The sequence below is a fragment of the Ensifer sp. BR816 genome (genome assembly GCF_000378985.1).
In the GTDB taxonomy this organism is placed as follows: Bacteria; Pseudomonadota; Alphaproteobacteria; order Rhizobiales; family Rhizobiaceae; genus Sinorhizobium.
Genome location: NZ_KB905370.1, coordinates 111,714 through 336,389, shown reverse-complemented (window position 1 = coordinate 336,389; position 224,676 = coordinate 111,714). Strand labels below are relative to the sequence as shown.

Genomic DNA, 224,676 nt, shown 5'->3' with positions numbered 1-224,676 from the left:
CCCATAGCTTGATGCCCCGCGGCAGCGACGCGGCGAGCATAGCGATCGATTTTCCGAGCGTTCGCAAACGACCCGCGAAAGTCGCGTCGTGCTGGTGCTCCAGGAGTGTCGAGATCGCACCCTGTTCGAGACTGCGGGCCCGGATCCAGGATGCCGTCGTGTGATAGGCGGGAACTCTTTCAGCCACCCATGCCTCGGCCGCCCAGGCAAATGCGAAGCCCTTCTCCCTGCACCGGTTGAAGAAATCCCCGTCGCCGACGCCGACGAAATTCAGCGCCGGGTTCAGGAACGGCCGCGGCATGGCGTCGAGAACCGCCCGCGTTATGAGGACGTTGCCCGCCGAAAAAAGCCGCGGCACCGGGCCGGTCGCATCGTAGGAGGGCGAAAAGATCGGGTGCCGTTTCCATTTCTGCCCATCCGCATCCTCGAAGACAGGCAATTGCGGACCGCCGACCAAATCGGCCCCGTGGCTTTCCTTGACGGCGACAAGGCAATCGAGCCATTCCGGAGCGGCAACGGCATCATCGTAGATGACGGCGAGGACGCGCAGGTTCGGATAGAGTTCGAGGGCCGTCGCCCAGCCGGCGTTGCAGACATGGCTGTGTCCGCGCCGGTGGGCGACGATAACGGTCGCATCGGACCGGTGTTCGAGGAAGAAGCGCTTTGCCGCTTCGGCGCCTGCCAGGCCCTCCGGATCATTTTCGACCACCATCGTGGCTGAGGGAACGTCAGGACGTTGCGAGACGATGGTCTTCAGCGTTTTCACGAGATGGTCCGGGCGACGGAATGTCGGAATTACGACGACGAGTTCAATATCCGCCGCATTCTCCAGTTCGGTCTGGAAGTGGATCGAAATATCCTGACCGGTCGGCGTCATCGACAAAACCCGCGCATCTAAAGGCAAGCAATAAAACAAATCTTCCAAAAGGGAATGCTGAATCAGAATGGGAGTCTATCACGTTCTCGGCGCGAACGTGACCAGGTTCGGATAGTCCTTGCGGAAACATCGCCTGCCCTCGGCGGCAATCACTCGCGCCGCGCGTTCGCTGCCATGCGATCGAACTCTCAAGGTTCCGTCGGGCGAACGCCCGGTCTTTCAACGGTGCAAGGAAATGCAGCGATCGCCGGCCGAATCGCGGCGTGATTCGCGTGGGCACTTGCATTTATGCATTTGGGACAGCATAGGGCGCATGCAGGCAAATGCGCAACGTTGCGCCAGCTAGAGTGCGCGCGTCGAGGACAATTCGGGAGATACGCCGTGACGACTGTGATTGATGGCAAGGCCGTTGCCGCTTCGGTCATCGAAACCGTGAAATCCGCTACCAGGACGCTGGAGACGGAAGCGGGCGTGCGGGCCGGCCTCGCGGTGGTCATCGTCGGCGACGATCCGGCAAGCCATGCCTATGTGTCGGCGAAGAGCCGGATGGCCAAGGAATGCGGCTTCCTCTCCGTCCAGCACACTCTGCCCGAGGAGACCTCGCAGGAGGAACTTGCGGGCCTTGTCGCCGAGCTCAATGCCGATCCGTCCATCCACGGCATTCTCGTCCAGTTGCCTTTGCCGAAGCATCTTCAATCGGAGCCGATCATCCAGTCGATCCTCCCCGAGAAGGATGTCGACGGCCTGCATGTCGTCAATGCCGGCAAGGTCGCGACCGGCGATCTCGACGGCGGGCTCGTCTCCTGCACCCCGGCCGGCGCGATGGTCTTCGTGCGCCGCACCCATGGCGAAGACCTCTCCGGGCTCAACGCCGTGGTCATCGGCCGCTCCAATCTCTTCGGCAAGCCAATGGCGGCGCTGCTACTCGCGGCCAATGCGACGGTCACGACCGCGCATTCGCGCACCAGGGATCTACCGGCCGTGTGCCGCAACGCCGATATCCTGGTGGCGGCGGTCGGACGCCCGGAAATGGTCAAGGCGGATTGGGTGAAGCCCGGGGCGCTGGTTATCGATGTCGGCATCAACCGGGTCCCGGCGCCGGAGCGCGGCGAGGGCAAGACGAAATTGGTCGGCGACGTCGCCTTCGAGGAGAGCGCCAAGGTGGCCAGCGTCATCACGCCGGTGCCGGGTGGCGTCGGGCCGATGACGATCGCCATGCTGATGGCAAACACGATCATCGCCGCCCATCGCAAGGCCGGCCGCAAGCCGCCGAAGTTCTGAAGGCCTATCGCCCGGGCGCGGGACCGGTCGAGGCGCGCACGATCAGTTCGGCGCGCCACAGTTCCTGTTCCGGATAATCACCACGGCCGACAATCCCGCCGATCAGCCGGGTTGCGATGCGCGCACCGGCCGCCCGAAGCGAGGAGCGCGTCGTCGTCAGCGGCACGCTGAAATTTTCCGGCTTCAGCATCGGCAGCACGTCGTCATGGGCGATGATCGAGATGTCATGGCCGATCAGCAATCCCGCCTGGTTGATTGCACGCACCGCACCAAGCGCCAGCACCGTACTGGAGCAAAGCACCGCGGTGGGCGGGTCGGGCCGATGCAAAAAGCGTTGCATGCTTCGATAGCCGTATTCATCGGCCATCACCGAATGATGCACGAGCTCGTCGTCGAAGCCGAGGCCCCATTCATCGAGCGCCTGCACCACGCCCTTCTTTCTGCGCATGGAAAAGGCGAGATACTCCGGCCCGTTGATCAGCGCGATCCGGTGATGTCCGAGCTGGAGAAGAAGCTTGGTAGCATCGTAGAACGCCCGCCTGTTGTCGATGTCCAGGAACGGGTAGTCGCGTGGTCCGCCGATCGACCGACCGTGGACGACAAAGGGAATCGACAGCGCCTTCAGCATGGGAATGCGTGGATCGTTGGCGCGCATATAGGCGAGGAACACCGCGTCGACATTGCCGCTTGCCGCCAGCCGCCGGAACGTCGCCTCCTCGTCTTCCGGTGCGCTGGGGTTGAGCACGAAATGAAAATCGTGCTTCACCGCTTCCTCGGCGAGGCCGGCGAGAAATTCGCCGAAATGGATGTCGGAATCGATGCCCGGCGCGATCGGCATCACCAGCCCGATGGAATAGGCCTTCCCCGTTGCGAGCCGTTGGGCGGCGCGATTTGGGCGGTAGCCGGTCTCGCGCACCGCCTGCAGCACCCTCTGTCGGGTCTCCGCGTTGACTTCCGGATAGCCGTTGAGCGCGCGACTGACCGTCGTTTGCGACAGTCCGAGAATTTCCGCGAGCTGCTTAAGATTGACCGCCATGGTCGATTTCCTCTCAAAGCGCTTTGGATATTCACTTTATTTTTGCTCTTTCGGCAAGCGCTTGCTTTGCCCTGATACCACTCGTTCTATCAAGGACAAAGCGGGAAACCGCTTTTTTGCGTTGCAAAACATTGCCGCAAAGCAAAATATTGCAGCGCGATATGCGTCCAGAGGAAAGCCCCTTGACTCTTTCTCGGCGGCATTGGAGTGTTAGCGAACTCAAAGCGCTTTGAATATTGCGCCTTGACGATACACCCGTGGCGTGACGCCCGGGTTTCTTTTTGGGGAGGACCAGGACGTGAAGAGATCATTGCTGATTGGCGTCGCCGCGCTCGCTCTGCTTGCAGGGGCCGCCAGCGCTGCCGACCTGAAATTCAAGCCGGGTGAGGATTCGAAGTTCAATTGGGGAAGCTTCGAGGAATTCAAGAAGGGACACGACCTGAAAGGCCAGACGCTGACCATCTTCGGTCCTTGGCGCGGCGAGGACGAGGTTCTGTTCAAGAGCGTTTTTGCCTATTTCGTCGAGGCGACGGGGGTTGAGGTCAAGTATTCCTCTTCGGAGAACTATGAACAGCAGATCGTCATCGACACGCAGGCCGGCAGCCCGCCCGATGTCGCGGTCCTTCCGCAGCCGGGCCTGATTGCCGATCTCGCCGCAAAGGGCCTGCTGACGCCGCTCGGCGACGAAACCAAGCAATGGCTGCTAGACAATTATGCCGCCGGCCAGTCCTGGGTGGACCTTTCCACCTATAACGGCAAGGACGGCACGTCGGCGCTCTACGCCTTCCCCTTCAAGATCGACGTCAAGTCCCTCGTCTGGTACGTGCCTGAAAACTTCGAGGACGCCGGCTACGAAGTGCCGAAGACCATGGAGGAGCTGAAGGCGCTGACCGAGAAGATCGCGGCCGACGGCGAGAAGCCCTGGTGCATCGGTCTCGGCTCGGGCGGCGCCACCGGCTGGCCGGCAACGGACTGGGTCGAAGACCTGATGCTGCGCACGCAGTCGCCCGAGGTCTACGACAAGTGGGTCAAGAACGAGATTCCCTTCACGGATCCCGCGGTGACCGGCGCGATCGATGAGTTCGGCTGGTTCGCGCGAAACGACAAGTTCGTCGACGGCGGTGCGGCAGCGGTCGCCTCCACCGACTTCCGCGACAGCCCGAAGGGCCTCTTCGCCTCGCCGCCGAAGTGCTACCTGCACCATCAGGCCTCCTTCATCCCTTCGTTCTTCCCGGAAGGCACCGTGGTCGGCGAGGACGCCGACTTCTTCTACATGCCGCCCTATGAGAGCAAGAAGGAGCTTGGCAATCCGGTACTCGGCGCGGGTACGCTTGCGATGATCACCAAGGATACGCCGGCCGCGCGCGCCTTCATCGAGTTCCTGAAGACGCCGATCGCGCACGAGGTGTGGATGGCGCAGACGAGCTTCCTGACGCCCTATAAGGGCGTCAATGTCGACGTCTACGGCAACCCGCCGCTGAAGAAGCAGGGCGAGATCCTGCTCAACGCCACGACCTTCCGCTTCGACGGTTCGGACCTGATGCCCGGCAAGATCGGCGCCGGCGCGCTCTGGACCGGCATGGTCGACTATGTCGGCGGCAAGTCATCGGCCGACGTCGCGGCCGGTGTCCAGAAGGCCTGGGACGCCATCAAGTAAGTCCGGGGCGGCGGACGGCATGTCCCGTCCGCCGCCTTCCTATCGGATCGGCCCGCGTCAGCGGGCATCCCAACAAAAAGCGGAAAGCGCCGTCGAGCAATGCGCCTGGAACGTCCGGTTCCGCAGGCGTTTGAGGGGAGGGATGTGTCATGCAGTTGGTTTTCGCCATTCTGACGATGATAGCCGGTGTCCTGGCCTGCGCGGCCTATTTCTGGGCCACCAATTTTGTTCTTGATTGGATTTTTCCGTCGAAGGGGCTGTCGGGTGCTGCCGCCTCGCGCAACCTCAGGATCACCAATGCCATCCGGCCGTGGCTGTTCCTGGCGCCGGCTTTGTTCGCGCTGACGATCTATCTGATCTACCCGGTGATCCAATCCGTGTGGCTGAGCTTCCACGACAGGGGCGGCCAGAATTTCGTCGGGGCGCGCAACTACGACTGGATGATCAGCGACGGTGAATTCCGCCAGTCGATCTTCAACAATTTCCTCTGGCTCTTGGTCGTGCCGGCGCTCTCGACCTTCTTCGGTCTCATCATCGCCGCGCTGACCGATCGCATCTGGTGGGGCAATATCGCCAAGACGCTGATCTTCATGCCGATGGCGATCTCCTTCGTCGGCGCCGCGGTCATCTGGAAATTCATCTACGACTACCGGGCTGCCGGCTCCGAGCAGATCGGCCTGTTGAACGCCATCGTCGTCGCCTTCGGCGGCGAGCCCCAGGCCTGGATCACGCTGCCCTTCTGGAACAACTTCTTCCTGATGGTCATCCTCATCTGGATCCAGACCGGCTTCGCCATGGTCATCCTCTCCGCGGCGCTCCGCGGCATTCCGGAGGAGACGATCGAGGCGGCGGTCATCGACGGCGCCAATGGCTGGCAGATCTTCTTCAAGATCATGGTGCCGCAGATCTGGGGCACGATCGCGGTCGTCTGGACGACCATTACCATCCTCGTGCTGAAGGTCTTCGATATCGTGCTGGCGATGACCAACGGCCAATGGCAGAGCCAGGTGCTCGCCAACCTGATGTTCGACTGGATGTTCCGGGGCGGCGGGGACTTCGGGCGCGGCGCGTCGATCGCGGTGGTCATCATGATCCTCGTCATTCCCATCATGATCTGGAACATCCGCAACGCTACCAAGGAATCGGGAGGCCACTGAGATGAACCCATCGACGCGTTCTCCGCTCACCTGGGCCGTCCATCTTTCGGTCCTGCTCCTCGTCCTTCTCTGGACCATGCCGACGGCCGGCCTGCTGATCTCGTCGCTGCGTGACAAGGACCAGCTCGCTGTCTCCGGCTGGTGGACGGCGCTGGCGACCTCGTCGCGCAACGCCGTGGCGCGTGCGCCTTCGGCCGATAGCCAGGTCGAACGGGACGGCAAGTTCGTGATCTCCGGCAATCTGCTCGAAGGGCAGGGTGGCGGCCAGATTTCCGCCTTCGGCTTCTCCAGCCGCGAGCCGGCGAAGTTCAAACCCGGCGAGACGGCAGAGCTCAATGATGGCGAGAAGCTGACTGTACAGGCGGATGGCAGCTTCGAGATTGCCGCGGACACGAAGATGGAAGGATCGCGCGGCCAGCGCATCTTCTATACCGCCTCTACGCCGCCGCGCTTCACGATCGACAACTACATCGAGGTGCTGAGCGCGGCCGGCATCGGCACGTCGTTCCTCAACTCGCTGACGGTCGCGATACCGTCGACGGTGATCCCGATCCTGATTGCCGCCTTTGCGGCCTATGCGCTGGCCTGGATGCCTTTCCCGGGTCGCGCCATCCTGCTCGCCGTCGTCGTCGGTCTGCTCGTCGTGCCGCTGCAGATGTCGCTCATTCCGCTGCTGCAGCTCTATAACGGCGTCGGCGCTTTCTTCGGCGTGCCGGCCAAGACCTATATGGGCATCTGGCTCGCCCACACCGGCTTCGGACTGCCGCTGGCGATCTATCTTTTGCGCAACTACATGGCCGGCCTGCCGCGCGAGATCATGGAATCGGCGCGCGTCGACGGCGCCAGCGATTTCGACATCTTCGTCAAGATCATCCTGCCCTTGTCGTTCCCGGCGCTCGCCTCCTTCGCCATCTTCCAGTTCCTCTGGACCTGGAACGACCTGCTCGTCGCCATCGTCTTCCTCGGCGCCGGCGAGGATTCGCTGGTCCTGACCGGGCGCCTGGTCAATCTCCTCGGTTCCCGCGGCGGCAATTGGGAAATCCTCACCGCTTCCGCCTTCATCACCATCGTCGTTCCTCTGATCGTCTTCTTCGCCCTGCAACGCTACCTCGTTCGTGGTCTGTTGTCGGGTTCGGTCAAGGGTGGCTGACAATTCTAGACAGGGACTTCAAATTCGCATGAACAAGACCGAAAAGACCGGCGCAATCCTGACGGCCGACAGGGACTGGTGGCGCGGCGCGGTGATCTATCAGATCTACCCGCGTTCCTTCCAGGACACCAATGGCGATGGAATCGGCGATCTGAAAGGCATCACCGCCCGCCTGCCGCATGTCGCGGCGCTCGGCGCGGACGCCATCTGGATCTCGCCCTTCTTCACCTCGCCGATGCGCGATTTCGGCTACGACGTGTCGAACTACACGGATGTCGACCCGATCTTCGGCACGCTCAGGGATTTCGATGCACTGATCGCGGAGGCTCATCGCCTCGGCCTTCGCGTGATGATCGACCTCGTCCTGTCGCATACCTCGGACCAGCATCCCTGGTTCGTCGAGAGCCGCTCCAGCCGCAGCAACGCCAAGGCCGACTGGTATGTCTGGGCCGACTCCAAGCCGGACGGCACGCCGCCAAACAACTGGCTGTCGATCTTCGGCGGCTCCGCCTGGGCCTGGGATCCGACGCGGCTGCAATATTACCTGCACAACTTCCTGACGTCGCAGCCCGACCTCAACCTGCACAATCCGGAAGTGCAGGACGCGTTGCTTGCCGTTGAACGCTTCTGGCTGGAACGCGGCGTCGACGGCTTCCGCCTCGACACGATCAACTTCTATTTCCATGACAGAGAGCTGCGCGACAATCCGGCGCTGGCGCCGGAGCGTCGCAACGCTTCGACCGCGCCTGCCGTCAACCCCTACAACTATCAGGAACATATCTACGACAAGAACCGCCCGGAGAACCTGGACTTCCTGAAGCGCTTCCGCGCGGTCATGGACGAGTTCCCGGCGATCGCGGCCGTCGGCGAGGTCGGCGACAGCCAGCGTGGCCTCGAGATCGCCGGCGAATACACGTCGGGCGGCGACAAGGTGCAGATGTGCTACGCCTTCGAGTTCCTGGCACCGGATCCGCTGACGCCGGAGCGCGTCGCCGAGGTCATAAGCGATTTCAAGAAGGTCGCACCGGAAGGCTGGGCCTGCTGGGCCTTCGCAAACCACGATGTCGTGCGTCACGTCAGCCGCTGGGGTTCCGGCGTCGCCGATCACGCCGGCCACGCCAAGCTGCTTGCGAGCCTGCTGATGTCGCTGCGCGGCTCGGTCTGCATCTACCAGGGCGAGGAACTGGCGCTGCCGGAAGCGGAACTTGCCTATGAGGACCTTCAGGATCCCTACGGCATCCAGTTCTGGCCGGATTTCAAGGGTCGCGACGGCTGCCGGACGCCGATGGTGTGGGAGAGCCTGCCGGACGGCGGCTTCAGCAGCGCCAAACCCTGGCTGCCGATACCGGCGGATCACCTTCCGCAGGCTGTCGCCATCCAGGAGGGCGATCCGGCCTCGGTGCTAGAGCACTATCGTCGCTTCCTGCATTTCAGGAAGGCGCATCCGAGCCTTGCCAAGGGGGACATCGAATTCGTCGAGACGCGGTCGCCGCTCTTGGGCTTCATCAGGATCCACGGCAATGAGAGGCTCTTCTGCCTCTTCAACATGGGCGAGGAGCCTGCCTCCGCGGACCTGCCGGACGGTGCGGTCGAGCCGCTCGACGGCCACGGCTTCATCTCTGATATAAAGGACAGCAAGATCAATCTTCCGGCCTGGGGCGCGTTCTTCGCGCGTCTGGCGTAGAAAACCGAGGGGAGGGTGCAATGACGGGCCTGCTGCTAAAAGACATCCGCAAGTCCTATGGGGCGGTCGATGTCATTCACGGCATCAATCTCGACATCAAGCAAGGTGAGTTCGTCGTCTTCGTCGGGCCGTCCGGTTGCGGGAAGTCGACGCTGCTCCGGATGATCGCCGGGCTCGAGGAGATCACCGGTGGCGATATGTTCATCGACGGCGAGCGCGTCAACGATGTGCCGCCGTCGAAGCGCGGCATCGCCATGGTGTTCCAGTCCTATGCGCTCTACCCGCATATGACCGTCTACGACAACATGGCCTTCGGCATGCGGATCGCCAAGGAATCGAAGGAGGAGATCGACCGCCGCGTCCGCTCGGCGGCGGAAATCCTCCAGCTCACCAAGTTTCTCGACCGGCTTCCGAAGGCGCTCTCCGGCGGGCAGCGCCAGCGCGTGGCGATCGGGCGAGCGATTTGCCGCAACCCGAAGGTCTTCCTCTTCGACGAACCGCTGTCGAACCTCGATGCCGCACTCCGTGTCGCCACCCGCATCGAGATCGCCAAGCTCAGCGAGCGGATGGCGGACACGACGATGATCTATGTCACCCACGACCAGGTGGAGGCGATGACGCTCGCCGACCGCATCGTGGTTTTGTCCTTGGGTCACATCGAGCAGGTCGGCGCGCCGCTCGAGCTTTACGAGCGGCCGGCGAACCTCTTCGTCGCCCGCTTCATCGGCTCGCCGGCCATGAACGTCATCCCCTCGACGATCACGGCGACCGGCGCGCAGACGACGGTGAACCTTACAGGCGGAAAATCCGTGACGCTCGACATCCCGACGAACGCGTCTGAAAACGGCAAGAAGGCGAGTTTCGGGGTGCGGCCGGAAGACCTCGAAGTGACGGACGGCCAGGATTTCCTGTTCGAGGGAACAATTGCCATCGTCGAAGCGCTCGGCGAGGTGACGCTGCTTTACATAGAAGGGCTCGTCGAGAGCGAACCGATCATCGCGAAAATTCCCGGCATTCTGAAGGTCGGGCGCGGCGACAAGGTACGGTTTACCGCCGACAAGGCGAAGCTTCACCTCTTCGACGCCGACGGGCGCAGCTATCGGGCTTAGGCGCTTTTTTGTTCTTTCTTTCCAACCCGTCCGGCACTGTGAACTGACCCCCGAAGTTGGATGTCCAACTTTCGGGGGTCAGTTCACACTGTCAGACGGGTTTTTTGTGTGCCGGGCCTGGGCCCAAACTCTCTGTTAAATTTCACGGGATAGCGTGACTGCAATTGGAATGCGAAAGGTGAATTCTATGAGCGGCGCGGCGCCCGTAATGCCCCGGCACTTTCTCAACAAGGAAGAGTCGTTCATGTATGATCGGGAGGCGAACTTCCCGATGGAGGACACGCGGAACGACGCGCGGATCGAATTCACCGAGAAGGGAATGCAGAACCTGTCGTCGCGCCGCTGCGAGATCATCAAGCTCTCGAAAAGCAGCGCCGTGCTCGGCATCGTGACGAAGTTCCAGCTTCCGCAGAATTTCTATCTCGACATCCCGAGCGCTCGCATTCCGCTGATCGGCTGCCTGTTGAAGCGGGTCCACGGCAACAACCTCATCGAGGCCCGGTTCCTGCGGCTGTTGAGCGATCGCGACCTGAATCGGATCTTCGTCTACAGCACCCATCCGAACCATCGCAACCGCACGCTGGACATCTATCGCTGAACGCGGAAAGCTCGTTCGCGACGTGATCGAGCCCGGTCGGCCACGTGAGTGAGCGCAAGCGAGGGAGCCGCCAATGCAACGACCCTATCGCCTGTCCTGTCACTGCGGCGAAATCGTAGTCGAGGTTGACGCTGAACTTTCGCGGCTCGTCGAGTGCAACTGCTCGACCTGCCGGCGCTCGGGGTTCCTTCACTGGAAGGTGGATGCCGACGCCGTCAGGCTCGTCACGCAAAAGCGCCGGATGTCGACCTATATCTGGCGCGGCCTGACGGAGGGGCACCACTTTTGCGCCACATGCGGGACGGCAATCATGCGCAGCGGCTATCCGGGCGACCGCCTGTCGCTCAATGCTCGCTGCATCGAGGGCGTGGACGTCTTTGCGCTCGAGGTCGAGCGATATGACCGGAACGATATGCCTCCCGGACCGCTTCCCTAAACGAGTGCTGCGCTAGTCTAGTGGAACAACACGCTTGCGCCGGCGTCGGCGGTGCCGGCGATCTGCCGGAACGGCGCGAAGAGCTCGCGGCCCATGCCGAAATCGTTGTCAGAGAGGTCGATATGCGCCGGCACGCGCGTCTTCAGCGCGATGTCGTCGATCTTGACCTCGATCGTTCCCTTGACCGCGTCGATGCGGACGATATCGCCCTCCTGGACGCGGGCGATCGGCCCGGCGTCCTTGGCTTCCGGCGTGACATGGATGGCCGCCGGCACCTTGCCCGACGCGCCGGACATGCGGCCGTCGGTAAGGAGCGCCACCTTCTGGCCGCGGTCCTGCAGGATGCCGAGCACCGTCGTCAGCTTGTGGAGCTCGGGCATGCCGTTCGCCTTCGGGCCCTGGAACCGGACGACGGCGACGAAATCGCCTTCGAGCTTGCCCGCCTTGAAGGCCGCGTTGAGCTCGGCCTGATCGTTGAAGATCTTGGCAGGAGCTTCGATGACATGGCGATCCGGCTTGACGGCCGAGATCTTGATGACCGCCTTGCCGAGATTGCCGGTCAGCATTTTGAGGCCGCCGGTGTGCTGGAAGGGTTGGTCGATGGTTGAGAGCACCTTCGGATCCGCGCTTTGCTCAGGCGCCGGCACGCGCTTGACGGTGCCGTTTTCGCCGAGCTTGACGTCGATCGCATAGGCGTCGAGCCCCTGGCCGAAGACGGTCCGGACGTCGTCGTGCAGCAGGCCGTTCTTGAGAAGCTGGGCAATCAGGAAGCCCATGCCGCCGGCCGCGTGGAAGTGGTTCACATCCGCAAGCCCGTTCGGATAGACGCGGGCGAGCAGCGGCACGATGTCGGAGAGTTCCGAGATATCCTGCCAGGTCAGCGCGATACCGGCGGCGCGCGCCATGGCGACGAGGTGCATGGTGTGATTGGTGGAACCGCCGGTCGCATGCAGACCGACGACGCCGTTGACGATCGAGCGTTCGTCGATCATCTCGCCGGCGGGCGTGAATTCATTGCCAAGCGCGGTGATCGCCAGGGCCCGCTTGGCCGCCTCCTTGGTCAGCGCGTCGCGCAGCGGCGTGCCGGGATTGATGAAGGAGGCGCCCGGCAGGTGGAAGCCCATGATCTCCATCAGCATCTGGTTGGAGTTTGCCGTGCCGTAGAAGGTGCAGGTACCGGGGCCGTGATAGGACTTCGATTCCGCCTCGAGCAGTTCGTCGCGGCCGACCTTGCCTTCGGCGAAGAGCTGGCGGATCTTCGCCTTCTCGTCATTCGGCAGGCCGGAGGTCATCGGCCCGGCCGGGATGAAGACGGCGGGCAGATGGCCGAAGGTCAGCGCCGCGATCGTCAGGCCCGGCACGATCTTGTCGCAGACGCCGAGGTAGACGGCGGCATCGAACATGTTGTGCGAGAGGCCGACGCCGGCGGCCATGGCGATCAGATCGCGCGAGAAGAGCGACAGTTCCATGCCGGGCTGCCCCTGGGTGACACCGTCGCACATCGCCGGCACCCCGCCCGCAACCTGCGCCACGCCGCCCGCCTCGCTGGCCGCCTCGCGGATCAGTGCCGGATAGGTTTCGAACGGCTGATGCGCCGAGAGCATGTCGTTATAGGAGGTGATGATGCCGAGGTTCGGGACGCGGTCGCCGGCGAGCGCCACCTTCTCGGCGGGGGAACAGACGGCAAATCCATGCGCGAGGTTGCCGCAGCCGAGCACACTGCGGTGCGGCCCATTCGCCGCGGCGCCGCGGATGCGTTCCAGGTAAGGTTCGCGATAGGGTTTCGAACGCTCGACGATACGGGCGGTGATGGCGGCAATGCGGGAATCGGCGGACATGGCACATCCTGTTCCGGAGTCTTCGGACCCCTTGGTCTTTATCCTGTCATCGGCTTACAGCGGCAATGCTTCCAGGCGGCGCGTCGCTGTAACGCCTTGAATGCTGTATCTTGCCCGGACGCGTTAGGGCGCCCAGTAGATCTGCAGCGGCGATGCCGCCCGCCTCAGCACGGCGCGGATCGGCATTTCGGCTTCCTGGCCCGCTGCTTGCGCTCGGGCAAGGACCTCCTTCTTCCCCTCTCCCTCGATATGAAGGACGAGATATCCGGCATCCTCAAGGCTCGAGAACGTCAAGGTGAGGCGGGTTTCGCCGGCCCCCTCGGCCTCCATCGTGATCACGCCGCGCGGCGTTTTCGGATCGAGTGCTTCTGCGAGCCGAGTCCCGCCTGGAAAGAACGATGCGGTGTGGCCGTCCGTTCCCATGCCGAGCACGACAACGTCGAAGGGGGCAGGGATCGCGGCCGTTTTCCTGCTGGCGATTGCAGCCGCATCCTCGGCCGTCGCCGCGGTCTGATAGAGCGGCACGAAGCGCGCCACGGCCGCCTTGTTCTGAATGAGGTTGGCGGCGACGAGCGCGTGATTGGAGCGGTCGCTCTCCGGCGGCACGAAACGCTCGTCGACGAGGGTGATCGTCACCTTCGTCCAATCGAGGTCGCGCTCTGACAGGGCGCGGAAAAACGCCTTAGGCGTCGAGCCGCCCGAAAGCGCGATGCTCGCCGCGCCGCGCGCCGCAATCGCCGCGGCGAGCCTGGCGCCGATCATATCGGCAAGCCCTTCCGCCAGCGCGGCTCCATTCTCGTACGTATGCAGGATCTCGCTCATGGGGCCGGTCCTAGATCGTGTCGTTCCAGGTGCGGCCGTCGCGTTCGATGAGCGCGATCGCCTGGCTCGGTCCCCAGGTTCCGGCGGTGTAGCCCTGTACCTGTTGTCCCGTCGTTTCCCAGGCCTTGAGGATCGGATCGACCCAATGCCAGGCGGCCTCCACTTCGTCGCGGCGCACGAAGAGTGTCTGGTTGTTGCGGATGACGTCGAGCAGCAGCCGCTCATAAGCATCGGCATTGCGCACGCCGAAGGCCTCGGCAAAGCTCATGTCGAGGGGGACGTTCCTGAGGCGCATGCCGCCCGGTCCGGGGTCCTTGATCATCAGCGATTGCTTGACGCCCTCGTTCGGCTGCAGCCGGATCATCAACTGGTTGGCGGAGATGCGCCCGGCGCTGTTGTCGAAGATCGAGTGCGGGATCTGCTTGAAGGTAATGACGATTTCCGACATGCGGCCGGCCATGCGCTTGCCGGTGCGGATGTAGAACGGCACTCCGGCCCAGCGCCAGTTGCTGATCTCGGCCTTGATCGCGACGAAGGTTTCCGTGTTGGAAACGCCGCCTTCGAGCTCTTCGAGGTAGCCCTTGACCGGGCCGCCGGCCGATGCGCCGGCGCGATACTGGCCACGCACCGTGACCTGCTCGGCATTGGCGGCGGTGATCGGCTTCAGGGCTCTCAGCACCTTGAGCTTCTCGTCGCGCACGGCTTCCGCGTCCATCGAGGTCGGCGCTTCCATGGCGACGAAACAGACGAGCTGGAGAATGTGGTTCTGCACCATGTCGCGGAGTGCGCCCGCCTTGTCGTAGTAGCCGGCGCGATTTTCCAGGCCGACCGATTCGGCGACGGTGATCTGCACGTGGTCGATATGGGCCGAGTTCCACAGCGGCTCGTAAAGTGCGTTGGCGAAGCGCAGCGCCATCAGGTTCTGCACCGTCTCCTTGCCGAGATAGTGATCGATGCGGAAGATCTGCTCTTCGCGGAACACCTTGCCAATCGTGTCGTTCAATTCCGTCGCGGAAGCGAGATCGCGTCCGATCGGCTTTTCGACGACGATGCGGGTGTTCCTGGTGATGAGCTTGTGATCGCGGATCCGCTCGGAAATATCGCCGAAGATCGCCGGGCCGACGGCCAGATAGAAGGCGCGGGTGCGATCCTTGCCTTCATCCAGGATTTTCTTCAGGTCGTCCCAGCCCTGTTCCGATTTCGCGTCGACCGAGACGTAGGAGAGCCGCGCGGCGAACTTCTCGACCTCGGCTTCGTCGAACTCGCCGGACTTCAGGTGCTCCTTGAGCGCGTCGGTCGCGAATTTGCGATATTCGTCATGGGTGAGGGCAGCACGCGAGGCGCCGATGATTCGCGTCGGTTCGCTGAACTGGCCTTCCATCTGGCGATGGTAGAGGGCCGGCAACAGCTTGCGCTCCGCAAGATCGCCGGTGCCGCCGAACACGACATAGTCAAACGGTTCGACTGGAATGATCTGGCTGCTCATGGGATGTCTCGATCTCGTTCAGGTCAGGGGCAGATATAATCTAATCGATTTAAAAGCGCTAGGGTGCAACGCAACAAAATCGTATCTGCGCAACTTTTCCAACGCATGACGCTCTGCCATCGAGCTTCGGAATCATGCGGCTCTAAAGCCGATCGCGCAAGGCATACCAGCTCAGTGCAAGGAAGAGCAGGGCAGACCGGAAGCGCGTTCCGCCGGGGAAAGCCCGGATTTTCAGATCTCTGAGGAGTTCCAGTTCCGTCGCTCGGCCGAGTGCGAGATCGGCATAGAGTTTGCCGCAATAGTTGGCGAGCATGACGCCGTGGCCGGAATAACCGCCGATGCTCGTCACCCCCGGCATGACCTCGCGGCAGAAGGGCTGGCGCGGTATGGTGATGCCGACCGAGCCGCCCCAGGCATGGGTGATGTCGATATCGGCGAGGGTCGGGTAGATCTCGCTGATCTGGCGGCGAATGTGGCTGGAAATGTCGCGTGGGTTGTCGGAGGTATAGGCTTCGCGCCCGCCGAACAGCAGGCGGCCATCCTTCGATTTGCGGAAATAGCGAACGACGAAACGCGAATCGTCGACGGATTCGCCACCGGGAAGAATGTCGGGATGGTTCGTCAGCACGGTCGTCGCTCCGATGAAGGAGCGGATCGGCATGACGTGGCTGGCGGTCACCGGCTCGAGATTGCCGATATAGGCGTTGCAGGCGATCAGCGCCCGTTCGGCGGTGATCGTGCCCCGGTTCGTCTCGATAACGACCGCGCCGCCCTTTTTCTCGATCTTCAGCGCCTTGGTCTGTTCGTAGAGATTGGCCCCGGCAAGGGCCGCTTGCCTTGCGAGCCCGACCAGGAGCTTCATCGGATGGATATGGCCGGTGCCGGCGTCGCGGATGCCGAAGTGATAGCGGCTCGAGCCAAGCCGGCTTGCGGTCTCTTCGCGGTCCATGAAGGTGAGATGCGGATAGCCGAACCTTACCGCCATCGCCTCGACATGGCGGCGATAGTCGGTCTCGAAGCTCTTCTTGTGGCCGACGGAGAGTTGGCCGGGCACGAATTCGATATCGATCCCGTGCGCGCTGGCGAAATCGAGCACATAGCGCTTGGCGTTCTCCGCCATGTTGAAGAGCAGCTGCGCGCGCTCGTGTCCGAGCAGCTCTTCGGCCTCGTCGGCCCAGGCGCGCTGGCCGGTGCCGAATTGGCCGCCATTGCGCCCCGAGGCGCCATCACCGAACCGGCAGGCGTCGATCAGCGTGACGTCGGCCCCGCCCTTCGCAAGGTTAAAGGCGGCCTGCAGCCCCGTATAGCCTCCGCCGATGATAGCGACATCGGCCTGGCGCGTGCCCGGCATTGCCGGATAGCTGGGCCGGTCCGGAACGGTCGCCTCGTACCAGGAGATTCCAGGCGAGATCGGGCTTTGCCAGGTCATGCGCATGCCCCTCGAATCAGACGTTGAGGAGCAGGAATTCGCGTTCCCACGGACTGATGACCTGCATGAAGGTCTCGAACTCGCCGCGCTTCACGCCGGCATAGATGGCAATGAACTCCGCACTGAAGACCTCCGCAAGCGACGGCGCCGATTCGAGCAGCGAAATGGCTTCGAGCAGGCCGCGCGGCAGGTCGATTTCGCCCTCATTCGCCGTGTCTTCCGAGGGCGGCGTCGGCTGCAGGTCCTCCATGATGCCGAGATAGCCGCAGCCGAGCGAGGCGGCGAGCGCCAAATAGGGGTTCGCATCGGAGCTCGGCAGGCGGTTTTCGATGCGCCGCGCGACCGGGTCCGAAACAGGAATTCGGAAGGCTGTCGTCCGGTTGTCGTAGCCCCAGGCGGTGTTGACCGGCGCTGACATGTCCGGTGTCAGGCGCCGGTAGGAGTTCACGTAGGGCGCCATCATCGACAGCGTCTTCGGCACGTAATGCTGCATGCCGCCAATGAAGGAGAAGAACTCCCTGGAGGGCGAGCCGTCCGCGCTGGAGAAGATATTGCGACCGGTCTCGATATCGAGAACCGATTGATGGATGTGCATTGCCGAGCCCGGCTGACCCTGCATCGGCTTCGCCATGAAAGTGGCGTAGATGCCGTGCTTCAGCGCCGCCTCGCGGATGGTGCGCTTGAACAGGAACACTTGGTCGGCAAGTTCGATCGGGTCGCCATGTCGCAGATTGATCTCGAGCTGCGCCGGTCCCTCTTCATGGATCAGCGTGTCGATCTCGAGCCCCTGCTTTTCCGAGAAATGGTAGATGTCGTCGATCAGTTCGTCGAATTCGTTGATGCCGGCGATCGAATAGCCCTGGCCGCCGAGAATGGAGCGGCCGGAGCGGCCCTTCGGCGGACGCAGCGGGTAGTCCGGGTCGTCGTTCTGGGCGACGAGGTAGAATTCGATCTCGGGCGCGACGACCGGTTTCCAGCCCTTTTGGCGATAGAGGTCGAGCACGCGCTTCAAAACATTGCGCGGCGTATAGCTGATCTGCTCGCCCTGCGAGCCGACGATGTCGCAGATCACCTGCGCCGTCGGATCGCTTTCCCACGGGACGATGGAGATAGTCGAAAGGTCCGGTACCAGCTTGATGTCGCTGTCGCGCGAGTCGTAGCGAAACTGGCCGGTCTCTTCCGGATATTCGCCGGAGATGGTGTGGCGGTAGATCGCCGAAGGCAGCGCCAGCGATGTGTTGGACGTGAATTTGGAGGTCGGCATCATCTTGCCGCGCGGCACGCCGGCAAGGTCCGGGGTGATGCATTCGATATCTTCGATGCCGCGGATCTTCAGCCAGTCGACCGCTTCCTTCCAGGTCTTGACGCCCCGGGGGGAATGCAGGGCGAGGGGAACTCCCGTACTCTTGCTGACCTTTGTTGTCTGTTGGGCAACGCTTCTCTTGGAAGACATAAATCACCGGATTCTGCTTCGGATAGCGCGCATCATAGCCGCCCTTTGCCAATTGGCTACTGCATGCTTCGGTAAATCGGATGCGCTTCACGGCAAAACATGCAGGCTTCCAAATCGCCGCAACGACTTTTCGGTGTCTGCAAAACGCCCGGCGATGCGATGCTTCGCGATTGACTTTTCGCCTTCTGCCGGAAAGGAAGGCGAAAAACGCGAAGAGGGCTCTCCGTGATCGAAAAGCAGGACGTGGTGATCATCGGGGCGGGTGCCGCCGGCATGATGTGCGCGATCGAGGCGGGGAAGCGCGGCCGCCGTGTCGTCGTCGTCGATCATGCCAAGGCGCCGGGCGAGAAGATCCGCATATCGGGCGGCGGCCGCTGCAACTTCACCAATAGTCACACCGGCCCCAAGAATTTCCTTTCCGACAATCCGCATTTCTGCAAGTCGGCGCTTGCCCGCTACCGCCCACAGGATTTCGTGGCGCTCGTCGAGCGGCACGGCATCGCCTGGCATGAGAAGACGCTGGGGCAGCTTTTCTGCGATCACTCGGCCAAGGACATCATCCGCATGCTCCTTGCCGAGATGACGGAAGCAGGCGCGATGCTGCGGCTCGAGACGACGATATCGGCCGTGGAACGGACCGCCTCGGGTTTTCGCGTCAACACCAGCGCCGGGACGATCGACGTCGCCTCGCTGGTGATTGCGAGCGGCGGAAAATCGATCCCCAAGATGGGCGCGACGGGCTTTGCCTATAGGATTGCCGAGCAGTTCGGTGTGCCGATCGTCGAGACGCGGCCGGCCTTGGTCCCCTTCACCCTCGACCCACCCCAGCTCGAAAAGCTCGGCGCGCTTGCCGGCGTCGCGGCCGATGCCGAGGTGCGCTTCGGCAAGGTTGCCTTCCGCGAGGCGGTGCTCATCACCCATCGCGGCTTGAGTGGACCGGCGATCCTGCAGATCTCCTCCTACTGGCGCGAGGGCGCGGAGGTCGTCCTGCGCTTGATGCCGGACATCGACATCGCCTCAATCCTGAAGGGCATGCGCCGCACCAGCGGACGCCAGGCGGCGCAGACCGCCCTGGCCGACATCCTGCCGCGGAGGCTCGCGCAGTTCTTTGCCGAGGAGGCAAAGCTCGCCGGGCGCCTGCTTGCCGATCTTTCGGACAAGGCGATCGACGCGCTCGCGGCGTCCATCCAGGCCTGGACGTTGAAGCCGGCCGGCACGGAGGGCTACCGGACTGCCGAAGTAACGCTCGGCGGGGTCGATACACGCGCGCTCGATTCGCGGACCATGCAAGCGACGAACATCCCCGGCCTCTATTTCATCGGCGAATGCGTCGACGTCACCGGCTGGCTCGGCGGCTACAATTTTCAATGGGCCTGGGCCTCGGGCTTTGCGGCCGGTCAAGAGGTGTAACGTCTGCGCAAAATTGGTGATTTGCGTCTTCAGCCATTTTTAAGGGAAATAGTCGAATCTGCTTTCATACGGCTCCACAGCCGGCAGAGGACTGGCAGAACGGTCCCGAAACAGAGACCAGACTGTTTCCATTCATGGCCTTTCCTCAGCCGCAGGATGGTTGCACCATGAAGCGCATGGCAAGACCTGATGGGTCCTGCCGAGGAGTAAGGACAGGATGCCATGACCCAGAAACGTCGCCGTCCCCGTGCCATTGCCATCGCCCGCGCCGATGACAGACGCCCGCAAGGCGAACTGGTTGCTTTCGCCGCGACTCTTGCGCTTTTCGCGACCGCAGCTTTTGCAATTTTCTCCTCGTTCTGATTTCCCCTTCCTGCGCGGACGGAAACCGTTCGCTGGCGGTTTGCCGCGGACGCGAGCGCGAGCCCCGGAACTGGCTTAGACCACTCCAATAAGATCGCCCCCGGGCGCAAAGCCGCGCTTATAAGAATCTTAATCGTTCAAAACGAATATGCGCAAAGACGTGAGTCCGTCAGGTCCTCGCCGCCCGGAGCGGTGCGGTCCGCAATGATTGCCGACGGACTGGCGGCGCGCGCCGCATGACTTCCGAAAAACATCCGCCTGTTTGCGCATCGGGTGGCGCCAAGGGTTCCGTTCGGACGCTTGACGCCATTGGGGGAGGCCAAACGCGCGCTGGGAGCCAAGGTGTTTTCCATGCTCATTGACAGGATTCTTGCCCGTTTCAAGATCCAGACGAAGGTTCTGTTCTTCATCCTGCCGTTCGTCGTCAGCATCACCGCGGTCGGCATTACCGGCCTCTATGCCTCGGGCCTGCTGCAGGGTCGCATGGAGATCTCGAACAGCGTCTTGCAGACGCTGAGCGGCTTCAAGGATGTCTATGCCGGGATGAATCAGTTCCTGCACGAGACCACCGAGGAGAGCCGCAAGGCGGTCCAGGACACGATCGTTGCGCAGAAACAGGTCCTGGCCGACACGGCGGCGCAGGTCGCCGGCGCAAGCGGCGAAACGGAACTGACTGCCGCGATCGCCGCCACGAACGACATCGAGGCCCGCATCGACGAACTCTGGACCCTGCACGAGGGGGAGCAGAAGCTTCGCGCGGCAACGAAGGCCAATCTCGAGAAGTTGGCCGCCGAGCAAGTGAAGATCAATGAGGAAACGAACCGGCTGCAATATGAGGTGCGCAAGAACGAAAACGCGGCAAAGACAATGCTGCGCAACGCCGAGAAGCTCATGCGCGCCAGCCGGTTTTATACCGAGTTTGCCACCGAGGTCAGCAAAGCGATCACGGTCGAGGAAAAACTGAAGGTCGCGAAGGAGCTTTTCCCGCAGATCAGCCGCACGCAGCGCGACATCTTCACCCTGCTGCCCAAGGGCGAGAAGTCGCTCGCCGAAACGGTCAATTCGGCTGCTGGGGCGATCGGCGCGCTGATCAAGGCGCCGGCCGGTCCCGAAACGCTGGCCACCCTGTCGAAATTTGTCGATCGTTTCCGCAATGCCAGTTTCCGCCTGGAGGCCGCATCCGTCGGAAAGATGCGCGACGCGACGCAGATCTTCGCTGAACTCGATGGCAAGATCGCCGCGACCGAGTCGGTCCTGACCGCCACGCGCCGGCTTTCCGTCTCGATCACCGATATTCAGATCGCCACGGCCGCTTTCCTCGGCAACACCGACGAGGAGAACCGCCAGAAGCTTCTGGACAAGTTCCTGGCCGTTCAGTCCAACCTCACGACCTTGCGCGGTATCGCGAAGGACCTGAGCTTCTTCGATGCGATGGCCGAAACGGTCTTGCCGGTCATCAATGCGATGAAGAAGGACGGCGCTTCGCTGGTCGAGATCACCGACAAGCGGAGGGTGGAATTCAACGCGGCCGGTGCATCGATCAACGAGATCTGGAACGACCTCACCGGATTTGCCGAGCAGCAGAAGGTCGCCGCCGGCACGGAGCGGGAGGAAGCCAACCAGATCTCGGTCGCTGCCACGGTGGCCGGCGTGGTGATTGCGCTGCTCGCGGGGATTGCCCTCACGCTGACCTTGAAGCGGCCGATCGGACAGATCACCGCGGCCATGCGCCGGCTCGCCGACGGCATGCTCGATACGGCGATCGACGGCGATGCCCGGCGCGACGAGATCGGCGACATGGCGCGCGCGCTTGGCGTCTTCAAGGAGAATGCCCTTTCGAAGGTGCGTATCGAGGCCGAGAGTGCGGAAGAGCGCACCCGTGCCGAGGCCGAACGCAACCGCAACGATGCCGACAAGCGCGAGCTCGACCGGCAGATCGATCTCGCCGTCAGCGAACTTGCGGCCGGCCTCGGACGACTTGCCCAGGGGGATCTCTCGCAGCAGATCGATGTGCCGTTCCATGGCCGGCTGGAGCAGCTGCGACAGGACTTCAATGGCTCGCTCATCCGCCTGCAGGATACGCTGGCGCAGATCCGCGGCAATGCCCAGGCGATCCAGCAGAGCGGGGCCAACATGCACCATTCCGCCGATGCGCTGTCGCGGCGGACGGAGGCCCAGGCCGCCTCGCTCGAACAGACGGCAGCGGCCGTCGAGCAGATCACCGCGACGGTACGCTCTTCGGCAGAGCGCGCCCACGAGGCGAACCAGTCGGTTACCGAAACCAAGCGGAGCGCCGACAGTTCGGCGACCGTGGTCGCCAACGCCATCGCCGCCATGGGCCGCATCGAGGATGCTTCGCGCCAGATCGAGCAGATCATCGAAGTGATCGACGACATCGCCTTCCAGACCAACCTGCTCGCCTTGAACGCCGGCATCGAAGCGGCACGCGCCGGCGAGGCGGGCAAGGGCTTCGCGGTCGTCGCCCAGGAGGTTCGCGAACTGGCGCAGCGCTCGGCCGAGGCGGCACGGGAAATCAAGGGACTGATCAACAAGTCGACGGACGAGGTCAGCTCCGGCTCGCTGCTCGTCAAGGAGACCGGGGCCGTACTTGCCTCGATCAGCGCGCAGATCGTCACCGTCAGCCAGCATGTCGAGATGATCGCCACCGCAAGCCGCGACCAAGCGACGGCGCTGCACGAGGTCAACGGTTCCGTCAACCAGATGGACCAGATGACCCAGCAGAACGCCACCATGGTCGAGGAGGCGACGGCCACCAGCCGCGCGCTGGCGACCCAGGCCGATACGCTGATGATGCTGGTCGAGCAATTCCGGCTGGAACCGGAGAGCGGAGCCGGTCAGGCCTATCGCGCCGCATAGCCGGGACGGGCCGTCCTTCCGCTACAACGCACGATAAACCGAACGCCGCGCATCCCTGATGCGCGGCGTCTTCATTTGTTCGAGCGGGGTTTAAGGCGCCAAGCACGGAATGCCGTCGCAATCGTCGCGTCTTTGAGCCGGTCGCGATTTGCGGAAGAGCGCGGCGAGTAGGCCTTCCGTGAGGGTTTCCGATCGGCCTCTCGATCGACGCTCGAATTCTTCGTCCCAGCGCCGGTTTCTCGAGGCCATGTCGAACAGCAGGGCCATTGCCATCATGTCCATGGTGATGCTCCTCATCTCTTGGGCATCTCCTCTTTTATGCATCTGAAACTGTTTTACATACAGTCGATATTCTCATATGTTTTTCACCCATGAAAAACGTGGATTGGGACATATATCGCTGTTTCATGACCGTGGCGCGCGGCGGCGGGCTGACCGGGGCGGCGCAGGCGACGGGGCTCAGTCCCGCCACCATCGGACGGCGGATGCTGGAACTCGAGGAGCGCACCGGGCGGGCCCTCTTTGTTCGCAGCCAAACCGGCTATGCGCTGACGGCCGAGGGCCGTTTCCTGTTCGAGCAGTTGCAGGAGATGGAGGCGGCAGCCCGCAAGGTCGAAAGCTGGCGGAAGGAGGGCGAGGGCGCAACGATCGTCCGCATTGCCGCTGGCACCTGGGTCTCCTGGCTGATCGCCGAAAACTTCCCGGCGATCTGCACGGAACGCGACCCGTTCATGATTTGGCTGTCAATCGGCGAAGCGCGGGCAAGCCTCGCCTATCGGGAGAGCGACATCGGCATTCGCGCCTTCGAGCCCGAGGAAACCTATCTCGCCGCCCGGCCGGTCGGTGAGGTCGCCTACGCCGCCTATCGCCAAAAAAACGCGCCTGGCGGAACGGATCGTTGGGTCGCCGTCGCCGAAGACGAGGCCCTTTCCGCCTATCTGCGCTGGCCGCACGAAAATGCGTCCGGCCGGCTCATGGCAACCGTCAGCCGCCCCCGCTCCCTGCTCGATCTGGCGCGCGCCGGGGCGGGAACGGCGGTGCTGCCCTGTTTCGTCGGCGATCTCGATCCCCAACTGGAAAGGGCCGGCGACGAGATCGGACCACTTACGCATCGCCAATGGATCGTCATGAACAACGAGGACCGCCACCGGCGGGACATTCGCACTGTCGTCGATCGGATGACACGGCTGCTGCGCAGCCATGCGGATCTCTTTGCCGGCAAACGGCCGCGGCGAAATATTGCGTAAACGCCGATCGGCCGGCTTGCGCCGGCCGATACGTCCTGTTCGTTCAGTCGATCAATTGAGATCGGATCTTTCGAGAACCCGAACCTCAAGTGCTTGCATGCTGCGATACCGGATCTCCTGCCAGAGCGCAGCGCCGAGCATGAGCGCGGTCGCGGCCGCGGCGAGCGTCGCCATCAGGGCCGGCCCTGGGTGACGATGACCGGGATCAACAGGTCGCCCCAGTTGCCGTCGCCGCCGTGGTGGCGCGCCGAGCGCACCAGTTCGACCGAGACGCCGGCCTCGACGGCCTTCATGACCGACTGGTTGAGGCGGTGCAGGTCGTTGGCGACCATGCGGATCGCCGCCTGCTGGTCCGGGGTCATGGCCGATGACTGTTCCTCGGCCCGTTCCTTGACGCGTGTCTGTACTGTCATGGGAGTGCTCCTTTGAAGGTTAGAGCCGGCGCGGGGGGATACCATTATCCGGGCCCGCTTACGGTTCGAGATTCTGATATTTCCGGGGCGCGCAACGGGCAGGGATGTCGCGCGCCCTCATTCCGCCGCCGGGCGGAACTGATCGTGTTCGGTCGATTCCTTCATCGCCGTCGTGGACGACTGGCCGCCGGTGATCGCCAGCGACACGGCGTCGAAATAGCCGGTGCCGACTTCGCGCTGGTGCTTGGTCGCCGTGTAGCCGTTCACCTCGGCCGCGAACTCCGCTTCCTGCAGCTCCGAATAGGCGGCCATCTGCCGGTCCTTGTAGCCGCGCGCCAGCTCGAACATGCCGTAGTTCAGCTGATGGAAGCCGGCGAGCGTGATGAACTGGAACTTGTAGCCCATGGCGCCGAGCTCCCGCTGGAACTTGGCGATCGTCGCGTCGTCGAGGTTCTTCTTCCAGTTGAACGACGGCGAGCAATTATAGGCGAGCAGCTTGCCCGGATGCGCCTTGTGTACGCCCTCGGCGAATTTGCGTGCCTGTTCGAGGTCCGGCTTCGACGTCTCGCACCAGATGAGGTCGCAATGTGGCGCATAGGCGATGGCGCGCGCAATGCACGGCTCGATCCCGTTTTTCACCTGGTGGAAGCCTTCCACCGTGCGGCCGGCATCGTAGTCGACGAAGGGACGGTCGCGCTCGTCGATGTCCGAGGTCAGCAGCTTGGCCGCTTCCGCGTCGGTGCGGGCGATGACCAGCGTCGGCGTGCCCATGACGTCGGCGGCAAGCCGCGCAGCGTTCAGGTTGCGGATATGCGCCGCGGTCGGGATCAGCACTTTGCCGCCCAGATGGCCGCACTTCTTTTCCGAGGCGAGCTGGTCTTCGTAGTGGACGCCCGCCGCACCGGCCTCGATGAAAGCCTTCATGATCTCGAAGGCATTGAGCGGCCCGCCGAAGCCGGCTTCCGCGTCGGCGACGATCGGCGCGAACCAGGTGTCGACCGAAAGGCCCTTGCCTTCCGAGGTTTCGATCTGGTCGGCCCGCTGCAGGGTGCGATTGATCCGTTTCGCAAGTTCCGGCGCGGCATTCGCCGGGTAGAGCGACTGGTCCGGATACATGGCAGAGGCCGTATTGGCGTCAGCCGCGACCTGCCAGCCGGAGAGATAGATCGCCTTCAGGCCGGCGCGAACCATCTGCATCGCCTGGTTGCCGGAAAGCGCGCCGAGCGCGTTGACGAAGTCTTCCTCGTGAATGAGCTTCCAGAGGCGGTTTGCGCCCATCTCGGCAAGGGAATAACGGATCTCGACCGAGCCACGGAGACGCTGCACAGCCTCCGCGGAATAGGGCCGTTCGATGCCGTCGAAGCGGCCCTGCGGCGCGCTCGGAACCAGCTTGTAAAAATCAGTCATGCTTGTCTCCTCGTCAAAATCGTGAGCTCTACGACTTTTGTATTAGCTCGCTGAATACCGTGAACTGATATGACAGTTTTTACATTGCGCTGCGGAAACAGGCCACATCTTTTGCTGCTTCGCCACCGCAAAAGGGGTTACCTTGTCTTGCGTTTGACAAGGCGAAGCAGTAAAGCTGTAAAGATTGTCAAAGATGCCCTCGTGAAGATTCTGTAAAGGGAGTGACAAATGGCCGAGAACAAGATCTTCGCCGGGCCGCGTGTCAGGCGAATCCGCAACGGCCTTCAGCTGACGCAGACGGCGATGGCGGAGGCGCTTGGCATCTCGCCCTCCTACCTGAACCTGATCGAGCGCAACCAGCGGCCGTTGACGGTGCAACTGCTTCTCAAGCTGGCATCGGTCTACAAGGTCGATCTCGACGAATTGCAGGGCGAGGCGGGCGGCAGTCTCGCGGAGTTGCGCGAGGTCTTTGCCGACCCTTTGCTCGCCGGCGAACTGCCGGGAGATCAGGAACTGATCGAGGTCACCGAAGCGGCGCCCAATGTGTCGGGCGGCGTCGTCAAGCTCTATCGTGCCTATCGGGAACAGGCGTCGCGCCTCAAGGACCTGGCCGAACTCCTTGCCGGGCAGGGGCACATGGCGACGCTTGCCGACACGCGGCTGCCGCTCGACGAAGTCCGCGAGACCCTCGAGGGGCGGCCGAACCATTTCCCCCGGATCGAAGAGGTTATGGAGGCATTCCATACGACGCTGTCGCCGGGCGACGACCTGGCAGGTGCACTGAAGGCCTGGCTGAAAAGGGAACACGGCCTCGCCGTGCGGGCGCTGCCGGTGCATGTCATGCCGAACCTTCGCCGCCGTTTCGACCGACACTCGATGCGCCTCTTCATTTCCGAGCGGCTGTCGCCCTTTGATCAGACGCTCGAAATCGCCATGGAGGTCGCTTCGATCGCCTGTCACGAGGCGATCGTGGCAGAACTCGAGCAGATCCACTTTACGACCGCGGAGGCGCGTCGCATCGGCCGCTTCGAACTCGCGCGCTATGCCGCCCATGCGCTGATGATGCCCTACGCGGCCTTCCATGCCGCGGCCCAGCGGGCGAAGTGCGATATCGACCTTCTGAGGGCACGCTTCCAGGTGTCGTTCGAGCAGGCCGCCAATCGCCTGACATCGTTGCAGCGGCCCGGCGCCGCCGGCATTCCGTTCTTCCTGATGGAGATCGACAATGCCGGCCATCGCCTGCGCCGCGCCGGCGCACAGGGCTTTCCGCATGCCCGCTTCGGCGGTGCCTGCCCAAAGCTCAACATCCATGCGGCCTTCGCCGTTCCGGGGCAGATCCTCGTCGATCGCGTCGAAATGCCGGACGGCGGCGAATTCCTGACGGTCGCGCGCACGGTCGAAGGGCCGCAGGCTGGTTTCCAGGACCGGGTCAGGCGCACCGCGCTGCTGATCGGCTGTGACGCCGGCTTCGCGCAGGAGACTGTTTACGGGGCAGCACGCCTGCCGGCGATCGCCGTCGGCCCGGTCTGCCGCCTCTGTGAGCGCCAGGGCTGTCTGGCGCGCGCCGAGCCGCCGGTCACCCGACCGCTCGGTCTCGACGAGATGGCGACGGGTTTGAGTGTTTTCGATTTTCAATAGCTGTGCCGCGATTGCTTGCGCCTGCAACAGCAGGTCTTTTTGGTTCCGCGCGGACCGCTCGCGCCGGCACGTGGGCGGCGCTGGCGTGGCCTGCCGTCGGTGAAGTGCGGACGGGCGCGTAAGCCCCGGATTTTGCTTGTCCTTGCGAATGTGAAAACGACTGGGGAATGGCGGATTTGCCCGGTGCGAAAGCGCTTGAGGTTATTGAGAAACATGCCTAACTTCGGCATCGCAACGAACAACAGACAGGGCGCGACCGCGCGAAGAATGGGCGCTTGTCTCGAACCGATAAATGAGGGGAGTTGTATGTCCAAACTCATCGTCGCAACCTTGGCGGCCGCAATGCTCGCGGGAGCCGCCACGCTCGCTTCCGCCCAGGAGCGGGTCGTCAACGTCTATAACTGGTCGGATTATATCGACGACAGCATCCTTGAGGAGTTCACCAAGGAGACCGGCATCAAGGTCGTCTACGACGTTTTCGACTCCAACGAGATCCTGGAAACCAAGCTGCTGGCCGGCGGGTCCGGCTATGATGTCGTGGTTCCAACTGCATACTTCCTGCAGCGCCAGATTGCCGCGGGCGTGTTCCAGAAGCTGGACAAGTCGAAGCTGCCGAATCTCGCGAACATGTGGAACGTCATCATGGAGCGTACGGCCCAGTACGATCCGGGCAATGACTTCGCGGTCGACTACATGTGGGGCACGACCGGCATCGGCTACAATGTCGACAAGATGAAGGAAGTCCTCGGCACGGACGAGAAGCCGAACTGGGACGTCGTGTTCAATCCGGAGATCGCGGCGAAGTTCAAGGATTGCGGCATTCATCTCCTCGACTCGCCGACCGATATCATACCCTCGGCGCTTGCCTATCTCGGCCTCAATCCCGACAGCCACGACCAGGCCGATCTCGACAAGGCCGCCGACCTGCTCCTGAAGGTCCGGCCCTATATCCGCAAGTTCCACTCGTCGGAATATATCAATGCACTGGCAAATGGTGACATCTGCCTGGCGGTCGGCTTCTCCGGCGATATCTTCCAGGCGCGCGACCGTGCGGCCGAGGCGAAGGCAGGCGTGACGGTCGACTATTCGATCCCCGCGCAAGGGGCGCAGATGTGGTTCGACATGCTGGCGATTCCCGCCGATGCGCCGCATGTGGCCGAGGCGCACGAGTTCATCAACTACATGATGAAGCCGGAGGTCATCGCCAAGGCGTCGAACTATGTCTTCTACGCCAATGGCAACAAGGCCTCACAACAATTCCTCGACAAAGAAGTGCTCGAGGACACGGCCATCTATCCGCCGGACACGGTGATGCAGAAGCTCTTCACGGTCACCCCGTTCGAGCCGAAGGAGCAGCGGGTGCTGACCCGCCTCTGGACCAAGATCGTCACCGGCCAATAGAGCGAAGACAAAAATGCCCGGACCTGAAAATCCGGGCATTTCCTTAGGGCGGTTGGGAAAGACGGGAGCGGCGTCACATGGAGCGTGCGGACCCCTCCGTTCCTCGACAAGCGTGGCGTCGCGCCCATCCGGCTGTGGCATTCGGAGTTGAATGATGAAGTCTCTCGGTAGTATCCGGCGTTCCTTTGCACCTTGGGCGGACCCCGCCTCCAAACCATTCATTTCCGTCAAGAACGTGACGAAGAAGTTCGGCGACTTCACCGCCGTCGACGATCTTTCGCTGGACATCTACACACGCGAATTCTTCGCGCTGCTCGGCGCGTCCGGTTGCGGCAAGTCGACCCTGTTGCGCATGCTCGCCGGCTTCGAGCAGCCGACCTCGGGGGAAATCATCCTCGACGGCCAGAACCTCGCCGGCATCCCGCCCTACCGGCGGCCCGTCAACATGATGTTCCAGTCCTACGCGCTGTTCCCGCATATGACGGTCGAGAGCAATATCGCCTTCGGCCTGAAGCAGGACGGTATGCCGAAGGCCGATATCGCCGAGCGGGTGGGGCAGATGCTGAAGCTCGTCAAGCTCGAGAAATTTGCCCAGCGCAAGCCGCATCAGCTGTCCGGCGGACAGCGGCAGCGCGTGGCGCTTGCCCGTTCGCTGGCCAAGCGGCCCAAGGTGCTGTTGCTCGACGAACCGCTCGGCGCGCTCGACAAGAAGCTGCGCGAGGAAACCCAGTTCGAACTGATGGATCTGCAGCAGGAACTCGGTCTGACCTTTGTCATCGTCACCCATGACCAGGAAGAAGCGATGACCATGGCCGGCCGGATCGCCGTCATGAGCCACGGCAAGGTCGTCCAAGTGGCGACGCCGGCCGAGATCTACGAGGCGCCGAATTCGCGCTTCGTCGCCGACTTCATCGGCGACGTGAACCTGTTCGACGGCACGGTGACTGCGGCCGAAGGGGGCGCTGTCCGGATCGAAACGGCGGGCGGCATCCCGGTCCGCATGGCCTCGCCGGAGAAATTGGCGGACGGTGCAAGGGCCGCCGTCGCCATTCGCCCGGAGAAGATCAGGATCAGTCGTCAGCCACCAGCCCACGCGCCCGTCAATGCGGCCGAAGGCGAGATCTGGGACATCGGCTATCTCGGCGACATGACCGTCTTCCACGTCCGCCTGAAGGACGGCAAGGTCGTCAAGGCGTCTTCGCTCAACGCCGTGCGCGCCGTCGAGGATCCGCTCGGTTACGACCAGCAGGTGTGGGTCTCGTTCGGCGAAGATGCCGGCGTCGTCTTGAAGGATTGAAGCCATGGCGAAACTTGCCTCAGCCCTCGTCGGCCGCCTGGTGATCATCGTGCCCTATGCGTGGCTGCTGTTCTTCTTCCTCATTCCCTTCTTCATCGTGTTCCGGATTTCGCTGTCTGAGACCGCAATTGCGATGCCTCCCTATACGCCGGTCTTCGATCTGGCGGGTGGGCTCGCGGGCATCCTGGAGAAGATGCGCGAATTTTCGGCCGACAACTACGTCTGGCTGACGGAGGACGTTCTCTACTTCAACGCCTATGTGTCGAGCCTCATCATCGCGGCCATCTCGACGTTCCTGACGCTGCTCATCGGCTTTCCGATCGCCTATGGAATGGCCAAGGCACCGCGTTCGATCCGGCCGACATTACTGATGCTGGTGATCCTGCCCTTTTGGACGAGCTTCCTGATCAGGGTCTACGCCTGGATCGCCATCCTCAAGCCGGAGGGCCTGCTCAACCAGTTCCTGATCACCTTCGGCGTCATCGACCAGCCGCTGATCATCCTCAACACCAATACGGCGATCTATATCGGCATCGTCTATTCCTATCTTCCCTTCATGGTGCTGCCGATCTATTCGGCGCTCGAGAAGATGGATCATTCGCTGATCGAGGCGGCCCAGGACCTCGGCTGCACGCCGGTCAGCGCCTTCTGGCGGGTCACCTTCCCGCTGTCGCTGCCGGGCGTCGTCGCGGGCTGCCTGCTCGTCTTCATCCCGGCCGTCGGCGAGTTCGTCATTCCGGATCTCCTCGGGGGATCGGAGACATTGATGATCGGCAAGACGCTCTGGAACGAATTCAATGCCAACCGCGACTGGCCGGTATCGTCGGCGGTGGCCACGGTGCTGCTGTTGATCCTGGTCATTCCGATCGTCTATTTCCAGAATGTCCAGGCCAAGGCCGACGGCGAGGGGAAGTAGCAGATGGAAAAGTGGTCCCGCTTCAACATCGCCTCCGTCGTCCTCGGCTTCGGCTTTCTCTACCTGCCGATCGTGCTTCTGGTGATCTTCTCGTTCAACGAGTCGAAACTGGTGACGGTGTGGGCCGGTTTTTCGACTAAGTGGTACACCCAGCTTTGGCACAATCAGGGGCTCCTCGATGCCGCCTGGGTGACCATTCGCGTCGGGCTGCTGTCGGCAACCTGCGCGACCGTCCTCGGCACATTGGCCGCTCTCGCGCTGGTGCGCTATTCGCGCTTCCGCGGACGTGTGCTCTTTTCCGGCATGGTTTATGCGCCGCTGGTGATGCCGGAAGTGATCACCGGTCTCTCGCTGCTTCTGCTTTTCGTGGCGATCGGCCTCGATCGCGGTTTCTGGACGATCACGCTCGCCCACATCACTTTCACCATGTGTTTCGTTGCGGTCGTGGTTCAGTCGCGCCTGTTGAGCTTCGACCAGTCTATCGAGGAGGCGGCGCTGGACCTCGGCGCGACCCCGGTCAGGACCTTCTTCGCGATCACCCTGCCGGTGATCGCGCCGGCCGTCTTTTCGGGCTGGGTCCTGGCCTTCACCCTGTCGCTCGACGATCTCGTCATATCGAGCTTCACCACCGGGCCGGGCGCGACGACGCTGCCGATGAAGATCTACAGCCAGGTACGCCTCGGCGTGACGCCGGAGATCAATGCGATCTGCACGATCCTGATCGGTATCGTCGCGCTCGGCGTGATCGTCGCGTCGATCGTCACCAAGCGGCGGGAGGTCCAGCGCGAAAGGGATGAGCGCGCGGCCGTCGCGGCAAGTGGCTGACGATGCGGGCTATTTCGGAGCGACGAGAACGGAAAGCGGCGAAATAATCGCATTCGGCCAGGAGCCCCCGACGAAGAAGCGAACCGGTTGATTGCTGCCGGGCGTTCCGGTTTCGAGCGTCCCGGCAAGCGCCAGGCTGCCGTTGCGATAGGGGACCACGCCGGCGACCGACAAGTTGCCCGACGTTCCGACGAAATCGGCCAAGTCGAGCCGTGCCGTGCCGTCGGCAAAGCTTGCCTTTATGTTCGCAGCCTGGAAGTCGAAGCTGGCCTCGCTCGCTTGTGAAAGCGAGAAGAATTCGCCCTTGCGGACGAGATCGGCAAAGGCGTGTACGTCGAAGCCGGCGATGCTGCCGTTCCCCAGCGAAAAGTTGAGGTTGCCTGAAAAGTCGCCAAGGCCGGTTGCCCAGACGGCGCGGTCGGTTCCGATATCGATGCTGAGAATTCCTCTGCCGTCCGGAACTGGACCGTGGAGGCCGAAGCCGCCGAGCACTGCGGCGAAATCGGCATCCTTGAGACGTGCCTGTAGGCGGCCGCCATGCTCCAGCCCTTGTTCAGAGAGAACCACGCGGCCGCTCAAACTGCCATTGGCGTAATTGCTGTCGCCAATATCGATCGACGCACGCTTCCCGTCGATCATCACCCCAGCGGCGACGTCCGTCAGGTGCAAGGGACCAGCCAAAATCTCTTGAGAGGAAAGCCGAATGTCCGTGTGCCAGGCGCTGACGAAGGCTTCGACCAGGCGCCAAAGGCGGTCATCCCGGCCAAGCGGCGTGAGCGCTGCGACAGGAACGCCGTTGAGGTCGATGCGATCGAAGGCGAGCGTGCCCTCGATGCTGGGTGCCTTGCTGTCCTTCAGCGCGATATCCAGCACACCCGTTGCGCTGGCGCCGCCCATCGTGAACGCCAGTTCGTCCAGCTTGAGCGCCTTCTCGCCGGTTGCCACCTTGGTGTCGATGGTGAGCCCACCGGGCGGGAGCGCTGCTGCCGAGGTGCCCTGATACCACTGAACGAGCGCTGCGAGGGAGGGCACGGACATCTGCAGATGACCCGACGCGAAGGGAACGGAGGATAGATTGCCGACGCCCTCGAAGGAAAAGGTCAGCGGCGCCGATGTAATCGATGTCTTGAGCGAGGCGTTGCGCCTCGCGAAGAGAACGAGAGGATCCTCGCAGACGAACGCCCAGGCAACCTCCTCGCCGCTCAACCGCGCCGACAATTGCGCGCTCAATCGCTCCTGAAAGGAAGGCCATTTGACCGTTCCGGAGATGCCGGGAATGTCGACGTCGTTGCCCCCGGCCGCCCGGTCGAGGACGCGCAGCCGGCCATTGACGATAGCGATGTCTCCGAAAGGGCTTTGCTCAGTCGATGCGGCAGCCTCGGGCGGGGCAAGCCACTGCGGCCTTTGCCAATTGATCGTACCGTCGGCCCGGCGCTCGATGGTGACGACGGGGGCGACAAGGCTGATGTCTTCAAGCGTCGGTTCGCCGAGAAGGGCCGAAAGCGGGCTGAACGATGCGGTAATGCGGCCGATTTCGGCCAGGCGCCGGGGCTCGGGGCCGGTCGTTTCGATCGTCGCAGAGGGCAAGGTCAACAGCGGTTCCGGCCAGAATCGGAGCTCCGGTTCACCGTTGATTCTGCTCTTGCCGCCCGACCAACTGTCGAGTGTTCGCTCCATCGTGGCGCGCACGCCGGTTGTCGAAACAAGCAGGGGCAGCGCGGCGTTGTAGCCGACGGCGAGAAGTACCCCGACCACGGCGGACCAGACGAAACGGCGGCGGCGCAGGCGCAGCCTCAAGACGCGCGATATTTTCCGGAAAGGTCTGGTCATTTCAGTCGGTCGGCCACGCGTTCGGTGAAACCGTGTGGATAGGCCCTGAAGAGGGCAAATGCAACTGACATGGAAATGTCGTCTTCGCGAGCGCCGGACTGGCCTGCACGCTGTTTATTTTGCATTGCAGCATGGTATAGATCAGGGCCAGAGGAGTGGAGGAACGCATGCAAACAGATCGACCCTTGTGGGTTCCGGATGCCGAGACGCTTGCGCGGAGCCCGGTGACGCAGTTCATGGCCCAGTGCGAAGGGCGCGCCGGCGGCAAGTTTTCCGACTATGATGCCTTTCACGACTGGTCCGTGACAGAGCGCGGCGACTTCTGGACCGCCGTGTGGGAGGATTGCGGCGTCATCGGCGAGCGTGGCGACAAGGCGCTGGTCAACGGCGAGCAGATGCTGGAGGCCCGCTTCTTCCCGGACGCCAAGCTCAACTTTGCCGAAAACCTGCTGCGTGGGAGCGGCAGCGATGACGCCCTGATCTTCCGCGGCGAGGATCAGGTCCGTTATCGGCTCTCCTGGGACGAACTGCGCAGCCTGGTGTCACGCCTGCAACAGGCGCTGAAGGCGCAAGGCATCGGGGTCGGCGACCGTGTCGCCGCGATGATGCCGAACCTGCCGGAGACCATCGCGCTGATGCTCGCCACCGCCTCCGTCGGCGCCATCTGGTCGTCCTGTTCTCCTGATTTCGGCGAGCAGGGCGTTCTCGACCGCTTCGGACAGATCGGGCCCAAACTTTTCGTCGCATGCGACGGCTACTGGTACAACGGCAAGCGCCAGGATGTGGACGCGAAGGTGCGCGCCGTCGCGAAGGTGCTGGGCGTACCGACCCTCGTCGTTCCCTATGCGGGCGACAGCGCCGCGCTCGCGGCGGGAATCGAGGGCGGCGTGACGCTTCCCGACTTCATCGCCGCTTTCGAAGCCGGGCCGCTTGCCTTCGAGCGGCTTCCCTTCAGCCATCCGCTCTACATCCTGTTCTCCTCCGGCACGACCGGCGTGCCGAAATGCATTGTGCATTCGGCCGGCGGAACGCTTCTCCAACACCTCAAGGAACACCGGTATCACTGCGGGCTGAAGGAGGGCGAGCGGCTCTTCTACTTCACCACCTGCGGCTGGATGATGTGGAACTGGCTGGCCTCCGGCCTGGCAGTCGGCGCGACCCTGTGCCTCTATGACGGCTCGCCCTTCTATCCCGACGGCAACGTTCTCTTCGACTTTGCGGCCGAGGAGCGCTTTGCCGTCTTCGGAACTTCGGCAAAATACATCGATGCGGTGCGCAAAAGCGGGCTGACGCCGGCGACGAGGCACGATCTCTCGGCGCTGAGGCTCCTGACATCGACCGGCTCGCCGCTGTCGCCGGAGGGGTTCTCCTTTGTCTATGAGGGGATCAAGTCCGACGTCCAGCTCGCCTCGATCTCCGGCGGCACCGACATCGTCTCCTGCTTCGTGCTCGGCAACCCGCTGAAGCCGGTCTGGCGCGGCGAAATCCAGGGGCCGGGGCTCGGTCTTGCCATCGACGTCTGGAACGACGAGGGCAGGCCGGTGCGTGGCGAAAAGGGCGAACTCGTCTGCACCAAGGCCTTTCCGTCGATGCCGGTGATGTTCTGGAACGATCCCGAGGGCGCCAAGTATCGCGCTGCCTATTTCGAACGTTTCGACAATGTCTGGTGCCATGGCGACTTTGCCGAATGGACGCCGCATGGCGGCATCATCATCCACGGTCGTTCCGACGCGACGCTCAATCCGGGCGGCGTGCGCATCGGCACGGCGGAAATTTACAATCAGGTCGAACAGATGCCCGAGGTCGCCGAGGCGCTCTGCATCGGACAGGATTGGCAGGACGACGTCCGGGTGGTCCTCTTCGTGCGCCTGGCGCCTGGCGTTGCGCTGACGGAAGAGCTGACGCAGGCGATCAAGACGCGGATTCGCACCGGCGCCTCGCCGCGGCACGTGCCGGCCAAGATCGTTGCTGTCGCCGACATTCCGCGCACCAAATCCGGCAAGATCGTCGAGCTTGCGGTGCGCGACGTGGTGCATGGCCGTCCGGTCAAGAACAAGGAGGCACTGGCAAATCCCGAGGCGCTCGATCTCTTCGCCGGGCTGGAAGCGCTGAAGAACTGACGTGCTTGAGGTTGACGGCAGCGGTCGTTCGGGATCGAACCCATCGTTCTGCGTTAACCTGTTCGCGCCTGCCGAATTAACCAAGCAAGTCTTCTTGCGGCTCGTTCCCTAAGATTGTCGGGTCCGGCGGTAAGGTCTTGTTAAGGTTTGGCGGGGCATGGTCGAGCCAACTGGAGGCCGCGATCCATCAGGGGTCCGGTGCCGCAGCAGCGATGCTGTCACAGACATGACGTCACGAGTTCTCGAGCATTTGTTGGTTAGCATGACTTCAGAGGCGGCCTAGGAGCCGCCTCTTTTTTTGTCGCGATGTGGCGTGCCCTATGAGCGGCTTTCAAGCGACCGCGACACTAGAATGACCGGGATCATGCCGGCAACGACGATGATCATGGCGGCGACCGAGGCATCCTCGACCTTCGCGCGCGACGCATCCTCATAGACGAGCGTGGCGAGCGTGTTGAAATTGAACGGGCGCAGCATGATGGTTGCGGAGAGCTCCTTCATCGTCTCGATGAAGACGAGCAGCGCCGCCGTCAGCACCGCCGGGCGCATCATCGGCAGAAGCACCGAGCGCAAGGTCTGGGCGCTGGTTCGGCCAAGGGCGCGGGCGGCCATGTCGAGATGCGGCGAGAGCTTGTGGAAGCCGGCTTCCAGCGTTCCCTCGGCCATGGTCAGGAAGCGCACCGCGCAGGCATAGACGATCGCAAAGCCGGTGCCGCTCAGGACGAGGCCCGTGGAAATGCCGAAAATCTCGCGCATCTGCGCATCCAGGGCATTGTCGAGGGCGGCGAGCGGAAAAAGCACCCCGATCGCCAGGACCGTGCCTGGCACGCCGTAGCCGAAGGAGGCGAGCCGTCCGGCGACTTCCGTGATCGGCGAGCGGCCGGTGCGGGCGGCGTAGGCCAGCACAAAACCCAGGAACACGGTAGCAAGCGCCGTCAGGCCGGAAACCAGGACGCTGTGCAGCAATGCGTCCAGCAGGCGCGCCGCCAGGAACTGGTCGAGCCGCTTCAGCGCATAATTGCCGAGGATCAGGAAGGGGACGGCGAAGCCCGAGAGGACTGGCAGCAGGCAGACGAGCGTTGCCGTCCACTTTTTCCAGCCGGAAAGCTCGAGGCGCACCGCGTCGTGGACGGCGGCCGTCGTCTTCTGGCTGGAGAAGCGCTGGCTGCGCCGCGCGGCGCGCTCGACCATCATCAGGCCGATGATGAAGACCAGCATGATGCAGGCGATCTGCGCCGCACCGGCAAGGCTGCCGCGGTTGAGCCAGGTGTCGAAGATGGAGAAGGTCAGGGTCTGGACGCCGAGAAATTCGACCGCGCCGATATCGTTCATCGTCTCCATGGCGACGAGCGTCAGGCCGATCATGATGGCCGGTCTCGCCATCGGGATCTGGATCTTCAGGAAGACCTTGACCGGCCCGGCGCCGAGCGTGCGCGCCACGTCCGCGGCTGCCCGGCCCTGCATGAGAAACATCGAGCGGCAGGCAAGGTAGATATAGGGATAGAGGACCGAGCTCATTACCAGCACCGCGCCGCCGAGCGAGCGCACGTCCGGAAACCAGTAATCCCGGCTCGTCTGAAAACCGAAGAGTGCCCGGATCAGCCCCTGAACCGGCCCGGTGAAGGTCAGCAGTTCGCCGAAGGCATAGGCCGCCAGATAGGCCGGTATGGCAAGCGGCAGGACGAGCGCGGCGGAGAGTAACCGGCGCAGCGGAAAGTCGCAGGTCGCCACCAGCCACGCCGTCACGATGCCGACGATCGTCGTTGCGGCGCCCGTCATCCCCAAGAGCAACAGCGTTCTCAAAGTGGCGCGCGGGATGACGTTCTCGATGAGATGCGGCCAGTCCGCGTCGCCGCCGCTGACCGCCAGCCATGCGATGGCGACGATTGGCATCAGCACGATTGCCGAGGCGAGGCCGGACCAGCCTGCGAGCAGCCGATGTGTCAGGCCCGTTCCCGTCTGAGCGTATCGTCGCTTGAGGCTTTTGGCTGTGAATGGCAAACGATCCGTTCCGCGGCAAGATGCTGGCGGGAGCCAAACTGGTTCCCGCAGGTCAACATTTCCTTACAGCATCGGCCCTCAGTTCGCCAAGACGCGTTGAGAGGGGAAGGAAACTTCCACCAGCGTCCCCTCGTTCGGTGCGGAGGTGATGGCGAATTGGGCGCGGTTCGCCTCGGCCATCGCCTTCGTCAGCGGCAGGCCGAGGCCGGTGCCCTCGCCACGCTTGCGCCCCCCGGTCGTCACCTGCCGGAAAGGCTTCATCGCCTGATCGAGTTCGTTGCGCGTCATGCCGATCCCGGTGTCGCGGATCCGGAGAATGACGCTGCCGTTCGCCTCGTAGGAGGTCGACACGACGATCTGCCCGCCGGACGGCGTGAAGCGGATGGCGTTCGCGAGGATGTTGAGCGCGATCTGCTTGATCGACCGGCCGTCGGCCACGACCTCCGGCACCGAGCCGGAGAGCGAGGTGCGGATGATCACGCGTTGGCTGTTGGCCTGCGGCTGCACCAGCGAGACGGCTTCGGAGACCGCCTCGTTGATGTCCACGGCCCTGAAATCGAGTTCCATCTCGCCCGCCTCGATCTTCGAGATGTCGAGCAGGTCGTTGACGATGTCGAGCACGTGCCGTCCCGACCGGCCGATGTCGCCGGCATATTCGATGTAGCGGGGATGTCCGACCGGGCCGAAATGCTCGCTCGCCATCATGTCGGAAAAGCCGATGATGGCGTTGAGCGGCGTGCGGATCTCGTGGCTCACCCTTGCAAGGAACTCGGTCTTGTGGGCGTTTGCGGTCTCGGCGGCACGCTTGGCGTTGCGCAATTCCTCCTCGGTCCGCTTCCATTGGGTGATGTCGCGGATGACGGCGCAATAGCCGTTGGAGGAGGAGAGCCGCCCGATGGTCATGAACAGCGGAATGAAGCCGCCGCCAGCCTCCCTGCCGATCACTTCGCGGCCATCGTTGAGCACGCTCGCGACACCGTGGCCGGACAGGCCGTGGAGGTAGTCGATCACCGCCTTCTGGCTCTCATGGGCGAAGAGGGCGGCGAACGGCTTGCTGCGCATCTCCTCTTCGTCATAGTTGAAGAGCGCACTTGCCGAGCGGTTCATCGTCCGAATGTCGCCCTCCTGCCCGAGAACCACGACGCCGTCGGTGGCCGTTTCGAGGATCGAGCGGAGCTCGTCGATTTCCATCCTGAGTCGCGTCTCGGCCCCCGGCAAGGCCTTTGCCTCGGGTGTAGCCGTCTCGGCGGCACGGGCCGCGGCCGGGCTGAGCGCCAGCATCAGGGCGCTTCGCCCCTCCCACTGGATCGAATGGAGATGGGCGGTGACCGGAGCGAGCTGGCCACTGGCACGCACCAGGGTCATCGTCCCATCCGGCCGCGTCTCTCCGGATTCGTCGCCATAGGCGAAGAGGGCTTCCAGTCCTCCCTCCTGCGCGAAGGCATCGAGTTTCGGGTAGCCGGTCAGCCGCAGAAATTCGGGGTTTGCGTGCAGCAGCTCGTCGCCATGATGAATGAGCAGCGCGACGGGCAGCCGGTCGAGGATTTCGCTGCTCATGCCGACGCCGCCGCGCGAGGCGGGGGACGCTTCATCTCCGGCTGCGGCCGCCGTTTCCTCCCGCCGGGTGGCAGTGGCTTCGTCCGATCCACTGCTTTCCGTGTCGGGTGAAACGGCTGCCTCGGCCGGAGGCGCTTCTCCTGCCAAGCGCCCGTCGTCTTCGCCTGCCGTGTTGGACGGAGTCGCAGGCTCGCCGAAATGGGCGCCAAGCTGCCGCGCGATCTCGCGGAAGGCCGCCTGCTCGCCGCGCGTCAAAGCCCCGGAACCCGCCGGCCGTCGCTCGTCGAGATCGATGACCTTGTCGGAAGGCGGCCGCGCCGGAGTGTCGACAATGCGAAGCGCGGGCTGCTCGCCGGCAAAGGGGTCCTCCGCCGCCGGCGGTTCCGGCGCCGCGCCGTCCTCCCGCCCGCCTTGCGGCATGTCGACTGGGGGGGAGGCTTCCGTCCCGTCCTGATCTGCACTTGGTTCCCCGGGAGAGCCCTCTGCCGGGATATCGACTGCCGTATCCTCGTGCCGGGCCGTGTCGGGAGTGAGGAGCGCCAGGCCGCTCGCCTTCGCGTCCTCGATCGCATCGGCGATCCTGACAATGCCGAAGCCGCGGAAACCATCGAACTCGCGCGAACGGGAATAGGTCGGCAGGGCGGCGAGGTCGACCGGCACCTTGAGGCTCGTCCCTTCGACCGGCCAGAGGATGGTCTTGCCCGACCAGGTGTCGCGGCGATGCAGAAGCGCGTTGATCTTGTGGTCGGGGTCGAGATCGTATCGGTCCGCAAGCTCGACAAAGGTCAGGCCGACGACGTCCGCGGATTTCGGGCCAACGGCTGACGCGAATTCCTCGGAGATTTCGCTGAAGCGTCCCTCCGCGTCGATTTTCCAGACGAAGCGGACCGCCCGGTTGCCTGGCGTAAAGGTAAAGCTCGATGCCGCAGCGGTGCCGCTGGCGGTTTCCAATCCCGCCGTTTCCGGCGCGGGCGGTGGGGCCTCGCCTTCCGCCGGCTGCGACGGCTCTGCCGCCCCGTCGCCGGGCTCGAGCGTCAATTCGCCCTGTTCCTCGTCGATCGGCGCCGCATTGGCCGGCTCTTCTTCTACGGCCAATTCCGTCGTCGACAGGGTCTCGGAAGCATCATCCTGCACCGGGGCTTCGGCCGCCGGCTCGTCCGGTGCAGCCGCATCCTGCCCGACCTCGACCTGCGCCGACGCTGCGTCGAGTGCGTCTGGTTCGTCCTTCGCGGCCGTTTCCTCGGCCTCCTCCGTATCGAGCGAAGCTTCCACGGCAAAAAGAAGATGCAGTGCCGGGTGATCGGAGATCTTGCCGATGGCGGCGGGCAATTGCCCCTTCTCGGTTGCGACGGGGCGTTTGATCAGCCGGTCCTTGTCACGCGCCACTGCCGCGACGAGCGTCTGACGGATCTCGGACGACAAGCCCAGATGTTCGAATCCGGGCGATTGGGCGATGACGCCGCCGCCGTCGTCGAGAACGGCCATGTGTGTATCCGGCCCGTCCAGCCCGGCGATCATCGCGGCGGCGCGGTCTTCCGTCGACAGCGCCTTGCCATTGTGCGGGGCGGTGAAGAGAACGGCGTCCTCGCCCGCCCGGATGCGAACCATCTCGACCGTGGCATTCAGAGGCAGCCGCCGGAAGCCGGCCGCGATCCGGATCAACAGCTGGCGACGGTCGCCGACGGCGGCAAGCTGTGCCGCAGCAGCGCGCAACTGGCGCAGCGAGAGGTCGTTCGAGTCCAGGGTGCCATCGATGAAATCGTAGACCGAAGCGACGCCGAACAGCTTGGCGCCTTGATCGTTTGCCCACAGGACGCGCGCCAGATCCTTCGAAAAGAGCACCGATGCATCCCCGCGGGCAAAATGCTCCCGCACCCGTGCATGCACGGCAATGTCGATGAATGGATACTGTCTCACGGGCATGGGCAGGCCTATTGACGGGGCGCTTGCGTGTTAACACTCTATTAATACCTGCCGCATCTGCGAGGGTCCAGCGACGGCCCCGCTCTCCACCTGCCTTTCGCCCCGCAAGGTTAATAGCGGTGGTTTTTGTGCGATGCACAATTTTGTTGCAATGCACAACGAGATCGATTATAAGAGCGGCATCACTCACCGAGGCGCCTCTTAGAGGGCCACACCAAGGAGCGCATACCAATGGCTACCAAGAAGACCGAAGACGCATTTTCCCTTTCTTTTGACCCGACCAAGTTTGCCGACGGCTTCCGCGAATTCGCCGAAAAGGGCGCCGCGCAGTCGAAGGATGCCTATGCCAAGATGAAGACCGCTGCCGAAGAAGCAACGAAGACCGTCGAAGCGACTCTCGAAAGCGCCCAGTCGGGCTCCGTCGAGCTCGGCCTCAAGGCCATCGATGCACTGCGCACCAATGCCGAGAACTCGCTCTCGCACATGGAAGCGCTGCTCGGCGTCAAGTCGCTCTCCGAACTCGTCGAACTGCAGACCGCCTTCATCCGCAAGCAGGCCGAAGTCGCCGTCGAACAGGCGAAGTCGATGCAGGAAGCCACCCGCAAGGTCGCCGAGAACGTTGCCAAGCCGGGCAAGGAAGCCGCCGAAAAGGTCGTCTCTACCTTCAAGAAGGCCTGATCGGTCCTACCGCTGCCGATCGGAATCGATGACGGACCGGGTGGCTTGCCATCCGGTCTTTTTGCTGGATAATCTCAAGTTAAGGCTTGCAAATCGGCCTAAGTGTCCGTATGTGAGCCGCCAACGCGACGACCCAAGCGATTTGGGATCGCGCGCCGAGTGCGGTTGTAGCTCAGTTGGTTAGAGCGCAGGTTTGTGGCACCTGAGGTCGGTGGTTCGAGACCACCCAACCGTACCATTTTTCCCCACAAGTCCTCACACGAAGATCTGATGCTCCGCCGTCACCAGTTCCTGCAGGAACGAGACGACGGTACGCACGCGCACCAGTTCGCGCGCGCTCTCGTGATAGGTGGTCCAGTAGGCGCGCCTGATCGTCGTCTCGGGCAGGACGCGCGTGAGTTCCGGATATTGCCGGGCGATATAGTTGTGCAGGATGCCGATGCCGGCGCTGGAGCGGACCGCCTCGGTCTGGCCGGTGGCGCTGGAGATCTCGAACGACGCGTCCCAGCTTCGCATGATCTCTGCCGAGAAATTGAGCGAGGGCGTGAAGATCAGGTCCTCGACATAGCCGATGCGGCGATGGCTTTTCAGGTCGTCGATCGCCTGCGGTGTGCCGTAGCGGGCAAGATAATCCGCCGATGCGTAGAGCCCCAGTGTATAATCGGTGAGCTTGGACGAAACGAGACGCCCCTGTTCGGGTCGCTCGATGGTGATGGCGATGTCGGCCTCGCGCTGCGACAGCGAGAAGGAGCGCGGCACCGGCACGAGCTGCAGCTTCAGCTCCGGATGGCGCGCCGTCAGCCGCCCGAGCCGCGGCGCCAGGAAGGAGACGCCGAACCCGTCCGGAGCGCCGATGCGCACCGTGCCGGCGATCGCCGTGTCGATCCGGCCGATCTGCGACTGCGCCGCGAGCATTTCGGTTTCCATGCGCTCGGCGGCGGAAAGGAAGATCTCGCCCTCCGCTGTCAGCTCGCAGCCGTTCGGCCGGCGCACCAGCAGCCGCGTCTTCAGCGTCTCCTCGAGCGCCGTAACGCGCCGGCTGAGGGTCGCATGATTGATGCCGAGCCTTTTCGAGGCGGAGAGGATCTGGCCTGTACGCGCCACCGCGAGAAACACCCTGACGTCGTCCCAGTCCATATGGCTGCTCCAGTGAACTTTAATTTTCGCACAACGGTTTCTGAATTTCGGAAATTGATTTGTTGAAATCGTAGTGCGATCATGCGCCCAAGATCAAGACCAACTAGGATCAAGACAGGAGGAACACCGATGTATGAAGTAGGACATTTCATCGACGGCAAGCGCGTCGCCAGCACGAGCGGCCGCGTCAGCAACATCTTCAACCCGGCAACGGGTGAAGTTCAGGGCACCGTGGCGCTCGCGAGCGACGCCGAACTTGCCGCCGCCGTCGAGAGCGCCAAGGCCGCGCAGGTCAAGTGGGCCGCCACCAACCCGCAGCGCCGCGCCCGCGTCTTCATCAAGTTCGTCCAGCTCCTGAACGAAAACATGAACGAACTGGCCGAGCTCTTGTCCCGCGAGCATGGCAAGACCATCGACGACGCCAAGGGCGATGTCGTTCGCGGCCTCGAAGTCTGCGAATTCGTCATCGGCATTCCGCACCTGCAGAAGAGCGAGTTCACCGAGGGCGCCGGCCCCGGCATTGACATGTATTCGATCCGCCAGCCGGTCGGTGTCGGCGCCGGCATCACCCCGTTCAACTTCCCGGCGATGATTCCGATGTGGATGTTCGCCCCGGCGATCGCCTGCGGCAACGCCTTCATCCTGAAGCCCTCCGAGCGCGATCCGTCCGTGCCGATTCGTCTTGCCGAACTGATGATCGAGGCCGGCCTGCCGGCGGGCGTGCTCAACGTCGTCAACGGCGACAAGGGCGCGGTCGACGCGATCCTGACGCATCCGGACATCGCCGCCGTCTCCTTCGTCGGCTCGACTCCGATCGCCCGCTACGTCTACGGCACCGCCGCGATGAACGGCAAGCGTGCCCAGTGCTTCGGCGGCGCCAAGAACCACATGATCATCATGCCCGATGCTGACCTCGACCAGGCCGCCAACGCGCTGATCGGTGCCGGCTACGGTTCTGCCGGCGAGCGTTGCATGGCGATCTCGGTTGCCGTTCCGGTCGGCGAGGAAACCGCCAACCGGCTGATCGACAAGCTGACGCCGATGGTCGAGAGCCTGCGCATCGGCCCCTATACCGACGAAAAGGCCGATATGGGCCCGGTCGTCACCAAGGAGGCAGAGGCGCGCATCCGGAGCCTGATCGACAGCGGCATCGAGCAGGGTGCCAAGCTCGTCGTCGACGGCCGCGATTTCAAGCTGCAGGGCTATGAAAACGGCCATTTCATCGGCGGCTGCCTGTTCGACCATGTGACGCCGGACATGGACATCTACAAGACGGAAATCTTCGGACCGGTTCTCTCGGTCGTGCGCGCCAAGAATTACGAGGACGCGCTGTCGCTGCCGATGAAGCACGAATACGGCAACGGCGTCGCGATCTATACCCGCGACGGCGACGCGGCTCGCGATTTCGCCTCCCGCATCAACATCGGCATGGTCGGCGTCAACGTTCCGATCCCAGTTCCGCTCGCCTATCATTCCTTCGGCGGCTGGAAGTCCTCGTCCTTCGGCGATCTCAACCAGCACGGCCCGGACTCGATCAAGTTCTGGACCAGAACCAAGACCATCACCGAGCGGTGGCCCTCGGGCATCAAGGATGGCGCCGAGTTCTCGATCCCGACGATGCGGTAAGCCGAATACAAGATCCTCTCCACTGAGAGCCTCCTCCGGGAGGCTCTTTTTTGTTGCATTCTGCGCTGGGGTACAACTAACGTCGAACTTGACGCTTGCGGTCGATGGCTGATTCGCGCATGCGTTGAGTTCGCCGTCGCTGACTGCTACCGGGATGACGCGGTTTGGCGCATCGGCGTTGGGTTCTTTTGATTTGAGGGGACAGATCATGGTTTTGGCTGAACCATTGTCGGCACAGGGCGTCGGACAGGGCAGTTTCGGGCGTGCGGCCCAGGGGGATTTTCAACGCCTGTCATTTACCGGCAGCGGCAGCGAGTACTTCGGCATCTGGATCGTCAACATCCTGCTGACGATCGTCACGCTCGGTATCTATTCAGCCTGGGCGAAGGTCCGCCGCAACCGCTATTTCTACGGCAACACCGTGCTTCTCGGCCGCGGCTTCGAGTATCACGCCAGAGGTGGCCAGATTCTGGTCGGCCGGATCATCGTCTTCGCCTATCTGGTCCTCTACAACGTCCTGTTGAACATCGTGCCGCTCGTCGGCATTGCGCTTCTTCTGCTGTTTCTCTGCTTCGTTCCCTGGCTCGTCGCGCGTGGCTTGCGCTTCAGCGCACGGGTGACGAGCTACCGCAATGTCCGTTTCGATTTCGTCGGCCGCACCGGCGGCGCGTTTCTCGCCTTCATCGTGGGACCGGTCATCGCGGCGCTGACACTGGGCATTCTGGCACCGCTCGCCAGCCGCTGGACCTATCGCTATATCGGCAACAACCTCCGCTACGGGCAAAGGGCCTTTTCGACGGACCCATCCGTCGGTGAAATCTACAAGTCCTGGGCTATCTCGGCGGCGATCATCGTTCTCGGGCTGTTGATCGTCGGCTTCATCGCCTTCCTTAACATTGCGCTTTTTGCGACGGCGTTCGAGAGCCCCGATTTGCTACCTGCCGAGATGCAGGTGTCGCTGGTTGCGTTGGTCGTGCTCGGCTACATCCTGTTCTTTGCGATTTTCGGCGTCGCGGCGCTCGTCTACCGTGCCGGGGTGCGCAACGCCGCCTGGTCCGCCGCCACCTTCGACGGCAAACACCGGCTCTTGAGCGACCTCTCGCGCCTGCGCTACACTTGGATCGCCATCTCGAACGTCGTCGTGACTCTGGTGACGCTCGGCCTGATGCGGCCCTGGGCCGCCGTGCGGATGGCGCGCTACGTCAACGAGCATACCGGCGTCCATTTTGCCGGCAATGTCGGTGAAATCTTCTCGGCGATCGCCCAGGAAGGATCGGCGGTCGGTGCCGAGTTCATGGATATCGAAGGCTTCGACTTTGGCTTCTGACAGTTCGGTCTTTGCGCATGGCGAGTGGCATTCTGCGGGGTCGAGCCGATCGGTAGCCTCCGGCCTTGTCGAGGCCGGGGAGCGCCTGGTCGCCAGCGACGAAACCGGTACCGAACTCGCCGGAGGGAGTCTCGCGGCCATCGAGATCTCCGCGCGGGTCGGTCGCATCCCGCGCCGGGTGACGTTTCCCGACGGTTCGCTTTTCGAGACCAACGACAACGACGCAATCGATCGGTTCCTTTCGCGCAAGGGCCGAAGCGGCGCAGGGCTCGTCCACTGGATGGAGCGCTTCCACCCACGGCTGGTCGCCTTCGTCGCGGCGACCATCCTGCTTGGTGCGCTGACCTACCGATATGCGCTGCCGGCTCTCGTCGAAGTCGCCGTCGCCGTCACGCCGCCGATCGTGCCCCAGATCATGTCGGCGAGCACGCTCGAGACCATGGATCGGACGCTGCTCGGCGAAACGAAGCTGGACGAGGCGCAGCGCGGCAAGATCGTCGACGGGTTCCGGCGCATCGCGGCGCTTTCGGCCGCGGGTGAGGCGGCCTACACGCTCAACTTTCGTGAAGGGGGCCCGATCGGACCCAATGCCTTCGCGCTTCCCGATGGCACTCTGATCCTGACCGACGAGCTCGTGAAACTTGCGGGCGACGACAGCGAGATGATCGTCGGCGTCTTGGCGCACGAGATCGGCCATGTCGAGCACAAGCACAGCCTGCGGCAGATCTATCGCGCTGCCGGTGTCGCCGCACTCATCATGCTGATCGCCGGCGATATCGGCTCCGGCGCCGAGGACGTCCTGGTGGAGGGCGGCGGTCTGCTCGCGCTCTCCTATTCGCGCACTGCGGAAGCGGAGGCGGACCGGCATTCCGTCGAACTGATGATGAAGGCCGGCCTCGACCCGACGGCCTTCGCCCGCTTCTTCGAGCTGTTGGAGACGAAGCTGCACGACCGCTCGGATACGAGCATCTTCTCAACCCATCCGGGTACGCCCGAGCGCCGAAAGGCGATCCTCGACCTGATTGCCGAACTGCGGAAGGATTAGTCTAGCCTTTGCCGGAAACGGCTGTGGAGCCGGCGGCCCGGAAGCGCTCCTCGAACTCCCGGCGCAGTTCCCGCCTGACTTCGGCAGCGCGATAGCGGCGTTCCCGGATGCCGTGCTCCGGGCAATACGGCGGCACGCTCGTCGGCCGTCCTTCCGCATCGACGGCCACCATCGTGAAATAGCAGGAGTTGGTGTGCCGCCGTTCGCCGGTACGGATGTTCTCCGCTTCGACCCGGATGCCGACCTCCATCGACGTCCGCCCGGCATAGTTGATCGAAGCCCGAAAATGCACGAGCTCGCCGACATGGATCGGCTGGCGGAACACCACCTGGTCGACGGAGAGCGTCACGGCATATTGCTTCGAATAGCGCGAGGCGCAGGAGAAGGCGACCCGGTCGAGGAGGTTCAGAAGCGCGCCGCCATGGACCTTGCCGCTGAAATTCGCCATGTCGGGGGTCATCAGCACGACCATCTCGAGCTGGCTCTTGTCGTTCGTCTCTTCCATTTCCCCTCCGGCTCTGGCCGCTTCAGGCACATGTGACGTCAAGGGCTCAAGAATCCTATCGTTCTTTCGGCCCGTCAATGCGCCTTTTCCGCAGCCATCCTCGTTGGAAATGTTCGGTCGCGCGCGTCCCAAACGAAAACAGCGGGCCTTGTGCCCGCTGTTTCCTCTCAATTGGCAATAACCGTCTTACAGTGCCGTGCGTCCTTTAGGACGCACAAAGAACGCTGTAAGTCTTTGAATCTACGCATCGTGCTTTCCGAAAATCGGGGCCGATTTTCGGGCCGATGCGCTAGTCTTGCGGCCCGTCGTTGTAGCCGACCTTGTCGACGAGTTCCGACGCCTTCTTCCGGTTTGCCGCAATCTCGGCAAGCGGCAGGGAGTCCGGCTTGATCGTCCCGAAGGACTTGACGACCTCCGACGGCTCGGCGCCCGGAAGCACCGGATATTCGAAGACCTGCTCGGCATAGATCTTCTGCGCTTCGCCGGCCGAAAGGAATTCCATCAGCTTGACCGCATTATCCTTGTTGGGGGCGTTCTTCGCGAGCGCCATGCCGGAGATGTTGACATGCGTGCCGCGGTCCTTCGCGTTCGGGAAGAGCACCTTGATGGCCGAGGCCCATTCCTTCTGCTCGGGATCCTTGTCGTTGGTCAGCATGAGGCCGACATAGTAGCTGTTGCCGAGCGCAATATCGCATTCGCCGGCAAAGATCGCCTTTGCCTGGTCACGGTCGCCGCCATCGGGCTTTTTCGAGAGATTGTCCCTGAGCCCCGTCAGCCACTTCTCCGTCTCGGCCTCGCCGTGATGGGCGATCATCGAGGCGAACAGGCCGATATTGTAGGAATGCTGGCCGTCGCGGGTGCAGAACTTGCCCTTCCATTTCGGGTCGGCAAGTTCCTCATAGGTGATGTCGTTCTGCGGCACGCGTTCTTTCGACGCATAGACGACGCGGCCGCGGGTCGTCAGCCCGAACCAGTTGCCGTCCGGGTCGCGGAAGTGCGCCGGAATATCCTTGTTGATTGTCTCGTTGACGAGCGGCTGGGTCACGCCCGCGTCCTTCGCCTCGGTCAGGCGGCTGATGTCGACTGTCAGGATGACGTCGGCCGGAGAATTCGCGCCTTCCGCCTGGATGCGTTCGACCAGGCCCTTGTCGAGGAAGAGCACATTGGCGGTAATGCCGGTCTCCTTGGTGAAGGCGTCGAGCAGCGGCTTGATGAGGTCGGGCTGGCGGTAGGAATAAATGTTGACCTCGCCATCGGCCCGTGCGAGGGCCGTAAAGGCAAGGAACGCCGCCGCGATCGACAGGGTGCCGATCAGCGTTTTTGAGGCAAGCATGGTGTTCTCTCCGTGTGATGCTTATAAGTTAACCAAGCAGGTCATATTTCTACCGCACGAGAGCGACAGTCAACGGCGAAACGACGAAGTAAAGCCTTCGTGAATTTTTCCAGTTTTGGAATTGTTCCAAACTACGTTCCGTCCTATATGATGAGGACGAATTACTCGATTCCGGAGTGAATGATGCGTCTGACGAAGCAAACAAACTACGCAGTTCGCATGCTGATGTACTGTGCAGCGAATGGCGAGAAGCTCAGCCGCATTCCTGAGATCGCCAAGGCTTACGGTGTGTCCGAGCTGTTTCTGTTCAAGATCCTGCAGCCCTTGACCAGGGCCGGTCTGGTCGAAACCGTGCGTGGCCGCAATGGCGGCGTGCGGCTGCCGAAACCGGCGTCGGAGATCAGTCTCTTCGACGTGGTCAAGGTGACCGAGGACAGCTTCGCCATGGCGGAATGTTTCGAGGTGGGCGAGATCGACTGCCCCCTGGTCGACAGTTGCGGCCTCAATTCCGCCTTGCGCAAGGCTTTGAACGCTTTCTTCGACGTGCTCAAGGGCTATTCGATCGACGATCTCGTCAAGGCGCGGCCGCAGATCAATTTCCTTCTGGGGCTGGACACCAGCCCGCAACCGCACACGTCGGCCGCTTGAAAATTTCCAGTCCAGCAATATAGCGCGGAGCCTGTTCTCCGCGCTTTTTTGTGTCCTTTTTGCTTCCTTCCGTTGCAGCCGCCCCCGGGTGAAAGCCCGGCGGCGTGCGACTGGGCTTGCCTTCCGTCCGAATCGCTACCGGTCGCAGCCGCTACCTGTGGAAGAATTTTTCGCATAGACAAATTTCTGAAGCGAGTTATTGCATTGCGACGCCAAATGTCGTTCCATCCATCCTTGACCGGATGGAAAATTTCTCGCGGTCGAAAAAATACGAGAACAAAAAACAAATCTGGGAAGCAAGCTCATGAAAAAGCTCACGACTCTCTTCGCAGCGACGGCGCTTGCCACGCTGATGGCCGGTTCTGCCTGGTCGAAAACGTTCGTCTATTGCTCGGAAGGCTCGCCGGAGGGTTTTGACCCGGGCCTCTATACGGCCGGTACGACGTTCGACGCTGCCGCGCACACCGTCTACAACCGCCTGCTCGAATTCAAGAAGGGCACCACCGAAACCGAGCCAGGCCTCGCCGAAAGCTGGACAATCTCCGACGACGGTCTCGAATACACCTTCAAGCTCCGTCCTGGCGTCAAGTTCCAGACAACCGAATTCTTCACGCCGACCCGCGAGCTCAACGCCGACGACGTGATCTTCTCGCTGGAGCGCCAGTGGAAGTCCGACAATCCGTGGCATGGTTACGTGACCGGCACTTCCTGGGAATATTTCGCCGGCATGGGGCTGCCGGACCTGCTCGAGTCGATCGAGAAGGTCGACGACATGACGGTCAAGATCAAGCTGAAGCGCAAGGAAGCGCCGTTCCTCGCCAACGTGGCGATGCCCTTCGCCTCGATCATGTCCAAGGAATATGCCGACAAGCTGCAGGCCGAAGGCAAGATGAACCAGCTGAACCAGATGCCGCTCGGCACCGGTCCGTTCGCCTTCGTCGGCTATCAGCAGGATGCGGTCATCCGTTACAAGGCCCATCCGGATTACTGGGGCGGAAAGCAGAAGATCGACGATCTGGTCTTTTCGATCACCACCGATGCGGCGGTCCGGTTCCAGAAGCTTCAGGCAGGCGAGTGCCACCTGATGCCCTATCCGAACGCGGCGGATGTCGAGGCCATGAAGGCCGACCCGAACCTCAAGGTGATGGAACAGGCCGGCCTCAATGTCGCCTATCTCGCCTACAACACGACGCAGGCACCGTTCGACAAGGTCGAAGTCCGCAAGGCGCTGAACAAGGCGATCAACAAGCAGGCGATCGTCGACGCCGTCTTCCAGGGACAGGCGACGCCGGCGTCCAACCCGATCCCGCCGACGATGTGGTCTTACGATGACACGATCGCAGACGACACCTACGAGCCGGAAGTGGCGAAGAAGATGCTCGAGGACGCCGGTGTCAAGGACCTGTCGATGAAGGTCTGGGCCATGCCGGTCGCGCGGCCCTACATGCTGAACGCGCGTCGCGCGGCCGAGCTGATGCAGGCCGACTTCGCCAAGGTCGGCGTCAAGGTCGAGATCGTCTCCTACGAATGGGCTGAATACCTCGAGAAGTCGAAGGCGAAGGACCGTGACGGTGCGGTCATCCTCGGTTGGACCGGCGACAATGGCGACCCGGACAACTTCCTCGACACGCTGCTCGGTTGCGATGCCGTCGGCGGCAACAACCGCGCCCAGTGGTGCAACAAGGAGTTCGATGATCTGGTCACCAAGGCCAAGGAAGCGTCCGACGTTGCAGAGCGCACCAAGCTCTACGAGCAGGCACAGGCCGTGTTCAAGAAGGAAGCGCCCTGGGCAACGCTTGACCACTCGCTCTCCATCGTCCCGATGCGCAAGAATGTCGAAGGCTTCGTACAGAGCCCGCTCGGCGACTTTGCCTTCGACGGCGTTGATATTGTAGAGTAATCTTACCGACTGACCCGAAGGGGGCGTTTGCCATTGGGCGAGCGCCCCTCTTCCTTTTTGCCAGTGCTGCAGCGACCTTTGCGCGTCTGATTGGACACGCGGCGCTGCAGCGGCATGAGGTTTGACTATGTTTCGATTCCTGCTGGGGCGTTTGGCAGTGCTGATCCCGACCTTCGTCGGGGTCTCGATCATTGCCTTCTCCTTCATTCGCCTGCTGCCGGGCGATCCCGTGGCGCTGCTTTCCGGCGAACGGGTGATGTCGCCGGAGCGGCATGCCGAAATCTCCCATCAATTGGGATTCGATCGCCCGATCGTCGTGCAATATCTCGACTATCTCTGGGGCGTGCTTCGCGGCGATTTCGGGACGTCGATCGTCACCAAGAAGCCGGTGATCGACCAGTTCCTGGAGCTCTTCCCGGCAACCGTCGAGCTGTCGCTGTGCGCCATCATCTTCGCCGTCGTCCTCGGTATTCCGGCCGGGGTGATCGCCGCGATCAAGCGTGGCTCGATCCTCGACCAGATGATCATGGGCACCGCGCTGGTCGGCTTTTCGATGCCGATCTTCTGGTGGGGCCTGCTGCTGATCATCGTCGTCTCCGGCATGTTGCAGTGGACGCCGGTGTCCGGGCGTATCTCGCTGATGTTCTTCTTTCCCTCGGTCACCGGCTTCATGTTGATCGATTCCCTGCTCTCGGGGCAGGAAGGGGCCTTTCAGTCGGCCGTCAGCCATCTGATCCTGCCGACGGTCGTGCTCGGCACCATCCCGCTTGCCGTCATCGCGCGCCAGACCCGTTCGGCGATGCTCGAGGTGCTTTCGGAGGACTATGTCCGCACCGCGCGCGCCAAGGGCCTTCCCACCTTCCGCGTGGTCGGCATCCACGCCCTGCGCAACGCGATGATCCCGGTCGTCACCACGATCGGCCTGCAGATCGGCGTGATGCTGGCGGGCGCCATCCTGACGGAGACGATCTTCTCCTGGCCGGGCATCGGCAAGTGGATGGTCGATTCCGTCTTCCGGCGCGACTACGCCGTCATCCAGGGCGGGCTGCTGATCATCGCCGCCGTCATCATGCTGGTGAACCTCGCCGTCGATCTGCTCTATGGGCTGATCAATCCCCGCATCCGGCATTGAGGAGGGCGATATGACCGAAGTTACCGCAACAACCCCCATATCGACCGATCCGTCCCGCCGGGCGCGCCTCGCCGAATTCTGGTACTATTTCTCGGAGAACCGCGGCGCCGTCATTGGCCTCTTCTTTTTCCTGTTCCTGGTCGTACTCGCCATAGGCGCGCCGCTCGTGGCACCGCATGATCCGACCGTCCAGTTCCGCGAGGCGGTGTTGCTGCCGCCGTTCTGGCAGGAGGGCGGCCGCCTGGAGTTCCTGCTCGGGACCGACGCCGTCGGTCGCGACATGCTCTCCCGTCTCATCTACGGCACGCGTTTTTCGCTGTTCGTCGGCGTGATCGTCACCACGCTGTCGCTGATCGGCGGCATCCTGGTCGGCGTCATCGCCGGCTATTTCCGCGGATGGGTCGATACCGTCATCATGCGGATCATGGACATCATTCTGGCCTTCCCGTCGCTGCTCCTGGCGCTCGTCCTCGTGGCAGTGCTCGGACCGGGCCTGACCAATGCGATGATCGCGATCGCCCTCGTTTTCCAGCCCCACTTCGTTCGCCTGACCCGGGCAGCCGTGATGACGGAGAAGACCCGGGACTACGTGGTTGCGGCGAAGGTCGCCGGAGCGGGCCACCTGAGACTGATGTTCAGGACCATCCTGCCGAATTGCATGGCACCGCTCATCGTTCAGGCGACGCTATCCTTCTCGAGCGCCATTCTCGACGCCGCCGCGCTCGGCTTCCTCGGTATGGGCGCGCAGCCACCGACGCCGGAATGGGGAACGATGCTGGCGGAAGCCCGCGAGTTCATTCTGCGTGCCTGGTGGGTCGTCACGCTTCCCGGCCTCGCGATCCTCGTGACCGTGCTGGCAATCAACCTGATGGGCGATGGCCTGCGTGATGCGCTCGACCCCAAGCTGAAGAGGTCCTGACATGGCGCTTCTCGAAATCGAAAATCTCGTCGTCGAATTCCAGACGGCAACCGGGCCGTTCCGGGCCGTCGACGGCGTCTCGCTCAAGGTCCACGAGGGCGAGGTCCTGGCGATCGTCGGGGAGTCCGGTTCGGGCAAGTCCGTGTCGATGCTTGCGGCAATGGGCCTGCTGCCCTGGACCGCGAACGTAACGGCCGACAAGCTCGCGTTCAACGGACGCGATCTCTTGAAAATGCCCTCGGCCGAGCGCCGCAAGATCGTCGGCAAGGAGATCGCGATGATCTTCCAGGAGCCGATCGCGAGTCTCAATCCGTGCTTCACGGTCGGCTTCCAGATCGAGGAAGTGCTGCGGATCCACATGGGCCTCGATCGGGCGGCGCGGCGCAAGCGCGCCATCGAACTCTTCGAGGCGGTCGGCATTCCCGATCCGGGCGAGCGCCTCGGCCATTTTCCGCATCAGATGTCGGGCGGGCAATGCCAGCGCGTGATGATCGCGATTGCCCTTGCCTGCAATCCGAAGCTTCTGATCGCCGACGAGCCGACGACCGCGCTCGACGTGACGATCCAGAAGCAGATCCTCGACCTCCTGATGAAGCTGCAGCAGGAATACCGCATGGGCCTGATCATGATTACCCACAATATGGGTGTCGTCGCAGAAACCGCCGATCGGGTCGTCGTCCAGTACAAGGGCCGCAAGATCGAGGAGGCGGATGTCCTGTCGCTGTTCGAAGCGCCGAAGAGCAACTACACGCGCGCGCTTCTCGCCGCCCTTCCGGAAAACGCGACCGGGGACCGGTTGCCGACGATCTCCGAACTTTTCAATGAGCAGCAGGCGCTCGAGGGAGCCGCTCGATGACCCACGTTCTCGAAGCGCGCAACCTGGTGCGCGACTATCACATTCCCGGCAGCCTGTTCCGCAAGGCGCGCACCGTTCATGCGCTGAAGGGCGTCAGCTTTTCCGTCGACGAGGGCAAGACGCTGGCGATCGTCGGCGAAAGCGGCTGCGGCAAGTCGACGCTCGGGCGCATCATCACGCTGATCGACCCGGCCACGGCCGGAGAGCTGCTGATCGATGGCAAGAAGGTGGATATCGTCAGGGATGGCCTGACCACGGAAATGCGCCGCAAGGTACAGATCGTCTTTCAGAATCCCTACGGATCCCTCAATCCGCGCCAGAAGATCGGCGATATCCTTGCGGAGCCGCTCGTCATCAACACCAAAGTGCCCGCAGGCGAGCGCCGCGACCGGGCAATGACGATGCTGAAGAAGGTCGGCCTCGAGGAGAAGCACTACAACCGCTACCCGCACATGTTCTCCGGCGGCCAGCGGCAGCGCATCGCCATCGCCCGCGCCCTGATGCTCAATCCGAAGCTCCTGGTGCTGGACGAGCCTGTTTCGGCGCTTGACCTTTCGGTCCAGGCTCAGGTGCTGAACCTGCTCGCCGATCTGCAGGACGAGTTCAAGCTCACCTATGTCTTCATCAGCCACGACCTCTCGGTGGTGCGCTACATCGCCGACGACGTGATGGTGATGTATTACGGCGAGGCCGTCGAATACGGCAGCCGGGATGAGGTGTTTTCCAATCCGCAGCACAGCTACACCAAGACGCTGTTTGCGGCCACGCCGCGGGCCGACGTTGCGAGCATCAAGGCGCGGCTCGCCCGCAGGAACGCCGCCTGAAAACCGCCCTCTTGCGGTGCGGGCGGCGGCAGAGTTCGCACGGCCCGGCATGGTGCAGGGTTCTTGGAGTTCCCGCCCGTATCGTGTAGAGCACCTGCGTCGCAACTGAACCCACGCCTCGGCGGTGGACGGCCGTACCGGCCGGCAATCCCTCAACACCAGGATGACGATTATGGAAATCAAGCGCTTTGAAACCGGCCCGCGGATGAGCCAGGCCGTGGTCTACAACAATACGGTCTATCTGGCGGGCCAGGTGGGCAACGCTGGCGACGATGTCGTCACTCAGACCAAGCAGGCGCTTGCCGAAGTGGACCGCCTGCTGGCGCTCGCCGGTACGGACAAGACGCGCATCCTCTCCGCCACGGTCTGGCTCGCCGACATGGTGGATTTCGCCAAGATGAACTCGGTCTGGGACGCCTGGGCGCCGCAGGGCCACACACCCGCCCGCGCCACCGGTGAAGCCAAGCTCGCAACACCGGAATATCTGGTCGAGGTCATCGTGACCGCAGCCCTCTGAGGCGCTGCACCGAGCCATCTCATTGCTGCCTCTGAACGCCGCCGGCCGATGGGCTTGGCGGCGTTTTGCCGACAACGCCTCCGATCCGGCCGGCAGGAACGATTCGCATCTCGAAAGCGTTTATCGATCGTTCCGCACAGTGGAGGAATTGCCCATGCTCTATTGGCTGCCGCGGCTTTGCTTGCTGCTGATTGCCGGGGTGGTTCTGGGATTCGGCCTTTTCCCGCGGACCTCGGAAGATGTGGCCTCGACTTTGTTGATCATCCTTGTGGGGCTGGGGCTGCTGTCCGTGACGCTCCACATATTCCCGCCCGAGAAGCATTGACGTCGAGGCCGCCGAGACCGGCGGGCGCTTCTCCACTACTCGGCCCAGGCTTGCGGACCTGCGTTGCGGCCGCCGGTTCAAGGCACCCGGGCGTGCGGCGGGGTTTCGAGGGCAGAGTGGCTGGAAGCGGTTGGAAAAGGCGCGCCGATGGACCCAAAGAATGTGGCGGCAGTCCGTAGCCGCAAGCGCAACGCCGAAAGAGAAATCGCCTTGGCAAAGGCGACGAACATGGCGCCTCGAAAACGCGACGGGATGGATCTCCTCGTCGCCTGGAGCGTCGTCGGGTTGTTCGTCGTCGCTTGTTCGACCGTCGTCTATGCGATGGCGGCGATTCTCATGCCCATCGCCTTTGCCATCGTCGTCGGAATCGTTCTCGGCAGGGCAGCCGACGAACTGACGCGCTTCGGGCTTCCGCCCATGCTTGGTGGCCTTTTGCTGGCGCTGGTCTTCGTGCTCGGGCTCTCGTCTCTGGTCAATGCGCTTCTGGGGCCCATCACCGGGCTGGCGGGCGAGGCGCCGAGGCTCGCCGAAAGCGTGGTGGAACGTATCCTGCCTTTCATCGAGCGTTTCGAGTGGGGCAGGATCGCACTAGCGCGGAGCGTCGGCGCCGACGCCTTCGCGGACGTCATCGTCAAGAATGCCGGCCCGTTTCTGGGAGCCGCCGCGGCGAGCATTACGCCGGCATTGATTCAGACGCTGATCTTTCTGGCGGCGCTGGTCCTATTCCTGCTCGGCCGCGTCCAATTGCGCAGCACGATCATCCTCGCATTCCCCAGCCGCGAGGGCCGCCTCAGCGCGATCCGGATCATGAATGCCCTCGAAGATGGGCTGACGCGATATTTCTCGACGGCCAGCCTTATCTACCTGGCGCTGGGCGGTTTCACCATGATGATCGCGCTGGTCGGCGGCCTGCCGATGCCGCCTCTGTGGGGGCTCTTCGCTTTCGTCTCGAGCTTCATTCCCTATCTTGGCGTCACGTTCATGACGCTATCGCTGATTGTCGGAGGCATGATGGCCCATGATGCCCTGGTCATGGCGCTCGCTCCGGCGGCCGCCTTCTTCCTCATCCATCTTGCCATGGAAAACCTGGTCGTCCCGGCGATCCTGGGACAACGCTTCGAAGTCAATCCCTTCCTGATCTTCATCGCCATCCTGTTTTGGACGTGGATGTGGGGAGCAGTCGGGGCGATCCTCGCCATGCCGCTCTCGCTGATCGCCATGACCATTTTCGAGCAGCTGCGCGAGCCTCCGCCGGAACCGCAATTGCCCGGATGAAATGATCTAGTCTAGCGGCTGCCCGCGTGCGCCTGCTCGTCGAAGAACAGCGCCTGGCTGATCAGCGCCTTGACCATCTCCGGATTGAAAGGCTTCGTGACGAGGAAGGCCGGCTCCGGCTTTTTGCCGGTCAGCAACCGCTCCGGGAAGGCGGTGATGAAGATCACCGGGACAGCCTCCTGCATCAGGATGTCGTTGACCGCGTCGATGCCGGAGCTCCCGTCGGCGAGCTGGATATCTGCGAGAACCATCTTGGGCGAAGTCTGTCGATAGATATCGATTGCCTCGCGATGCGTGCGGGCAATGCCGGTAACCCGATGCCCCAGGCTCGTCACCATGTCCTCGATGTCCATGGCGATGAGCGGTTCGTCTTCGATGATCATGATGTCGGTGGCCACCTGGCGCGAAATCTCTTGCGAGGCACTGGCCAGAAGCTTGGCGAACGCGCCTTGATCGACCGACAGGATTTCAGCCGCTTCGCCGCTTGAGAACCCTTCGACGGAGATCAGCAGGAAGGCCTGGCGCGGCGCCGGCGCGATCAGCGAGAGATTGGTAGCGGCTTTCTGTTCCCAGGCAAACGGCGAGGTCAAATGGGCCCGATCGACGTTCAGCTTGTCAAAAAGGGAGCAGAAAAGCTTGTACAGGCTTATTCGATCGTTCGATGCCGAAGGGAAAAGGCCGATGTCGTCAATCAGTGCCTCCAGCATGGCGGCGACATAGGCATCGCCCGCCGCCTGCGAACCGGTGACGGCGCGGGCGTAACGCCTGAGATAAGGAAGATGTGGCGCGATCCTGGTGGAAAGTGACATTTAGGCCTTCCTAAACTATTGTGCGTAACGTCCCAATTATGGGCGGTGGCGTGATGCAGGATACGTCAATGTCGTGCGCACGTCTTCCGAATTCAAGGAAACAGTTTGCGGGCTGGACATACGAATGGAAAACAGCCGTGGGATTTCAGCCTTCGGTGCGTGGAATTGAGAAATGAATGATCGCTCCAACGGGCGCGCGCGAGGCATGCTGGACTCTGGCGCCGGGAATAATGATGCCAATACCGTAGTCGCTTCCAAGTTGCGGGCGCTCTATCAGGCTGTCGAAGCCGAACCTGTGCCGCAGCACTTCATTGACCTTCTCCGGCGCCTTGACGAGGCGGAGAGGGCTCAATCGGAGGAGTGACGGGCGGAGGAGTGACAGGGAAGTGGCGGACACGGCATATCCCCGCGGCCCCTCCTGCAGCAGGAAGGGCCGAAGGCTCGCAGAATCCATCACGCGACGTCGAATCCGCCTTCGCGGACCCGGTCGTCAGCAACGCGCCGTATAACGGCGACCGTAGCGGTCGCGATAGACACAATAGCCAGGTTCGTTCGCGCGGCCGATAAGGGCGCCGGCAACGCCGCCTACCGCCGCACCGACTGCGGCCCCCCTGACATCGTTCGAGATGGCGCCACCGATGATGCCACCGGAAACGGCGCCAACCGCCGCGCCCTTTTCCGTTTGCGTGCAAGCGGCGGCGAGGGGAAGAATGACGCTGGCGACGAGTAGGATCTTTTTCATGGTGCTTTCCTATCCGAGGTTGGTTTGCCGTAAATGCGTATGGGCAAGCGAACTTGTCCGGGCGAACTGGGCCGGAATGAAGATGGTGACGAAGAGATGTGGGAAGGCCGACACAGAACCGCCGTTGACGAGCGGCAATCGCGGCGCGGCTGGTCCCGCGGGGACCTTCTGATCAGGCGCAGCGAAGGCTTGCATTCCCATCTCCCTTCGACCAGCGCCGCCGCGGCGCACGTTATTGTTGTCAGAACGCCGATTAACGCCTTTTGTTCCGCGCGAGCCGGCGACGCCACGCCCGGTTGTTGCCGCGCGGCGTCGAGCGCTTGTCGGCACGACTTACCCTGAGGGAGACTGCCCCGCCTAGTCGCGACGTCGGCGCTCGGACTGGTCCAGACTGTCGAGAAGGAACTGGAGACGCTCGTTGCTCTTTTCCTGCGTGTGCATCTCGAGCTCACGCAGTGTTCTGCCGATGTGCAGATTGTGATTGCTCGCATCCGCCTCGTGCCGCGTGATCGCTGTCACCGTCTTGAGTATATGTCGCGAGGGAATCTTCATCTCTAACCCGAGGAACGCTGTTTCCCGGAGAACGCCAAGCCGTGGCGAAGGTTCCTGACGTGATTGCCCGGATCGCAATTTCGGATTGATTTTGCTTCGTTTGGTTCAGCGCATGGTTTCTGCCTGGTTAACGGCGCGTGGACCGCAACCGGAACAAAGGCGATCGGCAGAGCGTTTGGAATTCAATTGCAAGGCAAGGAGATAGCTCATGCTCTACTATGCCCTCATCTTTCTTGTGGTCGCCATCATAGCCGGTGTTCTCGGCTTCGGCGGCATAGCCGGTACCTCGGCGGGAATCGCTCAGATCCTGTTCTTCCTGTTCCTGATCTTCCTGGTGATCTCGCTCGTCATGGGGCTCTTCCGACGAACGTGACGACGGAATGACAACCGATTTGCGGAGCGGAATGCTCTCCGCTCCGCACCTCCTTACCGAGGCATTTTGTTTCATATGGGCGAGGCTTTGAGCCTCGCCCATTTTCGTGGCGGCACCGCTGTCGCTTGCCCCGTCTCGTTCGCTTGGCTATGCATTGGGGCGAGACAGGGGGCAAAGGTCTATGAAAACTGATGTAGTGGTATTGGGCGCCGGGATCGTCGGCATTTCGAGCGCCATTCACCTGGCGCGGCGCGGCAAGTCGGTCGTGCTTCTCGATCGCCGCGGCCCAGGCGAGGAGACTTCTTACGGCAATGCCGGCCTCATTCAGCGGGAGGGTGTCTTCCCCTACGGCTTCCCGCATGATTTCGGCGCGCTTTTCCGCTACGCGCTCAACAATACCATCGATGCCAGCTATCACTTTCGTGCGCTGCCGAGCCTGGTGCCGTTCCTGGCACGCTACTGGTGGCACTCGGGCTTCACCCAGCATCGGCGGATCGCTCATCTCTACGCACCGCTGATCGAGAGCTCGATCGCCGAGCACAGCGATCTGATCGATGCGTCCGGCGCCGGCGACCTCATCCGCAAGGACGGCTGGATGAAGGTCTTCCGCACCGAGAAGGAGCGCGACGCCGCCTACAAGGACGCCGAAAAGCTTTCCGCCGGATTCGGCGTCAACCACCAGAAGCTTTCGACCAGCGAGTTGAAGGCCATCGAGCCGTCGATCCAGGTGGAACTGGCCGGCGGCTTGCGCTGGAGCGATCCCTGGTCGATCCGCGACCCGCACAGCCTGAACAAGGCCTATCTCGGCTATTTCCAGTCGCTCGGCGGCCGGCTTGTCTCCGGCGACGCGGCAACGCTCGAGCATATCCTGGAGGGGCCCGGCTGGCGTGTGGCGACGCCGGATGGCCCGCTGGAAACCCGCGAGGTGGTGGTTGCCCTCGGCCCTTGGGCCGACACGGTGACGCGCAAGCTCGGCTATCATTTTCCGCTTGCGGTCAAGCGCGGCTATCACATGCACTACGGCGCCAAGGATGGCGCTCAGTTGAACAACTGGGTGCTCGACGCGGAGAAGGGCTATTTCCTGGCGCCGATGCTGCGCGGGATCCGCCTCACGACGGGGGCGGAATTCGCACTGCGCGATGCGCCGAAAACGCCCGTCCAATTGACGCGGGCGGAGCGCGTCGCCCGCGAGTTCTTCCCGCTTGCCGAACGGCGAGACGAGGAGCCGTGGCTGGGCGCGCGGCCCTGCACGCCGGACATGATGCCGATCATCGGCAAGGCGCCGAGGCACGAGGGCCTGTGGTTGGCCTTCGGGCACGCCCACCACGGCATGACGCTCGGCCCGGTCACCGGCCGGGCGCTCGCGGAAGCGATGACCGGCGAGAAGACCGTGATCGACCTTGCTCCCTACCGGCCGGACCGCTTCCTCGCCTGAAGCCTTGTTCGGCGACGGAGAGATTTTTTCGTCCCGACCGGAACCAATGCGGCCGTGAGGTGTTTTCCTCGCGGCTGAAGGCGAGGATTCGGCGCGCTCGTGCTTTGCCTCCAGGCGGCGAGGGAGGGTTTCCATGAACAAGCAGACGATCGAATTCGCCGGCGAGGCCGTGGGCGTGCTGATGCCCGACCACGGGCAATTGCGCTTTGTCGCCGTCAAGTACAGCGTCTGGACGCTCGATGGCCGGACATTTGCGACGGCCGAGGACGCCATGCGGGCGGTGGCCGCGCTTGGCGTCCTAAGGCGGAGAGGGCCGGTCGAAGCAGCAGCGGCGCCGATTGGGCGCCCACAGGCATTCACTGCCGCCGGATCCGCCTAGACGACGTTACGGACAAACGCCCGAACATCTCAATTCGGTACGGCATACTCTTGCTCATCAAGTTCGGTTGTTCGACGCGGAAGGCGCCTCCGGTGCATGGTCGGTCCGGCGATCCGCTGCCTCCGTCCCGTCGGGCGCCTTCCATTGCAGCGCCACCTCCAATCGACCCAGGATGAACAGGACGGCGAGGCTGGCGACTGCGGCGAAGGTGGCGATCAACCAGAAGCCGAAGCCGATCGACAGGCCGACGGCACCGGCAAGCCACATGCCGGCCCCCGTCGTCAGGCCTTTGATCTCCCCCTTGGAGAACACGATCATGCCGGCGGCAAGGAAGGCGACCCCCGCGGTCACCGCTTCGACGACACGGATCGGGTCGATGCGCACCTCCGGGCCCGACAGGCTGGTCATATGCACGCTTTCGATCGCGACCACCGCGAAGATCGCCGAAGCAAGACTCACGAGAATATGTGTCCTGAGGCCCGCCGGACGCTGTCGTTTTTCCCGCTCGATACCGATGAGCGCGCCGAGCAGGATCGCGCCGCCCAGCCGAGCAAAGATCACCGGATAGGGCGTGCGCGTTCCAACGAGGATGTCAGCAAGAATCTGGTCCATGAACCTGGTGACCTTGGTCGAAATGGGCTGAAAACACGAGGCGACACGGCGTTGGATCGGCAGAACTCAACGCCGTCAAAGGGGCGGGGAGGCGTGTCCCCGCCCGCAATCCTGCTCGGCCCTCACTGCGCCGGAGGAGTCTGCGGCTGCGGTGCCGTTCCTTCAGGTGGCGGCGGTGCCGGCTGTGGCTGCGCTTCCGGAGCGGCCGGTGCCGTCTCCTGTGTCGTCGAGGAGGTCGTTGCCGGGATATCCTCTGTGTCTCTGGTGAGTTCGGCCGGCAACCAGGCGATCAGCGCAAGCACGAGACCGGCAAGCACGATGACCACCAACGGCCAAGTGCTGCGGCCCGTGCGCGCTTCGGGCACTTCGGGCGGCGGTGCCGGCTGTCCGGTTACCGGATCCACCGGCGGCCGTTCCTTCAACTGGTCCTGCGGGTCCATGGTAGTTACATCCTTTCTGGCCGCGTCCCTTCGGGGCCAGCATCTGGCGGTCAGAATTCCCTAAATCAGCGATGACTTAAGGAGGGGCGCTCGACCATTTCAAGTATAGTGGCCGCCTCGCCATGGGAGATGGAAAGGCGCTGAAAGAAGAAACGCGCAGGATATTGCAAGGTTCCGTTGCGGCCCTTTCGAAACACACCTCGGCCGGCAGAAGGTGCTTTACAGCGAGGCGGTTCGACTGCAAAAACCAGATGGGCATGCGTAATGGAATTGCGGATGAGCGAGAGCGGGGGGATGGAGATGACCATGGGCTATGAAAGCGGGACTTTCGTGGGACGGGCGTGGCGCGCGGATGTCGAGGGGCCGAGCCTGGTAACCCTCCGGGAGGGGGTATTGATCGACATCACCTCGAAGGCGGTGCCGACAATGCGCGACCTCCTCGATCTTGCCGACCCCGTCGCCTATGTCCGTTCGGCCTCCGGAGAAGCGATCGCATCCCTCGAGGCAGTCCTGGCCAAGGCGGAGCCGCGCCGGGACGAGATCCACCTTCTCGCCCCTTGCGACCTGCAGGCGGTCAAGGCCTGCGGCGTCACTTTCGCCCGTTCGATGATCGAGCGCGTCATCGAGGAACGCGCCGCCGGCGATGCCGCCAGGGCCGAGGCGATCCGCACGCGGATGACGACGCTGATCGGCGACAGCCTGAGAAACCTGAAGGCCGGGTCGCCGGAAGCCGCTGGAGTCAAGGCAGCATTGATCGAGGAGGGCGTCTGGTCGCAATATCTCGAAGTCGGCATCGGCCCCGATGCCGAGGTCTTCACCAAGGCCCAGCCGCTCTCGTCGGTCGGCTGGGGCGCCGCGGTCGGCCTCCATCCGATTTCGCGCTGGAACAACCCTGAGCCGGAGATTGTGCTTGCGGTTTCCGCCGACGGGCGCGCCAAGGGCGCGACACTCGGCAACGACGTCAACCTGCGCGACGTCGAAGGGCGGTCGGCGCTGCTTCTCGGCAAAGCCAAGGACAATAACGCCTCCTGCGCGATTGGGCCCTTCATTCGCCTCTTCGACGAGACCTATTCGATCGACGACGTGCGCAAGGCGGACCTCGATCTGCTGATCGAGGGTCAGGACGGTTTTCGCCTGGAGGGGGCGAGCACGATGCGGGAGATCAGCCGCGACCCGCTCGACCTCGTCGCCCAGACGATCGGGCCGCACCACCAGTATCCGGACGGCCTGATGCTGTTCATGGGAACGCTCTTCGCGCCGGTCGAGGACCGCGGCGAGCCGGGCCAGGGCTTTACCCACAAGATCGGCGACGTGGTGACGATCTCGAGCCCCGCCCTCGGCAGCCTCGTCAACACAGTGCGGCTTTCCACCGATTGCCCGCCCTGGAGGTTTGGGGCGGCAGCGCTGATGCGCAATCTCGCCAGACGCGGGCTGTTATAGTCTGCGGACGGATTGCATCCCTGCGCCGTTCGTCGCAATCTCGGAGGGCTGAGTTGATCGTTCAGGGGGCCGGGGGGTCGAAATGAAACTTGCCATCGGGTTGGCCGCGGCCAGCTTGTTCGTTGCAATCGCGGCGGATCCGCTGCGAGCCGAACCATTGGGGAGCATCGAGGAGGTCAGCGATGCGCTCGGCAAATGCTGGACCCCTCCCGCCGGCTTTACGGATTCCTTCGTCACGCTCAAATTCGGCTTCCGCGGCAACGGCACGCTGATGGGCCCGCCGCAGCCGACGGCGATCCGCGTCACGGGAGACGCAGACCAGCGCAAGGCTTTCGTCGCCGCCGCGACGGAAGCCCTGCAGAACTGCATGCCGCTGGAATTTTCAAAGGAGCTTGCCGACGAGATTGCCGGCAATGTGTTTACGCTGCAGTTCAATTCGGGGGAGTGAGGGCGGATAGATGCTTGTCGTTAGCCCCGCTTGCGCGGCGGGCGGCGTCCCTACAGCGCCGCGTGTCTAATTGGACGCGCAAATGTTGCTGTAGCACTTTGTACTGCGTGCAAGGTCGCGCCTTAACTCTCGCCGGCGACTTCGATCTGGCCTGCTCGTCTCCCGGCCACAATCCCCTACAGCGCCACCTATCTTATCAGCCCCACAGCGGGCGCTGTAATTCTTTGAATTGCTGTGTGTTTTTCATTGAATTGGCTGCGATCCAAGGAAGCTGGCAGTACCCAGGGCTCAATGTGCGCGCGCTGGCCGGCGATCATCTCGGCGCAGGCGGCACGTTCACCGCCACCAGCAATTGTGCTCCAGTTACCGAAGGAACAACGACGCGTTGCTCCTCAGGCTAGCACTTTGACACGCCAGATCGGCGAAGCAAACCTAACTCTCGAGGAAACCATGAGCAAGAATGTGAAGTCCGCGGCGCCGCTTCAGGCGGCGCTGGCGCTTGACCCGTTGGCTGCCGGCTACACCATCCCCGGCGTCGGCAATCAAACGGTGAATGGTGACGCCGGCAACAACTCGATCAGCACCGGATCCGGCGAGGACACAATTACCGGTGGTCCCGGTGCCGATACGATCAGCGCTGGGACGGGGGATGACGAAATCCGCAATGAGAGCGCCGCGGATCTCACCGGCGACAGGATCGATGGCGGCCTCGGCTTCGATGAGCTCGGCATCGACTTCAGCGCCTCCGGCAAGGGCGTCTCTTTGGCTGCCTTCGACCCGATCGTCTCGAAATCGGTTCTCGGCGCCACCATTGTCAATGTCGAGAGCTTCGAGCTGGTCGGCAGCAACTTCGCCGACACCTTCACGGGAGGCCGCTGGGATGATTGGTTCGAAGGCGGCGCCGGCAATGACGTTCTGAACGGCGGCATTGGTGAGGACTGGCTCGAAGGCGACGCCGGCAACGACAGGATCCATGGCGGCAACGGGGGTGATTCCATACTGGGGGGCATCGGTGACGACTACCTCTCCGGCGGCTACGGGTCCGACTGGCTCTCCGCCGACGACGGCAACGACACCTTGCTCGGCGGCGCCGGCGGCGACTACCTCTACGGCAGCTACGGCGACGACAACATCAAGGGCGAAAGTGGCACCGATACCATTTCCGGCGGTTCCGGCCACGATATCATCGACGGCGGTTCGGAGAACGACTATCTCGCGGGCGACGGCGATGACGACACGGTCCTCGGCGGGGCGGGCAACGATACGATCCGGCACAACATGGAAAGTTGGGCAGGAGATGGCAAGGACGTGCTCGACGGCGGCGTCGGCTACGACGAGGTCGAACTGATCGGTCTCTCCGGAACCTTCACCGCGAAGGCCTCCTCGATCAAGCAGACGCTTTCCAACGGCACCACCCTCGTCAATTTTGAAGCCTACGACATTTACGGCTCGGACACGGCCGACCGGTTCACCGGTTGGACCGGCGCCGATACGTTTTCCGGAAAATCGGGCAACGACACGCTCGTTGGCCTTGGCGGCAACGATCATCTCGACGGCGGCCTCGGCAGCGACGTCCTCGACGGCGGCGACGGCAACGACCTCCTGATCGTCGGCAGCGGCGGCAAGGATACGATCAGGGCAGGCAGCGGCACCGATTCGGTCTGGATCGATCGTTCCGATATCAACAGTGCCATGACCTTCACCGTTTCCGGCACCACCGCCAAGCTTTCCGATGGAACCGTCGTCACCGATGGCGAGAGCTTCACCATCGACACAGGCGACGGCAGCGACGTCATTTCCGCCGGGACTGCGGCATATCTCAGCGTCAACGCCGGCGCCGGCAACAACAGGCTGACCGGCGGCAAAGGCGGCGACAGCTTCTACAGCACCAGCGGCAGCGACACGGTTTCGGGCGGAGACGGCGACGACCGTATCGCCGACTACGGCGGCGGCACCAACAGGCTCGACGGCGGCAACGGCAACGACACCATTTCCGCAGCGACGGACACGGGAACGGCACTGACCACCATGCTGGGTGGCGCGGGCGACGACTCCCTGAGCGTCAACTACGCGAGTGGCTCGACGGCAGGCCGGTACGCCGTCGACGGCGGATCGGGAACTGACACGGCCTGGATCAGCCGGAACGACAGCACGAAGAATCTGTCCTTTGTGCTTTCCGCCAACGCGACGGTGATCAACGGTGACATCACTCTGAAAAACGTCGAGGCGGTCAACTTCACCTCAGGCGCGGGGCACGACAGCCTGACGGCTGGCAACCTTGACGACGACCTCAACGGAATGGGCGGCAATGACACGCTCAAGGGTCTTGGCGGCAACGACGAGCTGACCGGCTGGACCGGCGCAGACAAGCTCTATGGTGGCGATGGCGACGACGTGCTTTGGGGCTGCGGCGGCATCAAGGACACCAGTGCCGACTGGCTCTACGGCGAAAAGGGCAACGACGTTCTCAACATCAATGCCGGCGACTACGCTTCCGGCGGCGATGGCTTCGACCGCCTTGTCGTCGAGTTCGGCGCAGAGACCTTCGACGTGTCCTTCGTCTTCGGAAACGGCCTCGTCAAGGTGAACGCCAACACGTCCTTTACCGGCATGGAGGCGCTCGAATATGTGGGCGGCTCGGGCAGGGACGCGGTGATCGGTAGCGGGCAAGTCGACTATCTCGACGGCGGACTCGGAAACGATACGCTCAGGGGCGGCGCCGGCAATGACTATCTGGTCGACGGAAAGGGTAACGACAAGCTCTATGGCGATGCGGGCAACGACACGTTCGACCGCTACAACGATGAGACCGGCACCGACTATTTCGACGGCGGCGCGGGTGTCGACACGCTCGAGTTTGACATCGTGTCCGACTGGTCGGTCATCGTTGATCTGGAGAACAATGCCAGGAACGGCGGGGTGGCGACCGGGCTGACGCTTGTGAGCATTGAAAACGTGGTTGGCCACAACAACGACGATACGATCCTCGGCAACAGCGCCGGCAACAGCCTCAGTGGCGGGATGGGTGACGACAGGCTTGACGGTCGCGCCGGCAACGACAAGCTCGAAGGGGGTGCCCACGGCGACCTGCTGACCGGCGGCACCGGCGCGGACCAGTTCATCTATGCCTCGGGTGATGCGATCGGCTCCGGTGACCAGATCACCGACTTCAAGCGCGGCGAGGACAAGCTCGTCATCGACAAGAGCGTGTTCCACTTCTCCAACCTGGTGCTCTATTCCGGTACGGACCAGAAGGCGACGGGGACGGCGGCCCAGTTCTTCTTCGAGACCGACAATGGCCGCCTCTGGTACGACGCCGACGGCACCGGCAACGAGGCCGATGCGGTGCTGGTGGCGACGTTGAACAAGGTCACGTCGCTCGCCGCCACCGACTTCCTTCTGGTGGCCTAGCGCATCGGCGGAAAGCACGATGCGTAGGTTCAAAGTGTTACAGCGTCCTTTGCATGTCTGAAAAGACGTGCGGCGCTGTAGACGAACCCGTGGATCGCTGCGGAGGGTCGCCGGTATTCCTGGCGGCCCTTCACCAGTTGTCTTCATGAGTCGCCGGCAGCTCTTTTCGAGAAGGTCGGCGCATCAAGTCCGGTGCGGGGAACTTCGCCGGCCGGCGACAAGCCTCAGCCAGGGCGCCGCATGGAAGGCGCTCATCAGCGCGTACATCGGCGCCATGCCGGTTATGGCCGACGCATCGCCGGCCGATGCGCAGAGCATGTCCGGCGGGCCGCCGAGCACGCCGGCAAGCACCGCCATGACGGCGAAGGTCGGCGCCGCCGCGAAGGACAGCCAGTCGGCTGCGCCGAGGGCGACCGCCTCGCCGCCGCCGGATCCGCGACAAGCGGGCGGCCTCCTTTTCGAGCTGTCTGAGCGGCGCAGCATCGCAGCCTCAGCCCCGGCCATATTCGTCGTTTCGGCGCCACCAGACGCCGGTCTCGTTGCGCCCCAGCGGCGCCCGGTCGAGCCATTGATACATGCCCCAGAGGCCGTCGAGGCCGCGCGCATAGCTGGAATAGGTGTGGTAGACGACGTCTTTGTCGAGCACGAAGGCGCTGAGGCCGGGCCGGTCGCGCGTATAGGTGGCAACGTCGGTGCCGGTCGTGGCCGCGATCTGCGCCACCGGCCCCTCGCTGCCGCGCAGCTGCCACTCCTGTACGGTCTTGCCGGCGAGCGGTTCGGGCGCGGGCGGCTCGCGGCGATAGTTGTATTCTATCCGGCCCTCGCGCTGTTCTTCTGCCGTGAACCAGACGCTGAAATCGCGGTTGAAGTCGCCGTCGTTCGAAGACGCCCAGGGAAAGCTCCAGCCCATCCGTTGCTTGTAGGCCGCAAGCTTGGCGAGCGGCGCACGCGAGATGGCCGAGAAGGCGACATCGTGGTTTTGCAGGTGGACGACGAAGCCGTTGAAGCCATCCGCGATCGCCGAGCAGGACGGGCACCCGGCCGTGTAATCGGGGCCGAACATGAAGTGGTAGACGAGAAGCTGTGAGCGCCCTTGGAAAAGGTCCTTGAGCGAGGCATTGCCCGCTTCGGTCTCGAACCGGTAGTCCTTGTCGATCCTGACCCACGGCAGCGCCTGGCGCTGCCGCGCCAGCTCATCGCTCCGTCGCGTCAGTTCCTTCTCCGCCTGAAGCAGTTCGAGCCGCGCTGCCAGCCATTCGCCGCGTGTCCCGGTTGCGTGTTCCGTCATCGCCTGTCTCCTTCTTTCGGCTTGGTGAGTCAGCGGATAGACTACCGCCGCAGGTCGAAGCGGTGGGAGTTACAAGTGTGACGGGATTTCGATGGATTCGATGATCACCGCTGCGGCGCTGGCGCTGGCGACCGGCGATCCGCTCGGCGCCCTGAAGCGGGTGGCGCTGCGCGACGACGCGCCGGCGCTGGCACTCAGAGGCATCGCCATGGCGCAGCTCGGCGATCTCGGCCGGGCAAAGACCCTGCTCAAGGGTGCGGCGCGCGCCTTCGGTCCGAAAGAGGCGATGGCCCGGGCACGATGCGTAGTCGCCGAGGCCGAGATCGCCCTCGTCTCGCGCGAACTCTCCTTTCCCGCCAAGGCGCTCGAGGCCGCGCGGGCGACGCTCGAAAAGCACGGCGACTGGGTAAACGCCGCGCATGCGCGCAATCTCGAAGTGCGACGCCTGCTGCTGGTCGGCCGGCTCGACGAGGCCGAGCGCTCGCTCGCCGACATCGACCCCGCGCCGCTTCCGCCCGCCGCGAGGGCCGCCTACGAGCTGGCGGTTGCGGGGATTGCCATTCGCCGCCTGCGAACGACCGCGGCGCGGGCGGCGCTTGCCAGGGCCGAGTCTGCGGCGCATCAAGCCAATATTCCAGCGCTGACGGCGGAGGTCGAAAACGCCTCCCTTGTTCTGGACACGCCCGCGGCGCGCCTGATCGCGCGCGGCGAGGCGCGCCCGCTGCTGCTCGATGAGGTCGAAGCGCTGCTGGCCTCGCAAGCGCTCGTCGTCGACGCCTGCCGCCATGCCGTCCGCGGTGCAGGCACTGTCGTGTCGCTGGCGTCGCGACCGGTCCTGTTCGCACTCGCCCGCGCGCTCGCCGAAGCCTGGCCGGGAGACGTGCCGAGGAGCGCGCTCGTCGCCCGCGCCTTCCGGGCGAAGCATGCCGATGAATCGCATCGCGCCCGGTTGCGCGTCGAGATCGGCCGGCTTCGAGCGGAGCTTGGGAGCCTGGCGGAGGTGAGGGCGACGAAGCGCGGCTTTGCGCTGGCGCCGCCGGCAGACGAGGTCGCCGTGCTGGCGCCGCCCGTCGAAGGGCAGCATGCGGCGGTCCTTGCGCTTCTTTCCGACGGCGAGGCATGGTCGAGCTCGGCGCTGGCGATTGCGCTCGGCGCCAGCGCTCGCACGGTGCAGCGGGCGCTGGAAACGCTTGGCGCCGCAGGCAAGGCGCAGTCCTACGGCCGCGGCCGGGCGCGCCGCTGGATGAGCCCGCCGGTGCCGGCATTCCCGACAATCTTGTTACTCCCCGGTCCGCTGCCGGGCGTTTAGCATCGGCATCACCAACAACGAGGATGAGAAGATGAAACGATCCCAGGCCGAAATTCTCCGCGAATACGGACCCTTTGCGGGCATCGACAATGTGCATGGCGTCACTTTCGATGGCCGGGACGTCTGGTTTGCGTCGGGCGACAAGGTCAACGCTCTCGATCCGGAGAGCGGGACGGTGCTGCGCTCGATTGATGTCGCGGCGCATGCCGGAACGGCCTTCGACGGCCAACACCTGTTTCAGATCGCCGAGGATCGCATCCAGAAGATCGACCCGAAGACCGGCCGGGTTCTCCACACGATCCCGGCGCCGGGCGAAGGCGGCGACTCGGGGCTCACCTGGGCCGAAGGAACACTCTGGGTCGGGCAACACCGCGGCCGCAAGATCCACCAGATCGACCCCGAAACCGGCAAGATCCTGCGCACCATCGAGTCCAACCGCGTCGTCACCGGCGTCACCTGGATCGACGGCGAGCTCTGGCACGGCACCTGGGAGGACGACGAGAGCGACGTGCGGCGCATCGATCCCGAAACGGGCAAGGTGCTGGAGACGCTCGAAATGCCGCCCGGAACGGGCGTGTCAGGGCTGGAATCCGACGGCAGCGGGCGGTTCTTCTGCGGGGGAGGACGGAGTGGGAAGGTGAGGGCGGTAAGGAGGCCGCGGTGAGGGGTGTTGGTTCGAGATGGCCAAGAGTACCCTGCGCCATCGGCTGCAATAGCTGCTGAGGCGCGAGCCTTGGCTTCCGTGCCCTTTGACTTGAATATCGCAATAGCTACAACTACGGTTTGTGCGTCTAACTACCGAACGGGGTTGCGCCGACAAGTCACACCGCCGGCGTCGCATGTGAGGCTGATGGGCCGGTTCTTGCTTGGTTGCGTAGCTTACTACGTCTCTACAGTAATTTGTTTTGATAAGCAGGAAGCCCGCCGACAATGACCAAAAAGAAAGAGATTGACAGGCTTAGAGAGTCTGCGGGGCGCATCAAGGTAGGCGATGGCTCAGACGGCGCTATCACGGGAATGATGACGATCTCCAATAGGCTCTACATCATTAAGGAGAAAGCCATTTACGTCATCGCCATGGCAGACGAGATCGATCCGAAACGAACGCGCGCGGATATACCTAATATGCAGCAAATTGTGGTGGACGCCGGTTCCGGCTCAGAAATCGTCCGCCGGATTCTTTTAACCGCACGAGAACTATTCAGAAAGGATCGCCTTCTAGAGCCGATTGACTGGAATGCGGTGCTGATAGCCGCTCTTGAATTACTAAGAGATGTGCTCGCTGCGCAGGAGATTGCGGAAGAATACGCAGCCAATAAACGTGCAGCCGAGGCAAAGGTGACGCCTCCCGAAGATAGAGCCTTTAGGTTACCTGCAGTTCCCGGGATTGAGGCTCGAATGAAGAGCTTCATTCAGAAGGCGGATCACGCATGCCAAACGATTTTCAATATGTGTGCCTTGTTCTACTCTGAGGCCGAAATGCGAAGCGCCGGTAAGTGGCTCGACGGCTTCGCGAATGTGATAAAGGCGCGACACGCGGCAAACGCTCAATTCATAAAATTTTCCACGGCATTAGCAGAATTTGGCAAGTTGATCCGCAACACGCGTCATTGCATCGAGCATCCGAAGACGACTCAACGAATAGAATTGCGTGACTACCAGCTAACTGCGGATCGTCGTCTGGAAGAGCCAACTATCCAAGTTATTCACGATGCTACGCCCATCGATAAGATCGCGCTCGAACAATTTATGTCGGTGATCGTGGGACAATTGCTCGACGGCATAGAAACCCTCATGGCGTATCTGGCGGCTATGCACATGAAGCCGTTCGGCAAAATCCCGACAATGGTTGGAGAGATACCGGGAGGCCAGCGCAAGGACGGCGTAAGGTTTGGTTATTTGGTAAATATTGGAGGTGAATGGCACAAGCTTACGTAGATTTCCGCACGGCACGCGGCCGGTACGGAAACGGCAGGTGAGCGCTTGCTGGCGGTCGCCAAGCAAGCCGCAATCCTACCGGGGGCGCGGCGGTAGGATAGGCCAAAAAAAGCCTACCATAGGCCTACCGAGCGGTTCTCGGTCGGATGGGCAAAATCGGAAAAAGCTAAGAAAACCGAGTGGCTGGGGATTCTCACATGATTTCAATGACTTACTGAAATCGCCTTTGAATGCCCTAGATTTTTCCCTCGCGAGCGACCGTGGATGCCACCTTTGTGCCTTGGCTTTGGGCCTCAGTCAACACGTGCTTGGAGCGGCAATTATTTCCGCTTCCGGGGCGAAGCATGCCCTCGTCGGCGGGTCAGCAACAGCAGAGATGGGCGGGTAGCGGTCGTCCGCGGCCTTCAGCACGAATGTCCGTAGTGCGGACGGAGCGGACAACAGGGCTAGCCCGGCTTTCTCGCCATTATTGCAACCCAAGGGCCTTGGAGTGTAGCCGCCGCCAGCGCCTCGACCCCAATCTGGAAACAACCTTCTCCAATCGGATCATTGGGTTCGCCAAATCAGCATCCGGCGGCATCTAGGCCGCCCTGGGCTGCCTTAGTTGCGGCAACCCGGTTCGCCGGGTTGGCAGACACGTCGCTGCGGCCTGCGGCGGTCATTGTCACCACCGCTGCGATTACGATTGTCGTCGCCGCGGCGGATGACGCGATTGTCGTCATCGCCTCGACGTTCATAGTCCCGGCGGTTGCGATCGCCACCGCTGCCCAGATCACGGTTAAAGTCGGGCTGCCTGTCGACATTGGGCCTTCGGCTGGGCGCGCGATCGAGTTCCGGAAGGCGATCCGGACGATCGTCAAAGTCCCGGCGTCTTTCAGGGGAACGGCTAAGATCGGGCCTGCGCTCCAATCGCCGCTCGAATTCCGGGGCCGGAGCTGGGCTCGGCTCGAACTCGCGTCGACGGCTGGGCGGCCGGTAGGGTTCCGCACTGCGATCCGGCCTGCGATGGAAATCCGGCCCGCGGCGCCAGCGATCGCGGTCGCGATAAAAGTCATAGTCGCGGTAGTGACGATCCCAATAACTGCTGAAGCTGAAGACAACGACCGGAATACCGAGCGTGCGATAATATTGAGGACCGACATACACGCGTCGCTGTTGATAAAGTGCCTGGATATATCGGCCGTGCACCCAGCCGCGGCCATCGTAGAATTCCACGTCGCACCAGGGCACGTCTGCAAGACAGCCGTAGATCTCGATGGATTCGCCGGCCGGAATTACGGTGACCGCCGGATATGCTGTACTTGGGCCGGCGCGCATGTTGACGTTCGCCGTCGCGAAGCCTTCTGCCGCCTGCGCAATCGCCGGAGCAAGCAATAGCATACCGGCCGCGGCAATTTTCAAGAGGGTGCGTTTCATGTTTTCACCTCGCCAGGAGGCAGGCGTCATGCCACATCCGGAATTTGATTTACTTCGGCTTTTTCCGGTTCCGGGGCATAGTCGGAGCGCCTGCCAGCTTCTGTTAGGCGGCCGCCATCGCGCCTTGTCTTTCAATGGTTTATAGCGCGTTTTGCATGAACACAGCGTGAACGGAAAGTTCGGGCTCCGGGCACTTGGAGCCGCTAGCCTCGCTTGTCAGGCCGCCGGCAGCTCTCCGCCGGTTCTATTCGCGCAAGGTTTCAGCAGTTGCCGCGATGGCCGTATGCTATGCGGTTCGCCAAAATGTCAGACCAACAGGTGCGCTCGGCGGTACGTCCGCCTAAGAGCATTAGCGACTGCTAAATCTATCTGTGGTACACTTCCGACATGCGCGACTTGCTGCTCTATTTCGTTGTGGTGAGTTGCCTCGTGGCGGTAGATTGGATCACCACCGAGGGGAAGTACAGCCGCGCGGTATGGCAAGCAGCGAGCGAGCAAGCTGGCTCCTTCCGGTATCAGGTCGAGTACTTTGTCGATGGCATCGTCAAGCTTTCGGGCTGACCCACTTCTTCAAAGGGGCTGCCCGTGACGGTTTGCCTCGCTCGTCTGGTGCGCTAAATCTCGTCGAGATGACAAAGAAAGAAAAACAGCACGCGACAGACGACTCTACCCTGCGACGACAGGTTGCCGCCCTGCCGTTTCGCGTCTCCGAGCTTGGTTCCATCGAAATTCTCCTGATCACCTCACGCGATACCGGCCGGTTCATCATACCGAAGGGATGGCGGAAGAAGGGCCAGAAGCAATGGGACGCCGCCGCGAGGGAAGCCTTTGAGGAGGCTGGTGTTGTCGGGAAAGTCGAAAGCAAGCCGGCGGGCAGCTACACGTATTGGAAGCGCGGCGACGGCGATTTCGAACGGCTTCAAGTGCTTGTCTATCCGCTCGAGGTAAAAAGGCACCAGGTAAGCTGGCCCGAGAAGGGTGAACGGAAAATGACTTGGTTAACTGCAGAGATGCAGCGCTCCTCGTCGACGAGCCGGCGCTTGCTTCTTTGATCAGGAACTTTGCGACTATGGTCTGATGCACTGGAACTACGTGGGGTTTTGGAGCATAATTGTCGTTGCTCCCGCGTTTGCCATGAGGTGTCTTCAAAGGAGCAAAGAGTACTGTAAGCTGACTCGGCGCCCGTCTTATCGGCGGGCGCGTTTTAATTTTGGTAAGCGGCTTGTGGGATCACTCGGCAACAAAAAAGGCCGGGCAACCCCGACCTTCCTGCAGCCATTGCCAGTACATCCGTGGTCAATGGCGAGATGAGACCTGTATAATGGTCGATCGTGTCGATTGCGTGACACACGCTTCAGTCTGCTCGGTTCGAGCGTGTCAGAGGCAGATATCGCACAAAGGAATTTCTGGGTTCGTCGCCTCCCACCATCGCATCGGTCTGCCGACAATGGAGACATCTCATCTCCGCGCGCACCAAGTTCCTCCAGTTCAGCACGACGCATCGCTGCCTTTTGGGCTTCCGCTTGCCGTTTAATGGCGTCGGCCCGGCGCTTTGGCTCGGGCCGCTCGCTCTTCGAAAGTAAAGCCGCTCACCTACACACTCCCCTCGGTGTCGCTCCCGTCGTCCAAGTCGTTGATGGGCAGGTAACCGTATCCCTGCAGCCACTCGCGAATGATGAGGCGGATCAATTCTTCCCGCGTCATCTGGAGCTCTTCGCAGGAGAGGGCTAGCGCCGTCTCCACGTCGTCATCGAAATTCATCATCCTTCGCGTCTCGCTTTGCGTTCAGCGTCGCACAGCGCTGGTGGCAGTCAAGGATTAGGGGCGCCGCCCAATGGAGCGACGCGTGCATTCGTTTCCCTTTGACGACTACACGGAGTAGATGTATTCACTAATCCGCGTACTACTTCCGTCTGAAAAGTAGGTATCAATCCGATGATGACCACGGTAACGGATTTCGTTTCCGAGCTATTCCGCGCTGCCAATGAGGTCCATCATCTCACCCCGTTGGCGGCCCGCCGGCTGCTGGAGCAGGCCGTGGCGGTAATCCGCGACATTCGGAAGGTAAAGGGCAAGGAGGCGAACAGCGCTGTCCAGGACGCCACTATCGCTCTGTTGAAGGTTGCCGTATCCGCTCCGGAGCGTTCGGAGCGCGAAATACGCAGCGCGCTGCTCGACGCCGCGGATATCATTCGGCTGCTGAACAGCGAGCGATGTGCCCAGCGCGATTCCGGGCGCGGCGTGAGGGCTGATCGCTGTTCGGATAAGCCTAACGATTTCGCGTGAAGGACCGGTGTCCAGGCGAACGCTAAGCCATTGATGCGGCTTATCCTGCAAAACCCATTGAAAATCGATGTATTTTGCGTTCACGCGGGACAACGCTCGCGAATAGTGAGAGGCAAAGCGGCGCCCATCAACTCGGGACGTCTAACCTTCTTCGACTCCAGTTATGGATTCGGCCGGGCGGGCAGAGGTAATCGGAGCGGCATGACGAAGGATGATTCTCCACGCACCCTGCTCCCGCCGGAAGATAGTGGTGACCCGAAGAGCAAGCGGCACCAGCTTGTCCCCGCCACCGACCTTGGAGCGAAACCGCTCGATCTCGATGATGTATCCCAAGGCCGCTGTCGCGTACTCGGAGATGCGCTCGAAACCGGTGGCCTCGCCGTCCCGATAATCGGTGGCAGCCCGTTCCATCGTCGCGGCCGCCATTTCCCAGCCCATCGCAGGCGGCCCGAACGGATTGGCGATGATGACGTCATCCCGTCGCGAGTAGAGTTCTTTCAAAGGTTCAGGGTTGCCCTTCACGAAGGCATCCAGAGCCTGGTGATCCTTATTAGGCATCGATCATATTGCACTTAGTCCGAGTGTCCGCAATGCGCGAGTGTGGGCATTTGCCGCGCGCCGTTGCATCGACAATCGCGATTAGCGCTTCGCCCGTCTATATTGGCGCACATGGTGACGGAGACGCCGCACGACCTCGCACGCCACTCCTGTCTCCACGTTACCAAACTAAAATGGGGCGGATCTGGCCGTTCAGCAGGAACGGTGAGGAGTTCCGCATTCCGATGCGCCCCGGCTGGAGCTCGTCACACTCTGGGTTTGCGCGATGCCGCCTTGCTCGGGCTCGGCATCGTCCTCCTGCCCGACTTTATCGTCGGGGAGGACATCCGGCAGGGCCGGCTCGTACGCCTGGGATATCCGCATGAGTTGCAGGTGGTCTATCCTGCCAATCGCCATATCGCGGTGAAGGTCCGGCGCTTCTTCTTATTCTTGGCCGAAAGGCTCCGGCCGTAAAAGAATGTTCAGCGCCATCTAAACGCTGCCGCGGCGGTCAGAGGCCGTTCTCGCCGGGAACTCAAGCCCGTTCTGAAGAGTTGATTGGCAGCCTGAAGTACAACTGCTTTTTGGGAGGATGCACGATGAGAACTGTGCCTAGAAATATTCTTCTAACTGGGCTCGCTATAGTTGCAATGACGGCCGCGAGCGCCGCATCGGCCGAGACCCTTAAATTCACGGCTGACCTGCGTGGATCGAGTGAAGTGCCTCCTAACGACAGCGCCGGAAAGGGGATGGCCGACATCAGCTTCGACACTGATAGCAAAAGGCTGAAGTGGACGGTAAGCTCCAGCGGCTTGTCTGGGGACGCTACGGCTGCACATTTTCATGGCCCGGCTGCACCAAGCGAAAATGCCGGACCAGTCGTCGATGTCTCGAAGGCCATAAGCTCCGGATCTGCCGAAATCTCCGACAAGCACTTGGCGGATTTGCAGGCCGGAAAGTGGTATCTCAACATCCACACGGAGAAGTTCCCTGACGGAGAGATCCGAGGACAGGTGGAAAAGGCACAATAGCAGCCTGTACATCTGAGGCTTATACGCGCGCGTCATGAACCAGGGTGGCCACCCCCTTGGTGGCCGCATTCACGGGTCACCGCGACATCGTCGAGGGAGCGCGACCTCGCGCCTACCACCAATTCGGCAGCGGGCCGTGGCTGGTTCCGAAATTGAACCTTTGCGCGCCAGGCAGCCGAAGGTCGGCTCTAAGCCCCAATCAAGTCCTCAACGACGGCCCCGTGGTATAGTTTGGACGCCGCATGAACCACGGGAGGGGTGAATGCGTACTGTTCTCTCTGCCGTTGCTGTCGAGACATTGCTGCTAACATCCGGGGCCGCGACCGAGCCCCTGGTCTTTCACAGGGCGCATTTTCCCGATCACACCGTTGTCAGCCTGAGTCTCGTCGGCAACCGAGCCGCGGCAAGCGTGGAGTACGACTTCGATGTGTTCATCTCGCTTCAAACGAGCGCCGAGGGAGAGGGGGTCTACAGCGATCCCGGCAAGCACAAGGCGTCGGTCCGATGCAGTTCCCCGGCGGCGGTCTCGGTGGGGGGTGTCGATTACCCGATCCCCACATCCGGTGTCGGACCCGACTGGAAGGATGATCTCTGGAGAGCCGTCTGCACACCGCCGGTATCGTAGCGCTCCCGCTGCATCACGCCGCGAGGCAAATGCAAGACATCGCTCGGGAGCCGCAGCCCAGCGAATGAACGGAACAGGACGCGGCCGGCTACGCCCGCGTCCTGTTGCAGCGATTATTTGACCTGTGTGACGGTTAGCTTGCCGTTGACGCGCTCGGCGACGAATTCGATGCTCGCGCCTTCCTTCAGCTTCTCCAGCATGGCGTCGTCCTGGACGCGGAACACCATCGTCATCGCGGGCATGTCGAGAGACTTCAGCTCTTCGTGGATCAGCGTCACCTTCTTCGCTTTGGCGTCGATCTTCTTGACGGTGGCCTTGGTGAACTCGGCGGCGAGAGCGCCGTAGGCGGTGCCAAAGGCGACGGTGGAGGCGAGGGCGAGCTTGACGAACGTTTTCATATGAGGCTCCTTTCGATGATTACTTCTTGGCAACCGTGATGTCGCCGTGCATGCCTGCGTCGTAGTGGCCGGGCACCAGGCAGGCGATCTTGAACGTGCCGTCATTGGTGAACTTCCAGATGATTTCGCCGGACTTTCCGGCCGCGAGACGGATGGCGTTTGGATCGTCATGTTCCATCTCCGGGAACTTCTCCATCACCGCCTTGTGCTCCATGATCTTGTCTTCCTGATCGAGCACGAACTCATGGTCGAGTTCGCCCGCGTTCTTGATTGCGAAGCGGACGGTCTGGCCCTTGCGGACCTTGAAGGTCGACGGCGTGAAGATCATCTTGCCGTCTTCCGTCTCCTTCATCGTGACCTGGATGGTCTGGGTGGCGTTGGCTTTCTTGCCGGGTTCGCCGACCGCCATGGCCTCGCCATGGCCGCCTGCGTGATTACCACCAGCGAGTGCCGGAGTGGCGAGCGCGGCTACGAGAAGTCCGAAGGTTGCAGCTTTCATCGTGTAGTCCTTTGGTTGGTTGAACATCGGCACGCGGCATCATCCGTGTTTCGAATGTTTCGGCGTGATCTGGGTCTTTGCGTCCTTGGCCTTGGTCCAATCGGGAAGCTCGCCCGTCCACTCCCAAGCCTGGGTTCCGGGCGGGTTTTCGTACCAGCCGGGGTCGGTATAATCGTCGGCCGACATGCCTTCGCGCACCTTGACGACCGAGAACATGCCGCCCATCTCGATGGGGCCGTGCGGCCCCCAGCCGGTCATCATCGGTATGGTGTTCTCGGGAATTTCCATTTCCATTTCGCCCATATCGGCCATGCCCTTGGTGCCCATCGGCATGTATTCCGGCTGGACCTTCTTGATCTTCTCTGTGACCTTCGACTTGTCGACGCCGATGAAGGTCGGGATATCGTGCCCCATGGCGTTCATCGTGTGGTGCGACTTGTGGCAATGGATCGCCCAGTCGCCGACATATTTGGCGTCGAACTCGTATGCCCGCATCGCCCCGACCGGGATGTCGATGCTGACCTCCGGCCAACGCGCCTCCGGCCGCACCCAGCCGCCGTCGGTGCAGGTGACCTCGAAGTCGTAGCCGTGCATGTGGATCGGGTGGTTGGTCATGGTGAGATTGCCGACCCGGACGCGGACCCGGTCGTTCTTGGAAACGACGAGCGGGCTAATGTCCGGAAATACGCGGCTGTTCCAGCACCACATATTGAAGTCGGTCATCTCCATGATCTTCGGGACATACGAACCGGGATCGATATCGTAGGCGTTGAGCAGGAAGACGAAGTCGCGGTCGACCGGCATGAACTTCGGGTCCTTCGGGTGGACGACGAAGAAGCCCATCATCCCCATCGCCATCTGCACCATCTCGTCGGAGTGCGGGTGGTACATGAAGGTGCCGGACTTCACGAGGTCGAATTCGTAGACGAAGGTCTTGCCGACGGGGATGTGCGGCTGCGTCAGTCCGCCGACGCCGTCCATGCCGGAGGGCAGAATCATGCCATGCCAGTGGATCGTCGTGTGCTCGGGCAGCTTGTTGGTGACGAAGATGCGCACCCGGTCGCCCTCGACCGCCTCGATAGTCGGTCCCGGCGACTGGCCGTTGTAGCCCCAGAGGTAGGCAATCATGCCTTCGGCCATCTCGCGCTCGACCGGCTCGGCGACGAGGTGGAACTCCTTGACGCCGATGTTCATGCGGTAGGGGAGCGTCCAGCCGTTAAGAGTGACGACGGGATTGTAGTCGGGGCCGGAGGTTGGACGGACCGGGGCTTGAGTCTCCGCCGTCTCCATAACGGCTGCCTCGGGAAGCCCCATGTTGGAGGTCTTCGCCCAAGCGGCGGTCGATACCAGTGCGGCGCTCGCGCCGAGCAATTGTCTTCTGTTGAACATCGTCTGTTCCTTTCTCAGTGGCCGCCGCCGCCGCTCTCGGCGGCTGCCGCGACTTCCGTTTCGCCGGAAGCCGCTCCTGCGCCGCCGCCATAGATGGCGGGGGCGAGATTGGCCTCGGCCAGCCAGAAATCGCGCTTGGCGTTGACGGCAAGCAGGATCGAGTTGACCTTGTCGCGGCTATCGGCGAGCAGTTCGAAGGTGTTGGTGATCATCGCGTTGTAGGTGAGGAGGGATTCCTCTTCGATCTTGGTCCGCAGCGGCACGACGCTGTTCCGGTAGTGCCGGGCGATATCGTAGTTGGCGCGGTAAGCCTGGTAGGCGGAGCGGGCCTCCGAGCGGACGTTGACCGCCTTTTCCGCCAGCAGGTTCGCCGACCGCATGTAAGCCAGTTCCGCCTTGCGCATGCGGGCCCTGCCGCTGTCGAAGATTGGAATGACGAATTCGAGTTCGGCAATGCCTGTCGTCTCGGTCTCGACGTTGCCGTCTTCCTTTTCCCTTTCGGTCTCGAAGCCGGTCAGGAGTTCGAGGTCAGTGACGTAACGGGTTGCTTCCGTCAGCTTGTAGGATTTGGCTGTCGCTTCGAGGTCAAGTTTCGCCATCTGGAGATCGACACGGCGTTGCAACGCTTCCGCCTCGATCAGATCGCGCTTCATCAGACCCTTCGGCAGGGACGGCAGGCGGTTCGGCACGTGGTAGTCGATGTCCGAGCCCCAGACCCCCATCAACCGCGTCAGCTCTTCCTTGGCGAGCCGGGCCTCCAACCGCACCTTCGCAGACTGTCCTGCCAGCTCGGCGTAGAAGACGTGCTCGCGAGCCTGGGAGCCCTTCGTCATGGCTCCGGTCTCGCCGAGCTTCTGGGCGAGTTCCGAGGCGGCGTCGGCCGCCGCCTGCGCCTGGTTGAGCTGACCGACCGTCTCCCAGGCGGCGACGGCATTGATCCAGGCGCGACGCGTGTCTGCAGCGAGCTGCAGGGTGCGCAGCGCGGCGTTCAACTGCGCCTGCCGGAACCGGGTGTCGGCGATGGCGATATCGCGCTCGCGCGTGGCGAGCGCCAGGATGTTATTTGCAATCACACCCTCGACGGACCTGAATGCCTCGATCCCCGGCGCTCCGATACCGTTGAGGCCAATGGCGACCGTCGGATTGACAAGCATTGTCGACTGCCAGGCGTCGGCAGCCGAGTCTCCAAGATCGGCATAGGCGGCCTGCAGCCCCTTGTTGTTGAGCAGAGCGACCTGGACGGCGGTTTCGACGTCGATGGTCTTCTTCGCCATCAGCGTCTTCACGCGGTCGGAGACGATGCGGGCCTGCTGCTGGTTCTGTACCCAGACCGTCTGCTTGCCCGCAGCCTCAGCGGTCTTGCCCTTGACCAAGGAAAACCCGGCATCCTTCGCTGCGTACTCGGTCGTGGAAACGCAACCGCCGAGTACCAGCGGCAAGACGAGCGTCGCAGCGAGTTTCATCTTGGCTCTGATCATGACGCGTCTCCTTCGGGAGCCTGCACGTCATTCTGATTGCGCCACGGCTTGGGATCGACCGGGACACGGTGGGTGTAGCCCGAGACCGGGCTCGTATATCTGATAGGGCGGACTCCGACCTGGGAGGTGGCGAGGTCGCCTGAAGCAATGACATCGGGAGGCAATGTGGTAGCGCATCCGCTTGCGAAAAGCGGCAATGCGACCACGAAAAACAAAGGTCTCATGGTTATATCCGAATAGGAATTGCAGCGGCGCTGGAGCGCAAATCACGCCCACAAACGCACGGATTCGTTCCGCGAGGAGCGGTTTTACCTACTCAGATATTCGGGGGACGGTGCAGCGGTGGGAGTTCGCCCATCGTGTGGGCGTCGTCGACGAACTCGCGGATGGAGGCTACGCGCGGTCCAGCGACCGAGTCGGCTTCAGCAACAATCGCCATGCTGACGCAGAAGCCCTTGCAGCACTCGGTCTTCACAAGCTTCTGAGCGTCGTCCGGAGAGGATTTCTGATCGCCATGCGAATGCCCACCGCTCGCCATCTCATGATGATGATCGTCGGACTGAGCAACTTCCGAATGGGACCAAGCGCCATGCATGGCGGCAGAGGCAGTCGGCAACGAGTAAACCGTCAGCGACATGACAATCGCCAAGCGGAGCAGAACCAACATCTTTTGCAATGTGATTCGAAACATACCCATGCCTGAGGACTACCATCGGTCCCGAAGTTGTCAATTGTCAACTCGTATCAACACGCGATTCGCGTCGATAGTGTGGCGCAACCACAGCGCCAAACTCGACCCAGCAGCCTGACCAGAGTCTAGTCATAGGGGAATCGCCGTCGGCGCCGCCTTCATGTACACGACGGCCATGCTGGTGAAGATTTAGGCTTGGGCCCCACTGGCATCCCGAAGGCCTTGTTTTCATGGCCACCTTTGCATCGAGGTCGATGCTTTCGCAAAGGAAGGTCTGTCACTGATCGCCAGTCCCAGCTTGCATTAGGTGTGACTGTGGTCGCGGTTTATGGAGGCCGTAAGATGGGCCAAATGCATCATCTTATGCGCGTCACTTAATTAGCTACTTTTCATACTTGACTGGGACATTCACCTTTAAATAGAAGGACGTCGATGCTGTCGGAATCGCTTCGACGGCGTTTCACTGTGATTACCCAAGTTAACGGTGGTGCGCATTGGCATGCCCTCGGTCCGAGGCGCGTGCGCGTTCGTGCGCGCCTTTTTGGAGGAGTTGAAATTGAGTGGTCTGGATTCGTTGTCGTCTTTCGTGCCACTGCTGCCGCCGACAACCCTTCTATCCTATGCGCGCACCTTCCTGAGACTCCTTCATTTTGCCGGCCTGATCATCGGGTTTGGCGGAGCCGTCTTTCTTGATCTGCTTCTGGCGCGGTATCGCCGTATGACCATGACCGCAGACCTTGTCGGCAACATCGAGTGGGTCAGCCGTTTTGTCGCCTTGGGTCTCCTGTTGCTGTGGATCTCCGGTGCTGGCTTCCTTCTGCTCTATCAGGTGAGCGAACCGGAAAAGCTGATGAATCCGAAAATCTGGGCCAAGATCACCATCGTCGCCATCCTGTCGATCAATGGCCTTGCCATTCACCGGCTCGTCCTGCCGTTCCTGCGTCGCCGGATCGGAATGCAGCTCCTGGCGGGACTGAGGCCGAGGGCGAAGGTGACGTTGATCGGCTGTGGTGTCGTCTCCGCCGTTTCCTGGAGCGTGCCCGTCGTGCTCGGCGCTGCGCCGCAGCTCAATTTTGTCGTTTCGTGTGCGGTCATTCTCGCCGCCTACGCTCTGGTGCTGGCTCAGGCTTTCCTGATCGCCGTCTTTGTTCTGCGCGACAAAGCCGATATCGCGGCGGCGGTCGCACCGGACTAGAACATCGGGTCGAGGCATCGCCGCGATGACGATATTGTCCGAAGCCAGGGGCACGGTTACGCGTAGACGACGCCTGCAAAAGGATTATCGAGGCACAGTCTCCGGAGGAAATGAGACCGACCGGCAGACCGCCTGTAGGCCACGTTGCGCGCTTTGGCCTACAGGTGCGAAGAACGGCAATGCCAGAGCGGTGTCTGTCCGCGCAGTCTTGTCCCCGTTCTGTGCTCGATGATCGTATTGTGTCGCTTAGGAAGCGGAAGTTCACAAACGCCGCCGCTTGGACATTTCGCGATACAAGGCCTCCGGGGAGACGCCAATCTCTTCCGCCAATCCCCGCCAGTGACCTTTGGCCGGGACCCTGCCGTCGTTCCATGTAATCCACGCGTTGAGCCGGTCGCTCACCGTGCGCAGGGCGGCGATCTCCGCCCGCTTCCTCGCGCTCTGCAGCTCACGCGAAAGATGGATCGTCCACTCCCGCGCGAAGGCCGGATCATGGTCCAGCAGGTGCCGGATCTCGGCAATCGGCACGAGCAGCGCGCGGGTGGTTGTTGTTGCGACGGCGTCGCAATGATAGCGCTCGGAAAACACGGAGGCTTCGGCAAGGACGGACGCCGCTCCGGACCGCTGTAGCACTGCGGCGCTCCCGTCCGCCTGGTAGCGGACGAGATGCACGCACCCGGCGGTGACCAGGAACATGGCGCGTACCGGGTCGTTGCGGTGGAAGAGGTGTCTGCCCCTCTCGAAAGTCTTGGAGGCCACCGCCTTCGGCCGCAGGCAATCGATAGTGCTCTCGGACATGATAGCTATCATGCCCGAGATGCCCGCTAGCTGGCAAGCTCCGGGCAGTCGAAACAGTCGGATGGCAATCATGAAGTACCAACTGCTTGCGCTCCTTGCCGTGCTACTGCCATTGTCGGCGGCGGCCGATGGAGAGCACGTACACCATTCGCCCTATGCCGGGCAGGAGCTGCGTGAAATCAAGAGCCTTTCGGCGGAGGATGTCGCCGAGCTGGAAAGAGGAGGAGGGTGGGGGCTGGCGAAGGCGGCCGAGCTGAACGGCGTTCCGGGTCCCTCGCATATCCTCGAAATGAAGCGCCATATTGGCTTGAGCGCAGATCAGGAGGCCTCGACGCAGCGCATTTTCCAGACGATGCGAGAGGACGCCGTTCTCGAGGGAAAGAGGCTGATAGCTGCCGAAATGGCGCTGGAGATCGGCTTCCGGGACGGTCCGATCGACCAGCACGGTCTTCGTGCGCGACTTCGGAAGATCGAAGCGATCCGGGCAAACCTGCGCTACGTCCACCTCGCGGCCCATCTGCGGATGATGCGGATTCTGAAGGAAGAACAGGTCAAGCGGTACAACGAACTGCGAGGCTACGGGCGCTGAGCCACCGCGGATCACTGAAGGGCCTTTTCCGAGCTGGATTCGTTTGTTACGTTCTGCTCGTTACCTTTCCATCATTTGCCGATCACACGCGCCGCCTTGGCGCCGCGTGTCTTGCAGATCGTCGATGCTACGCGACGTGGCTGCAGCAGGACTTCTTGAAGGACGCCCGATAACCAGCCTCCTCGATCGCGGCAATGAACACATCGGATCCAACCTCGGAATCGATGGACGCGGTCTTCGCCTCGAGATCGACGGCCACCTTGGCGTTCGGGTCGACGGCTTTGACGGCATGCTCGACCGCGCCGACGCAGTGTCCGCAGGTCATGTCTTCTACGTTGAGATGATACATTTGAAGTTTCCTTTGATCCGACTTGACCGAATGTGGAGCTTGCAACGGGGGCAGGGTCAAGAGTTCCGCAGCGAATTTTTCAGAATGAGGACCACGGACGACGACGACGTCTGATGATCGCTGCTCCGACCACCGTTGCAGACGTCCCGCGATCAGACATACTCCAGCAAGAAGCTAGGAGATGACCTGTGGGTGCCTCTCTCTACGAGCCGGTCAACGTATACAAGCCCATGGGGCCGGACATCGGAATAGTCGATGGACCATTCGAGTACCTGACCGTGGGCGGGGTCAGGCTGCCGCTGCCTTTCACGACCCGGATGACGGTCGTGCGCCTCTCGAATGGTGATCTGTTCCTGCACTCGCCGATCAAATTCGACGAGGCGCTTGCAGGCGAGCTACAGCGGATGGGCGCCATCGGTCACCTCGTTTCGCCCAACCAATTTCACTACGCCCATATCGGGGAGTGGTCGAAAGTCTTCCCCTATGCGATCACCTGGGCCTCGCCGCGGGTGCGTCAGAGGGCGCGCGCCCGGCACATCGACGTCACGTTCGCGCGTGACCTCTATCCCGATCCGCCCGAGGAATGGCGGCAAGACATCGACCAGACGCTGTTCCCGGGCGGATATTTCAAGGAGTTCATCTTCTACCACAAGACCTCGAAGACACTGATCCTGACGGACACGATCATCAACATCGAGCTGGACAAGATGCCCGAGCCCTGGCGAACGGCAACGAAACTCAGCGGAATGTACCATCCCCGCGGGCAGATATTCTTTGGCATGCGGCTGCCCCTGCTGTTGCAGCGGCGAAGGGCCGAGGCAGCGTTCGCGAAAATCCGTTCTTGGCGGCCGGAGCGCATTGTGCTCAGCCATGGCCGGTGTTTCGAGTCCCATTGCGATGATGTCATCGGGAGGATGTTTGGCGGGCCGCCATCTTGAAAATAGGACTATTCCGGCCGCACGAGCGCCGATTAGTGGCGTCAGCCGCATTGCCTGATTGGTTTGCTATTTCTCTTTTTGTGCCGGGCGCGTAAGCTCGGTGCAATGATGCATACGGAAGGCGGCCGAACCTTTTTTCGACTGCGAAGCAGCGATGAGTGACATGGTTGCATCTCCCGCGCCTGAGAACGGCACGGTGGAACCCACCCGACGGGACTTTCTCTATCTGGTGACCGGAATGGCGGGCCTGGTGGGTGCCGGGGCCGCGACCTGGCCGTTCATCGACGTAATGCGCCCCGACGCGTCGACGCTCGCGTTGGCGTCCATCGAGGTGGATGTGTCCTCGCTCGTCGAAGGTATGTCATTGACCGTGAAGTGGCGCGGCCGCCCGGTTTTCATCCGCAACCGGACCCGGCAGGAGATCGAGGCGGCGAAGGCGACGGCACTCGACGACCTGAAGGACCCCGTGGCGCGCAACGCCAACCTTGCCGATGATCAACCGGCGACCGATCTTGCTCGTTCTGCCGGGGAGGGCCGGGAGAACTGGATCGTGATGATCGGTGTCTGCACGCACTTGGGCTGCGTGCCCATTGGACAAGCGGGCGATTTCGGCGGCTGGTTCTGTCCCTGCCACGGGTCCCACTATGATACCGCTGGCCGCGTCCGAAAGGGACCAGCGCCCGAGAATCTCGCCATTCCCCACTTCGAATTCACTTCCGAAAGCGTGGTTCGGATAGGACAGGTCGTCAAGGGTTAGCTTTGGGAAGGGAGAGAGTGCGGCCGTCGGTCGCAACTTTCCGTGAGTGACTTCCAATGGTCCCCAACCTATGCAAGCCTATGCGCATGTTCGCTGTCGTCGCGCTCCGGCGCTTCCTTTGTCTGTTGGCGCTGCTCGGTGTCGTGATCGGTCCCGTGAGCGTTGGCACGGCCGCGAGCGCCATGGCGCTTTCATCCGACATGAAGATGGAAGCGATGGCGGGCATGGACGGCGTCGAAGACATGTCCGATTGCCCGGAGGAACAGCCGGCGCAGAAGAACCGCTGCGGAAGCGCGTGCCCTCTTGCACTGATATGCTCCTCGACGATCTTGGCGCATGAGTACAAGGCTGACGGTTGGCGCATCGACCTTGCATCGCTCGAGCTCTCACATGGTTCCCTCCACGATAGCCATCTTCCGTCGGCAATAGTAGAGCCGCCCGCCCGACCTCCCAAAGCCTGATCTCACCACGTTGGACCGCAGAAATTCGCTCCGCCCGACGGCGGCGCGTGTCCGACTATCCTTTTTGTTTCAAAGACGTGGCCGAGCTGCCCGTCCAGGTGAGATTTCGTATGATCAAGAACATTTTTTCCCCGAGGGGAATCCTCACTTCCCTGGCCATCGCGCTGGCCTCCACAATCACTTCCTTCGCGGCTGCCACGGACTACGAGTTCCAGCTCGTCCAGTCCGAGGTCGCCCACGGACCGGGAGCCACAGTCGCCGTCCGCCTGGTCGACAAGCGGACCGAAAAACCCGTTTCCGACGCGGTGATCTTCACCACCCGTCTGGACATGGCACCGGAAGGCATGGAGGCGATGACCACCTCGGTCGAGCCCCTCTCCTCGACGGAACCCGGCGTCTACCGGTTCAAGACGAACCTCACCATGGAAGGCGGCTGGCGCTTCAAGCTCGCGGCGAAGGTCCAGGGCGAGACCGATACCGTCCAGGGCGAACTGGTTCTGCAGGCGACGCCGTGAAGACTTCCAAATTGCTGCTCCTCGTCAGCTCCCTCGCCATCGCCGGCGGGGGAGGGTACGTGGCTGGCACACGCGGCCTCGCCACCCACCTCAACCAGCTCCTCTCCGGGCAGGCGCTCGGAGAAACCATGCCGCCTGCGGCAACGCCGACGGGCAAGGTCATCTACTATCGGCACCCGGACGGAATGCCGGAATACTCCGCGACGCCGAAACAGGCGGCCGACGGACGTGCTTTCGTCGCGGTTCGGCAAAGCGAGGACGTCTCCTTCGAACCCGTGAAGGCAGTCGCCGAGAACCCGGAACCCGCTGCGGCCACGGGCGAACGGAAGATACTCTATTACCGCAACCCCATGGGCCTTCCGGACACCTCCAGGGTGCCGAAGAAGGATTCGATGGGCATGGATTACATCCCCGTCTACGAGGGCGACGAGGCGGACAGCGGCGTCGTCAAGGTCTCTCTGGGCAAGCTGCAGCGGACCGGAGTTAAGACCGCGACGGCCGAGCGGGCCGTGGTTTCCCGCAAGGTGCGCGTGCCCGGCACGATCGCCTTCGACGAGCGGGGTATCCGGATCGTCTCGATGCGCGCGGATGCCTTCATCGAAGACGTCGCGGACGTCACGACCGGCGACCGCGTCGGGAAAGGGGACCGCCTCTTCCATTTCTATTCGAGGGAGATCGCCAAGGCGGGAGCGGAATACGCGACCGAGCTGCGCGGCGGCGGCAGGCCGGGCCTCGACGTCGGCGGCGCGCTGCAACTGCGCAATCTCGGCGTGCCGGAAGAGGCGATCCAGGCAATCGGCAAGGATCGTGCCGTGCCCCGGAGCATCGCCTATCTTTCGCCGAGCGACGGCGTCGCGCTCGAACGCAGCGCCACCGCGGGCATGATGGCGGAGGCCGGCGATGTGCTGTTCCGCATCGCCGACACGTCCAAGGTCTGGGTGATCGCCGACGTCCCGGAATACGATGCCGCCGCCATCCGGAAAGGTGCTCGCGCAGCCGTCCGGGTGCGAAACCTGCCCGGCAAGGTCTTCGAGGGCACCGTAGACCTGATCTATCCCGAACTTCAGGCTGAGACGCGGACCGCCAAGGTGCGCATCGAGCTGCCGAACGAGGACGGGCTGCTTCTCGCCAACATGTATGCCGAGGTCGAGGTCGCTTCCGGCGAGCCCAGCCCGGTCGTCGCGGTGCCCAACAGCGCCGTGATCGATACCGGAGACCGCCAGCTCGTCTTCGTCGACAAGGGTGAAGGCCGTTTCGAACCGCGCGACGTCGTTCTCGGTGTCCGCGGCGAGGACCGGACCGAGATCGCCAAGGGGATCGAAGCCGGCGAGAGGATCGTCGTCGCCGCCAACTTCCTGCTCGACGCCGAGAGCAACCTGAATGCGGCGCTGAACGCGCTGACCACTAGCGAGGCGCAGCCATGATCTCCAACATCATCGCCTGGTCCGCGCGCAATCTTGTGCTGATCTTCATCGGAGCCGCGCTCTCGATCGCGGCGGGCATATATTCGCTGCGCACGCTTCCGTTGGATGCGATCCCCGATCTCTCCGATGTGCAGGTCATCGTCTTCACCGACTATCCCGGCCAGGCACCGCAAGTCGTCGAGGACCAGGTCACCTATCCGCTGACCACCTCGATGCTGACGGTGCCTCGATCCAGGGTCGTGCGCGGCTTCTCGTTCTTCGGCGTTTCCTTCGTCTACGTGATCTTCGAGGACGGGACCGATCCCTACTGGGCGCGCAGCCGTGTGCTCGAATATCTGAACGCCGCGTCCAGCCGCCTCCCGCAAGGGGTGTCGCCGAGCCTCGGCCCGGACGCGACGGGTGTCGGCTGGGTCTATCAGTATGCCCTCGTCGCCAAGGAACTGTCGCTTGCGGAACTGCGCTCGCTGCAGGACTGGGTGGTGCGTTTCGCGGCATCCAAGTCGGAAGGCGTCTCCGAGGTCGCGAGCGTCGGCGGCTTCGTCAAGCAGTATTCCGTCGTCGTCGACCCGGCCCGGCTGAGGGCCCAGAACGTCACTTTGAAGCAGGTGGCCGACGCGGTCCGCGCCAGCAACCGCGATGTCGGCGGCCGCACCGTCGAAATCTCCGAGTTCGAGTTCATGGTCCGGGGCAAGGGCTATCTGCAGGGCATCAAAGACATCGAGGACATAGCGCTCATGACCGAGGGCGGCGCGCCGCTCCGCCTCGGCGATGTCGCTCGTGTGGAGACGGTTCCCGACGAGCGTCGCGGCATTACGGAGCTCAACGGTGAGGGGGAGGTCGCAAGCGGCATCGTCCTTCAGCGCGTCGGCGAAAACGCCCTCTCGGTGATCGACAGCGCCAAGCAGAGCCTTGCCGCGATCAAGGACAGCCTGCCCGCGGGCACGGAAATCCTGCCCGTCTACGACCGCTCCGAGCTGATCGAGGCCGCGATCGAGACGCTGAAGGGGACGCTGGTCGAGGAGTCGATCGTCGTCGCCCTGGTGACGATCGCCTTCCTGCTGCATGTCCGCAGCGCCCTGGTCGCCATCATCATGCTGCCGATCGGCATCCTGATCGCCTTCGTCGCGATGCGGAGCTTAGGCATCGGGGCCAACATCATGAGCCTCGGCGGCATCGCCATCGCCATCGGGGCGATGATCGACGCGGCGATCGTCATGATCGAGAACGCCCACAAGCATCTTGAGCGCGCGCCGACGGAGAAGCCCCGCACGGAGGTCCTGATCAAGGCTGCGAGCGAGGTCGGTCCGGCGCTGTTCTTCAGCCTGCTGATCATCACCGTGTCGTTCCTGCCGATCTTCACGCTGGAGTCGCAGGAAGGTCGGCTGTTCGGACCGCTTGCCTTCACCAAGACCTTCGCGATGGCGGCGGCCGCGTTGTTGTCGGTCACGCTCGTTCCGGCGCTGATGGTCGTGTTCGTCCGGGGCAGGATCGTGCCGGAGCACAAAAATCCGCTCAACCGCTTCCTGATCTGGGTCTACCGCCCGGTCATATCCGGGGTGCTGCGGGCAAAGACAATCACCATCCTCCTGGCAGTCGCCGCCTTGGCCGTGACGGTGTGGCCGGCCCGCCAGATCGGCAGCGAGTTCATGCCGGCCCTGGACGAGGGCACGCTGATGTACATGCCGACGACCTTGCCCGGCCTGTCGGTCACCAAGGCGGCCGAGCTGATGCAGACGCAGGACCGCATCATCAAGTCGTTTCCGGAGGTCGAGACGGTGTTCGGCAAGGCGGGCAGGGCGCTGACCGCCACCGATCCCGCGCCGACGGAGATGTTCGAGACGATCATCACCCTGAGGCCGAAGTCCGAATGGCGGCCGGGCGTGACGATCGACAACCTGAAGCAGGAGATGGACGCGGCGCTGCAGTTTCCCGGCGTTTCCAACGCCTGGACCATGCCGATCCGGGCTCGCATCGACATGCTGTCGACGGGAATCCGCACGCCCGTCGGCGTCAAAGTCTTTGGCTCCGACCTCAAGGAGATGGAACGGATCGCCCGCGACATCGAGACCGTCCTGAAGGCGGTTCCCGGCACGTCGAGCGCCTACGCCGAGCGGGTGATCGGCGGCTATTATCTCGACATCGTTCCCGACCGCATCGCGCTCGGGCGATATGGCCTCAGTGTCGACGACGTGCAGGAGGTGATCGGCACGGCGCTCGGTTCCGAGGTGGTCACTTCGACGGTCGAGGGCCGCGAGCGCTACGGCGTCGCGGTGCGCTACCCGCGCGCCTTCCGCAGCGATCCGCAATCGATTGCCCGCGACGTCCTGGTCGCGCTTCCGGGCGGCGGCAGCGTGCCGCTCGGCGCGGTGGCGGAGGTGAAGCTGACGCGCGGCGCGACGACGATCCGCACCGAAAACGGCCAGCTCGCCGTCTACGTCTTCGTCGACATCGCCAACCGCGATCTCGGCGGCTACGTCGCCGAGGCGAAGGACGCCATTGCCAGGAGCGTGCAGATGCCGGCCGGATATTCGGTCGCCTGGAGCGGCCAGTACGAGTATCTGGAACGGGCCAAGGCTCGCCTCGCAATCGTCGTGCCGCTGACGCTGGCGCTGATCTTCCTCTTGCTCTTCCTGAACTTCAAGCGGCTGACCGAAACGCTGATCGTCATGCTGTCGCTGCCGTTCGCGCTCGTCGGCGGCATCTGGCTGATGTGGTGGCTGGGCTTCAACGCCTCGGTCGCCGTGGTGGTGGGCTTCATCGCCCTTGCCGGGGTGGCGGCCGAGACGGGTGTGATCATGCTGATCTATCTCGACCAGGCCCTTGGAGAAAGGCGCGCGGCGTGCTTGGCGGAGGCGCGCGCGTTCACGAGAGCCGATCTGCATGAGGCGATCATGGTCGGAGCGGTCGAGCGTGTACGGCCAAAGATGATGACCGTCGTCGCGATCATGGCGGGCCTCGTGCCGATCCTCTGGAGCACCGGAACCGGATCGGAAATCATGCAGCGGATCGCCGTGCCGATGATCGGTGGCATGATCTCGTCGACGATCCTGACGCTCGCGGTGATCCCGGCGATCTACGGGCTGGTCAAGGGCTGGCGGCTGGCGGAGAATTCCGACAGCCAACCGGCCGCCAACGAACCCGAGCCGGCGCTTCTGAGCGAGGCGGCTGAATGAATGGAGGACACCACGATGAACGACATGATGGGCGGCGGCATGATGTGGGGCATGGGCGGCGTCGGCATCCTCGCACTGCTCGTGATCGCGCTCGTGATTTCGGCTCTCATCAAGCATCTGTTCTTCCGCTGATGCTTCGCCGCACGTCGGATAACGCACTGTTGACGGCGTGCGCCGCCGGAGGGGCGCATCCCCGCTTGTATTTGCAGAAGTTCGGCGCGATTCTTTCGTCATGAAGCACGGGTCGGTCCGACAGCTTGTTCTTTTCCTCCTCGCGGCCTTCGTCGCCGCGGGGATGGGCCTCTCGGTCGCCCAGGCGAGCGGCATGGCCGCCAGGATGGCGACGATGTCCGACATGGCAATGCCGGACCACGGCGATTGCCAGGGTTGTCCTGACCAGCCCGGCGACGGCGGCATGATGGCCATGGCCTGTGGAAATGTCTGTGCCGCCCCCGTCATCGCGCCTGTGCCCCTTGCGGCCGCCTTGCCAGCCGGGGCGACCCTGGCCTTCGTGGCCGCCCCTGTTCTTTTTCTGAATGGCAGGACCCTGCCTCCCGATCCCGACCCGCCACGAACCTCCGACATCGGCTGATCCCCGGCTGCCGCCCAAGCGGCGGAGCCGGGCGAATGAACGCGTGCATTGATTGCCGAGCAAGGCGCTGTGCGTGATCACGATGAATGGAAGGATCGAATGTGACTATGGAATTCAACCGCCCTGTGTCGCGCCGGAATCTGCTCCGGAGCGGCGGGGGCCTTCTCCTGGCGGCCTCGCTGCCACCCGCCGGTGCGCGGGCAACGCCGCCCAAGGACTACCGGGTCGTAGCCGGACCCGCCCGCGCACGGCTGGCCGGTCCCGAGCATCCGGAAACGGACGTCTGGACATACAACGGGACGGTGCCCGGCTCGCTTGTGAGACTCCGCCAGGGCGAGCCAGCTCGCCTCGTCGTCGAAAACCGCCTCGACCAGGAGACGACCGTGCACTGGCACGGAATACGGCTTCCCAATGCCATGGACGGGGTGCCAGGACTGACACAGCCGCCGATCAAGCCCGGCGAGAGCTTCGTCTACGAGTTCACGCCGCCGGACGCCGGAACCTTCTGGTACCACCCGCATGCCAACAGCCTGGAGCAACTTGGACGCGGTCTCGCTGGAGCGGTGATCGTCGAGGAGCGCGAATCCGTCGCCGTCGGCCGCGACCTTCTCTGGGTCATTTCCGACTGGCGGTTGAGCGACGGAGCTCGGATCGCCTCGGGTTTCGGCAACGGCATGGAGGCGGCGATGTCCGGCCGCGTCGGCAACACCGTGACGCTCAACGGCAGCGTTTCGGAGGCCGAACCCTTCCAGGCGGGCGAGCGCGTCCGCCTGCGCCTCGCCAATGCTTCGCTCGCACGGATCATGGCGTTGCGCTTCGAGGGACATCGCCCCGTGATCGTCGCGCTCGACGGCCAGCCGTCCGATCCGCACGAGCCCGAGGGCGGACGCATCCTGCTCGGCCCGGCCATGCGCATCGACCTCATGCTCGACATGCAGGGCGAGCCGGGAAGGCGTTACGACGTCATCGACGATTTCTACGACGGCCTGTCCTACCGACTGACGCAGCTTGCCTATGACGCGCGACCGCCGCTGCGCGCGCACTCTCCCGGCGCGCCGCTGGACCTTCCCCGCAACCCCCTGCCGGAGCCGGACCTTGCTTCGGCCGAACGCCACACGCTGACCCTCCAGGGCGGGATGATGAGCATGGGCGGCATGTCCGGTATGGGCGGGATGATGGGCGGCGGCATGATGGGCATGGGCCATATGGGAATGGGGAAGGGCGCGGTCTGGTCGATCAACGGCCAGTCAATGACGGGGGACGGCCATGCCGGGATGGAACCCGCGCTCGTGTTCCAGCGCGGCCGCAGCGTCGTGCTGGAACTGCGCAACGACACCGCCTGGTGGCACCCGATGCATTTCCACGGGCATAGCCTGAGGGTGCTGACCCGCAACGGCGCGACCGTCCCGCATCGCCAGTGGCAGGACACCGTGCTGATGGCACCGAAGGACGTCGTCGAGGTCGCCTTCGTCGCCGACAATCCCGGCGACTGGATGCTGCACTGCCATGTCATGGACCACCAGATGTCCGGCATGATGACCGTGCTGCGCGTCGCCTGAACCAAACAGACCTTACTCAAGGAGAACCGAAATGAACCGCACGATCCGCCTCATGAGCCTCGCCGCTCTCGTCGCCTGCGCCACGCCGGCGCTCGCCGATCCCCTTCAGGCGACACTCTACAAGAACCCGCAATGCGGCTGCTGCGAGGGCTATGCCGCCTATCTCCGCGACAACGGCTTCAAGGTCGACGTGAAGCCGACCAACGACCTTCTCGAGATCAGCCACAAGGCAGGCGTGCCGGAAGGAATGGAGGGCTGCCACACGATGTTCATCGACGGCTACGCAGTCGACGGGCATGTTCCGGTGAACGTCGTCCGCAAGCTCCTCAAGGAGAGACCGCCGATCGCCGGCATCACCCTGCCGGGCATGCCGATGGGTTCGCCCGGCATGGCCGGGACGAAGACCGAGAAGTTCGTGATCTACACTGTCCCGAAGGACGGCAAGGCACCGGAAGTCTATGCGAGGGAATGACGATGGCGGCTCGCATCTTCGGAGCCAGCCGATACACCCCACGCCGTCGGCTGCTGTTTCTGCTGGCTGCCTTGGGCGTCGTTGGAGTGGCGGGCACATTCATGTTCCACGCCGCCCCAGTCGGGCTGGCGCTCGAGGGGGTTCCGAAGGGTTTCGTGCTCAGCGATGGTCCGAAACCCGTGCCGGATGTCCGCTTCACTGACGGCGACGGGCGGCCGGGCGCGCTCGCCGATTTCCGCGGCAAGGTCGTGCTGCTCAACGTGTGGGCGACCTGGTGCGGGCCATGCCGCAAGGAGATGCCGACGCTCGATCGGCTGCAGGCGGCACTAGGCGGACCGAACTTCGAGGTCGTCGCCCTCTCGATCGACCGCCAGGGAGCGGAGGTCGTGAGGACGTTCTATTCGGAGATCGGCGTGCGGAACCTCGCCCTGCACGTCGATGCCAGCGGCCAGGCGCTGTCCGCCCTGGCGGCGTTGGGCTTGCCGACCACGATACTGATCGACACCGAGGGGAGGGAACTTGGTCGGCTGATGGGTCCCGCCGAATGGGACGCTCCGGAGATGGTCGCGTTCCTCCGGTCGGTCGTTGAACCGAAAGGAGAGAAGATGGCCGTCCCCGAGAACAGGGAAGATATGCAATGAGCGTTCCAAGTCTTATCGAGAAGGCCGCGATCTTCGGCTCGCCAAGACGGCTGCCTGTCCTCGGAATGGCTGCGCTGGCGATCGCCGTGATGTTCGCGTTGGCTGGCCCTGCAGCGGCGCACTCACTCGAGGACGTCGATCAGGACCTGCGAGACAAGGAACAATATTTCCAGGCTGCCGACAGCGCCGCGCCGGGCTTCACCTTGCAAAACGCCGATGGCCGCGCCGTCAGCCTCGGGGACCTCGGCGGCAAGGTCGTCGTCCTGAATTTCGTCTACACCAACTGTCCCGACGTCTGCCCGCTGCACGCCGAGCGGATCGCCGAGCTTCAGAAGATGGTGAACCAGTCGCCGATGAAGGCGATGGTCGAGTTCGTCACCATCACCACGGACCCGAAGCATGACAGGGGTTCTGTCCTGCGCGACTACGGCGAGGCGCACGGCCTCGATCCGGCGAACTGGGACTTCCTGACGTCCGCGCCGGGCAAGCCCGAGGACGCGACGCGCAGGATCGCCGAGGCCTACGGGCTCAAGTTCACCCGCGGCGAGAACGGCATGCAGATGCACGGGATCGTCACCCACGTCATCGATCAGGACGGCCGCCTGCGCGCCCGCTTCCACGGGTTAAAGTTCGAACCCGTCAATCTTGTCGTCTTCGTCAACGCCCTCACCAACCGAACCCAAAAGCCGCATCCGCACCGGCAGCGGGGCTTCTGGGACAAGCTCAAAGGATCGCTCCCATGGTAGCCGACCCGCAGGATTCGTCATCGGACTCGCTCGAACCGGGCACCGCGACCGGAAGACGGGGCTGGAGCCTGAGACCGCTGGTATTCTGTTCTTTCGCGCTGGCCGCGTTGTCTGCCGTGCTGTCTGCCGTCGCGTTGCTGTATGCGGCGGGAGTTCTTCCGCCGTTTCGCGCCAGCGACGATCTCGACCGCCAACTGCACGCCTATCTCCTCAAGAAGCCCGAGGTCATCCTTGAATCCGTTAGGGGCCTGGAGGCCCGCCAGCAGGCCGCGGCGGACAGCCAAGCGACTGCTGTGATCGCCGAGCGGCGCGACGAAATCTTCAACGATCCGGACGCGCCGGTCGGGGCCAATCCCGAGGGCGACGCCATCCTCGTCGAGTTCTTCGACTACAACTGTCCTTACTGCCGCCAGGCCACGCCGCTGCTCGGCAAGCTCGAGCAGGCCGACCGGGGCCTGCGCCTCGTCTACAAGGAATATCCGATCCTCGGTCAGGGCTCCGCCTTTGCCGCCCGCGCCGCGCTGGCGAGCCGCAAGCAAGGCAAGTATCTTGCCTTCCACCAGGCAATGATGACCTACGAGGGCCGGATCACTGAGACCTCCAGTCTCGAGGTCGCGGCCCGGATAGGCATCGACGTCGAGCGCCTGAAAAAGGACATGGCGGACCCGGCGATCGACGCGGCCATCAAGCGCAATATTGCTCTCGCCGGAGCCTTGCGCATCTCGGGCACGCCGAGCTTCGTCATCGGCGACGGTATCGTCGATGAAGCGACGCTGAAGCGGCTGATCACGTCGGCACGGGGGAGCTAGGGCGGGGATGTCTTCGAGCACGGTTCTCTTGGCAGTGCTGGGGATTGCCGTGGCTGGCCTGGGACTCATAGGAGCATGGCCATGGCTGGCGCTTCCGATTGCGAACGGCGACGCCTCGACCGAGACCGTCGCGCTCGGCAAGGCGCTCTATGCCAGGCATTGCGCCGCCTGCCACGGAGCGGACCTCGAAGGGCAGCGCGACTGGAAAAGCCCGCTGGCCTCCGGACGCATGCCCGCGCCGCCGCACGATGCGTCCGGCCACACCTGGCATCATGCGGACGGCATGCTTTTCCGCATCACCAAGCAGGGGCCGGCAGCGGTCGTCGGCGGCGGTTACCAAAGCGACATGCCGGGATTCGGGAATGTCATGAGCGACAGTGAAATCCGCGCCGTGATCGCCTTCATCAAATCCACCTGGCCGGAACGGGAGCGCGAGTATCAGGCGGAGATCAGCCGTCGCGAGCGGGAAACTACGCAGTAATGCATGCGCCATTCGGATCGTCGTCACGGCCGCGCGCCGCCTTCGTACATGAACGTCATCGGCCTCGGATCCCGCATGTAGCCGGTCTCGAGCCGATCGATGCGGAAACCGCCGTCTTCTATCATCGATCGGATCGGGCGGTTGAGGTGGCAGCCGCCGCTCATACGCCTTCGGACCGGAGTGATGCAAAGTCGATCGGGCCTCTTCGAATGCGGCCCGCATGATCGCGCTCATGCTGCCGTCTTCACGAAATCCAGGGCGGAAGCGGTGCGCTTCGGATCGATTTCGTATGTCTCGGCGGTCACGATCCCCTGTGCGACGAAGGGGTCGGCAGCGATGCGCGCATCGTGCGCATCACGACTCTCCCCATGAGCGAGGATTGCGCCGCCTGCGGCGGGCTGGAGCGAGCCGACGCAGAGGAACACGCCATCGGCGAACCCTTGCGCTATCCAGTTGTTATGCGCCGCCATGAAGTCCGGCGCGGCGGCGCCGTTCTCTGCAAATCTCAGAAAAGTGACGAACATAAGTGCTCCTTGTTTATGTCGATTGCGAAAGGTCCGGCAGGGACGCTAGCCAATGTTCGATCCCTGCCACTTCGTTGCGGATGAATGCCTCGTCCTTGAAGGCGGTCGCCATCACCGCCACTCCCTGCGACCAGGAAAGAAGATGCAGCGCCAGCGTCTCGGGCCGGTCAACGGCACCAAGAGCACGCATCTGTTCGGTGAGCCAGTCGCGGAACAGACCGAGGATTTCGGTCGCGCGGCCCTGCGCGGCATGATCCAGTTTGGCGAGTTCAGAGCAAAGCGTTCCGACCGGGCAGCCGAAATCCATGATCTGGGTTCGGTTGGCGATCAGCATATGAATGAAGGACAGGATGCGCTCGCGCGGACCGTCGCCCTCGGCCTGCCAGCCGTCGAGCATCGCCCGTGTCCGCTCCGTTCTGCGGGCAATTACGGCATCCAGTATGTCGTCCTTGGTCTTGAAGTGGTGATAGAAATTCCCGCGCGAGATGCCCACGGCTGCGGCGACGTCAGCAAAGGACGTGGCCTCGAATCCGCTCTCGTAGAAGAGGGCATCCGCCTGTTCGACAATCAGGTCACGGGTTGACTGTGCTGGCATTTACCTTCGGCACCCTGTTTGACCCATGAGAATTAGGACGAATGTCCTAATTCTGTCAAGACGACTTCCGCGAGGTAAAGGCGGCTTGGATGCGCTGTCCGGTAACGTTCGGGCAGAGGGCGCGCCGTACATGCTTACACTGTCGCATTGCAGACACGCGGATTAGGTGTAGCATGATCGTTTGCTAATATTCGGTCGGTTCTGCGCTTCGCGCAACGGGGACCCCGCGAAACTCCACATGACCGCCGATTGAGCTTCGTGTCCTGGGAGGAACATGTCATGCAAAGGCGTGGGCGGGTTTATGCTTTATTTCTTTCGCTTCTTCTATCGACGGCCCTCATTCCGGCCGTTGCGCAAATGAAGAAGTCAACAGGTGGCAAGGAGTTTGAAGCTGCAGTTGCCGAGCAGGCGAAACGGTATCTCGAGGAAGGACGCGAGACGTTCCGCTTCGACACATTCGGCAGCGAGGATTTTTGGGGTGGCAAGCTTAAGCTGCACGAAGCGATAGCGGGCGAAAAGGCCGGGGGCGTGGGAGCAGGCCTCAGTCCGGAAAAAGCTCTTGAGCTTGGATTGAAAGTCGATGTGAACGCGATCCCGAAGGACGTGGCCGAGGCACTCAACAGGGGCGAGGTCGATCTCAAGGACCCGGCCAGCACCCTCGTCCTGCTCAAGTCCAATGCCGTCGTCGGTGTGACCGGCTTTTTTGGCGAGGATGGCAAGACCTTGAGGGCCGTGGGCATCCAGTGCGCATTGTGCCATTCGACAGTCGACGACGCCTATGCGCCCGGAATCGGGCACCGTCTCGACGGCTGGCCCAACCGTGACCTCAACATCGGCGCGATCGTCTTATTGGCGCCCGATCTGAGTGCCTTTACGGACATGCTGCAGGTCAGCGAAGACGACGTGAAAAAGGCGCTGGCCGCCTGGGGACCCGGAAAATTCGATGCCGAACTCAATCTCGATGGCAAGGCCTTCCGGCCGGACGGAAAGACCGCCGCCACGCTCAATCCTCCAGCCTTCGGACTGGCCGGCGTCAACAATCACACCTGGACCGGGGCGTGGGGCACGGTCAGTTACTGGAACGCTTACGTCGGCAATCTCGAAATGCACGGAAAGGGCGTCTTCTACGATCCGCGCCTGGATGATGCCGCGAAGTATCCGGTTGCTGCCAGGACGAAGCAGGGCCACAAGCAAGACAAGGAGGATCGCATCACGGCCGAGCTGCCTGCCCTCCACTTCTACCAGCTTGCGCTGCCAACCCTAAAACCGCCGGATGGCGCCTTCGATAGGGCCGCAGCGGAAAAGGGAAAGGCCCTCTTCAACGACAAGGCCAAATGCGCCACCTGCCACGTGCCGCCGATCTTCACCGAGCCTGGCTGGAACCTGCACAAGGCGGAGGAGATCGGAATCGATGACTTCCAGGCGATGCGGTCTCCGGATGAACGGTACCGAACGGCGCCTCTCCGTGCCCTGTGGGACATGGAAAAGGTGCACAAGGGTGGGTTTTACCACGACGGGCGGTTCGCCACCCTCCGAGACGTCGTAGACCATTACGACGGTCACCTCGATCTCAAGCTGACCGATCAGGAAAAAGGTGACCTGATCGAATATCTCAAGTCGATCTGACGCAAGCGTCCGAGGACACCAAGATGTTAGAACCTGAGCTAGAGAAATTGATCGAGCAGGATCACGGGGCTCTGGATGCCTTCGTGAAGGGCAACCCTGAGCCTTTAAAAGAACTCTACTCGCGACGGGATGACGTCATCATCGCCAACCCGTTCGGCCCGCCTGCGAAGGGCTGGGAATTGGCCGCCGCGACGATGGAAAGGGCTGCCACCCATTACCGGGACGGTGAGGCCACCGGTTTTGAGCGCATCTCCGAGTACGCGACCCCGGAGTTGGGATACATCATCGAGATCGAGCGATTCCAATCCAAGGTCGGTGGCGGGGACAAGCTGGTACCGCTTGACCTTCGGGTCACCACCATCTTCCGGCGGGAGGAAGGCGTGTGGAGGATCGTCCTTCGCCATGCCGATCCGATTACCTCAGCGCGCCCGCCCGAATCCATAATTGGAGCGGAAAACGATTAGAGGTCCCGAGTTGATGGGCGTCGCTTTGCCTCTCACCTTCGGAGCGTTGTCCCGCGGATGAATCAAAATACATCGGCCAAAAAAGCAATCAAGCCGCCAGTCCGCAGTCTTCCGTTCCGGATGAGCCGCGTCCTCCTGGGAGGCAGGAGCATGCCCATTGCAGCTACATCGGGTGGGTTGCCGTGAGCCCAATGCCTCCAGCGGTCATCCAGATTGCCATGGCGATCATCATCAGGTTCTCGGTCAGAGAGATGAAACCAAGGGGGACGTTGCTCGATCCGCCAACGCAGGCGCACTTCAGCTCGCGCTTGTCGACGTAGACCGCCTTGAAGACCGACACGGCCCCTACCGTACCGATGAACATTGCGACCGGAACCGACAACCAGGTCAGAACGCCCGCCACCATGAGCACGCCAGCCAATCCCTCGGCGTACGGATAGATGTAGCCGTACGGCACCCAGCGCTTCGCCAGCAGGTCGTAGTTCAGGAACATCGTCGCGAAGGTTTCGACGTTCTGGAGTTTCATCATCGCCAGCGCCACCATCGAGAAGGCGATGAACCATTCCGCCGCCCGCAGGGTGAATGGAGTGCCGTAGACGGCATGGCTGGCCGCCATTGCCATGAGCGCGGTCAGTGTGAACAGCACGATCACCGGACGGTAGGTCGTCGCCTTTGGGTCGGCGACGGGCTTGCCGAGAAATCGGCGCAAGTCGTCGTATCCGCCGACCCGCTTGCCATCGATGAAGACCTGAGGCGTCGTCGGCACGCCGTGCTGCGCCTTGAAAGCGTCTGTCTCCTCGCGGGTCTTGAGGTGATGGTCGTCCACCTCGTAGCCTGATCGCTGCAGCAGGTCCTTCGACTTCAGTCCATAGGGGCAGGTGTGGCCTGGCATCACCATCCGGTACAGGATGGCTTTCTTGGAGAAATTTTGCGGATTTGGCTTGTCCAACATTTTCACGTCTCCTCGCTCTTGTGAAACCGTTGGCAGGAGCATAAGTTCCGTACCATGGTACGGAGTCAAGGGCCTCAGGAACTGACGATAGGGAAACTCGCGGCGGCCGGCGGGGTGGGTGTTGAGACGGTACGTTTCTACCAGCGCAAGGCGCTGCTCGCGACGCCCAAGCGGCTGGACGGCGTTCGCCGCTATGGCCCCGAGGCCCTACGCCGACTGCGGTTCATCAAGCGGGCACAGACGGCGGGTTTCACGCTGGAGGAAATCAGGGAGCTTCTGGCGCTGGATGCCGGAGAGAACCGCTCGGCTGCGCGTGATCTGGCAAGGAAAAGGCTTGACCAGCTAGAAGCCAGAATCGGAGAGCTTAATCGTGCTCGCGAAGCACTCCGAAAGCTGGTGTCCGAATGCGCCGAGGACAAAACCGGGCCGTGCCCGATCCTCGCCTCCTTCGGGCTGTGAAGTTCACATTAAGGCATTTGGTAGGGGCGGAGTGGCATGCAAATGTCTGCTTCGCGGGCGATTTACGGGCATTCCCCCAAGGCAAGCGTAGTTCCGCTTAGGCGAAGGTTTTTCGATGCGGGCCGCGGCGCGACGGTGGTGGCTGGGCCTGTGTCGGCCCGCGTTGACAAACCTCCCAAGGAGGAGGCCGCGGGGGCTGGGTAGAGCGCCTATGGGGAAAGCGTGCGGCTGCGGTTTTTCAAGGGGGCTATCGGCGGCAGCGTCGGGTGCGAAGGTGTAGCCCCGAAGGTTTGCATGAGCCGATCGGGATCGGGGTCACAGGTCTTTGGTAGGTTCGCGCCGGCGATTTTTCAGTGTGCTGGGTTGCCTTAGGCTGACCGGCGCCACCCCGGAACGCCTCGTCGATGCGGACCAGCCTCGGCTGATGTGAGATGGATTTCGTCATGCGGCGTCCTTTCGGGGTGGCGCGCGGCATCTGGGTTGTTGGCCGCGGCGGAAGATCTCGACGATGCGCATCGGGCCGCCGCAAACCGGGCATGGCTCTCTCAGGGTGAGCGGCGTGACCTCGGCGTTTGGTGCGTCGTGCTGCGATGGCGTTTGCGCCCCGAGCAGTTTCCTGATCCTTGCGATATTGGCCTTGTGGCCTGCACTGGCGAGCAGACCGTAATGGCGGATGCGGTGGAATCCGTCGGGCAGCACGTGGATCAGGAAACGGCGGATGAACTCGTCGGTGGCCAGCCGCATCACCTTCTGCCGGTCACCGGTCTTGATCCGGTAATCCTTCCAGCGGAATGAGACCGTCTCGGCGTCGGCGCTGATCAGGCGGCTGTTGGAGATCGCCACGCGGTGGGTGTAGCGGCTGAGATAAGCCAGGACCGCCTCGGGACCGCCGAACGGGGGCTTGGCGTAGACGACCCATTCGGATTTGCGGAACGGGGCAAGCCAGGCAGCGAAGGCCTTCGCCTGTGCAAGTCCGGCGAGAGCCCCGAAGAAGGCGAGGCTGCCGGATTGATGCAGTGCCCTCAGTCCTTCGACAAACAGCCGCCGGAACAGACGCGACAGAGCCTTTACCGGCAGGAAGAACCCGGGGCGACATGAGATCCAGCGCGTGCCATCCGGCGACAGTCCGCCACCGGGTACGATGATGTGCACATGCGGGTGATGGGTCAGCGCCGATCCCCAGGTGTGCAGCACGCTGGTCATGCCGATGCGCGCGCCGAGCCGCTTGGGATCGGCGGCGATGGTGGTCAGTGTCTCCGCCGATGCCCGAAACAGCAGGTCATAGACAGCCTTCTTGTTCCAGTAGGCGATTTGGGCGATCTCGGCCGGCAGGGTGAAAACCACGTGGAAATACTCGACCGGCAGCAGGTCTTCGGCGCGGGCGGCCATCCAGTCCCGCGCGGCAGGCCCCTGGCACTTGGGGCAGTGTCGGTTTTTGCAGGAATTATAGGCGATGTGGCTGTGGCCGCATTTGGCACAGGCCGCCACATGCCCGCCGAGCGCCTCGGTTCGGCAGGCTTCGATGGCCGCCATGACCTTGAGCTGGGTGAGGCTGACATGCCCGGCATTGGCCCGCCGCCACGCCGGGCCATAGGCACGGAAGATGTCGCCGATCTCCAGTCTCGGCCGGATCACCGCACCGGCGCTACTCCAGTCCGCGTCGGAGCGTTTGGTCCTGCAGCGTCTGCAGGGTCTCGAACGGGCTGACGGTGTCGCGGATCGTCTTGGTGGCGACATGGGTATAGCGGGCGGTGGTCACCAACCTGGCATGGCCGAGAAGGACCTGGATGACCCTGACATCGGTGTTCGCTTCCAAGAGGTGGGTGGCAAAGCTGTGCCGCAGGCTGTGCAGCGTCGCGGGCTTGCCGATACCGGCCATGGTTTTGGCGGCGGTAAAGGCGCGATTGAGCTGCCGCGGCGAGATCGGGTTGATCTTCGGTTTGCCCGGGAACAGCCACCCCTGTGGTCGCGCCTCGCGCCAATAGTCGCGCAACAGCTTGAGCAGCCCGGGCGACAGCATCACCTTGCGGTCCTTCTGCCCCTTGCCCTGTTCGACATGGATCAGCATCCGGTCGCTGTCGATGTCGCTGATCTTCAGGTTGCAGACCTCGGAGGCGCGCAGTCCGGCGCCATAGGAGATGCTGAGTGCCGCCCGATACTTCAGGCCCGGCCCTGGAGCCGCCATCAGCAGGTCGGAGACCTCCTCGATGCTCAAGACCACGGGCAACGTCTGCGGCTGCCGACGGAACTGCATATGCCGCTTCATCTCCTCGCGGCCGCAGGTGGTGGCGAAAAAGAACCGCAGCGCCACGATGCGGGCGTTGAAGGTCGGCGGGGTGATGCCCGCATTGGTCATGTGCAGTTGGTAGGCGCGCAGGTCATCGGCTGTGGCGGTGTCCGGTGATCGCTTCAGAAACCCGGCGAAATCCTTGATGGCTCGGATATGCGCCTGCTGAGCTTTGTCGCCCATCCCACGGATGCGCATGTCTTCGATCATCCGCTCGCGCAGCGGGGTCGTCCTCTCCTCCGTCATGGCAACCTCCTGTCTGAAGATTGAGAACACCTCAATCGTCAGCCAGGACCGCACACCTGCAAATGCACGCCGTTCAGATCATTCCTGCACCCTCACCACGGGCGCCAGTGCCGCGCGAGCGGCTTCGTCCTAGGGTCGATACTGTTGAAAAAGTCTGGCTTGAAACAGTCCTGAAGCACTGATTCAGTCTTCTTATCGGAAGGAGATTGAGTCGATGATGGGCGAGCAAAGTGTGATGCAGGAGGAGCTGTTCTATGGCTTCAGTCTGGAACGGCACGCAGATGGTTGTTCCTCTTAGCGGCACGCAAGGCGTTCTGAACAGTGGTCCGGCACACGCCCGCGATTGCTGCGATCCCATCCAAGGGCCGGTCACATTCTCCCCGGGCCTTCACATCGTTCGCGACAACCGTCAAGGCGGCGCGCTCGCCTTCCGTATACATCTGCCGGAATGCAGCTGGCATTGCGCCGCAACCGCCAAATGTTCGCTTTCGCCTCCACGATGCTTCGCGATCTGGTGATGACTGCCATTTGCGGGGCTCGAAGCTCGTCCGCTTAGCCGCTGGTGTGGCTCCCTTGCCGTCGAGCTGACGCTGATACTCGCGTGGATCCGATACTGCTTCTCGCACAAGCTTTGTCTTCAGAAGTCCATCGCTGATGGGAATGGAGGCGCTCATAGCGAACCTCCATTTGCCATCCGCATGGCAAGGCAGACGTGGAGCGGGGGGAGGTCGAACCTAAGCCTCAGCGCCAAAACGATCGGGCGAGGGCAGCTATCTCGATGACTCGCGTACCATTCGGCCACCTGCGCTAGCGCAGCCTCAATGCAGCAGTTCTCGCTGACCGTCTTGATTGTTCTCTGGGCTCGATAGGGTGAGACACCTCCATTTAGGCCCCATTGTTTTTGTTTACCAAATTGATGTGTCTCAGTTTGAAATATGTCCTTGATTTTATTGATTGGTGGCGGGCCCTCCGGGCCCACCATTTCGCCTCTTGTCCTGCCCATCACCTCGCAACAGCGCGAACCTCGCGGCGGAAATCCGAGGGCGGCATGCCGGCGGTCTGGCGGAAGGCCCTGTTGAAGGCGCTTACCGAGCCGAAGCCGCTGTCCATCGCCACCTGCAGAATGTTGTCGGCGCCGTTCATCAGCATGGCTTGCGCCCGCGAAAGACGCAGCAGCGTCAGATATTTGATCAGCGTCATGCCGGTCGACTTGCGAAACAGGTTCATGGCGTATTTCGGGTGCAATCTGGCTGCGGCGGCGATGTCGACCGCATCGATCTCCTCAAGAAAATTGGCGGCGATGAAATCGCACATGCGCACGACGCCGGGCGAGGGCGGCGCCGAGGCGCTCTCGGTCTGGCATTCCCTGCCGGAGGAAACGATCGTGTAAGGCTCCATGAACATGCGCTCGACGCGCAGCAGCAGTTCTTCGACCGCATGCTGGGCCTTCACGTCGTCTCCGGAATTTGCCCAGTTGCGCCACCGCGGAAAGTTGCGGTCGTCGGCGCAATCGGTCTCGGACGTCAGCATCGTAGCGCCGCCCATGAGCATTGCCGAGATTTCCGGTGGCAGCCGCATGCGGAAGAAATGCACGAGCGGCAGATGCGCGCCGGCATAGATGGAATCGTCGGAGGATTCGTCCATCCGATGCGGCTGTCCGCCCCAGAAGAGGCACATCTGTCCGGGGCCGAGCCTCAGGTCATGGCCGGCCATGCGATAATGCACCGAACCTCGCATCACGTAGTTGACCTCGACCTGCGCATGCCAATGGGCGCGCAGCATGATCGGGGGATGGGCGTGGAAGAAATGCAGCCGCGTCGGCATGCCCTCGATGCCGCAGACACCCGGCTGATAGACCGCTCGTTCGACAATCTTACTATCCGCCAAATCCACATTCCCTACGTACGAGACAGATTTCCGCGCGGCGTTAATGTGCCCTTGTTCGCTGAGGACTGCACTTGAAAAGGGAGGTTTTCAAGGTGTTTCAAGTATTTCAAGACTTTCGATCTCTGCAGCGGTTCCATCGCTTTCCGTCCGCATGGGTGCCGCGAGGCATCGCAATGGCAGCCATGTCTGCGCCACCGCCTGCGGCGAACCGCTGATCCTTGGCCGGACACCGGCGTTCCGTTCGATGCTGCAGGCAAGCGACGGCGACTGATCAACCCACCCTCCCAAGGCTGACCGAAAGGAAGTTCCATGCGCTCAGAACAGCTGACCCGTTGGGGTATCATCGGCCCCGGCACCATCGCGCGGACATTCGCCGCAGGGATTGCCCGATCCACTACGGGCCACCTTGCGGCTATCGCCACCCGCAATCCGGACAGGCCCGGCCTCGCCGACGGCTTTCCCGGGGCGCAGATTGTCGAGGGTTATGAAGCGCTGCTTAAGGATCCGGAGATCGCCGCGATCTATATCGCCACGCCGCATCCCGGCCATGCCGAATGGGCGATCAAGGCGGTGCGCGCCGGCAAGCATGTGCTGGTCGAAAAGCCGATGGCGCTTTCGGCCTTCGAGGCGCAATCGATCTTCCACGAGGCGAAAAAGGCCGGCGTCTTCGCCGGCGAAGCCTATATGTACCGCTTCCATCCGCAGACGGCGCGGCTCGTCGAACTGGTGCGAGAGGGCGCGATCGGCGACGTCCGGATCATCCGCTCGAGCTTCGGCTTCGACATGGGCGGCTATCGCCCGGAGCATCGCCTCTTTGCCAATGATCTCGCAGGCGGCGGCATTCTCGATGTCGGCGGCTACCCGGTCTCGATGGTCTGCATGCTCGCCGGTGCTGCCGAGGAAAAGAGCTTCCTCGAACCGCTGACGGTATCCGGCGCGGCGCGTCTGGGGACGTCAGGGGTCGACGAATGGGCCTCGGCGGTCCTCAAGTTCCCGAACGACATTGTCGCGGAAGTGTCCTGCTCGATCATGGCTGAGCAGGACAACGTGCTGCGCATCATCGGTTCGAAAGGCCGTATCGAGGTGAAGGACTTCTGGTTCGCCTCCGGCACCGGGGGTGGGGTAGGGCGCATCGAGATCATCAGAGGCGACGGACTGCGGACAATCGAGGTCGAGGAGAAGCGCCATCTCTATTCGTTCGAGGTCGATGCGGTGGGCGAGGCGATCCGTGCCGGCCGCACCGAGTTCTCTTTCCCCGGCCTGAGCGCCGAAGATACCCGCGCCAATCTACGCGTCCTCGATCGCTGGCGCGCATCCGTCGGTCTCGAATACGCCATCGAGACGGCCGCCAAACGGACCACCAACCTCGCGGGTGAGGCCGTCGTCGCCGGGAGCAACGTGCCGAAACGGCAGATTCCGGGGGTCGCCAAGCCGGCCTCAAACGTTGCGCTGGGCTTCGAGTTCTTCCCGAGTTTCGCCTCCGCCTCGCTGACGCTCGACGCTTTCTACGAGGCCGGAGGAAATGTCTTCGACACCGCATTCGTCTACCGTGCCGGCAAGACCGAGAGCATTTTCGGCGACTGGCATACGAGCCGAAAGGTCAATCGTGAGGACATCGTCCTGATCGGCAAAGGCGCCCATTCGCCGCTCTGCTATCCGGACGTGATTGCCAAACAATTGGATCAGTCGCTGGAGCGGCTGAAGACCGACTATGTCGATGTCTACTTCATGCACCGCGACAATCCGGACGTACCGGTGGGCGAATTCGTCGATGCGATGGACGCCGAGGTCCAGCGCGGGCGCATCCGGGGTATCTTCGGTGGATCGAACTGGACGCGCGAGCGCATGGACGAGGCGATCGCCTATGCCGAGAAAAACGGCAAGTCGGCCCCGGCCGCGCTTTCCAACAATTTCTCGCTGGCAGAGATGCTCGATCCCATCTGGCCCGGTTGTGTCGCGGCGTCCGACGACGGCTGGAAAGACTGGCTGGAGAAGCGGCAGATGCCGAATTTCGCCTGGTCGAGCCAGGGGCGGGGCTTTTTCACCGCCAGGGCAGGGCGCGACAAGCAGGAGGACGAGGAAATCGTCCGGGTCTGGTATTCCGGCCGCAATTTCGAACGCCGCGACCGGGCAATCGAACTTGCGAGGAAGCGTGGCTGCAGCCCGATCCATATCGCGCTCGCCTATGTCATCGCCCAGCCCTTTCCCGTCATCCCGTTGATCGGCCCGCGGACCGTGGCGGAGCTCGAAGACAGCCTCTCGGCCCTCCAGATCACGCTTGCTCCGGAAGAGCTGCGTTGGCTGGAAGGCTGATCGCCGGGGCTCGCGGAAAGACCAATCGGGTTCGGCTGCCAATGATTTAGAGAATACTTATCCAAGGTTGTGCAGCGAAGCGCCGGGAGCAGACTAAAGTTATGGTTAACCAATAGTGGATAGGGTGAAGATATTCTCTTTCTAGGAATATCGACATGAAACAAACCCTGTTCGCAACGACTGCGATCTTGATGTCAGCAATGAGTGCTGAAGCTGCCGATGTGGACGGGCCGCTGGTTGGCGGTTTTGCCGACAGCGGCGCCTCCTATGAAGAAGCCTCGCCTGCTGTAGCAAGTCCCGTCGTCGGCTACGTCGAGGGCGAGCTTCATGCAGGAAAAGCGTCGGAGTCCGATTTGGACAGCAAGGGCTGGGCTCTGCGCGGCGCAGTCAATTTCGACACGGGCACCGGTCTCAATCTCCAGGCCGACGGCGGCTATGGCCAGACGGACATCGACGACGCCGATTATGACAACGCCTATGGGGCAGCGCACGTCTACTATCGCCCAACCCAGGACTATGCCTTGGGTGCATTCTTTCAAAGCTCGCGGCTCGGAACGGGTTTTGCGTCCGGGCTGGCCGGCGGAAGCGACGATGTCACCGACAATTCCGGTGGCATCGAAGCTGCCTATTTCGATGTTCTCGGCACCGCATACACGCAACTGGGCTACGGCAAGTCCGACATCGTCGGCCTCGATGCCGACCACTATTTCGGAAAGATCGGCGCTCGGCTCTATCTTACCGACAATATGCGGATCGACGGCGAAGTCGGGCTGCACAATTTCGACTTCGACATAGCCGATACGAATCTCGATTTGACGACAGCCTCGATCATCGGCAATTACCGTCCTGAGTTCATGCCCGTCACGGTCTTCGCTGGATACCGTTTCGACCGAGCGAGCCTCGAAAGCGGCGGCATCGATTTCGATCCGGAAAACAGCCATACGCTGACAACGGGATTGCGCTACAACTTCGGCTCTTCGACGCTCAAGCAGGAAGAGCGCAGCGGTCCGGCCTGGACGACCACCACCCTGCTGCCTTGATCCGCTGACCGCGCCCCCCAGGATGGAGTTCAAGAACGCAGTGACGTGCCGGGACGGCACGTCACTGCGGCGCGAGGGCTTTACTTCTCCGCCGACAATATTCTTGTGAAAAATCCGAGACTAGGGCACAATTTGTGAACGCATCTGAAGTGCGGCGCTACCTCAAATCTGGCCGTCTCGCGCCGAGTCACAGTTCGCGTGGGAGGGTCGGCGTCGATGGATCAGGGGTTCTTTCTTCTGTTCGCTGCGATGGCCGTGATCACGGCGCTGATCGTCGTCCTGGCGCACAACCCGGTTCACAGTGCATTGGCGCTGATGGCGTGCTTCCTGCAGATCTCGGCGATCTTCGTGCTGCTCGAGGCGCCGTTCCTCGCCGTCGTCCAGATCTTCGTCTATGTCGGCGCGATCATGGTCCTGTTCCTCTTCGTGATCATGATGATCGACGTGCGTGAAGCGGTATTGCAGCGGTTCTTGCCGGGCGGCAACCTGCCGGCGCTGGTGCTGCTCGTGCTGCTCGGGGCCGAGATGCTCGTGCTGGTGGTGTCGAGCGACCGATTTTCGGCCACGGAGCCCGTCGCCATGGCGGATGGCGACCAGATCAGAGAGCTCAGCACGACGCTTTTCACCGACTATCTCCTGCCGTTTGAAGTCGCCTCCGTCATCCTGCTGGCGGCGCTCGTCGGCGCAATCGTGCTGGCGCGGAAGGAGTCGGGGTGATGGTTCCGCTCTGGTGGTACATCCAGCTTAGCGTGGTCCTGTTCGTGATCGGCGCCGCCGGTGTGCTCTTGAGGCGCAATATTCTCGTTGTGCTGATGTCGCTCGAATTGCTGCTCAACTCGGTCAACATCAACTTCATCGCCTTCGGGCGTTACTACGCCGACTTTCGCGGGCAGATTTTTGCGATCTTCGTCATCGCCACTACGGCGGCGGAGGTCGCCGTCGCCCTTGGCATCCTGGTTGCCCTCGTGCGGAACAAGTCCACCCTCAAGGTAGACGACGTTACCGTGATGAAAGGATAGCGGCTTGGATCCGGTGATCTCCATCCGCCCGCTCCTAGCCGTCGCCGTCGCAGGCCTGGCGGCCCTTGCAGTTCTTCTTCTCAACAAGCGCGAAAAACTCCGCGATGTCGTCTCGCCGCTTGCCGCGGTCGTCATGTTCGCGATCGTCGCCTCGATGGCGCCGACGGTGCTTTCGGGCGGCACCGTCGCGTTGCGGCTGTTCGAGATCCTGCCGGGGATCGACTTTGCATTCCGGGTCGATGCGCTCGGCATGGTGTTCGCCACCGTTTCGTCGCTGCTTTGGATCGTCGCGGCAATCTATTCCATCGGCTATATGCGGCATCTCAAGGAGCACGCGCAGACCCGCTTCTTCGCCTGCTTCGCCACCAGTCTTGCGGCTGCCGTCGGCGGTGCCTTTGCCGCCAATCTGTTCACGCTGGTGATCTTCTACGAGGTGCTGAGCCTCGTCACCTATCCGCTCGTCTACCACCATGAGGATGAAGCGGGCTGGGCGGGCAGCCGCAAGTATCTCGTCTATCTGATGGGCGCCTCGAAGAGCGTCCTGCTGGCGGCGCTGGCGCTGACCTATCACATCTCCGGGTCGCTCGACTTCGTGCCCGGCGGGCTGCTGGCGAAGGCGAATGCCTCGGCGGCGCTGCTGACGGCCGTCTATTTCTGCTATCTTTTCGGCTTCGCCAAAGCGGCGGTGATGCCGATGCATGCCTGGCTGCCCGCCGCGATGGTGGCGCCGACCCCGGTCAGTGCGCTCCTGCATGCCGTGGCGGTCGTCAAGATGGGCGTATTCTGCGTGCTCCGGGTGGTGTTCCACGTCTTCGGCACGGGGCTGATGAGCGGGCTCGGGCTCGGCATCGCCACCGCCTACCTGGTCTCCTTCACGATCCTGATGGCGTCGATCTATGCGCTGACCCGCGACGACCTGAAGGCGCGGCTCGCCTATTCGACCGTCAGCCAGCTCTCCTATGTGGTGCTGGGCGCGGTCCTGCTCTCGCCGGTTGCGATGGTCGGCGGGATCATCCACATCGCCGCGCACGCCTTTTCCAAGATCACCCTCTTCTTCTGCGCGGGCTCGATCTATTGCGCCTCGGGAAAACGCAACATCAGCGACATGGCCGGCATCGGCCGCCGGCTGCCCTGGACGATGGGGGCGTTCTTCGTCGCCTCGCTGAGCATGATCGGGGTGCCGCCGACCGCGGGCTTCGTCAGCAAATGGTATCTGACGCTCGGCTCCGTCCAGGCGGGCGAGATCGCATTCCTGATCGTGCTGCTGGCAAGCTCGGTGCTGAACGCCGCCTATTTTCTGCCGGTCAGCTATGTCGCCTTTTTCGGCGGGGAGGGGTCCGAGGGACTATCGAGGGTCCGTGAAATTCCGCTGGTGACGGTCCCGCTGGTCGCGACCGCCATCCTGTCGGTTTTGATGGGCATCTTCCCCGGCTATTTCCTCGCTCTGGCGGAAGGAGTGGTCCGATGATCAAGCGCATCGTCGGTTTCTTTGGCGACGAAGCCCATGCGAGGCAGCGGCGCCGGCTGTTCTACGTGGTGCTCGTCCTGATCGTCGCCGCCGACTTCGTCGTTCATCGCGAACATGCCGAATATCTCTGGGAGCGACTGCCTGGCTGGTCGGCCGTCTACGGCTTCGTCTCCTGCGTGCTCCTGATTTTCGTTTCCAAGTTCCTTGGCCATCAGGGCGGGCTCATGCGGAGCGAGGACTACTATGATTGAGTTCGTCTATCCCGCCCTGCTGTTCATTCTCGGTGCCGTGCCGATCCCTTTCCTGCAAGGGGGGATCCGCAAGGCCTATCTGCTGCTGATCCCGGTGCTGGCGCTCCTCGCGGTGCTTGCGCTGCAGCCGGGAAGCTATGGCGCGGCGCAGTTTCTCAGCCAGGACATCCTCATTGCCAGGGTCGACAAGCTGAGCATCGTCTTCGCCACGGTTTTCACCATCATGGCGCTGATCGGCATGGTCTATGCGCTGCACCTGACCGAGGCCGGCCAGCACGTGGCGGCGTTCGTCTATGTCGGCAGCGCGCTCGGCGTGGTCTTTGCCGGCGATTACCTGACGCTCTACCTGTTCTGGGAGGGCATGGCCTTTGCCTCCGCCTACCTGGTCTTCGCCCAGGGAGGCGAGAAGTCGATCCGCGCCGCGTTCCGCTACCTCATGGTGCATGTCACTGGCGGCGTCGTGCTGCTCGGCGGCATCGTTCTTCACGCGCTTGCCTCGGGCTCGCTGCTCTTCGGGCCGATCGAGGGCAACATCAGTGCCGGTGCCTATTTGATCCTTGCCGGCTTCCTGCTCAATGCGGCCGTGCCGCCCCTCAATGCCTGGCTGACCGACGCCTATCCGGAGGCGACGGTCACCGGGGCGGTGTTCATGAGCGCCTTCACCACCAAGACGGCCGTCTATGTGCTGGCGCGGGCTTTTCCCGGGACCGAGCTTCTCGTCTGGCTCGGCATCGCGATGGCGCTCTACGGGGTCGTCTACGCGGTGCTGGAGAACGACTGCCGGCGGTTGCTCGCCTATCACATCGTCAGCCAGGTGGGCTACATGGTGGCGGGCGTCGGCATCGGCACCGAGCTGGCCGTGAACGGCGCCACCAGCCATGCCTTCGCGCACATCCTTTACAAGGCGCTGCTCTTCATGGGGGCAGGGGCGGTGATCTACGTCACCGGACGGCGCAAGCTCACCGAACTCGGCGGGCTATACAGGACCATGCCGCTGACCGTGGCGCTCTACATGATCGGCGCCTTCGCGATCTCGGCATTTCCGTTCTTCTCGGGTTTCGTCACCAAGTCGATGGTGGTGGCCGCCGCCGGAGAGGATCACCGTGCGCTCGCCATGCTGGCGCTGACGATGGCCTCGTCGGGGACGTTCCTCCATACCGGGCTCAAGCTGCCTTACTATATGTTCTTCGGCACCGACCGGGGGCTTGAGGCGCGGGAGCCGCCCGGCAACATGCTGGTGGCAATGGCCATGGCGGCGACGCTCTGCCTTGCGATCGGGATTTTTCCAGGGCCACTCTACGCGCTTCTTCCCTATCCGGTCGACTTCGAACCCTATACCGGCGCCCATATCACCGAGAGCCTCGGCGTGCTGATGTTTACTGCCCTGGGTTTCGTGCTGTTCCTCAAGGCGCTCGACCCGGAAAACACCATCAGCATCGACACCGACTGGTTCTACCGCAAGGGGGCGCGGGCCTTCATGTGGTTCGCCGAGCGGCCGCTGGCACGCTACGAGAAAGCTATGAGCGACGTCTCCGAGACGACGGCGCTCCCGTTGTTGCACCGGACGGCACGAACAGGGCTTCGGGTCGACCTCCACGGTGTGGATGCCGTCGTCAATGGCGTGGCGCATGCGATCCTTGACGGCGGCGGAGTGTTGCGGCGGCTGCAGACAGGCGTCGTGACGCATTATGCACTGGCGATGATTGCCGGGGTGATCGCGGTCACCGCCGTCTTCGCCGTCGTCTGGCAATAGGGGGTCGTCATGGCCTTCCCTCTGCTCAGCCTCATCGTCTTCCTGCCCGCCGCCGGGGCAGGGGTCCTGATGTGCCTGCGCAGCGACGATGCAGTGCGTTGGACGGCACTCGTTTTCACCGTGCTCGACCTCGCACTCGCGGTTGCGATGCTTGCCGCTTTCGACACGACGACCCATGAGATGCAGTTCACCGAGACGCACCCCTGGGTGCCCGCGATTGGCATCACCTATGCGCTTGGGGTCGACGGCATAAGCGCGCTCTTCGTGTTCCTGACCGCGCTGCTCGGCTGGATCTCGGTGCTCGCCTCGTGGGTCGCTATCGACCGCAAAGTGAAGGAGTTCATGGTCAGCCTGCTCTTCATGCAGGCGCTGATGCTGGGCGTGTTCTGCGCGCTCGACCTGTTCCTGTTCTATGTCTGCTGGGAGGCGATGCTGATCCCGATGTACCTGATCATCGGCGTCTGGGGCGGCGACGGTCGGGTTTATGCGGCGTTCAAGTTCTTCCTCTACACGCTGGCGGGCAGCCTGCTCTTCCTCATCGGCGTCATCGTGCTCTATTTCCACGGCGGCGAGACCTTCGACATCCTCGCTCTGACGGCGCAGGATTTGCCGTTCCGGGTCCAGTCCTGGCTGTTCTTCGCCTTCCTGATCGCCTTTGCCGTCAAGGTGCCGATGGTCCCGGTCCATACTTGGCTGCCGGATGCCCACGTGCAGGCGCCAACGGCGGGCAGCATCATCCTCGCCGGTGTGCTTCTGAAGATGGGCGCCTACGGCTTCCTGCGGTTCTCGCTGCCGATGCTGCCGGAGGCGTCGGTGTATTTTTCGCCGCTGATGCTGGCGCTTTCGGCGCTCGCCATCGTCTATGGCGGGTTGCTGGCGCTGGCGCAGGACGATCTGAAGAAGCTGGTGGCCTATTCCAGCATCAGCCACATGGGTTTCGTGACGATGGGGATCTTCGCGCTCAATCTCCGCGGGCTCGAAGGCGGCATCCTGCAGATGTTCAATCATGGTGTCACGACGGGCGCGCTGTTCCTGTTCGTCGGCCTGATCTACGAGCGAACCCATAGCCGCAGCATCGCCGACTATGGCGGTCTGATGAAGGTGGCGCCGGTCTATACCGCCTTCCTGGCGCTGTTCACCCTCTCGTCGATGGCGCTGCCGGGCACCAATTCGTTCGTCGGCGAACTGTTGGTGCTGTCGGGCGGCTTTGCCGCCAACCTCACCGTCGGTGCGGCCGCGGTTCTGGGGGCGCTGCTCAGCGCGGCCTATCTGCTCGGCATGTATCGCAAGGTTGCACTTGGTCCGGCCATCGTCGCCGCCCGCTACAAGATCTGGGATGTGAACGCCCGCGAGATGGCGGCGATCGTGCCGCTGGCGGTCTTCGTGCTCTGGGTCGGGCTGTATCCAAAGCCCTTTCTCAACGTCATCGACGCTTCCGTGAAGCATCTGTTGACGCAGGTGCACGACAAGGAGGGCGGACAATGACCGCCGCCACGCTTTTCCAGTGGATCCTGGCAAGCCTGCCAGAGATCACCGTGATAACCGGGGCCTGTGTCCTCCTGATCCTGGGGCAGTTGGTCCGGAAGGGACAGGAAAATCTGCTTGTCTGGGGTTCCGTCGCAATCGTGCTGATTGCCGCCCTGACGACGCTTCTGCTGGCAAGCGAAGTGCGGCCGGCCTATTCGGGCATGTTCGTTGCCGACCGCTTCGCGGTCTTCTTCAAGTTCGTCTTCTACCTGGCCACCGTCCTGACATTCCTCCTGTCGCGAAAATATGCCGATATCGAAGGAATCGGCAGCAGCGAATACTATGTCATGCTGCTCTTTGCGCTGTCGGGCATGATGATCATGGCCTCGGCGACCGATCTCCTGTCGATCTATGTGGGCCTCGAACTGATGGTGCTCTGCACCTACGTGCTGACCGGCTTCCTCAAGCGTGAGCGGCGGTCGAACGAGGCGGCGCTGAAATATGTGATCCTCGGTGCGGTCTCGACCGGCATTTTTCTTTATGGCGTTTCGCTGGTCTACGGGCTTACCGGCACGACGCAACTGGACGCGATGGCCGCGGTGAGCGGCGATCCGCTCGATCCGGGATTGCTGCTGGCGGTGGTCTTCATCGTCGCGGGGCTGGTCTTCAAGATCGGCGCAGTTCCGTTCCATATGTGGGTGCCGGACGTCTATGAGGGCGCGCCGACGACGGTCACCGCCTTCATGTCGGTGGGGCCGAAGGCGGCGGGGTTCGCGGTCATCCTTCGGGTGTTCCTCAATCCGCTGGTCGCAGCCTCGGACGTCTGGATCATCGTCGCGGTCATTGCGGTGGTGACGGCGGCGCTCGGCAGCTTCGTGGCGCTGGTGCAGGATAATTTCAAGCGGCTGCTCGCCTATTCGAGCATCGCCCATGCCGGCTTCGCGACCTTCGGCGTGGTGGCCGGCGGGGCGGACGGGGTCGCCAGCGTGATGCTCTATCTGCTGATCTACGCCTTCATGAATCTCGGCATTTTCGGCGCCGTCATCATGATGCGGAACGGCGATTTCTCCGGCGAAGTCATCGAAGACTATGCCGGTTTCGCCAAATCGCATCCGGGGCTGGCGCTTCTCATGCTCATCTATCTGTTTTCGCTTGCCGGCATTCCGCCGACCGCAGGGTTCTTCGCCAAGTTCTACGTGCTCACCGCGCTCGTCGAGCGCGGTTTCGTCGTCCTGGCCGTGATCGCAGTGCTGTTGAGCGCCGTCGCCGCCTATTTCTACATCCGCATCGTCATGGTGATCTACATGCGCGAGCCGGAGCGGGCCTTCGAACCGGCATTGACGCCCTTTGTCCGCGCCACGCTCGCCTGCACCGCCGCCGGCACCATCGGGATCGGCCTCTTTCCGGAGTGGTTCCTGAGGCTTGCTCAGCACTCGGCTTTTGGCGGCTGATGGATTGGATTTGCAATGGTCCGTTCGACGGAATAGACTGCAAGCTCAAGAAAGAATTGCTCAATTCGCTTCCAGGGCGAGCGCTTCTTGACCCGGCATGGGGTCGGCCCTGACGAAAGCCCTCGATGAACGGGGCATGCGAGATGACTGCGATCGAATTCTTGCCGGTTCTTGTGATGATCGCCGGAATTGTTCTGGTGGTGGGGGCGACTTTGTTTGTCTCATCGCTGCTGCGCCCCTCCAATCCCTATCCCGAAAAGAACATGCCCTATGAGTGCGGCATGGACCCGGCCGGCGAGGCCGCCGGGGGCCGCTTCCGGGTGCAGTTCTATATTCTCGCGATCCTGCTGGTCGTCTTCGACGTCGAGACGATGTTCCTGTTTCCCTGGGCCGTCGTGCTCAAGGAAATCGGGCTGATCGGCTTTGTCGAGATGTTCGTCTTCATTGTGTTGCTTCTCGTGGGCTTTGCCTATGCCTGGCTGAAGGGGGCGCTCGAATGGGAGGCTTGAACAACGCGTTCCGCGACAGCGTGCTCTTCACCACGGCCGACAGTGTCATCAGCTGGAGCCGCCGGTCGGCGCTGTGGCCCGAGACTTTCGGTATCGCCTGCTGCGCCATCGAGATGATCTCGGCCGGTTGCGCCCGCTATGATCTCGACCGGTTCGGCGTGGTGTTCCGGCCGTCGCCTCGCCAGTCCGACGTGATGATCATCGCCGGCACGGTGACGCGGAAGTTCGCGCCCGTGGTGCGCCGGCTCTACGACCAGATGCCTGAGCCCCGCTGGGTGATCGCGATGGGCACCTGCGCCATCTCGGGCGGGGTCTACAACACCTATGCGGTGGTGCAGGGGGCGCAGACATTCGTACCTGTGGACGTGCACGTGCCGGGTTGTCCGCCGCGGCCCGAGGCGCTGATGCACGGCTTCCTGCTGCTTCAGGAGAAGATCAAGAAGGACAGGGCTTTGGCCGGGACGCCACTCGACCGGATCGCCGTATCATGAGCGTCGACGCATCCGTTATCAGCACCCTTATCGCGGAACGTTTTGGAGAAGCAATCGAGGACATTGGCGTCTCGCTTGGGGTTCACGCTTTCGCCGTTCCGCCAGACAGGATCGTCGAGTTTTGCCGGTTCCTGAAGGAGCATCCGGCGCTGCGGTTCGATTTCCTCTCCGACATCTGCGGCGTCGATCACTACCCCGAGGCACCGCGCTACGAGGCGGTCTACCATCTCTATTCGCTGCCGAACAAATGGCGAATCCGGATCAAATGCCGCCTCGGCGATCCGCCGCGAGTGCCCACGGTGACCGGGGTCTGGCGCACCGCCAACTGGCATGAGCGCGAGGCCTGGGACATGTACGGGATTCGCTTCGAAGGACATCCCGACTTGCGCCGCATCTACATGTGGGAAGGCTTCGAGGGCTTTCCGCAGCGCAAGGACTTTCCTCTGAGGGGCTACAAGGACGAGTTGAACCCGTTTGGCGCCGAAGGGCCGGCGCCGAACCAGCCGGACCTAGCCACCAAGGACATTCCATCAGGAGGCCGAACGACCCCGGAAAGGTGAGATGACCGAAGTCACAGAGCTCATGAGGCCCGAAGGCGAAGCGCTCGACACCAAGGAGGTGCTTCTCAATCTCGGCCCGCAGCATCCGAGCACGCACGGGGTGCTCAGGCTCGTGCTCGAGTTGGACGGCGAGTATGTCGCCCGCGTCGACCCGCATATCGGCTATCTGCACCGCGGCACCGAAAAGCTGGCCGAGAGCTTCACCTACACGCAGATATTTCCGCTGACCGATCGGCTCGATTACGTCTGCCCGCCTTCGAATAACCTGGCCTTCGCCCTGGCGGTGGAGAAGCTCCTCGGCATCGAAGCGCCGATCCGCTCGCAATATATCCGCGTCATGATGGCCGAACTGGCGCGGATCTCCGGCCATCTCCTGATCACCGGCGCGTTGCCGATGGATCTCGGCGCCATGACCGCACTGCTTTACGCCATGCGGGAGCGCGAAATGATCATGGATCTTATGGAAATGATCACCGGCGCGCGCATGCACACTTCCTTCTGCCGCGTCGGCGGTGTGCGCGAGGACCTGCCCGACGGGTCCATCGCCAAGATCCGGGAGTTCTGCGACATCTTCCCGAACCGGATTCGCGACTACGAACGGCTGATCGAGGGCAACCGGGTGTTCATGAAGCGCACCGAGGGGATCGGTGTTATCTCCGCCGAGGACGGCATCGACCTGGGGATCAGCGGTCCGAACCTCCGCGCTTCCGGTGTCGACTGGGACATTCGCCGCGACGAACCCTACGAGGTCTACGATCGGCTCGACTTCAAGGTCATCACCCGCACGGAAGGTGACTGCTATGCACGCTGGCAGTGCCGGGTGGAGGAAATGCGCGAGAGCGTGCGGATCATCGAGCAATGCCTCGACCAGATGCCCGAAGGGCCATTCCAGATCGACATGCCGACGATCGCCTTTCCCATGGACAAGGATCGGGTGCACTGCTCGATGGAGGCGCTGATCCAGCATTTCGACCTGTCGGCCTACGGCTTCAAGGTGCCGAAGGGCGAGGTCTATTCGGCGATCGAGGCGCCAAAGGGCGAGCTCGGCTTCTACATCATCAGCGATGGCTCGGAAAAGCCGTTCCGCATGAAGGTGCGGGCACCCTCCTTCGTCAACCTGCAGGCGCTCTTCGGGGTCAGCAATGCCCGCTACCTGGCGGACATGATCGCCGTGCTCGGCAGCCTCGACCCGGTGATGGCGGAGGTGGACAAGTAGCGGGAGTTTTGGACGCGATGACCATGCGCGAAAAGATCGAGGAAGCTGCGGCGCGGTATCCCGACCAGCGCTCGGCGATCATGCCCGCGCTGCTTATCGCGCAGCAGGAGCATGGCCATCTGCCCGGCCCGATCTTGGAAGAAGTCGCCGACATTCTCGGCGTCGAGCGAATCTGGGTCTACGAACTGGCGACCTTCTACACGCTCTTCCATACCGAACCCATCGGGATGTTCCACCTGCAGCTCTGCGACAATGTCTCCTGCATGCTGTGCGGGTCTGAGGACCTGCTGAAGCATCTGGAAACGGCGCTGGGGATCAAGAAGGGCGAAACGACCCCGGACCTCATGTTCACGCTTTCGACAGTCGAGTGTCTCGGCGCCTGCGAGATGGCGCCTGTCATGCAGGTCGGCGACGACTATCACGGCGATCTCGATATCGGGCGGATCGATACGCTCCTCTCGAGGCTGCGGGCGGACGCGGCGTCGAATGCTGCCGATGATGCCGTCCCAGCGCTTCCGGGAGAATAGCGTCATGTTCGAACCGGTTCTCCTGAAGAATATCGATGCTCCGGATGGCCATCAGCTCTCCGCCTACGAGGCCGGTGGGGGGTACCGGGCGTTGGCGAAGGCGCTGCGCGAATACACGCCCGACGAGGTCATCGACCTCGTCAAGCAGTCCAACCTGCGAGGCCGCGGCGGCGCCGGTTTTCCCACGGGCATGAAATGGAGTTTCGTGCCCAAGCAGTCCGACGGGCCGAAATATCTCTGCTGCAACGCCGACGAGGGGGAGCCCGGTACATTCAAGGACCGGATCATCATGGAGCGAGATCCACACCAGCTCGTCGAGGGGCTGGCGGTGAGCGCCTACGCGATCGGGGCCGAAACCGCCTATGTCTACGTCCGCGGGGAATATGTGAAGGCCATTCGTCGCCTGGAGCAGGCAATCGCCGAGGCTCGCGCGAAAGGCTATCTCGGACCACGCGTCCTCGGATCGGATTTCAATTTCGCCATCCATATCCACTGCGGCGCCGGCGCCTATATCTGCGGCGAGGAGACCGCGATGCTCGAGTCACTCGAGGGCAAGCGGGCGCAGCCGCGCTTGAAGCCGCCGTTCCCGGCCGTGGCCGGGCTCTATGCCAGCCCGACCGTGATCAACAATGTCGAGACGCTTGCTTGCGTACCGCATATCGTGATGCGGGGGGCGCACTGGTTCCGAAGCATCGGTCCGGACAAGAGCCCCGGCCCGAAGCTCTATTGCCTGAGCGGGCAGGTGAAGAAACCCGGGCTTTACGAATTGCCGATGGGCATACCGCTGCGCGAACTGGTCGAGGACCATGGCGGCGGCCCGCTGCCCGGACGCAGGATCAAGGCGGTGATTCCGGGCGGGGTCTCGGCGCCGCTGATCCCCGAGGCCGGCATGGGGGTGGGCATGGACTTCGACTCGCTCGCGGCCGCCGGCTCCATGCTCGGCTCGGCCGGGGTGATCGTGGTCGACGACACCACATGCTTGGTCAAGGTCGCCACCCGCATCATCGAGTTTTTCCACCACGAGTCCTGCGGCAAGTGCACGCCGTGCCGGGAAGGATTGAACTGGACCGTGAAGGTGCTGCGCCGGATCGAGGCCGGGGAGGGCGCGCCCGGCGACCTGGAGCAGTTGGACAAGCTCTGCAAAGGCATCTTCGGTAACACATTCTGTGCCTTGGGCGACGGCGCGGCAATGGGCCTGCGCGCCGCCCTCGCGCATTTCCGTGATGAGTTCGTCGCCCATATCGAGGAGCGACGGTGCCCGTTTCACTGAAGTCGGGCGCAGGAGGAACTATGGTTAGCATCACCATCGACGAGCGAACGCTGGACGTGGAGGCCGGCACCACGGTGCTGCAGGCCGCCCAGCGCTTGGGCATCGACGTCCCGACCTTCTGCTATCTGAAGCGGCTGCCGCCGCTCGCGTCGTGCCGCATGTGTCTGGTGGAGATCGAGGGACTGCGGCGGCTGCAGCCGTCCTGCGCGACGGCGGTCACCGATGGCATGGTCGTGCGGACGAACACGCCGCTGATCGAGGAAACGCGGTCTTCCATGCTCGACATGCTGCTCGCCAACCATCCTCTCGACTGTCCAATCTGCGACAAGGGCGGCGAGTGCGAGCTTCAGGACATGGTGATGGCCTACGGGCCTCGCCGAAGCGAGTTCCGTGATCCCAAGCGCGTGTTCCACTCCCGCGACATCCGCCTCAGCCCGGTCATCATCATGAACGTCAATCGCTGCATCCAGTGCCAGCGCTGCGTGCGGATGTGCGAGGAAGTGGTGGGCGCGGTCGCCTTGGGCACCGTCGAAAAAGGCATGGACACTGCGGTTACCGGCTTTGAGGGCAGCCTTGCAAGTTGCGACCAGTGCGGCAATTGCGTCCAAGTCTGTCCCGTCGGCGCGCTGATGAGCTTTCCTTATCGCTACAAGGCGCGGCCCTGGGATCTCGCCGAGACCGACACGGTCTGCCCGCATTGCGGCACCGGCTGCCAACTCACCGTCGGGGCGCGCAAGGGCGAGTTCATGCGGGTGCGCGCCAAAGAGGAGAACGGGGTCAACCGCGAAATGCTCTGCGTGCGCGGGCGCTTCGGCCTGGACTTCGTCGAGAGCCGGGACCGGATCAAGCGGCCGATGATCCGTCGGGATGGCGCCCTCGTTCCGGTTTCCTGGGATGAGGCCGGGGACCACCTGCGTCGGCGCCTGGCGGCTGTCGAGAGCAAGGCCGCCGGCGGGCTCGCCTCTTCGCGCCTACCCAATGAGGTGCTCTATCAGTTCCAGAAGCTGATGCGGGCAGTCTTCCGGACCAACAACATCGATTGCTCGGCGCGCTGGTCCACACCGTTCGACACACTCGGCCCGCTGCTGGCAAGCTTCTACACGCGTGCTCCACTGCAGGATGTGATCGGCAACGACTGTGTGCTCGTGATCGGCGGCAACGTGACGGAGGAAAACCCGGTTACCGAGTATCTGCTGCGCGATGCGGCGCGTCGGCGACGGACGGGGTTCCTGATGCTCGCGGCACGGCCATCACGTCTCGATGCCGATGCCCGGCAGGTGGTTCGTGTGCCGCCCGGCGGAGAGGCGGCGAGCCTGGCAGCGGTGGTGGCTGGGCTCATGCCGAGCGAGGCTTTCGCAGACATCGGCGTGACGACGGGCGGTGAAGGGCCGGACCGTTTGGTGAGCACTCTCAAGGAAGCCCGCAGCGTCACCTTGCTTGTCAGTGCCGACCTTCTGAGATCACCCGAAGCGCGCGGGGCGTTGCAGCAGGTCACCAACCTGCTGCGGGTTCTTCACCTGCTCGGCAAGGGCACCTCAATGCAGTTCCTCTTCGATCGTGCCAATCAGATGGGCGCCTGGGACATGGGGGTTCTGCCGGCGACCTTGCCGGGGCTCGGCGCGGTCACCGACGATGCTGCGCGGACGCCTATTGAGCGGGTTTGGGGCGCTGAAATCCCCGCTGAGGCGGGTGCGGGCCTCGACGCCCTGCTGGACCTCTGCGCCGGCGGGCGGATGGGCGTCCTTTACATCACCGGCAGCGATCCGCTGATCGCCTATCCCGACAGGGATTACGTGAAGCGCGCGCTCGGCGCCGCCGATCTCCTGATCGTGCAGGATACCTTCCTCACGGATACCGCCGCCGTGGCCGAGGTCGTCCTGCCGGCGGCCGGTTACGGCGAGGAGGTCGGCACGTTCACCAACAACGAGGGCCGCATCCAGCAGGTCCGCAAATTCCGCGAGCCCGCCTTCGAGGCCAAAGGCAATCTCGAGATCTTCGACTTCGTCGCCGCACTTCGCCACCAGGTGCTGAAGCCATCGACGCAAGGCGCAATTTTCGAGGAAATTGCCGGGCTCATCCCGGCCTATCAAGGCTTGACGCAGGAGGGACTTGGAGCCGACGGCGCATTCACAAGAGCAGCGCTGACGCCAGCGGCCGGCGCATTCTTCCCGGCGCCGCCAGCGAATCCAAAGCCCCACGACCAGCTCATGCTGATCACCGGCAACGGGCTCTTCCACAACGGATATCTTTCCGAACGCTCGGAGATCCTGAATACGGTCGCGGATGAGCCCTATGTGGAGATGAGCGCGCAGGACGCCACGCAGCTTGGACTTTCGGACGGCGATCGGGTGGTAGTGCGATCCGCTCAGGGCGAATTGGCCGCCAAGCTCAAAGTCAACAGGCGCTTTCCGCGCGGACTCGTCTTTGTGCCCGAGAACTATAGGGCCTTGCGCCTCAACAGCCTGCTGCGGCGGGGTGAATATCCATGGCCGGTGGAGGTCAAGTTGGCGCACGCGGCTGCCGGGATCAGCCCCGACACCAACTCCGCGGCGGGCCCCGAGGCGTTCGGCCAAGGCATGGCCGGCGGCTCGCCCTGAACCCAGCTGTCGCGACACCGTCAGTGATAATGGGTCCCGCGAATATAGTCGTGCAGGTCTTGCTCCGTGCGCTGCGCTTCGTCGAGCCGGTGTTTGACCACGTCGCCGATGCTGACCACGCCGATAACGTCCTCACCTTCCATGACCAGCACGTGGCGGGTACGCCGCTGGGTCATGATTGCCATCACAAAGGGCAGCAAATCCTCTGTCGAACAGATCGCCACGCTGCGGTTCATGACGTCGGCGACCCGCATCATCGCCGCTTCGGCGCCGTATTCGGCCACCGCATTGCAGCAATCCCGTTCCGACAGCGTGCCCAAGTATTCCCCGGCCGATTGGCTGACGACCACGAAGCCGATATTGCTGTCGCGAAACAGCCGCAGGACTTCCACCATCGGCTGATCGGGAGGGACCGCGATCACTCCGACACCTTTATTCTTCACGATTTCGCCGACAAACATCTGAGCCTCCTCTCCCACGGCGCCGTGCGTCTCTCAGGTGCAAAACGGTCGCCGTAGCACTTTGAACTGCCGCCTGGTTCTATCCTTGGATCGGCTTCGATCCAAGGAAATGCGCGGTGGTGTTCCGGCTTCGACAGACTGACGCGCGCTCACCTTCGCCGGATATTCCGCCACCAATTGTAGCCCTGTCGTTCGTTCGTCTCGACCAGCACGTCCCTCTCGGTGTTCAGGCGCGCGGCGACGACGCCGCCGCCGGTCGCCGCCTTGCCAGGCTTTGCGAGCAGGTCGTCACGCCCGATCACCAGGTCGCGCGAAGAAAAACTCGAGAATTCATATTGCTGACCGAGTGCGATTGCATCCGCCGGACAGGCGTCCTCGCACAATCCGCAGAACAGGCAACGGGCCGTGTCGATCTCGAACTTGGCCGGGCGACGGTTGCCCTTCTCGTCCTCGTAGGGGACGACTTCGATGCAGTAACAGGGACAGATCCGCGCGCAGAGTTCGCAGGCCACGCACTTGATCTCGCCCTCTTCGTCACGTTTCAGGAAGTGATGCCCGCGATAGCGGGAATAGGGCAGCCATTTCTCCTTGTCCGGGTACTGCATGGTCACGGACTTTGAGAACATATAGCCAAAGGTCAGGGTCAAGCCGCTCGCCAGGTCGGAAAAGAACGTCCAGCCGATCCATGTTCCAATTGTGTCCCATGCGCGCGACATCGCCGCCCCGCTCTACAGCGCCGTGCGTCTACCAAGACGGACCAAGGCCGCTGTAACTCTTTGAATTGCTACATGCCGTGGAGCTGCTGAGGCCCCTCAAGCGAAAGCAATACCGGTTATGATTATGTTCGCCATCGAGAGAGGAAGCAAGACTTTCCATCCGATTGCCATCAACTGGTCGTAGCGGTAGCGGGGGAAAGTAAAGCGGAACCAAATGAACAAATAGATGAAGAACGCCACTTTGAGCCCAAACCAGAGGAGCGGCGGCAACGGGATCAGTACGCCGTTCCAGCCGCCGAAAAACAGAATAACTGTGAGGACCGACACCAGGAGCACGATGACGTATTCGCTGACCATGAAGAACGCGAAACGGATGCCGCTGTATTCAGTGTGGAAGCCGGCTCCCAGATCGCCTTCCGCTTCAGCCAGATCGAAGGGAATGCGTTGCGCCTCGGCGAGCCCTGCGACGAAGAAGACGAAAAAGCCGATCGGCTGGTAGACGATGTTCCAGACATCGGCCTGGGCCCGCACGATCTCGAGCAGGCTCATGGACTGCGCCAGCATGACGACGCCGATGACCGCAAACCCCATCGGGATCTCGTAGCTGATCATCTGCGCGCAGGTCCTGAGGCTGCCGAGGACCGCGTATTTGCTGTTTGCCGCCCAGCCGCCGATGATGACGCCATAGACCTCCAGCCCGATCACAGCGAAGACGAAGAGGAGCGCCACGTTCATGTTGGATACGTAGAGCGTGATCTCGTTGCCGAGGACCGAGACGCTCTCCCCGAAGGGGATCGCGACGAACACCACAAAAGGCGGCGCGAGCGCCAGGATCGGCGCCAGTTTGAACAGGAAGCGGTCGGATTCGGCCGGGATGTGGTCCTCTTTGGTCAGGAGCTTGATTCCGTCCGCCACCGGCTGCAGCAACCCGTGCCACCCCACGCGCATCGGCCCCATCCGCTGCTGGATGTGTCCGGCGACCTTGCGCTCCAGCCAGGTCAGCGGCAAGGGCAAGAGCAGGAGGATCGCAATCAGCAACGCGACCTTGAAGACGATCAGGGCAAGGGCGACGACAAGCTCCATGATCCGCGGCTACTTCTTCTAAGGGTTGAAACGCGCGAAGGGACTTTCGCTTCGACTATACACTAGCTCGGCATCATCTGTCTCTGCGGATGCGGTTGCCCACCCGGAGGAGACCCGGCCTGGATGGGCGTTGCGGTTGGGCCTCCGTACTTGCCGAATAAATGCACCGAGATGCAGTTTCGTTCCTGTCGGGCTTATCGTTCTCCGAGCCCGAATGAACCAAATGCCGCCATCGCGAGTTTCCTTCACATGACAGTCACCAAGCCAGGAGGAAATGGCATGGATTGGAATCGCGTCGAAGGAAACTGGAAACAGGTGAAGGGCAAGATCAAGGAGCAGTGGGGCAGATTGACTGACGATGATCTTGACCAGATCGACGGTAACCTCGATCAGCTCGAGGGCAAGATCCAGGAGCGGTACGGCATCGAGAGGGATCTCATCAGACGGGATCTCGACGACTGGTATGACCGACAAACCTGGAATTGATACTCGAGAAGCTAACCCCGCCTCGTGCGGGGTTAGCTTCGGATTGCGCGTCGAGAGGCATTGGATTGCCTCTTAGCACTGGCGACAATGCAAGCAACGCCTCAAAACGCAGACGAGAACCTTGTGCATCACGCAAAGCTCCGAGTTGCATCGGTTTTGCTTTTCAAGCATCCTTGAAGATAAGCAGCCAGCCATTCATGCGCGGAGTCGAAAAAGTGGTCAGCCAGCCCAACGCCATTGACGCATTCATCGGTCGTCGTATTCGGCTGCGCCGCAAGGTGCTGGGAATGGGCGAGGAAACTCTTGCGGCGGCGCTTGGTGTCACGGCCGCGCAGGTCCGGCGATATGAACAAGGGATGCGCCGAGTGTGTGCGGTCCACTTGCTGATGACGGCGGAGGTTCTGCAAGTACATTTTTCGTGGTTCTTCGAGGAGATGCCGGCGCCGGCGGGCGGCGGATTGCCGAAGACAGTTGCGGAGCCGCGTAGGAGCAAATCGACGGTGTTTCCATCGGAGATGCCTCGACGGAGGCGCGCTGTCCTGCCCACCCTTTGGGGCGGCAGGACCCTGGGCCTATCGGCCGGTTGAGGTGATCGTGACGGGGGCGGGCTATCACCTTCAGACCTTTGGAGAGTTGCGGCTGGTCGATACCACCGGCGCGGTTGTCGCGTGCCCCGAGCGCGGCCTGTTGATCCTCGCCTATCTCTCGGCGTCCGGGCAGAAGGTCGCGACCCGCGAGAAGCTTGCGACCATGATCTGGCCGGACAGGGAAAAAAGCGTGGCCTTCAAGAATCTGCGCTCGACGCTGTGGCGCATGCAGCATCTGGTCACGCGCGCTGGAGCCGTCGTGTCCGCAACGGAATCGGAGGTGGCGCTCGGGCTGATCTCCTGCGATGTCGCTGATTTCGAGACGGTGAACAGCTCGGAGGAGACATTCCGCAGCATCCTTACGCTTTGGCGCGACACGTTTCTGGGAACTGCGGACTTGCCGTCCGGGCGCTATACGGACTGGGTGCTGGAAAAGCGGCGGCGGTTTACGGACCGGCTTCGCGGTGCGCTTATCGATGTGGAACAGCGTTCTGCCGACCGCTCGATGCTGCGCTCGGCCTGCGTGCATCTGCTGGAACTCGATCCGGGGGACACCGCCGTTCGCGAAATCCTGCAACGGGTCAGTCACGGCCCATCACTCGACGGCGGTCGCCCGCCTGCCAAGGTATGGCTGTGGCATGGCGCCGGTGAGGCGGAAGCGGAAGCGAGCGCGCCCGAAACCGCACCGCTCCCCCGCGTTGCACTGCTTCCGCCCGCCGCATTTGGCAGTGACCCGTTGCTCCACGCCGTCAGTGCGGCTGTGATCGAGGACATAACGATCGGCCTCTGTGCCCTGCGCTCGATGACCGTCGTCGCGCCTTATACGGCCGAGCGTATCCGCGAGGCAGAGGACAAGGCAGCATTTCTCGAACGGCACGGTGTCACCTACGCGCTCGATTGCCGCATGTCGGATCAAGGGCTATTCACCCAGCTGATCTTCCTGCCATCCGACCAAATCGTCTGGGCAGACCGCTTCCTGATTTCGCCTGCAGGCCTCCTTAAGCAGCGCCAGGAGATTGCCTATCACGTGGCGCGCGCCGTGACCGAGCAAGTGGAGACGGGGAGGCCGGAGCACCTCGACTATCTGTCGCATCCCGAAGCCTATTACGCTTATCTCGGCGGGCTCAGGCATCTCTCGGGTCTTGGCCTGCCCGAGGTTCGCCGGGCGCGTCATGACTTCCGAGTTGCACTGAAGCACAAGCAGGATTTTGCGCCGGCGCTGAGCGGCATCGCGCGCACTTATGCGACCGAATGGCTGCTGACTGCGCGGGCCGACGGTGAACTCCTGTCCTTGGCGGAGCGGCACGCAAAGGACGCGATCAAGAGCAACGAGGTCCTGCCCACCGCTCATCGCGAAGTCGGCGTGGTCAAGCTTTATCAGGGCGACCTCGATGAAAGCCTGGCAGCGCTGGATCGCGCCGAGCAGTTGAGCCCGCACTATGCCGATGTTCTCTACAGCCACGCAGATACGCTCGTTCATGCCTCCCGACCTGGCGAGGCCTTGGAAAAGCTTGGCCAGGCGATATCCCTCAATCCGCTGGCGCCTGACGCCTATCTTTGGAGTGCAGCGGGTGCCAGCTATTTTCTCGGGGAATACAAGCAGGCCATCGGCTTTGCCCAAGACATGAAGGAAAAGTCGCCGGCAGACAGGATCGTCGCCGCAAGTTGGGCGATGCTCGGGGACCGCAAAAAGGCCCGCCAGCACAGGATGCGGGCCCTGAAGGTCAATCCCACTTTTGATGTCGACAAATGGCTCGCCGTCATTCCCTTCAAGGAACAATGGCAGAAGGATCTCTATCGTGAGGGCCTGAAGAAGGCGGGTTTCTAAATCGGAGCGTGGGGGGAATAGTATGAGCAAAGTCGTTGTGATTGGAATTCCGGGGGAACCGGGCTTGTGGATCGCCGACCTTGGAAACGGGACGGTAACGCCGCTCGATCAGGTGAGGGGCGATCTGGCAACCGTCAACGGCTTTCGGCAGTTGGGCAGTACCTTCGTCAACAATGTCGATCTCGCCATAGCCGTAGGGTCGGTCGATGACGTCTTTGCCGGTCACGTCGACTCTTGATCTGCCAAGAGGCCGGGTGGTCTGGTTCGCATCATGACTATTCCGACAGGGTGTGCACCCCGGAGGAAACATTCGATCGCATTCGACCTTGTCTCGCGGCGTTCGGCGTGACGCGCATCGCCCGGCATACGGGCCTCGATAAGGTCGGCATCCCGGTGTGGTGCGCCTATGCGCCGAATTCCCGGTCGATCGTCGTCGCGCAGGGCAAGGGGCTGACGGATGCGGATGCGCGTGCATCCGCAGTCATGGAGGCGCTTGAGCGGGCAGTCGCGGGCGAGCCGGCCGTCGACACGGTCGTGGAGACAGCAGACAATCTGCGCGCGTCGGGCCGGACGTTCGACCGGCTCGACGCGCTGATCGCCGCCGGCCAGAACGATATTCGGCCGGACGAGAAAATCGAATGGGTCCGCGGCGTGGATCTGATCTCCGGCCACGACGCCTTCGTCCCGCTCGAGGCGGTGCTGCTCGACCGCACGCGGGCCTCGCGCTTCTGGATGTCCTCGGACGGGCTGGCATCGGGAAACACCATGCCGGAGGCGATCCTGCACGGCCTGCTCGAGCGGGTCGAGCGCGACGCGCATATCCTCTGGCGGGTGTCCGGCCAGAACGCCCGCGACCGGGCATGCGTCGTCCCCGAGGATCTTGACGATCCGGCGCTCGACGCGCTCGTCGGCCGCATCCGGGCGGCCGAGCTCGAATTGCGGCTTTTCGACGTTACCAGCGACACCGGTATCCCGTGCTACCTGGCGCTGCTCGGTCTGCGCGGCACCGCGACCGCCGGCAACCTCCGCTTCGTCGAGGTGACGAGCGGTTGCGGGGCACACCCTTCGGCCATCCGGGCCGCAATCCGGGCGGTGACGGAGGCGGCACAGTCGCGACTCACCTATATCGGCGGCGCCCGCGACGACGTCTACGCCGAGACCTTCTGCCGGCCATTGCCGGAGTCGACGCGGCGCGCCTTCCTCGCCGCGCCGAGATCGACCGCGGCTCCGGGGGCTCCCATCCGCATGCATGTCGATGCTTTGCTGAACCATGTCATCTCCTGCGTCACGAAGGCGGGTGTGCGGTCGGTCATCGCGGTTCCCCTCACGCGCGGCGATCTGCCCTTCGCCGTCGTCAAGGTGATCGTGCCGGATCTTGAGAATCCGGACGGCGAGCGGGCGCGTCGCTTCGGGCCGCGTGCACTATCGAAGGCGATTGCGTCGTGAGCGACTGCGTGTTTCCTTGAATCGAAGTCGATCCAAGCTGAAAAACATGCAGCAGTTCAAAGTGCTACAGCGTCCTTTGTGCGTCTGGCAAGACGCACGGCGCGGTAGTGGCGCGCTCGCAGCCCCTGTGCCGAAAGGAACTGAAGCGGCCCGCGAACGAGCTTAAGTTTCGCAAGCGACAATTGGCGAAAACTATCTCGCAACACCACTGATGGGTGTGCAACGCTCGTGCAACGCGCGCGAACGGCAATTTCATCTATAGTGCTGCGCGAGGGTAGTACACGCAATGGGGGTTCGAATGACTAACTCTGTCTCGACATCTGCCGAGCATGATGCGGAACTTGCGAGCATCGCGAGGATGCTGGCCCATATCCGCGACAGTGCCCGCGCATTGGACGCGCAAGCCCTGGAATATTGCGTCGACATGGCGCTTCAGGCAGTCGTCAACGAACTGCGCGATCGGCGCGAGTTTGCGGCCATGGGCGCCGATACGGCGGGCGGGTTTCGCCTGCTGCAGTGAACGCGCAGGAAGGCAAGGAACGCAGGGGCGCATTCCGGCGTCCCGCTACAGCGCCGCGCGCCTTATCAGACGCGCAAAGGTCGCTGTAGCGCTTTGAATTGCTGCATGTCTCCTTAAATCGAGGTCGATTTAAGGAGACATGCAGCAGAGCGGGATGCGCTCACATGCGTTCGCGCTCCGATCTATCGATTTGTTTTTGCCGCATTTGTGCGACGTCAGGTGAGTCCACCTGACTGCAAAATGCTCTAACGGTCGAGTTCCGGATAGACCCTGTCCAGGAAGCCCGGCCGAAGCTTTTCGCCGATCATGCAATCTGCCGCCGTCTCGCCAGCGGCTAGATTGAAGGTCGGGGGAAGCGTCACCCCGCTCACTTCGAGGATCAGCTTCTGCCGGATCGCGACCGCGAAATCCTCTGCCTCGTGGACCGGAAGAACGAAGGAGCCAGGCCCCCCGATCACACATTCCGCGTAATACTGATCCAGCGGGCCGGTCGACACCGAGGGGCGGATCAGGATCGCCAGCCCGTTGATGATGATGCCGCGCGCCACTGCTTCGTTGCGGGCGGGGGCGACAGGCGGCCCGGTATTGTTGGGGCCGTCGCCGGAAATGTCGATGACGCGACGTGCGCCCGAAAAGGCGTTCGTATCGATCAGGCTGGTGCCAAAAATAATCGCATTCGATATCGATGTGCCACGCCGCGTTCCGATCGGCCGCGCCTCGATCTTGGCCGCGAAGGCCTCCGCGTCCTCGGTGCCCTCGATCACCTGCCAGGTGACGACCGAAGCCTCATTGACCATGCCGGCCCATTCGAAATAGCCGATGGCGATGCGGCCGAGAAATCCACCCTTGACGGCGTTGACGAATTCCGGGTGCCTGAGCGCCTGTACGTAGCCGGAGCGCTGCACCCGCGCTTCCTCCATGTCCATCGACCCGGACATGTCGACAGCGAGAACCAGTTCCACATCGACGTTCGGAGGCGTGGCGGCCGTCTGAAACGGGCTGCCACTGAGTGCCATGATCAATGCCAGCATGCTCAACATCGCATCCGCCAATCGTCATGATCTACAGTCGGGACCTTCCGTCCCTCCGGGTCTCGCCCTAAAAAACGCGGACCCCACAACAGGAATGTATCACAGGATTGCAAAACGGCGACTGCCGCGACCAAGTGCGATCGCAATATTATTTGATTGCGACGCCTGAGAGACGAGCAGAGGGCCAAAATACGTTCTCAATCTGGTCATGGTCCTCAAGCAGAACCTCGCTATGCTTCTCTCCGCTCCGCACAGGGACATCGCCGTGATCGACCGGCTGCAGCGCGCCGCGTTCGACTATTTTCTCGTTCATTCCGATGCGGGGACGGGGCTTGTCGCGGACACGGCACGGGTGGGGTCGCCAGCGAGCATAGCGGCCACCGGCTTCGGACTGTCCTGCTATCCGGTGGCTGTCGAGCGCGGCTGGATGGAGCGGACAGATGCGGCGCGCCGCGTGCTTGCCATTCTGCGTTTTCTCGACCGGAGCCGGCAGGCGAGCGACAAGCATGCGACCGGCTATCGCGGCTTTTACTACCATTTCCTGGATATGCGGACGGGCGAGCGCCGTTGGAACAGCGAACTTTCCACCATCGACACCGCGCTCCTCCTGGCTGGCATGCTGACGGCTGCCGCGTATTTTTGCGGACGCGATCCGAGCGAAGCGGAGATCCGAAGCCTTGCGGCACGCCTCCATGAGCGGGCGGATTGGGCCTGGGCGCTCAATCGCGGCGATACGGTGACGATGGGCTGGAGGCCGCCGGGGCGTTTCCTGAAGCACCGTTGGCGCGGCTATAGCGAGGCGCTGCTTCTCTACGTTCTGGCGCTCGGCGCATCGAACTGGCCCATCGCGCCGGAGAGCTATGGCGCCTATGCCGCCGCACACGAATGGCTGACGATCGACGCGGCGGCGCACCTCCACGCGGGCGCGCTGTTCATTCACCTCTTTCCCCATGCATGGATCGACTTCCGTGGCATACGCGACACGGGAATGCGCGAGGCGGGAAGCGATTATTTCGAGAATACCCGCCGGGCGATTGCGCTGCAGCGCACCCATGCCGAAGAAAATCCTCACGGTTTTTTCGGCTATTGCCGCGACCTTTGGGGCTTCAGCGCCTGTCATGCGCCGAAGGGCTGGCAGCAACTGCGCGATGGCCGGCGCCAGAAGCTCCTGGGCTATGCGGCGCGCGGCGCGCCATTCGGTGCCGATGACGGGACCGTCGTTCCGTGGGCGCCGCTTGCCGGCTTGCCTTTCGCGCCGGACGACTGCCTGAGCGGACTTTTCCATCTGCTGGCACACTATCCGGCGTTGCTTCGCGACGCCCGCTTTCCGGGCGGCTTCAATCCGAGCCTAGCGGGCGCCGGGCGCGAGGGCTGGGTCGATGACAGGATCGTCGGGCTTGACCAGGGGCTGTCCGTCATGATGATCGAGAACTGGAGAAGCGGCCTCATTTGGGAATTGACACGCAGTATCCCTGTCTTCAGCCGGGGATTGAGACGGGCAGGCTTCGAGGGTGGATGGCTAACGCCGGGCGTGTTCTGATGGACGAGGGAATGGGGCAGGAGCAGCCGACGAGTACAGCGCATAGGGCAGGAGCGGTGGCTGCGACCGAATGGCTCGCCACGGCATTTCCGGAAGTCGGCTGTTCGCTCGCGAGCGCCCAGGCAGTTTTCAAATCCCCGGACAGTTTCTGGTCGGAGCAAATCGAAACCTGCCTTGCCTATCAGGACCGTTTTGCGTCCGGCATGGACGACAAGATCCGGGCGGCGCACCTGATCGCCTTCTACAGTCATCAACTCAGCCTTGCGGCAGGGGCGATCTATCTCACTACCGGCCTTGTGCCGATCGTCTCGGGATTGCGTTTCGAAACCTATTCAAGAGCGTTTGATGGACAGACGCTCGAGGCCGGCCGGTTTCATTTCCTTGTCGAAATGCCATCAGGTCAGGGTGAGATGGGGCGGGAGGAACGGGACAAGAGCTTCCATGACGTCTTCGTGGCGCATCTGAGACCGGTGATCGCGGTCGTGAAACGGCGCTGCAGCCTGTCGACCCGTGCGCAATGGCGGCTTGCGGCCGACGGGCTCGCGGGGGCCTTTCTGGAGATCGGGCGTCGGCGTCGAGAGGAGGAGATGGCAATCGAGCAGGCGCTGGCGATCGTCAAGCGCGCCCACTCGCCATTGACGTCGCGGGAGCTTCACTACGAAAGGATCGACGTGGCGTGCGCCGGTGGAGAAGGGCTGCGCTCACGGACCTACCGGATACGCGGCGGCTGCTGCCTTTTCTATCGTGCCGAGGGCGGCAGCTATTGTGACACCTGCGTGCTGCTGAAGCGTGAACTTCGACGGGACCGGCTGCGGGCCCACCTGCTCGGTAGCAAAAAATGAGGCATCTTTTGCCTCCTCCCCGCATGCGGGGGAGAAGGCATAGGTGCAGGTTAGTTCAACTTGAGAAACCGGTCGTTGATGAAACCGGAGACGATGCCGAGCACGAGCCAGAAGGCGAGCGTCGTTGCAAGCGCGGCGACGGCGAACTCGGCACCGAGCACGGCCGGCACGTTGCTGGAGATATCGCTCGGCTGCGGTGCGCCATAGACGTGCGGTGCAGCGACAAGAACGAGACCGGCCAGCTTGGCGACGATTTCGGGGCGGAGTGCCAGCAGGTAAAGGCCGGCAGCCGAGAGCACGACCGTCGCCCCCCACCAGGCCTGGCGGTCGCCAAGTTCTGCGGCCGGAAAGCCCGGCAGTTCGGGTGGCAGGCCGACTGCGGGCAGCATATGCACCGCGAGCCAGCCGAAGGCGCCCCAGAGTGCGCCGTTGGCAACCGTGATCGGATAGCCGATCACCAGGCTGATGCCGGCAAGCAGCAGCGAGAAGCCGGCGCCGGTGACCAGGTTGGCGGCAAGCGTTCCGGAAAAGCGGCTCATGCCGAACATGATGCCGCCTTCCTCGTGTTCCTCGCCCTCATGGGCATAGGCGGGGGTGATCGGTGAAAGCGCAGCGAGCATTTCGCCCCAGGTCGGGGCTCCGTTCAGCGACGAGTGCTGCTCATGATCAGCGGCCGCCGGCTGCTCACCGGCTGGCTGTCCCGGGGCGGCTGGCGCCTCGCCCTCGAATTCTTCCGCATGCAGGATGAGTGGCGTGACCCGCAATTCCTGGGCGGCGCTCATGAAGACGCCGGCAATCAGCCCGGCGACGATCGCGGCCAGAAGTGTCTTGACGATCATTGTCGATTTTCCTCAGCGGACGCGGTCGCCTTGCGGTGAGTCCGGCCCGATTCCATAAGACGCAAACCGGCGCTTGAAGTCGCGGGCGCGTGCCCACGGCACGACGCGCGCTCCGAGCGCCGGAGGGTCGATTGTTGTTTCGTTCGGCATGGAACGCGGCATGCGCTCCATGACTTCGCTTAGTGGCAGGGGAAGCCGTAGGAATGGCGCGTGTCGTGTGCCGTATCATGCAGCACGGCCGAATTCGCCAGGCCCGCACCGAAAACGAGGAAGCCACCGATCATGAGGGCGATGATGCCCGCGGTCAGACGGTCGCTGAGGGAAAGCGGAATGCTCGAAACTGTAGACGTAGCCATGACAACCTCCGTGATGGCAAATGGGATGTTCCCGTTGGGCATGATGCCCGCATCGCTTGGCAGGTTTCCTGGCTCACGGCGTCAGGTGCCCAGGCTGGCCTGGTCACCAGGGATTTGCCTCGCCTTCCCAGTTCGCACCGCCCTCTCGCGGTTCTTACCCAGTGGCTTCTTCCGGATCGCTCCGGAATGGCAAATTCACGCCGCTCTACAGTCGCGGGGTCGGCCGTGATTGAGATGCCCAGATTGGGTCCATCCGTCACGTTCCCGTTTACTCCCGAAACGCGTTCGCATTTCGGGAACCAACCGATTTGCGATGATTAGGTGTGCACGCCAATGATGTCAATCGCGCCGCGGTGGAAAGTGCAGGAGAGGGTTGCGCGCATTTCGCGTTGCAGCGACACATGGGGAACAACTCCTGATGACTATATCGCATCGGTCGGTTATCACTTGGGCAGCGCGTGCGGCCGTCGGCCGCACAATCGACCCGGAGTCCCTGCTATGATTGCTCTTGTTCCTGGCCTGGCCTTTGCCGCCGTCATCGGATCCGGACTTATGGCCGGGCTCTTTTTCGTCTTTTCCGTCTGTATCATGCAGGCGCTGGCGCGACTGCCGGCGGAACAGGGCGTTGCTGCCATGAGCGCGATCAACGTCGTGATCCAGAATCCGCTGTTCTTCGCAGCCTTCATGGGTACGGCGCTGCTCGGCTTAATCCTGATAGCCGCCGGTTTTATCTGGGGCGGAGAGGGGAGCTATCTCCTGGCGGCGGGCGGGTTGGTCTATCTCGTCGGCACATTCGCGGTGACGATCGTCTTTAACGTCCCGCTCAACAACGCGCTGGCTAATGCAACTTCGATCCAGGCTGCCACCGAAGTCTGGCAGCAGCGCTACTTGTCCGATTGGGTCTGGTGGAACCATGTGCGAACGATCGCTTCGATCGGTTCGCTCGCCCTTTTCGCGCTTGGCTTCCAACGCGGCTGAAGGGGCGGTGAGACTACAGCGCCGTGCGTCCTTTAGGACGCATAAAGGTCGCTGTAAGTCTTTGAATCTACGCATCGAGCTTTCCGAAAATCGGGTCCGATTTTCGGGCCGATGCGCTGGGGAGGTTATAATGGCAGTCCGGCGCATCGTGGCCAATTTTCAAGTATCTGATCCGCAACGCGCGCGAAGCTTCTATACGGATCTGCTTGGTCTGAGAGTGGTGATGGATCACGGCTGGCTGGTCACCTTTGCGGCCGAAGGCGGATCGGCAATGCCGCAGGTAAGCTTTGCCATTGAAGGCGGATCGGGAACGCCGGTGCCGGCGCTCTCGATCGAGGTGGACGATGTCGACGAGGTCTATCGACGCGCGAAGGCCGCCGGCATCGAGGTCGTCTATGATATCACTGACGAACCCTGGGGTGTGCGGCGCTTCTTTGTGCGCGATCCGTTTGGCAACATCGTCAATATCCTGACGCATTGAGCGGCGCGCGCCGCACAGCGGATCAGACGGTCGTCAGCGCGTTCGCGACGTCGGCGACGAGGTCGTCCGGATGCTCGATGCCGATCGACAGGCGGATGGTGGATTCGAGCACGCCGATCCGGCGCCGCACCTCGATCGGCACGCCGGAGTGGGTCATGGCGGCCGGGTGGCTGGCAAGCGATTCCGTGCCGCCGAGGCTGACCGCGAGCTTGAAGATCTGCAGCGCGTTCAAGAAACGGAAGGCCGCTTCCTGGCCGCCGGCGATGTCGAAGGAGAAGGTCGAGCCGGCGCCGGTGCATTGCGCGGCAAAGGTCCGCCCGACCGGCGAGGCTTCGTCGTGGAAGGGTAGATAGTGGATGCCTTCGACTTTCGGATGGTCGCGCAGGAATTCGGCGACGATGCGGGCATTGTCGTTCGCCTTCTCCATCCGGACCGACAGTGTTTCGAGCGACCGGCCGAGCATCCAGCAGGAATGCGGGTCGAGCTGCGTGCCGATCGAGCCGCGCAGCGCCTTCACCTGTTTGATGAGCGCCTTGGAGCCGAGCACGGCGCCGGCGATCAGATCGGAGTGGCCGCCGACATATTTGGTGAGCGAATAGAGCGACAGATCGGCGCCGTGGTCGATCGGGTGCTGGAAGACCGGGCCGAGCAGGGTGTTGTCGCAGGCGACGATCGGTCTTTGCCCCTGTCTTTCACCGATCTTTTCGGCAATGCGGCGGATCATCGCGACGTCGACCAGGCTGTTGGTCGGATTGGCCGGCGTTTCGACGAGGATCGCCGCGACCCGGCCCCTGCTCATTGCCTCCTCGGCGGCAGCGCTGACGGCCGCTTCATCCACGCCATCGGCAAAACCGACTGCGTGGATGCCGAGATTGAGGAAGGTCTTGGCGAGCAGCGTCTCGGTGCCGCCATAGAGCGGCTGCGAATGTAGGATCGCATCGCCGGGCCGCACGAAGGCAAGCAGCGTCGTGGCGATTGCCGACATGCCGGAGGAGAAGAGCGCGCCGGCCTCGGCCCGTTCGTATACGGCAAGCCGATCCTCGACGATCTCGCTGTTCGGGTGGTTGAAGCGGGAATAGACGAGCCCGGCACCGACGCCCGCCGGCGGCTCGCGTCGTCCCGAGACGAAGTCGAAGAAGTCGCGGCCTTCCTCGGCGGAGTGGAAGACGAAGGTGGAGGTCAGGAACACCGGCGGCTTGACGGCGCCTTCCGAGAGCTCGGGATCGTAACCATAGTTCAGCATCAGCGTTTCGGGATGCAGTTTGTGGTTGCCGATATGGGTCTTCGACGGATGCGGCGCGGTCATGGTTTCTCTCCCTAGGCGCGAGCGGACTCGACTATCCGCCAATTTATATCAAACGCCTGGGCCGATCCTTGCTATTTGCGATCACTTCGTTTTGATGAGCGCAAGTTTTTGCCGAGGTTTCAGCAGCATGACGCAGAAAATTGCCGACGAGATGGATCGCCGCATCCTGAAGGAACTGATCGCCGATGCCCGGATCACCAACAACGAACTGGCCGAGCGCGTCGGACTTTCTCCCTCGCCCTGCTTGCGCCGGATCCGGCGGCTGGAGGAAACCGGGGTCATCCGCGGCTATACGGCGCTCGTCGACCCGGTCATCGAAGGCTGGACGATGACGGCGATCGCGACGGTCCGCCTCAGCCGCCAGCACGAGGACGAGATCGTCATGTTCGAGGAGGCGATCCGCGGCTGGAACGAGGTGCTCGAATGCCATCTCGTCACCGGCTCGCGCGACTACGTGCTGAAGGTGATGAGTTCCGGCCTCGAGCACTATGAGCGCTTCATCAAGGAGAAGATCGCCCGGCTGAAATGCGTCGCTTCAATCGAGACGAGCTTCGTGATGAACACGATCAAGGAGCGGCGTATCTAAATTCAGTCCGCTAAAATCGGCGCGACCTGACCCGTCATACGGTTTGATCATGCGAAAGCCCGTCGCAATCCTCGGTTCAGCGATTTTCTTCGTCGTCGTCCCATGTGCGTTCGCGGGACTCGTCCCATGGTGGATCTCCCGCTGGCAGTTTCGCGATCCCTTTCTCGGCACATGGGTGACACAGGCGGTCGGTGTCATCCTGATCGTCGCGGGGCTTCCAGGGCTCATCGATTCGATCAGACGGTTCGCCGTGGAAGGGTTCGGCACGCCGGCGCCGGTTGCGCCGACGCAAACCCTGGTCGTCACGGGGCTTTACAGTCACGTGCGCAATCCGATGTACCTTTCGGTCCTGGCGATCATCGTGGGGCAGGGATTACTCTTCGGCGACTGGCGGCTCATTGCATATGGAGCGGCGTTCTGGACGATATGCCATGTCTTCGTCATCGCTTACGAGGAGCCGACGCTGCACCGCGCCTTCGCTGTCGAATATGAAGCATATCGGCGGAGCGTTCCGCGCTGGTTTCCAAGGCTGACGCCGTGGCGGAAAGGCTGAGGCGCAAGCAACACTAAATTTGGCGCTTGTCGCCGCAAGGAATCGGGCAAAGCTGTACATCGCGTTGCGCATCGTCGGGTTGTGCCGATTGACTGTGCGGGAGCGGAAGGCGACATTGCCGCAATGCGTCGCTTGTCTACGGGCGACAAAGTGACAATGCCCGCAGCGTGGAGGCCCGCCATGGAACACCTTCAACAGACGGACCTGTCGACGGCGACGCGGCCTGCCCCGCGCTATCTGGCAAGCCTCTTGCGTTCCTTTTCGACGAGCGGCCTGCTTGTCGGCGTGATCTTCTTCGCGGTCTCGTTGACCCCAAGCCTCATTCCTCATCCCTATCTGATTCAGGCAGGGATTTCCGGCGCTTCGCTCGCCGCCGGCTACGCGATCGGCGCATTCCTGCGTTGGCTCTGGTCCTTTTTCGAACTGCCCGAGCCAACGACCCGGCGGGCGCGCACGCTGAAGATCGCCGCCGCCATCGTCTGCATAGCGGCGGCGGCGGTGTTTCTCTGGCAGGCGGCGGGATGGCAAAATACCGTCCGCAGCATCATGGGGCTTGAGCCGATCGAAAGCGCCGAGCCGCTCAAGCTAGGCCTCATAGCCTTCCTCGTCTTCGCCGCTCTCATCTTCCTGGCGCGGCTGTTCCGGTTTACTTTCCGCGTTCTTTCTCGCTGGCTGCAATTTTTCCTGACGCGACCCATCGCCAACGCCCTTGGCGGGCTCGTCGCCCTCGCTCTCTTCTGGTCCGTGACGAATGGCGTCATCTTCAAGTTCGCGCTGCGTGCCGCCGACAGTTCTTTCCAGCAGCTCGATGCGCTGATCGATCCCGATGTCGCGCCCCCAACCGAGCCCGCCAAGACCGGCAGCGACGCGTCGCTGGTGCGCTGGGACGAGCTTGGGCGGCAGGGGCGGCAGTTTGTCGCCTCGGGGCCGACAGGCGTCCAGATCGGCGACTTCTACGGCGGCGCGGCGCCCAACCCCGTGCGCGTCTATGTCGGCCTGAACTCCGCGGAGACGGCGCGCGAACGGGCGAAGCTGGCGCTGGAGGAACTGAAACGCGCCGGAGGCTTCGAGCGCAAGTCGTTGATAGTCGTCGTTCCGACCGGCACCGGCTGGATCGATCCGGCAGCACTCGATCCGCTCGAATATCTGCTCCACGGCGATGTCGCGAGCGTTGCGGTGCAATACTCCTACCTGACGAGCTGGTTGTCGCTGCTCGTCGAGCCGGGCTATGGCAACGATGCGGCGAACGCGCTCTTCGACGAGGTCTACCGCTATTGGACGACGCTGCCGAGGGACCGTCGCCCCAAGCTCTATCTGCATGGCCTGAGCCTCGGCGCCATGAATTCGCAAGGGTCGGTCGATCTCTTCGACATCATCGGCGACCCGTTCCAGGGTGCGCTCTGGAGCGGCCCGCCCTTTCAGAGTGGGCTCTGGCGCTCGGTGACGGCGGAGCGCGTCGCCGGTTCGCCCGCCTGGCTTCCGCGCTACCGGGACAGCTCAGTCATCCGGTTCACCAACCAGGAGAACGCGCTCGATATTCCCGGCGCGCAGTGGGGCGCGATGCGGATCGTCTATCTGCAATATGCCAGCGATCCGGTGACCTTCTTCGATCCGCACGCCTTCTATCGCGAACCGGACTGGATGAAGGCGCCGCGCGGGCCTGATGTTTCTCCGGCCTTGAATTGGTTTCCCGTCGTCACCGGGCTGCAGCTTCTCGCTGACATGGCCTTGGCCACGACCTCGCCGATCGGCTATGGCCACGTCTACGCGCCGGAACACTATATCGATGCCTGGGTGGCGGTGATGGATCCGCAGGGCGTGACGGGAGAGGATGTCGCGCGGCTGAAGGCGGAATTCAAAGGCAAGTTCTGATCCGCATTAGGGCGCCCCCAGGTTGGCGAGCAGGCCGTTCATGGCGGCGATGATCTTGCGGTGCTGGTGGGCGTGGCGGGTTCGAAGGCTTGTCGCGGCGTAGATGGCCTGCGGGATGACCGGCGCATCGGCGACCGAATTGGCGACGCCATCTGTGGAAAGCCGCTCCGCCGTGGCGCTTGTCACATAGGCCGCGCCGCCAAGGGAGCGCAGGAGACCTGTGATCGCCATGTTCTGCCCGGCGGCAAGCGAGGCGACCGAGAGGTGTGGCAGCGCCAGCCGATGGGAGCGGTCGAAGGCGGGCGAGTAGCTGGAGCGGATGTAGCTTTCGGGCTTTACGCCGGCCATGTCGCGAGCCTCGGTGCTCACCAGCACGTAATGCAGTTCGCCGATCCTTTCATAGTGCAGGTCAGGCAGATAGTGGGGCGTGTAGAGAATCGCCAGGTCCAGTTCCCCGACGGCGAGATCGCGGTTCATCTGGCCGGAATAATCCGCCTCCATGTAGATTTCGGTCGCCGGCAGCTCGCGCCGGATGGCGGCCACCCATTGGCCGGCGAATGCATGCGCGAGGTCATGCTGTATGCCGAGCCGCATCGAGCGCTCCAGGGCGCCCGCGCTCGCCACCGCGCGTGTTGCCTCATGCCACTGATTTTGCAGCGCTTTGGCATAATCCAGGAAGCGCAGGCCGGAGGCGGTGGGAACCGTGCCGCCCTTGTTGCGGGTGAAGAGCTTGCGGCTGAACTGCGCCTCGAGCGCCTTGATGCGATGGGAGACCGTCGACTGCGTGACGTTCAGCCGCTCGGCGGTGCGGTTGAAACTCCGCGTCTCCATCAGGTCCAAAAAGGTCTCGATCAGATCGACTTGCATCTTTTGGCGGCTCCTCACACTCGCTGCAATCAATCTAATCGAAAATGTCGATCAATAAAGGCTAAACTCTCCGCTTGATGGGCTTGGTTTCCTCGTCAAGTATCCGGTCAAAGAGGGAATAATGCATGTCGAATTTGCCGTCTCACGCGCGTGTCGTCATCATCGGTGGGGGAGCCGTGGGCGCCTCCTCGCTCTACCATCTGGCCAGGGCTGGCTGGACCGACTGCGTGTTGTTGGAGAAGAACGAGCTCACCGCCGGCTCGACCTGGCACGCGGCCGGCAACGTGCCGACCTTTTCCTCGTCCTGGTCGATCATGAACATGCAGCGCTATTCCGCCTCGCTCTATCGCGAGCTTGGCGCCTCGGTCGACTATCCGATGAACTATCACGTGACGGGGTCGATCCGGCTCGGTCATTCGAAGGAGCGGCTGCAGGAATTCAAGCGCGTCGTCGGCATGGGCCGCTATCAGGGCATGGATCTCGATATCCTGACGCCCGACGAGATGCGCGGCCGCTATCCTTTCCTCGAAACACATGAGCTGACGGGCGCCCTCTACGATCCGTATGACGGCGATATCGACCCGGCGCAGCTTACCCAGGCGCTTGCCAAGGGTGCACGCGACATGGGCGCGAAGATCATCCGCTTCTGTCCGGTGACGGCGGTGCGTCGCGAGAATGAATGGGTGATCACCACGCCGCAGGGAGAAATCCGCTGCGAATATGTGGTGAACGCTGCCGGCTACTACGCGCGCGAGGTCGGCAAGATGTTCGGCCGCGACGTGCCGATGATGGTAATGAGCCATCAGTATATTCTCTTCGACGAGATCCCGGAGCTCGCCGCCTGGTCGAAGGAGGCCGGGCACAAACTGCCGCTGCTCAGAGACGTCGACTCCTCCTATTATCTCCGGCAGGAGAAATACGGCATGAATCTCGGGCCCTACGAGCGGAATTGCCGCGCGCATTGGACGACGCCGGACGATCCGATGCCGGAGGACTTTTCCTTCCAGCTCTTCCCGGACGATCTCGAACGGCTGGAGTGGTATTTGAACGATGCCGTCGAGCGCGTGCCGATCCTCGGCACAGCGGGCTTGTCGCGCGTCATCAACGGCCCGATCCCCTATGCGCCGGACGGCAACCCGCTGATCGGGCCTATGCCGGGCGTGCCGAACGCGTTCGAGGCCTGCGTCTTCACCTTCGGCATCTGCCAGGCGGGCGGGGCCGGCAAGGTGCTGGCCGAATGGGTGACCGAGGGCCAGACGGAATGGGACATGTGGTCCTGCGACCCGCGACGCTACACCGACTATACGGACCGGGACTATTGCACCGCCAAGGGCAAGGAGATCTACGGCCACGAATATGCGATGCATTTCCCCAAGCACTATTGGCCGGGCGGACGTAACAAGAAGCTGTCGCCGATCCATGACCGCATCGCCGCGCTCGGCGCCCAGTTCAAGCCCTATAACGGCTGGGAGCGTGCCATGTGGTACGCAAAACCCGGCGACGATACCTCCGAGGCGGCGACGCAGACGTGGAACCGTGAGGGGCCGTGGGCGAAGCGCATCGAGGAGGAGTGCCTGGCGGTGCGCGATGCCGCCGGCATTCTCGACCTGCCCGGCTTCTCTCGCTTCCGGCTGAAAGGTCAGGGTGCACGCGAGTGGCTCTCCGGGCTCATCACCGGCCGCGTGCCGAAACCGGGGCGCATCGGGCTTGCCTATTTCGCCGACGACAAGGGACGCATCGTCACGGAAATGTCGGTGATGGCGATCGAGGAGGACTTCTTCTTCCTGATCACCGCGGCCACCGCACAATGGCATGATTTCGAGTGGCTTCAGAAGTACCGTCCGGCCGATGCCGCCTTCACGCTCGATGACGTGACGGCGCATTTCTCCTGCCAGATCCTGACCGGGCCGAAGTCGCGCGCGATTCTCGCGGAGGTGTCTGACGCCGATCTTTCGAAGGGATGGCTGACACATCAGACGGCTGAGATCGCAGGGCGCTATTGCCAGCTCGTGCGCGTCTCCTTCGCCGGCGAGCTCGGCTGGGAGATCCACACCAAGGTGGAGGATACTGCGGCAATCTTCGACGCCGTCTGGGCGGCCGGCCAGAAACATGGCCTGAGGCCCTTCGGCATGGAAGCACTCGACAGTCTGCGTATCGAGAAGGGCTACCGCGCCTGGAAGGGTGATTTGTCGACCGACTACACGGTCCTTCAAGGCGGCCTCGAGCGTTTCGTCGACTGGTCGAAGCCGAGCTTCAAGGGCAAGGCGGCGCTCGAGCGCGAGAAGCAGTGGAGTGCCAGCAAGCGCTTCGTGACGCTCACCGTCGAGGCCGGCGACTGCGACGCGCCCTATATGTCGACGCTTTGGTCGGGCGGCGAGGTCGTCGGCGAGACGACATCCGGAAACTGGGGCTATCGCGTCGGCAAATCGATCGCGCTCGGCATGCTGCGTGCCGATCTCGCGGTGCCTGGCCAGGAAATCGAGGTCGAGATTTTCGGCGATCGCTTCAAGGCCACCGTTGAGCCCGACCAGCCGCTCTGGGATCCCTCGAACGAAAGACTGAAAGCATGACGAAGCCCATTCCCGCAAAGGCGCGTGTGGTCGTCATCGGCGGTGGCGTTTCCGGCTGTTCGGTCGCCTATCACCTGTCGAAGCTCGGCTGGACCGACGTCGTGCTGCTCGAGCGCAAGCAACTGACCTCAGGCACGACCTGGCACGCGGCCGGGCTGATCGGCCAGCTTCGCGCCTCGCAGAACATGACGCGGCTCGCGAAATATTCGGCCGATCTTTACGTGAGACTCGAGGCGGAGACCGGCATTGCCACTGGCATGCGCCAGAACGGCTCTATAACCGTGGCGCTGACGGAGGAGCGCAAGGAGGAAATCTACCGGCAAGCCTCGCTTGCCCGCGCCTTCAATATCGACGTGCGCGAGATCACGCCTGACGAGGTGAAGGACATGTACCCGCATCTCAACACCTCCGACGTCAAGGCGGCGGTGCACCTTCCGCTCGACGGGCAGTGCGACCCGGCCAATATCGCCATGGCGCTGGCCAAGGGAGCGCGGCAGAACGGCGCGACGATCATCGAAGGCGTGAAGGTCACGTCGGTGCTGACGAAGGATGGCCGCGTCACCGGTGTCACCTGCGAGCAGGACGGCGAGAGCTTCACCATCGAAACGGAGAATGTCGTCAACTGCGCCGGCATGTGGGGCAGGGAGCTTGCGCGTCAGTCCGGCGTCACCGTGCCGCTGCATGCCTGCGAACATTTCTACATCGTCACCGAGGCCATCCCGGGCCTTGCTCGCCTGCCGGTGCTGCGCGTGCCGGACGAGTGCACATACTACAAGGAGGATGCGGGGAAGATGCTGGTCGGCGCCTTCGAGCCCAAGGCCAAGCCTTGGGGCATGGACGGCATCCGCGAAGATTTCTGCTTCGACCAGCTGCCGGAGGATTTCGACCATTTTGCGCCGATCCTCGAAATGGCCGTCAACCGGATGCCGATGCTGGAAACGGCCGGCATCCATACCTTCTTCAACGGTCCGGAGAGTTTTACGCCCGACGACCGCTACTATCTCGGCGAGGCGCCGGAGCTCAAAGGCTACTGGGTGGCTGCCGGCTACAACTCGATCGGCATCGTGTCGTCCGGCGGCGCCGGCATGGCGCTGGCGCAATGGATGAACGACGGCGAGCCGCCCTTCGATCTCTGGGAGGTTGATATCCGCCGGGCGCAACCATTCCAGAAAAACCGTGCCTATCTCAAGGAGCGCGTGTCGGAGACGCTTGGACTACTCTATGCCGATCACTTCCCCTATCGGCAGATGGCGACGGCGCGCGGTGTCCGCCGCTCGCCGCTGCACGAACATCTGAAGGCGCGGGGCGCGGTCTTCGGCGAGGTGGCCGGATGGGAGCGCGCCAATTGGTTTGCGAAAGACGGCCAGGAGCGCGAATATCGCTATTCCTGGAAGCGGCAGAACTGGTTCGAGAATCAGAGGGCCGAGCATCTCGCGGTCCGCGGTGGCGTCGGCCTCTTCGACATGACGTCGTTCGGCAAGATCCGGGTGGAGGGCCGTGATGCGCTCTCCTTCCTGCAGCGTCTCTGCGCCAATGAGCTGAATGTCGAAGCCGGCCGGATAGTCTATACGCAGATGCTGAATGCCCGCGGCGGCATCGAGAGCGACCTGACCGTTACCCGGCTCTCGGAAACCGCCTTCCTGCTTGTCGTGCCGGGTGCGACCCTCCAGCGTGATCTCGCCTGGCTTCGCAGGCATCTCCGCGACGAGTTCGTGGTGATCACCGACATGACGGCTGCCGAAAGCGTGCTCTGTATCATGGGGCCGAAAGCGCGCGCGCTGATGCAGAGGGTGAGCCCGAACGATTTCTCCAATCAGATGCATCCCTTCGGCACGGCGCGCGAAATCGAGATCGGCATGGGGCTCGCCCGCGCCCACCGTGTCACCTATGTCGGCGAGCTTGGCTGGGAGCTTTACGTCTCCACCGACCAGGCAGCGCATGTATTCGAGACGCTGGAGGCGGCGGGGCAAGATGTCGGGCTCAAGCTGTGCGGCCTTCACACGCTCGACAGCTGCCGCATCGAGAAGGCCTTCCGTCATTTTGGCCATGACATCACCGACGAGGATCATGTGCTCGAAGCCGGGCTGGGCTTTGCCGTGAAGGCCGACAAGGGAGATTTTATCGGCCGCGACGCGGTGCTCGGGAAACAGAATGAGGGGCTGGCGCGCCGGCTGGTGCAGTTCCGGCTCTCCGATCCGGAGCCCCTGCTTTTCCACAACGAGGCGATCGTTCGCGATGGCGAGATCGTCGGGACGATCACGTCCGGCAACTACGGCCATCACCTCGGCGGGGCGATCGGGCTTGGTTACGTGCCCTGTGACGGCGAGAGCGCCGCGGATGTGCTGGCGTCGAGCTACGAGATCGAAATCGCAGGATCGCGGGTGAAAGCGGAGGCTTCGTTGAAGCCGATGTACGACCCGAAGGCGGAGCGGGTGCGGATGTAAGGCGAGGGCTGCCCCTCATCCGGCCTGCCGGCCACCTTCTTCCCGCATGCGGGGAGAAGGAAACGCGCGGTGAGCTTCCGCCTTGATTTGAGACTCTCCTACGGGGTGAGGGGCGAGGCGTTGCCGCATGTACCTTCTCCCCGTCTGGACGGGGAGAAGGTACCGGCAGGCGGATGAGGGGCAACGAGCAAGACGACGAAAGCGCCATTGGGAGATGATGATGGCAGACGAATGCGCAGTTGCGGTTTCGAGACGGTCCGGCGGACGGGCAGCGCGCGTGGCGCTGCGCTCCGCACCGCTCGCGGAAAGCATCCGGCCGGTACGGCCCGGTCTTGCGGGCGGCCAGTACAAACCGTTGAGCGAGGCGAATGTCCGGCGCATCCATGAAGCCGCGCTCGATGCGTTGGAAGAGATCGGCCTTGCCAATGCCCCGAAATCCGGCATTGAGATCATGACCGGTGCCGGTGCCATACTCGGCGATGACGGGCGCATCCGCTTTCCCCGCGCGCTGGTCGAGGACATGCTGGCCATTGCGGCACGGGACATTACCCTCTACGCCCGCGATCCGAAGCAGGATCTGGAGCTCACTGGCACTCGGGTCTACTACGGCACGGCCGGCGCCGCGGTACACGTGGTCGATGTCGAAAAACGCGAATATCGCGAGTCGACCGCCAAGGACCTGCTCAACGCCGCCCAGCTCGTCCATCATCTCGACAATGTGCATTTCTTCCAGCGCGCCATGGTCTGCCGGGATGTTCCCGACAATTTCCTGATGGACATCAACACGCTCTACGCCTGCTGCGCCGGCACCAGCAAACATGTCGGCACCAGCTTTTCCGATCCGTCGCATGTCGAGGGTTGCTTCGATCTGATCCACATGATCGCCGGCGGAGAGGACAAGTGGCGGGCGCGGCCCTTCGTTTCGAATTCCAACTGCTTCGTCGTGCCGCCAATGAAATTTGCGGAAGAGAGCTGCATCACCATGGAGAAGTGCATCCGAGGCGGCATGCCGATCCTCTTGCTTTCCGCGGGGCAGGCCGGTGCAACGGCGCCGGCGCCGCTCGCCACCGCGATCGTGCAGGCGGTCGCCGAATGCCTGGCTGGCGTCGTCTATGTCAACGCGCTGTCGCCCGGTCATCCGGCCGTCTTCGGCACCTGGCCCTTCGTGTCGGACTTAAGGACCGGCGCAATGTCCGGCGGTTCCGGTGAGCAGGCGTTGCTGACGGCCGGCTGCGCCCAGATGCACCAGTTCTACCGCCTGCCGGGTGGTGCCGCCGCCGGCATCGCGGATGCAAAGCTTCCGGACATGCAGGCCGGCTGGGAACAGGCAATTTCCAACGTCATGGCAGGGCTCTCCGGCCTTAACATGGTCTACGAGGCGGTCGGCATGCATGCTTCGCTGCTCGGCTTCTGCCTGGAGTCGCTGGTCCTCGGCGACGACCTGCTCGGCCAGGTGCAGCGCTGCATCCGCGGCATCGACGTGACCGAGGATTCGGTCTCTCTCGAAACCATGCGCTCGGTGTGCCTCGACGGTCCCGGCCACTATCTCGGCCACCCGCAGACCTTGGGGCTGATGCAGACCGAATACATCTATCCGGCAGTGGCCGACCGCACGAGCCCGAAGGAATGGGTAGAGATCGGCCGCCCGGATCTCGTCGCCCGCGCGATCGAGAGGAAGAACCGCATTCTCGCTGAGGCCGCGCCGTCCGTCATCGCGCCGGAAATCGACCGGGCCATACGGGAAAAGTTCAGGATCTACTGCTGAGGGTGGCCGTTCTGAGGGAGTGAAGTCCCTTCACTGCCGCGTGGCGCCCTTGACCTCGCTGACCGTATAGCTCCACTTCGGCGCGGTCGGTGCCTCATCCGCTCGGTAGGGAAAGGTGAGGAACGTTTCGAAGGGACGTGTCTCGCCGCCCGGGACCCGCACCAGCACCAGCGCCGTGTCGTCGCCGATCCGCCTGCAGGCGCCCGCCGGGCAATCCTGGAGCGTGACGGTGAGGCGGAAATATTCGAGCGTGATTGCCGAGGTGTTTCTGGCCGTTCCGCGCAGTCGATAACTGCGTTCCGACTGGTTGCGCTCGAAGGCGAGGTTATCGAGAACGATCTCTGAAGGAGCGAGCCCGGCTGGGGGCGGGGAGGGTGCGGGTGCAGGCGGTTCGGGTGTGCTTTCGCTCAGCCAGATCAGAAAGGCGGCGGCAAGCCCTACGGCGACCGCAACGGAAAGGACCGGCTCTACCCAGCTACGAAAGCGGCCATAGCGGGCCGCGAGATACACGATTGCCAAGCCCAGGAATAACGCAATCACCCACAGCATAAACGCCCTCCTACAGCGGGCGCCGTCCACCAGAACGCGCAAGGGGTCGCTGTAGCGCTTTGAATTACTGCATGTTTTTTCCGCTAAATCGAATCCGATTTGCATAGGGTTCGAGCGAAGCTGGCAATTGCTCGTCCCGAGCGAGCGGAAATCGACACGACGCGGCTGCCTTCGCCCGTCGCGAAATTTCAATTCTTCAGGCTGATCCAGTAGGCGCCTTCGAAGGGAACGGCCGCAAAGTGTTCATTGATCTCGGCCAGGGTCCTGGCCGGATCGACATCGGCAAAGAGGTCCGGCCTCAGCCACACGGCAAAGGCTTCCGCGGCGACGATGTTCAGCGGGATGGCATTGAAGAAGTTCCAGAGTCCATGGACGCGGCCGTTGCGGACTGCCGCGATGCTCGCCATCACCGGTGTGTCGACCACCTCTCTCAAGGTCCGCTCCGCCTCCTCGACGCTGACGCCGGGGCCGATCGAGAGGCCGCTATATATGCCGCCCGGCGACGAAGTGGCGATATAGACGTCGGGATTCTCGGCCATGACGGCCTCTGCGTTCATCATGCCGCCCGGCCGCGGCAACTTGCCTTCGGCGATGTTGCGGCTGCCGGTAAGGCTGATGAACTCACCGAGACCGCCGACGCCATAGGCCCAACAGCAGCGGTCGGGACCGGGAAAAGCCTCCATCAGAACGGTTGGCCCGGGCTCCGGGCGCTTTGCAGCCCGGTCACGGATGCGGGCAAGACGTTCCTCGTAGAAACGGGCGAATGCCTCGGCCTTTTCCTCGCGCTCAAAGATCTTGCCAAGCAGACGCATGGTGTCGGGCGTGCGCTTCAGGACATCGTCGTTGAAGTTCAAGACCACCACCGGCACGCCGATCCCGGAGAGATAATCGATGGCGCGTTGACCAGCCTCCGTGTCCGCCTGCCAATTGGCCAGCAGCGCCAGGTCGGCTTTGAGCGTGAGGATCGTTTCGAAGGAAAGACCGGGTCCGCTGCCGTCGTCGATCAGCGGCACCTCGGCAAGTCTCGGGAATTTGCGTCGGAAGCTTTCGTAAATTTCCGGATTGTCGCCTTTCATGTCGCCGGACCAGCCGGCCAGCCGGCTCACCGGATCCGGGTGGATAAGCGACAGCGCGATGAGGTTGAAGCCGGTACCAAGCAGAACCGCCTGCGGGCGCGACGCTATCGTGACCTCGCGTCCTGCCGAATCGGTGATCGTCATCGGCCAATGCGTTTCTGCCCGGGCAGCAAACGCGACGAGTACGATCAACAGCACTGCGACGGTCTTGACGACGGCCGGCGGGACGTGGCGAACGAGCGACAAGCTATTGATTCCTTTGGCTCGGAAGGGCGCAGAGGCTGCCGCAGCTCTGGATCCCCGGAAGAAGGTAGCGCAGGCAGCAGATCTTGCGCCGGCAGACGCGAGCGCCATCCTCGTCCTCGTGGCGCAGGCAGTCGAAGAAGGGGTTGGGCGTGCCGTTCGGCATCAAGCGCAAGCTGGTCATCGCATCGGCCTGATCGTTCAGGGGTTCGGTTCCGGCGGAACGCAGCGCGTAGTCGATGTAGACCGCGGCGTTGTTCCAGGCGAGCTTCGGCGCAATGCCGCCGATCGCCTTGAGATGCTGGACAACCGTTGCGAGGTGTTCATCCATCAAAGGCGAGAGAATCGAGAAAATCTCCTGTTCGCGCTCGCCGCGCCAGTCGCCGACAGTGGCGACGCCGAAGGCGCGAGGAAGACCGTCGGCCGAAAGCGCGACCGTCATCTCGTCGAAGCGAATGGGCAGTATCTGACGCTCCAAAGTCCAGGCGACGACATAAGGAATGGTGAGGCACGAAAAATAGAAGAGTGACCACATGGAAGCGACGGCGCGCCGATCGCTGCCGCCGAATGTTGCCGCATAGATCGAAAGCGTCCGGTCGAAAGCGCCGGAAGCGAAGAACTCCGTCAGTGGGATGCCATCGGCCAGATCGGCCGACAGCATCATCTTCTCGTTGCACCAGGCATGCGGACCGGCAAAGGCGGCCGAGATGCCTTTCGGCCCCTCGGTATGGATTACGCTTTCATGTCCGCCCATCGCCATCGGCTACCAGTTGTAACGCAGTGAGCCGATCACCGTGCGGCCCTGGTCGCGGTAGCAGAAACCTGCCGAGCAAACCGCTTCGCGACGGTCGAAGAGATTGGTGGCATTCACCTGCAGACGCAAACTTTCATATTTCTTGTCGAGAGCTGCAAAGTCGTAGTGAGCCGCGGCGTCGAACAGGACGCGGGACGAATTGCGCGTCGTGTTTTGATCGTTGCCATAGCTGGACCCGAGGAAGCGTGCACCTGCTCCAAAGCCGAGACCATATCCCGGCCCATCCTCTGGCAGGATATAGTACGCCCAGGCAGAAGCCATGTGGCGCGGCACGGATGAGACGTAGTTGCCGATCGTGTCCGCAGGGCCTTCGAGGATTTTTGCGTCGGTATAGGTATAGGAGGCCACCAGCGACAGGCCGTTGTCGAGGCTCGTATTCGCCTCGAACTCGAAGCCGCGGGAGCGCACCTTGCCGCGCTGCACCTGAATGTTTTCAGGCCCAGTAGGTAAGTCCACAACCTCGTAATAGAGGCTGTTGGTTTGGTCGATGTTAAAGAGAGCGGCGGTGATCAGCGTGTTGCTGTTCGGCAAGAGATATTTGACGCCGAGTTCCTGCTGTTCGCTTTCCGTCGGCTTGAACGGTTGGTTCGTTTCTCTGTTGATTCCGGCATTGGGCGAGAATGCTGTAGAGTAGCTGATATAGGGTGCCAGGCCGAAATCGGTTTCGTAGGTCAAGCCGATGCGGCCGGAAAATTCCTTGTCGTTTTGCGACACGGTGCTTACCGCGTCGCTGGCAAGATCGGTCGTGTCGGTATCGGTCGAAACCCAGTCATAACGTGCGCCGCCGGTTAGCGTCCAGGCATCGTGGCGGATCTGGTCCTGTAGGTAGGTGCCGAGCTGCCATTGATCCTGGTCGACGCGGCTGCTGAAGTCGATCGACGCAACCGGGCGACCTTGCGTCGGGTTGGCGGTGTCGAGCGGCGGGGAAACGCCTGTACCGGAGAGGGAGCGGAAACGCAATTTGGTATAGTCGATGCCAGCCAGCAGGGTATGGTCGAGCGCGCCGGTATCGAACTCGGCTACCAATTGGTTGTCGATGACAAAGGCCGTCAGCCGTTCGTCGAAGGTGCCGGCGCTGCTGTCAAGCAGCGTCGGATCGGCGGCGTTCGGGGCATAGGCGAAGGCCCAGTCCGTGTCCGTATTCAGCGTCGAGACGCGCGCGTTCTGGCGGAAGGTGAATGTCTCGTTGAGCCGATGTTCGAATTCGTAGCCGAGGCGTGCCTGCTTCTGCACCGAATCGTTGAAGGCGGGATTGCCAGCGAAGATGTCCGTGACGTCACCGGTTACCGGGTCGTTGTAATAGGCGGCCGTGCCCCCGGTTTTTGTGCGCGAGTATTCGCCGAGAACGGTCAGGCGCGTGTCTTCATCCGGCTTCCAGGTGAATGCCGGCGCAATATAGGCGCGGTCGTCCGGGACGCTGACCTGTTCGGTGTCGGAGTCTCGCAGCAGGCCGGTCAGGCGGTAGTAGACCGGGTCTGTTTCGTTGACCGGGCCGGAGAAATCGACCTGTCCCTGGTATCGGTTATCGTTACCGTATTGCACTTGCAGCTCGTGCAACGGCACTTCGGTCGGCCGCTTTGTAATCAGATTGAAGAGGCCGCCAGCGCCCGAGGCACCGTAGAGCGCAGACGAGGGGCCGCGCAGAATGGACACGCCTTCCAGACCATAGGGTTCGGTCTTGAAAATCGAGGAACTGGCGCCGGGCTGGCGCAGGTTGTCACGGAAGACTCCAGTATATGTCACATCGAAGCCGCGTACGGAAAAACTGTCGAAACGCGGATCGAAGCCGAAGGCATTTACGCGCGAACCTGGGGTGTAGGCCAGGACGTCGAGTAATGTCTGCGGGTTGCGGTCCTTTAACTGTTGTTCGGTAACGGTGGAAACCGACTGCGGTGTTTGCAGGAAGGGTGTATCGACCTTGGCGCCCGTTGCGCTGCTGATGCCGACATAGCCTTCCGCCGTGATGACACCGCCGCTGCCGCCGTTCACGACGAGCGTTTCGAGGGCTGTCGAGTCTCCGTCGCCGGCGGTCCCCTGCTCAGCGTCTTGTGCCTGCGCGGTGGCGACGAGGGCAAGGGCGGAGGTGCCGGCCAGGGCCGCGCGGATCAGCGGCAGAAGGCGGATGGGTTGGCTGGGCATGCGATGCAACTTTCTGATCGGTAGGCGACAATTAATAAGATGAGTTATTCACTCATGATTATCGCGTGCGCAATCGAAAATTATGACTCGATGAGTCATGTTTTAATTTTTGTGGGAATTGTGCAACAGCAAGCTTCGTCTTGCGTCGCTGTCGGGCTGCCAAGCTGTTGAAGCAAAATAAAAAATGCCCGCCGGCCGGAAGCGGTCGGCGGGCGGGCAAGCGAATTCCGTCATGGAGCATCCCGGCGAACAGGCAACCGGGAGTGAGGGGATCGCGGCGTCGTCCCAGGGGCAGAGAACGCGGCTTCAGCCGTGGTTGATCATGATGTGGCGAACCGCGGTGTAATCCTCCAGTGCATAGGCGGACATGTCCTTGCCATAGCCCGACTGCTTGACGCCGCCATGCGGCATTTCGTTCGCCAGCATGAAGTGCGTGTTGATCCAGGTGCAGCCGTATTGCAGCCGGGAGGCAGCTCTCATGGCTTTGCCGATATCCTTGGTCCAGACGGAGGAAGCGAGACCATAGTCGCTGTCGTTTGCCCAGGCGACCGGATCGTCCTTATCCGAGAAGCGCGTAACCGAGACGACCGGACCAAAAACCTCGCGACGGACGATTTCGTCCTCCTGCGTCGCGCCGGCAACGACGGTCGGCTGGAAGAAGAAGCCGTCGTCGCTGCCCGTGTGGCCGCCGGTGGTGATCTCGATATGCTTCTGGTCCGCTGCCCGCTCGACGAAGCTCGCGACACGATCGCGCTGGCGCTCGGAGATCAGCGGCCCGATTTCGTTCTCGGTATCGTCGGCGAGGTTGTAGCGGATCGTCGACACGGCGGAGGTGAGGTCGGCGACGAACTTCTCGTAGATGCCGGCTTCCGCATAGATGCGGCAAGCGGCGGTGCAGTCCTGGCCGGCATTGTAGTAGCCGAAGGTGCGGATGCCGTTGACGACCGCTTCCAGATCGGCGTCGTCATAGATGATGACCGGCGCCTTGCCGCCGAGTTCGAGATGGGTGCGCTTCACCGTCTTGGCGGCGGCGGCAAGCACCTTCTTGCCGGTGGCGATATCGCCGGTGATCGACACCATCGAGACCTTCGGATGGTTGATCAGGGCGTTGCCGACCGTCTCGCCGCGGCCGGCGATGACATTGACGACGCCCTCGGGGAGAATGCCGGCCAGCAATCGCGCCAGCTTCAGCGCGGTCAGCGGCGTCTGCTCCGATGGCTTGAAGACGACGGTGTTGCCGCCGGCGATCGCCGGTGCCAGCTTCCAGGCCATCATCATCAGCGGGTAGTTCCAGGGGGCGATCGAGCCGACGATGCCGATCGGGTCGCGGCGGATCATCGACGTGTGACCGGGCAGATATTCGCCGGCCGCCGGCCCATGCAGATTGCGCACTGCGCCGGCAAAGAAACGCCAGCAGTCGATGATCGCCGGCAGTTCGTCGTTCTTCACCGCGTTGATCGGCTTGCCGCAGTTCAAGGCTTCCAGTGCGGCGAAGTCGTCTGCGCGTTTCTCGATTGCGTCGGCGATCTTCAGGAGGTGATTCGAGCGTTCTGCAGGCGTCGTCCGCGACCAGGTAACGAAGGCGCGCTCGGCGGCATCGACGGCGGCGTCGATCTGTGAATGGGAGGCTTCGGCGAGGTCGATGATCCTGGCGCCCGTCCGCGGGTTCAGGATGTGCTCCTCGGCCTCGGTCCCGGCTTCGAAACGCGATCCGATCAGGAGTTGGGTGTCCATGTCTGTTCTCCCTTTATGTTCGATATTATTTGCCGGCACCGGCGATCTGGTCGCCGTCGCGGGTGAGGTAGTAGGCGCCGAGGATTGGCAGGAAGGTGACGATGACGACGATCATCGCGACGACGTTGGTCACCGGTCGCTGGCGCGGGCGGATCAGCTCTTCGAGCATCCAGATCGGCAGGGTCGACTGCTGGCCGGCGGTGAAGGTCGTGACGATCACCTCGTCGAAGGAGAGCGCGAAGGCCAACATGCCGCCGGCAAGGAGCGCCGTACCGATATTCGGCAGGATTACGTAGCGGAAGGTCTGGAAGCCATCGGCGCCGAGATCCATCGAGGCCTCAACCAGCGAACCGGAAATCCGCCGAAAGCGGGCGACCGCGTTGTTGTAGACGACGACGATGCAGAAGGTGGCGTGGCCAAGCACGATCGTCCAGAACGAGAACGGGATGTCTGCAATCGAGAAGGCCGAGCGCAGCGCGATGCCGGTGATGATGCCGGGCAGCGCGATCGGCAGGATGATGAGCAGCGACACGGTCTCGCGGCCGAAGAAGCGGGTCTGGCTGACCGCCGCGGCGCAGAGCGTGCCGAGCACGAGTGCCGCGGCGGTGGCGATCGCCGCGACCTTGACGGAGAGGGTGAGCGCCGCCCAGACATCCGGCCGGTTCCAGGCGACGGCGAACCATTGCGTCGTCAGCCCCGGCGGCGGGAACTGATAGGTCTTTTCTTCCGTCGTGAAGGCATAGAGGAAGATCAGCAGGATCGGCAGATGCATGAAGGCGAGGCCGGCAGCCGCGGCGATCTTCAGGCCAAGGGGCACGCGGTTGATCTTCTCAGAGCGCATCGAAGGCCCCCATGCGCTTGGCCATCCAGAGATAGGCGCCCATGATGACGATCGGCACGACGGTGAAGGCGGCGGCGAGTGGGATGTTGCCGGCCGTGCCCTGCTGAGCGTACACGGCCTGGCCGATGAAAAGCCGCGACGAGCCGACGATCTGCGGGATGATGTAGTCGCCGAGCGTCAGCGAGAAGGTGAAGATCGAGCCGGCAACAATGCCGGGCAGCGCCAGCGGAAAGAGCACGTGGCGGAAAGTCTGCGCCGGCGTACCGCCGAGGTCGGACGAGGCTTCGACGAGATTGGCCGGCACGCGCTCCAGCGCCGCCTGGATCGGCAGGATCATGAAGGGCATCCAGACATAGACGAAGACGATGAAGGTGCCCGTGTAGCTGACCGACAGCGAATTGCCGCCGACGACCGGCAGCGCCAGCCAGGCATCGAGCAGCCAGAGGACGTTCAGCTTCTCGAAAAACCAGGTGAGGATCCCCTCCTTCGCAAGGATCAGCTTCCAGGCGTAGACCTTGACGAGATAGCTCGACCAGAGCGGCAGCATGACCGCCAGATAGAACAGCGCCTTCCATTTGCCGCGCGCGTAGCGGGCCGCGTAATAGGCGATCGGGAAGGCGACGAGGGCCGAGACGAGCGTTACCAGCGCTGCCATCGAAACGGTGCGCAGGATGATGTCGAGATTGGCTTCGCTGAAGAGCTGCCGGTAGGTCGCAAGCGTGAACTCGTAATTGATGAGGCCGGAAAACTCGTCGATCGAGAAGAAGCTTTGAAGGAGCAGCGCGAAGAGCGAGCCGAGATAGACGATGCCGAGCCACAGGAGCGGCGGGCCGAGCAGCACCGTCAGAAGCACATGCGGGTGCCGCCAGAAGAAATCCGAAAGACGGCCGGCCGTGCCGCGGCGCTCGGGAAGGACGAAACTTTCGGCAACGACGGTCATGCATCCTCCATCGGGTGAAGGTCGCGGGCGGCGAAACTGATCGTGACCGGGGTGCCCATCGCCGGCACGCTCTGCGCGGCGGGGCTGGCGACGGCAATGCGGTTGCCGTCGACATCGACGACAATGCGGTTGGTCGCGCCGAGAAAGCTGCGGCCGGCGACGACACCGGAGAGGCTGAGGGCGCCGTCCGCCGCCGGCGCGATCGCCACCGACTCCGGCCGCAGGCTTGCGGAGGCGGTTTTCAGCCCGAGCCTTTGGCAGAGCTTGGCCGAGAGCACGTTCGACGAGCCGACGAAATCGGCGACGAATCGAGTCGTCGGGCGGTTGTAGACATCTTCCGGCCTGCCAAGCTGCTGGATCCGGCCCTCGTTGAAGACGGCGATCCGATCGGCCATCGACAATGCCTCGCCCTGGTCATGCGTGACGAAGACGAAGGTGATGCCGAGCGACTTCTGCAGGCTCTTCAATTCCTCCTGCATCTGCTCGCGCAGCTTCAGATCGAGGGCGCCGAGCGGTTCGTCGAGAAGCAGCACCTTGGGCTTGTTGACGAGGGCGCGGGCGAGCGCCACGCGCTGGCGCTGACCACCGGAAAGCTGGCCGGGCCGGCGCGCGCCGTAGCTGGGCAGCTTGACCATGGCGAGCGCATCTTCAGCGGCTTTGCGTCTTTCCTCGCGGCCGATGCCCTTGACCATCAGCCCGTAGGCGACATTGTCGAGAATGGAAAGATGCGGGAAGAGCGCATAATCCTGGAAAACGGTATTTACGCTGCGGCGGTAGGGCGGCACGCCCTCGGCCGTCTCGCCGAAGATCTCGATATGGCCGGCGGTCGGCTGTTCGAAGCCGGCCATCAGCCTCAGGCAGGTCGTCTTGCCCGAGCCCGACGGCCCGAGCATCGCGAAGAATTCGCCCTCGGCGATCGAGAGGTTGACGCGATCGACGGCGCGCACCGCACCGAAATGGCGGGAAACATTGTCGAAGAGGACGGCGGTGGTCATGGAAATGCTCCAGAAACTAGCCCTTCATCCCGCTGCCGCGACCTTCTCCACGCGGGCGGGGAAAAGGGGACCTGCGGCCGGTGCGGCATACGGGACTAACTCCCTCCCCCTCGTGGGGAGGGTTGGGGAGGGGATTCGTTGCAAAAACCCCTCCCGGCCCTTTGGGCCACCCTCCCCACAAGGGGGAGGGAAAGCGGCCGGCTTACCGTCCGCCGATCACGCCGATATAGTCGGAGACCCAGCGGTGATAGGGCACGCATTCGCTCTGGCTCGCGCATTTCGCGACCGGCGTCTTCCAGAACTTGACCTTATCGAAGTCGTTGTAGCCGTTGGTCGCGCAGCCCTCGTCGGTCAGGAGCTCGTTGCCCTTGCAGGCGGCGCCCACGGAGGGATTGGCCCCAAACCAGGCAGAGACGTCGCCCTGCACCTTCGGCGAAAGCGAGTGCTCCATCCACATATAGGCGCAGTTGGGATGCTCGCTCTCGGCGTGCAGCATGGTCGTATCCGCCCAGCCCGTCACGCCTTCTTCGGGAATGACCGAGGAGATCGGCAGCTTTTCGGCATGCATCAGGTTGACTTGGAACGGCCAGGACCCGGAGGCGACGACGCCTTCGTTCTTGAAGTCGTCGATCTGGATCATCGCATCGTGCCAATAGCGGCCGACCAGCGTGCGCTGAACGCGAAGCAGGTCGAGTGCCGCCTTGTACTGGTCCTCGTTGAGTTCGTACGGATCCTTGATGCCGAGATCGGGCTTGTGGGCCATCAGGTAGTTGGCCGCGTCGGCAACATGGATCGGACCGTCATAGGCTTGGACGCGGCCCTTGTTGGACTTGCCATCCGGCAGCGTCATCTCCTCGAAGACGACGTTCCAGCTTTTCGGCGGCTGACCCTTGAAAGCTTCCGTGTTGAACATCAGCACGTTCGGCCCCCAGACGTAGGGCGTGCCATAGTGGACGTCGTTGGCCGTGTGCCAGGGCGCGTTCTGCATGCGCTCGTCGATTGTCTTCCAGCTCGGAATGAGGGCTGTATTGATCGGCTGGACGCGCTTGCCGGCCACCAGTCGAAGCGAGGCGTCGCCGGACGCGGTGACGAGGTCGAAGCCGCCTTCGTTCATCAGCGCCACCATTTCGTCGGAGGTGGCGGCGGTCTTTACGCTGACCTTGCAACCGGTTTTTTTCTCGAATTCGGTGACCCAGTCGTAGCTCTTGTCGGTCTCACCACGCTCGATGTAACCGGGCCAGGCGACGATCGAGAGTTCGCCTTCCCCCTGGCCGAGTTCCTTCAGCGGCTCCTGCGCGAGCGCAGGGACGACGAGGCCAAGCGAAAGGGTGAGCGCCGTGCAGGATTTCAACATCTGCTTCATTGAAGTCTCCCCAGTTTCTGCCGTTGCGCGGACTTGTTCCCTGGGATGAAGCGTGCCTCTATTTCTCCGTATTCGCAAATTCATTAATCAGAATGCCGCTATCGGTTTTCCCGATATCGCCGCATAAGGAAGGAAGGGAGCTAGCGGGGACGTGCACTGCGCAAGGCTTCGGCGATGCCGACGAAGTCGCGCGCCGACTGCGGCAGGCTCGACCCTTTGCGCCAGACCATGCCGACCTGCACCACCGGCAACGCGCCGGAGACGTCGCGGCTTTCGATCCGATCACCTTCGAGCGACCAGGGGCGATAGACGAGGTCCGGCAAAAGCGCGATCCCGGCGCCGGTTGCGACGAGGCTTCTGACCGCCTCCACCGAGCGGGTACGGAAGGCGACATGCGGGCGCGCACCGAGCGCCGAGAGCAGCTTGCCGGTGTTTTCCTCGATCTCGTCCACCGTCAGCATGATGAGCGGCTCCTTGGCGATATCCTCGACCGAGATGATGTCGGCGCTGACGAGCGGGTGGCCGATCGGCAGCCAGAGCCGATAGGGCGAAGTTTCGAGGATTTCCGCCTGCAGCGCCATGCGATCGCGGAGGTTGGAGATCACCATCACGGCGACATCGAGCTCGCCGCCGATCAGCAGGTGCTCGAGATAGGAGCCGTTGTCCTCGATGGCGCTGACCTCGACACCCGGGCAGGCGCGGCGATAGCGGGCGAGCAGGTCGGAAAGCACGTAGCCGGCGACCAGCGAGGTGACGCCGAGATTGAGCTTGCCGCCGCGTTCCTCGCGGCTGTCGGCAAAACTGCGCCGCGCATCCGAAACGTCGGCGAGGATTTTCGTCGCATGACGGAGGAACTGGTGGCCGTTGTGGGTGATCGAAAGGCCGCGCGGATGCCGGTCGAAAAGCTCGACGCCGAGATCGGTCTCCAGTTCCTTGATCGCTTCGGTGATCGAGGACTGCGAGATCGACAGATTCTGCGCCGCGCGGGTGACGGTCCCCTGTTCGGCGACGGCGACGAAATACTGCAATTGCCGGAGTGTGAATGCCATGAGCGAATTAACACCGGGCGACAAGCGGATGGCAAGCCGGCCGATGCAGCGCCATGACTTGGCGCATTTGCCCGTGCGTCACGGCTGGACGGTGCTAAGGTGGGCTCGAGGGAGCGCAGGATGGATTCGAGACGATCAAGACCGATGCCGACGGAGCCCGGCATTCTCGCCTTTCACGAACGTTGTGAGGCGTTTTATCCGGCTGACGCCGTGAACGCTTCGATCGAGCAGCAGCGGCGATGGTATGATGCGCTGTGCGCGGAGTTCGACGCGGCGTCTCCGGCGGGGCTGACAAGGCGCGACGAACTCTTGGCCGGGCGGATTCCGATCCGACACTATCGACCGGCGGAGGTCGCGACCGCGGTGCGCGTGCTCTATATCCATGGCGGCGGCTTCGTCGTCGGCTCGCTCGAAAGCCATGACGCGATCTGTGCCGAGCTTGCGCATGGAGCGCGGGCCGAGCTGATCTCGGTGGACTATCGGCTGGCGCCCGAGCATGTCTGGCCGGCGGCTTTCGACGATTGTTTCGCCGTGCTCGCAAGCCTCCTTGCCGATGGGCGGCCGCTCGTTGCTGTCGGCGACAGTGCCGGCGGCAATCTCGCAGCCGGCCTCGTGCTCAAGGCCATGGCCGAGGGGCTTTCCGGAATCGTCGGCCAGGTATTGATCTATCCGGGCCTCGGCGGCGATCTCGTCAGCGGCTCCTATGCCGAGATGGCCGATGCGCCGGGGCTTTCGACCGCGGATGTCGGCTATTATCGAAAGGTGCTGCAAGCGCCTGCAGACAGCGTCTTTGCGCACCCATTGAGGGCGAATGCACTCTCCGGATTGCCGCCGGCCTATATCACGGCTGCGCACTTCGACCCGTTGCGGGACGATGCGCGGATCTATGCGGCGCGGCTCGTAGAGGCGGGCGTCGATGTCACCTTTCGCGAGGAACCGCAGATGATCCATGCCTGGCTGAGGGCACGGCATATGAGCTCCGGTGCGCGGGAAGGATTCCGCCGTCTCGTCGACGGCGTGGCGCGGCTGGTCGGGAGCGTTTGAGCGATGAGCGGAGAGACGGACCTTCAGCGTCTGCTGGCGGGGATGAAGCCGGTGCTGCGTGAGGCCGAATATGTCTACTGCGCGGTCGAGGGCGATGCGGGCTCGTGGCTATCGCTTGCACCGATCGGCACCTTCCGCGAAGCGGAGGGCTTGACGCTGATCCTCGAACGGTCAAGGGCCGACGCCGCCGGTCTGTCCTACGGACCCGTCTTGCGGCTCATCACGCTCTGTGTTCATTCGGCGCTCGAAGCCGTCGGCCTGACTGCCGCCGTCTCGGCAGCGCTGACGCGCGATGGCATCAGCGCCAATGTCGTCGCGGCCTTTCATCACGACCATATCTTCGTGCCGGCGGCGGATGCGGACCGGGCGCTCGAGGCGTTGCGGGAATTGAGCCGCGAGAACAACGGAATTCAGTGACTTTGCCCCTCACCCTAGCCCTTTCCCCGTAACGACGGGGAGAGGGGCACTGTCGCGGTCGCCACGCCGTGACCGAGCGGTCTCAGCGAGTCCCTTCTCCCCGCATGCGGGGAGAAGGTCGCGGCGGCGGGATGAGGGGCATGATGCGCGCTCTATGCGGGCCAATTTACTCACATCAAATCGCGTCTGATCCGCTTCTCGAAGGCCTTTTCGAAGATCTTTTCCTCGCCCTCGAAAGCCTCGACCCTGGCCGAGGTGATCCACTCGGTTTCGGTACAGCCGAGCCGGGAGGTCGAGACGGTCTTCAGCGACTGCTCGCCGCGCCTGGCGACGCAGGTCCATGTCGAAAGGCCGGTCATCGAATGTGGATCGTTGGGCGCGATCGACCAGGTTTCATCGCGGATATCCTGCGTCGCATTGCCGGTGTCGGGATGCTCGACGAGGCCGGTGTCCTCGTAGATCCGATAGTGCGTTACACCCTTCGCCAGGTCGCGCTCGACGCTGCGGCGCGTGTTCGGGGGCGTGTGCTGGATATAGCTTGGCAGCGGGTCCGGATTCGCCGGCTGCGGCACGACGATTTCGCGGTGTTCGCCGAGAAGCGGCAGCGATAGCGACAGGCTGGCGGTATCGATCGTCAGCCCGGGATCGGTCGGCGCCGGCAGGATCATCGGCCAGTAGGAGGTCGACAGCGACAGCCGGATACGATGACCGGCACGGAAGCGATAGCCGCAGGCATCGAGCACCAGCGTGATGCGTGTCTTGTGGTTCTTTTGCATCGGCATCGGCATCGGCTTCGCATTGCCGTTGCGGTGCGCCAGGTTGAGGACGCCGAAAGCGACGCGCGTCGCCGTGCCGTCCGGATGGATATCGACGAGGCGTGCGACGAGGTTGGCGGTAGCGGCCCTGCACGAGACCTCAACACTGACGACCGGCTGCCCAAGATAGTCCTCCGCCTCGAGCAGCGGATGGCTGTCGAAGGTGAGGGAACCCGCATCGTCGATACGCTGGTCGCCAGCCATCTCGGCATCCGGCTTCAGCGTGAAATATTCGCCGGCGGCCGTGCCGGTATCGAGCGGCGAGCGGATATAGATGTCGCCGACCCCTCGCTTCGCCGAGGTGCCGGCCACCAGGCTGCCCTCGCGCGAAACCGCAAAGGTCTGCATCTCGGGTGCGTTCCACGCGTCCTTGGCGATCCAGCGGCCCGGATCCTCGTTCCGCCTCAATGCCGGCTTCGGACCGTCGAGGATATAGGCCCGCATTTGTGGCAACCGTTCTGCGTTGTTCGTTTCGTTGCGCAGCCAGCGGTTCCACCAGCGGATCGCCTCGCTGTGAAAATCCGCCCGCGGCTTCGGCCAGGCGAAATGCGGGTATTTGTGAACCCAGGGTCCGATCAGCGCCTTGGCCCTGTCGCCGAGGCCCTCGATCGCCTTGATCGGCGTATTGCGGTAGCCGTCCGCCCAGCCGGCGATCACGAGAGCGGGCACCGGGAAACCTTCGAAGTCCTCGGCAATTGAGCCGTGGCGCCAAAAATCGTCGCGGCGCTGGTGCTCGAGCCACTCCTCCAGGAAAAACGGTTCGTTCTCCAGCCGCTCTAGCCACATTTCTTTCCAGCGCTCGCCGACGAGCTCCGGATCGGGCGAGCGCGACTGATAGGCGAGCATGGTCGCTGCCCAGGAAAGCTGCGCCGAGAGATGGCAGCCGTTCTTGTAGTGGATGTCGTCATTGTAGCGGTCGACGGTCGAGGCGATCGAAATGACGGCCTTTAGCGCCGGCGGCTTCAAAGCCGCCACCTGCAGGCAGTTGAAGCCGCCCCAGGAGATGCCCATCATCCCGACCCTGCCGTTCGACCAGGGCTGGGCAGCGATCCATTCGATTATCTCGCAGCCGTCGGAGAGTTCGCGCGGCGTATATTCGCCGTCGATCACACCTTCTGATTCGCCGGAGCCGCGGATATCGACGCGAACGCCGGCAATGCCGGCCGCGGCGAACACCGGATAGGTGGACTCATCGCGGGCGCAGGTGCCGTCGCGCTTGCGATAGGGCAGATATTCAAGCACCGCCGGGACTGGATGCTGCTCGGTGCCCTCCGGCATCCAGATGCGCGCCGCCAGCCGGGTTCCGTCCTTCAGCGTAATCCATTCGTTCTCGATGACGGTGAAGTTGCGATCGGACACGATTGTTTCTCCAGATTTTTGTAGCGCGTGAGCGATCTGCGGGCGGGGGGACGTGCGGGGCGAACGCGCCGCCCCGCATCCCGATCAATTGCCGGCGCTCTCCATGCGCCGGGTCTTCAGCACCCGTTCGAGCCAGCCGATCTCCATTTCCGGAACCGATTTCAAGAGCAGGTCGGTATAATCGTCGAAAGGCGGCGAGAGCACTTTCGACTTCGGCCCAAAGCGCACCAGCCGGCCGCGATGCATCACGGCGACCGAGTCGGCGATCGCCCGGACGATGGCGATGTCGTGAGTGATAAACACATAGGAAACAGCGGTTTCCTCCTGCAGCTTCATAAGCAGATTCAGAATGCCTTCGGCGACCAGCGGGTCGAGCGCAGAGGTCGGCTCGTCGCAGAGGATGAGCTCCGGCCTGGCGGCGAGCGCCCGGGCGATCGCGACGCGCTGCTTCTGGCCACCGGAGAGTTCGGCCGGATAGCGATCGAGGAAGCGTGACCCCATCTCGATCTGGTCGAGCAGTTCGCCGACGCGTTCGGTTTTCTTGGCTCCGTGCATGCCGAAATAGAAGGAGAGTGGCCGGCCGACAATGTCGCGCACCGTCTGCCGCGGATTCATGGCCGTGTCGGCCATCTGGTAGATCATCTGGATACGGCGCAGTTCCTCGTTGGACCGGCCCTTCAGCGCCTTCGGCAACTCCTTTCCGTCGAAGACGATCCGGCCTTCGCTCGGCGGCAGGAGCCCGGTGATGACGCGGGCCAGTGTCGATTTGCCGGAACCGGATTCGCCGACGATCGCCAGCGTCTGGCCCTTCGGCAGGTGCATCGATACGTCGTGCAGCACCTTGAAGCCGTTCGAATAGCCCGCGTGGACACGCTCGATCTTGAGGAGCGTGCCGGACTGGTCCGGGGCTTCGTCGCGCTTGGCCTGCCGGACGCTGACGAGCGCTCTCGTATAGTCCTCCTTCGGTGCCTCGATCACCTGCTTGGTGGTGCCGTATTCGACGGTCTTGCCCTGGCGAAGCACCATGATGTCGTCGGAGATCTGGGCGACCACGGCGAGATCGTGGGTGATATAGAGCGCTGCCGTATGGGTCTCTTCGATGGCGTGCTTGATCGCCGCGAGCACGTCGATCTGCGTCGTAACGTCGAGCGCCGTCGTCGGCTCGTCGAAGACGATCAGTTCCGGATTGGGGCAAAGCGCCATGGCGGTCATGGCGCGCTGCAATTGGCCGCCCGAGACTTGGTGCGGATAGCGCTCGCCAAAGCTTTCCGGATTGGGAAGGCCCAGCACCCGGAAGAGATAGAGTGCGCGCTTCTTCGCGTCCTCTTTCGACATGATGCCGTGGCGGAGCGACGCCTCGATCACCTGGTCGCCGAGCTTGTGCGCCGGGTTGAAGGCAGCCGCGGCGGATTGGGCGACATAGCAGACATGGCATCCGCGAACCGAATTGATGCCGCTGCGGTCGAGCTTCAGGATATCGCGGCCATTGAGCAGCACCTCGCCGCCGGTGATCCGCACGCCGCCGCGGCCATAGGCAAGCGCCGAAAGGCCGATCGTCGATTTGCCGGCGCCGGATTCACCGATGAGGCCCAGCACCTTGCCCTTTTCGACATTGAAGGAGACGCCTTCGACGAGCGTCACCACTTTCGGCGGCTCGCCCGGCGGATAGCTTGTCGCCTCGATCTTCAGGTTCTTGACGGAAAGCAGATCAGGCATCGCCGCGCCCTCCTTTCAGGCTCGAGGTGCGCTTCATCAGCCAATCGACGACGAGGTTGACGCAGATGGCGAGCGTTGCGATCGCGGCGCCCGGCACGAGAGCGGCCGAGATGCCGAAGATGATCCCGTCCTTGTTGTCCTTGACCATGCCGCCCCAATCGGCAGCCGGCGGCTGAATGCCGAGGCCGAGGAAGGAGAGGGTGGAGAGAAACAGGATCGAGAAGGCGAAGCGCAGGCCGAATTCGGCAAGCAGTGGCGACAGCGTGTTCGGCAGGATCTCCCGGAAGATGATCCACATGCTGCCTTCGCCGCGGAGCCGTGCCGCCTCGACGAATTCCATCACCGCGACGTCGAGTGCGACGGCGCGGCCGATGCGGAAGACGCGGGTGGAATCGAGCACGGCCATCACCAGGATCAGGATCCAGAGATGCTGCGGGAGGACCGCGAGCACGACGAGGGCGAAGATCAGCGTCGGGACCGCCATCATCAGGTCGTTGAAGCGCGAGAACAGCTGGTCGACGAAGCCGCCGGTGACGGCCGCCGTGAAGCTCAGGATCATGCCAAGCGCGAAGGAGATCAGAGTCGCCGCCAGCGCCACGAAAATGGTGGTGCGGGCGCCATAGATCAGACGCGACAGCAGGTCGCGCCCGAGATTGTCGGTGCCGAGCAGGAATTCGCCGCCGGCCGGCATCCAGATCTCGCCGACGACGTCCGTTTCGCCGAAGGGGGCGAGGAGGGGGGCAAAGAGCGCGCAGACAATTGCCAGCGCTATACCGGCGATGCCGATCCAGGCGCTGATGGGGATTGCTCTTAGATTCATCGCGGGTGCCTCAGTCTCGGGTTGGCGAGAATGGCGAGAATGTCGGCCGCCATGTTGAGGAAGATGTAGAAGGCCGCGAAGATCAGCCCGCAGGCCTGCACGACGGGCATGTCGCGCACCGTCACCGCGTCGACCATGTATTGCCCCATGCCGGGATAGACGAACACGACCTCGACGACGACGACGCCGACCACCAGGTAGGCGAGGTTCAGCGCGATGACGTTGATGACCGGTGCCACGGCATTGGGCGCGGCATGGCGCGCGATGATGCGGAAGGTGCCGAGACCCTTGAGTTCGGCAGTCTCGACATAGGCCGAAGACATGACGTTGAGGATCGCCGCCCGCGTCATGCGCATCATATGGGCGAGGACGACGAGCACGAGGGTCGCGACGGGCAGGGCGATCGCCGAGAGCCGCTCGGTGAAGGACATGCTGTCATAGACCGTCGCCGGGAATGTGGCGACGCCCAGTTGGACGGCGAAGAACAGGATCAGCAGATAGCCGATGAAGAACTCCGGCAGCGAGATCGCCGCGAGCGATATCACGTTGATGATCTTGTCCGGTAGCCGATTGCGGAACTGCACCGCGAGCATGCCGAGGCCGACAGCAAGCGGCACTGAGACGATTGCGGCGAAGAAGGCGAGGAACAACGAATTGCCGAGCCGGTTGCCGATCTGTTCGCTGACCGAATTCTTGCTCGCCCAGGAGGTGCCGAAGTCACCCGTCACGGCGCCGCCGAGCCAACTGAGGTAGCGCTCGCTCCAGGGCTTGTCGAGGCCGAGATCCTTGCGGATGTTCTCGACCGCCTGCGGCGTCGCCGACTGGCCGAGATAGGTGGTGGCGAAATCGCCGGGCAGCGCCTCGATGCCGCCGAAAATCATCAGCGACACGGCGAAGAGCAGGCCGACGCTGAGGCCGAAGCGCTGAAGGATCAGCGCCACGAGAGGGCGGCGAAAGATGAAACGCCGCCAGAATGATCCGCCGTTCTCACCCGTGGCGGCGGGGTTGGGCTTTGCTGGTATTCCGGAAAGATCGGCGGAGCGCGGGTGTGTTTCACCCGCGACCCCATCGGTCAGGACCGGACCAGTGATCGGTCCGCTCTCCATCGTCAGGCGTCCAGCCAGACCCGGGTTGCGACATAGCCGTTCGACATGTCGTTGCCGATGTCGTGCACGTAGCCCTTCACCTGTTTGGTCGACGCGTTCACGAAATCGTTGAACATCGGCAGGATCACGCCACCTTCGTCGCGCACCATCATCGCCAGGGTGCGGTACATCTCCTTGCGCTTGGCCTCGTCGAGTTCGGAACGAGCTTCGAGCAGGAGCTTATCGAAGTCCTCACGCTGGAAGCGGGTGTCGTTCCAGTCGGCGTTTGAGAGATAAGCGGTCGAATACATCTGGTCCTGCGTCGGACGACCGCCCCAGTAGGAGGTGCAGAACGGCTGAGCGTTCCAGACATTGGTCCAATAGCCGTCGCCGGGCTCGCGCTTGACCTCGATCTCGATGCCGGCCTTCTTGGCGCTCTCCTGATAGAGGACGGCCGCGTCGACCGCGCCCGGGAAGGCGACGTCGGAGGTGCGCAGCAGCACCGGACCGCTGTGCCCGGATTTCTTGTAGTGGAAGGCAGCCTTGTCGGGATCATAGACACGCTGCTCGATGCCTTCCGGGAAGAGGGCATAGGTGTCGTTGATCGGGAAGTCGTTGCCGATCTTGCCGTAACCGCCGAGGATGCGCTGGACCATGGTCTCGCGGTCCATCGCCAGCTTCAGCGCCATGCGAAGGTCGTTGTTGTCGAACGGCGCGGTGTTGCAATGCATGATGAAGACGTAGTGGCCGCGGCCGGACGTATTCAGGATCTCGACAGTCGGGGCGCGCTTCAGGAGGCTGACCGTCTTTGGATCGACGCGGTTGATGAAGTGCACCTGACCGGAGGAAAGCGCCGCGATGCGTGCCGTTGCATCGTTCATGGCGATCAGTTCGACCGTATCGACATAACCACGATCCGTGCGCCAGTCGTCCTGGTTCCTTTCGAAGGTGGCGCGCACGCCCGGCTCGAAGCTCGCGACCTTGTAGGGGCCGGTGCCGATCATCGCATCGGGATTGTCCATGCCGCCGTTCGGCTGGATGACGAGATGGTAATCCGACAACAGCAGCGGCAGGTCGGCATTGCCCTCAGTCAGCTTCAGCACAAGCTTGCCGCCATCCGCCTTGATTTCCGTGATCGATTTCATCACGCCTAGCGCGCCCGACTCCGACTTGTCGTCGGTGTGGCGCTGCAGGGTCTTGACGACGTCTTCTACCGTCAGTTCCTTGCCGTCGTGGAACTTGACGCCCTTCCGGATCGTGAAGCTCCAGGTGGCCGCGTCGGCGGAGGGCTCCCAGGACTCGGCGAGCGCCGGCACCGGTGCGCCGGTCGTCGGGTGACTTTCGACGAGCAGGTCGCCCCAGTTGCGAACCACGACGAACAGGAATTGTGAAAGCGCTTTCGCTGGGTCTTTCGAGTCGGTTGCCGCTGCGCCCTCGAGGCCGAGCTTGAGGTGGCCGCCGCGCTTCGGCTCCTGCGCCGCGGCGTTTACCGCAAAAAGCGTATTTGCGGTCGATGCGGCAATTCCGAAGGCGGCCGCTCGTCCGAGAAACTCGCGGCGGTTCATTTTGCCCAGCATGACCTGTCGTGTCAGATAGTCCTTGTAATCGCTCATTCCCCTGTTCCCTTTCGTTGCCGGCATTCGCCGTTCATTGTGGTTGGTAGAGACTGCGTATCGCCATCCTGGGATGGCCCAAGGCACTTGTACCGATTTGGATCTTTCCTTCGTTCTCCCTCCTGTCCCGGGGCGTCACAGGCTTCAGCCATAAGGCTATCCGCTCGGTCGAAACTTGTAACGTCCTAAATTGTCGTCACTTTCCATAAGCAGTTCTTATGGGCGGTCATTCATTTCCCTTTCCAGACCGGGTCGCGCTTCTCCGAGAACGCGCGTGCACCCTCGATCTGGTCCTCGCTCGAATAGAGCAGGTCGACCGTTTTGAACTGCCGACGGGTGATCTTGTTCATGGTCGTCTGGAAGTCGCGGCCTTCGGCTTCGCGCACGACCTCCTTGATGGCCGCATAGACGAGCGGCGGGCCGCTTTCGAGAAGACGCGCAAGTTCCCAGGCACGCTCCATCAGCCGCCCTGCAGGCAGGATCTCGTTGACGAAACCCCAGCGATGCGCCTCCGCGGCCTCGAGCCAACGGCCGGTCAGGAGCATGTCCATGGCGATATGGTAGGGGATACGTTTCGGCAGCTTGATCGAGGCGGCGTCGGCAACCGTACCCGACCGGATTTCCGGCAGCGCAAAGGTCGCGTGTTCGGCGGCGAGGATGAGGTCGGTCGAAAGGGCAATCTCCAGTCCCCCGCCGCAGCAAATGCCGTTGACGGCGGCAATGATCGGCTTGTTGAGGTCGCGAAGCTCCTGCATGCCGCCGAAGCCGCCGACACCATAGTCACCATCGACGGGGTCGCCGTCTGCCGCAGCTTTCAGATCCCAACCGGGACAGAAGAATTTTTCGCCGGCGCCGGTGACGATCGCCACCCGGAGCGCCGGATCGTCGCGAAAATCGCGGAAGATCTCACCCATCAGCCGGCTGGTCTTCAGGTCTATGGCGTTCGCCTTCGGCCGATCGATCGTGACTTCGAGGATGCCACCTTCGCGGCGGGTGAGGATCGGTCCGGTGATAGGCATCATTTCCTCCGGCGGATCAAGGCATCGGCGGCGACAACTCCATGGCCATCCGGCAATACCATAATAGGATTGATATCGAGTTCTTCGAGTTTGGAAGCGTTTGCAACGACATAGGATGCCGCGGCTGCGACAGTCCTCGTCAAGGCCGCGACATCGCCCTTCGGGCCGCCGCGGTAGCCGTCGAGCAGTTTCTTGACCTTCAGGCCGTCGATCGCTGCTTTGATCATCTCTTCGGTGGCGGGTAGCGTCAGGAGGGCTGAATCATGGAGCAATTCCACGAGAATGCCGCCGGCGCCGATGGTCAGCACCGGACCGGCCACCGGATCGCGCATCGCGCCGATGATGATCTCGGCGACCGGCTTGGCAATCATTTTCTCCACCAGATAGCCGGAGGCGACGGAGGTCATCGCTTCCGCGGCGGCGACGACCTCTTCCCGGTTTGCGAGATTGAGCCTGACGGCCCCGGCTTCGGTCTTGTGGGCGACGCCCAGGCCCTTGAGGACGACCGGGAAGCCAAGGCTTTGTGCAGCGCTTGCGGCCTCCTCCGGCGTCGCAGCAGTCTTGCCGTCCGGGACAGCGATGTCAGCTTGCCAAAGCTCTGCCTTTGCTTCGACCTCCGTCAAGGTGATCACGTCTCCCCCGGCCGCACGGGCTTTGATGAGGGGCGGCAGCGCGGGTTCTGCCCATGCGGCGCCGATTGCGGCGGCCGTTTCGGCCGCGGCAAGTGCCTCGTCGATGCCGAAAAAGGGAACGACGCCGGCCGCCATCAGGGAGTGAGCGGTTTCTTCCGGCATGTTTTCGCCGAGGCTGGCGACGATGCCCGCAACGGCGCCAGTCGCGTCGGCGGAATCGATGACCGCCTTGCAGGTCGTCTCCCAATCTTCGGCGATGCAGCGGTCGAGGCGGGGAAAATCGAGAACGATCAGGTTCAGCGCGTATCCGCCCCGCATCATGGCGGTGAAGGCGGCGGTCTGCTTCTCGCGATTGCCCCACACGAAGGTGTGGTAGTCGAGCGGATTGGCGATCGTCACCATCTCGCCGAGACTTTCCCTCAGCGGCCGGCGCTGCTCTTCCCTGAGCGCTCGGAAGTGGACGTTGCGCCGGACGCCGGCATCCGCCATCAGCGATGCCTCGCCGCCCGAACAGCTCATCGACGAGATGTCGGCGCTCGCAAGCGGACCGTGGAGATGAAAGAGCTTCAGGGTTTCGAGCAGTTCCGGCAGGGTGTCCACACGGCCGATGCCGAGGCGGGCTAGCAGGGCGGAAGAGACGCGGTCGTTGCCTGCCAGCGACGCCGTGTGGGAAACGGTCGCAAGCTGTGCGGCCTCCGACTTGCCGACCTTGAGCGTCACGACCGGCTTGCGGAGTTCGCGGGCGCGGGCTGCGAGCCGTTCGAGGGCCTCGATGCTGTCGAAGCCTTCGATATGGAGCCCCACGGCGGTGACGCGCGGATCCTCGAGCACGGCACAGGCGATGTCGGAAAGGCCGGTCTGCGCCTGGTTGCCGGCGGTCATCACATAGGCGAGCGGCAGCCCGCGCTTCTGCATGGAGATGTTGCAGGCGATGTTCGAGGATTGCGTGAGGATCGCGACGCCGCGCTCGACGCGAAGCATGCCGTGCTGATCCGGCCAGAGCAGGGCGCCATCCAGCATGTTGATGAAGCCGTAGCAATTGGGGCCAACGATCGGCATGTCGCCGGCCGCCGCGACCAGCGCCTCCTGCAGGTCGTTGCCATCGGCAAGTTCGCTCGCCGCCTCACGGAAACCGGAGGCGTAGCAGACGGCGCCGCCGGCGCCTCGTGCCGCGAGATCGCGGATGATCTCGATCGTCAGCGCCCGATTGACGCCGACAAACGAGGCATCCGGCGCCTCCGGGAGGTCTGCGACGGAGCGGTAGCAGCGGCGGCCGAGAATTTCCTCCTCGCGCGGATGCACCGGCCAGATTTGGCCGGCAAAGCCCATCCTGTCGCATTGTTCGATGACGCGCCGCGCCTCCCTGCCGCCGAAGACGGCGATGGATTGCGGGCGGATGAGGCGGTCGAGGGAGCGGGGAGGGGTGGTCATGCGGCACCCTCGTAGAATGCATCAAGGGTGCGCAATCCGCGCAGTACCCCCCTCTGCCCTGCCGGGCATCTCCCCCACAAGGGGGGAGATTGGACCGGGCGCTGTCCTTGCCAGTCAGTGACCGTTGAAGAGTGGAGAGTTTCCATTGGCTGATGGATTGCGGGAATGACGTGGCGGACGGCAGGAGTGGCCGGCCGATCGATGAACGGGGAGGTCGCGTCTTGCCGATCTCCCCCCTTGTGGGGGAGATGCCCGGCAGGGCAGAGGGGGGTGACTTGCGGAAAGTCGGCCATCCCTCAAGCCCCCAGCGGCCGCAGCAGATCGCGGCTGATGATGTGCCGCTGGATTTCCGAGGTGCCGTCCCAGATGCGCTCGACGCGGGCGTCGCGCCAGAAGCGGGCGAGCGGCAGGTCGTCCATCAGGCCCATGCCGCCATAGATCTGGATCGCCTCGTCGGTGACGCGGGCGAGCATTTCCGTGGCATAGACCTTTGCCGAGGCGATCTCGCGGTTCGACGGCAGGCCCTGGTCGAGCCTCCACGCGGCCGACAGCGTCAGGAGGTCGGCGGCATCGATCTCGGTAATCATGTCGGCGAGCTTGAAGGAGACGCCCTGGTTGGCACCGATCGGCTTGCCGAACTGCTTGCGCTCGGCGGCATAGGAGAGGGCGTAGTCGAAAGCGCGGCGCGCCCGCCCGACGGAGGTGGCGGCGACCGTCAGCCGGGTCGCATAGAGCCAGTCATTGGCGATGTCGAAGCCCTTGTGGACCTCGCCGAGGATCTGCGCGGAGGGCAGTCGGCAGTCGTCGAAGGTCAGGATGCAGTTCTTGTAGCCGCGATGCGAAACGGAGTTGTAGCCGTCGCGGATCTCGAAACCGGGCGTGCCGCGATCAACGAGGAAGCAGGTGATCTTCTTCTTCGGTCCGCGCGGCGTTTGCTCCTCGCCGGTGGCGATGAAGACGATGACGAAATCGGCGATATCGGCATGGCTGATGAAGTGCTTGGTGCCGTTGACGATCCAGTCGTCGCCGTCCTGCCGGGCGAAGCATTTCATGCCGCGCACATCCGAGCCGGCATCCGGCTCGGTCATCGCAAGCGCGTCGAACTTGTCGCCGTGCACCGCCGGCAGCAGGTAGCGCTCGCGCTGCTCGTCATTGCAGGCCATCAGGATGCCGGAAGGGCGGCCGAAGTAGACGGTAAGGCCCATCGAGCCGCGGCCGAGTTCGCGCTCGACGAGCGTGAAGGTGAGATGGTCAAGCCCGGCGCCGCCGACCTCTTCGGGAAAATTGCAGGCGAAGAAGCCGAGCTCCTTGCATTTGCGGGCGATCTCCTGGCCGAGCTCGCGCGGAACGGTGCCGGTGCGTTCGACCTCGTTCTCGTGCGGATAGATCTCGGTCTCGACGAAGCCGCGGACCGTGTCGACGATCATCTGCTGTTCTTCGGTCAGTGCGAAATTCATCGTTCTCCCTCGTACTTTTTTCGCTTTCGCCATTTCCGGACCGATCTCCCCATCGATCCGCAGGCTTGCCGGGTGTGGCTTTGCCCCTCTCCTCGGGTTTAACCCGAGGACTAACCCTCTCCCCGCGCTCGGGGAGAGGGACTTTGGCTACGAGCCTCCCCCGCCAGCGAAAAGCGAGCGGTTGCGGCATCTCCCTTCTCCCCGTCAGAACGGGGAGAAGGTCGCGGCAGCGGGATGAGGGGCAGTCCCCCAATCCGCATGGATTCTCACCGCCTCTGCCCCACATGCCGGCCCGCGCCCTCCGGCACCTCAAGCTTCGCATGCCCTTCCGCGATCGGCTTCAGCTTTGCCAGCACCTCGGTCGGCGCAGGTACGGACTTGCCGGCCCTGGCGTCGACATGAAGCATCATCTGCTCGGCCGTCGCGATCACGTCGCCCGACGCGGTGTCGTGGATCCTCGTGAAGAACTGGATGCGCTTTTCGTCGGAGGCGAGAATTTGCAGGGTCGTATAGAGCGCCTGGCCGAGCCTGGCCTCGCCGAGATGGCGGATATGGGTCTCCACCGTGTAGTAGCTGTGGCCGGCCTCGACATAGGCGAAGTCGACGCCGATCAATCGCAGCAGCGCATCCGATGTATCGCCGAAGAGCTGCAGATAGCGGTGCTCGGTCATGTGGCCGTTATAGTCGACCCAGGCGGCGTTGACCTTGGTTTCAATAAGGCGCAGCGGGCCGGAGGCGTCATAGGACTTCGATTGATTGCCGCCCTTTGCCCAGAGGCGCTTCTCAAAGTCAGCGAGCAGCTTGCCGGCACCCCAGCCTTCACCGCCATTGCCGGCTTTCAGTGCTTGCATGATGCCGACGAGGTTTTCGTCACGGATGCGTTCGAGCTCGCGGATCGAGCGGCCGGCGGCTTGGGCGTCCGACTGGGCGCCGATCTTCTCGACGAGGGCGTCGTTGAGATCGACGACATCGGTGAACTTCGTCCAGGGCCATTTGAGGCAGGGCCCGAACTGGGCGAGGAAGTGGCGCATGCCGGCTTCGCCGCCGGCGATGCGATAGGTCTCGAAGAGGCCCATCTGCGCCCAGCGCATGCCGAAGGAGTAGCGCATGACATCGTCGAGCGTCTGGGTATCGCAGATGTCGTCCTGGATCAGCCAGAGTGCCTCGCGCCAGAGCGCTTCGAGCAGGCGGTCGCCGACGAAGGCCTCGATTTCCTTGGCGATGACGACGCCCTTCATGCCGATCTCGGCGACCGCTTCCTCGGCGCGCCTAATCGTCTCGGGCGATGTCTTTTTGCCACCGACGAGCTCGACTAGTGGCAGGAGGTAGACCGGGTTATAGGGATGGGCCACGAACATGCGCTCGGGATACTTCATCTCGGCCTGGAGGTCGGACGGCAGCAGTCCCGATGTCGAGGAGCCGATGAGCGCGTCGGGCCGGGCCACCGCATCGATCTCGGTGATGACGCCGCGCTTCAGCGGCAATCGTTCCGGAACGCTTTCCTGAATCCAGTCAACGTCGTGGACGGCTTCCTCAATGCTCTTGCAGAAGGTGAGTTTGCCGCGCGGCGGCAGCGGCGCCATGGTCAGCATGCCATAGGCGCGCTCTGCATTGGCCATGACCTCGCCGATGATGCGCTCGGCTTCCGGATGCGGATCGAAAATGTTGACGTCGATGCCGGCGAGCGCGAAACGCGCCGCCCAGGCCCCGCCGATGACGCCGCCGCCGACGCAGGCGGCTTTGGTGATGATGGTCATTGCCTCTCCATCCCGTTTTTCCGTGGGAACCCCTCCCGGCCCTTCGGGCCACCCTCCCCACAAGGGGGAGGGATGGGGTGGCTCCCGATCCTCCTCGTCTCCCAGCTCCCCGTCCGTCTGTCGCCACCGCTTTCGATGGTTCACCATCTGCGAGAACGCGTTTGTTTCGAACGCGGCGGCGCTGCAGGTTAAGCCCTCCCCCTTGTGGGGAGGGTGGGGAGGGGTCTTGTCACCGCTTCGTCAGCTTCAGTTTCTCGCGGACCTCTGCCGGTCCGATGATCTTCGCGCCCATGCCTTCGATCACCGACACCGCCTTTTCGACGAGCTGGCCGTTGGTCGCGAGCTGCCCCTTGCCGACATAGAGGTTGTCCTCAAGGCCGACGCGGACATTGCCGCCGGCAAGGATCGCTGCGGCCGGATAGGCGAGTGCATTGCGGCCGATCGAGAAGGCCGAGAAGGTCCAGTTCGACGGGACGTTGTTGACCATCGCCATGAAGGTGTTGAGATCGTCCGGTGCGCCCCACGGAATGCCCATGCAGAGCTGGATCAGCACCGGATCCTCGATCAGGCCTTCCTCGACGAGCTGCTTGGCGAACCAGAGATGGCCGGTATCGAAGGCCTCGATCTCCGGGCGGACGCCGAGTGCGGTCATCTGGCGCGCCATCTCGCGCAGCATCGACGGCGTATTGGTCATCACGTAGTCGCCGAGCGAAAAATTCATCGTGCCGCAGTCGAGCGTGCAGATCTCCGGCCGGCATTCGGCGACGTGGGCGACGCGCTCGGTGGCGCCGGCCATGTCGGTGCCTTTGTCGTTGAGCGGGAGGGGGCTTTCGACATTGCCGAAGATGAGGTCTCCGCCCATGCCGGCGGTCAAGTTCAGGACGATGTCGATATCGGCGGAGCGAATGCGGTCGGTTACCTCCCTGTAGAGGTCGAGGCGGCGGGCCGGCGCGCCGGTCTCCGGATCGCGGACATGGCAGTGGACGATCGCAGCACCCGCCTTGGCGGCTTCGACTGCCGCTTCGGCGATCTGCTTCGGCGTGATCGGAACGTGGCTCGACTTCGAAACGGTGTCTCCCGAACCGGTGACTGCGCAGGTGATGAAGACCTCGCGGTTCATGCTGAGCGGCATAGCTGTCTCCCTTTTCGTTGGACCCATTACGAGCCAGAAAAAGGGCCTCTGCTTTCCATAAGTGGAATGATCCTATACATTATCGGCAACAGGCGGAGGAAGTTTCGCGATGGATGCCGTCGTTTCGCAGGCGCAGCATATCGATTTGCTCATACTGCCGGAGACGAACCTGATTCTCGTCGCCTCGGTCGTCGAGCCTTTGCGTGCCGCCAATCGCATCGCCGGACGAACCCTCTACAGCTGGACGATGTTCAGTCCGGACGGCGAAGCGATCGAGACGAAAAGCGGTGTCCCGATTCCGGTGTCCGGCCCCTTCCGGCCGCAACGCGAAACGGCGCCGCTCTTCGTGCTGTCGAGTTACAACTGGCGGCGCAGCGCCACGTCGCAGCTCAAGATGCTGCTGTCGCAGACGGCCCGGCACCGGGAGGCGATGGCGGGCATCGAATCCGGCTCCTGGCTATTGGCGGAGACGAGCCTTCTCGACGATTTTTCCGCCACCACCCACTGGGAAGACTTCGAGGATTTCGCCACCGCCTATCCGCAGGTGACAATGGTGCGCGAGCGTTTCGTCATCGACGGCAAGCGGATCACCACCGGCGGCTCGCTGCCGACGCTTGACCTGATGCTCGAACTCATCCGACGCGCCCATGGCTATTCGCTGGCGCTCGAAGTCTCGCGTCTCTTCATCTACGAGCAGGAGCGCACCCGTGGCGACCTCCTGCAGGTGCCGGCGATCGGCAACATGCGCATCCTCGACGCCAGGGTCGGCTCAGCGGTAAAGTTGATGGAGGAAACCGTCGAGGCGCCGTTGACGCTCGCCAGGCTGGCGCGGCGGGTCGGGGTCAGCGCCAGGCATCTGCAGGATCTGTTCAAGGACACAATGGGCGTCGCTCCGCACGAGCATTATCTGGCGCTGCGTCTCAATGCGGCGCGGCGCAAGGTGATCGAGACGCGCATGGAGTTCGCCGACATCGCGGCGATTTCCGGTTTCAACTCGTCGTCTTCATTCTCGCGCAGCTATCGCGCCCACTATCGCGAGAGCCCCACCGAGACGCGCCGGCGCCTGAAGCTCAAGAGTTGATTCAACGGCTTCACAGGTCGATTCAGTGGGCGCGGGATTCGTGAATATAATCAGCGGTCTATCGGCGGCGTGTCGGAAAGTGATTCAGGTGTGAACGCGGCCACCTTTGCCGCGAGAGAGTGAGGAAAGTATCGATGCGCGACACCGGACTTGAGGAGTTGATCAGGCAGGAACTCGGCGAGCGGGCGGGGCTTTCTGAAAAGCCGATGTTCGGCGGCCTGGCTTTTCTTGTTAACGGCAATCTCGTCTGCGGCGCGCGCGACGACGGGATGCTGGTAAGGCTCGGCAAGGGCAATGACGCCTGGGCGCTGGCGCTACCGGATATCGCCCTGATGGTGATGGGCGAGCGCCCAATGCACGGTTGGGTGCGTGCGGGTGCCGAAGCCTATGGTGACGACGCCCTCGCAAGAGGCTGCTGGATGCGGCGCTCGATTATGTGCTGTCGCTGCCGCCGAAGTGAAGGCTCGTACCATTCCTTCACATTCTTCCACAGGCGAGTGCGCCAGCAGCTCAGACGATCGTCTCGCCGCCGTCGACCACAAGAACCTGGCCGGTCATATAGGAGGACCGGTCGGAGACAAGGAAGAGGATCGCTTCGGCGATCTCGTCGACGCTTGCCCAGCGTCCGAGCGGCACCTTCTCGCGGATATAGGCTTCGATGGCGCCCCGACCGCCCATCTGAGTGATGAAAGGTTCGTTGAACGGCGTGTCGACCCAGCCGGGGCAGAGTGCGTTTATTCGCACGCCGTATTTCGCGTAGTCGCCGGCCATCTGCCGCGTCATGGCGATGACGGCGTGCTTTGTCGTAGTGTAGGCGATCATCTCACGGTCGTAGAGAACGCCGGAAGAGGACGAGGTGTTGACGATCACGCCGCGCCCCGCCGCCCTCATCGACGGCACGACCAGGCGAGCCGCCATGAAGTGGGCGCGAACGTTCAGGTTCCACGAGCGATCGAAACCCGCCACTTCGACCCGCTCCAGGTCGCCGGCCACCTGGGCGCCGGCATGGTTGTGCAGAATATCGATGCGGCCATGCCGCCGAAGGATCTCGACAATGCCGTTCGACAGCGCGGCGTCGTCGGTGACGTCGACGGCTAGAAGTTCGGCGCTGCCGCCCCTGGCGGCGATGGATGTCACGGTCTCTTCCGAAGCCTTCGCGCTACGGTCCACGACGACCACATGGGCGCCTTCGCGCGCCATGATGGCGGCACCCGCCTGACCGATCCCGGAGCCGCCGCCGGTCACGATCGCGATCCGGTCTTTCAGGATCATGGTTTCACTCCCCGGATTTGCTTTTCGTCTCGCGCATCAGCACGCGCGCTGTCAGGATCAGGAGAAGCGACGCGACGAGAACCAAGGTTGCGATCGCATTGATCTCCGGCGTCACGCCGCGACGGATCGAGGCGAAGACATAGATAGGCAAGGTGGTCTTCGAGCCTGCGACGAAGAAGGCGATGATGAAATCGTCGAAGGAGAAGGTGAAGGCGAGCAGGAAGCCGGCAAGAATCGAGGGAAGGATCTGCGGCAGCACAATCAGCCGGAAGGTGGTGAGCGGCGTCGCGTAGAGATCGCTGGACGCCTCGACGATGTCACGGCCGAGACTGGCGATCCGCGCCTTCACGATCATGGCGACGAGTGCCATCGAGAACAGCCCATGGGCGGCGATGATAGAGCCGTACCCAAGACCGAGCTGTGGCGGGTGATCGCCCGGCCAGATCATCGCGAGCGCTGGATTCACGAAGGAGAAGACGGCGACCAGCGCCACGAGCGTGGCGATACCGATGACGACGCCCGGAACGACGATGGCAGCAGCGAAGAGGGCATCGAAGACGGCTCGCACGCGCGGCCCGAGGCGCTCCATGCCAAGCGCCGCCATGGTCCCAAAGACCGCCGCAAGCGCAGCGCTCGTGAAGGCGATCATCAGGCTGTTCTGCAGTGCTGAAACCAGGAAGGTGTTGCTGAGAGCCTTGCCGTACCAGGCAGCGGAGAAGCTGGTGAACTCGCTCGCATTGCGCCCCGCATTGAAGGAGAACAGAACGACGAGCGCGATCGGCGCATAGAGGAAGAGATAGACGGAGGAGACGAGGGCACGCATCAGACGAGATCCACCTGTCTTGTTCCGGCGACCTTCCAGGCGATGCGCATCGCCACCATGAGCACGACGGCGACGACGGCAACCAGCGTGACGGCGATCGCCGAGCCGAAGGGCCAGTTGCGTGATTGCAGGAAGAGATCGACCAGCGCGTTGCCGATGAAGAAGACCTTGCCGCCGCCGAGAAGCTGGGGGATCAGATATTCGCCGAGGAGCAGGATCGTCACGAGCGCGACGCCGGTCATGACGCCCGGGAGCGACAGCGGCAGGGTGACGCCGAGGAAGCTGGAAACCGGCTTGGCGCCAAGATCGGCGGAAGCCTCAAGAAGTCGCCGGTCGAGTTTCTCGAGGCTCACATAAATCGGCATGATCATCAGCGGCAGGTAGCCGTAGACGATTCCGAGCAGCACGGCGCCGGGCGTGTTGAGCATCCGCACGTCCTCGATGCCGATCATCGCGAGCAGATTGGGAATGCCGCGCGAGCCGAGGATATACATCCAGGCATAGGTGCGCACCAGCAGGCTCGTCCAGAACGGCACGACGACCAGCGAGACGAGGATCAGGCGATAGCGCGGATTTGCCCTGACGGCGAGGTAGTAGGCGACAGGATAGGCCACCAGCAGGCAGAGCAGGGCGCCGGCTGGCGCAAGCATCAACGTGTTCCAGAAGGCTGCGGCGCGTGTCGGCAGGTTTGCGAACTGGGCGAAGGTGAAAGCCGCCTGATAGCCGCCTTCCGGCGCCCGCTCGCCGAAAGCGAAGACGAGCATGGCGATGAATGGGAGAACGAGGAAGACGCAGAGCCACGCCGCCGCCGGCGCTACCAGCGCCGCCATCACCAGGTTCCTCTTCGTGTTCTTTGCCGCACGCATGGTCAGTCCGTTGAAACGTGTATTGAACTGGGCCCTCATCCGGCCCGCCGGCCAGTCGCTCCCCCTTCGAACGGGGAGAGGGAACCCGCGGCGCCCGTCCCCTCTCCCGCTGGCGGGGAAGGCCAGGGTGAGGGGCGAACTTTCGACATCACGCCGACTTGAAACGCGCCATCAGCTCGGCGCGCCCGGGATCGGTCAGCGTCACGGCGGCGCCGAATTCGAGCGGAGTGAGTGCCGCTTCGTCCGGATAGACGATCTTGTTCGAGGTGACGTCGGCCGGCAGCAGTTTCAGGACGCGGCTGTCCGTCGTCGGCGCGCCGTTGGCGATGTGCTCCTTGACGGCGTTTTCCGGCGTCATCAGGTAGTTGAGCAAGGCATAGCCGGCAGCCTTGTTGGCGGCGCTCTTCGGGATCGCGTAGAAATCCGACCAGATCTCGCCGCCATCCTTGCCGAGCACGAACTGGATTTCCGGCATGTCGCGGTTGAGCTGCGCACCGTCATTGGTCCAGCACATGGTCATCCAGGCGTCAGTCGCCCGCATCGATGGCTGGTAATCGCTGTTGATCGCATAAAGATGCGGCTTCACCTTGATCAGCAGTTCCTCGGCTTTGGCAAGTTCGTCCGGCTTCACGGAGTTAAAGGAGTAGCCGAGCGAGACGAGCGCATTGCCGATGGTGGTGAGTTGGTAGTCATGCACCATGGCGCGACCGTCTGCCTCGGCCATCGCTACCTCGAAGAACTCCTTCCAGCTCGTGACCGGCTTTTTGATCTTGGCGCTGTTCACGGCAATGCCGGTCGTGCCCCAGTTCTTCGGCACCGCATAGGTCTTGCCGTCGATGACGCCTTCATTGGTGAAGCGGGCGTTTTCCGTCGAGGCGTCGTAGTTCGGCAGCTTCGACAGGTCGAGTTCATCAATGAGGCCGAGCTTTGCATAGGTCGAAATCGTGTAATTGGTCGGGACGAAGAGGTCCCAACCGGTGCCGCCTGCCTGCAGCTTCGCCAGCATCTCCTCGTTCGAGCCGAAAACGTTGACTTCCACGGCGACGCCGGTTGCGGCCTTGAAGGCTTCGAAGGTGGCGGGATCATGATAGTTCGGCCAGGTCGCGAGCGACATCTGCGTGCCGAGGTCTTCGGCAAAAGCCGTCGAGTTGAAGAGGCCGGGCGCGCGCGCCAGGACGGCAGTGGCGAGCCCGAGGCCGGTCACGCCGAGAAAATGGCGGCGGTTCACCGAGCCACGTTTCAGGCGCATCAGCTCGTCCGCAAGCTTTTCAGCGGTGATCGGGGCATTCTCTCTGTACCACTTGGTCATGATGCTGTTCCCTTGTCGTTGGCATGCATTTGATGGCAGAGCGTCGGCCCGTTCAGGCCGGAAAGACATGCATTGCATTCGGATCGAAGCGGAGTCCGATCCTTTCTCCAGGTTCCGCGAGGTCGGATTCATCCAGGCTGCGGCGGTCGGCGGTCACCAGAAAATCGCCAAGCCCGTCAACCTCGACGGAGTATTCGACCGATGAGCCGAGGAAGATGCGGTGGGTCACCGTGCCATGCAGCGTGGCGGTATCGTCACGCACAAGGCTTATCGATTCCGGACGGAGCGCCACCATGGCCGCACCCGCGGTTCCATTGGCGCGCGCGGGCTTTGCCAAACCGACGCCATTTGCCAGCCGCACCGCATTCGCGCCGGGCTCGATCGTCGCTGCGATGCGATTGGTCTTGCCGACGAAATCGGCGACGAAAAGATTCGCCGGGCGATCGTAAATTTCTTGCGGCGGCCCGATCTGGACCACTCGCCCGGCATTCATGACGCAGACGACATCGCTCATCGACAGCGCCTCTTCCTGGTCGTGCGTGACGAGCATGAAGGTGATGCCGAGCTCGCGCTGCAGGCTCTGGAGTTCGATCTGCATCGCCGTGCGTAGCTTCTTGTCGAGCGCAGCAAGAGGCTCATCGAGGAGCAGCACCTTCGGCCTGTTGACGATGGCGCGGGCAAGCGCCACGCGCTGTTGTTGTCCGCCCGACATCTCGTGAACGCGGCGCTTGCCGAAGCCGGCAAGACGGACCATCTCCAGCGCCTCCCGGGCGCGGCGGCTGATTTCGGCCGCGGCAATGCGCGGGCGCATTTGCTTCAGCCCGTAGGCGACGTTCTGCTCGACATCAAGATGGGGAAACAGCGCGTATTGCTGGAAGACCATATTGACCGGGCGGCGATAGGCCGGCACGCCGTTCATCGGCTGGCCACCGATATAGACCATTCCCTCGCTTGGCTGTTCGAAGCCGCCGATCATTCGCAGGCAGGTGGTTTTGCCGCAGCCGGACGGGCCGAGCAAGGCGACGAAAGCCCCCTTGGGCACCCCGAGGCTGATATCCGACACCGCCGTGACGCTGCCATAGCGTTTGGCGACCGAACGGAATTCGATGTCGTTTGAATCGGATGTCACGTCTGTTCCCTGCGGCGCTATTATAGGAACAGGACGCGGCCCTTGCGCCTCCTGTTCCCACCGTCATTGCCAACAGCCTAGTCATGGGAAGCCGCGTCGGTATATACCCCGAAAGAGGTATTTCAACCGGAATATGCTTGTGGAAGGAGTATACCCTGCGTGAGGCCGTCCAAGTGGCAGCGCAGGGGACTGGGGGAGGGCGATTTGGGCGTCGACTTCGAGAAGCTTTTCCAGGCCCTGGCGCCTTTAATGAATGGTTCGGCGATGGGCGATGAGGCCATCGGCAGCGCGTTCCGCCGGCTGATGTCGAGCTTGATAGCCTTCGATTATGTCGTCGTCTTTGCCTATCGTGGCAAGGAGCGTCCGCTTGATCTCTACAGTACTTTCGATGCCAAGGACCACGTGCTCTTCGTCAGTCTCTACCAGGCGGGTCCATACCTGCTCGATCCCTTCTATCATGCCGCCTGCGCGCCGCGACCTGGCGTATGGCGAATGCGGGAGCTGGCGCCCGATCGCTTTTTCTCCAGCGAATATTACCGCACCTATTATGTGCAGACCGGGCTTGCGGAGGAGGTGGGCTTCTTCGTGCCGGTCAGTGGACAGGTCACCGTCGTGCTATCGCTGATGCGGCGGGAGGCGACCGGCCCTTTCGGCACCGCCGAGTTCGCCCTGCTCAAGAGGGCCGAGCCCTTGGTGGCCGCACTCGCTCGCCATCATTGGGCCGACCTCGACGACCGATTCGACGCGGCGCTCGCGAAAACCGGCCGCAGCCGCCGCAAGGCCTTGCATCCGCCCGCGGACGGGGTCTGGCAACATCTCAACCTCACCGATCGGGAAGCGGCAATCATCGAACTGGTCCTGCAGGGGCATTCGTCGGAGTCGATCGGATTGAGGCTCGGCATCTCGACCGGGACCGTCAAAGTCCATCGTCGCAATGTCTATCGCAAGCTCGGAATTTCCTCGCAAACGCAACTGCTGTCGCTCTACATCAAGAATCTTGGCCACTGACAGCTGTCGGCAGCCGCTTTATTGGCAACGCAAAAGGGCGCGCCAGCTGGCTGCGCCCTCTCTTTTGTGTCGATTCGAAGTCCGTCAGGCGTTGATCAGCGCCAGCCTCGCGCGCGCGTCGAGAATTTGCGCGCAGGCATTCGCTGCTTCCTCGCCCTTGACGACGAAATGGTCGCGGAAGAAGGCGATCAGCGCCTCGCTTTCCTGGAAGTTGTGGGGCGTGAGGACGGCGGAGAGCACCGGCACGTCCGTGTCGAGCTGGACGCGCATCATGCCGTCGAGCACCGTGCCGGCGACGAAGTCGTGGCGGTAAATGCCGCCATCGACGACGAAGGCGGTGCCGAGGATCGCCGAATAGCGTCCGGTCTTGGCGAGCGTCTGCGCATGCAGCGGAATTTCCAGCGCCCCCGGCACGTCGAAGATCTCGATGTCGGCCGCGTTGCCGCCGAGTTTCGACCACTGGGCGACGAAGGCATCGACGCACTGGTCGACGATATCGGCGTGCCAGCGGGCGCGGATGATCGCGATCTTGGTCGAAGGGTTGGAAAGTATGGTCATGGTCTCAAGCCTTTCAGGGTTGGCGTTTGTTCCAATGATCCCGTCGGGCGAACACGCATGCACGACAACCCCGCGAAGGGTTCGTACTGCTTGCTCTCTTCCATCCGGACTGTGACCGTCGGCTCCGGAATCTGACCGGATCTGCTGACCTTCAGACGGCTCGCCTGAAGCGCTCGCGGGCTTCGATCATCAGACCGCTGGTCTGCCGATCGCTACCGCCGGTGGGGAATTTCACCCCGCCCTGAGAACGCGTGCGACTATATAGAGAGATCGGCGCCCGTCAAACGCAGGCTCCGACGAAAATGCGAGAAATCACGACAGATTTTTCCGGGAAGACTGTAGCCGGACGAAATCGCTTCGGACCCATTCCTACTCGCGAATGACCAGCAGGTCCTTGGCGGCGAAGCGGAGCGTGACGTTCTCGCCTGCAACCGGGGGGACGATGCCTGGATTGTTGAACATGTCGAAGGAGATGACGTCGCCGCCGACGCGAAGCCGGGTGCGGATGACCGAGCCCAGGAAGCTCGTGGAGACGACTTCGCCCGGGAGCGCGGTATCGCCCCTCGATCCGTCGGCGATCGAGCCCGCTTCCGGCCGGAGCGCCAGCGAGATGCTGTCGCCGCCTTTGTGACTGGCGATCCCCTCTTTCAGCAAGACCGGTCGGCCGCCGATGGTGACGGAGCCGGCCGCCGGGTCGACGACCTTTGCTTCGATGATATTGAGTGTGCCGACGAAGGAGGCGACGAAACGGGTTGCCGGCGTGTTGTAGATCTCGAAGGGCGTGCCGATCTGGTCGGCGCGTCCGGCGTTCATCACGACGATACGGTCGGAGACCGAAAGGGCCTCCTCCTGGTCATGCGTCACGAACACCGTGGTGATGCCGAGCTGCTGCTGGATCTGCCGGATTTCTTCGCGCAGCGAGATGCGGATCTTCGCATCGAGCGCCGAAAGCGGCTCGTCGAGCAGCAGCACTTGCGGCTTCACGGCAAGCGCGCGGGCGAGCGCCACACGCTGCTGCTGGCCGCCGGACAGTTGATAGGGGAAGCGGTCCGCCAGGTGCTCGAGCTTGATGAGCCCGAGCATCTGCTTCACCCGTGTATCAATGTCCGCTTTGGACGCGCCGGCCACCTTGAGGCCGAAGGCGACATTGTCATGCACGTTCATATTTGGGAAAAGCGCATAGGCTTGGAACACCATGCCGATGTTGCGCTGGTTCGGCTTCAGCGTGCCCTGGTCGGTGCCGTTAATGACGATCGAGCCGCCGGATGGCGTCTCGAAGCCTGCGATCATGCGCAGGATCGTCGTCTTGCCGCAACCGGAAGGGCCGAGGAAGGAGACGAACTCGCCCTTCTCGATGACCATGTTGAAATCATGCACGACCTGTACGGGGCCGAAGGATTTTTTGATGTTGGTCAGTGACAGGAAACTCATGCGGATGGGTCCTCAGGCCTTGGGAGGCGCGCTTTTCTGGAAGCGCGAGACGAGCTGGATGAGGCCGAGGCAGCCCCAGGTGATGCCGAATGCGATGACGGCGAGTGCAGCCGGCTCATAGGCGCGGTTGGCACCGAGGAGCTGCATATAGGGGCCGAAGGCCGGCTTGTTCAGCAGTGCTGCCATGGTGAACTCGCCTATGACGATGGCGAAGGTCAGGAAGGCGCCGGAGAGCACTGCGACGAGCACGTTCGGCAGGATGATCCGCGCCAGGATCGTGGCCCATCCGGCTCCCAGACTCTGGGCGGCTTCGGTCAGCGTGGCGACGTCGATTGTCCTGAGACCCGTATCCACCGCGCGATACATGTATGGTAGCGCGAGCGTGGCATAGCCGAACATCAGCAGTATATCGGTGCCGAAAGCGGAGCCTGTCAGCGGCAACCAGCTCGACGTGTTGTAGAGCCGGATATAGCCGAAAACGATGACAATTGCCGGAATGACCAGCGGCAGCAGCGTAATGAACTCGATGTAGGGACGCAGCCGCGGCAGCTTGAGCCGGACCCAATAGGCAGTCGGTACGACGAGCAGCACGCCGAAGGCGATGGTGAAGAGCGCCTGCGCCACGGAATAGGTGAAGGTTTCCTGGAAGCGCGGATCGCCGAAAACCTTCGCGTAGGCATCGAAAGAATACTCGCCGCGCCGCATCTTCAGCGAGAAGTTGGTCATGCCGATGAGCGGCAGGGTGAAATAGAGGATGCCGAAAAGGAGGGCGCCCCAAGCCCAGATCTTCCTCATTTCAGCCACCTTTCGCTGCGGGCGCGAAGCCAGATATAGATCGCGTTGGCGATGCCCGTGACGACGATCATGCCGAAAGCGAGCGCGTAGCCGAGATGGGGATTGCCGAGCACGTCGCCGCGGATCTGGGCGAAGAGCAGGATGGGCACGATCGACAGCGACGAGCCGGTGAGCGCGATTGCCGTCGCGACGGCGCCGAAGGCATTGGCGAAGAGAAGCGCCAGAGTTCCGAGAATTGAAGGCAGCAGGATCGGGAAGGCGACCATCCGCCAATACTGCAGGCCGGTGGCGCCGAGGATCGCGGCCGCCTCGCGCCATTCACGCTTCAAACCGTCGAGCGCGGGCGTGATGATGAGGATCATCAACGGGATCTGGAAGAAGAGGTAGGTGATAGTCAGGCCCCAGAAGGACAGCAGGTTGAAGCCGAGCGCCCTCAGATCGACGCCAAGCTCCGAGCGCAGGAAGACGCTGAGGATGCCGACCGGCCCGAGGGTTGCGAGAAAGGCGAAGGCCAGCGGTACGCCTGCAAAGTTGGAGGCGACGCCGGAAAAGGTCAGCAGCGGTCCGCGGATCCATTTCGGCAATCCGCCGAAAACCACGGCCGAGGAGACGGCAAAGCCAGTCAGACAGCCGAGAAGCGCCGAGGCGATGCTGATCTTGATGGAGATCCAATAGGCCGCGAGGATCGAAGGCGTGAACAGGCCGTAGATATTGTCGAGCGTGAAGCTGCCGTCTGCTGTCTGAAAGGCGCCGACCACGATCTTCATCGTCGGCAGAAGGAGAAAAAGCGTCACGAAAGCGGTAAAGGGCAGGATGCCCAGCCAGTGAAGCGGAAGACGACGCGCAGGCGGCCTGGCGCCGGTGTGAGCAGATGACATTCCGTTCGCCCCGAGAAGCCGCGCTACAGACGCGGCCGTTCATTGAATTTCCTATGCATATCCTATCCGCCCCGGCCGGAGAACCGGCCGGGGCGGCATGATTGCGGAAGCGCTTACTGGACGTTTGCGCCGACGACGGAATCCCAACCGCCGGTCACCGCGGCCTTGTTCGCGTCGACCTCTTCCAGCGTCGGGAAGTAGGCCTTTTCATAAGCCGCTGCCGGCGGCAGGGCATCGATCAGTTCCTTCGGAACCTTGCCGGCCTTGACCATCGCGTTGAAGCGAGCCGGGTGGCAGAAGCCCTTCAGCCAGCCGAGCTGACCTTCGTCGGAATAGAGGTGCTCCATCCACAGCTTGGCTGCATTCGGGTGCGGCGCATAGGCCGAGATGCCCTGAACGTAGACGCCGGCCAGAACGCCGCTTGCCGGAACGACGACTTCGGTCGGCGGGTTGCCGTTGAGCGTCTTGCCCCAGCCGAGGGCGTTGTAGTCCCATGCAACGATGATGGGGGTCGAGCCCTGGGCCAGCGTCCCGGACTTGCCGATGACCGGAACGAAATTGCCGGCCTTGTTCAGTTCGGCAAAATAGCCGAGACCGGCTTCACCGGCTTCCTTCCCGGCCTTCGCGCCCTTGGCGAGGCCGGCGGCGAGAACGCCGAGGATCGCCTGGTTGGATGCGCGCGGATCGCCGGCAAGCGCCACCTGGCCGGCATATTCCGGCTTCAGCAGATCGGCCCAGTCCTTCGGCGAATTGGCGACGAGGTCCTTGTTCACGAGGAAGGACATCACGCCGTAATAGTCGCCGTACCAGAAGCCTTCCGCATCCTTGACGCTGTCCGGAATGTCGTCCCAGGTGGAGACCTTGTAGGGCTGCAGCAGGCCTTCGGCCTTCATCTGCGGACCGAAGGCGAGGCCGACGTCGACAACATCGGGAGCCTGCGGGCCCTTGTTGTCCTTGTTGGCTTTGACGGCTTCGACTTCGTCAGCCGAGCCGGCATCCGGGTTCAGTTCGTTGACCTGGATTTCCGGATACTTGGCCTTGAACGAAGCGATGACGTCGCCATAGCCGCACCAGTCGTGGGGCAGGGCGATGGTGGTCAGCATGCCTTCCTTCTTGGCGGCGGCGATAAGCTCTTCGCTCGGCTCGGCGACGGCCACTGCCGTGGTTGCCAGCAACATGGCGGTCGAGAGCGAGAGCAGGCGTTGAGTCATTGAAATCACTGGCGTTCTCCTTATGGGTTTTCAGTCAATTTCGGCGATGCTGTTAATGTGGCGCGATGAAACTTGTGTGACAGGCCGTTTTCCCGTTTGCGGCGAGAACGCCGTTTCCGATGGGCTTGCGCTCCAAGGAGTGCACGGCGCGCCTTGCACCCTCAATCCTTCGTCCGGACACTTGGACTTCGACCGGTACCTCCTAGCCTGGCTTGCGAAAGATGCGTGTCGAATCGAAGAGGCCCTCGAGAGCCTTCATTCGATCCCTCGTTTCGTCCCAATTCGAGCTCTGCACCGCCTCGATCAGCGCCTCGACAAGAAACAGCAGCATGACCGAGCTGTCCCAGGCCGAGGGCACCTCGATCTGGGCGCGGAAGGCCTTGGAAGCGGACTTGGCGACGGGCGAACCCCATTGGTCGGTGAAGAGGATGATCTCGACGCCGCGGCTGCGCGCGGAACGGGCGAGAGTCTCCATTTCCTGTTCATAGCGGCGGATATCGAACAGAATGAGGACGTCGCCCTGTTTCATATCGAGGACGTAGTGCGGCCAGGAACTCGGATTGGCGGCGATCTGCGTGACGCCGGTTCGGATGACCTGGAGATGGGTGAAGAGATAGTCCGCCATCGAGCGGGTGATGCGGCCGCCGACGAGATAGATATTCCGCTTGCGGTCGGCGATGAAGGCAGCCGCCCGATCGAATTCGCCGGGTTCAATCTGCGACAGCGTCTGGCGCATGTTGCCCATGATGGCATCGGCGAAGCGGTTGAGGATATGGGTGCCCGGTGCGCTCGCTGCCCAGCGATCGTGCTTGGCGATCGGATTGGAGATCGTCGCCTCCAGTTCCTGGTGGAGCCTCGACTGGAAATCGGGAAAGCCGCGGAAGCCCAGCTTCTGAACCATACGCGCCACCGTCGGCGTCGAAACGCCGGCGTTCTCGGCGACCGTGGTGATCGAACCGAGCCCGGAGACCGGATAGTTGTCGAGAAGTGTCTCCGCCAAACGCTTCTCGGCGCGCGTCAGCGCCGCGAAATGTGCGTTGATCACATCCGACACCGTCATGGATGCCGTGTTGCCGTTCAATATCATGCCCCTCAGCCGGTCTTTGCCAGCTTGAAGGAAATTAAACATCGCAGCCGCAATCGGAGTCAATCAAAATCTGAAACGATCTCTTCAGTTTTTGATTGACACCCGCCGATTCGTGAAGAATTCTTTTCATTGTGAGCGTCTGACGAGGCAATGGGGGCCGGTTTTGACGGGGCTTTTGACGCAGGCAGAAGGCGACCCGGTCGCCATTGAGAATGCCGATGCGGAGGGAAATTTCCTCTTCGTCTGCGAGCACGCGTCCAGCCGACTGCCCGAACGTCTCGGAACGCTCGGGCTTCCCAAGGAAGCGCTTGAGAGCCACATCGCCTGGGACCCGGGCGCGCTGGCGGTTTCGCGGCTGCTGGCCGGGAAGCTGGACGGCACGCTCATCCATCAGCGTTTTTCGCGCCTCGTCTATGACTGCAACAGGCCGCCCGAGTCCGATGCGGCCACGCCCGTCGTCAGCGAAGTCTACGAGGTGCCGGGAAACCGGACGATGTCGGCTGCGGAGCGCCAGGCGCGCGTCGACGAAATCTATTTGCCGTTCCACGATGCGGTGTCCGCGTTCGTCGTCGGCCGCAAGGCGGTAGGTCGGCAACCCATCCTCGTCACCATGCACAGCTTCACGCCGGTCTATTTCGGTAAGCCGCGCAGCGTGGAACTCGGCATCCTGCACGACGCCGACAGCCGGCTCGCCGATCGCATGCTGGCGGTCGCCACCACTGGAGGGGTCGCATACGACATCCGCCGCAACGAGCCCTACGGGCCGGCAGACGGGGTAACGCACAGCTTGATAGAATACGGCGTCCGTCATGGGCTGCCGAACGTGATGATCGAGATCAGGAACGATCTCATTCGCAACGAGATCGGCCAAAGGGTCATGGCCGATTATCTGGAAGGGTTGCTCGCCAGAAGCGCGGCCGCCCTTCCGAAACAATAAAAGACCCAGGGGAGCGGCAAAGCCGCGGTTCCTGTTCCCGTGCCGGAACAGGTGGTGACGTGACCTTTCGCAATAGCGCGCCGGGTCAGGAGAAACAGGGGAAAAAGATGTCAGACTATTCCGAAACCGATAAGAAGCAGGATCTGCACATCCTGCATTCGATGGGCTACGCTCAGGAACTGGAACGGCGGATGAGCCAGTTCTCGAATTTCGCCGTGTCCTTCTCGATCATTTGCATTCTGTCAGGCGGCATCAACTCGCTGGCGCAGGCGACCGCCGGTGCAGGCGGAGCGGCGATCGGCATCGGCTGGCCGCTCGGATGCTTCATCTCGCTCGTCTTCGCCGTCGCCATGGCGCAGATCAGTTCGGCCTATCCGACCGCCGGGGGGCTCTATCATTGGGGTTCGATCCTCGGGAACCGCTTCACCGGCTGGCTGACGGCGTGGTTCAACCTCCTCGGCCTGGTCACGGTTCTCGGCGCCATCAATGTCGGCACCTATTACTTCTTCATGGGCTCGTTCGGGACACCCTATTTCGGCCTGGAAGACACGACGATGACCCGCATCGTCTTCCTGGCGATCATCACCGGCGCGCAGGCGCTTGTGAACCACATGGGCATCGGCCTGACGGCGAAGCTCACCGACTTCTCGGGCTATCTGATCTTCGCCACCTCGATCCTGCTGGCGATCGTCTGCCTTGCGGCTGCCGACACCTACGAGGTCGGGCGGCTGTTCACCTTCTCGAACTATTCGGGCGAGGCGGGCGGCAACGTCTGGCCGCAGACTTCCGGAACCTGGGTGTTCCTGCTCGGCCTGCTTCTGCCGATCTACACGATCACCGGCTATGACGCTTCGGCCCATACGTCGGAGGAGACGGTCAAGGCAGCGGAATCGGTGCCGCGCGGCATGGTCTCCTCGGTGCTTTGGTCGGCGCTTTTCGGCTACATCATGCTGTGCGCCTTCGTGCTGATGATCCCGAACATGGACGAGGCTGCCAAGCAGGGCTGGAACGTGTTCTTCTGGGCAATGGACGCGCAGGTCCATCCGGTCATCAAGGACATCCTCTACCTCGCCATCTTCGTCAGCCAATGGCTGTGCGGCCTGGCGACGGTCACCTCGGTCTCGCGCATGATCTTCGCCTTCTCCCGTGACGGCGGCCTGCCGGCCTCCAAGCCGCTCTCGAAGGTGAGCCCGACCCACCGGTCGCCGGTTGCGGCCATCTGGACGGGTTCTGTCCTCTCGGTGCTGTTCGTCTGGGGCTCGTCGCTCGTCTCGATCGGCGAAACGCCGGTCTATACGATCGTCGTCTCCTGCACCGTCATCTTCCTGTTCTTCTCCTTCGCGATCCCGATCACGCTCGGCCTTTTCGCCTGGGGAACCTCGAAGTGGGACAAGATGGGCCCCTGGAACCTCGGCGAGGGCATGTTCAAGCTCTTCGCCATCCTGTCGATCATCGCGATGGTGCTGATCTTCGTCCTCGGCATCCAGCCGCCGAACGACTGGGCTCTCTACATCACCGTCGGCTTCCTGGTCGTCACCGGCATTATCTGGTTCGGTTTCGAGAGCCGCCGCTTCCGCGGGCCGCCGATCGGTGCTGAGGTCGCGCGCCGCCAGGCGGAGATCGCCGCCGCCGAAAAGGCCGTCGGCGAGGTCTAGGACAATATCAAGAGGGGCGGAGGTCGCGCCTGCGATCTCCGCTTTTTATTTGCGGCTACACCGCGCCGAAACATGGGATTGAACTTTCATGAGCTACTCGTTCGAGGAATTGAAAGAGGATGTCGCTAGTGGGCGCATCGACACGGTGCTCGCCTGCCAGGTGGACATGCAGGGCCGCCTGATGGGCAAGCGTTTTCACGCGCAATATTTCGTCGACAGCGCCTGGAAGGAAACGCACAGCTGCAACTACCTGCTGGCGACCGACATGGAGATGGAGACGGTGCCCGGCTACAAGGCGACCAGCTGGGAGAAGGGCTACGGCGACTACACGATGAAGCCGGACCTTGCGACGCTGCGGCGCATCCCCTGGCTGGAGGGCACGGCGCTCGTTCTCTGCGACGTCCTCGATCACCATACCCATGAGGAGGTGCCGCATTCGCCGCGCGCCATCCTCAAGAAGCAGATCGCGCGGCTCGAAGCCATGGGCCTGAAAGCCTTCATGGCGAGCGAGCTCGAATTCTTCCTGTTCGATCAGTCCTACGAAGATGCGCGGCTTTCCGGATACCGCGACCTCCATCTCGCCAGCGGCTACAACGAGGACTACCACATCTTCCAGACCACCAAGGAAGAAGACGTGATGCGGGCGATCCGCAACGGCCTTCAGGGGGCGGACATTCCGGTCGAGAATTCCAAGGGCGAAGCCTCCGCCGGCCAGGAGGAGATCAACGTGCGCTATGCCGACGCGCTGACGATGGCCGACCGGCACGCCATCATCAAGAATGGCTGCAAGGAGATTGCCTGGTCGCGGGGCAAGGCGATCACCTTCCTGGCCAAGTGGAACTATTCCGCCGCCGGTTCCTCGTCGCATGTCCACCAGTCCCTCTGGAGCGTCGACGGCAAGACGCCGCTGTTCTACGACAAGGAGGGGCAATACGGCATGTCCGAGCTGATGCGGCAGTACGTGGCCGGGTTGCTCGCCCATGCGAGCGAGATCACCTATTTCCTGGCGCCCTACATCAATTCCTACAAGCGCTTCATGGCAGGCACCTTCGCGCCGACGAAGGCGATCTGGAGCAAGGACAACCGCACCGCCGGCTATCGCCTTTGCGGCGACGAAACCAAGGCGATCCGCATCGAGTGCCGCGTCGGCGGTTCGGACCTCAACCCTTATCTCGCCTTCGCCGCCTTGCTCGCGGCCGGCATATCCGGCATCGAGAACAAGATGCAGCTGGAAGCGCCTTTCATCGGCGACGCCTATCATGGCAAGGACGTGCGCGAGATTCCGCATACGCTCAGGGCGGCAACCGAAGCCCTGTCGGCGTCGAAAATGCTTAGGGAAGCGTTCGGCGAAGAGGTCATCGACCACTACGCGCGCGCGGCCCGCTGGGAGCAGGAGGAATATGACCGGCGCGTCACCGACTGGGAGGTCGCGCGCGGGTTCGAAAGGGCGTAGAGGAAAACCCCTCCCCAACCCCTCCCCACAAAGGGGAGGGACTCCCCTTGCCGCCCCGTCTTCTCCGGCCTGAACCGCCGCCACTTGTGGAGACGTTTCGTTGGGCGAGGCGATGCTGCCCGTAAGTCCCTCCCCCTTGTGGGGAGGGGTTGGGGAGGGGTAGTTGCGAAGACGAAGGTTCACTTGAAAGCAGAAACAGGAAGACGATCATGACGATGATCAGATGCATTTCGCCGGTCAATGGCGAGGTCTATGCCGAGCGGCCGGCAATGCCGCTCGAGCTCGCCAAGCAGGCAGTCGCCCATGCGCGGCTGGCACAAAAGAGCTGGGCGAAGCGTCCGCTCGACGAGCGCGTCAAGTTGGTGCTCGCCGGCGTCGCGCGGCTCAATGAGATGGTCGACGAGGTGGTGCCGGAGCTTGCCTGGCAGATGGGCCGGCCGGTTCGCTATGGCGGCGAATTCAAAGGCTTCAACGAGCGCTCCAACTACGTCGCCTCGATCGCGGCCGACGCGCTGAAGCCGCTCGTCGTCGAGGAGAGCGATCGCTTCGAGCGGCGCATCGAACGCGAACCGCATGGCGTCGTCTTCGTCGTCGCGCCGTGGAACTACCCCTATATGACGGCGATCAACACGGTGGCGCCGGCGCTGATGGCCGGCAACACGGTGATCCTCAAGCACGCCAGCCAGACGATCCTCGTCGGCGAGCGCATGGTGCGGGCTTTCGTCGAGGCAGGCGTGCCGGCGGACGTCTTCCAGAACCTTTTCCTCGACCACGAGACGACCGCGGCACTGATCGCCGCCAGGAGTTTCGACTTCATCAACTTCACCGGCTCGGTCGAGGGCGGGCGCTCGATCGAGCGTGCGGCCGCAGGCACCTTTACCGGCCTCGGCCTCGAACTTGGCGGCAAGGACCCCGGCTATGTGATGGCGGACGCCGATCTCGATGCCGCCGTCGACACGCTGATGGACGGCGCCACCTATAATTCCGGTCAGTGCTGCTGCGGCATCGAGCGCATCTATGTGCATGAATCGCTCTATGACGCTTTCGTCGAGAAATCGGTCGCCTGGGTTTCCAACTACAAGCTCGGCAATCCGCTCGATCCGGAGACGACACTCGGGCCCATGGCCAACAAGCGGTTTGCCGCAACCGTCCGGAACCAGATCGCCGATGCCGTCTCCAAGGGCGCCAAGGCGCTGATCGATCCAAAGCGTTTCCCTGAGGACGACGGCGGCGCCTATCTCGCGCCGCAGATTCTGGTCGATGTCGATCACTCGATGGAGTTCATGCGCGAGGAAACCTTCGGGCCGGCGGTCGGCATCATGAAGGTGAAGAGCGACGCCGAGGCGATCGAACTGATGAACGACAGCCAGTATGGTCTTACCGCATCGCTTTGGACAAAGGATGCCGAGCGCGCCGCTAGCATCGGCCGCGAGCTCGAGACCGGCACGGTCTTCATGAACCGCGCCGACTATCTCGACCCGGCCCTCTGCTGGACCGGCGTCAAGGAGACGGGTCGCGGCGGCTCGCTCTCGATGCTCGGCTTCCACAATCTCACCCGCCCGAAATCCTACCATCTGAAGAAAGTCACAGCATGACAATCACCGCCAACTGGAGTTACCCGACCGCCATCAAGTTCGGCGCCGGCCGGATCAAGGAGCTTGCCGACCATTGCAAGGCCGCCGGCATGAAGAAGCCGCTGCTGATCACCGACCGCGGGCTTGCGCCGATGGCGATCACGCAGAACGCGCTCGATATTCTGGAAGCTGCTGGCCTCGGACGTGCTATCTTCGCGGACGTCGACCCGAACCCGAACGACGTCAATCTCGAAGCCGGCGTCAGGGCGTTCAAGGATGGCGACCATGACGGTGTCGTCGCCTTCGGCGGCGGCTCTGGCCTGGATCTCGGCAAGTGCGTGGCGTTCATGGCGGGCCAGACCCGGCCGGTCTGGGATTTCGAGGACATCGGCGACTGGTGGACGCGCGCGAGCGTCGAGGGCATCGCGCCGATCGTCGCCGTGCCGACGACGGCGGGAACCGGCTCCGAAGTCGGCCGCGCCAGCGTCATCACCAATTCGGCGAGCCACGTGAAGAAGGTGATCTTCCATCCGAAGTTCCTGCCGGCCGTGACGATCTGCGACCCCGAACTGACGGTCGGCATGCCGAAGGTCATCACCGCCGGCACCGGCATGGACGCCTTCGCCCATTGCCTGGAGGCCTATTCGTCGCCCTTCTACCATCCGATGTCGGCCGGTATTGCGCTCGAAGGCATGCGGCTCGTCAAGGAGTACCTGCCGCGCGCCTATAGGGACGGCACGGATATCGAGGCGCGCGCCAATATGATGAGCGCCGCGGCGATGGGGGCGGTCGCTTTCCAGAAGGGCCTCGGTGCGATCCACTCGCTGTCGCATCCGGTCGGCGCGATCTACAACACCCACCACGGCATGACCAATGCCGTGGTGATGCCGCCTGTGTTGCGCTTCAACCGGTCCGCGATCGAGGAAAAGATCGCGCGCGCGGCCGCCTATCTCGGCATCGCCGGTGGGTTCGGAGGCTTCTACGACTATGTGCTGCAGTTGCGCGAGGAGCTCGGGGTTCCGGACAAGCTCTCCGCTCTCGGCGTCGGCACCGACCGCATCGATGAGATGGCCGAGATGGCGATCGTCGATCCGACGGCCGGTGGCAATCCGGTGGAACTGACGCTGGATGCGGCGAAGACGCTTTTTGCCGAATGCATCTGAGCGATCCGCATTAATTTTTTCGAAGCCCGGGAAACGTTGATTTCCCGGGCTTTTTCATGCGAAGGCCGCCAATCGCCGGGTCCTCCGGTTAATCTTTGCCGGTCAAAATTTCCATTTTGTTAACCATGTTCTGAAAGGTTCTCTTAATCGAACCTGCTCCGAGCGGAGGCGACGGGCACCGAGAGAATGAGGTGGTAAGATGGCGGTCATTACATTGGCCAACGCGAAGGGCGGCGCCGGCAAGACGACGGCAGCCCTGATCCTGGCGACGGAACTGGCCCGTCAAGGCAACCGTGTGGTGATCCTGGATGCCGATCCGCAGCGGTGGATCACCAACTGGTCGGAGATTTCCGGGCATATCGCCAATCTCGAAGTGATCTCGCACATCACGCCTGCGTCGCTCCCCTGTCATATCCGCGAGCTGAAGGACGAGGCCGACTACATCATAATCGACCTCGCCGGGGCGAGGGACGCAATCGTCGCGCTGGCGCTCGGGCTTTCCGATCAGGTGCTGATCCCGGTGCAGGGCTGTGCCATGGATGCGCGCGGCGCGGTCCAGATCCTGGAGCTCATTCGCCAGATCGAACAGAAGGCGAGGGTGCGCATCAATCACTCGGTGGTGCTGACGCGTGTCAATTCGTTGGTAACGACGCGGGCGCTGCAGGCGATCAAGGCGCTGCTTGCTTCGCGCGGTGTCGCGGTCCTCGATACGCCGATCATCGAACGCGCCGCCTATCGCGAGATCTTCGAATGCGGCGGGACATTGCAAACGATGGATGCGAGCCGCGTCAGCAATCTCGACAAGGCACGCGAAAATGCCTTTGCGCTTGCAAGCGAGGTCCAAGCCTTGCTGCCTGTCACGGCACGCCGCGCGCTGATGTCTCGCTTGCGTTCGGCCTTGCCGCGCGCCGCTTGAGTTTCAGCTCTCCAATTGCCTCCCAAGGCCGACCGGAATTGACGAAAGTCGTTCCGGTCGAAATCTTTTCTTCAGAGCCGCCGGTCGATGAGATGCTTTGCCTGGGCGCCGGCGTGATAGAAGGCGGATTTCAGGTTCCGCCAAGGGTCGGGCGTGATCGGCGTCTCGGCAAGTGGGATTGCCGAAGCGTCGCCCGTGACATACCGGGCAAGCGCGCGCCCGAAGACGGTGCCGGGGGCAATGCCGCGGCCGTTGTAGCCGCCGACGGAAACGACGTTCGGCGCAAGCACGTGCATGACCGGCAGGTGATTGCTGGTCATGCCGATGCGGCCGTCCCACCAATATTCGAAGCGGAAATCGCCGATATAGGGAAAGAGCTTGCGCACCGAGCGCGCGGCAAAGGCGCGATGCGTCCCTTCGGCCATCGCGTCGAGACGGCCGATCGAGCCGAAGATCAGCCGGTTCTGCTGGTCCATGCGAAACGACGTCATGACGAGGCCGGTGTCCCAGGCGCCCTGGCGCTCGGGCAGGATTCGGCTCGCGACCTCGCCGGGAAGCGGATTGGTGGCGAACTGGAAGTAGGGAAGGACCGTCAGTTCCTGCGTCTGGGCCTTCCACGGCACGTTATCGACGAGTGCGCCATAGGCCTCGGTGGCGACGATGACATGCCGGGCAATAAGCGTGCCTCGGCCGGCCGTCAGCTTCCAGACGTCGCCGCGATGTTCGGCGGCAACGAGTGGTGTTTCTGTGAAGATCTCAGCGCCTGCAGCAAGCGCTGCCCGTGCCAGCCCCCGCGCATAGGCAAGCGGCTGGATCGTGCCGGCCCGGCGATCGAGCAATGCGCCCGTGAAGCCTTCGGCGCCCGAAAGCGCATGGGCCTTGTCGGCTGGAAGCGCCTCGACGGGGGCGCCGCGCTTCTGCCACTGGGCCTCGCGCTCGGTGATCTCCTTCAGCCCCTCGGGCCCGACGGCCATGTGCAGCGTACCGTTGCGCACCACCTCGCACTCAATGCCGTGACGAGCGACTAGGTCGTAGACGAAGGCGGGGCCGTCCCCCAACTCGTTCAGCAAGCGACCGCCGGCTTCGGCGCCGAGCGTGGCGATCAGATCGTCCGGCTTTACCCACATGCCGGCATTGACGAGGCCGACATTACGGCCAGAGCCGCCATAGCCGATCATGCGCGCTTCGATGACCGTGGCTTTGACGCCCATTTCGGCGAGATGAAGTGCGGCCGAGAGCCCGGTGAAGCCGCCGCCGATGATCGCCACATCGCTCGCCACGTCGCCCGTGAGCGGGCCGGTTTCGGGAGCGGCCGGTGCCGTCGCGTGCCAGAGATTGGGAAGAGGGCGCTCCGTTGCCATTGCCGGCATTCCTTTGCGGTGATCGAGGGGTTCCTTGCCTTTGATAGAACCATCGGAGCAAAGTTTTTCATGACAATGTTTCATGAAGTCATGAAGTCATGAAGTCCGGCAATGCCGGGACAAAGCGAAAAGGTCGGGCGACCCTCGCGCGCCGCCGCCCTATCTGTGGCGGAGGCGAACTCTCAATAAGGAGTCAAAACATCTGCTGAGTCGGCTGAAATCGGCGCCCCCGGCTCGTCGACGAACTCGACGGTTACGCCGACGCTGACCATTTTACCGAGCTCGGTCGCATCCCAATTGGTCAGGCGGATGCAGCCGTGGCTTTGGGTTTTGCCGATCTTCGACGGATCCGGGGTGCCGTGAATGCCGTAGGTCGGCCTAGAGAGCGCAATCCAGACGGTGCCCACCGGGCCGTTCGGTCCCGGCTGCAGCGTCAGGATCTTGTCGTTGGCGCCTTGCTGGAAATTGATCTTCGGATTGTAGGTGTAGCCCGGGTTGAAGGCGATCCGCTCGACGGAGACCGTGCCCGACGGTGAAGGCGTATCGGCCGAACCGATGGTGGCGGGGTAGGCGACGATCAGCTTGCCGGCGTCGTCATAGGCAAACACCTGCTTGCGGCCCTTGTCGGCGATGATCCGCGCCACCTTGCCCGCTTTATTCGGGCCGGGGTTGATGACCTTGATCGTCGTGCCCGGAATGGAGAAGTCGACGCCCGGATTGAGCTCGCGCAGATAGTTCTCGTCCATATGGAATTTCTCGCCGAGCATCTCGGTGGTCGACGTGAACGAAAGGTGGGGGAGCTGCGCCTTGTGGGCATAGTCTTCCGGAATCGCGGCCACATAAGGACCGGCGGCGTCGGCAGCGGTGATCGTGTAGGTGGTGATCGGCAGGCCGCCGTTGAAGCGCAGCCGCTCGAGAATGTCTTCCGTGTTGTTCGGATCCAGTATCTCGCCGGTCGCCTGCTGCCAGGCTTGCATGGCCTTGGTGACGTTCGATCCCATCTTGCCGTCAATGACGCCGGGCGAGAAGCCCTCGCGGTCGAGGAAAACCTGAAGGGCGGTAATTTCGGCGCGCGACTTGCCCTTCACGTCGATTGCCGGCGGCATGGGCTGGCTCAGCGGCTCCTGGTATTGCGGATCATAGGCAGCCTGTTCTTCGCCAAGGGTCGGAAGGCTGTTCGGAAGCTCTTCGCGTTCCACCGGGGCGGGCGAAACGTCGCGATAGTCCGGCACCGTGCCGGTGAACTCGCCCGGTTCGGAATAGCCATAGCCGCGGTCGCGCCGGTTGGAATAGCCATTGTCGCCATATTCGCGGCGACGGACACCGTAGCCGTCATTCGGCACGACGGTGGCGACGATATTGCCCCAGGGATCCACGAGCACGGTGCGGCCGCGGCGGTCGCGCACCGCCTGAACCTCGTCTGGCCCGGGCACATAGTCGAGAATATCGCCCTCGGGCGTGACCAGCATCACATCGCCGCCCCAATAGCCGCCCTCCTGGGCGCGTGCGGGCACGAGGTCCACGGCGAGAAGGCCGAGTGCGGCGAGAAGCGAAAGGCCGGTGCGGGTCGCTGACACGAGAGAACCTGTTTTCGTGGTGGTTGCTTTGCGGCGGTACATACCGATTCCGACGTTAATGTGAAAAAAGTGAATTCATCATGAACAGTCCCTTAAATCCTAGTTAAGCCAGCGCCCGCGCCTTTGCAACAGATGCCTGCCGCCGAAGGATCCCGACTGCCGGTCGACGGCATTGAATTCATAACGTTTTTCTTCCCGGTTGGTTCAATTCGAAGGATGGCCCCTCATGGCCCGGGCGCTGCGCTATCATGTCCTCGCCCTTGCTGATTCTGGATGCCGTGGGAGAGAAGAATGCAGACCATCCTGAGTGCCGATAGCGGCGCGGACAGCCATCTCCTGTTCGACCGATCCTCGGCGCTCGACATCGCGGCCTTCGTCTCGGCCGGCGTCGATCTCTCGCCGGGAGCTGCGATCCCCTCCGACGGCGACCGGCGTATCGATCGTGCGCTGGCCGGCTTTCTCTTCACCTGCGGTCCCGACCACATCCGTCATCCGGAACCGGTCGAGGGGCGTGGCGGCCATGTCCGCTATCCCCTGCACGGGTCGCTCGCCGGAACGCCGGTCAGCCGGACGGAGATGTCCCTCGACGGATTGCGCTGCTCGGCGCTCACGGAAGTCGATCTCGCCTGCGGCGGCAGGGCGGCAATCGAGCGCGTTTGGCAGGTTGATGAGCATGGGCACGGCGTGATGCTCACCGACCGCGTCGTCAATATCGGCGCTTCCGCCTTCGCGCCGATGGTGATGTATCATATGAACATCGCCGGCGGGCTGCTCGGCGATGAGACCCGGATCGAAAGCGCTTCGCTGGAGGGCGGTTCACTGGCCTGGCGTTTCGGTGAAGGCGAGAGCGCGCATTTCTGTCGGGCCGCGGTCGCCGGCGACGAGAGATGGGCGGAGGTTTCGCTTTCTGCGCTGCCGGGGCTTCAAGGGCGATCCCTCGATGTGCGGTTCCTGACCGATACGCTGCCGTTCCTGCAGATGTGGCGTTGCCAACGCGGCGGCGCGAATGTCATCAGCATCGAGCCGGCATCGCATCGTCTGGCCAAGCGGATTGAGCTCGCGGCAAGCGGCGAACTCGATCTGCTGGAGCCCGGGCAGTCGCGCGACTATGCGCTTGCCTTCGGCGTCGTCTGAAATCGCTTCGCGATTGACGGCGACGGGGCTGCGGCCTACACCAAGGCAACGCAGTCTTGAGGAAGCGACATCATGGACATTCGCCAGATCAACGATGAATATTCGGTCTCCGGCCAGATCTCGGTCGACGACCTTGACGAGATCAAGGCGCTCGGTTTCAAGTCCATCGTCTGCCACCGTCCGGATTTCGAGGCTCCTGATCAGCCGACCTTCGATGCGATTGCCGCGCGCGCCCAGGAACTCGGCCTGGAGATCGTTCATATACCGGTCGGCCCGATGGGCGTGACGGCCGACGCGGTGACCCGCATGGTCGACGCCCTCGACGAATTTCAGCGCCCGATGCTCGGCTACTGCCGTTCCGGCGCTCGCTCGACGGCCGTCTACCAGCAGACGCAGCATATTCGCAGCTAGGCCGACGCGCCGATCGTTCCTCGGCGGGCAGTGAAACAGGCGGACGGCGGCTTTTCACTGTTTCCGACGGGCATTCGGTGCTATATTGGATTTGTTCGATCGAGGGTGCCGGCGCCCTTTGAAGATCGTTCGCTTGGAGCGCGCTTGGCCCAAACAAGCGCGCTTTCGCGTTTCTGACGCCGTTCCTGCTTGTTGCGCAATTGTTGGCATTCGCCGTCCCGTCGGGACGTGCAGGTCTCGGCGGGCAGCTTTAGAAGAGATCGGCCATGGATCCTTTCAATAGTTTCAGAGACTATCCAATTCTTCCCGGTCACGTGGCGATCCTTGAAGGCGTTTGGCACCGCGCGCTGGAAGAGCGAAACCTGTCGATGGGCAGCGAGGAGGCCGACCAACTCGCCAGGAAAATCGCCAAGCTTTATCAGGCCGGTGTCAAAGAACCGGGCCAGCTTTGGGAGATGATCCGGACGGTCTGAAAGTGCCAGGACTTGCCGACACCCGCTCCAGGCCGGGCTCTCATTCAGGCGCCGTCTTTTCCATCAGCCGTTGCGTATTTCGCTCAGCGTCCGTGTCGGCGTGATTGCCTCCGGATCGAGCTTGATCTCGACGATCGCCGGCTTGCCGCTGGCGCGCGCCCGGAGAAACGCAGCGGCGAATTCCTCCGTCCGTTCCACCGTCTCGCCATGGCCGCCATAGGCGCGTGCAAGCGCCGCAAAATCCGGGTTGGTCAGGTCCGTGGCGCTGACACGGCCAGGATAATCCCGTTCCTGGTGCATGCGGATCGTCCCGTAAATGCCATTGTTGATGACGAGCACGATGATCGGCAGGCTATAGCGGACGGCGGTGGCGAATTCCTGGCCATGCATGAGGAAGCAGCCGTCGCCCGCGAAGCAGATGACCTCGCGGTCGCGATGGAGGTGTTTCGCCGCGACCGCCGCGGGCAAGCCGTAGCCCATGGAGCCGGAGGCCGGCGCGGCCTGCGTGCCGTAGCGGCGGAAGCGGTGGAAGCGGTGCAGCCAGGTGGCGTAATTGCCGGCGCCGTTGGTGAAGATCGCGTCCGGCGCCGTATTCGCCTCGATCCAGTTCATGATCGGCCCCATCTGCACTTGGCCCGGTCCCGTCTCCGGCGCTGTCGACCATTTGAGATAGGTCTCGTGCATGGCGGCGGTGCGCTGCGCCCAGACCGGCTCTTCCGCAGGTGCGATCTGTGCAAGGGCGGCGACGAAATCGCGCGGGCTCGCGGCGATCGCTAGATCCGGCCGATAGACGCGGCCGAGTTCGGACGGATCGGGATGGACATGCACCAGCGTCTGCTGCGGGTAGGGGACGTCGACGAGGGTATAGGACGAGGAGGGCATTTCCGAGAGGCGACCGCCCAGAAGCAGGATGAGATCGGCCTCCTTGATTTCCTTGGCCAGGGCCGGATTGACGCCGATGCCGACATCGCCGGCGTAGTTCGGGTGCAGATGGTCGAACAGCATCTGGCGACGGAAGGAGCAGCCGACCGGGAGATGCCAGCGCTCGGCGAAACGCTGGAATTCCGCGACGCTTTCGGCCGACCAGCGCGTGCCGCCGAGAATGGCGATCGGCCGCTTCGCCTCCACGAGGAAAGTCGCGAGGCGGGCGACCTGGCCTGGTCCCGGATGGCTTTCGACAGGCTGGTAGGCGCGGGCGGCGGGGGCTTCGGCGCTCTCGGTGAGCATGTCTTCGGGCAGCGTCAGCACCACCGGGCCGGGACGGCCGGAGGTCGCGACGGCAAAAGCGCGGGTGACGAATTCTGGGATGCGCGCCGGATCATCGATCTCCCCCACCCATTTTGCCACCTCGGTGAGGGCGCGGCGGTACTCGATCTCCTGGAAAGCCTCGCGTTCGCGGGCGTCGCGCTGCACCTGGCCGATGAACAGGATCATCGGGATCGAATCCTGGCGGGCGACGTGGAGACCGGCCGAGGCATTGGTGGCGCCGGGGCCGCGCGTGACCATGCAGACACCCGGTTCGCCGGTCAGCCGGCCCCAGGTGTCCGCCATCATCGCCGCACCGCCCTCCTGGCGGCAGACGACGACGTCGATGTCGGTATCGTAGAGCGCATCCAGCACGGCGAGATAGCTCTCGCCCGGCACGCAGGAGATGCGCCTGACGCCGTTTGCGACCAGCGCCTCGACCACCAGTTGACCACCCGTTTTCATCTCTGCGCCTCCCAATGCTTTTTTCTTTGCTGCGAATTCATTCCACGCCGTCGGAATCCAGTGGCGAAGTCCGTCATGCTCGTACGCCCACGCGGCTTGCTGAGCCGAGGGCCTGAGCGCACCAGGCGGCAAAATCCTCCGTCGCCCGCTCGCGGCCGATCTCGTTCAGCGTCTCGTGGCGCATGCCGTCCTGTATCGCAACGGTGACATTGGTCATGCCGCAGGCCTTCATGCGGCGGCCGAGCCAGCGAACGGCTTCGCCGTTCAACGTCGATGGGTCGGCGCTGCCGCCGACCAGATGGACCGGCAGATTCGTGGGCAATTGGGTGAGCCGATCGCGGCGCGCGCCGGCAAAGGCAAATCTGAACACGTCGATCCAGAGCGACACACTGGCATCGAAGCCGCAGAGCGGATCGGCGATGTATTTGGCGACTTCGTCCTCGTCGCGCGACAGCCAGTCGAAATCCGTCTTCCGGCCAGCTATGGCCTTGCTCCAGGCACCGAAGGTGAGCTTCGAAAGCAGCATGCTCGGAACATCCGAGCCCTTCAGCATCCGCTCGATGGCAAGGATGGCCTGGCCGCCGCGGCCGGCAATGCCGGGACGAAAGTTGGAGTTCCAGACGGCCAGCGCATCATAAAGCGTCGGGTCGGCCTCGGCGGCATTGAGTGCGATCAGTCCGCCCATCGAGTGGCCGAAGAGCACGACCGGCAGTCCGGGATGATTGGCGACGGCCATCTCCCGCACCGCGCGAAGATCGGCAATCACCGTCTCGTCGCCTTGCCGCTTGGCGAACAGGCCAGGCTGCGCATCCGGCGCGCGGCTCTCGCCATGGCCGCGATGGTCGTGTGCGTAGACATGGAAACCGTGCCTGGCCATGGCTTCGGCAAAGCGGGCATAGCGGCCGGAATGCTCGGCAAGCCCGTGGCTGATCAGCAGGATGCCCCGTTCCGCGTCGACAGCGGGCCAATGGCGCCAGCCGAGCGTCGCGCCTGTGGGACTCCGAAGCGTCCTTACCTCTCCGAACATGCCTCACTCCCGGACAAATCTTCAGAACCCAAATGCGCTCGCAGACCGAGCCAGGATTTTCCAGTTGACGGGCGGGCGACTCCGCCCTGCCGACCACTCCGCGAGATATCAAATCGATTTGGCGGACAAAGGCAATCGCCGCTTGTTGCTTGTTGCGCATGAGATCAGAACGATTCCTGAGAGGCATATTAGGGGTTGCAAGTTTCCCGCTTTTGTTGATATTTTGTTCTTGTTTTGTTTTTCTTGGAGGCCAATATGGCAGTGCGGGCTATGGTACATATGGTGAGAGTTGCGGTGCTTGCTCTGGGCTTGGGGCTATCCTCCCTCGCCGCCGCGGAGGAGGCATCGGGCGAAGAGGCGGCGTCGCCGGATAGCGGGGCGACGCAATATGTGCTGGCAGTAAGCTGGCAGCCGGGCTTTTGCGAGACGCGGCCGACACGCAAGGAGTGTGTGGAGCAGACCTCGGACCGCTTTGATGCGACGCATTTCTCGCTCCATGGTCTTTGGCGCTTGAAGAAGAGCTATTGCGGCGTGGAAGCGGAGCTAAAGACGCAGGATCGCAAGGGCGACTGGCTCGACCTGCCGAAGCTCGCGATGAAGGACGAGACCGCCGCGCGCCTGCTCGTCGCCATGCCGGGGGTGAAGTCCGGCCTCGACCGGCACCAGTGGCTGCGCAGCGGCACCTGCCAGACCGACAATGCCGAGGACTATTTCACGCTGCAGCTTCGTCTTCTCGACGAGTTGAACGCATCCGCCGTGAGATCGCTCTTTGCCGACAGGATCGGTTCGGAGATCGGTGAGCAGCAGATCAAGGCAGCCTTCGACCAGAGTTTCGGGGCGGGGGCTGGCGACCGGGTGCGGATGCGTTGCCAGACCGTCGGCGGCCGCAGCTTGATCACCGGGCTGACGATCGGGCTCTCCGGCGACCTCGCGGGCAAGACGGATCTTGCCGGCCTCATCAGGGCGGCGGGGCCGACCGAGTTCAAATGCGCAAAGGGGATCGCGGACGCCGCCGGGCGGGGCTGAACGGGGAGGCTTATCGCAGCGAAGGAACGGCGCGGGCAGGCCTTTGGCGATTGCCCCGCCACCATAATTCGCCTACATAGCGGGCAAATTTTCCCTTCCGATGCGGAGCATTCCTTCATGGCACGTCAGTTCATCTATCATATGGCCGGGCTCAACAAGGCCTATGGCAACAAGAAGGTCCTGGAGAACATCCATCTGTCGTTCTACCCGGACGCGAAGATCGGCATTCTCGGCCCCAACGGCGCCGGTAAGTCCACCGTTCTGCGGATCATGGCCGGGCTCGACCACGAATATACCGGCGAAGCCTGGGTCGCCGAAGGCGCCACCGTCGGCTACCTGCCGCAGGAGCCGCAGCTCGATGCGCAGAAGACCGTGCTCGAGAACGTCATGGAAGGGGTCGCCCCGAAGAAGGCGATCATCGACCGCTACAACGAACTGATGATGAACTATTCCGACGAGACTGCGGAAGAGGGCGCCAAGCTCCAGGATATCATCGACAGCCAGAACCTCTGGGACCTCGACAGCCAGGTCGAGATGGCGATGGACGCGCTGCGCTGCCCGCCGGGCGACGCCGAGGTCACCAATCTGTCGGGCGGAGAGAAGCGCCGCGTCGCGCTTTGCAAGCTGCTCTTGTCACAGCCGGACCTGCTGCTCCTCGACGAACCGACCAACCACCTGGACGCCGAGACGATCGCCTGGCTCGAAAAGCACCTGCGCGAATATCCGGGCGCCGTGCTGATGATCACCCACGACCGCTACTTCCTCGACAATGTCACCGGCTGGATTCTCGAGCTCGATCGCGGCCGCGGCATTCCCTATGAGGGCAACTACTCCGCCTATCTGCAGGCTAAGGCCAAGCGCATGGCCCAGGAAGGTCGTGAAGAAGCGACCCGCCAGAAGGCGATCAGCCGCGAGCAGGAGTGGATCGCCTCGAGCCCGAAGGCCCGGCAGGCCAAGTCCAAGGCGCGTATCCGCGCCTATGACGAGCTGGTCAGGGCAGCGGCCGACAGGCGTCCGGGTGACGCCCAGATCATCATTCCGGTCGGCGAGCGGCTCGGCCAGGTGGTCATCGAAGCGGATAACATCTCCAAGGGCTATGACGACCAGTTGCTGATCGAAGGGCTGAGCTTCAAGCTGCCGCCGGGCGGCATCGTCGGCGTCATCGGCCCGAACGGCGCCGGCAAGACGACGCTCTTCCGGATGATCACGGGCCAGGAGCAGCCTGAAGAGGGCGCGTTCCGCATCGGCGAGAGCGTGCAGCTCGGCTATGTCGACCAGAGCCGTGACGCGCTCGACGGCAACAAGACGGTGTGGGAGGAAATCTCCGGCGGCAACGACGTCATCAAGCTCGGCAGACACGAGGTCAATTCGCGGGCCTATTGCTCGTCCTTCAACTTCAAGGGTGGAGACCAGCAGCAGAAGGTCGGCACGCTGTCGGGCGGCCAGCGCAACCGCGTGCACCTCGCCAAGATGCTGAAGTCCGGCGGCAACGTCATCCTGCTCGACGAGCCGACCAACGACCTCGATACGGAAACGCTGGCGGCACTCGAGGACGCGCTCGAAAACTTCGCCGGATGCGCGGTGATCATCAGCCACGACCGCATGTTCCTCGACCGCTTGGCGACCCACATCCTCGCCTTCGAAGGCGATAGCCATGTCGAGTGGTTCGAAGGCAACTTCGAGGACTACGAGAACGACAAGATCCGCCGCCTCGGTCCCGACTCGGTCAACCCGAAGCGGGTGACCTACAAGCGTCTGACACGGTAAGCGGCCCGGGGCGATGCACCCGCGTCGGGTACGGCGCCCGAGGTGGCGTAGCTGTTCCGGAGCGGGCACCGTCATGCCGGGAACGGACCGGGAGCGTTGGAGGCCAGGGTCTGACCTCCACGCTGCTTGGCTCATGACCTCATGGCTGCCGCGTTCGACCAGCGCGGGGCTGCGTCATCGTTGCACGGCCGGACCGTAAGGTCTGGCCGCTTGCGTATCTTGGGAGCGTCATGTCCTTGCCAGTCCGCGCAAATCCCGCTTGCGCGCCGCTCGTAAATCACATAAACATATCTTTATGTGTTGATGGGGATCGGCAATGACGAATCGTGGATCGCTTGGCTTGGATGCCTTGGTCGACGTCTTGAAAGCGGCGGGGGAGCCGACGCGCATGCGTCTCCTGGCGCTGCTTGCCGCCGGCGACCTTACCGTTACCGATCTTACCGAAATTCTCGGCCAGTCGCAGCCGCGCATTTCCCGGCACCTGAAGCTGCTTGCGGAAGTTGCGTTGATCGACCGCTACCAGGAGGGCGCCTGGGCCTATTTCCGTCTGCGCCAGGAGGGCGGGCGCGTCGCGCTCGTCCGTGAGCTGCTTGCGGCGGCGGCGGCCGACGATGCGATCCTGGCGAGAGATTCGACCCGGCTTGCGACGTTGAAGAAGGCGCGCGCCGAGAAGGCCCAGGCCTATTTCAGCCGCAATGCCGCCGAGTGGGACGAACTTCGACGGCTGCATGTCAGCGAAGGCGATGTCGAGATGGCCCTCAAGGCGATGGTCGGCGACGAGCCGGTCGACAGCCTGCTCGATCTCGGCACCGGCACCGGCCGCATCCTGCAACTCTTCGAGGGGCTCTACCGGCGCGGCATCGGTGTCGACGCCAGCCGCGACATGCTCGCAGTGGCGCGTTCCAATCTCGACAGGGCCGGCATCACCAAGGCCTCGATCCGCCACGGCGACATCTTCAACTTGCCGCTTGACGGCCAGTCCTTCGATCTCGTGACGATCCATCAGGTGCTGCATTTCCTGGAAGATCCCGAGGCGGCGATTGCTGAGGCGGCGCGCATGCTCATGTCGGGAGGGCGGCTGGTGATCATCGATTTTGCCCCCCACGGTCTCGAATATCTACGCAACGAGCATGCTCACGCCCGCCTCGGTTTTGCGCACCAGACGATGACCGATTGGCTGCAGAAGGCCGGTTTGATGCTCGAGAAGACGACCGATCTTGCGCCGGAAGGCGCGGAAGAGGGGAAGCTGACGGTTACGATCTGGTTGGCGCGCGACCAGCGGGTTGCCGACGTGGCCGACTTGCCGCGCCAGCGCCTACAGGCAGGGGGAATTTGAGAATGAACGCACGGACGCTTTACCCCGCGGAGCGCGGCAACCTCAGGCTTTCGTTCGAATATTTCCCGCCGAAAAACGAAGAGATGGAAATCCAGCTTTTCCAGACCGTGGCGGATCTGTCGATCTTTACGCCGGCCTTTCAAACGGTCACCTATGGTGCCGGCGGTTCGACCAAGGCGCGCTCCCTGACGACCGTCAAGCGCATGATCGCCGAACTGGGGATCGACAACACGGCAGCGCATCTGACCTGCGTCGGCGCGCCGAAGGCGGAGGTCGATGCGGTGATCGACGAGTTCATCGCCTGTGGCGTTCGGCATTTCGTCGCGCTGAGAGGCGACCCGCAGGGCGGCATTGGCAGTGCCTACCAGCCGTTTCCAGGCGGCTATGAAAGCTCGGCAGCACTCGTCAAGGCGCTCCGTGCCCGTGGCGATTTCGAGATTTCGGTCTCCGCCTATCCGGAAAAGCACCCGGAGAGCCCGGATGTTGCGGCCGATATCGACATGCTGAAGCGCAAGGTCGACAGCGGTGCCACCCGAGCGCTCACCCAGTTCTTCTTCGACAATGACGATTTCGAGCGCTACCTCGAGCGGGTACGGCGCGCCGGCGTTCAGATCCCGATCGTGCCGGGTATCCTGCCGATCAACAATCTCACGCAGGTGATACGGTTTGCCGGGCTTTGCGGGTCGAAGGTGCCAGATGCAATCATTTCCCGCCTCGCTCATCTCGACGACCAACCGGACGAGCGCTTCAAGGAGGCAAGCCATATCGCTGCCGAACAGATTGTCGATCTTGCGCGTCGGGGCGTCCGCGACTTCCACCTCTACACGATGAACCGCTCGCCGCTCATCGCGGCCGTCTGTGACCTCGTTGGTTATGTACGCCGGCCGGCCAGGCGCGCGACCGCGCCGTCCTACCAAGCCGTAGCCACGGCGTAGTTCTCGTCGGAGCGAATTCCGAATATTTGCGAAGCCTGCTGCAGCGTCCTTTGTGCGTCTGATAAGACGCACGGCGCTGTAGAATCCAAAGGTAAAGCCCATGAACGCGTTCCGTTCATGGGCTTAGCTGTTTCGCAGCTCAGACCGGGTGCTCGTAGGGCGCGGCCTGCCTTACCTGATTGCTGCAAATTGGACTTCCGAAAGTTTCAGTCCCTTTCGGCTTGGACTTTAAGCGGCCTCTTCTCAGACGAAAAGCATCACGGCCACGAATGCGAACGCTGCACTGATCATGAGGACATTCAACGAATGTGTAAGTCCCATAGGATCCTCCCTGCGTTGACCGGTAAAACATAGGGCGAAAATCTGGCGCGTGAAAGCGAAACTTGTGCTGCAGCGCGAAATCGCCCTTGCCAAGCTCGCATATTCACAGGCCCAAGCATATGAATTCGCTTCTTGATTCCTCTTGCCACATTTTTTTCACAATTGCTTCGGGGAGGTTAATGTAAACGCCTGTAACGCTCCGTGAACGTCTCAGAACTGCACCGGTGGCGCCTTTTGATTCTCCCTCAGATCGATGGCCGAGGCCTAAGAATGCGCCCATCGAGAACGGCGAGACCCACCGCGATCAGAGCCATGCCGGCAAAATCCATAGCTTGCAGCGTCTCGCCGAGGAACAGGTAGCCGAGCAGAATGGCGCTCGGCGGGACCAGCAGCGTGACCAGCGAGGTGTTGGTGGCGCCGGCCTCCGCCATGATCCGGAAGAAGAGAATATAGGCGTAAGCAGTCGAGACGAGTGCCAGTCCGAGGATCGCCAGCGTCGCGGAGAGGGGCGGCATCGGCAAGGTCCAAGGCATGTCTGCGAAGGCCGCCACGGGCAACATGACGATCGTCGATGCCGTCAGCTGCCCGGCGGCCGTCACCGGCGGCGCCAGATCGCGGAAGCGCTTGCCGTAGGTGGCCGAGAACCCATAGCTGACAGCGGCCAGAACCGGAAGGATGAGCGCCCAGAGCGGCACGTCGCCGGAAGCGCCGAACAGACCGGCGAGAGCACTCGGCCCGATCAGCACCACGGTGCCGGCCAGTCCGAGCAGACAGCCGCTGATCTTGGCAGCTGTCAGCTTCTCGTCTTCCGTCGCGGCATTGGCAATCAGCACTGTCCAGACGGGTGTCGTTGCGTTCAGAATGGCGGCAAGTCCGGCGCCGACATGTGTCTGGCCGAGGAAGATGAACGCATGCGGAATGGCATTGTTGATGAGCCCCATGACCAGGAACTCGCGCCAGCGCCCGGCGAGCGCCGGGTAGAGGCCGTGGTTGCCGCGCAGGTAAAGATGCAGGGCGATGGCCGCGAGGCTGAGCCGCAGCAGCACCAGGGTGAAGGGCGGGACATGGGCGACCGCGACGCGAGCGAAAAAGAAAGAGCCGCCCCAGATGAGACCGAGCAGCGTCAGCAGCAGCCAAAGGCGCAAGGTCATGTGCGGGGAGGCGATCCTGGCGGTTGAATGCATGTCTGCCCTGCTGCGATCGAAGCTGGATCGGATTCCTGCGGCGTATCCAATCCGGCAATTTGTGATTGCGCAAAGCTAACGCGTAGAAGCGGGTGCTGCCACCCGCTTCTTGCGAAACTACCCGTTTTCTTGCCGCGTCAAAGCGCCTGGAGCAGTTCCGGCGTCGCCCAACCGTCTGCCGGCAGGCCGAGCTTCAGCTGCTCCTTCTGCAAAGCGGTGCGTGTGCCGGAGCCGAGAATGCCGTCGATCTTGCCGACGTCGTGGCCGAGCGCCTGCAGCTTGGTTTGCAGGGCCCTCATCTCCGCGTCGCCAAGGCCCGGCTCCGGATTGCCGCCCTGATAAAGCGGGGCGCCGGCGAGGCGGGTGGCGAAATAGGCGGCCGACGTCGTGTAGATGAACGACTGATTCCATTCGAGATAGATCTTGAAGTTGGGATAGGTCAGGAAGGCAACGCCTTTCCGTCCCTGCGGCAGCACCAGCGCGGCTTCAAGCGCGCCGTGCGCGGTGTTGCCGTCGCGTGGCGCGACTCCGAGAGCGAACCAATCTGCGGCGGTCATTCCCGGCTGCAGCCCGGTTTTCTCCCAGGGCAGCTGGTCCGGCACGGTGACTTCCTGGATCCAGGGCTGTCCCGCCGTGAAGCCGAGGCTCTGGATGAATTTCGCCGCTGTGAGAATCGCGTCCGGCGCACTCTTCTTCAGATTGACGTGGCCGTCGCCATCGCCGTCGACGCCGTAGGCGATGATGTCCTCCGGCAGCATCTGCACCTGGCCGATTTCCCCGGCCCAGGCACCGGTGGTGGCGGCCGGGTCGAGATCGCCGTGCTGCACCATTTCGATTGCCGCCAGCAACTGCGGCCGGAACATCTCCGGCCGGCGGCAGTCATGCGCCAGCGTCACCAGTGCGTTGCGGGTATTGAAGTCGCCCTGTACGGCGCCGAAGTCCGTTTCCATCGCCCAGAACGCGGTGATCACCGGCGCCGGCACGCCGAACTCGCTTTCGGCGCGTGCGAAGACGTCGGCATATTCCTTCATTTTCTGGGCACCGATGTCGAGGCGCGCCTTGCTGACGGTGCGCTTCGAAAATTCGGTGAAGGTCTGCTTGAAGACGCCCTGGGCGCGGTCGCGGCTCAGCACCTTCTGGTCTATCGCCGCCCCGGCAAGCGCCCGGTCCACGGCATCGGCGGGGATGCCCTTGCCGACCGCTTCGGCCTTGACGCCCTCCAGGAAGGCCGCGAGATCGCCGCCACAGGCGACCGGCGGGGTCTGCGACTGAGCTTGCGCCTGCGCCAGCGCCGTGGTGCTGGAGAGTGCGAGCAGGCCGAGAGTGAGAAGGGCGTTGCGGGCCTTGCCAATCATCATAATTCCTTTCGATGGCCCGGCCGGCTTGGCTTGGCCGTCGGGCTTGCGATTATCGCGGGATCAATATGCCGGTGCTTTCTCAGAGCATTATGACCGAATGAAGAAATCGGTCCGCCGCGCCTCGAAGCGCGCGGCATTTCCGCCTAACGGGTTTGCGAAACGGCTGCCACCCACTTCTTCCAGTTCTTGGGGGAACCCGCGAAGGCGTTGATGTCCGTATGGCCGTCGATGCCCGGAATGACACCGGTGCTGGTATATTGCCAGAAGGCCCAACGCCGATCGACGTAGATGTCCTTGGGGTGCTTGGCGACGGAACGCACCCAGTAGTGATAGTCGTTGAAGGCGCCGACAAGGTTGTCGCGGTGGAAATCGACGGATGTGTAGATGATCGGTCGCTTGCCGTAATGCGCTTCCAGACGGTCCATGAACCGCTTCATCTCGAAGCGCACGGTCTCCGGCGACGGGCGGTAGCGGCAGGTCTTGGATTCGCCGTTCCACTCGACGTCGAGAACAGGCGGCAGGTAGACGGCGTTTTTCGGCACATTGGCGATGAACCAATCGGCTTGCGCGTCCGCACTCGAGCAGAAATAGTAGAAATGGTAGGGGGCATAGGCGATCCCGGCGGCGCGGGCACGCGGCCAGTATTCCTGGAAACGCGCATCGACCCTGTCCTTGCCTTCGGTCGCCTTGATAAAGGCAAAGGAGACGCCGGAGTTCTTCACCTTCATCCAGTCGATGTCGCCGTTCCATTTGGAGACGTCGATGCCGTGGACGCTGTGATGGTGCGGCGTGCGGTCGCCGAAGTCCTGCGGGTCGGTGTCCTGGAAGCGCGGCGATATGGAAGCGGTGCGCACGAGGTCGTAGTCGGTCGACGTGCAGGCGGAGAGAATGGTGGCGAGGGGCAGCAAAGCCAGGAGAAGCCGGCGCATGGGGGTTCCGTTTGCAGACGAACGACGATCCTGCCTCACGCGATGGTTTCCATGATGGTGATGTCCCCCAGGGAGGCGTTACCTCCTTTTCACCATATCATCGTAAAAATTGAGTTAGCTCAAGCGCCAATTGTATCGGTACTGCATGGCTTCTCGAATAACCGCCGGCGTTCAGGGCCTGCGGGATCACACCGGCTGCTTGGCGGCCGGGCGGCGGTAGACGGCGATCCACGCGTAGCCCCGGCCGATCGACTTGAGTTCCAGGGCGGCGCCGTCCCGGTCTGCCCGGGCGCGCATGACGTCGAACAGCGATTCGCGCGGCGTCACGTGAAAGCGCCGGAGCCAGGCCTGAAGGAAGCGGCGGAAGCCACCGGGCCATCCCTCCTGCTGCCCGAAATCGGCGACATGCAGCGAGCCGCACGGGGCGAGTGCGGCAATCGCAGCGTCGAGCGCCTTCTGCCAGTCGGGGATCATCGACAGGGCGTAGGAGATGACGATGCGGTCAAAGCCCTCCTCACCGAAGGCGGCTGCGGTGAAGCTTGTGGCATCGGCGATGCGCAGGTTTGCATCCGCGCGGCCCTGGCGCCGCAGCTTCGCCTTTGCGGTTGCGAGCATCTCGACGGAGATGTCGAGACCGAAAAGGCGGGCCTCGGGATAAAGTTCGCCGATCATCGCCAGGTTGCGCCCCGTGCCGCAGCCGACTTCAAGTACGGAGCCGCCGGTTGGTACGCCCAGCTCGCGGATCAGAGTGTCGCGCCCGAAGAGATAATATTTCCTGGTGAAATCGTAGATGTAGCGCTGGTAGCGATACATCCGATCCATCAGCCGGGCGTGGCTGTTTCCCGCGGACTGCGCGGCACTCATGCTTTCTTCCGGTAGATGTGGAAGCCGCCATATATGGCCGACCGGTCCTCGGCGCCGAGCCTCGACGAGGTTTCCGCGTCGTAATGCCACTGATCGAGCAGCGTATCGGAAAGGCGCTCGGGCAGAATGCTTGCTTCGGCCGCCGTGCGGAAGATCACGACCGCGCCCGGTGCGGCGGTGCGGGTGATCTCGCTCCAGAGATCGTTCAATTGCCGGTCGGTCATCCAGTCCTGTGCATCGAGGAGCACATAGCGGTCGACAGAAGACGCCGGTTTGCGGCCAAGCAAATCGGTGAAGCTTTCGTGATGGACCGCGACGCAATCGGTTTGGTTGCGGATTGCCTCATAACTCGACGCCTGCAGATAAAGTGGCAACTCGCCCTCGTGCGGGAGCGGGTAACGACGGCCGAAGGCCTGCCAGGCGAAGTAGTTTTCGCGCAGCGGAAAATGGCATGTGAGCTTCTCGAGCCGGTGGCGCAGCACCGCGGCGAGCGACCTTTCCTGGCTCAGGCTGGCGAGCTCGTCGAATTGCTGCGGCGGGATACCGAGACCGAAAAGCGAACTCTTGCGGCCGGTGATCCAGCGGATGATGGGCCGGTCGAAGAGCGGCGCCAGCTTGTCGTCGAAGAACTGCCGCTGCTCGCGCATGGAGCGCGCCTGGACGAAATCGGCGGGGTTGACGCCGTGAAGGCGCGCCAGAAGGTGGCTCGCGGCAATGAAACGGCCGAGGAGGCCGGTGCGGTAGATGCTGCGACCGAAGATGCAGATCCGGCGGCGCCCTGTCATGTCGCGGCCGTTCCAATAGGTTCGGGTAGCGGCATCGAGCTTGGGGGCGATGAAGAGATCGAAGGCCTGGACGTTCGACCGTGTGCCGGCGCTCGCCAGGAACCGGGTCAAGTCCTTATGACTTGGCAGGTGACGGAAGGCCGCGAGCTTCAGCCGGTTCAAGGCGATGTGGTGGGGATTGAGATCGACGACATCGATGCGTGCCGGTCCGGCCGAGAGATAGGTCAGCATGTTGCAGCCACCTGAGCCGATCGTCACGATACGATGGCCGGGTTCAATCTGCATGGCCTCCATGTCGACGATCGGGTCTTCCCAGATCTGGGGATAGACAAGTCCGGAGAAGAGCAGCCCGAACAGGCGTTCCGACAGGCCGGCAAAGGACAGGGCCCTGTGCTGTATGAGCGCGCTCTTCAGCTTGGCATTCTTTCCGCCGAAGCCGGCATCGGGGGCGAGTTCTGTCATCTGCTGCCATCCAGTTGAAACTGAGGCGCTTCTAGAGTGACTCGACTACACTTTGATGACGGGATTTACGCGGTATGCCGTGAGGTCGCGCAGTCAATAAGAGGCTGGGGACTGGCGTTCACAAGCAGGCCGCCTGGGCGCGGAAGAGGCTTTTCCTTTTTCGGGAAACCTGTTTTGTTGTTGACGGCAGGAGGCGGCTATGAAGGGTCTGTTGCGGAAAACCGGCGTGTTTGCCGTTGCTATCGTGGCGGCGGTTGCCGGCTGGCTTGCTTTCTTTCCGCCTGAACTGCTCAAGGTCGGGGATGGCTATGCCGCCAAGATCGTCTGCTCCAACGTCTTTCTGGCGGGACGCGACCCGCAGGTGGTGCTCGCCGAGGACGTACAGGCGCCCGGTCATCCGCTGCTGAAGTTCGTCAGCGTGTCGGTCGATCGCGACGAGCAGGCGGCGACGGCGCGCATCTTCGGCTTTGCCGCACCCGTCAAGGCGGTCTATCGCCCGGGATTTGGCTGCACCGTCACCGCCGGCGGCGCCATGGAGGCGCTCGCCGCGTCAGCATTCGAGAACGCGCCTGAGGGTACGGCGGCTGCTCCACAGAGCCCGGACATAAATTGGCCCGAGGGAGGCAAGGCCGATATCCATCAGGCATTGCAGAAGCTGGCGGATGATCCCGACCTCGCCGGCCCAGGCATGCGGGCGATCGCCGTCGTCAAGGATGGACGCCTGGTCGCAGAGGCTTATGGCCGCGGTTTGGACGGCGATACGCCGCTGCTCGGCTGGTCGATGACGAAGTCGGTCACGGCTGCGATCGTGGGGCTGCGGATCGCCGACGGGCGCATGGACCCGGAAAAGGCCAACCTTCTTCCGGAATGGAGCGGCGATGAACGCGCGCGGATCACGCTTGCCGATCTCCTGGCAATGCAGAGCGGGCTCGCCTTCAACGAGGATTACGGCGACGTCACCGATGTCACGCGGATGCTGTTCCTCGAAAGCGACATGGCCCGCTTCGCCGCGTCGAGGCCGCTCGAAGCGGCGCCTGGCTCCAGCTTCAATTATTCAACGGGCACGACGAACCTCCTCTCACGCCTGTGGATGCAGACGTTCGACAGCCCCGCTGCGGCGCTCATCTATCCACGCCAGGCGCTGTTCGGCCCGCTCGGAATGACCAGCGCGGTGATGGAGACGGATGCGAGCGGCACCTTCGTCGGCTCTTCCTATATGTATGCAACGGCGCAGGACTGGGCCCGCTTCGCGCAGTTCCTGCTCGAGAATGGAAGCTGGAAGGGCAGGAGGCTTTTGCCGGACGGTTATGTCGCCTTCATGCGAAGACCATCGGCTGCTTCCGGCGGCGACTATGGCTCCGGCCAGGTCTGGCTGCAGGAGAACGGCATTCGCGCCGGGACGGGCAACTTTCCGTCGGATGCCTTCTGGATGCTCGGGCACGACGGGCAGGCGATCATGCTCGTTCCCTCGCTCCGGCTGGCAGTCGTTCGCCTCGGGCTGACGCCCTCTCGCACCGGTTACGACGTGCAGAAGCTGAACGCCAAAATAATCGAGGCGCTCGATTGAGCGCCTCGGAAGTTACAGCCGCGTTGCTTGTCGGGCCGCTCGACGCCGCCTAAAGCGCGTGTGCATGTCGATGTCCCCAAACCGCTGCACACTTTTGGGCGACATGCACTAACGCATATCCAGCATGTCCAGCATGCCCTTGCGCTTGGCGTGATAGTAGTAGCCGCTGGCATAAAGCTTCACGGCGCCGTCGTGCTGGTTGTTGGCTACCATCCACGCGCCACGCAGATACTTGGTCGCGTATTTGAGATTGGTTTCCGCGTCGAAAAGGCCCTCGGCCGGTCCGTCATAGCCGAGGCCGCGAGCGGTGTTGTACCTGATCTGCATCAGGCCGTAGTTGCCTTTGCTATAGGCGTGCGGATTGTAGTTGCTCTCGCGCTTGACGACCCGGTGCACGAGTTCGAGTGGAAGTCCGTTGAGCTCGGCATAGTGCTTGATCAGCCGGTCGAGCCCGGGCTTGGAACTGGTCGGGGATTTCGTCAGCTTCAGCGAATCGGGAATGACGCTTGCGACGGCGCCGACGGCCGAGCCGATGACGCCTGTTTTGGGCCGCTCCGTCGGGACGATCATGCGTTTGGCGACGAGCGTTTCAAGGCCGACCGGTTCGCCGGTGTCGAAATCAGATTCCCACAGGGCGGCGACCCCAAGGGACGGCGCGGCGGGCGACTCGGCGCTTTTCTCAGCGGCCGCTGGCGTCGCGGCGGCAAGATTGGCCGAGGCGGGCGTTGCCATGGCCACTTCGAAGGCCTGACCCGGCTTGGCCGTGGGTACCGCGACGGTCTGCGGGGCGGCAAAGGCGAGGGTCGCATCCGAGGCCGGCATGGTCCCGGTTTGGGCCATGGGGGCGACAGCGACCGCGGTCGGTGCGGCCTGAGCGGCGTCTCCCGGCGCGGCAGCGGCCGATGCCGTCTGCGCGTTGAGCGCCGCCGAAGTGCTCGATGCGGCGCCGATCGGGGCTGGCAGGGCGTAAGCCGTCATCTCCGTCCCAGGCTTCGGCAGGGGGGTGACAGTCTGTACCGCTGTCAATTCTTCGAGAGATGTATGCTCGACTGTGGAGCACCCCGAGGCAATGGCCGCCGATGTCAGGGCGATGGCGGTAAATGCCTGTTTCGAAAGGGAGATACGGAACTTCGCCATGCGGTCACTTTCGTGCTTCTGGGCCCCGCAGCCCACTGCAAATCAGCAGCTGCCAACCGCTGCGCTTGAATCTCCATTAACCTATGCCGCCGGTTGCGGCAAGCAGACGGGCGAATTTCACGCCGTAGCGCGTTTCAGGCCGAGCGACAGGACCCCTGCGCCGATGAGCAGCGAGCCGCCGGTGCGGTTCACGACCCGCCGAACACTTGGCTTGCGAATCGCGCTTCCAGCAGCTGAGGCAAGCGATCCGTAGAGCATTGCGTTCGCGGCCGCGAGCGCAAGGAATGTCGCTTCGAAGATCGCCATCTGCGAAAGAAGTGGCCGCGACAGGTCGAGAAACTGCGGCAGGAAGGCAACGAAGAAGATGATGCTTTTCGGATTGAGCGCGGTCACCGCATAGGCGTGCAGGAATATCCGTAGCGGCCGCTGGGCGACCGGCGCTTCACTCTCATTCGCGCCGCTCACGCCGACCGGAGCCTTCCAGAGTTTGATTCCGAGCCAGATGAGATAAGCGGCGCCGATCCATTTCAGGATCGTGAAAATGGTCGCAGACGCCGCCAGCAGTGCACCCAGGCCCAGCATGGACGCTGTCATCGCGGTGAAGTCGCCGAGCGCTACACCGACGACGGTTGCGCCCGCCGCCTTGCGCCCGTGGCTGATTGCATAGGAAATGACGAGCAGGATCGTCGGGCCGGGTATGGCGAGCAACACGGCCGAGGCGGCGACGAATGCAAACCAGTGTTCGAAAGACATGAAGGCGCTCCGCGTTTGAATGGCATCCAGCCGAGATCGGGAGGGATCCATACAAACGCGAAGCCGTCAACTGCTCATCGGGCTTCGGCTCAGTCCGCCGCCTGCCACGTCTGGCCGATCGCGTCCATGACGTCGCCGAACCACTTGGTGGACGTGTCGAAGTGCTTGCCGCCCTTGATGCGCGGGAACTCGATCGTGCGCAGCTTGCCGCCCTGGTCCTCGTCGTGACCGGTGACACCGGAGACCTTGTTGAGCGCGCTCTCGACCGCCAGGTCGACCATGCTCTGGATCAGGCGCAGGTCGTCGCCATTCGCGGGCGCCGAGCGGGCGTAGTAGCCCGATTTCTGCACCATCGAACGCTCGGCACCGAGCAGGGCGGCGAACTGCTTCGAGAACCAGTTACCGACATTGATCGTATCGATCTTCACGTGGCCGAAGGCGTCACGCTTGACCGTCTCGCCGGCGGCTTCGCGCTCGGCGACGATGGCGTCGAGGCAGGCGCCTTCACTGACGAACAGCGTGACATAGCCGTTCCGGTCCATGGTCTCGCGCAGGCGCGCAGCTTCCGCTTCGAGATCGAACTTCACCTCCGGCAGATAGAGGCCGTCCATGTTCTTCAACTGCGCATCCATCATGAAACCGTCGACATATTCCTTGCCGGCGGCCATCTGAATGTAAGCGCGCGCTGTCGCTGCCGTCAGCCAGCCGCAGTGGCGGCCCATCACCTCATGCACGACGAGCGTGCGCGGCGCGGCGCTCTGTTCGTTGCTGACATTGTCGAAAAAGCGTGCGCCGTATTCGGCAGCCGTCCATGCGCCGAGAGTCTGACGGATCGGTACCACGTCGTTGTCGACCGTCTTCGGCAGGCCCACGACGGTCAGGTCATAGCCGTTGGCGCCGAGATAGGCGGCTAGATCGGCGGCAGTCGTGTTGGTGTCGTCGCCGCCGATCGTGTGCAGGATGCTGATACCATCAGCAGCGAGCCTTTCGGCTGCGACGCGAAGCGGGTTTTCACCTTCCTTCACTAGGCCGCGCTTGACGCAGTCGGCCGCATTGGTGAGCTTCACCCGGCTGTTGCCGATCGGCGATCCACCGTGACGGTGAAGAATATGGGCCCGCTCACGCATGTCTTTGGTGATCTCGATGCGATCGGCGAGAAGCAGGCCCTGATAGCCGGATCGGTAGGCCACGAGCTCGTAGTCGGGGGCGATATCCGTATAGCGTTCGATGAGCCCGCCGACAGCGGATGAGAGGCAGGGCGCGAGCCCGCCCGCCGTCAGCATTGCGACTTTTTTCTTGGCCATGTTTCCTCCTCGGATTTTGGCGTCAGGCGATCGTTCAGAAGATCGACCGCTCTCAATTTTGCGCAGGGTCAAGGACCATGGGGTGGTCTAGCGCAATTCCGTTGGAAATAAAATGACAGGCTGTGGATGCCTGAAAACGGAACCATCAGCCAAGCAAAACGGATGATGAGTCCAATTCACTTGAGATTTACGGCGATGTGATTTATTGAGGGGCCATCACAATCTTGTCATTGGCGACGTTTGGCACAGTCGGCCGCTTGCAATTTGCCACCACATCGGGCCATGCTCGGTCGTGGATAGGGAACCAATCGCACTAATGTCATTCTGGGATAGCCTCCTCAAGATCGTAGCGACCACTGGCAATGCGCTCGCCGGTGTGGTCGAGGCGGTCCGTACACTCTTCGAAGGGGATCCGGAGACGCGCCGCAAGGTGGCGTTCTCTGTGGCCATGATCGCCTTGTCGGCAAAGATGGCGAAGGCCGACGGCATCGTCAATGAAGCGGAAGTCGCGGCTTTCCGCGATATCTTCAAGTTCCCGGCGGACCAGGCAAAGAACGTCGCCCGGCTCTACAATCTCGCCCGCCAGGACGTGGCAGGCTTCGAGGCCTATGCGGAGAAGATGGCGTCGCTCTGCTCATCCTGCGCGCCTAACTGCCCGATTCTCGAAGACATCGTCGACGGGCTCTTCCATATCGCGAAATCCGACGGGGCCGTGCACGAAAAGGAACTCGCCTTCCTGATGCGCGTTGCGGAAATCTTCAACATGGACGAAGCGCATTTCGAACGCATCATGGCGCGCCATGTCCACGGCGACGACCGCGATCCCTACCAGGTTCTCGGCGTCTCGCCTAAGGATGATTTCACCGATATCCGCAGGCGCTATCGGGTGCTCGTTTCGGAAAACCATCCCGATATGCTGGTCGCGCGCGGCGTGCCGGAGGAGTTTCATGCGATCGCCAACGATCGTATGGCCGTGCTGAACGCGGCTTATGAGGCGATCGAGAGAGAACGCCGCGCCGCATGACCGCGACGACCTGCGATTTTCGGGACGCTCGCCTCGTACCGTCGCCCAATCATGGCGAGCGCGCGGGCGGACGACGGCCGGACATGATCCTGCTCCACTATACCGGAATGGAAACGGCGCTCTCGGCGCTCGATTGGCTCTGCCGCGAGGAAAGCCAGGTTTCCAGCCACTACTTCGTGCATGAGGACGGGCGCATCGATCAACTCGTGCCGGAGGAGCGTCGCGCTTGGCACGCCGGCAAGAGCTTCTGGAAGGGCGAGGCGGACATCAATTCCTGCTCCATCGGCATCGAGATCGCCAATGCGGGTCACCCGGCGGGGCTGCCGGACTTTCCAGCAGCGCAGATCGCGGCGGTCGCCGAATTGTGTCGGGACTGTGGCGAGCGCTGGCAAATCGCCCCCGAAAGGGTGCTCGCTCACAGTGATGTGGCGCCGATTCGCAAGGTCGATCCGGGAGAAAATTTTCCCTGGGATGAGCTATTTCGCCGCGGGGTTGGGCACTGGGTGGAGCCGGCGCCCGTCGGCGGCGGCCGCTTTTTTCAACGCGGCGATCGGGGGCAACCGGTCGAAGCACTCCAGTCGATGCTCTCCCTCTATGGCTACAACA

General features: G+C 62.9%; 210 protein-coding genes, 1 tRNA gene, 2 pseudogenes and 2 riboswitches (2 of these 215 running past the window's edge). Of the genes and pseudogenes, 120 read left to right on the top strand and 93 right to left on the bottom strand.

The genetic code is table 11. The features are described 5' to 3' along the window. Positions 1-877, bottom strand: the 5' portion of a protein-coding gene (locus tag RHIBR816_RS0101630; RefSeq protein ID WP_026186540.1) for a glycosyltransferase family 2 protein. The gene continues 113 nt to the left of window position 1, outside the view; the window shows 877 of its 990 coding nt (coding positions 1-877); it begins with the start codon at positions 875-877; its stop codon lies beyond the left edge, outside the window. A gap of 381 nt (positions 878-1,258) precedes the next feature. Between RHIBR816_RS0101630 and folD the strand changes: the two genes are divergently transcribed. Then, positions 1,259-2,158 (top strand): bifunctional methylenetetrahydrofolate dehydrogenase/methenyltetrahydrofolate cyclohydrolase FolD, encoded by a 900-nt coding sequence (folD, locus tag RHIBR816_RS0101625; RefSeq protein ID WP_018234792.1) that lies wholly within the window; start codon positions 1,259-1,261, stop codon positions 2,156-2,158. 4 nt (positions 2,159-2,162) lie between these two features. On the opposite strand, the gene RHIBR816_RS0101620 is transcribed toward folD, so the two are convergent. After that, a complete protein-coding gene (locus RHIBR816_RS0101620) occupies positions 2,163-3,194 on the bottom strand; it encodes a substrate-binding domain-containing protein (RefSeq protein ID WP_018234791.1) in 1,032 nt (343 codons plus the stop codon). Between RHIBR816_RS0101620 and RHIBR816_RS37375 the strand changes: the two genes are divergently transcribed. From RHIBR816_RS37375 to RHIBR816_RS0101585, 8 genes are all read left to right on the top strand, one after another. Continuing rightward, entirely contained in the window at positions 3,193-3,408 is a 216-nt protein-coding gene (locus tag RHIBR816_RS37375; RefSeq protein ID WP_157628135.1) for a hypothetical protein, read from the top strand. The genes RHIBR816_RS0101620 and RHIBR816_RS37375 overlap by 2 nt on opposite strands. Before the next feature lie 84 nt (positions 3,409-3,492). Continuing rightward, entirely contained in the window at positions 3,493-4,851 is a 1,359-nt protein-coding gene (locus tag RHIBR816_RS0101615; protein WP_026186539.1) for an ABC transporter substrate-binding protein, read from the top strand. A 149-nt stretch (positions 4,852-5,000) separates the two neighbouring features. Then, on the top strand, positions 5,001-6,008 hold the full coding sequence (locus tag RHIBR816_RS0101610; RefSeq protein WP_018234789.1) for a carbohydrate ABC transporter permease: 1,008 nt from the start codon (positions 5,001-5,003) through the stop codon (positions 6,006-6,008). Between the two features lies 1 nt (position 6,009). After that, positions 6,010-7,158, top strand: coding sequence for a carbohydrate ABC transporter permease (locus RHIBR816_RS0101605; protein ID WP_018234788.1), 1,149 nt, complete (start codon positions 6,010-6,012; stop codon positions 7,156-7,158). Between the two features lie 28 nt (positions 7,159-7,186). After that, the gene (locus RHIBR816_RS0101600) at positions 7,187-8,842 is read left to right on the top strand and encodes an alpha-glucosidase family protein (RefSeq protein WP_018234787.1); all 1,656 of its coding nucleotides are present in this window, start codon (positions 7,187-7,189) and stop codon (positions 8,840-8,842) included. A gap of 20 nt (positions 8,843-8,862) precedes the next feature. Beyond that, entirely contained in the window at positions 8,863-9,951 is a 1,089-nt protein-coding gene (locus RHIBR816_RS0101595) for an ABC transporter ATP-binding protein (RefSeq protein WP_018234786.1), read from the top strand. A 187-nt stretch (positions 9,952-10,138) separates the two neighbouring features. After that, a complete protein-coding gene (locus RHIBR816_RS0101590) occupies positions 10,139-10,549 on the top strand; it encodes a hypothetical protein (protein ID WP_018234785.1) in 411 nt (136 codons plus the stop codon). Positions 10,550-10,622: 73 nt separating this feature from the next. Then, the gene (locus tag RHIBR816_RS0101585) at positions 10,623-10,985 is read left to right on the top strand and encodes a GFA family protein (protein ID WP_018234784.1); all 363 of its coding nucleotides are present in this window, start codon (positions 10,623-10,625) and stop codon (positions 10,983-10,985) included. A 17-nt stretch (positions 10,986-11,002) separates the two neighbouring features. Here the strand turns inward: RHIBR816_RS0101585 and edd are convergent, their stop codons facing one another. From edd to RHIBR816_RS0101560, 5 genes are all read right to left on the bottom strand, one after another. Continuing rightward, the gene (edd, locus tag RHIBR816_RS0101580) at positions 11,003-12,823 is read right to left on the bottom strand and encodes a phosphogluconate dehydratase (RefSeq protein WP_018234783.1); all 1,821 of its coding nucleotides are present in this window, start codon (positions 12,821-12,823) and stop codon (positions 11,003-11,005) included. A 123-nt stretch (positions 12,824-12,946) separates the two neighbouring features. Beyond that, on the bottom strand, positions 12,947-13,645 hold the full coding sequence (gene pgl, locus RHIBR816_RS0101575) for a 6-phosphogluconolactonase (RefSeq protein WP_018234782.1): 699 nt from the start codon (positions 13,643-13,645) through the stop codon (positions 12,947-12,949). 10 nt (positions 13,646-13,655) lie between these two features. Then, entirely contained in the window at positions 13,656-15,131 is a 1,476-nt protein-coding gene (gene zwf, locus RHIBR816_RS0101570; RefSeq protein ID WP_018234781.1) for a glucose-6-phosphate dehydrogenase, read from the bottom strand. Positions 15,132-15,273: 142 nt separating this feature from the next. Next, a complete protein-coding gene (locus tag RHIBR816_RS0101565) occupies positions 15,274-16,560 on the bottom strand; it encodes an FAD-binding oxidoreductase (RefSeq protein WP_026186538.1) in 1,287 nt (428 codons plus the stop codon). 16 nt (positions 16,561-16,576) lie between these two features. Then, positions 16,577-18,013 (bottom strand): glutamine synthetase family protein, encoded by a 1,437-nt coding sequence (locus RHIBR816_RS0101560; RefSeq protein ID WP_018234779.1) that lies wholly within the window; start codon positions 18,011-18,013, stop codon positions 16,577-16,579. Between the two features lie 225 nt (positions 18,014-18,238). Between RHIBR816_RS0101560 and RHIBR816_RS0101555 the strand changes: the two genes are divergently transcribed. From RHIBR816_RS0101555 to RHIBR816_RS0101535, 4 genes are all read left to right on the top strand, one after another. Next, a complete protein-coding gene (locus tag RHIBR816_RS0101555) occupies positions 18,239-19,423 on the top strand; it encodes an NAD(P)/FAD-dependent oxidoreductase (protein WP_018234778.1) in 1,185 nt (394 codons plus the stop codon). Positions 19,424-19,645: 222 nt separating this feature from the next. Continuing rightward, complete coding sequence (locus RHIBR816_RS37880; protein WP_018234777.1) at positions 19,646-19,786, top strand: hypothetical protein; 141 nt, start codon at positions 19,646-19,648, stop codon at positions 19,784-19,786. A gap of 351 nt (positions 19,787-20,137) precedes the next feature. Continuing rightward, complete coding sequence (locus RHIBR816_RS0101545; RefSeq protein ID WP_018234775.1) at positions 20,138-22,663, top strand: methyl-accepting chemotaxis protein; 2,526 nt, start codon at positions 20,138-20,140, stop codon at positions 22,661-22,663. Between the two features lie 371 nt (positions 22,664-23,034). Next, a complete protein-coding gene (locus RHIBR816_RS0101535) occupies positions 23,035-23,910 on the top strand; it encodes a LysR family transcriptional regulator (protein ID WP_026186536.1) in 876 nt (291 codons plus the stop codon). Positions 23,911-23,961: 51 nt separating this feature from the next. Here RHIBR816_RS0101535 and RHIBR816_RS38845 read toward each other — a convergent pair whose 3' ends face one another. From RHIBR816_RS38845 to aceA, 3 genes are all read right to left on the bottom strand, one after another. Continuing rightward, the gene (locus RHIBR816_RS38845) at positions 23,962-24,084 is read right to left on the bottom strand and encodes a hypothetical protein (protein WP_018234772.1); all 123 of its coding nucleotides are present in this window, start codon (positions 24,082-24,084) and stop codon (positions 23,962-23,964) included. Continuing rightward, positions 24,084-24,323, bottom strand: coding sequence for a hypothetical protein (locus RHIBR816_RS0101525; protein WP_018234771.1), 240 nt, complete (start codon positions 24,321-24,323; stop codon positions 24,084-24,086). Before RHIBR816_RS0101525 ends, RHIBR816_RS38845 begins: the two co-directional genes overlap by 1 nt. Positions 24,324-24,440: 117 nt before the next feature. Next, entirely contained in the window at positions 24,441-25,730 is a 1,290-nt protein-coding gene (gene aceA, locus RHIBR816_RS0101520) for an isocitrate lyase (protein WP_018234770.1), read from the bottom strand. A gap of 228 nt (positions 25,731-25,958) precedes the next feature. On the opposite strand from aceA, the gene RHIBR816_RS0101515 reads away from it, so the two are divergent. The 5 genes from RHIBR816_RS0101515 (at position 25,959) to RHIBR816_RS0101495 (ending at position 31,807) form a co-directional block, all read left to right on the top strand. Continuing rightward, positions 25,959-27,368: a short-chain fatty acyl-CoA regulator family protein gene (locus tag RHIBR816_RS0101515; RefSeq protein WP_018234769.1), complete on the top strand. Its 1,410-nt coding sequence runs from the start codon at positions 25,959-25,961 to the stop codon at positions 27,366-27,368. Positions 27,369-27,674: 306 nt separating this feature from the next. Continuing rightward, complete coding sequence (locus RHIBR816_RS0101510) at positions 27,675-28,769, top strand: polyamine ABC transporter substrate-binding protein (protein ID WP_018234768.1); 1,095 nt, start codon at positions 27,675-27,677, stop codon at positions 28,767-28,769. A 154-nt stretch (positions 28,770-28,923) separates the two neighbouring features. Further along, entirely contained in the window at positions 28,924-30,066 is a 1,143-nt protein-coding gene (locus tag RHIBR816_RS0101505; protein ID WP_018234767.1) for an ABC transporter ATP-binding protein, read from the top strand. 4 nt (positions 30,067-30,070) lie between these two features. Beyond that, positions 30,071-30,982: an ABC transporter permease subunit gene (locus RHIBR816_RS0101500; protein WP_018234766.1), complete on the top strand. Its 912-nt coding sequence runs from the start codon at positions 30,071-30,073 to the stop codon at positions 30,980-30,982. 3 nt (positions 30,983-30,985) lie between these two features. Further along, positions 30,986-31,807 (top strand): ABC transporter permease, encoded by an 822-nt coding sequence (locus tag RHIBR816_RS0101495; protein ID WP_018234765.1) that lies wholly within the window; start codon positions 30,986-30,988, stop codon positions 31,805-31,807. A 9-nt stretch (positions 31,808-31,816) separates the two neighbouring features. On the opposite strand, the gene RHIBR816_RS0101490 is transcribed toward RHIBR816_RS0101495, so the two are convergent. Next, positions 31,817-33,637 carry an AsmA-like C-terminal region-containing protein gene (locus tag RHIBR816_RS0101490; RefSeq protein ID WP_026186535.1) on the bottom strand — a complete coding sequence of 607 codons (1,821 nt, stop codon included), beginning with the start codon at positions 33,635-33,637 and terminating at the stop codon, positions 31,817-31,819. A 167-nt stretch (positions 33,638-33,804) separates the two neighbouring features. Between RHIBR816_RS0101490 and RHIBR816_RS0101485 the strand changes: the two genes are divergently transcribed. Next, positions 33,805-35,757, top strand: coding sequence for an acetoacetate--CoA ligase (locus RHIBR816_RS0101485; RefSeq protein ID WP_026186534.1), 1,953 nt, complete (start codon positions 33,805-33,807; stop codon positions 35,755-35,757). Between the two features lie 318 nt (positions 35,758-36,075). Here the strand turns inward: RHIBR816_RS0101485 and RHIBR816_RS0101480 are convergent, their stop codons facing one another. Together RHIBR816_RS0101480 and RHIBR816_RS0101475 are read right to left on the bottom strand one after the other, a co-directional pair. Continuing rightward, positions 36,076-37,758, bottom strand: coding sequence for an iron ABC transporter permease (locus tag RHIBR816_RS0101480; protein ID WP_018234762.1), 1,683 nt, complete (start codon positions 37,756-37,758; stop codon positions 36,076-36,078). Between the two features lie 78 nt (positions 37,759-37,836). After that, positions 37,837-41,238 carry an ATP-binding protein gene (locus RHIBR816_RS0101475; protein WP_018234761.1) on the bottom strand — a complete coding sequence of 1,134 codons (3,402 nt, stop codon included), beginning with the start codon at positions 41,236-41,238 and terminating at the stop codon, positions 37,837-37,839. Between the two features lie 231 nt (positions 41,239-41,469). On the opposite strand from RHIBR816_RS0101475, the gene RHIBR816_RS0101470 reads away from it, so the two are divergent. Both RHIBR816_RS0101470 and RHIBR816_RS0101465 read left to right on the top strand, forming a co-directional pair. Then, positions 41,470-41,916 (top strand): phasin, encoded by a 447-nt coding sequence (locus RHIBR816_RS0101470; RefSeq protein ID WP_018234760.1) that lies wholly within the window; start codon positions 41,470-41,472, stop codon positions 41,914-41,916. 161 nt (positions 41,917-42,077) lie between these two features. Next, positions 42,078-42,154: transfer RNA gene (locus tag RHIBR816_RS0101465), tRNA-His, on the top strand. A 17-nt stretch (positions 42,155-42,171) separates the two neighbouring features. Here RHIBR816_RS0101465 and RHIBR816_RS0101460 read toward each other — a convergent pair. Beyond that, positions 42,172-43,053 carry a LysR family transcriptional regulator gene (locus RHIBR816_RS0101460; RefSeq protein ID WP_018234759.1) on the bottom strand — a complete coding sequence of 294 codons (882 nt, stop codon included), beginning with the start codon at positions 43,051-43,053 and terminating at the stop codon, positions 42,172-42,174. Positions 43,054-43,182: 129 nt separating this feature from the next. On the opposite strand from RHIBR816_RS0101460, the gene RHIBR816_RS0101455 reads away from it, so the two are divergent. The 3 genes from RHIBR816_RS0101455 to RHIBR816_RS0101445 all read left to right on the top strand — a co-directional run bounded on the left by RHIBR816_RS0101455 (position 43,183) and on the right by RHIBR816_RS0101445 (position 47,051). Further along, entirely contained in the window at positions 43,183-44,679 is a 1,497-nt protein-coding gene (locus RHIBR816_RS0101455) for a CoA-acylating methylmalonate-semialdehyde dehydrogenase (RefSeq protein WP_018234758.1), read from the top strand. Between the two features lie 208 nt (positions 44,680-44,887). Beyond that, a complete protein-coding gene (locus RHIBR816_RS0101450) occupies positions 44,888-46,006 on the top strand; it encodes a YjgN family protein (protein ID WP_018234757.1) in 1,119 nt (372 codons plus the stop codon). Then, complete coding sequence (locus tag RHIBR816_RS0101445) at positions 45,996-47,051, top strand: M48 family metalloprotease (protein ID WP_018234756.1); 1,056 nt, start codon at positions 45,996-45,998, stop codon at positions 47,049-47,051. The genes RHIBR816_RS0101450 and RHIBR816_RS0101445 overlap by 11 nt, the downstream gene beginning before the upstream one ends. A gap of 1 nt (position 47,052) precedes the next feature. On the opposite strand, the gene RHIBR816_RS0101440 is transcribed toward RHIBR816_RS0101445, so the two are convergent. Together RHIBR816_RS0101440 and RHIBR816_RS0101435 are read right to left on the bottom strand one after the other, a co-directional pair. Next, the gene (locus RHIBR816_RS0101440; RefSeq protein WP_018234755.1) at positions 47,053-47,556 is read right to left on the bottom strand and encodes an acyl-CoA thioesterase; all 504 of its coding nucleotides are present in this window, start codon (positions 47,554-47,556) and stop codon (positions 47,053-47,055) included. Positions 47,557-47,845: 289 nt separating this feature from the next. Next, on the bottom strand, positions 47,846-48,889 hold the full coding sequence (locus RHIBR816_RS0101435; RefSeq protein WP_018234754.1) for a Fe(3+) ABC transporter substrate-binding protein: 1,044 nt from the start codon (positions 48,887-48,889) through the stop codon (positions 47,846-47,848). Between the two features lie 183 nt (positions 48,890-49,072). Between RHIBR816_RS0101435 and rirA the strand changes: the two genes are divergently transcribed. From rirA to RHIBR816_RS0101390, 9 genes are all read left to right on the top strand, one after another. Then, positions 49,073-49,537, top strand: coding sequence for an iron-responsive transcriptional regulator RirA (gene rirA, locus RHIBR816_RS0101430; RefSeq protein WP_026186533.1), 465 nt, complete (start codon positions 49,073-49,075; stop codon positions 49,535-49,537). Positions 49,538-49,841: 304 nt separating this feature from the next. After that, positions 49,842-51,437 carry an ABC transporter substrate-binding protein gene (locus tag RHIBR816_RS0101425; RefSeq protein ID WP_018234752.1) on the top strand — a complete coding sequence of 532 codons (1,596 nt, stop codon included), beginning with the start codon at positions 49,842-49,844 and terminating at the stop codon, positions 51,435-51,437. 127 nt (positions 51,438-51,564) lie between these two features. Then, on the top strand, positions 51,565-52,569 hold the full coding sequence (locus RHIBR816_RS0101420; RefSeq protein WP_018234751.1) for an ABC transporter permease subunit: 1,005 nt from the start codon (positions 51,565-51,567) through the stop codon (positions 52,567-52,569). Positions 52,570-52,579: 10 nt separating this feature from the next. Continuing rightward, positions 52,580-53,488: an ABC transporter permease subunit gene (locus tag RHIBR816_RS0101415; RefSeq protein ID WP_018234750.1), complete on the top strand. Its 909-nt coding sequence runs from the start codon at positions 52,580-52,582 to the stop codon at positions 53,486-53,488. A 1-nt stretch (position 53,489) separates the two neighbouring features. Beyond that, positions 53,490-54,344: an ABC transporter ATP-binding protein gene (locus RHIBR816_RS33605; protein WP_018234749.1), complete on the top strand. Its 855-nt coding sequence runs from the start codon at positions 53,490-53,492 to the stop codon at positions 54,342-54,344. Beyond that, complete coding sequence (locus tag RHIBR816_RS0101405; protein WP_018234748.1) at positions 54,341-55,168, top strand: ABC transporter ATP-binding protein; 828 nt, start codon at positions 54,341-54,343, stop codon at positions 55,166-55,168. The genes RHIBR816_RS33605 and RHIBR816_RS0101405 overlap by 4 nt, the downstream gene beginning before the upstream one ends. Before the next feature lie 172 nt (positions 55,169-55,340). Beyond that, entirely contained in the window at positions 55,341-55,685 is a 345-nt protein-coding gene (locus tag RHIBR816_RS0101400) for a RidA family protein (RefSeq protein WP_018234747.1), read from the top strand. A gap of 154 nt (positions 55,686-55,839) precedes the next feature. Next, positions 55,840-56,010, top strand: a complete 171-nt coding sequence (locus RHIBR816_RS35540) for a hypothetical protein (RefSeq protein WP_084811214.1) — start codon at positions 55,840-55,842, stop codon at positions 56,008-56,010. 147 nt (positions 56,011-56,157) lie between these two features. Next, positions 56,158-57,285: an AI-2E family transporter gene (locus tag RHIBR816_RS0101390; protein ID WP_018234745.1), complete on the top strand. Its 1,128-nt coding sequence runs from the start codon at positions 56,158-56,160 to the stop codon at positions 57,283-57,285. A gap of 11 nt (positions 57,286-57,296) precedes the next feature. Here RHIBR816_RS0101390 and RHIBR816_RS0101385 read toward each other — a convergent pair whose 3' ends face one another. After that, positions 57,297-58,094 (bottom strand): response regulator, encoded by a 798-nt coding sequence (locus tag RHIBR816_RS0101385; protein WP_018234744.1) that lies wholly within the window; start codon positions 58,092-58,094, stop codon positions 57,297-57,299. Between the two features lie 205 nt (positions 58,095-58,299). Here RHIBR816_RS0101385 and RHIBR816_RS38970 point away from each other — a divergent pair, with 205 nt between their 5' ends. Beyond that, complete coding sequence (locus tag RHIBR816_RS38970) at positions 58,300-58,458, top strand: NepR family anti-sigma factor (RefSeq protein ID WP_085929521.1); 159 nt, start codon at positions 58,300-58,302, stop codon at positions 58,456-58,458. 126 nt (positions 58,459-58,584) lie between these two features. Here the strand turns inward: RHIBR816_RS38970 and RHIBR816_RS0101375 are convergent, their stop codons facing one another. Both RHIBR816_RS0101375 and RHIBR816_RS0101365 read right to left on the bottom strand, forming a co-directional pair. Next, positions 58,585-58,836 (bottom strand): YMGG-like glycine zipper-containing protein, encoded by a 252-nt coding sequence (locus RHIBR816_RS0101375; RefSeq protein WP_018234742.1) that lies wholly within the window; start codon positions 58,834-58,836, stop codon positions 58,585-58,587. 357 nt (positions 58,837-59,193) lie between these two features. Next, a complete protein-coding gene (locus tag RHIBR816_RS0101365) occupies positions 59,194-59,388 on the bottom strand; it encodes a hypothetical protein (RefSeq protein ID WP_018234740.1) in 195 nt (64 codons plus the stop codon). Positions 59,389-59,596: 208 nt separating this feature from the next. Between RHIBR816_RS0101365 and RHIBR816_RS35530 the strand changes: the two genes are divergently transcribed. The 3 genes from RHIBR816_RS35530 to RHIBR816_RS0101350 all read left to right on the top strand — a co-directional run bounded on the left by RHIBR816_RS35530 (position 59,597) and on the right by RHIBR816_RS0101350 (position 61,575). Further along, positions 59,597-59,761 carry a DUF1328 domain-containing protein gene (locus tag RHIBR816_RS35530; protein ID WP_018234739.1) on the top strand — a complete coding sequence of 55 codons (165 nt, stop codon included), beginning with the start codon at positions 59,597-59,599 and terminating at the stop codon, positions 59,759-59,761. Positions 59,762-59,942: 181 nt separating this feature from the next. After that, positions 59,943-61,196 carry an FAD-binding oxidoreductase gene (locus tag RHIBR816_RS0101355; RefSeq protein ID WP_026186532.1) on the top strand — a complete coding sequence of 418 codons (1,254 nt, stop codon included), beginning with the start codon at positions 59,943-59,945 and terminating at the stop codon, positions 61,194-61,196. 133 nt (positions 61,197-61,329) lie between these two features. Continuing rightward, positions 61,330-61,575 carry a hypothetical protein gene (locus RHIBR816_RS0101350; protein WP_018234737.1) on the top strand — a complete coding sequence of 82 codons (246 nt, stop codon included), beginning with the start codon at positions 61,330-61,332 and terminating at the stop codon, positions 61,573-61,575. 57 nt (positions 61,576-61,632) lie between these two features. On the opposite strand, the gene RHIBR816_RS0101345 is transcribed toward RHIBR816_RS0101350, so the two are convergent. Both RHIBR816_RS0101345 and RHIBR816_RS0101340 read right to left on the bottom strand, forming a co-directional pair. Then, positions 61,633-62,187 (bottom strand): MgtC/SapB family protein, encoded by a 555-nt coding sequence (locus tag RHIBR816_RS0101345; RefSeq protein ID WP_018234736.1) that lies wholly within the window; start codon positions 62,185-62,187, stop codon positions 61,633-61,635. Between the two features lie 122 nt (positions 62,188-62,309). Then, on the bottom strand, positions 62,310-62,627 hold the full coding sequence (locus RHIBR816_RS0101340; RefSeq protein WP_018234735.1) for a hypothetical protein: 318 nt from the start codon (positions 62,625-62,627) through the stop codon (positions 62,310-62,312). Between the two features lie 294 nt (positions 62,628-62,921). On the opposite strand from RHIBR816_RS0101340, the gene RHIBR816_RS0101335 reads away from it, so the two are divergent. The 3 genes from RHIBR816_RS0101335 to RHIBR816_RS0101325 all read left to right on the top strand — a co-directional run bounded on the left by RHIBR816_RS0101335 (position 62,922) and on the right by RHIBR816_RS0101325 (position 67,926). Continuing rightward, on the top strand, positions 62,922-64,067 hold the full coding sequence (locus RHIBR816_RS0101335) for a fumarylacetoacetate hydrolase family protein (protein ID WP_026186531.1): 1,146 nt from the start codon (positions 62,922-62,924) through the stop codon (positions 64,065-64,067). Between the two features lie 82 nt (positions 64,068-64,149). Then, positions 64,150-64,515 carry a hypothetical protein gene (locus RHIBR816_RS0101330; protein WP_026186530.1) on the top strand — a complete coding sequence of 122 codons (366 nt, stop codon included), beginning with the start codon at positions 64,150-64,152 and terminating at the stop codon, positions 64,513-64,515. A 450-nt stretch (positions 64,516-64,965) separates the two neighbouring features. Then, on the top strand, positions 64,966-67,926 hold the full coding sequence (locus RHIBR816_RS0101325) for a calcium-binding protein (protein ID WP_018234732.1): 2,961 nt from the start codon (positions 64,966-64,968) through the stop codon (positions 67,924-67,926). Positions 67,927-68,109: 183 nt separating this feature from the next. Here the strand turns inward: RHIBR816_RS0101325 and RHIBR816_RS0101320 are convergent, their stop codons facing one another. Together RHIBR816_RS0101320 and RHIBR816_RS0101315 are read right to left on the bottom strand one after the other, a co-directional pair. Continuing rightward, complete coding sequence (locus tag RHIBR816_RS0101320) at positions 68,110-68,409, bottom strand: hypothetical protein (protein WP_034815889.1); 300 nt, start codon at positions 68,407-68,409, stop codon at positions 68,110-68,112. A 7-nt stretch (positions 68,410-68,416) separates the two neighbouring features. Continuing rightward, the gene (locus RHIBR816_RS0101315) at positions 68,417-69,214 is read right to left on the bottom strand and encodes a thioredoxin family protein (protein WP_018234730.1); all 798 of its coding nucleotides are present in this window, start codon (positions 69,212-69,214) and stop codon (positions 68,417-68,419) included. Between the two features lie 91 nt (positions 69,215-69,305). On the opposite strand from RHIBR816_RS0101315, the gene RHIBR816_RS0101310 reads away from it, so the two are divergent. The 3 genes from RHIBR816_RS0101310 to RHIBR816_RS0101300 all read left to right on the top strand — a co-directional run bounded on the left by RHIBR816_RS0101310 (position 69,306) and on the right by RHIBR816_RS0101300 (position 72,461). Beyond that, positions 69,306-70,523, top strand: a complete 1,218-nt coding sequence (locus RHIBR816_RS0101310; RefSeq protein ID WP_018234729.1) for a hypothetical protein — start codon at positions 69,306-69,308, stop codon at positions 70,521-70,523. Between the two features lie 31 nt (positions 70,524-70,554). Next, a complete protein-coding gene (locus RHIBR816_RS0101305; RefSeq protein ID WP_018234728.1) occupies positions 70,555-71,187 on the top strand; it encodes a PQQ-binding-like beta-propeller repeat protein in 633 nt (210 codons plus the stop codon). A gap of 266 nt (positions 71,188-71,453) precedes the next feature. After that, complete coding sequence (locus tag RHIBR816_RS0101300; protein ID WP_018234727.1) at positions 71,454-72,461, top strand: hypothetical protein; 1,008 nt, start codon at positions 71,454-71,456, stop codon at positions 72,459-72,461. A gap of 600 nt (positions 72,462-73,061) precedes the next feature. Here RHIBR816_RS0101300 and RHIBR816_RS0101295 read toward each other — a convergent pair. Then, positions 73,062-73,877, bottom strand: coding sequence for an SH3 domain-containing protein (locus tag RHIBR816_RS0101295; RefSeq protein WP_026186529.1), 816 nt, complete (start codon positions 73,875-73,877; stop codon positions 73,062-73,064). Between the two features lie 387 nt (positions 73,878-74,264). On the opposite strand from RHIBR816_RS0101295, the gene RHIBR816_RS37875 reads away from it, so the two are divergent. Further along, the gene (locus tag RHIBR816_RS37875; RefSeq protein WP_018234725.1) at positions 74,265-74,438 is read left to right on the top strand and encodes a hypothetical protein; all 174 of its coding nucleotides are present in this window, start codon (positions 74,265-74,267) and stop codon (positions 74,436-74,438) included. A gap of 68 nt (positions 74,439-74,506) precedes the next feature. Further along, entirely contained in the window at positions 74,507-74,929 is a 423-nt protein-coding gene (locus tag RHIBR816_RS33590) for an NUDIX hydrolase (RefSeq protein ID WP_371259037.1), read from the top strand. A gap of 541 nt (positions 74,930-75,470) precedes the next feature. On the opposite strand, the gene RHIBR816_RS35520 is transcribed toward RHIBR816_RS33590, so the two are convergent. After that, positions 75,471-75,641: a hypothetical protein gene (locus RHIBR816_RS35520; protein WP_018234724.1), complete on the bottom strand. Its 171-nt coding sequence runs from the start codon at positions 75,639-75,641 to the stop codon at positions 75,471-75,473. A gap of 171 nt (positions 75,642-75,812) precedes the next feature. On the opposite strand from RHIBR816_RS35520, the gene RHIBR816_RS33585 reads away from it, so the two are divergent. Then, positions 75,813-76,163 (top strand): hypothetical protein, encoded by a 351-nt coding sequence (locus RHIBR816_RS33585; RefSeq protein WP_018234723.1) that lies wholly within the window; start codon positions 75,813-75,815, stop codon positions 76,161-76,163. Positions 76,164-76,304: 141 nt separating this feature from the next. Here the strand turns inward: RHIBR816_RS33585 and RHIBR816_RS0101270 are convergent, their stop codons facing one another. Beyond that, positions 76,305-76,721 carry a DUF4440 domain-containing protein gene (locus tag RHIBR816_RS0101270; protein ID WP_018234722.1) on the bottom strand — a complete coding sequence of 139 codons (417 nt, stop codon included), beginning with the start codon at positions 76,719-76,721 and terminating at the stop codon, positions 76,305-76,307. A 111-nt stretch (positions 76,722-76,832) separates the two neighbouring features. On the opposite strand from RHIBR816_RS0101270, the gene RHIBR816_RS35515 reads away from it, so the two are divergent. From RHIBR816_RS35515 to RHIBR816_RS37870, 3 genes are all read left to right on the top strand, one after another. Further along, entirely contained in the window at positions 76,833-77,174 is a 342-nt protein-coding gene (locus RHIBR816_RS35515) for a LysR substrate-binding domain-containing protein (RefSeq protein WP_084810974.1), read from the top strand. A gap of 125 nt (positions 77,175-77,299) precedes the next feature. Continuing rightward, positions 77,300-77,731: a CHRD domain-containing protein gene (locus RHIBR816_RS0101260; protein WP_026186528.1), complete on the top strand. Its 432-nt coding sequence runs from the start codon at positions 77,300-77,302 to the stop codon at positions 77,729-77,731. Between the two features lie 262 nt (positions 77,732-77,993). Further along, positions 77,994-78,356 carry a hypothetical protein gene (locus tag RHIBR816_RS37870; protein WP_018234719.1) on the top strand — a complete coding sequence of 121 codons (363 nt, stop codon included), beginning with the start codon at positions 77,994-77,996 and terminating at the stop codon, positions 78,354-78,356. A gap of 113 nt (positions 78,357-78,469) precedes the next feature. Here RHIBR816_RS37870 and RHIBR816_RS0101250 read toward each other — a convergent pair whose 3' ends face one another. The 6 genes from RHIBR816_RS0101250 to RHIBR816_RS0101230 form a co-directional block, all read right to left on the bottom strand. Next, on the bottom strand, positions 78,470-78,754 hold the full coding sequence (locus tag RHIBR816_RS0101250) for a copper-binding protein (protein ID WP_018234718.1): 285 nt from the start codon (positions 78,752-78,754) through the stop codon (positions 78,470-78,472). 19 nt (positions 78,755-78,773) lie between these two features. Continuing rightward, positions 78,774-79,253 (bottom strand): plastocyanin/azurin family copper-binding protein, encoded by a 480-nt coding sequence (locus RHIBR816_RS0101245; protein ID WP_026186527.1) that lies wholly within the window; start codon positions 79,251-79,253, stop codon positions 78,774-78,776. Between the two features lie 39 nt (positions 79,254-79,292). Further along, on the bottom strand, positions 79,293-80,642 hold the full coding sequence (locus tag RHIBR816_RS0101240; RefSeq protein WP_018234716.1) for a multicopper oxidase family protein: 1,350 nt from the start codon (positions 80,640-80,642) through the stop codon (positions 79,293-79,295). A 14-nt stretch (positions 80,643-80,656) separates the two neighbouring features. Beyond that, positions 80,657-82,120, bottom strand: a complete 1,464-nt coding sequence (locus tag RHIBR816_RS0101235) for a TolC family protein (RefSeq protein WP_018234715.1) — start codon at positions 82,118-82,120, stop codon at positions 80,657-80,659. Further along, positions 82,117-82,344 carry a hypothetical protein gene (locus RHIBR816_RS38250; protein ID WP_084810973.1) on the bottom strand — a complete coding sequence of 76 codons (228 nt, stop codon included), beginning with the start codon at positions 82,342-82,344 and terminating at the stop codon, positions 82,117-82,119. Before RHIBR816_RS38250 ends, RHIBR816_RS0101235 begins: the two co-directional genes overlap by 4 nt. A gap of 92 nt (positions 82,345-82,436) precedes the next feature. After that, complete coding sequence (locus tag RHIBR816_RS0101230; RefSeq protein WP_026186526.1) at positions 82,437-82,817, bottom strand: hypothetical protein; 381 nt, start codon at positions 82,815-82,817, stop codon at positions 82,437-82,439. Between the two features lie 550 nt (positions 82,818-83,367). Between RHIBR816_RS0101230 and RHIBR816_RS33575 the strand changes: the two genes are divergently transcribed. After that, complete coding sequence (locus RHIBR816_RS33575; RefSeq protein WP_084810972.1) at positions 83,368-84,006, top strand: hypothetical protein; 639 nt, start codon at positions 83,368-83,370, stop codon at positions 84,004-84,006. A 261-nt stretch (positions 84,007-84,267) separates the two neighbouring features. Here RHIBR816_RS33575 and RHIBR816_RS0101220 read toward each other — a convergent pair whose 3' ends face one another. Then, a complete protein-coding gene (locus RHIBR816_RS0101220; RefSeq protein ID WP_026186525.1) occupies positions 84,268-84,816 on the bottom strand; it encodes a Crp/Fnr family transcriptional regulator in 549 nt (182 codons plus the stop codon). A gap of 58 nt (positions 84,817-84,874) precedes the next feature. On the opposite strand from RHIBR816_RS0101220, the gene RHIBR816_RS0101215 reads away from it, so the two are divergent. Next, positions 84,875-85,393 carry a hypothetical protein gene (locus RHIBR816_RS0101215; RefSeq protein ID WP_026186524.1) on the top strand — a complete coding sequence of 173 codons (519 nt, stop codon included), beginning with the start codon at positions 84,875-84,877 and terminating at the stop codon, positions 85,391-85,393. Between the two features lie 127 nt (positions 85,394-85,520). Here RHIBR816_RS0101215 and RHIBR816_RS0101210 read toward each other — a convergent pair whose 3' ends face one another. Beyond that, the gene (locus RHIBR816_RS0101210; protein WP_018234710.1) at positions 85,521-85,742 is read right to left on the bottom strand and encodes a heavy-metal-associated domain-containing protein; all 222 of its coding nucleotides are present in this window, start codon (positions 85,740-85,742) and stop codon (positions 85,521-85,523) included. 188 nt (positions 85,743-85,930) lie between these two features. On the opposite strand from RHIBR816_RS0101210, the gene RHIBR816_RS0101200 reads away from it, so the two are divergent. The 13 genes from RHIBR816_RS0101200 to RHIBR816_RS0101135 all read left to right on the top strand — a co-directional run bounded on the left by RHIBR816_RS0101200 (position 85,931) and on the right by RHIBR816_RS0101135 (position 98,310). Further along, positions 85,931-86,680: a DUF4336 domain-containing protein gene (locus RHIBR816_RS0101200; protein ID WP_018234708.1), complete on the top strand. Its 750-nt coding sequence runs from the start codon at positions 85,931-85,933 to the stop codon at positions 86,678-86,680. A gap of 163 nt (positions 86,681-86,843) precedes the next feature. Further along, the gene (petA, locus tag RHIBR816_RS0101195) at positions 86,844-87,437 is read left to right on the top strand and encodes a ubiquinol-cytochrome c reductase iron-sulfur subunit (protein ID WP_018234707.1); all 594 of its coding nucleotides are present in this window, start codon (positions 86,844-86,846) and stop codon (positions 87,435-87,437) included. A gap of 86 nt (positions 87,438-87,523) precedes the next feature. After that, complete coding sequence (locus RHIBR816_RS0101190; RefSeq protein WP_026186522.1) at positions 87,524-87,898, top strand: hypothetical protein; 375 nt, start codon at positions 87,524-87,526, stop codon at positions 87,896-87,898. A 110-nt stretch (positions 87,899-88,008) separates the two neighbouring features. After that, complete coding sequence (locus RHIBR816_RS0101185) at positions 88,009-88,413, top strand: FixH family protein (RefSeq protein WP_018234705.1); 405 nt, start codon at positions 88,009-88,011, stop codon at positions 88,411-88,413. Continuing rightward, entirely contained in the window at positions 88,410-89,837 is a 1,428-nt protein-coding gene (locus tag RHIBR816_RS0101180) for an efflux RND transporter periplasmic adaptor subunit (protein ID WP_018234704.1), read from the top strand. Before RHIBR816_RS0101185 ends, RHIBR816_RS0101180 begins: the two co-directional genes overlap by 4 nt. Then, on the top strand, positions 89,834-93,010 hold the full coding sequence (locus tag RHIBR816_RS0101175; protein WP_018234703.1) for an efflux RND transporter permease subunit: 3,177 nt from the start codon (positions 89,834-89,836) through the stop codon (positions 93,008-93,010). Before RHIBR816_RS0101180 ends, RHIBR816_RS0101175 begins: the two co-directional genes overlap by 4 nt. 232 nt (positions 93,011-93,242) lie before the next feature. After that, the gene (locus tag RHIBR816_RS0101165) at positions 93,243-93,602 is read left to right on the top strand and encodes a hypothetical protein (protein WP_018234701.1); all 360 of its coding nucleotides are present in this window, start codon (positions 93,243-93,245) and stop codon (positions 93,600-93,602) included. Positions 93,603-93,709: 107 nt separating this feature from the next. Beyond that, complete coding sequence (locus RHIBR816_RS0101160; RefSeq protein ID WP_018234700.1) at positions 93,710-95,161, top strand: multicopper oxidase family protein; 1,452 nt, start codon at positions 93,710-93,712, stop codon at positions 95,159-95,161. Between the two features lie 31 nt (positions 95,162-95,192). Then, positions 95,193-95,633: a DUF411 domain-containing protein gene (locus RHIBR816_RS0101155; RefSeq protein ID WP_018234699.1), complete on the top strand. Its 441-nt coding sequence runs from the start codon at positions 95,193-95,195 to the stop codon at positions 95,631-95,633. 2 nt (positions 95,634-95,635) lie between these two features. Beyond that, complete coding sequence (locus tag RHIBR816_RS0101150; RefSeq protein ID WP_198294130.1) at positions 95,636-96,274, top strand: TlpA disulfide reductase family protein; 639 nt, start codon at positions 95,636-95,638, stop codon at positions 96,272-96,274. Continuing rightward, positions 96,271-97,020 carry an SCO family protein gene (locus RHIBR816_RS0101145; protein ID WP_018234697.1) on the top strand — a complete coding sequence of 250 codons (750 nt, stop codon included), beginning with the start codon at positions 96,271-96,273 and terminating at the stop codon, positions 97,018-97,020. The genes RHIBR816_RS0101150 and RHIBR816_RS0101145 overlap by 4 nt, the downstream gene beginning before the upstream one ends. Beyond that, entirely contained in the window at positions 97,014-97,829 is an 816-nt protein-coding gene (locus tag RHIBR816_RS0101140) for a DsbA family protein (RefSeq protein WP_018234696.1), read from the top strand. The genes RHIBR816_RS0101145 and RHIBR816_RS0101140 overlap by 7 nt, the downstream gene beginning before the upstream one ends. A 7-nt stretch (positions 97,830-97,836) precedes the next feature. Next, positions 97,837-98,310, top strand: a complete 474-nt coding sequence (locus RHIBR816_RS0101135) for a cytochrome c (protein WP_018234695.1) — start codon at positions 97,837-97,839, stop codon at positions 98,308-98,310. A 23-nt stretch (positions 98,311-98,333) separates the two neighbouring features. Here RHIBR816_RS0101135 and RHIBR816_RS38245 read toward each other — a convergent pair. The 3 genes and pseudogenes from RHIBR816_RS38245 to RHIBR816_RS0101120 all read right to left on the bottom strand — a co-directional run. Continuing rightward, a pseudogene (locus RHIBR816_RS38245) lies at positions 98,334-98,495 on the bottom strand (SAM-dependent methyltransferase); the annotation flags it as partial. 45 nt (positions 98,496-98,540) lie between these two features. Further along, entirely contained in the window at positions 98,541-98,834 is a 294-nt protein-coding gene (locus tag RHIBR816_RS0101125) for a YciI family protein (protein ID WP_018234693.1), read from the bottom strand. A gap of 13 nt (positions 98,835-98,847) precedes the next feature. Continuing rightward, positions 98,848-99,429: a TetR/AcrR family transcriptional regulator gene (locus tag RHIBR816_RS0101120; protein ID WP_018234692.1), complete on the bottom strand. Its 582-nt coding sequence runs from the start codon at positions 99,427-99,429 to the stop codon at positions 98,848-98,850. A 357-nt stretch (positions 99,430-99,786) separates the two neighbouring features. Here RHIBR816_RS0101120 and RHIBR816_RS0101115 point away from each other — a divergent pair, with 357 nt between their 5' ends. Both RHIBR816_RS0101115 and RHIBR816_RS0101110 read left to right on the top strand, forming a co-directional pair. Next, the gene (locus RHIBR816_RS0101115; RefSeq protein WP_157628133.1) at positions 99,787-101,055 is read left to right on the top strand and encodes a c-type cytochrome; all 1,269 of its coding nucleotides are present in this window, start codon (positions 99,787-99,789) and stop codon (positions 101,053-101,055) included. A gap of 23 nt (positions 101,056-101,078) precedes the next feature. Then, the gene (locus RHIBR816_RS0101110; protein WP_018234690.1) at positions 101,079-101,519 is read left to right on the top strand and encodes a DUF4440 domain-containing protein; all 441 of its coding nucleotides are present in this window, start codon (positions 101,079-101,081) and stop codon (positions 101,517-101,519) included. Between the two features lie 163 nt (positions 101,520-101,682). Here the strand turns inward: RHIBR816_RS0101110 and RHIBR816_RS0101105 are convergent, their stop codons facing one another. Then, positions 101,683-102,471 (bottom strand): glutaredoxin family protein, encoded by a 789-nt coding sequence (locus tag RHIBR816_RS0101105; RefSeq protein WP_018234689.1) that lies wholly within the window; start codon positions 102,469-102,471, stop codon positions 101,683-101,685. A 54-nt stretch (positions 102,472-102,525) separates the two neighbouring features. Here RHIBR816_RS0101105 and RHIBR816_RS0101100 point away from each other — a divergent pair, with 54 nt between their 5' ends. After that, a complete protein-coding gene (locus RHIBR816_RS0101100; RefSeq protein WP_018234688.1) occupies positions 102,526-102,930 on the top strand; it encodes a MerR family DNA-binding protein in 405 nt (134 codons plus the stop codon). 441 nt (positions 102,931-103,371) lie between these two features. Here RHIBR816_RS0101100 and RHIBR816_RS0101095 read toward each other — a convergent pair whose 3' ends face one another. The 4 genes from RHIBR816_RS0101095 to RHIBR816_RS0101080 all read right to left on the bottom strand — a co-directional run bounded on the left by RHIBR816_RS0101095 (position 103,372) and on the right by RHIBR816_RS0101080 (position 107,356). Next, positions 103,372-104,565, bottom strand: coding sequence for an IS91 family transposase (locus RHIBR816_RS0101095; RefSeq protein ID WP_018234687.1), 1,194 nt, complete (start codon positions 104,563-104,565; stop codon positions 103,372-103,374). A 10-nt stretch (positions 104,566-104,575) separates the two neighbouring features. Then, positions 104,576-105,463, bottom strand: a complete 888-nt coding sequence (locus RHIBR816_RS0101090; protein WP_026186521.1) for a site-specific integrase — start codon at positions 105,461-105,463, stop codon at positions 104,576-104,578. A gap of 260 nt (positions 105,464-105,723) precedes the next feature. Further along, positions 105,724-106,137 carry a hypothetical protein gene (locus tag RHIBR816_RS37370; protein ID WP_157628132.1) on the bottom strand — a complete coding sequence of 138 codons (414 nt, stop codon included), beginning with the start codon at positions 106,135-106,137 and terminating at the stop codon, positions 105,724-105,726. A 328-nt stretch (positions 106,138-106,465) separates the two neighbouring features. Beyond that, positions 106,466-107,356, bottom strand: coding sequence for a helix-turn-helix domain-containing protein (locus RHIBR816_RS0101080; RefSeq protein ID WP_026186520.1), 891 nt, complete (start codon positions 107,354-107,356; stop codon positions 106,466-106,468). A gap of 303 nt (positions 107,357-107,659) precedes the next feature. On the opposite strand from RHIBR816_RS0101080, the gene RHIBR816_RS0101070 reads away from it, so the two are divergent. The 16 genes from RHIBR816_RS0101070 (at position 107,660) to nuoG (ending at position 125,282) form a co-directional block, all read left to right on the top strand. Further along, a complete protein-coding gene (locus RHIBR816_RS0101070) occupies positions 107,660-109,663 on the top strand; it encodes an aldo/keto reductase (protein WP_018234682.1) in 2,004 nt (667 codons plus the stop codon). A gap of 155 nt (positions 109,664-109,818) precedes the next feature. Further along, entirely contained in the window at positions 109,819-110,703 is an 885-nt protein-coding gene (locus RHIBR816_RS0101065) for a hypothetical protein (protein ID WP_018234681.1), read from the top strand. A gap of 216 nt (positions 110,704-110,919) precedes the next feature. Continuing rightward, complete coding sequence (locus tag RHIBR816_RS0101060) at positions 110,920-111,420, top strand: NADH-quinone oxidoreductase subunit J (RefSeq protein WP_018234680.1); 501 nt, start codon at positions 110,920-110,922, stop codon at positions 111,418-111,420. Further along, positions 111,420-111,722 (top strand): NADH-quinone oxidoreductase subunit NuoK, encoded by a 303-nt coding sequence (nuoK, locus tag RHIBR816_RS0101055; protein ID WP_018234679.1) that lies wholly within the window; start codon positions 111,420-111,422, stop codon positions 111,720-111,722. The genes RHIBR816_RS0101060 and nuoK overlap by 1 nt, the downstream gene beginning before the upstream one ends. A 4-nt stretch (positions 111,723-111,726) precedes the next feature. After that, on the top strand, positions 111,727-113,190 hold the full coding sequence (locus RHIBR816_RS0101050; protein ID WP_018234678.1) for a monovalent cation/H+ antiporter subunit D family protein: 1,464 nt from the start codon (positions 111,727-111,729) through the stop codon (positions 113,188-113,190). Continuing rightward, on the top strand, positions 113,187-113,441 hold the full coding sequence (locus RHIBR816_RS0101045; RefSeq protein WP_018234677.1) for a hypothetical protein: 255 nt from the start codon (positions 113,187-113,189) through the stop codon (positions 113,439-113,441). Before RHIBR816_RS0101050 ends, RHIBR816_RS0101045 begins: the two co-directional genes overlap by 4 nt. Continuing rightward, positions 113,434-115,194, top strand: coding sequence for a Na(+)/H(+) antiporter subunit D (locus RHIBR816_RS0101040; protein ID WP_018234676.1), 1,761 nt, complete (start codon positions 113,434-113,436; stop codon positions 115,192-115,194). The genes RHIBR816_RS0101045 and RHIBR816_RS0101040 overlap by 8 nt, the downstream gene beginning before the upstream one ends. Positions 115,195-115,203: 9 nt before the next feature. Further along, on the top strand, positions 115,204-116,679 hold the full coding sequence (locus RHIBR816_RS0101035) for an NADH-quinone oxidoreductase subunit M (RefSeq protein WP_018234675.1): 1,476 nt from the start codon (positions 115,204-115,206) through the stop codon (positions 116,677-116,679). Beyond that, complete coding sequence (locus RHIBR816_RS0101030; RefSeq protein WP_018234674.1) at positions 116,676-118,112, top strand: NADH-quinone oxidoreductase subunit N; 1,437 nt, start codon at positions 116,676-116,678, stop codon at positions 118,110-118,112. The genes RHIBR816_RS0101035 and RHIBR816_RS0101030 overlap by 4 nt, the downstream gene beginning before the upstream one ends. A 143-nt stretch (positions 118,113-118,255) precedes the next feature. Further along, a complete protein-coding gene (locus tag RHIBR816_RS0101025) occupies positions 118,256-118,621 on the top strand; it encodes an NADH-quinone oxidoreductase subunit A (protein WP_012708735.1) in 366 nt (121 codons plus the stop codon). Further along, positions 118,609-119,112 carry an NADH-quinone oxidoreductase subunit B family protein gene (locus tag RHIBR816_RS0101020; RefSeq protein ID WP_018234672.1) on the top strand — a complete coding sequence of 168 codons (504 nt, stop codon included), beginning with the start codon at positions 118,609-118,611 and terminating at the stop codon, positions 119,110-119,112. Before RHIBR816_RS0101025 ends, RHIBR816_RS0101020 begins: the two co-directional genes overlap by 13 nt. Continuing rightward, complete coding sequence (locus tag RHIBR816_RS0101015) at positions 119,109-119,672, top strand: NADH-quinone oxidoreductase subunit C (RefSeq protein WP_018234671.1); 564 nt, start codon at positions 119,109-119,111, stop codon at positions 119,670-119,672. The genes RHIBR816_RS0101020 and RHIBR816_RS0101015 overlap by 4 nt, the downstream gene beginning before the upstream one ends. Before the next feature lies 1 nt (position 119,673). Further along, on the top strand, positions 119,674-120,888 hold the full coding sequence (gene nuoD, locus RHIBR816_RS0101010) for an NADH dehydrogenase (quinone) subunit D (RefSeq protein ID WP_018234670.1): 1,215 nt from the start codon (positions 119,674-119,676) through the stop codon (positions 120,886-120,888). Between the two features lie 17 nt (positions 120,889-120,905). Next, positions 120,906-121,415, top strand: coding sequence for an NADH-quinone oxidoreductase subunit NuoE (gene nuoE / locus RHIBR816_RS0101005; protein WP_018234669.1), 510 nt, complete (start codon positions 120,906-120,908; stop codon positions 121,413-121,415). Positions 121,416-121,419: 4 nt separating this feature from the next. Beyond that, complete coding sequence (gene nuoF / locus RHIBR816_RS0101000; protein WP_026186519.1) at positions 121,420-122,685, top strand: NADH-quinone oxidoreductase subunit NuoF; 1,266 nt, start codon at positions 121,420-121,422, stop codon at positions 122,683-122,685. A gap of 20 nt (positions 122,686-122,705) precedes the next feature. After that, positions 122,706-125,282: an NADH-quinone oxidoreductase subunit NuoG gene (nuoG, locus tag RHIBR816_RS0100995; RefSeq protein WP_018234667.1), complete on the top strand. Its 2,577-nt coding sequence runs from the start codon at positions 122,706-122,708 to the stop codon at positions 125,280-125,282. A 20-nt stretch (positions 125,283-125,302) separates the two neighbouring features. Here nuoG and RHIBR816_RS0100990 read toward each other — a convergent pair whose 3' ends face one another. From RHIBR816_RS0100990 to nuoH, 3 genes are all read right to left on the bottom strand, one after another. Beyond that, on the bottom strand, positions 125,303-125,743 hold the full coding sequence (locus RHIBR816_RS0100990) for a CBS domain-containing protein (protein ID WP_018234666.1): 441 nt from the start codon (positions 125,741-125,743) through the stop codon (positions 125,303-125,305). A 149-nt stretch (positions 125,744-125,892) separates the two neighbouring features. After that, on the bottom strand, positions 125,893-126,459 hold the full coding sequence (locus RHIBR816_RS0100985; protein ID WP_018234665.1) for an NADH-quinone oxidoreductase subunit I: 567 nt from the start codon (positions 126,457-126,459) through the stop codon (positions 125,893-125,895). Positions 126,460-126,555: 96 nt separating this feature from the next. Then, on the bottom strand, positions 126,556-127,542 hold the full coding sequence (gene nuoH / locus RHIBR816_RS0100980) for an NADH-quinone oxidoreductase subunit NuoH (RefSeq protein WP_018234664.1): 987 nt from the start codon (positions 127,540-127,542) through the stop codon (positions 126,556-126,558). A gap of 279 nt (positions 127,543-127,821) precedes the next feature. Between nuoH and RHIBR816_RS0100975 the strand changes: the two genes are divergently transcribed. The 6 genes from RHIBR816_RS0100975 (at position 127,822) to RHIBR816_RS0100950 (ending at position 132,409) form a co-directional block, all read left to right on the top strand. Then, entirely contained in the window at positions 127,822-128,028 is a 207-nt protein-coding gene (locus RHIBR816_RS0100975; RefSeq protein ID WP_018234663.1) for a CsbD family protein, read from the top strand. 197 nt (positions 128,029-128,225) lie between these two features. Then, positions 128,226-128,615, top strand: coding sequence for a helix-turn-helix domain-containing protein (locus RHIBR816_RS0100970; RefSeq protein ID WP_018234662.1), 390 nt, complete (start codon positions 128,226-128,228; stop codon positions 128,613-128,615). A 7-nt stretch (positions 128,616-128,622) separates the two neighbouring features. Beyond that, the gene (locus RHIBR816_RS0100965; protein WP_026186518.1) at positions 128,623-130,443 is read left to right on the top strand and encodes an adenylate cyclase; all 1,821 of its coding nucleotides are present in this window, start codon (positions 128,623-128,625) and stop codon (positions 130,441-130,443) included. Between the two features lie 22 nt (positions 130,444-130,465). Continuing rightward, positions 130,466-130,681, top strand: a complete 216-nt coding sequence (locus RHIBR816_RS0100960; RefSeq protein WP_018234660.1) for a hypothetical protein — start codon at positions 130,466-130,468, stop codon at positions 130,679-130,681. Further along, the gene (locus RHIBR816_RS0100955; protein WP_052522667.1) at positions 130,678-131,889 is read left to right on the top strand and encodes a YcaO-like family protein; all 1,212 of its coding nucleotides are present in this window, start codon (positions 130,678-130,680) and stop codon (positions 131,887-131,889) included. Before RHIBR816_RS0100960 ends, RHIBR816_RS0100955 begins: the two co-directional genes overlap by 4 nt. Positions 131,890-132,175: 286 nt before the next feature. Continuing rightward, a complete protein-coding gene (locus RHIBR816_RS0100950; RefSeq protein WP_026186516.1) occupies positions 132,176-132,409 on the top strand; it encodes a hypothetical protein in 234 nt (77 codons plus the stop codon). A gap of 245 nt (positions 132,410-132,654) precedes the next feature. Here the strand turns inward: RHIBR816_RS0100950 and RHIBR816_RS0100945 are convergent, their stop codons facing one another. Beyond that, complete coding sequence (locus RHIBR816_RS0100945) at positions 132,655-133,449, bottom strand: DUF1194 domain-containing protein (RefSeq protein ID WP_026186515.1); 795 nt, start codon at positions 133,447-133,449, stop codon at positions 132,655-132,657. A gap of 223 nt (positions 133,450-133,672) precedes the next feature. Between RHIBR816_RS0100945 and RHIBR816_RS0100940 the strand changes: the two genes are divergently transcribed. Both RHIBR816_RS0100940 and RHIBR816_RS0100935 read left to right on the top strand, forming a co-directional pair. Continuing rightward, positions 133,673-134,980 carry a glucoamylase family protein gene (locus RHIBR816_RS0100940; protein ID WP_026186514.1) on the top strand — a complete coding sequence of 436 codons (1,308 nt, stop codon included), beginning with the start codon at positions 133,673-133,675 and terminating at the stop codon, positions 134,978-134,980. Continuing rightward, the gene (locus RHIBR816_RS0100935; protein ID WP_245262547.1) at positions 134,956-135,822 is read left to right on the top strand and encodes a ferric iron reductase; all 867 of its coding nucleotides are present in this window, start codon (positions 134,956-134,958) and stop codon (positions 135,820-135,822) included. The genes RHIBR816_RS0100940 and RHIBR816_RS0100935 overlap by 25 nt, the downstream gene beginning before the upstream one ends. A gap of 50 nt (positions 135,823-135,872) precedes the next feature. Here the strand turns inward: RHIBR816_RS0100935 and RHIBR816_RS0100930 are convergent, their stop codons facing one another. Together RHIBR816_RS0100930 and RHIBR816_RS0100920 are read right to left on the bottom strand one after the other, a co-directional pair. Then, complete coding sequence (locus RHIBR816_RS0100930; RefSeq protein WP_018234654.1) at positions 135,873-136,661, bottom strand: CbtA family protein; 789 nt, start codon at positions 136,659-136,661, stop codon at positions 135,873-135,875. A gap of 179 nt (positions 136,662-136,840) precedes the next feature. Continuing rightward, the gene (locus RHIBR816_RS0100920) at positions 136,841-137,017 is read right to left on the bottom strand and encodes a CbtB-domain containing protein (protein WP_014329031.1); all 177 of its coding nucleotides are present in this window, start codon (positions 137,015-137,017) and stop codon (positions 136,841-136,843) included. A gap of 40 nt (positions 137,018-137,057) precedes the next feature. After that, positions 137,058-137,336, bottom strand: a riboswitch (cobalamin riboswitch). A gap of 179 nt (positions 137,337-137,515) precedes the next feature. On the opposite strand from RHIBR816_RS0100920, the gene RHIBR816_RS0100915 reads away from it, so the two are divergent. Further along, complete coding sequence (locus tag RHIBR816_RS0100915) at positions 137,516-137,995, top strand: DUF1772 domain-containing protein (protein ID WP_018234651.1); 480 nt, start codon at positions 137,516-137,518, stop codon at positions 137,993-137,995. Between the two features lie 130 nt (positions 137,996-138,125). Beyond that, positions 138,126-138,476, top strand: coding sequence for a VOC family protein (locus RHIBR816_RS0100910; RefSeq protein WP_018234650.1), 351 nt, complete (start codon positions 138,126-138,128; stop codon positions 138,474-138,476). Between the two features lie 22 nt (positions 138,477-138,498). Here the strand turns inward: RHIBR816_RS0100910 and RHIBR816_RS0100905 are convergent, their stop codons facing one another. Continuing rightward, positions 138,499-139,782 (bottom strand): cystathionine gamma-synthase family protein, encoded by a 1,284-nt coding sequence (locus RHIBR816_RS0100905; RefSeq protein WP_018234649.1) that lies wholly within the window; start codon positions 139,780-139,782, stop codon positions 138,499-138,501. Between the two features lie 127 nt (positions 139,783-139,909). Between RHIBR816_RS0100905 and RHIBR816_RS0100900 the strand changes: the two genes are divergently transcribed. The 3 genes from RHIBR816_RS0100900 (at position 139,910) to RHIBR816_RS0100890 (ending at position 142,793) form a co-directional block, all read left to right on the top strand. After that, positions 139,910-140,368, top strand: coding sequence for an Lrp/AsnC family transcriptional regulator (locus tag RHIBR816_RS0100900; RefSeq protein ID WP_018234648.1), 459 nt, complete (start codon positions 139,910-139,912; stop codon positions 140,366-140,368). A gap of 49 nt (positions 140,369-140,417) precedes the next feature. Continuing rightward, the gene (locus tag RHIBR816_RS0100895) at positions 140,418-140,921 is read left to right on the top strand and encodes an isoprenylcysteine carboxylmethyltransferase family protein (protein ID WP_018234647.1); all 504 of its coding nucleotides are present in this window, start codon (positions 140,418-140,420) and stop codon (positions 140,919-140,921) included. 180 nt (positions 140,922-141,101) lie between these two features. Next, the gene (locus RHIBR816_RS0100890; RefSeq protein WP_018234646.1) at positions 141,102-142,793 is read left to right on the top strand and encodes an alpha/beta-hydrolase family protein; all 1,692 of its coding nucleotides are present in this window, start codon (positions 141,102-141,104) and stop codon (positions 142,791-142,793) included. Between the two features lie 6 nt (positions 142,794-142,799). Here RHIBR816_RS0100890 and RHIBR816_RS0100885 read toward each other — a convergent pair whose 3' ends face one another. Next, a complete protein-coding gene (locus RHIBR816_RS0100885; RefSeq protein ID WP_018234645.1) occupies positions 142,800-143,660 on the bottom strand; it encodes a LysR family transcriptional regulator in 861 nt (286 codons plus the stop codon). A 125-nt stretch (positions 143,661-143,785) separates the two neighbouring features. Here RHIBR816_RS0100885 and RHIBR816_RS0100880 point away from each other — a divergent pair, with 125 nt between their 5' ends. From RHIBR816_RS0100880 to RHIBR816_RS0100870, 3 genes are all read left to right on the top strand, one after another. Further along, on the top strand, positions 143,786-146,230 hold the full coding sequence (locus RHIBR816_RS0100880; protein ID WP_018234644.1) for an FAD-dependent oxidoreductase: 2,445 nt from the start codon (positions 143,786-143,788) through the stop codon (positions 146,228-146,230). Further along, complete coding sequence (locus tag RHIBR816_RS0100875) at positions 146,227-148,674, top strand: FAD-dependent oxidoreductase (RefSeq protein ID WP_018234643.1); 2,448 nt, start codon at positions 146,227-146,229, stop codon at positions 148,672-148,674. Before RHIBR816_RS0100880 ends, RHIBR816_RS0100875 begins: the two co-directional genes overlap by 4 nt. A gap of 220 nt (positions 148,675-148,894) precedes the next feature. Continuing rightward, positions 148,895-150,439 (top strand): trimethylamine methyltransferase family protein, encoded by a 1,545-nt coding sequence (locus RHIBR816_RS0100870; protein ID WP_026186513.1) that lies wholly within the window; start codon positions 148,895-148,897, stop codon positions 150,437-150,439. Positions 150,440-150,469: 30 nt separating this feature from the next. Here RHIBR816_RS0100870 and RHIBR816_RS0100865 read toward each other — a convergent pair whose 3' ends face one another. The 10 genes from RHIBR816_RS0100865 to RHIBR816_RS0100820 form a co-directional block, all read right to left on the bottom strand. After that, positions 150,470-150,988: a hypothetical protein gene (locus tag RHIBR816_RS0100865; protein WP_018234641.1), complete on the bottom strand. Its 519-nt coding sequence runs from the start codon at positions 150,986-150,988 to the stop codon at positions 150,470-150,472. Between the two features lie 188 nt (positions 150,989-151,176). After that, the gene (locus tag RHIBR816_RS0100860; RefSeq protein ID WP_018234640.1) at positions 151,177-152,310 is read right to left on the bottom strand and encodes an ABC transporter substrate-binding protein; all 1,134 of its coding nucleotides are present in this window, start codon (positions 152,308-152,310) and stop codon (positions 151,177-151,179) included. Position 152,311: 1 nt separating this feature from the next. Continuing rightward, the gene (gene fhuF / locus RHIBR816_RS0100855) at positions 152,312-153,067 is read right to left on the bottom strand and encodes a siderophore-iron reductase FhuF (protein WP_052522665.1); all 756 of its coding nucleotides are present in this window, start codon (positions 153,065-153,067) and stop codon (positions 152,312-152,314) included. Between the two features lie 3 nt (positions 153,068-153,070). Continuing rightward, complete coding sequence (locus tag RHIBR816_RS0100850; protein ID WP_018234638.1) at positions 153,071-155,260, bottom strand: TonB-dependent siderophore receptor; 2,190 nt, start codon at positions 155,258-155,260, stop codon at positions 153,071-153,073. 306 nt (positions 155,261-155,566) lie between these two features. Continuing rightward, positions 155,567-156,994 carry a gamma-aminobutyraldehyde dehydrogenase gene (locus RHIBR816_RS0100845; protein ID WP_018234637.1) on the bottom strand — a complete coding sequence of 476 codons (1,428 nt, stop codon included), beginning with the start codon at positions 156,992-156,994 and terminating at the stop codon, positions 155,567-155,569. Positions 156,995-157,019: 25 nt separating this feature from the next. Continuing rightward, positions 157,020-157,835, bottom strand: a complete 816-nt coding sequence (locus RHIBR816_RS0100840; RefSeq protein WP_018234636.1) for an ABC transporter permease — start codon at positions 157,833-157,835, stop codon at positions 157,020-157,022. Continuing rightward, the gene (locus RHIBR816_RS0100835; RefSeq protein ID WP_018234635.1) at positions 157,825-158,775 is read right to left on the bottom strand and encodes an ABC transporter permease; all 951 of its coding nucleotides are present in this window, start codon (positions 158,773-158,775) and stop codon (positions 157,825-157,827) included. The genes RHIBR816_RS0100840 and RHIBR816_RS0100835 overlap by 11 nt, the downstream gene beginning before the upstream one ends. After that, positions 158,772-159,770 carry an ABC transporter ATP-binding protein gene (locus RHIBR816_RS0100830; protein WP_018234634.1) on the bottom strand — a complete coding sequence of 333 codons (999 nt, stop codon included), beginning with the start codon at positions 159,768-159,770 and terminating at the stop codon, positions 158,772-158,774. Before RHIBR816_RS0100830 ends, RHIBR816_RS0100835 begins: the two co-directional genes overlap by 4 nt. A gap of 202 nt (positions 159,771-159,972) precedes the next feature. After that, entirely contained in the window at positions 159,973-161,133 is a 1,161-nt protein-coding gene (locus RHIBR816_RS0100825) for an ABC transporter substrate-binding protein (protein ID WP_018234633.1), read from the bottom strand. A gap of 140 nt (positions 161,134-161,273) precedes the next feature. Next, a complete protein-coding gene (locus tag RHIBR816_RS0100820) occupies positions 161,274-162,182 on the bottom strand; it encodes a LysR family transcriptional regulator (RefSeq protein ID WP_026186510.1) in 909 nt (302 codons plus the stop codon). A 120-nt stretch (positions 162,183-162,302) separates the two neighbouring features. Between RHIBR816_RS0100820 and RHIBR816_RS0100815 the strand changes: the two genes are divergently transcribed. After that, a complete protein-coding gene (locus RHIBR816_RS0100815) occupies positions 162,303-163,226 on the top strand; it encodes an alpha/beta hydrolase (protein WP_026186509.1) in 924 nt (307 codons plus the stop codon). Between the two features lie 3 nt (positions 163,227-163,229). Continuing rightward, positions 163,230-163,643: an ACT domain-containing protein gene (locus RHIBR816_RS0100810; protein WP_026186508.1), complete on the top strand. Its 414-nt coding sequence runs from the start codon at positions 163,230-163,232 to the stop codon at positions 163,641-163,643. Positions 163,644-163,813: 170 nt separating this feature from the next. Here the strand turns inward: RHIBR816_RS0100810 and RHIBR816_RS0100805 are convergent, their stop codons facing one another. The 10 genes from RHIBR816_RS0100805 to RHIBR816_RS0100760 form a co-directional block, all read right to left on the bottom strand. Then, entirely contained in the window at positions 163,814-165,817 is a 2,004-nt protein-coding gene (locus tag RHIBR816_RS0100805; protein WP_018234629.1) for a CocE/NonD family hydrolase, read from the bottom strand. Positions 165,818-165,901: 84 nt separating this feature from the next. After that, on the bottom strand, positions 165,902-167,533 hold the full coding sequence (locus RHIBR816_RS0100800; protein WP_018234628.1) for an ABC transporter ATP-binding protein: 1,632 nt from the start codon (positions 167,531-167,533) through the stop codon (positions 165,902-165,904). Next, positions 167,526-168,353, bottom strand: a complete 828-nt coding sequence (locus RHIBR816_RS0100795; protein ID WP_018234627.1) for an ABC transporter permease — start codon at positions 168,351-168,353, stop codon at positions 167,526-167,528. The genes RHIBR816_RS0100800 and RHIBR816_RS0100795 overlap by 8 nt, the downstream gene beginning before the upstream one ends. Beyond that, positions 168,350-169,459, bottom strand: a complete 1,110-nt coding sequence (locus tag RHIBR816_RS0100790; RefSeq protein WP_018234626.1) for an ABC transporter permease — start codon at positions 169,457-169,459, stop codon at positions 168,350-168,352. The genes RHIBR816_RS0100795 and RHIBR816_RS0100790 overlap by 4 nt, the downstream gene beginning before the upstream one ends. A gap of 2 nt (positions 169,460-169,461) precedes the next feature. Then, positions 169,462-171,051: an ABC transporter substrate-binding protein gene (locus RHIBR816_RS0100785; protein WP_018234625.1), complete on the bottom strand. Its 1,590-nt coding sequence runs from the start codon at positions 171,049-171,051 to the stop codon at positions 169,462-169,464. Between the two features lie 230 nt (positions 171,052-171,281). Then, entirely contained in the window at positions 171,282-172,064 is a 783-nt protein-coding gene (locus RHIBR816_RS0100780; RefSeq protein ID WP_026186506.1) for a carnitinyl-CoA dehydratase, read from the bottom strand. 5 nt (positions 172,065-172,069) lie between these two features. After that, positions 172,070-174,133 carry an acetate--CoA ligase family protein gene (locus RHIBR816_RS0100775; RefSeq protein WP_018234623.1) on the bottom strand — a complete coding sequence of 688 codons (2,064 nt, stop codon included), beginning with the start codon at positions 174,131-174,133 and terminating at the stop codon, positions 172,070-172,072. Positions 174,134-174,429: 296 nt separating this feature from the next. Continuing rightward, on the bottom strand, positions 174,430-175,590 hold the full coding sequence (locus tag RHIBR816_RS0100770) for an acyl-CoA dehydrogenase family protein (protein ID WP_018234622.1): 1,161 nt from the start codon (positions 175,588-175,590) through the stop codon (positions 174,430-174,432). A 266-nt stretch (positions 175,591-175,856) separates the two neighbouring features. Next, a complete protein-coding gene (locus RHIBR816_RS0100765; protein ID WP_018234621.1) occupies positions 175,857-177,347 on the bottom strand; it encodes a carnitine 3-dehydrogenase in 1,491 nt (496 codons plus the stop codon). 229 nt (positions 177,348-177,576) lie between these two features. Next, positions 177,577-178,479, bottom strand: coding sequence for a 3-keto-5-aminohexanoate cleavage protein (locus RHIBR816_RS0100760; RefSeq protein WP_018234620.1), 903 nt, complete (start codon positions 178,477-178,479; stop codon positions 177,577-177,579). 109 nt (positions 178,480-178,588) lie between these two features. Here RHIBR816_RS0100760 and RHIBR816_RS0100755 point away from each other — a divergent pair, with 109 nt between their 5' ends. Then, positions 178,589-179,560 carry a GlxA family transcriptional regulator gene (locus RHIBR816_RS0100755; RefSeq protein ID WP_018234619.1) on the top strand — a complete coding sequence of 324 codons (972 nt, stop codon included), beginning with the start codon at positions 178,589-178,591 and terminating at the stop codon, positions 179,558-179,560. A 134-nt stretch (positions 179,561-179,694) separates the two neighbouring features. After that, positions 179,695-180,020, top strand: a pseudogene (locus RHIBR816_RS35490) (TfoX/Sxy family protein). A 50-nt stretch (positions 180,021-180,070) separates the two neighbouring features. On the opposite strand, the gene RHIBR816_RS0100750 reads toward RHIBR816_RS35490, so the two are convergent. The 5 genes from RHIBR816_RS0100750 to RHIBR816_RS0100730 form a co-directional block, all read right to left on the bottom strand. Continuing rightward, positions 180,071-180,832 (bottom strand): SDR family NAD(P)-dependent oxidoreductase, encoded by a 762-nt coding sequence (locus RHIBR816_RS0100750; protein ID WP_018234618.1) that lies wholly within the window; start codon positions 180,830-180,832, stop codon positions 180,071-180,073. A gap of 4 nt (positions 180,833-180,836) precedes the next feature. Continuing rightward, the gene (locus RHIBR816_RS0100745) at positions 180,837-181,655 is read right to left on the bottom strand and encodes an ABC transporter permease (protein ID WP_018234617.1); all 819 of its coding nucleotides are present in this window, start codon (positions 181,653-181,655) and stop codon (positions 180,837-180,839) included. After that, on the bottom strand, positions 181,655-182,521 hold the full coding sequence (locus RHIBR816_RS0100740; protein ID WP_026186505.1) for an ABC transporter permease: 867 nt from the start codon (positions 182,519-182,521) through the stop codon (positions 181,655-181,657). Before RHIBR816_RS0100740 ends, RHIBR816_RS0100745 begins: the two co-directional genes overlap by 1 nt. A 148-nt stretch (positions 182,522-182,669) precedes the next feature. Further along, positions 182,670-183,830, bottom strand: coding sequence for a spermidine/putrescine ABC transporter substrate-binding protein (locus tag RHIBR816_RS0100735; RefSeq protein ID WP_018234615.1), 1,161 nt, complete (start codon positions 183,828-183,830; stop codon positions 182,670-182,672). Between the two features lie 52 nt (positions 183,831-183,882). Further along, positions 183,883-184,959, bottom strand: a complete 1,077-nt coding sequence (locus RHIBR816_RS0100730; RefSeq protein ID WP_018234614.1) for an ABC transporter ATP-binding protein — start codon at positions 184,957-184,959, stop codon at positions 183,883-183,885. A gap of 264 nt (positions 184,960-185,223) precedes the next feature. Here RHIBR816_RS0100730 and RHIBR816_RS0100725 point away from each other — a divergent pair, with 264 nt between their 5' ends. Further along, entirely contained in the window at positions 185,224-185,967 is a 744-nt protein-coding gene (locus RHIBR816_RS0100725; protein ID WP_371259067.1) for a LuxR C-terminal-related transcriptional regulator, read from the top strand. An 84-nt stretch (positions 185,968-186,051) separates the two neighbouring features. Here the strand turns inward: RHIBR816_RS0100725 and RHIBR816_RS0100720 are convergent, their stop codons facing one another. From RHIBR816_RS0100720 to RHIBR816_RS0100695, 6 genes are all read right to left on the bottom strand, one after another. Further along, the gene (locus RHIBR816_RS0100720) at positions 186,052-186,525 is read right to left on the bottom strand and encodes a 6,7-dimethyl-8-ribityllumazine synthase (protein WP_018234612.1); all 474 of its coding nucleotides are present in this window, start codon (positions 186,523-186,525) and stop codon (positions 186,052-186,054) included. Positions 186,526-186,613: 88 nt separating this feature from the next. Continuing rightward, positions 186,614-186,778, bottom strand: a riboswitch (FMN riboswitch). 116 nt (positions 186,779-186,894) lie between these two features. Next, positions 186,895-187,956: an ABC transporter ATP-binding protein gene (locus tag RHIBR816_RS0100715; RefSeq protein WP_018234611.1), complete on the bottom strand. Its 1,062-nt coding sequence runs from the start codon at positions 187,954-187,956 to the stop codon at positions 186,895-186,897. A 12-nt stretch (positions 187,957-187,968) separates the two neighbouring features. Beyond that, positions 187,969-188,751 (bottom strand): iron ABC transporter permease, encoded by a 783-nt coding sequence (locus tag RHIBR816_RS0100710; RefSeq protein WP_018234610.1) that lies wholly within the window; start codon positions 188,749-188,751, stop codon positions 187,969-187,971. After that, positions 188,748-189,629, bottom strand: a complete 882-nt coding sequence (locus RHIBR816_RS0100705; protein WP_018234609.1) for an ABC transporter permease subunit — start codon at positions 189,627-189,629, stop codon at positions 188,748-188,750. The genes RHIBR816_RS0100710 and RHIBR816_RS0100705 overlap by 4 nt, the downstream gene beginning before the upstream one ends. 113 nt (positions 189,630-189,742) lie before the next feature. Beyond that, the gene (locus RHIBR816_RS0100700; protein WP_026186503.1) at positions 189,743-190,849 is read right to left on the bottom strand and encodes an ABC transporter substrate-binding protein; all 1,107 of its coding nucleotides are present in this window, start codon (positions 190,847-190,849) and stop codon (positions 189,743-189,745) included. Between the two features lie 193 nt (positions 190,850-191,042). Further along, positions 191,043-191,921, bottom strand: a complete 879-nt coding sequence (locus tag RHIBR816_RS0100695; protein ID WP_026186502.1) for a MurR/RpiR family transcriptional regulator — start codon at positions 191,919-191,921, stop codon at positions 191,043-191,045. A 169-nt stretch (positions 191,922-192,090) separates the two neighbouring features. Between RHIBR816_RS0100695 and RHIBR816_RS0100690 the strand changes: the two genes are divergently transcribed. The 6 genes from RHIBR816_RS0100690 (at position 192,091) to RHIBR816_RS0100665 (ending at position 199,625) form a co-directional block, all read left to right on the top strand. Beyond that, positions 192,091-192,864 carry an N-formylglutamate amidohydrolase gene (locus tag RHIBR816_RS0100690; RefSeq protein WP_018234606.1) on the top strand — a complete coding sequence of 258 codons (774 nt, stop codon included), beginning with the start codon at positions 192,091-192,093 and terminating at the stop codon, positions 192,862-192,864. 107 nt (positions 192,865-192,971) lie between these two features. Next, positions 192,972-194,519: an amino acid permease gene (locus RHIBR816_RS0100685; RefSeq protein WP_018234605.1), complete on the top strand. Its 1,548-nt coding sequence runs from the start codon at positions 192,972-192,974 to the stop codon at positions 194,517-194,519. 88 nt (positions 194,520-194,607) lie between these two features. Beyond that, complete coding sequence (locus RHIBR816_RS0100680) at positions 194,608-195,972, top strand: glutamine synthetase family protein (protein ID WP_018234604.1); 1,365 nt, start codon at positions 194,608-194,610, stop codon at positions 195,970-195,972. 209 nt (positions 195,973-196,181) lie between these two features. Then, positions 196,182-197,567, top strand: coding sequence for an aldehyde dehydrogenase family protein (locus RHIBR816_RS0100675; RefSeq protein WP_018234603.1), 1,386 nt, complete (start codon positions 196,182-196,184; stop codon positions 197,565-197,567). Further along, complete coding sequence (locus RHIBR816_RS0100670; protein ID WP_018234602.1) at positions 197,564-198,709, top strand: iron-containing alcohol dehydrogenase; 1,146 nt, start codon at positions 197,564-197,566, stop codon at positions 198,707-198,709. The genes RHIBR816_RS0100675 and RHIBR816_RS0100670 overlap by 4 nt, the downstream gene beginning before the upstream one ends. A gap of 199 nt (positions 198,710-198,908) precedes the next feature. Beyond that, positions 198,909-199,625 carry a ParA family protein gene (locus tag RHIBR816_RS0100665; protein WP_018234601.1) on the top strand — a complete coding sequence of 239 codons (717 nt, stop codon included), beginning with the start codon at positions 198,909-198,911 and terminating at the stop codon, positions 199,623-199,625. A 71-nt stretch (positions 199,626-199,696) separates the two neighbouring features. Here RHIBR816_RS0100665 and RHIBR816_RS0100660 read toward each other — a convergent pair whose 3' ends face one another. Together RHIBR816_RS0100660 and RHIBR816_RS0100655 are read right to left on the bottom strand one after the other, a co-directional pair. Beyond that, positions 199,697-200,986, bottom strand: a complete 1,290-nt coding sequence (locus tag RHIBR816_RS0100660; protein WP_018234600.1) for an FAD-binding oxidoreductase — start codon at positions 200,984-200,986, stop codon at positions 199,697-199,699. 182 nt (positions 200,987-201,168) lie between these two features. Continuing rightward, positions 201,169-202,605: a L,D-transpeptidase gene (locus RHIBR816_RS0100655; protein ID WP_018234599.1), complete on the bottom strand. Its 1,437-nt coding sequence runs from the start codon at positions 202,603-202,605 to the stop codon at positions 201,169-201,171. 249 nt (positions 202,606-202,854) lie between these two features. Between RHIBR816_RS0100655 and RHIBR816_RS0100650 the strand changes: the two genes are divergently transcribed. The 3 genes from RHIBR816_RS0100650 (at position 202,855) to RHIBR816_RS0100640 (ending at position 204,581) form a co-directional block, all read left to right on the top strand. Further along, a complete protein-coding gene (locus RHIBR816_RS0100650) occupies positions 202,855-203,697 on the top strand; it encodes a DUF4432 family protein (protein ID WP_018234598.1) in 843 nt (280 codons plus the stop codon). 72 nt (positions 203,698-203,769) lie between these two features. Further along, on the top strand, positions 203,770-204,108 hold the full coding sequence (locus RHIBR816_RS0100645; protein ID WP_018234597.1) for a TIGR01244 family sulfur transferase: 339 nt from the start codon (positions 203,770-203,772) through the stop codon (positions 204,106-204,108). A 266-nt stretch (positions 204,109-204,374) separates the two neighbouring features. Further along, entirely contained in the window at positions 204,375-204,581 is a 207-nt protein-coding gene (locus RHIBR816_RS0100640) for a hypothetical protein (RefSeq protein WP_018234596.1), read from the top strand. A 63-nt stretch (positions 204,582-204,644) separates the two neighbouring features. Here RHIBR816_RS0100640 and RHIBR816_RS0100635 read toward each other — a convergent pair whose 3' ends face one another. Both RHIBR816_RS0100635 and RHIBR816_RS0100630 read right to left on the bottom strand, forming a co-directional pair. Further along, positions 204,645-206,291 (bottom strand): thiamine pyrophosphate-binding protein, encoded by a 1,647-nt coding sequence (locus RHIBR816_RS0100635; RefSeq protein WP_026186501.1) that lies wholly within the window; start codon positions 206,289-206,291, stop codon positions 204,645-204,647. A gap of 73 nt (positions 206,292-206,364) precedes the next feature. Then, the gene (locus RHIBR816_RS0100630) at positions 206,365-207,318 is read right to left on the bottom strand and encodes an alpha/beta fold hydrolase (protein WP_018234594.1); all 954 of its coding nucleotides are present in this window, start codon (positions 207,316-207,318) and stop codon (positions 206,365-206,367) included. A 255-nt stretch (positions 207,319-207,573) separates the two neighbouring features. On the opposite strand from RHIBR816_RS0100630, the gene RHIBR816_RS0100625 reads away from it, so the two are divergent. The 4 genes from RHIBR816_RS0100625 to metF all read left to right on the top strand — a co-directional run bounded on the left by RHIBR816_RS0100625 (position 207,574) and on the right by metF (position 212,382). Further along, positions 207,574-208,344, top strand: a complete 771-nt coding sequence (locus RHIBR816_RS0100625) for a ribonuclease T2 (protein WP_026186500.1) — start codon at positions 207,574-207,576, stop codon at positions 208,342-208,344. 117 nt (positions 208,345-208,461) lie between these two features. After that, positions 208,462-210,111, top strand: a complete 1,650-nt coding sequence (gene ettA, locus RHIBR816_RS0100620; protein ID WP_018234592.1) for an energy-dependent translational throttle protein EttA — start codon at positions 208,462-208,464, stop codon at positions 210,109-210,111. Positions 210,112-210,427: 316 nt separating this feature from the next. Continuing rightward, complete coding sequence (locus RHIBR816_RS0100615) at positions 210,428-211,447, top strand: metalloregulator ArsR/SmtB family transcription factor (RefSeq protein ID WP_018234591.1); 1,020 nt, start codon at positions 210,428-210,430, stop codon at positions 211,445-211,447. Between the two features lie 2 nt (positions 211,448-211,449). Further along, positions 211,450-212,382 carry a methylenetetrahydrofolate reductase [NAD(P)H] gene (gene metF, locus RHIBR816_RS0100610; protein WP_018234590.1) on the top strand — a complete coding sequence of 311 codons (933 nt, stop codon included), beginning with the start codon at positions 211,450-211,452 and terminating at the stop codon, positions 212,380-212,382. Positions 212,383-212,948: 566 nt separating this feature from the next. Here metF and RHIBR816_RS0100600 read toward each other — a convergent pair. The 5 genes from RHIBR816_RS0100600 to RHIBR816_RS0100580 all read right to left on the bottom strand — a co-directional run bounded on the left by RHIBR816_RS0100600 (position 212,949) and on the right by RHIBR816_RS0100580 (position 218,285). Then, positions 212,949-213,887 carry a DMT family transporter gene (locus RHIBR816_RS0100600; RefSeq protein WP_018234589.1) on the bottom strand — a complete coding sequence of 313 codons (939 nt, stop codon included), beginning with the start codon at positions 213,885-213,887 and terminating at the stop codon, positions 212,949-212,951. 137 nt (positions 213,888-214,024) lie between these two features. Continuing rightward, the gene (locus RHIBR816_RS0100595; RefSeq protein WP_026186499.1) at positions 214,025-215,242 is read right to left on the bottom strand and encodes a lytic murein transglycosylase; all 1,218 of its coding nucleotides are present in this window, start codon (positions 215,240-215,242) and stop codon (positions 214,025-214,027) included. Between the two features lie 146 nt (positions 215,243-215,388). Next, the gene (locus RHIBR816_RS0100590; RefSeq protein WP_018234587.1) at positions 215,389-216,174 is read right to left on the bottom strand and encodes a GH25 family lysozyme; all 786 of its coding nucleotides are present in this window, start codon (positions 216,172-216,174) and stop codon (positions 215,389-215,391) included. A 186-nt stretch (positions 216,175-216,360) separates the two neighbouring features. Further along, positions 216,361-217,038 carry a class I SAM-dependent methyltransferase gene (locus RHIBR816_RS0100585; protein WP_018234586.1) on the bottom strand — a complete coding sequence of 226 codons (678 nt, stop codon included), beginning with the start codon at positions 217,036-217,038 and terminating at the stop codon, positions 216,361-216,363. Then, positions 217,035-218,285, bottom strand: a complete 1,251-nt coding sequence (locus tag RHIBR816_RS0100580; protein WP_018234585.1) for a DUF3419 family protein — start codon at positions 218,283-218,285, stop codon at positions 217,035-217,037. The genes RHIBR816_RS0100585 and RHIBR816_RS0100580 overlap by 4 nt, the downstream gene beginning before the upstream one ends. Before the next feature lie 199 nt (positions 218,286-218,484). On the opposite strand from RHIBR816_RS0100580, the gene RHIBR816_RS0100575 reads away from it, so the two are divergent. Next, complete coding sequence (locus RHIBR816_RS0100575; RefSeq protein WP_018234584.1) at positions 218,485-219,852, top strand: serine hydrolase; 1,368 nt, start codon at positions 218,485-218,487, stop codon at positions 219,850-219,852. 108 nt (positions 219,853-219,960) lie between these two features. On the opposite strand, the gene RHIBR816_RS0100570 is transcribed toward RHIBR816_RS0100575, so the two are convergent. From RHIBR816_RS0100570 to RHIBR816_RS0100560, 3 genes are all read right to left on the bottom strand, one after another. Beyond that, positions 219,961-220,989, bottom strand: a complete 1,029-nt coding sequence (locus RHIBR816_RS0100570) for a lytic transglycosylase domain-containing protein (protein ID WP_018234583.1) — start codon at positions 220,987-220,989, stop codon at positions 219,961-219,963. A 117-nt stretch (positions 220,990-221,106) separates the two neighbouring features. After that, positions 221,107-221,742, bottom strand: coding sequence for a LysE family translocator (locus RHIBR816_RS0100565; RefSeq protein WP_018234582.1), 636 nt, complete (start codon positions 221,740-221,742; stop codon positions 221,107-221,109). An 89-nt stretch (positions 221,743-221,831) separates the two neighbouring features. After that, a complete protein-coding gene (locus tag RHIBR816_RS0100560) occupies positions 221,832-223,046 on the bottom strand; it encodes a pyrophosphate--fructose-6-phosphate 1-phosphotransferase (protein ID WP_018234581.1) in 1,215 nt (404 codons plus the stop codon). Positions 223,047-223,362: 316 nt separating this feature from the next. Here RHIBR816_RS0100560 and RHIBR816_RS0100555 point away from each other — a divergent pair, with 316 nt between their 5' ends. Continuing rightward, a complete protein-coding gene (locus RHIBR816_RS0100555; protein ID WP_018234580.1) occupies positions 223,363-224,070 on the top strand; it encodes a DnaJ family molecular chaperone in 708 nt (235 codons plus the stop codon). Beyond that, positions 224,067-224,676, top strand: partial view of an N-acetylmuramoyl-L-alanine amidase gene (locus tag RHIBR816_RS0100550; RefSeq protein WP_018234579.1) — the 5' portion only. The gene runs 155 nt beyond the window's last position; the window shows 610 of its 765 coding nt (coding positions 1-610); its start codon is at positions 224,067-224,069; the stop codon falls past the right edge of the window. The genes RHIBR816_RS0100555 and RHIBR816_RS0100550 overlap by 4 nt, the downstream gene beginning before the upstream one ends.

Bases quoted from the DNA above. Each gene is read 5' to 3' on its own strand.
- edd (WP_018234783.1), bottom strand. From the start codon at position 12,823: ATGTCCGCCGATTCCCGCATTGCCGCCATCACCGCCCGTATCGTCGAG.
- RHIBR816_RS0101375 (WP_018234742.1), bottom strand. From the start codon at position 58,836: ATGAAAAAGATCCTACTCGTCGCCAGCGTCATTCTTCCCCTCGCCGCC.
- RHIBR816_RS0100790 (WP_018234626.1), bottom strand. From the start codon at position 169,459: ATGGAGAGCGGACCGATCACTGGTCCGGTCCTGACCGATGGGGTCGCG.
- RHIBR816_RS0100570 (WP_018234583.1), bottom strand. From the start codon at position 220,989: ATGGCGAAGTTCCGTATCTCCCTTTCGAAACAGGCATTTACCGCCATC.
- RHIBR816_RS0101425 (WP_018234752.1), top strand. From the start codon at position 49,842: ATGAAAAAGCTCACGACTCTCTTCGCAGCGACGGCGCTTGCCACGCTG.
- RHIBR816_RS0101330 (WP_026186530.1), top strand. From the start codon at position 64,150: ATGAAACTTGCCATCGGGTTGGCCGCGGCCAGCTTGTTCGTTGCAATC.
- RHIBR816_RS0100820 (WP_026186510.1), bottom strand. From the start codon at position 162,182: ATGGCATTCACACTCCGGCAATTGCAGTATTTCGTCGCCGTCGCCGAA.
- RHIBR816_RS0100630 (WP_018234594.1), bottom strand. From the start codon at position 207,318: ATGTTCGGAGAGGTAAGGACGCTTCGGAGTCCCACAGGCGCGACGCTC.
- RHIBR816_RS0101475 (WP_018234761.1), bottom strand. From the start codon at position 41,238: ATGCCCGTGAGACAGTATCCATTCATCGACATTGCCGTGCATGCACGG.
- RHIBR816_RS0101585 (WP_018234784.1), top strand. From the start codon at position 10,623: ATGCAACGACCCTATCGCCTGTCCTGTCACTGCGGCGAAATCGTAGTC.
- RHIBR816_RS0100680 (WP_018234604.1), top strand. From the start codon at position 194,608: ATGAGCTACTCGTTCGAGGAATTGAAAGAGGATGTCGCTAGTGGGCGC.
- RHIBR816_RS0100810 (WP_026186508.1), top strand. From the start codon at position 163,230: ATGAGCGGAGAGACGGACCTTCAGCGTCTGCTGGCGGGGATGAAGCCG.
- RHIBR816_RS37370 (WP_157628132.1), bottom strand. From the start codon at position 106,137: ATGAGCGCCTCCATTCCCATCAGCGATGGACTTCTGAAGACAAAGCTT.
- RHIBR816_RS0100930 (WP_018234654.1), bottom strand. From the start codon at position 136,661: ATGATCGTCAAGACACTTCTGGCCGCGATCGTCGCCGGGCTGATTGCC.
- RHIBR816_RS0100650 (WP_018234598.1), top strand. From the start codon at position 202,855: ATGCAGACCATCCTGAGTGCCGATAGCGGCGCGGACAGCCATCTCCTG.
- RHIBR816_RS0100575 (WP_018234584.1), top strand. From the start codon at position 218,485: ATGAAGGGTCTGTTGCGGAAAACCGGCGTGTTTGCCGTTGCTATCGTG.
- RHIBR816_RS0101325 (WP_018234732.1), top strand. From the start codon at position 64,966: ATGAGCAAGAATGTGAAGTCCGCGGCGCCGCTTCAGGCGGCGCTGGCG.
- RHIBR816_RS38970 (WP_085929521.1), top strand. From the start codon at position 58,300: ATGCTGGACTCTGGCGCCGGGAATAATGATGCCAATACCGTAGTCGCT.
- RHIBR816_RS0101590 (WP_018234785.1), top strand. From the start codon at position 10,139: ATGAGCGGCGCGGCGCCCGTAATGCCCCGGCACTTTCTCAACAAGGAA.
- RHIBR816_RS0101215 (WP_026186524.1), top strand. From the start codon at position 84,875: ATGAAGTACCAACTGCTTGCGCTCCTTGCCGTGCTACTGCCATTGTCG.
- RHIBR816_RS0101190 (WP_026186522.1), top strand. From the start codon at position 87,524: ATGTTCGCTGTCGTCGCGCTCCGGCGCTTCCTTTGTCTGTTGGCGCTG.
- RHIBR816_RS0100590 (WP_018234587.1), bottom strand. From the start codon at position 216,174: ATGCGCCGGCTTCTCCTGGCTTTGCTGCCCCTCGCCACCATTCTCTCC.
- RHIBR816_RS0100595 (WP_026186499.1), bottom strand. From the start codon at position 215,242: ATGATTGGCAAGGCCCGCAACGCCCTTCTCACTCTCGGCCTGCTCGCA.
- RHIBR816_RS0101390 (WP_018234745.1), top strand. From the start codon at position 56,158: ATGGACCCAAAGAATGTGGCGGCAGTCCGTAGCCGCAAGCGCAACGCC.
- RHIBR816_RS0100655 (WP_018234599.1), bottom strand. From the start codon at position 202,605: ATGTACCGCCGCAAAGCAACCACCACGAAAACAGGTTCTCTCGTGTCA.
- RHIBR816_RS0100800 (WP_018234628.1), bottom strand. From the start codon at position 167,533: ATGCCTGATCTGCTTTCCGTCAAGAACCTGAAGATCGAGGCGACAAGC.
- RHIBR816_RS0101500 (WP_018234766.1), top strand. From the start codon at position 30,071: ATGGCGAAACTTGCCTCAGCCCTCGTCGGCCGCCTGGTGATCATCGTG.
- RHIBR816_RS0101140 (WP_018234696.1), top strand. From the start codon at position 97,014: ATGGTAGCCGACCCGCAGGATTCGTCATCGGACTCGCTCGAACCGGGC.
- RHIBR816_RS0101415 (WP_018234750.1), top strand. From the start codon at position 52,580: ATGACCGAAGTTACCGCAACAACCCCCATATCGACCGATCCGTCCCGC.
- aceA (WP_018234770.1), bottom strand. From the start codon at position 25,730: ATGACTGATTTTTACAAGCTGGTTCCGAGCGCGCCGCAGGGCCGCTTC.
- RHIBR816_RS0100835 (WP_018234635.1), bottom strand. From the start codon at position 158,775: ATGACCGTCGTTGCCGAAAGTTTCGTCCTTCCCGAGCGCCGCGGCACG.
- RHIBR816_RS0101035 (WP_018234675.1), top strand. From the start codon at position 115,204: ATGGCCTTCCCTCTGCTCAGCCTCATCGTCTTCCTGCCCGCCGCCGGG.
- RHIBR816_RS0101245 (WP_026186527.1), bottom strand. From the start codon at position 79,253: ATGAAAGCTGCAACCTTCGGACTTCTCGTAGCCGCGCTCGCCACTCCG.
- RHIBR816_RS0100990 (WP_018234666.1), bottom strand. From the start codon at position 125,743: ATGTTTGTCGGCGAAATCGTGAAGAATAAAGGTGTCGGAGTGATCGCG.
- RHIBR816_RS0100555 (WP_018234580.1), top strand. From the start codon at position 223,363: ATGTCATTCTGGGATAGCCTCCTCAAGATCGTAGCGACCACTGGCAAT.
- RHIBR816_RS0100975 (WP_018234663.1), top strand. From the start codon at position 127,822: ATGGATTGGAATCGCGTCGAAGGAAACTGGAAACAGGTGAAGGGCAAG.
- pgl (WP_018234782.1), bottom strand. From the start codon at position 13,645: ATGAGCGAGATCCTGCATACGTACGAGAATGGAGCCGCGCTGGCGGAA.
- RHIBR816_RS0100900 (WP_018234648.1), top strand. From the start codon at position 139,910: ATGACGCAGAAAATTGCCGACGAGATGGATCGCCGCATCCTGAAGGAA.
- RHIBR816_RS0100565 (WP_018234582.1), bottom strand. From the start codon at position 221,742: ATGTCTTTCGAACACTGGTTTGCATTCGTCGCCGCCTCGGCCGTGTTG.
- RHIBR816_RS0101020 (WP_018234672.1), top strand. From the start codon at position 118,609: ATGGGAGGCTTGAACAACGCGTTCCGCGACAGCGTGCTCTTCACCACG.
- RHIBR816_RS0101235 (WP_018234715.1), bottom strand. From the start codon at position 82,120: ATGATCAGAGCCAAGATGAAACTCGCTGCGACGCTCGTCTTGCCGCTG.
- RHIBR816_RS0100705 (WP_018234609.1), bottom strand. From the start codon at position 189,629: ATGTCATCTGCTCACACCGGCGCCAGGCCGCCTGCGCGTCGTCTTCCG.
- RHIBR816_RS0101295 (WP_026186529.1), bottom strand. From the start codon at position 73,877: ATGAAACGCACCCTCTTGAAAATTGCCGCGGCCGGTATGCTATTGCTT.
- RHIBR816_RS0101485 (WP_026186534.1), top strand. From the start codon at position 33,805: ATGCAAACAGATCGACCCTTGTGGGTTCCGGATGCCGAGACGCTTGCG.
- RHIBR816_RS0101340 (WP_018234735.1), bottom strand. From the start codon at position 62,627: ATGGACCCGCAGGACCAGTTGAAGGAACGGCCGCCGGTGGATCCGGTA.
- RHIBR816_RS0100625 (WP_026186500.1), top strand. From the start codon at position 207,574: ATGGCAGTGCGGGCTATGGTACATATGGTGAGAGTTGCGGTGCTTGCT.
- RHIBR816_RS0100760 (WP_018234620.1), bottom strand. From the start codon at position 178,479: ATGCCGCTCAGCATGAACCGCGAGGTCTTCATCACCTGCGCAGTCACC.
- nuoE (WP_018234669.1), top strand. From the start codon at position 120,906: ATGACCATGCGCGAAAAGATCGAGGAAGCTGCGGCGCGGTATCCCGAC.
- RHIBR816_RS0101525 (WP_018234771.1), bottom strand. From the start codon at position 24,323: ATGACAGTACAGACACGCGTCAAGGAACGGGCCGAGGAACAGTCATCG.
- RHIBR816_RS37875 (WP_018234725.1), top strand. From the start codon at position 74,265: ATGCGCGACTTGCTGCTCTATTTCGTTGTGGTGAGTTGCCTCGTGGCG.
- rirA (WP_026186533.1), top strand. From the start codon at position 49,073: ATGCGTCTGACGAAGCAAACAAACTACGCAGTTCGCATGCTGATGTAC.
- ettA (WP_018234592.1), top strand. From the start codon at position 208,462: ATGGCACGTCAGTTCATCTATCATATGGCCGGGCTCAACAAGGCCTAT.
- RHIBR816_RS0100770 (WP_018234622.1), bottom strand. From the start codon at position 175,590: ATGAATTTCGCACTGACCGAAGAACAGCAGATGATCGTCGACACGGTC.
- RHIBR816_RS0101420 (WP_018234751.1), top strand. From the start codon at position 51,565: ATGTTTCGATTCCTGCTGGGGCGTTTGGCAGTGCTGATCCCGACCTTC.
- RHIBR816_RS0100830 (WP_018234634.1), bottom strand. From the start codon at position 159,770: ATGACCACCGCCGTCCTCTTCGACAATGTTTCCCGCCATTTCGGTGCG.
- RHIBR816_RS37870 (WP_018234719.1), top strand. From the start codon at position 77,994: ATGCGTACTGTTCTCTCTGCCGTTGCTGTCGAGACATTGCTGCTAACA.
- RHIBR816_RS0100640 (WP_018234596.1), top strand. From the start codon at position 204,375: ATGGATCCTTTCAATAGTTTCAGAGACTATCCAATTCTTCCCGGTCAC.
- RHIBR816_RS0100880 (WP_018234644.1), top strand. From the start codon at position 143,786: ATGTCGAATTTGCCGTCTCACGCGCGTGTCGTCATCATCGGTGGGGGA.
- RHIBR816_RS0101460 (WP_018234759.1), bottom strand. From the start codon at position 43,053: ATGGACTGGGACGACGTCAGGGTGTTTCTCGCGGTGGCGCGTACAGGC.
- RHIBR816_RS35520 (WP_018234724.1), bottom strand. From the start codon at position 75,641: ATGATGAATTTCGATGACGACGTGGAGACGGCGCTAGCCCTCTCCTGC.
- RHIBR816_RS0101545 (WP_018234775.1), top strand. From the start codon at position 20,138: ATGCTCATTGACAGGATTCTTGCCCGTTTCAAGATCCAGACGAAGGTT.
- RHIBR816_RS0101300 (WP_018234727.1), top strand. From the start codon at position 71,454: ATGACCAAAAAGAAAGAGATTGACAGGCTTAGAGAGTCTGCGGGGCGC.
- RHIBR816_RS0100895 (WP_018234647.1), top strand. From the start codon at position 140,418: ATGCGAAAGCCCGTCGCAATCCTCGGTTCAGCGATTTTCTTCGTCGTC.
- RHIBR816_RS0100845 (WP_018234637.1), bottom strand. From the start codon at position 156,994: ATGGACACCCAACTCCTGATCGGATCGCGTTTCGAAGCCGGGACCGAG.
- RHIBR816_RS0101320 (WP_034815889.1), bottom strand. From the start codon at position 68,409: ATGCTGCGCCGCTCAGACAGCTCGAAAAGGAGGCCGCCCGCTTGTCGC.
- RHIBR816_RS0101100 (WP_018234688.1), top strand. From the start codon at position 102,526: ATGGTACGGAGTCAAGGGCCTCAGGAACTGACGATAGGGAAACTCGCG.
- RHIBR816_RS0101385 (WP_018234744.1), bottom strand. From the start codon at position 58,094: ATGTCACTTTCCACCAGGATCGCGCCACATCTTCCTTATCTCAGGCGT.
- RHIBR816_RS0101620 (WP_018234791.1), bottom strand. From the start codon at position 3,194: ATGGCGGTCAATCTTAAGCAGCTCGCGGAAATTCTCGGACTGTCGCAA.
- RHIBR816_RS0101110 (WP_018234690.1), top strand. From the start codon at position 101,079: ATGTTAGAACCTGAGCTAGAGAAATTGATCGAGCAGGATCACGGGGCT.
- RHIBR816_RS0101040 (WP_018234676.1), top strand. From the start codon at position 113,434: ATGATTGAGTTCGTCTATCCCGCCCTGCTGTTCATTCTCGGTGCCGTG.
- RHIBR816_RS35530 (WP_018234739.1), top strand. From the start codon at position 59,597: ATGCTCTACTATGCCCTCATCTTTCTTGTGGTCGCCATCATAGCCGGT.
- RHIBR816_RS0101065 (WP_018234681.1), top strand. From the start codon at position 109,819: ATGAAACAAACCCTGTTCGCAACGACTGCGATCTTGATGTCAGCAATG.
- RHIBR816_RS35515 (WP_084810974.1), top strand. From the start codon at position 76,833: ATGGTGACGGAGACGCCGCACGACCTCGCACGCCACTCCTGTCTCCAC.
- RHIBR816_RS0100875 (WP_018234643.1), top strand. From the start codon at position 146,227: ATGACGAAGCCCATTCCCGCAAAGGCGCGTGTGGTCGTCATCGGCGGT.
- RHIBR816_RS0100665 (WP_018234601.1), top strand. From the start codon at position 198,909: ATGGCGGTCATTACATTGGCCAACGCGAAGGGCGGCGCCGGCAAGACG.
- RHIBR816_RS0101595 (WP_018234786.1), top strand. From the start codon at position 8,863: ATGACGGGCCTGCTGCTAAAAGACATCCGCAAGTCCTATGGGGCGGTC.
- RHIBR816_RS0100615 (WP_018234591.1), top strand. From the start codon at position 210,428: ATGACGAATCGTGGATCGCTTGGCTTGGATGCCTTGGTCGACGTCTTG.
- RHIBR816_RS0101335 (WP_026186531.1), top strand. From the start codon at position 62,922: ATGGAGATGACCATGGGCTATGAAAGCGGGACTTTCGTGGGACGGGCG.
- RHIBR816_RS0100905 (WP_018234649.1), bottom strand. From the start codon at position 139,782: ATGACCGCGCCGCATCCGTCGAAGACCCATATCGGCAACCACAAACTG.
- RHIBR816_RS0100985 (WP_018234665.1), bottom strand. From the start codon at position 126,459: ATGTCGCGCGCATGGGACACAATTGGAACATGGATCGGCTGGACGTTC.
- RHIBR816_RS0101305 (WP_018234728.1), top strand. From the start codon at position 70,555: ATGAAACGATCCCAGGCCGAAATTCTCCGCGAATACGGACCCTTTGCG.
- RHIBR816_RS0101310 (WP_018234729.1), top strand. From the start codon at position 69,306: ATGGATTCGATGATCACCGCTGCGGCGCTGGCGCTGGCGACCGGCGAT.
- RHIBR816_RS0101090 (WP_026186521.1), bottom strand. From the start codon at position 105,463: ATGACGGAGGAGAGGACGACCCCGCTGCGCGAGCGGATGATCGAAGAC.
- RHIBR816_RS0101470 (WP_018234760.1), top strand. From the start codon at position 41,470: ATGGCTACCAAGAAGACCGAAGACGCATTTTCCCTTTCTTTTGACCCG.
- RHIBR816_RS0100745 (WP_018234617.1), bottom strand. From the start codon at position 181,655: ATGCGTGCCCTCGTCTCCTCCGTCTATCTCTTCCTCTATGCGCCGATC.
- RHIBR816_RS0101155 (WP_018234699.1), top strand. From the start codon at position 95,193: ATGAACCGCACGATCCGCCTCATGAGCCTCGCCGCTCTCGTCGCCTGC.
- RHIBR816_RS38845 (WP_018234772.1), bottom strand. From the start codon at position 24,084: ATGGCGACGCTCGCCGCGGCCGCGACCGCGCTCATGCTCGGCGCTGCG.
- RHIBR816_RS0100580 (WP_018234585.1), bottom strand. From the start codon at position 218,285: ATGACAGAACTCGCCCCCGATGCCGGCTTCGGCGGAAAGAATGCCAAG.
- RHIBR816_RS0101230 (WP_026186526.1), bottom strand. From the start codon at position 82,817: ATGGGTATGTTTCGAATCACATTGCAAAAGATGTTGGTTCTGCTCCGC.
- RHIBR816_RS0101355 (WP_026186532.1), top strand. From the start codon at position 59,943: ATGAAAACTGATGTAGTGGTATTGGGCGCCGGGATCGTCGGCATTTCG.
- RHIBR816_RS0101435 (WP_018234754.1), bottom strand. From the start codon at position 48,889: ATGCTTGCCTCAAAAACGCTGATCGGCACCCTGTCGATCGCGGCGGCG.
- RHIBR816_RS0101365 (WP_018234740.1), bottom strand. From the start codon at position 59,388: ATGAAGATTCCCTCGCGACATATACTCAAGACGGTGACAGCGATCACG.
- RHIBR816_RS0100915 (WP_018234651.1), top strand. From the start codon at position 137,516: ATGATTGCTCTTGTTCCTGGCCTGGCCTTTGCCGCCGTCATCGGATCC.
- RHIBR816_RS0101505 (WP_018234767.1), top strand. From the start codon at position 28,924: ATGAAGTCTCTCGGTAGTATCCGGCGTTCCTTTGCACCTTGGGCGGAC.
- RHIBR816_RS0101270 (WP_018234722.1), bottom strand. From the start codon at position 76,721: ATGCCTAATAAGGATCACCAGGCTCTGGATGCCTTCGTGAAGGGCAAC.
- RHIBR816_RS0100585 (WP_018234586.1), bottom strand. From the start codon at position 217,038: ATGAGTGCCGCGCAGTCCGCGGGAAACAGCCACGCCCGGCTGATGGAT.
- RHIBR816_RS0101165 (WP_018234701.1), top strand. From the start codon at position 93,243: ATGAAGCACGGGTCGGTCCGACAGCTTGTTCTTTTCCTCCTCGCGGCC.
- RHIBR816_RS0101600 (WP_018234787.1), top strand. From the start codon at position 7,187: ATGAACAAGACCGAAAAGACCGGCGCAATCCTGACGGCCGACAGGGAC.
- RHIBR816_RS35540 (WP_084811214.1), top strand. From the start codon at position 55,840: ATGCTCTATTGGCTGCCGCGGCTTTGCTTGCTGCTGATTGCCGGGGTG.
- RHIBR816_RS0101070 (WP_018234682.1), top strand. From the start codon at position 107,660: ATGCGCTCAGAACAGCTGACCCGTTGGGGTATCATCGGCCCCGGCACC.
- RHIBR816_RS0100560 (WP_018234581.1), bottom strand. From the start codon at position 223,046: ATGGCCAAGAAAAAAGTCGCAATGCTGACGGCGGGCGGGCTCGCGCCC.
- RHIBR816_RS0101495 (WP_018234765.1), top strand. From the start codon at position 30,986: ATGGAAAAGTGGTCCCGCTTCAACATCGCCTCCGTCGTCCTCGGCTTC.
- RHIBR816_RS0100970 (WP_018234662.1), top strand. From the start codon at position 128,226: ATGCGCGGAGTCGAAAAAGTGGTCAGCCAGCCCAACGCCATTGACGCA.
- RHIBR816_RS0101025 (WP_012708735.1), top strand. From the start codon at position 118,256: ATGACTGCGATCGAATTCTTGCCGGTTCTTGTGATGATCGCCGGAATT.
- RHIBR816_RS0100910 (WP_018234650.1), top strand. From the start codon at position 138,126: ATGGCAGTCCGGCGCATCGTGGCCAATTTTCAAGTATCTGATCCGCAA.
- RHIBR816_RS0101450 (WP_018234757.1), top strand. From the start codon at position 44,888: ATGGTTTTGGCTGAACCATTGTCGGCACAGGGCGTCGGACAGGGCAGT.
- RHIBR816_RS0100710 (WP_018234610.1), bottom strand. From the start codon at position 188,751: ATGAGGAAGATCTGGGCTTGGGGCGCCCTCCTTTTCGGCATCCTCTAT.
- RHIBR816_RS0100660 (WP_018234600.1), bottom strand. From the start codon at position 200,986: ATGGCAACGGAGCGCCCTCTTCCCAATCTCTGGCACGCGACGGCACCG.
- RHIBR816_RS0101145 (WP_018234697.1), top strand. From the start codon at position 96,271: ATGAGCGTTCCAAGTCTTATCGAGAAGGCCGCGATCTTCGGCTCGCCA.
- RHIBR816_RS0101345 (WP_018234736.1), bottom strand. From the start codon at position 62,187: ATGGACCAGATTCTTGCTGACATCCTCGTTGGAACGCGCACGCCCTAT.
- RHIBR816_RS0101125 (WP_018234693.1), bottom strand. From the start codon at position 98,834: ATGTTCGTCACTTTTCTGAGATTTGCAGAGAACGGCGCCGCCGCGCCG.
- RHIBR816_RS0101160 (WP_018234700.1), top strand. From the start codon at position 93,710: ATGGAATTCAACCGCCCTGTGTCGCGCCGGAATCTGCTCCGGAGCGGC.
- RHIBR816_RS0101135 (WP_018234695.1), top strand. From the start codon at position 97,837: ATGTCTTCGAGCACGGTTCTCTTGGCAGTGCTGGGGATTGCCGTGGCT.
- RHIBR816_RS0101535 (WP_026186536.1), top strand. From the start codon at position 23,035: ATGAAAAACGTGGATTGGGACATATATCGCTGTTTCATGACCGTGGCG.
- RHIBR816_RS0101610 (WP_018234789.1), top strand. From the start codon at position 5,001: ATGCAGTTGGTTTTCGCCATTCTGACGATGATAGCCGGTGTCCTGGCC.
- RHIBR816_RS0100755 (WP_018234619.1), top strand. From the start codon at position 178,589: ATGGATGCCGTCGTTTCGCAGGCGCAGCATATCGATTTGCTCATACTG.
- nuoG (WP_018234667.1), top strand. From the start codon at position 122,706: ATGGTTAGCATCACCATCGACGAGCGAACGCTGGACGTGGAGGCCGGC.
- RHIBR816_RS0101115 (WP_157628133.1), top strand. From the start codon at position 99,787: ATGAAGAAGTCAACAGGTGGCAAGGAGTTTGAAGCTGCAGTTGCCGAG.
- RHIBR816_RS0101260 (WP_026186528.1), top strand. From the start codon at position 77,300: ATGAGAACTGTGCCTAGAAATATTCTTCTAACTGGGCTCGCTATAGTT.
- RHIBR816_RS0100775 (WP_018234623.1), bottom strand. From the start codon at position 174,133: ATGACCACCCCTCCCCGCTCCCTCGACCGCCTCATCCGCCCGCAATCC.
- RHIBR816_RS0101015 (WP_018234671.1), top strand. From the start codon at position 119,109: ATGAGCGTCGACGCATCCGTTATCAGCACCCTTATCGCGGAACGTTTT.
- RHIBR816_RS0101510 (WP_018234768.1), top strand. From the start codon at position 27,675: ATGTCCAAACTCATCGTCGCAACCTTGGCGGCCGCAATGCTCGCGGGA.
- RHIBR816_RS0100850 (WP_018234638.1), bottom strand. From the start codon at position 155,260: ATGCCCAGCCAACCCATCCGCCTTCTGCCGCTGATCCGCGCGGCCCTG.
- RHIBR816_RS0100725 (WP_371259067.1), top strand. From the start codon at position 185,224: ATGGGCGATGAGGCCATCGGCAGCGCGTTCCGCCGGCTGATGTCGAGC.
- RHIBR816_RS0101400 (WP_018234747.1), top strand. From the start codon at position 55,341: ATGGAAATCAAGCGCTTTGAAACCGGCCCGCGGATGAGCCAGGCCGTG.
- RHIBR816_RS0101150 (WP_198294130.1), top strand. From the start codon at position 95,636: ATGGCGGCTCGCATCTTCGGAGCCAGCCGATACACCCCACGCCGTCGG.
- zwf (WP_018234781.1), bottom strand. From the start codon at position 15,131: ATGAGCAGCCAGATCATTCCAGTCGAACCGTTTGACTATGTCGTGTTC.
- RHIBR816_RS0101490 (WP_026186535.1), bottom strand. From the start codon at position 33,637: ATGACCAGACCTTTCCGGAAAATATCGCGCGTCTTGAGGCTGCGCCTG.
- RHIBR816_RS0100815 (WP_026186509.1), top strand. From the start codon at position 162,303: ATGGATTCGAGACGATCAAGACCGATGCCGACGGAGCCCGGCATTCTC.
- RHIBR816_RS37375 (WP_157628135.1), top strand. From the start codon at position 3,193: ATGGTCGATTTCCTCTCAAAGCGCTTTGGATATTCACTTTATTTTTGC.
- RHIBR816_RS33605 (WP_018234749.1), top strand. From the start codon at position 53,490: ATGGCGCTTCTCGAAATCGAAAATCTCGTCGTCGAATTCCAGACGGCA.
- RHIBR816_RS0100890 (WP_018234646.1), top strand. From the start codon at position 141,102: ATGGAACACCTTCAACAGACGGACCTGTCGACGGCGACGCGGCCTGCC.
- RHIBR816_RS0100940 (WP_026186514.1), top strand. From the start codon at position 133,673: ATGCTTCTCTCCGCTCCGCACAGGGACATCGCCGTGATCGACCGGCTG.
- RHIBR816_RS0101030 (WP_018234674.1), top strand. From the start codon at position 116,676: ATGACCGCCGCCACGCTTTTCCAGTGGATCCTGGCAAGCCTGCCAGAG.
- RHIBR816_RS0100950 (WP_026186516.1), top strand. From the start codon at position 132,176: ATGGGGGTTCGAATGACTAACTCTGTCTCGACATCTGCCGAGCATGAT.
- RHIBR816_RS0100945 (WP_026186515.1), bottom strand. From the start codon at position 133,449: ATGTTGAGCATGCTGGCATTGATCATGGCACTCAGTGGCAGCCCGTTT.
- RHIBR816_RS37880 (WP_018234777.1), top strand. From the start codon at position 19,646: ATGACCCAGAAACGTCGCCGTCCCCGTGCCATTGCCATCGCCCGCGCC.
- RHIBR816_RS0100825 (WP_018234633.1), bottom strand. From the start codon at position 161,133: ATGAAGCAGATGTTGAAATCCTGCACGGCGCTCACCCTTTCGCTTGGC.
- RHIBR816_RS33590 (WP_371259037.1), top strand. From the start codon at position 74,507: ATGACAAAGAAAGAAAAACAGCACGCGACAGACGACTCTACCCTGCGA.
- RHIBR816_RS0101045 (WP_018234677.1), top strand. From the start codon at position 113,187: ATGATCAAGCGCATCGTCGGTTTCTTTGGCGACGAAGCCCATGCGAGG.
- RHIBR816_RS0101210 (WP_018234710.1), bottom strand. From the start codon at position 85,742: ATGTATCATCTCAACGTAGAAGACATGACCTGCGGACACTGCGTCGGC.
- petA (WP_018234707.1), top strand. From the start codon at position 86,844: ATGGTTGCATCTCCCGCGCCTGAGAACGGCACGGTGGAACCCACCCGA.
- RHIBR816_RS0100785 (WP_018234625.1), bottom strand. From the start codon at position 171,051: ATGAGCGATTACAAGGACTATCTGACACGACAGGTCATGCTGGGCAAA.
- RHIBR816_RS0100670 (WP_018234602.1), top strand. From the start codon at position 197,564: ATGACAATCACCGCCAACTGGAGTTACCCGACCGCCATCAAGTTCGGC.
- RHIBR816_RS0100865 (WP_018234641.1), bottom strand. From the start codon at position 150,988: ATGCTGTGGGTGATTGCGTTATTCCTGGGCTTGGCAATCGTGTATCTC.
- RHIBR816_RS0101185 (WP_018234705.1), top strand. From the start codon at position 88,009: ATGATCAAGAACATTTTTTCCCCGAGGGGAATCCTCACTTCCCTGGCC.
- RHIBR816_RS0100675 (WP_018234603.1), top strand. From the start codon at position 196,182: ATGACGATGATCAGATGCATTTCGCCGGTCAATGGCGAGGTCTATGCC.
- RHIBR816_RS0100885 (WP_018234645.1), bottom strand. From the start codon at position 143,660: ATGCAAGTCGATCTGATCGAGACCTTTTTGGACCTGATGGAGACGCGG.
- RHIBR816_RS0100750 (WP_018234618.1), bottom strand. From the start codon at position 180,832: ATGATCCTGAAAGACCGGATCGCGATCGTGACCGGCGGCGGCTCCGGG.
- RHIBR816_RS0101120 (WP_018234692.1), bottom strand. From the start codon at position 99,429: ATGCCAGCACAGTCAACCCGTGACCTGATTGTCGAACAGGCGGATGCC.
- nuoH (WP_018234664.1), bottom strand. From the start codon at position 127,542: ATGGAGCTTGTCGTCGCCCTTGCCCTGATCGTCTTCAAGGTCGCGTTG.
- RHIBR816_RS33585 (WP_018234723.1), top strand. From the start codon at position 75,813: ATGATGACCACGGTAACGGATTTCGTTTCCGAGCTATTCCGCGCTGCC.
- RHIBR816_RS0100765 (WP_018234621.1), bottom strand. From the start codon at position 177,347: ATGACCATCATCACCAAAGCCGCCTGCGTCGGCGGCGGCGTCATCGGC.
- RHIBR816_RS0101560 (WP_018234779.1), bottom strand. From the start codon at position 18,013: ATGTCTTCCAAGAGAAGCGTTGCCCAACAGACAACAAAGGTCAGCAAG.
- RHIBR816_RS0100960 (WP_018234660.1), top strand. From the start codon at position 130,466: ATGAGCAAAGTCGTTGTGATTGGAATTCCGGGGGAACCGGGCTTGTGG.
- RHIBR816_RS0101175 (WP_018234703.1), top strand. From the start codon at position 89,834: ATGATCTCCAACATCATCGCCTGGTCCGCGCGCAATCTTGTGCTGATC.
- nuoK (WP_018234679.1), top strand. From the start codon at position 111,420: ATGGTTCCGCTCTGGTGGTACATCCAGCTTAGCGTGGTCCTGTTCGTG.
- RHIBR816_RS0101315 (WP_018234730.1), bottom strand. From the start codon at position 69,214: ATGACGGAACACGCAACCGGGACACGCGGCGAATGGCTGGCAGCGCGG.
- RHIBR816_RS0100920 (WP_014329031.1), bottom strand. From the start codon at position 137,017: ATGGCTACGTCTACAGTTTCGAGCATTCCGCTTTCCCTCAGCGACCGT.
- RHIBR816_RS0100645 (WP_018234597.1), top strand. From the start codon at position 203,770: ATGGACATTCGCCAGATCAACGATGAATATTCGGTCTCCGGCCAGATC.
- RHIBR816_RS38250 (WP_084810973.1), bottom strand. From the start codon at position 82,344: ATGAGACCTTTGTTTTTCGTGGTCGCATTGCCGCTTTTCGCAAGCGGA.
- RHIBR816_RS0101565 (WP_026186538.1), bottom strand. From the start codon at position 16,560: ATGACCTGGCAAAGCCCGATCTCGCCTGGAATCTCCTGGTACGAGGCG.
- RHIBR816_RS0101105 (WP_018234689.1), bottom strand. From the start codon at position 102,471: ATGTTGGACAAGCCAAATCCGCAAAATTTCTCCAAGAAAGCCATCCTG.
- RHIBR816_RS0100935 (WP_245262547.1), top strand. From the start codon at position 134,956: ATGGCTAACGCCGGGCGTGTTCTGATGGACGAGGGAATGGGGCAGGAG.
- RHIBR816_RS0101515 (WP_018234769.1), top strand. From the start codon at position 25,959: ATGGCCGAGAACAAGATCTTCGCCGGGCCGCGTGTCAGGCGAATCCGC.
- RHIBR816_RS0101250 (WP_018234718.1), bottom strand. From the start codon at position 78,754: ATGAAAACGTTCGTCAAGCTCGCCCTCGCCTCCACCGTCGCCTTTGGC.
- RHIBR816_RS0101605 (WP_018234788.1), top strand. From the start codon at position 6,010: ATGAACCCATCGACGCGTTCTCCGCTCACCTGGGCCGTCCATCTTTCG.
- RHIBR816_RS0101240 (WP_018234716.1), bottom strand. From the start codon at position 80,642: ATGTTCAACAGAAGACAATTGCTCGGCGCGAGCGCCGCACTGGTATCG.
- metF (WP_018234590.1), top strand. From the start codon at position 211,450: ATGAACGCACGGACGCTTTACCCCGCGGAGCGCGGCAACCTCAGGCTT.
- RHIBR816_RS0100635 (WP_026186501.1), bottom strand. From the start codon at position 206,291: ATGAAAACGGGTGGTCAACTGGTGGTCGAGGCGCTGGTCGCAAACGGC.
- RHIBR816_RS0100795 (WP_018234627.1), bottom strand. From the start codon at position 168,353: ATGAATCTAAGAGCAATCCCCATCAGCGCCTGGATCGGCATCGCCGGT.
- RHIBR816_RS0100600 (WP_018234589.1), bottom strand. From the start codon at position 213,887: ATGCATTCAACCGCCAGGATCGCCTCCCCGCACATGACCTTGCGCCTT.
- RHIBR816_RS0100740 (WP_026186505.1), bottom strand. From the start codon at position 182,521: ATGCGTGCGGCAAAGAACACGAAGAGGAACCTGGTGATGGCGGCGCTG.
- RHIBR816_RS0100715 (WP_018234611.1), bottom strand. From the start codon at position 187,956: ATGAGTTTCCTGTCACTGACCAACATCAAAAAATCCTTCGGCCCCGTA.
- RHIBR816_RS0101220 (WP_026186525.1), bottom strand. From the start codon at position 84,816: ATGATAGCTATCATGTCCGAGAGCACTATCGATTGCCTGCGGCCGAAG.
- RHIBR816_RS0101440 (WP_018234755.1), bottom strand. From the start codon at position 47,556: ATGGAAGAGACGAACGACAAGAGCCAGCTCGAGATGGTCGTGCTGATG.
- nuoD (WP_018234670.1), top strand. From the start codon at position 119,674: ATGACCGAAGTCACAGAGCTCATGAGGCCCGAAGGCGAAGCGCTCGAC.
- RHIBR816_RS0100840 (WP_018234636.1), bottom strand. From the start codon at position 157,835: ATGCGCTCTGAGAAGATCAACCGCGTGCCCCTTGGCCTGAAGATCGCC.
- RHIBR816_RS0100735 (WP_018234615.1), bottom strand. From the start codon at position 183,830: ATGACCAAGTGGTACAGAGAGAATGCCCCGATCACCGCTGAAAAGCTT.
- RHIBR816_RS0101455 (WP_018234758.1), top strand. From the start codon at position 43,183: ATGTATGAAGTAGGACATTTCATCGACGGCAAGCGCGTCGCCAGCACG.
- fhuF (WP_052522665.1), bottom strand. From the start codon at position 153,067: ATGGCGATGGGCGGACATGAAAGCGTAATCCATACCGAGGGGCCGAAA.
- RHIBR816_RS0101405 (WP_018234748.1), top strand. From the start codon at position 54,341: ATGACCCACGTTCTCGAAGCGCGCAACCTGGTGCGCGACTATCACATT.
- RHIBR816_RS0100870 (WP_026186513.1), top strand. From the start codon at position 148,895: ATGGCAGACGAATGCGCAGTTGCGGTTTCGAGACGGTCCGGCGGACGG.
- nuoF (WP_026186519.1), top strand. From the start codon at position 121,420: ATGTTCGAACCGGTTCTCCTGAAGAATATCGATGCTCCGGATGGCCAT.
- RHIBR816_RS0101060 (WP_018234680.1), top strand. From the start codon at position 110,920: ATGGATCAGGGGTTCTTTCTTCTGTTCGCTGCGATGGCCGTGATCACG.
- RHIBR816_RS0101350 (WP_018234737.1), top strand. From the start codon at position 61,330: ATGAACAAGCAGACGATCGAATTCGCCGGCGAGGCCGTGGGCGTGCTG.
- RHIBR816_RS0100685 (WP_018234605.1), top strand. From the start codon at position 192,972: ATGTCAGACTATTCCGAAACCGATAAGAAGCAGGATCTGCACATCCTG.
- RHIBR816_RS0100720 (WP_018234612.1), bottom strand. From the start codon at position 186,525: ATGACCATACTTTCCAACCCTTCGACCAAGATCGCGATCATCCGCGCC.